This is a genomic window from Myroides sp. C4067 (assembly GCF_038039665.1).
Taxonomy (GTDB): Bacteria; Bacteroidota; Bacteroidia; order Flavobacteriales; family Flavobacteriaceae; genus Flavobacterium; species Flavobacterium odoratimimum.
The window spans coordinates 1-230,686 of sequence record NZ_JBBPHJ010000002.1; the positions used below are offsets into that span (position 1 = coordinate 1).

Genomic DNA, 230,686 nt, shown 5'->3' on the forward strand with positions numbered 1-230,686 from the left:
GGTGATGTATTGTGTGACATGAAAATACTGCATCTCTACTGATGTGTTGTATTGGAGATGTATTTATTGAAAATACAAAATATTGTGTCTCTACTGATGTGTTATATTGGTGATGTATTGTGTGACATGAAAATACTGCATCTCTACTGATGTGTTGTATTGGGTATGTATTATGTGACACGTAAGGTGCTGTGTCTCTATTGATGTGTTGTATTGGATAAGTATTGTGTGACATGCAAAATATTGCATCTCTACTGATGTGTTATATTGGAGATGTATTGTGTGACATGCAAAATATCGCATCTCTATTGATGTGTTATATTGGATATGTATTGTGTGATACGTAATGTAATGTGTTTCTATTAATAAATTATAAACAGTATTGTAACATTTGTTACAACACATACGGTAGATGGTTAATATTTTAGTATATTAACTGAAACAATATTGTAAAAAATGAAAACTCACTATCAAATCCTTATTATAGGAGCAGGAACTGCTGGTATAATGACAGCAGCTCAATTAAAGAAACGTAATCTCAATATAGATATTGGGATTATAGATGCATCAGAATTACATTACTATCAACCTGCATTTACACTAGTAGGGGCGGGAGCTTATGATAAGAAGAAAACTATAAAACCTACAAAGGATCTTATACCTAGTGGTGTAGATTGGATTCAAGATATGGTTATTTCTATGGATGTTGATAATAATCGCCTAAGTACTAAAGAAGGAATAACCTATACGTATGATTATTTAGTAGTCTGTCCTGGATTAGTGAATGACTTATCCTTGATAGAAGGACTAGCTGATGCTGTAGAGAAAGGTGTGGTGTGTAGTAATTATATAGACCCAGAATATACTTGGAAGCTATTACAAGAATTTAAAGGAGGAACTGCTATTTTTACTCAACCGAATACACCTATTAAATGTGGTGGAGCCCCTCAGAAGATCATGTATTTGGCATGTGATTATTTTCGCAAGAAAGGAATAGATAAGAATACTAAAATTCATTTCCCGATGCCTGGGAGTGTTATTTTTGGAGTTAAACCTATTGCAGAAACTTTAATGAAAGTAGTTGATAGATATGGTATCGACTTTAGACCTTTCCACAATCCGATTAAAATAGATGCTGATCATAAAAAGGTTTATTTTAAACGCACGAATATGCCTGATAATAAATGTGTGGTAATCTCTGACGGCAGTACTACTGTAGCTGATGGCAGTGTAGTAGAGATGTCTTTTGACTTCTTACATTTAGCACCGCCTCAAGTGGCACCACAGTTTGTAAGAGAATCTAATTTAGTAAATACTGCTGGTTGGTTAGATGTTGATTTAAACAGCTTACAACACAATAAGTATACTAATGTATTTGGACTCGGAGATGTGGCGGGTTTACCAACTGCTAAGACAGGTGCTGCAATACGTAAACAAGTTCCAGTAGTAGTAGATAATTTGTGTAAGTTATTAGATAATAAAGAAGTATCTAATAAAGAATATAAAGGTTATTCTTCTTGTCCATTAGTAACTGGGTATGGTAAGATGGTTTTAGCAGAGTTTAATTATAAGAATGAGTTTACACCTGATCCTAAGTTAAAACAGTTGTTGATTAATACAAGTGATCAGGAGCATTGGCGTTTATGGATGTTGAAGAAATATATGTTGCCCTATTTATATTGGAATAAAATGATGAAGGGGAAGCAAGTGTAGAATGGTTTATCTTTATCCTCTTAAAAAGAAGAATATGAAATTTCCAAAAGCAATAACAGATTTTATAGCAAAAGAGATAGAATGTACTCATTATTTTATGCCTCAGTTTTATCCTCAACAGGGCGATATTGAAGGTTTTCAAGATGGGTATAAGTATAATAGCGTTGAAGGAAAGGATATCACAGGAACTAAGGAAGGTGATTTTCATCCTAATTGGTATGTAATATGTGGAGGTTATGCACAAGATCCATATTGGATAGATATCACAGAAGAGGAGAAAGGCTTTCCTGTTTATTTTGCAGAGCATGGAGCAGGTAAATGGGAACCATTATTAGTAGCAGATTCTTTAGGTGAGTTTGAAGAGTGTGTGAAATATATGATTTATTTGACAGAATCTGAATTGTCTAAAGAAGAAATAGAGAGATTGTATAATGAGCGTTTTGATTTAGATAGTCCTTTTTGGGAATTGGTGTGGAGTGAGTTTTCTTTTGACGAAGAATAGTGAAGTTGGTTAACTATGATGTAATGAGTTATTGCCTTTTAAGTGTATTATTTTAGTATTGTTAAGAAGGTGTTTGATATGTTTAATTTTATGTTCTTAAATCATTTTATCTTTAATATATAATAATGGTTGTTTCTTTATTAGGAAACATTTAATTTTGTAATGTATTGATAATGAAAGATGGTTTAAAGTTTAATGTCATTTTTTTAGAAGAAGCTAAAGAGTTTTTAGACCATTTAGATTCTAAAGCTAGAGCAAAGATTATTTATAATATAAATAAAGCAAGCATCACTTCAGATATTGAATTATTTAAGAAGTTACAAGGTGATATTTGGGAGTTTAGAACAATGTATAGCTCTTTTTATTATAGGCTATTTGCCTTTTGGGATAAGTCAGATAATAAAAATACAATGGTGATTTCAACACATGGTATTATAAAAAAAGAGGATAAAATTTCTAAAAAAAAAATAGAAAGAGCTGAACGATTGAGAGATGTCTATTTTAATAGTAAAGAGAAGTAAAATGAAAACATATAGCTTAGAAGAAATTACTGATTTATATATTGGTGAGAGAGGAACAGAGAGTAGAGAAGAGTTTGAGAATGAATTAAGGCTTGACTTGTTAGGACAACAAATAAAACAAGCAAGACAAAAGCGTAATTTAACACAAGAGGAATTAGGTCTCTTAGTAGGAGTAAAAAAAGCTCAGATCTCAAAGATAGAGAATAGCACTACAGATGCTCGTCTGACTACTTTATTAAAAGTATTTAAGGCGTTGGGATTAAAGGTGAGTTTTAATGTTGAGTTAGATAGTCAAGCAACTATTTAAGAATTGGATAAGGTATATCGTAGGCTATCTTTTAGATAGCCTTTTTTGTATCTAATAAATAGTATTTTTACTTAAAAGAACATCATGAGAAGTGATAATATAAAGTGGGCAGCTTTAGTACCAGAGTTTGTAGTATCTGACTTAGCTATTAGTTTACAGTTTTGGTGTGATTATATAGGGTTTGAAGTAATGTATGATCGAAAGGAAGAGTACTTTGCCTATTTAGGTATGGGAGATGCACAAGTAATGCTAGAACAATATAATCCTGCTGATAGAGAATGGGAGACAGGGATATTAGAAAAGCCGTATGGTAGAGGAATAAACTTTCAGATAGAAGTAAATGCCATAATACCTATTCTAAAACGACTTCAAGAGGCTAATTATAATGTGTTTATTGATGCAGAAGAGCGTTGGTATAGAGCAGACGATGTAGAGTTCGGTCAGAAACAGTTCTTAGTACAAGATCCTGATGGGTATTTATTGAGATTAATAGAGAACTTAGGAGAGCGAAAATTAGCTGAATAAAGTGATTGCATTAGAAGACATAAGTCAATACTTTAGTGCTGTGATAAAACATAGAAGAGATGAAAACAAGAGAAGAGCTACAGGGTAAGTGGTATAAGAAAGGCGAGAAGTATGCTAAGGAGATTAATGAGATGGTCGCTTTCGGTACAGAACACGGCTGGGATAAATGGGATGGTGAAGAAGCAGAGGACACAAGAGGTAAACTTGCAGAAGCAGTTATTGAGTTATTAAGAGAAGCTAATGTTAATGGTGCAGTAGATACTTTTAGACAAGAGTTTCCTCCTGCACATGCCCCTATTATACCAATGTTAGATGACAAAGGGAGTTATATAGGAGATATTTGTTATATAGCAGAAGATAGTGTCGCTTTTATGCAAGGGACTTCTTATGAAGAGCGACAAGCATATATAGCGAAAGGAACAGAAGTAGTTGCATTAGACAAAGAGATTAAAAGCATTGGACAGTCTATGCGCAACCTTGTTTATGCGATAGCGTATGCAGATAAGATAGTGACTCGTCAAGGATGGGAAGGAGAAATTATAACAGAGTTTACATTAGATACTTTAGCGAATATAGGAATTACAAGACTTATTCCTTTTAGTGATGGGCTGAAAGTATTGTTCATCTCTTCAGAGGGAATTTATTTATTAAATACTAAAGAAGAGAAACTGTTGTTTCCAATACTAGAAGAAGGGGAAGAAAACAATGGATTATCTATGGATCATGCTACTTTATCTCACGACAATAAGTATATTGTAGTAGGAGAGCAGTGTAGCGATCACATCGTTTTGGACAGTGAAGGGAATAAAGTAGGATCAGTAGGTCCACAATCTGAGTATCCTCATTATTGTTTGTTTACTAAAGATGATAAACAACTATTGACTAACTCTTGCCATTTTTACAATGGGATATCGATAGGGGTAGATGGAGATAAGTTAGATGGAATGGATATACCAGGATGGGATGATCATGAGGATATTACGATATTAGATGAAGGAATGCGTGTGTATGCTGGTGTAGCTTTTAATGACTACTATATCTTAGGAGATGCTTATGGATATATCAGAGCAATACATAAAGACGGAAGAGAGTTGTGGCAACATTTCTTAGGTTCTACCATAAGTGGAATGGTATTATCAGAAGATGAGAAGACATTATATGTAGGTACATATGCAGGTATATTACACAAGCTGACTTTGAATAAGCCTGTAAGAGATACACATACTATTGGTACTGCTGATATTTATGAAGACTTCCGTTTGTTACTTTGGAAGAATGAGAATAACGTATTAGTTTGGTAATCAATTGATATAAAAGTGAATAAAGCTACTTTACTATATGTTAAAGTAGCTTTTTTATATACTAAAGGTTTTAGTTAAGTAGTTATCTATAGAACACTTAACTAAAACTTATAATTATGAAACACTTAATTTTATACAGCTTTCTACTGATTACTTCTATGTGTATAGGACAGAATGCTAAGACTGATTTAGAAACCTATGTTCCTAAAAAAGACAATTACTCTTTTACTACGATTAAATTTAATGTACCTGCCTTTCATTGGAAAGAAAAGATAGATAGTGTTTCTTTTGAAGGAAGTTTGATCATACCTAAGACAGGCTTCGATAAAGTAGTGATTATTAAACCAGGTACAGGATATAATACACGTAATACACATAGCTATTTAGCAGAAGCCTTATTAGGTCACAATGTAGCTGTATTTAGATATGATGAAAGAGAGATGGGAAATTCAGGAGGAACAGGAGGTGGAAATATGTCATATAGCCCTTCTATGATGGGTGCAGAATTAGCTTCGGCCTTTCAGATGTTAAAGAAGAGAGAAGAGTTAAAGGATAAAAAGATCGGTGTAATAGGACATAGCATGGGAGGGATTGCTATTATGGATGCTTATGCTCATTCTTTTGATCCTGATTTTTTAGTGATGTTATCATCACCTGTTGTGTCTGGTAAAGAGATGTTTTTATACCAACTAAAACAAGAGGAGAATGGTTTTCAAGATTATTTTGCCTATGATACTCAAGAAGAAAAAGAAAAGGTGTATAATGAACTAGCTGATTATTATATTTCAATTAAGGATGATAAGAACTATTGGAAGATGTATAAGAAAAAGATGAAGGAGATAGGATATACAGATAAGAAAACTAAAACGAGGTTTCGATTTCTAATAGGACATGCAGAAAGAGATATAGTGGCAAAAGACAATCAGGATAAGTATAGAGCGATAGCTATACCGATGTTTTATATGATAGGAGATCAAGATGTATTAGTAGATCCTATTAGCAATGTTGAATTGCTTCAGAGTTTTCATAATAAGAATATAGCAATAGAAGTATTAGAAGGGGAGAATCATTTCTTTGCTGATGGAGAAAGTTATGAAATCCATCAAGTACCTAAACAAAAAATAGTGGACTGGGTGTTAAAGCAATAGTTGAGTTAATTAGCATTTCAATACCTTATCTTTATCATTATATTAAGAATTGATAGAGTAAATTAGAGCTTTATAATTTCACTCTATACCTCATGCGACATTTAAGATATATAGTAGTGGCACTATGTGTTACTACATTCTGTATTGGACAAAATCCACAAGACAAAAACACAAGTATAAATGACAGTTTAGCTTCTTTATATCAATCTAAAGAAGAAGTAAACCCAGGTAATAAACTTACTCTACAGCAGTATGTAGAAGATCTTTATATTAATACCTGTAAGTTGTATCACAAGGGAGCTATTCCTACTATAGAACCTGGGAACTTTAGTGTGATGGTAATAGATAAAAAAGGAGATGGAAATACGATGATGAAGTCAAAAGACTTAGCCTTGTTAAAAGTAGAAGATGTAAAAGAAATACGCTTCGAAAAGTCAAAACAGACAGATGTCATGTATGGCTATAAAAAAGGTGATTTTGGGATGATTGTCATTACGAAATAGATATAAAAAGAGGCTGTAATCCCATTACAGCCTCTTTTTGATTAACTTAATTATGGTTTATACTGAGGGTTTTCTTTGTAGAAGTTGTTCCAAAAGCCATCATTGTAAGATACCCTATCTAGTAAAGTTTTGCTTTTGTTTTTAAATTCATACTCTATGAATTCGACGTCATTTGTTTTTAAATCAAATAAATGTGAGTCAGTAGAGTTGGTGAAATTATGTTTTTCTCCATTATGATAAGTTTCATCACTAAAGGATCTATAGAAGAAGTTAGTAGCATAGTATTTACCATTATTGAGGAGATCTTTGAATACGCTGATATTTTCTTCCTTAGCAGTCCTTAATGCAATACGCTCTATATTAGAATTGTGTTTATACTTACTTTTTAAATAGTCAGCATCTAATGATGATTCCCATGTTTCAACCACTTTTACTATGGCATAGTTATCTTGATTAATATAAATTCTACCTGAGTATTTAGAGGGATCAGCTTTATTAGTGTAATTCCAACCCTCTCTCTCTGTTTCGAATGCGATAACATATAAGTTACTATCATTAGGATCTTTTGATTCTATAAACGAGAGTTTAAACTTCTTGTATTTTCTTTTGTGTAATATATTAGAGTATTGAATTGGATTCTCTCTGCCTCTAAAAATATGGTCTGTATTTTTTATGTTCTTAATACCTCTATTGTTCCATTTTACTTGTTGTACCTCAAAAGTTGTTCTGTTCAAGCCTAAATAGGTTTCCTGGTAATCTTTAGTTATTATTTCAAGGTCAAATATTTTAGTATCGTTCTTATAGATTAATTCATGACTAAATCTAGTGAAGTTAAATGGTTCAGTAGGGTGGTTCTCAGCTTTCTTTTTGATAGCAAGGCGGAGTACTTCTTTTGGAGTAAGTTGTTTGGTGATAACTAATTCATCTAGTAAGTCAAAGTTGGCTTCTAATGAGATAACAGAAGCTAATTCATTTAAGGATACAGTATAGTTATCATATCCTAGAGCTTGTATCTCTAGTGTAGAGTTACCTTTTGTCTTAGGGTCAAAAGGAAGTTCATAATACCCATTGTCATCCGTTACTCTATAGATATCTTGTTCTACTAAGATAATAGTTGCAAAGGCGATAGGCTGTTGAGTATCTTTATCTAATAGTTGCCCTTTAAAAGAACCTTGTTCTTGTTTGATTTCTTTAGAAGGTACAGTTACCTTGTTTTGGGTATCTTGTTTCTTTATCTTTTTTCGTTCTGCTTGTGAAGCAGTATTTAGAAATATATAACCATCGTGAAATAAGTCTAATCTCTCCTTAGTATACTCTACGAAGTGAAGTAGCCTTGTATCCATAGGTAGATGCATTGCTTCCTGATTAGAAGAAATATACAGATAAGGAGTGTTTAACTTTTGTAACTGATCTTCAAAAGAACCTTCTTGAATAGGAGTAGCATGTAAGGTACGTGTCCCTGTATCGAACAGGGAATCATTGGCATGTAATGTACCTAGACTAAATACTTTCTCTTTATAATAATCTTTTATTTGTCGTCCCATAGAGATGAAGGCTCTTGCCTGTACATTTCCACTATTCGGGTTGCTGTACATAACATGGATATTATCAGCCCATACCATGATTTTTTCTTGAGGATGCCTTTTAATATACTGTATTAAGTTATCCGCCATCTGTTTATCGCGATAGTTGTCATCTTTAGAGGCAAGGTCACTTGTCATAATTGGTTCTTTCGTATCATTGACTGATTGTGCAGTGCTTAGAAGACCTTTAGTGATTTGTACCCAAGTAAGATTAGTGTCTGTTTGAGGTAACTTCTCTATAGCAGTAATTATTCTTTTAAGCTCTTTTTCAAAAGCAGTAAACTTGATATCTTGATTATCGTATTTATAAGTAACTAGCAATGCCTCTAATGCGATACCGAAGTCATCCGAGTCAAGCTTTAAACTTATTTTTTGTTGCTCTAGGTAAGTAAAGAAGTCTTCTATGAAGATATCCTCATTTAGGATTTGCGAGTCATATCCTATCACTTTAAGGTTGTTATCTTCTATATACTTAACTAATCTTTGAAACTCTTGACTATTACTCCATGTACTAAAAATAGCTTGATTAAACGCATCAGGATTAAACCCCTGTTGATTCATCTTCTATATATCATATACAGGAGACTCCATAGCGAAAGTAGTAAAGCCCATTTCTTGGTGTAGGTATTCAACTACTCTTGCCTTCATCTCAAAGATATTATCATACATATGTGTTTGTTCTCCTAACATGACGATTTGCTTGTCTTTGAGCTCTTCTTTAAGGAAAGACAGGTCTGTTAGTTCCTTAGTGTCTGGTGGAAGTAGTGGCTGTATTATTAACTCTTGTGCTTTAGTCATGGTGATTACTAAAGCCATTAGTAAGGTGAATAAAAATCTCATATTATAGTGATTATTTCTAGTTGGTTATAGATATAACCTTAAATATAAGGTTCATATTGTTTAATCAGAAGGTGTTATTTGATTGTTTAACATATTTGTCATAAGGTGTCATGTATTTTGAAATTAAAATAACTACAGTTAGTATATCTAAATAAAACTTTATTTTATCACCAATAAGTCTACCTATTACTTATATAATCAGAGTAATTTTTTTACTAGTTTTTGTTTAAATTTGACGCTTCAAGATAAATTGAATAATTGTGATAAAAGAGGCATTTTCTTATAAAGGGACTATCAACAGAAAGGCATATATCGTAAGTCTAGTAACTTACTTTGTGTTGTTGTTTTTAAGCTTCTCAGTATTTGCGAGATTAAGTGGCGCTTTTTTCGGAATACTATTTCTAATAGTCTTTATAGGGTTACATATCTATCTTTTTGGTAAAGGGACTAGACGCTGTCACGATTTAGGTAAGAAAGGGTGGGAACAGTTTAGTTTCAGAACTTGGTTAGGTATGTTATCTAGAGAGATAAAAGTGAGTAAACCTGTATCAGAGTCAATAGAAGGTTAAAAAGGATGTAGTGGGTATTATACCATTACATCCTTTTTAGTTCCTTCGTATAAAGGGTATACTCTTAGAACACACTGTTGTTTAGAAGAGCTAACTCTTCTTCTGTAGGTTGATTTTTAGGATCTATAAATGCATTAAAAGCAGGTGTGTCATCACAGTAGATAATGTCAAAAGAGAATCTCTCATCACCATACAGCCCTCTGTGTATACTATTCGCAGAGAAGATAAATAGATCATCTCTATTTAGATTAAACACTTGCCCTCGTTCCAGAGCATCACTTGGATGACGACCATGCTGAGATAGTCGAGTGTCTTCTTCTATAGGCATATCCCATAACCGATGAGTAGCAGGGATGATTTCTATTCCATTTTCTTTCTTCAGTGGGATTCTAAAGTGAACTACATTTTCTGTCTTAATCTTTTCTTGTTGTTCTTCTATCGAAAGCCCTGTATACTGAATATCCCTATGCCAATAGTTCTTTTGTTCCTTGTGATAAGGATCAAAGAATAATTGAGTATTTAAGAATTTAGCTTTATCAGGAAAGATAGATTCGACAATATCTATAAGTTTAGCCTGAGCAATGAATTGGAATAATGCTAGCCTTTCTTGTTTAGTAATAAAAGGACTACTCGTAAGGCTATGACTGTTGATTAAGCCGTTCTTATACTCTTGTTCATTTTCTATTAACCATTGCTTGTGAAAGTTGTTAAGTATCAATTCTATAGATGTTAATTCTTCTTCCATAAAGAAACTAGGTAGGTATAGATAACTATTTTGTTCAAAGTCTAGAGGCATAACACAGCTATTAGAGATTTTATAATACGAAGATAAACTACTGAAGTGAAATAGTGTAATGCTAATTTAAATTGTCCTATTTATTCCCCTATTTTCACAATAGATTCTCAATATTATAACTAGAATTAATGAACAAGATATTTTTATTGGTGTATATTTGTTGATGTCTCATTAGAGGCGGTATGGCAAAAAAAATAAATTATCAATGGAAATTTATAACAAAAGACAGTTATTATTTAATACTAAATACAATGCTATAAGAAGTAAATATAAAATAGTAGGAGCAATACGCTTGATCGTATTCTTCGCTATTATTTATTTCTTCTATCTAGCTTTGGCTAACGCGGATACCTTTTACTTATATTTTACAGGAGGGCTTATTGTTGCTTTCTTAGTATTGCTGCGTGTACACGTAGAGTACTCTTGGAAAATGCGCTATGTACAGGCTCTTAAAGAGATTAATACAGATGAGCTTGCCTTCTTAGAAGAGGATAAAAGACCTTTTGATGCAGGAGAAGAGTTTAAGACTACAGAACACCCTTATGCTTTTGACTTAGATATTTTTGGGCATAAATCTTTGTATCAATACCTAAATAGGACAGCAACGTTTATAGGAAAACAAAAGCTTGCAGATTTATTAAAAGGCAAATTGACATCAGAAGCTATTTTAGATAATCAAGAAGCGATTAAAGAACTTTCTCAGAAGGTAGAATGGAGACATGAGATTAATGCTTATAGCAAGCTGTCTAATCTAGATGAGAAAGCGTATACAAGATTAAAGAAATGGAGTGACACAGCCGTAGTACCTATTAGTAAACTAGGCCGTGCATTAAGTTATGTGTTACCTGTGTTATTAGGGATTTCGATTGTTTTATACTTTCTGTTAGACCTTGATTTTATGGGATATGTGATCTCTACCTTATTCTCCTTTAACTTAATACTGACTTTATCACAGATAAAGAATATTCAGGCAGAACTAGGAGGAGCAGATAAGGTACATGAGACTATAGAGAGCTGTAGTTCTATCATTAAGCGTATAGAAAGAGAGACTTTCACTACAGATAAAATGAAATCCTATATCAGTGAATTAAATAAAGATTCTTTTCAAGCGAGTAAAGAGTTAAAAGAACTATCAAAATTATTCGAACAGTTAGAGACTGTGGCTAATATCTTTGTGATGGTTGTGTTTAACGGTTTTGTGCAGTATCATGTACACGTATTACACCGCTTTTTAGATTGGAAAAAGAGTAAAGGACATCTTGTGCCTAAAGCAATAGAGATTATAGGAGAGGTAGAAGCGCTTAATTCGCTAGCGAACTTCTCTTATAACAATAGACATTATACCTTCCCTATTATCAGTGAAGAGGGAGAGATGAAGTTTAAAGATCTAGGGCATCCACTGCTAAATGAGAAGAAGAGAGTCTGTAATGATATCAACTTTAGCAACCAACGCTTTGTGATTCTGACAGGATCTAATATGTCTGGTAAGAGTACTTTCTTGCGTACCATAGGGGTTAATCTTGTACTAGCTAGTGTAGGAGCGCCTATCTGTGCTACGAAAGCTACTTTCTTCCCACTGCCGTTATTTGTATCGATGAGACTGACAGATTCATTAGAAGATAGTGAGTCTTACTTCTATGCAGAGGTGAAAAGGCTAAAGATGATTATCGAACAGGTGAGAGAAGAACCATGCTTCGTACTACTAGATGAGATACTTAGAGGAACGAACTCTGATGATAAGCAGAGCGGGACGATAGGAGTGATCCATAAGTTGATTAGGGAGAAGACCTATGGTGTGATCGCTACTCATGATTTAGAGGTATGTGAGACAACGAATAAATTCCCTGATATTCTAATCAATAAATGTTTTGAGGTGGAGATAAAAGAAGATGATTTACACTTTGACTACAAGATAAGAGATGGTGTATGTCAGAATAAGAATGCGACATTCATTATGAAAAAAATGGAAATTATAGATTAATTTATAGCAATAGAGAATTCAAAAAAGTCACTTCGGTGGCTTTTTTTTGTGCCATTTATTGGAGTGGTCGCATAGTTATCGCATAGTGGTGGCATACTGCTCGCATAGTTTTGGCTGTTTTTAATGCGATCACTATGCGATAAAACTGCCATTATGATACTAGCAGAAGACAGAAGGTGAAAAAAAGAACCTGTTTAGGTTCTCTGTAGTATTCTTAAAGAAAACCACGAAGAGAATCTAAACAGGTCTCAAAAAAAAGAGATACTTCTGCAGAAGAAGTATCTCTAAAAATTACATTATAAGAAAAACTAATTACATAGTCTTAATTAACTCATTAATAAGCTCACGAGCGATAGGCTCAGCAGCTTCTACAGCTCTAAGTACATCTTCGTGATGTGCTTCTACGATACCTTCTTCATTCCCCATATCTGAGATAACAGAGATACCGAATACTTTCATATCCATGTGACGAGCTACGATTACTTCTGGTACTGTAGACATACCTACACAGTCTGCTCCTACAACGCGTACCATTTTATACTCCGCTAATGTTTCAAAAGTTGGTCCTTGTAATCCGTAGTATACTCCTTGTTTAATATCGAAGTTTTTCGCTTTAGCTATTTCTTGTGCTTTCTTAACTAAAGTTCCTGTATACGCATCATTCATGTTTACGAAACGAGGTCCGAAGCGCTCATCATTATGTCCTCTTAGAGGATGATCAGGGAATGCATTGATATGATCTGTGATGATCATAATATCTCCTACTTTAAATGTAGGGTTAACACCTCCTGAAGCATTAGATACGATCAATGTTTCTACTCCCATATACTTCATTACTCTGATAGGGAATACTGTTTTTACCATTTCGTATCCTTCGTAGTAATGGAAACGACCTTGCATAGCCATTACTTTTTTATTACCAATCGTACCAAAGATTAAAGCACCTTTGTGTCCTTGTACAGTAGATACTGGAAAATTAGGAATTTCTGAGTAAGGAATTTCATGCTCTATTTTAATATCAGCAGTAAGGTTTCCTAATCCTGACCCCAATACAATACCTATCTCAGGTTTGAATTGTGTCTTTTCAATTAAATACTTAACCGTTTCTTGTACTTGCTCCCACATAGTTTAAAATTGTTTTATCAAACTCCTCTTGATTGTTTAAAAAGGAAGTCTGAATTGGTAAATAATATAATTTATTCGAGGGGATTAGTCCATTTAAGCGGACATAATCTTTCTCTGTTGTAATAATCTTACTCTCTTTTGCTTTGTTCAAAATTAACTCAATGTCAGTAGATGAAAAATGATGATGGTCAGGAAATGTTAAACAAATTGTTTTATCGCCCTTTAGATGGTCAAAAAAACTTTGTGGTTTAGCAATACCAGCTACCATTAAAAACTCTTCTTTTTTTAAGTCTTCTACTGAGATAGAATCAGCCTTTGAATATGCAAGTTTACTGAATTCAATATACGTAAAAAAAGACAATTGTCCCAGTTTGAGATTTAATTTTTTAACAATCGAGTTTTGTTCTGTTGAGGATAACGTAGGAGGGCATTTGGTGACGATGATGATATCTGCTCGTTTCGCTCCTCTACGACTTTCTCTAAGGTTACCTGTCGGCAACATATAATCGCTATAGTACGGTTCATCATAAGTAGTCAGTAGAATATTAAAACCACCTTTTACAGCTAGGTGCTGAAAAGCATCATCTAGAACGATGGCTTGAGTATCTGTTCTTCGTTTTAGGATATTCTCTATTCCGTTTACTCTTTTTGCATCTACTGCTACAGCGATATTGTCAAACTTGTGATGATATTGGAAAGGTTCATCACCGATTTGCTCCATAGTCGTATGTTCATCTGCGAGGAAGAAGCCCTCACTTTTGCGTTTATACCCTCTACTAAGAGTCGCTATTTTGTATTTGTCTTTTAAAAGTCGTATTATGTATTCCACCATAGGCGTTTTACCAGTACCACCTACACTTAAGTTACCTACTACTATAGTAGGTGTACTAAAAGAGGTTCTCTTCAATATATTTATTGAATAAAGGTAATTGCGCAGGGAAGTGATCCCGCCATATAAGATGGCAAAAGGGAAGAGTAATTTTCGCAGTAATTCCATAATACGAAATTACCAATTTTTTTATCTTTGAGAAAATATATAAATTACAGTTCAAAATTATTTGAGAAATGAAGTTAAGAGAAGTAATCACTGTGTTAGAAGAGATGACACCGTTATCGTATGCAGAGGGATTTGATAATGTCGGGTTATTAGTAGGGGACTATAACTTAGAAGTAAGTGGGATCCTAGTCTGTCATGACGCTTTAGAGACCGTGATAGACGAGGCGATAGAGAAGAAGTGTAATATGGTAGTATGCTTTCACCCAATCTTGTTTTCTGGATTAAAGAAGATAACAGGAAAGAGCTATGTAGAGAGAGCTGTAATTAAAGCGATCAAACACGATATCGCTATCTATGCTATACATACTGCACTAGACAATCATCAAGAAGGGGTGAATAAGATCTTCTGTGATACGCTAGGATTAAAAAACACAAGTATATTAATACCGAAAGAGAACTATATTCAAAAACTAGTGACTTATGCTCCTCGAGTGAATGCAGATGAAGTGAGACAGGCTCTGTTTAATGCAGGAGCTGGTGCTATAGGTAATTATGATTTGTGCAGTTTTACGACGGAGGGCAAGGGAAGTTTTAGAGGTAATGAGAAGAGTAGTCCTGCTATAGGAGAACCACTAAAATATGAAGAAGTAGAGGAAGTCAAAGTAGAAGTAATATTTGAAAAGCATTTACAAGGGAAGGTATTAAAAGCCTTGTTTGATTTAGACTTCTATGAGGAGAAAGCTTATGAAATATATACTCTAGAGAATAAACTACAAAATGTAGGAATGGGGATGATAGGTGAACTAGAGGAAGAGATGGACGAGGTAGCATTCTTACAGATGGTCAAAGCAAAAACAGGAACTGGAGGTATTAGACATAGTGCGCTATTAGGGAAGCCGATAAAGAGAGTAGCTGTGTTAGGAGGCTCTGGAAGTTTTGCGATAGGGGCTGCATTATCACAGAAAGTAGATGCTTATATCACCTCAGATTTGAAATATCACGATTATTACCAAGCTGAAAGTCAGTTGGTTTTAGCCGATATAGGGCATTTTGAAAGTGAAAGGTATACAAAAAATTATATAACTGACTTTCTTTCAAAAAAAATAACTACTTTTGCAGTTATTTTATCAACAGTAAATACGAATCCAGTTAACTACTTATAATGATGACAAAGAAAAAAGAATTAACCGTTGAAGAGAAGTTAAGAGCACTTTATGACTTGCAATTGATTGACTCAAGAATTGACGAAATCAGAAATATGAGAGGAGAATTGCCTCTTGAAGTTGAAGATCTACAAGATGAGGTTGCTGGACTGAACAAACGCTTAGAGAAATCAAATATAGACTTAAGTAATATCGAAGCGAGTATTAAGGATAAAAAAGCTGCTATTGAGGAATTCAAAGCTGCTATCGTAAGATATACTGAGCAACAAAATGAGGTTAAAAACAATAGAGAGTTTAACTCATTAGAAAAAGAGATTGAGTTCCAGAAGTTAGAGATTGAGCTTGCTGAAAAACACATCAAAGAGATGAAAGTTAGCATCGAGCACAAGAAAAACACAATTGCAGAGACAGAAACTAAGTTAGCTGCTAGAAAAGAGCACTTAGGACATAAAGAAGCTGAATTAAACAGCATTATGTCTGAGACTGAGCGTGAAGAGAAAATCTTATTAGAGAAATCAGAAGAGTTCAAACAAGATATCGAAGAACGTTTATTAGTAGCTTATAACAGAATCAGAAATGGTGTTCGTAACGGTTTAGCTGTTGTATCTATCGAGCGTGGTGCATCAGGAGGATCTTACTTTACTATTCCACCACAAACTCAAGTAGAGATTGCGGCACGTAAGAAGATTATTACAGATGAGCACAGTGGACGTATTTTAGTTGATAGTGCTTTAGCTGAAGAAGAAAGAGAAAAAATTGAAGCTATTATAGCTAAATTATAATATCAGAAAGCCTCTTGTGAAAGAGGCTTTTTTTATTTTCAGAAGTTATATATGGTTAAGTGTCTAGGTTTATTGATTAATTTATTGTCGTTATTTGCTCCTAAGAGAGCATGTGCTATTGCTTATAAGTTATTCTCTACACCTCGTAAAGGGCAACTTAAGCGAAGAGATATTCCAAACTTTTTAGCTCAAGCTCATCAAGATAGATTTGTCTACGATGGACTGAGTATTCAATGCTATCGCTGGAATCAAGAGCGATCAGAGTTGCCATTAGTTATGCTGTTTCACGGCTGGGAGAGTAATGCTGGTCGTTGGGAGGAACTAGTGACTTATTTAGATGATCAGTACCAGTATGTCAGTATAGATGCGATGGGACTAGGTCTTAGTGATGGAAGTAATCTGAGTGTTATCGATTATTCTCACTTGATGGATCATTGTTTACGAGTGTTTAGACCACAGTATGTTGTAGCCCATTCACTAGGAGCGTTTGCTCTATTACACCAGATGAGTGTAGTGAAATATGACTTTGTAGAGAAGGTTGTTTTAATGGCTTGTCTAGATCGTTTTCAGCATGTAATTGATAATTATATTGGCATGTTAGGATACTGGAAGAAAGTATCTAGCGATTTGTTACGATTCTTAGAAGGGTTAATCGATATGGATATGGGAGAGTATGCTAGTCGTAACTTTATAAAATCACTGTCTAATCAGACATTGATTATTCACGATAAAGAGGATGTAGTAGTAGAATTGGCTGAGTGTACAGTTTTTCATGATTTCGCCAACCAAAAGGGAATAGAGGTTTATTATACAGAAGGATTAGGACATTCTGTTCAAGATAGAATTGTCTTCGAAAAAATTAAGAATTATTTTATGAATTAGCTTCGCTATAGCATTGTTTAATAGCAAATAAAATAGCTAATTTTGTGATATGGAAAAAATGCAAACACGTTTAAATAAATATTTGTCTGAAGTAGGTTTTTGTTCTAGAAGAGAAGCAGATAGACTTATAGATGAGGGGAGAATCACTGTCAATGGTGTAGTGCCAGAGATGGGGACAAAAGTGTCTGAAGATGATGAGATACGCGTAAATGGACAATTAATCGTTAATAAAAATGAAGAGAATGTTTATTTAGCTTTTTATAAACCTATCGGTATTGAGTGTACTACTAATACGAGTGTACGCGATAATATCGTGGATTATATTAATTATCCAAAACGCATCTTTCCAGTAGGACGATTAGATAAGGACAGTGAAGGGCTTATTCTGATGACGAATGATGGAGATATCGTGAATAAGATATTGCGTCAAAAGAACGATCATGAGAAAGAGTATATTGTTACTGTAAACAAGCCTATTACAGATCGTTTTATTCAACGTATGGGAGCTGGAGTACCTATATTAGACACAGTGACTAAGAAGTGTAGAGTAGAACAGATCAGCAAGACTGTGTTTAGAATATTCCTTACTCAAGGTTTAAACAGACAGATTAGACGTATGTGTGAGTATTTTGACTATGATGTAGTAGCATTAAAAAGGATACGTATTATCAATATTTCTCTAGATGTACCTGTGGGAACTTATAGAGACTTGACAAAAGCAGAATTAGATGAGCTTAACCGCTTAATAGAGCCTTCTGTAATGACAGAGGAAGCTAGTCTAAATAAAAATCAAGAGAGTCAACAGAGTGTTCGTCGTAGAATGACTACAGGAAGAGATTCTGGAAGAGAGGGAAGAAGAGGAGACGGAAATCGTGAGGATAGAAGACCGAGAAGAAACTTCGATAGAGAACGCAATAATAGCGTGAACAAACCAAAAGAGGTGAAGAACGAAAGATTAAGAAATAGAAGAAGAGAGAACTAGTTTAGTTCTCTTTTTTTGTTTGTACTAATCTCTAAAGCTCTTTTATTTAGAATTAATAAGATTAAATAGTGCATTTTGTGCATAAAGTCAGAATTATGGGTAATTCTGACTTTTTTTATTTATAAAAGTTATTAGTTAATAATATGTAAATTTTAGTAAAATATTAAAGGTTATTATGTTTTGTTTTTAGAATATTACGATGACGATTATTGTCTCTTTTGTGTATCTATTTATATTTAGTCTAAGTTATTATGGTTGTTTAGTTATAAGTAAATATATTTGTCTTCAATTTATAATTAATCTAAATAATATAATTACTAACACAACATTAAGTTCTTAGAACAATGAAACACTATCTATTATTAATTTTTGCAATTTTTAATATAGGTCAGTTTACTTCTTTTGCACAAGAAAAGCCAGTTGTTATTTCTGGAGTTGTACAAGATGCGAATGGCGAACCTATTGATTATGCTACAGTCAGCTTATTAGATACTCATCATAGTGAGTTAACTGATAATAAAGGACGATATACTATTAAAACAAAAAGACCTGGTAAGTACAAATTAGTTGTACAACACGTCAGTTATGAGTCTAAAGAGTACTCATTTGAGGTGAAAGCAGGAGAGAGTATAACACATAACTTCAAACTTGATACGAATAACTCTTTCTTAGACAATGTAGTACTACAAGTAAAACAGCCTATCGAGAAAGTTAGAGAATCTGCTTATAACGTAGTTGCTATAGATGCAAAGCCACTTTACAATACGTCATTAGATGTAGCTGGAGCACTTGATAGAGTATCTGGTGTGAAAGTGCGTAAAGATGGTGGGGAGGGATCTGACTATAATTTCTCAATGAATGGATTTAGTGGTAAACACATTCGATTCTTTATAGATGGTGTACCTATGGAAGGATTTGGTAGTGAGTTTAAAATAAACAACTTACCGATCACAATGGTTGACAGAATCGAAGTTTATAAAGGTGTAGTGCCTGTGGAGTTCGGATCTGATGCCTTAGGAGGAGTAGTGAATATTATCACAAACAAATCTAAAGAGACTAAAATAGATGCTTCATTTACTACTGGTTCATTCCATACATACAAGAGTCATCTGAATGTGAGTAAAGCCTTTAATAATGGTATAGTAGCTCAGTTAAATGCTTTTCAGAACTACTCAGATAATGATTATAAAGTATTAGTCCCTGTGGTAGATCTACAATCTGGGGTTTATTCTAAAGAGAAACAATGGGTAAGACGCTTTAATGATCGATTCCAAACTGCTACTGTAGTAGCTAAAGTAGGGGTGGTAGATAAGTCTTATGCTGACCGACTTATGCTTGGATTTACTTATGGAGAAGGAAAACGCGGTGTGCAGACAGGTACTATTATGGAGAAAGTATTCGGAGATAAGAAACGTCGTTCTGTAACAATTATGCCTTCATTAGAATATAGCAAGAAGAACCTATTTATAGATGGATTAGATGTAAGTATTACATCTAATTATAATGGAGGGTATAATCAAAATATAGATACCTCTTCTTATAAATATAACTGGGCAGGTGAGCGTATCAAAACCTTAAAACAAGGTGAGTCTGGTGGAGGTCCTTCTATGACTAAGTTCTATGATCATAATGGTTCAACTACTTTTAATGTAAATTATAAATTAAATGACAAGCACTCATTTAGTTTTAATGATGTAATGTACTACTTCAACAGAAAGACAAAAGATCCATTAGCTGTAAAAGAAACTCAATCAGAAAAGAACAGTGAGATAAAAAGAAGTAGTTTTAAAAATATTATGGCACTGTCTTATCGCTATAATATTCTAGATAATCTGAATGTGTCTCTATTCGGTAAACACTACAGTATCAAACATACTTATCAAAGTGAAAGCACTAAAGTAGATAAAACAGGATACGGTATCGCTGCTACATACTTGTGGAAAGATCTACAGTTCAAAGCTTCTTATGAAAATACATTTAGACTACCTACTGATAGCGAGTTGTTTGGAGATGGAGACTTAGTATGGGGAAATACAGGTCTAAAACCAGAGCAAGGTAAAAACTATAACCTGAATATCAGTTACTCAGGTGTGATTAATAAAATACATGCTGTATTCGTAGATGCAGGTTTTGTATACAGAGATACTAAAGATTATATCCGCAGTAATCCTTATGGTTCAGGATCTCGTGCAACTAGTGTGAATATCGGAGGAGTAGAGAGCTATGGTATCAATGTGGAAGCTCGTTATACGTACAATGATTTTATATATGCAGGAGGTAGTTTAACTTCTCAAAATATCAGAAGTAAACAAAAATATACTATTGGAGATTATGGAGTAGAGAACCCATACTACAATGAGAGAATTCCTAATGAGCCTTATTTCTTCGGATCAGCAGATGTGGGGATTATTATTAAAGATTTAGGAAAGAAAAACAACAATTTAAATATAGGGTATAACCTTCGCTATATAGATCATTATAGCTACGATTTTAAAGGAATCGGTGAAGATCCTATATGGATTCCGTCTCAAGCTGTGCACGATCTAAGTGCTTCATACAGTTTATTTAATAATAAAATACACTTAACCGTAGAGGCTAATAACCTATTCGATAAACTAGCTTATGATAACTATAGTTTCCAAAAACCAGGAAGAAACTTCATGTTTAAAATACGCTATACATACTAAAATTACTAATCTATAATAAATACAATTAAAATGAAAAAAAGAGTTTTTTCGACATTTGCTTTTGCTATGATATTTGGGGCATTGTCGGTGACTAGTTGTTCTTCTGATGATAATAGTACTCCTACACCTGAAGAAGGTGGAACTGATGGAGGAAATAAAGTAGAGTGGAAGTACGTAATCGGGGCAAGTGCTTCTAAAACGAACTTATTACTGACTACCAATGACCTTAAATCTGGAGAAATATCTGCTAAGGGAAATGGATTAACGGCATTAGGAACTACAGTTTATACTTATGGAGGAAATAGAGCTTATGTTTTTGAATATAGAAAAGGAGATCCTTCTGGAATGCAGAGCTGGTTATTAACACCTAATGGAAAATTGAGTAAACATACTACAGTTGACCTACCTACTCGTGAGGAGTTTATTACGAATTTCGGTAAATATATGATCGCTACAACTGGTGGTTTGAAATTAACTACAGGAGAAAAGGCTCAGGCTTTTAACTTCATAGATGGTAACAGTGGAGGAATTAAGTATACATCTTATGTAAATGTAGAAAACATTGCAGAAAAAGGAGAGTATGCTAACTTCGCAGGTCTTGAGACGATTGGTAATGATCGTTTTGTTATGGCTATCGAACCATTTAAAATCACTAAAGATGATAAAGAAGATAATACTTCTGCTTATAGAGATAGAGCATGGTTAGCTGTTTTTAAATTTGATGAAAGTGCTACGGATGTTAATAAAAAAGTAGTATTAGAAAAAGTAGTGAAGAGTGATAAGATGAGTTTTGCTGTAGCGCGTTACCGTTCTAGCCGTGTATCTACTATCGGAAAAGCGGGTGATGGAAACGTTTACTTATTCTCTCCTAATGCTACTAATGGTGATGGAGTATCATTCTCAAGTAAGCCAAGTGCTGTTATTAAATTTGACTCTAAAAAAGGAGACTTCGATAATAACTATTACTTTAACTTAGAACAGATCTCAGGAACAAAAGTATATAAAGCATTCGCTATCGGTGGGGATTATTTCTTACTTAATATGTTCGTAAGTCCTAGTAAAGCAAGTAATATGGCTGCTGCTAATAAGTTGGCTGTATTTAATGTTGTGACAGGAGACTTTAAATGGATTGAAGGGTTGCCTGCTGCTAATGATATTGCTGCTGCTGGAGCACCATTCGTGGATGGGAAAGAAGTATTTTTACCAATCACTGCAGAGTCAAAATCATTTGTTTATTCTTTAGATGCTACAGCTGCTAAGGCTACTAAAGGTCTTGAAATTAAAGATCTAGCTGATGGAAGTATTGGTACAATTGGTAAAATTAATGTAGAAAAATAATAATTTAATTATATAAAGTATTCGAAATAAATTAGGGTTGTTTATTATAAGAGGTTATACAGTTTGTATAGCCTCTTTTTTTGTTGAAAAGGATAAGGATGTAGAATTAAAAAATATGCAGCTAACTATAAATAGGCATTAGAGATATAAAAAACTTTGATACTATATCTTTAAATAAGTATATGTTTATCTGAAAGTGAGTGTACTATTAATGAGATGTATTGCTTTTTAAAACACTTACATCATGTGAATTGTGTTAAGTCCACCCCTTTGTCCACCCCCTTAAAGGTGACATTCTGTTATAGAGATTATACTTTTATCAAATAAACCTAAAGTTATAGTCTGCTTCATTATAGCATGACTATAAAATACACCACCACATATTATTTGACTTGGAAGTTACTATTGTATAGGTATAGATAATAGTTGAATAATGATAAAAGTATAAATATGAAGACCTTATTATTTTTAAGTATTATCATCAATAGAACAATGGAGTATGTCTCTCTATTAAAGAAAAGTATGATATGGAGTATAAATGAGAAACTATCTAGTAGTTCAATAAAATCGAAAAGATTGCTAAGAAGAGTTAGAGGTTCTTCTTTAAAGGAAGAGGTGCTACAAATAAGTGATGATTCTAATAAACAAACTAATTATATGTCTATAGGCATGGAGTGTTATCTGTGTCAAAAAATAAAAGAGTTTGAGAAACAAAGAAAATACTTGGATAAATCAATATCACTAAGTAATCTTTCTGCAAGCTTAGGAGTTAATCATCGCTATGTGTCTTACTACATTAATATGTATAAAGAAAAAGACTTCGCTACGTATATTAATGAATTGAGGATTTCTTATATGGTAGATACTTTAATAAGTAAACCACATTATCTGACATATAAGATAAGTTATTTAGCAGATAAGAGCGGTTTTGCTTCTCATAGTCGTTTTACGATTAATTTTAAAAAATATACAGGTGTATTGCCTTCAGAGTATATTAGTGAGTTGAAACAGAAAAAGACCATGGAAGGATGTAATATCTAAAATCGTCTTTACTTTTTAAATTGATTGTAATTCACTGCTTCAAAAGAACCATCTTCCTTTTTAATAAAAGTCTCTTTACCATTCTGTACTTCGGCATTCTGAGCTGCTATACAGTACCAATTTTTTTCTATTTTCTGAGTTACGAAAATGAATAAGTTGTTTCTAAGTTGAGGAGTTTCATTTTCTTTTAATGCTGATTGATTACTTAATTGTAGTCTTGCATGTACGATAGCTATAGTGTCTGTTAAGTATCTGATCTTAGTTCTTTTGATTATTAGTTGAGATTCTTTGAAAATTACTCTTAACCCATAATCATGAGCTTTAAAAATGTCTTCTTTTTTATGCCACCATAACCCTGTGACATTGACAAAGTCTGCATCATCTACAAAAATATCAGCAAGTAAGTCAGCATCGTATTTATTCCAAGCAGTTACAAATTGTTGAACTATTTCTTCTGGATTTTGTCTAGTCATTATCATTGTTTATTATAATTACGAAGATACTCAATGATTCATGAAGAGGTGTTAATGTAGGATAAAAAAGTGAGTGTAAATAAAAAAGGAACCACTATAAAGTGATTCCTTTTTGTCGGGGTGGCAGGATTCGAACCAACCCTTGTAAGTATCTTTAAATCAACTAATTGTCTTGTTTATGAAAAACCAACTCACCTAATAGCTCACGCCTTAAAAAGTGAGTAAAGTAAAGATAGTGAAAATTATTTATTTTGAGGATCTAAAAGTCGAGTGATATTTGGAATTTCCAAAAAGTGTAGACTTCCCTAAAAATCGGACAGTAGTTAATTCGAAATTATTAACTTTAAATAAAACTGTCAAGTATAAAACAAGTAATTTTAGTGAGAGCCAAATAATTAAAGCTATCAAAGAAAATGAACAGGGAAGATCAGTAAGCGAAATCTTTTGAGAGTTAGGTATTGATAGGTGCACGTTTTTCCATTGGAGAAAGAAGTATGGTGGAGTGGAAAACAAGAGCTGAAACGTTTAAGAGAACTTGAAGAAGAAAATCGCAAGCTCAAGTAGATGTATGCTGATGTTAGTTTAGACAATAAGGTGTTTAAAGATATTCTGTCAAAAAAGTTCTAAGCTCAGCAGATAAAATAGAAAGGGCAAAGTATCTATTAGAGTAATATAGGTTATCAATAGAAACATTAAAAACAATAGGTATCGAAGTACATTAGATGCGATAACGGTCCTTAGTTTACCTCTAAAACCTTTTTAAACTGGTGTGAGAAGAATTTTATAGAAATTAAATATACCCAGCCTGGTAGACTAATGCACAATGGATATATAGAACGTTTTAACCGATTTTTTAGAGAGGATATTAATATTTTTTTATATCATTGCTAGACTTATATTTTTGTTGTTTTAATAATACTATTGATGTATGATTACTAAACTAGTTGATTCTATCCAGCTTTATATGCCGCTAACTTTGAAGGAGCAAACTTTTTTAAAAAGCGCTGTTAAACTTCGTTCTTATAATAAAAACGCTGTTATATTTCAAGAAGGAGATATCGCAGATGCTATTTATTTTGTATTAGAAGGTTGTGTTCGTTTGTTTTATAATGTTGGAGGGGTCGATAAAACTGCTTTCTTTTATACAGAAGGACAGTTTATCTGTGCGGGGGATAGTTATACGTTTAATAGACCTGCGCAAGAAAATTATGAAGCATTAGAGCCTACGATTTTAGCTATTATTTCAAAATCCTCAATTGAACAGCTTTTAAAGCAATCTATTACTTTTGAACAAATAGCTCGTATCGCAGTAGAAAATGAATTATTAACTGCTCAACGTTTGATAGCATCATTTGTTACAAAATCTGCAGAGCAAAGATATGTTGATTTGCTTGCTAATCAAGGTGATTTATTTCTTCGTGTACCTCAACACTATATTGCAACGTATTTAGGTGTTTCTCCTGAGACATTAAGTAGAATCAAACAACGTGTAGTTAAAGGGTAATTTCTTGACGATTGTCAAGGGTTTTTGTATTCTATATACTGTAGTTTTGTTATAGTAGTAATTTGTAAGTATTATGATAAATCAACAAATAAGAGTATTAGTAGCAGGAGCTACGGGATATTTAGGAGGTTATATAGTAAGAGAATTGAAACGAAATGGTTATTGGGTCCGTGTCTTAATTCGATCTGAAAATCAAAAAGAAAAGGTGCTTTTGGCAGATGAAATTTTTATAGGTGAAATAACTAGATCTGAAACAATAAAAGGGTGTACATTAACTATAGATTGGGTGTTTTCTACTGTGGGAATTACCAGGCAGAAGGAAGGGTTAACTTATATGGATGTGGATTACCAAGGGAATATGAATCTTCTTCAAGAAGCAGTAAAGACGAAAGTAAAGCGTTTTTTATATGTTTCGGCCATTCATGGAAATCAATTAAAACATTTAAAAATTTTTCAAGCAAAAGAGGGATTTGTAGATCAATTAAAGGTTTCTGGATTGGATTATCGAATTATTCGTCCTAATGGCTTCTTTTCGGATATGCTTGATTTCTTAATGATGGCTAAGTCAGGTCGAGTTTATTTATTTGGTAAAGGAGAGAAGAAACTTAATCCAATTGACGGTGAAGACTTAGCGCGGTTTTGTGTTGAACAAATGCAAGGAATCAATAAAGAATGCGCAGTAGGAGGCCCCGATGTTTTTAGTCAAAAAGAATTAGCGCAATTAGCACTAGATACTTTAGGAAAAAAAAGAAAAATTACTTGTTGTCCTGATTTTTTGCGTGTTCTTATTATAAAAGCACTTCGTTTGTTTACAACATCAAAAAGATATGGTCCTTATGAATTTTTCTTAACTGCAATGGCCATGGATAATGTAGCACCTAAATATGGACAAAAGCATTTAAAAGACTTTTTTGAAGAAAAAGCACAGAAATTAGTAGAATGATGTTTTATACTAAGATTTTCCTTAACTATATTTTATTGTAGTAAAAATCTTATAAAAGTTAAATAAGGATAAGAATTCATAGAAATAACTGTCGTATAGTAGCTAACAAAATTAATTTTCTATTTTTGAGTTTGTAAACTATGTATAACATTAAAAAAGAAGAGTTATTTTTATGAGGCAATTGGACAAAACACCTATTGAGAGGATGGTATCACCGATACAGCGATTTATGCAACAAGAAAAATCTGGAGGGATCGTTCTAGGTATAAGTGTGATTATAGCGTTAATATTAGCAAATACATCATTTAAAGAACAGTACCATCACATATTAGAGTATAAATTTGGTTTTCAATGGGCAGGCAATAGCTTCTTTGAATATAGTATTCATCACTGGATTAATGATGGGTTAATGGCTATCTTTTTCTTTGTTGTAGGGCTAGAGTTAAAAAGAGAGATTGTAGCTGGAGAATTATCAAACCCACGTAAAGCAATGCTTCCCATTGGAGCTGCATTAGGAGGAATGATTGTTCCTGCGGGTATTTATTTTTTTCTAAATCCAAGTGGAGAGATGTCTAATGGATGGGGAATTCCGATGGCAACAGATATTGCTTTTGCCTTAGGAGTCTTGTATTTATTGGGTAGTCGTATACCCTTGACATTAAAGGTTTTCTTAACTGCATTGGCAATTGTAGATGACTTAGGAGCGGTACTTGTGATTGCATTCTTTTATACTTCTGAGATTTCTATGTTACATTTAATCATTGGTGCTGCTATTTTATTAGTGATGTATTTGGGAAATAAAATGGGAGTTAGAAATATTATGTTTTATGCAATCTTGGGTATTGGTGGAGTTTGGACAGCATTTTTGCTTTCAGGAGTACATGCGACAATTGCAGCAGTATTAGCTGCTTTTACAATTCCTGCAAATGTGAGAATTAGCGAGAAAGTATATGGCGATAAGATGCAAGGTTTGTTAGATAGGTTTAGAGGCATTGATCCCAATGATAAAATTCCGACATTAACAAACGAACAATTGCATATCTTAGAAGAGATTGAGCATACAAGTAGTGCTGCTACTCCTCCATTACAACGTTTAGAACATATGATGCATCCGATGGTAACCTATCTAATTATCCCTATATTCGCTTTAGCTAATGCTGGGGTATCTTTAGATATTGATATGGATCACTTGTTTAGTACTAATGTAGCTCTTGGTGTAGCTCTTGGCTTATTAGTAGGGAAAGTAGTTGGAGTAGTTGGATTTACAGTGCTTTTAGTGAAATTAAAAGTAGCTCCTTTCCCTGAAGGAATGAATGTGAAAAATCTATTAGGATTAGGTTTGCTAGCTTCTATTGGATTCACAATGTCTTTGTTTGTAACTTCGTTAGCATTTACTAATGAGGAGTACATGACTCAAGCGAAGATAGGTATTTTTGTAGCATCCATCATTGGTGGTGTACTAGGCTATATGGTATTGAGTAAGTCAACGAAATAATGTTTTAAATGACTAGTAAGTTTTTTGATTACATCAATCTTCACAAAGGTGAGGAGAAGGGCGAAAAAGTCCTTGAAAATATAGTAGCAAATATTGCTTTTAAAGGATCAAATCTTTGGATTTTGGCATGTGCAATTATCATTGCGTCGATAGGGTTAAATGTAAATTCTACAGCGGTGGTAATTGGAGCTATGTTGATCTCACCATTGATGGGACCAATTGTAGGAGCTGGTTTTGCACTTGGTACCTATAACTTTTTATTACTGAAGATTTCTATTAAAAGCTTGGTTGTAGCTACAATTGTAAGTTTGGTTGTATCTTCAGTTTATTTTTACTTAAGCCCATTTAAAGATGTACAATCAGAATTACTTGCTCGTACTGCACCGACGATTTATGATGTGTTGATTGCTTTTTTTGGTGGATTAGTGGGAGTGATTTCAATTACTCGAGTAGAGAAAGGAAATCCTATTCCAGGAGTAGCGATTGCTACAGCCTTAATGCCTCCTTTATGTACTGCAGGATATGGTTTAGCAACTTTTAATTTTAGTTATTTTTTAGGAGCATTTTATCTGTATATGATTAACTGTTTCTTTATTTGTATAGCGACGTTCTTAGTAATTAAATACTTGAAATATCCTACAGCGACTGCACTAGATACAAAAAAGGAGAAACGTATGCGATACGGTATTAGTTTATTGATTTTAGTGTTGATTATACCAAGTTTTTACTTGGCCTATAATCTATTCAATGAGAAGAAATTTACCAAGACTGTTGAGGAGTTTATCAATACAGAGTTTACTGCTAGAGGGGTAACAGTTATCTATAAAAAAATTAATTATAATACCTCGCCACGTAAGGTAGAGTTAGCCTTTTTGGATAAGAAATTGTCTAAAGAGAATATAGAGATGTATAACCGACTTCTACAGGAAAAAGGGATAGATAATGTAGCTTTGACCTTCAAGCAAGATGAGCAAGATATCAAGTCTGAAATCATGAAGGAAATCAATAAACAAAATAGTAACCTATCCGAGAAAGACGTTATTATTAATGATTTAAAGCGCGAGTTAGCTAATTACAAAGTGAGCGAGCCTGGTCTGGTGAGAGAGATCGGAGTATTGTTCCCATCACTTGAGCAAGTATCTTTAGGTAAAGTAGAGCGAAACCTAACCGATACAACTAGTCAAGTTGATTGGGTGTTAATGTATAAAGATAGTGTTGTACCTATAAATTCGGAGAAGATACGTATCACGAATTGGTTAAAAGCTCGATTACAAGTAGATACTGTTTTAGTAGTGAATACATACCAGCCAGCTGTATATACTAAAGAGTAATTTAGTAATTATAAACATATCAAAGAGCTCCTTACTTATTTTTTGAGTAGGGGGCTTTTTTTTTTGTTACTAATGAGAAAAATATATTGTTAAAATGAAGTAAATTGTCATATGTAAAAAAGAGAAAGATGGAAACAGCAGTTTTAGTTTGCTTGAGTGTTTTATCTATATTAATAGGTATGTCAGGTGTTTATATGACAATGTTAGAGTTTGTGCCTGTTCGCTTGGTATATTATATGAATAGGGTACGTTTACCATTAGCAATAGTAGTTTTATTAGTAGTTTGGGGATTGACATTTTTTTGGTTAGACCAGTGGTCTTGGATAGGGTATTTTTCTCTTATATTGGCAATTTTAGGAGTGTTTCTGGCTTATCGATTAACGCAAGAACGCATGTTTATTGCAGTAGATTTTCCAGATATTATAGAGGTAACAACAGGTGATTTACTACCCGATGACAGTGAGTTAGCTGTGATAGAATACAATGGAGTGGTAAAGTGTTATCCTTTAGATTATGTTATTCACTACCATATTATCAATGATTGGTTTGGTTCTAAGATGGTGTCATTGACTTATTGTGCAATGTGTAGAAGTATCATTCCTTTTGATGTTACCGCTATAGGACCTTTATATGTTAGCTCGTTTAAACATGCCAATATGATTGTCTCTGATCGCAAGACAGGAACCTTTTTTCAGCAGGCTAACTTCGAATCACTTGTAGGGAAATTACACCCTAGTGAACTGATTGCTATTCCTTTTCAGATAGTGACTTGGAGGGAAGTAAAGAAAATGTTTGAAACCCCTGTTTTACCAGTATTGAAAGAAGGTGATCTAAAACCTTTTGAACTTCCAATTAAAGGATTGTGGAAACGCATTGTCGTTTCAGAATTCACACCAGGATTATCTAGTAAAAACAGGGATAAGACTTTTGCTGCTAGAACACGGGTTATAGGTATCGTAGATAAGATAAATAATGTAAACGTAGTCTATTTAAAACAAACTATATTAAATCAAGGATTAGTTGTAAATGAAACAGCTAATTTCTTTTTAGTAGCTCACCAAAACAATGTAATTGCTTTTAGATGGGATCACAAGCAGGATTTAGCGTTAGATTTATCAGCTAGATGTATTACAGCAGATAATGGTTTTCAACGTTGGGATTTGAATGGAAAGTATCTCTCGGGAGACAAAAAGCAGAATTTAGTTCTCATCCGGCTGTCTGATGAGTATTGGTTTTCTTGGAAACGCTTTCATCCAAATACTCAGTTCATTGATTTGTAATATATAAAAAGAACCATATTAACTTTAAACTAATATGGTTCTTTTTTGATACTAGAATAAGTTGACTAGTAATATATTATCTTAAACGATGATTGGAATCACTACTTATAAACATTTCATTTTTCTCTTCAGATATAATTTCAAGGAATCGTTCATAGTGTTTTAATACGTCAGAAATTAGCTCATTTTTAGTAAAGATGTGAACATCATAACCTTGTCTATAATCACCAAAATAAGCTTTTGGATAAAAGGTTTTATTATCGTTAATATCAGGTAAGTTTTCTTCTGATAATAAGTAATCAGAAACCATTTTAGACTCTGTTTTGACACCGTAAATAAAGTTATTTACCAAGTCGTGTTTAATCTCAATTTCTAGTCGATAAGGACCTTCATAAGTATTGATAACAGCATCAATATTATTTTTAGCAAATTCGGTTTCTAGCTCTTTAAAGGCTTCTTTGACTGTCGTATCAATAAATTTGTGTACAGATTCTTTATCGTCAAAGGATACAATTTGTTTTAATCGCTCTTTCCATGAATCTCCTGACCAGGTAACCGTTGTAGTAGAAAAGTCAGTTTCATAATATTTTTTATCGATAACTAGTGCTTTGATCAAGCTTACGATAAATAATAGCATTATAATAGAGAATGGAAGAGCTGTAATTAAGGTCATGCTTTGTAATGCACCTAATCCACCTGCGTTTAACAATAACAAAGCTAATACAGCTAGTAATACTCCCCATCCAATAGTTTGCCATTTAGGGGATATTCTAGCATTCTTGGTTGATATACTGTTCATTACAAACATTCCTGAGTCTGCAGAAGTAACAAAAAATATGATGATAATTGATATAGTTAAGAAGCTAGTAATTGAACTTAGAGGTAAGTACGCTAAAAACTCAAACATTAACGCATCTGGGTTGTTAGCAATAGTACTCAATGCACCATCAGCTACATTCATATCAAACCAAATGGCACTATTCCCGAATACAGACATCCAAATAAAGTTGAATAGTGTCGGTAGTAATAATACTGCAGCAATATATTCACGAATAGTACGTCCTTTAGAGATTTTAGCAATAAATAATCCAACATATGGAGACCATGAGATCCACCATGCCCAGTATAGGATAGTCCAGTCATAAAACCAGGGTTGTGTTTTATCATTAAAGGAGTGTGTACTAAAAGTCATGGTAAAGAAGTTTGATATATAATTACCAATACCTTCTGTAAAGCTTCCAATTAAATAAACGGTAGGGCCTAAAGCGAGTACGAAAACAAGCAATACGACTACAGCAATGATATTGATACTACTTAGTAGTTTTACACCTTTGTCTAATCCACTAACAGCAGAGATAATAGATAGAGATACTAATACAGCTACAATAAGTACTTGATAGATAAAGCTGTTTTCAGGTAAAATATTTAAGGTTTGAAGTCCAGAGTTAATCTGTACAACACCAAAACCTAATGTTGTTGTAATACCAAAGAAGGTACTACACAAGGCAAATACGTCAATCATATTTCCCCATTTACCTTTTATTTTATCTTTTAAAAGAGGATAAAAACAACTTCTTAGAGATAGCGGTAAACGATATCTATAAGCAAAATAAGATAGTGCTAGACCAACAATAGCATAAATAGCCCATGCGTGTATTCCCCAGTGAAAGAAGGTGTACATCTGTGCATCTTGTGCGCGTTGTAGTGCGGTATTGTTACTGAAAACTTCATTTGAATAGTGTTGGATCGGCTCAGCAACACTGAAGTACATTAGCCCAATCCCCATACCAGCAGCGAATAACATTGATATCCATGAAAAGAAGGAATAATCGGGTTTACTATTATTTCTTCCTAAGCGAATATTACCGTATTTACTGGCCATTAAATAAATCAAGAAGATAATAAATATAGTCACAGACCATACATATATCCAATTGAGGTTAACAAAGATGAATGTTTTGATTACGTTTAATAGCTCATTGGTTATCTGTGGAAAAATTGCAGCAAGTAAACTGACTCCAATAATAAAAATTAAACTTGGTAGAATAACACCTTTACTCAAGGTTGTACGTATTCTAGGAAATTTAGACATAATTTTTGTTTTTATGTATTAAAAATATAGTTTTATTGTTTTTGTTTCGAATATACATAATATTTAGTATTTTTTGTGGTTTTATTCTGTGTTTTTCGTTGTTGAGAATTAAAAAGAAGATGTTTTTGGAGTTTTTATTTCTAGTAAACTTTCATTTTTTTAAAGGTTAAAAATTGTAGTTTTGTCTTCTATAAAGCCTCAGAAGCATATGTTTTTTTGTTGCTTTATTTTGCTATTTTAGTTAAAAAGAATGCGGCAAATAATAAGAAATTAATACAAAATTGTTTTGAATTTATCTAATCGTGATAGTAGAGTAACTTTAATTTTTCAATTAGTAATCTTTTTTATTTTCACAAAGGGTATTGCACAGCAACCAGTGAGAGTTACTATTGACTCATTATCGAAAGTGTATTCCCAGAATGTATATTCCAAACCACTTGAAGCTAGAAAGGCCGCATTTGCTTGGTTAGCTTTAAGTGAAAAGCATAACTTAGAGAAGGAAAAAGCTCGTGCTTATTATTCTTTAGGAAATTTGAATTCTATTAATGGAGATTATAAGAAGTCTATAGAATATGCATTGAAGACTATTGAATCCTTAGAGAAATTAAAAATGGAGCAAGGTTTACCTGCTGCTTATAATCTATTAGCACTTAGTTATAAGAATTTATCGCTATACTCCAAGGCAATGGAGAGCTTTATGATATGTATTGAAAAAGCTAGAGCTGTAGACGATGTACTTCAAGAGGCAAATGCGTATCAGAATGTTGCTACACTATATATACAAAAGGATGAATATGATAAGGCTATAGAGAGCTTGAAAAGAGCGAATGATTTGTATAAATCTATTGAGGATACCGATGGGGTATTGACTACATTGTTTAACTACGCAAATATTTTGAAAGAGCAGCGTAAGTTTGATCAAGCTAGGGAGCATTATATGACTGTATTAAAGTTTCGTCAAGAGGAAGGAAATAAAACAGTGGAGGCCTATGTTAAAATTAACCTTGCTCAACTATTAGTAGAACAGCATAAGTTTAAAGAGGCTATACCTCACTTGGAGAATACTTATAAGCTTCTTGAAGAGTTAAATTATGTCACTGATATGGCTATCGTATTGAATGATTTAGGAGTGTGTGAGAGTAAAGTAGGGAATACAAAGAAAGCAATTAAGTATTTTGAGAGAGCATTGAGTATTACTGAAGAACGTTCTATATTAGCCTATAATACTAACTTTTTTTTGAATTTAGGTTCCTTATATGCAGATCAAAAACAATATGAAAAAGCATATAATTATTTATATCGAAGTATAATAGATAATACAAAATTTAATAGTATTGAGAAAGAGAAGCATTTAGCAGATCTGCAACAACAATATGAAACAGAATTAAAGGAAACTAAAATAGAGTTGCTGGAGAAGGAGCAAGAATTAAAAGAAGTAGAGCTTAGAGAAGTAGAGCAAGCTGTCATTCGTCAGAAACAACTTCGTAATACTTTTATCATTGGTTTTATTTTGGTGTCAATTCTCTTTATTATTGTGATGTATTTTTATCTACAACGTTTGAAAGTGCAAAGACAACTACAGGTGGAGGTTGAGAAAAATGCGAATCACAAGATTAATGAGATGGTTAAAGATCATAAAATTTCTATGATCGAGCGCTATCAGAAAGGACAAGAGGAAGAAAGAGCTCGATTAGCACGAGAATTACACGATGGAATAGGAAGTGATTTAGCAGGAATTAAGATTGCTTTTGAACATCATTTCTCTCAGCAAGATACGGGAGAACAAACTAAGCGTTTGCAAGAAGCAATTAACAATGCGTGTAAGGATCTGCGTTTGCTATCGCATCAATTGCATCCACTGGCTTTCTCTTCAATTGGATTTAGTAGTTTTTTGAAAGAATACGTCGATACTGTAAGTCAGAAAAATAATTTGACAATTAAAGCTTATTTTTTTCCAGAGACAGAAATTAATAAGTTGACAGATGATGTATTGGCTGGTGCATATCGCATCGTTCAAGAGTTGGTCAATAATATCGTTAAGCATGCTAAGGCTTCAAGTGCTGAGGTACAATTGACCAAACACGATGACCACCTCAATATTCTTATTCATGATAATGGCGTTGGGTTTGCCAATGTTAAGAAACAAGGGATAGGACTGCGCAATATAAGAGAGCGTTTAGAAAAACTCAAAGGAAGTATAGAAATAGATAGTAATGTTAAATATGGGACTTCCATAACAATTAATATACCTTTAAATAAATAAGTAGTGAGTAGAGTAAATATAATCATAGCAGATGATCATTTGATGTTCTTAGAGGGGTTAAACACTATATTACTTGATATGGAGGAAGTAAAACAAGTGCATTTAGCAACAGAAGGAACACAAGTATTACGTTTATTAGAGCAATTTGACATACAATTAGTCATTACCGATTTGAATATGCCCAAGATGGATGGAGTAGAGTTATTAACTAGGGTAAAGAGTAATCAATCAGATGTCAAGGTTCTAATTTTGAGTATGCTTGATAATCCTCGCGTTGTTCATAAGGTAATCCAAAAAGGAGCAGATGGTTTTGTACCTAAATTTACAAATAAGCAGGAGTTACAAGTTGCTGTAAGGGAATTAATCAATGACAAGCAATATTTCTCAGAAGTTATTAAACAGCGCTATATGGAAAGTGTATTTGATAAAAAGAAGTATCAAGATATTGAATTGACTCAACGGGAGAAAGAAGTTCTAGCACTTTTATCAGAAGAAATGACTTCTAAAGAAATTTCTGAGAAACTGTTTATATCAGTTAATACGGTGGAGACACATCGCAAGAATATCTTGTTGAAAACAGGATCTAAGACAACTACGGGAGCGGTAAAGTTTGCTATTGAATCAGGACTATTTGATTAGTGAATAATTAAAAGGTATACTTTATTGCTAATAGTGGTTTAATCTCTTCTACAATAGAAATAAACGAATTTGGTTCAGTAATCGGTACGATTTCTCGATGAGTGACTACTTTGTTGGTAAGATTAATCGTTTCTAATAAAGCAGCTGTTACAGGAGTCTTGTGATAGCTGTTTTTTTCTTGTTCTACTTCTTTTGTATCGATTAACAGATGTACCCACACAGCTTTAGTGAAACAAGCTGTATCTACATATAATAAAGAAAAATCATGGGAACTGTAGAGGTGGTCTAATCCCGCTAAATAATCCATACGCTTCGGCAGCAATTTTTCTTGTAAAGTTTTGAAATAATTAGTTTCTTGTTTTAGTAAGCATTCTTTGACCTGCCATGAGTCCTCTATGCTATGTATAACAATCATAAAAATATCCTCATTATAGGTTGGAAGATGGATAGTAATTGTGAAAATACTATTGATTTTTAGTGCGTCCTTTTGTTGATTTAGTAAGTATAAGAGTTTTTTAGTTTTCGTTTTCAGCTCATTGGGATTTGGGTTAAAAAGATATGTCATGGTTAATGAATCATAACTAATGTCAATACGACAATCTAAATCAATCATTTTTAGTTTTATATCTTCTTTGGTATAGTAGTCAGCTAAGGCATCTTGGTATTGTTCTTTTACTGGTTTAGCATAGGAAACACCTTGTTCAATTCTATTTTCATTTTTTAAAATCTTGGCGTCAAAGAATAAAACCCATCTTACTTGTGCTAATTGATGATCGTAGATAATAACCGAAAACATATTGGGATTCATATTAGAGGCATTAAAAAAGCGTCTAATTTCAACTGCTTTTAATTGACCCTTGAATTCATGTTCAAGATATTCTTGTATTAAACGATTTGCTTTTTTCTTTCTCATACCTCCCATAATGAGAGATAGATTATTTACAGCTAGTGTTAGTGATAGAAAACAAAACCCAATTATTAAAAGTGTTTTTAGCATTTTTTGTAAAGTTTGAATACAAGGTAAGATACTTTTGGAAATTTTCATATCACGGAATTCCGTGATAAGCGCAATTACCGAATTTAGGTCTATGAAACCAATAGCAAAGATAAGACCTTTGAAATGTTAATAATAGTAATAATATAAATCATGGGATTACAAGAAAAAAGAGCTTATACAGCAATAGAAGAGCAGTACGTAACTGAGTATCAAAAAGAATTGAATGCGATTGTAGGTAAAGAACTACCTATCCAAATCAACTGGGATACTTTCGAATTAGAGCATATTAAGTTTGTGCCAAGTGTATGTTTACAACGCTTAATGGATGCAATGAAAGAAGTGTGTAAAGATAATTTTGGGAAAGAAGCAGTACAAGAGTCAATGGATAAAATTGAAGTAAACTGTATTGTAAATGAAGGAGCTGAAGAAAATAAAAAATTAGACCTTTCTGGAAAAACTTTAACAATGACAGCTTGCTGGGGAGGACATCATAGTGGTTTCTTTACTGATTTAGTGATTAGAGAGTATTTAGAAAGCAAGTTATAAGAATATAAGGATTCTTTGTATAAAATTTTTAGTCTGACTTTTAATTTTTGATTTAGTTAATATCAACTAGATAGATAATAAAGGGGGATCATAATTAGATGAGTCTCCCTTTTTATTTTTTAATCATCGTGAACTAAGTCAGTAATAACCTAGTGACTAATTATATCTATAGAAGTATTTAATTAGTTTACAACTATAATTTAGAAGTATGAGTATAGAAAATTTTCCAAAGCTATTAGAAAGTATATTGCGTAAAAAAGGAGCGACGACAGAAGATATTGAGGCATTAGCAGATGCTGGAATTCAATCTAAAGAGGATTTCGTTATGATTGGTGATACGCGAACTTTGATAGAAGTTACAGCTATGGATATCGAAATAGCACATGTAATTATGCAGTGGGCTTTAGGTACACAAGCAGCAAGCTTGGCAGTTGCTGAAACCGTGGTAAAGCAAGAGGCAGTAATCGTAGAGAGTGCAGATGTTGTAAAATGTGCACATTGTCAAGCTAAGCAGCCGAAGGATTATAAAGTTGGTGATTTGTGTTTGTCTTGTGGACTTCAAGCAGAACCAGTTCACAATTGTTATTGGTGTTTGAGTACAGGACCAGGTCAGTTTTGCCGTTCTTGTGGAGCTGAGTTTGTCGCTTCTTCCGATTATGAGGTAGCTTTACAATTAAAGTTGGAAGGTGAATCGAAGTCAGCTATCGGTAAGTTAGTTAAAGAAATGACAGCAGTTCAAAAAGAAAATATTTGGGCAAAAATTAGAAAAGGTAGATAGAAAAATAGTTCGTATAGTATGGCAGTTATCACTTATTGTGAATCGTGCTCTACACCACAACCAGGGGATTATCAGCCAGGGGATATATGTGTGGCTTGTGCGGGTAGTGTTCGTGTAGATGTACGCTGTGGATGGTGTGCTTCTCTTACTCCTGCTCAGGGGAATTTTTGTAGAGGATGTGGAAGTAAGGTAGTAGAAGAAAAACACTTTGGAGTAGCAAGAATTTTAAAGAGTTTAGGATATAATCAGGAGCAAATACCTGAAAAAATAAAACAGCTTTCTGAGGCAGAAATTACAAAGTATAAGGATGAGTTTTATAAAAACTATCGAGTTATACAGTATGCAAAGCAACAGTTGAAGTTGTTAGAACCTTATTTGTTATTACCTATAAATGAGGCTGTAATAGCTATGGAAACGGATCTTCTAAATTTTATTCCATATTCAAAGCAGATACTAGAAGAGTATGAAGATTTGCTAGCTGAGCCAGCTTCACTGGATTCTTTGTTAAAAGAGGAAACTTACGGTATCCATCGTATTGTTAGACAGTTAGTAAATCTAGTTCAGTTAAAACAATATCCCCTCAATGAGCAGGTCAATAGAAATATTCATTTGAAATGGGCAGATTTGACTACTGTGTTTGAATATGAATTTGTTCGTATAGAAGGCTTTTTATGGTTTGCTCATCCTAATAGTTTCCTTGGAAATTTTAAAGTGGACGAAGCCTTTGAACATCTTGAGCAAAGTTCACCAGAAAAAGATTTAGTTGAAGTTTTCGATAAATTAACTGATCGTATAAAAGGTATAAATAGACTTAAGCCTTATTTAGATGTAGCTCGTCTTCATTTATATTCTTTTTTAAATCAAATAGAAGAAGAGGAGCCGACTCGTCTTTTTGATGTGATACCAGCTTATACAGCGCATACGGATTATGATCTAGCTATGAGTAGTGCACTAATCGTTGATGATCAAGATAGTTTGGCTTCATTGACAGCTAAGAATAAAGGTGCAGCAACTACAGGGTATCACTATTTGCTTTATTATGGAGAGGAGCACTTGATGCTTCAAAGCTTAAAAGAGAGTGGTTTAAATTATTATCAACTTAATGGTTTACTGCAATTTGTTGAGTATAATAAGTATTTACAAGATCAAGGAAATACAGATGTATATACGAGGCAAATAGTTGTAAATGAAGCCATCGGTTTATTGCTTCAAAAGTTTAATTCGCATTTTGTATTCGAGCGTCATACAGATACTTTTTCTGACAATGAAATACGCTTATGGGTGGATTTTATTAGTCTTTATGATCATCAGGAAGTAGAATTGGATTACTCAGGCTTTGTAAGCTTATTGATTAGCCGTAATCTTCGTCATTCTCTAATTCAATTATTAGAAGAGGGGCCAGCGCATTTAGTGTTTACAGATGAGCTTGCCAAGGAGTTATATCTTATAGGTAATGAATTTGACAATACTTTAGACGGGTTTAATCTTATTGCAGGCTGGAACAAAGTCTGTGAGTTGGAATACTTCCCTAGTGTAGATGCGGTAGATCGCATGCTTATTTTTATAGGTGATAATTATAAAAATTATACAAGTAGTGAGGAAGAGAATGGCATACGTTTAATGGTTGTTGATGTATTAAGCATATTGGTTCAAAAGAGTCCGAGACATTCTTTTAAAGTAGCTGCTAAGCTTATAGAGCTGTTGCTGATTAATGAAGACACGTCAAATACATGGTTGCCTAACGAGGAGCTTAAAAATAGTGTTTTAAATAGTCATTATTGTGTTCGTTTGGACAATGGTTCTTTTGAGAGAAGACCTTTTGCAACAACAGATGTTTTTATTAATGATTTTTTTAATGGAGAGTGGAGTGAATTTATAGCTGCGTTAAATGCTAGTTTGAGTATTGGTAACCGCTATGACTCCTCACCTTATAATATCTTCCTACTTTGGATTTGTGAATCAGGTAATCACTTCGCAGATGTGTTAAAGGCAGATATGACTTTAACAAATACTATTTCTGATGTGTTAATCGAGAGTCTTGTCGTGTTAGATCAAGGACAGGAACTGTTAGGTCTTTATGATAGTTATAAACAATACCCTTTATTGGAAGTAATTTGTGATAGTCAATGGAACTATCAACAAGCGTATTATTATAGTCGTCGCCCAGCTAATCTACCCATAGCATTGGAGTATAAAATGCATGCAGCACTTGTGTCGTGGCTATCTGTTGATATAGAGGAAAAGTTGTTGTCTGAGTTGTTTCAAAAAAATATCATTGTTCAGTTTCAACAAAAGCCAAGTGGACAATTGCCTCTATGTTTCTTGACACTATGGTTTATCTATAGCGATCGAGTAGTTTTTAAACCTTTTGTAAATCAGTTAGTTGAGTTGATTTTTAAAAATATTGAAATAGGCCCTTATGAATACAAGTTGCCTAGGTTATTAACGGCAAAAGGCGTAAATCAAGAAGTGGAAGGACGAGAAATAGTCCAAACTGTTTTTCACAATACTGATCAGTGGTTAAATTGGTTAGATAATCGCACAGCTACGGGAAGTTTAAGTGAACCTATTCATCAATTTATGTTGTTGGTGTTACTTGATTTTGGAAGTGATTTAGAGGCGTTTATTCAAGCGCCACGAATTACATTCGACGATTTAGAGATACCCACGGAAGAGCAACATAAAAGTAATAGAAGTATTCTATTTGGCTATTTAAAACAAATGGTAGCTACATTAGATACAATCGAGGAAGTTAAATTTAAGTCGTTATACGCCAAGAAGATATTAAAGATTGTAGAAGACTTCTATTATGAGGATAATTTAGAAGATTGTATTGATATCGTAACCTTAGTGAATGATAGTTGCCATGATTTAAATGATGAGTGTGATCAAGTGGAGATTACCTTACGCATTGATAAATCAACAATAAATTGGTTTACCTTACATACTGGGTATATGGCATTGGAAGATTATTTGCTAAGTGAAGGAGAGCATGAGCGTTGGGTGGGCAAACTATTAAAAGACTATAGAAAAGATGCCTTCAGGGTAATGAAAAGTGATGAGCTGACTTCAGAGCAAGTTAGTGTTTTAGCAGATTTATTACTGCGATGTCTAGGTAAGGAACATTGGATGGTTGATATAAGTTATCAAACAGAAAAGGTCTTTAGATTGGTTGTAGATAATCTTGGCGATATGCTAGAAGAACTTCCTCCTGAGAAATTTGATCCTGAATTTGTTATTTATATTGACAATTTTATTCAAAAAAACAGTTATTGGTCAAATTACTTAGATCGTTTACAGGTGGCTGTTAGAGAGTTGAAGAAGTATCATTTTGAAGAAGTAGAGAAGCAAGAAGACTCGTTTTATGGTGATCAGCAGCAAGAGCAAATAGATGAGATCGCTAATCAAGCAATAGTAGATGAAGACGAACAGTACTTTTCTGATGAGGAACAACAAGGAGTAACTACAGTGTTGTCAGATGTGGAAATAGCAGGGCTAATGATGAGTTTTTCGATTGACAAAGAAAATTTACTAATGATTAGTTATCACTTTAATGATTACACTCGTAGCGCTATTGATAATCCAATTGTCTTTTCTCCGATATTGACCAATATGGTTGGTGTGAAGGAGTTCTTGGCTGCTAATGTTGATCAAACTATAGCGTTTTATCAAAAACTATATCTAATTGTATTAGATCCACAGACAGCCCCATCAGGTACTTATCCTTCAGTAGGTGCGATGGCTCGCATGGTATTTGCTCAATTGTTACATGGTACGATGTATAGTGGAGCTTATGCTATAGGAATAGAAGCAATGGTTCAATCTGGTGTTTATACGACCGATTATTCTCAAGCATTAACTGAATTAGTAAATCAATTAAAAGTGTAATTATGAGTGAATGTATAGCATTAAGTAGTTTTCTTGATAATCCAAAATCTATTTCTAACGGTTTATTGTTGTATTATTTTCAAGATGTTTTATTAGACACGCCTTTCGGTTTAGATCCAAATAATGAAGAACATGTTTATGATATGCGAAGGTTTATGCAAATGCATCAAATCAAGAATAGTAAGTCGTTTCGTGTTTTCTTACATAATTTAAAAAAAGGTGAGTATTTTCATGCTAATGTAAAAGATATTATTGAAGAGATATATCACTTTGATGAGGTTGCTTTTGCGGAGCATCTAGAGCAACTAGAAGGCGCTTACTTGAAAAATAGGTATCGTTTATTATATCCACAACGCTATGCTATTGTAGGTTATGGTATTTTAGGATTTAATTATGCACTCTATAGTTTAGTTTGTAGAATAGGTGGGGTAGTGGGATATATAACAGAGAAGGAAGTTTATACTAGACATTGTGAGTTATCGGAATTCATTTCGCGTGTATTTGTAAATGGAAGAGAACTACAGGAAAATATCATGTTGGGAATTCAATTTTATGAAGCTTCTTTACAAGCAAACCCTACTAGCTTTTCTCGAAAAGGAAATTATTGGAATATAGTACGCGAGTTACAAAATGATCAGCTAAATAGTAATCCTAGTTAAAAGTAAAAAGAGAAATGAATTTTAAAGAGTTAGTTACTTTTATTGCTCAGAGTATTAATGAAAGAGATTATCAATCCTGTGAACAAGCGTTGATTGAAGGATATGAATATCTTCATCAAGAAGAGAAATCACCAGTAGAAAGCGTAGAGGAAGTTTCTTTTTATCGTTTTTATATTGAGTTTTTTACCCGATTTATTGGTTCGGATAATTTCGACTATGATAAAGTAATGCTGGCCCTTTCTGTTTTAGAGTATTATGGAGCAGAACAACTGAGAGAGTTTGAGCTTATTGGAGGGTTAGAGCAATATTGTGATATTGCATTTTATGAGCGAGCATTAGATTATCATCCTAATAGCTTAGCTCTGCTTTTAGGATACGCTAATAAGATGGAAGAGATACAAAAGTATGATGTAGCCATTGGGTGCTTACATCATGCTTTATCTGTTTATCCAGAAGCAAATAATCTTCGTCTTCGCTTATGGGATTTACAGGTGAATTATAGTAAACAACTATTAAGTAAAGAAATTCTTGAAGAAGGAGAAATTGATATTTTAGTAGATTATGCTGTGCAGACACAAGTACATAGCGTCATAGAAGATTTACTTAATCAAAGTCGTTTTAATTTATCTGATAAGCAAGTAAATGAATTATCAATAGCGCAGTATGTTGCTAAAGACATTTTTGATTTAGAGGAGTGTGTCACTTTATGGGAACAAAAGTGGAGTAAGACATTATTGAGTGCTCAAGCGGGAATATACCTAGTTGATTGTTTTTATAGCTGTGGTATGTTAGTACAGGTGGCGGAAGTTATGGAAGTAATAGCTTTTAAAGAAGTAATACCTGTTGATATGCGAGAGTTGACAGAACAATACGTTGAAGATTTTTTTAAATCTTATAGTTGTGAAGACAGAGAGTTAGTTGTGAATTATTATAACTATAAAGCACTTTATCACAAGCATCAATATGAATTAGATCTAGCCTTGAAATATGTCAATGTAGCTAAGGTAGTTGTAGAAAAGCACCCTAGTATCTTATTAACAGAAGGAAGTATTTTGACCATGATGCGAAATCCTGAAGATGAGACAGCATTAGGTATTTTGATAGAGGCCGCATATAAAGGAGCCAGTTTGCCTAACTATCTCTTAGAAATGGCTCACTATTATGATATGTTGGGAAGCTATCATGATGTTCTTGGTTTGGTGAATACCTATCATACTTATTCGCTCCCTACAGGGGAATCTTTATATCTTCAAGGAAAAGGAAACTTTGGTTTAGGTCAATACCGTCAAGCCTTAAAACCATTAGAAGTAGCAATGAAATTAAAAGAAGATAGCCCTTATCGATTGAGTATTAACTTTCTTATTATGACCTTGTGTAGGTACTTGAACGATACACCTAAGTTTGTAGAAGCTTTACAATATAGACTTTCTTGTTTCCATGTTTCAAGACCAGAACATTGGGAGACGCGTAATTATTATGTAGTATTCCTTTATGAAATGAAAGCATATGAGCAGTGTGCTAAATTAATTGTTCAATTGCATCAGATTAATCAATTATCTAAAAGTAATGAGGCTATCTTGTATTACTTGGTGGATGCTGAGTATTTAAGCAGTTCTGAGATGCAACTACCTAAGGTTACAGAGGCAATGATTGTTCAAGATCCACAGTATATAGAAGACTATCGTTCGAATGCACTATATTATTGGATTATGGGTAATAATTTAGAATCGGCTAAGGCTTTCGAAGCAGCAGCTGATTTTAGCTATGAAAAAGGTTTTTATCTAGTCAGAGCTTATTGGCGTACAACTTATGATGAGTCCTTATATGACTATTCATTAGCTTTAATAGAAAGGTTAAAAAAAGAAGACGTAACAAGTGTAGATTATCAAATGTTGTATTGGGAACAAAATATATACTTTAGAAATGATCTAGCCCAGCCAGCCTATGATAGCTTTAAAGAGTTAATTACCAAGTTTCCTTTAACCACAATGCGCAAAGATAGCAGCGTTAGTCATTATGCAATACGACAAAAAATAAATACAGAAAAATTGGGTAATCAGTCAGAATGTAACCGATACCTTAGTATGTATACTAGTGTATTTCGAGAGAAATAAACAATTTCACTATTGTAGAACGTCCGCTGATAAAAAATAAATTATTTTTGTTTCACTTAGTTAGTGATTAATGATGAAACACTTATATTTTGGAACTGTCTCCATTGATATTACGACAGACTTGTCTAATCTAGACCAACAGTATAGTGGCTTTTTTAAAATTTTATTCTTGAAAGCAGGGAGCCAAATACAAATTGATTTTACCAATTATACTTGTGAACAAGATGCATTCTTTTTTTTTAATGAAGAACATGCCTTTCAAATTCTAGATCAATCAAAGGGAAAATTAATCTATTTTCACGCTGATTTTTATTGTGTAGAAATTCACGATCAGGAATTAGCTTGTGACGGAATTTTGTATAGTAATGTATTAACAACTCCCTATGTCTATTTAAAACAAGAACAAAATGAGGTATTGTGCAATCATATTCTTGAAATTGAAAGAGAAAAAGATTTAGCAGATAGTTGGAGTGAAGAGAAAATTAGAATATTGATAAAATATATTATTATTGAGGCAACTAGGACTTGGGTAAAACGAGAAAATAACAATACGGGAGTATTATCTGAACACCAGGAATTTTCAAGAAAATTTAGTCAATTAGTTGATCGGAACTATATGAATTTACATAAGGTAGGTGATTATGCAGCACTTCTAAATGTGACTACTAATGTTCTAAATAAGCGGATAACTAAAGGCTGTGGTATTTCTCCAAGTTGCGTGATTGTTAATCGTCTTATACTACAGGCAAAGCGCTTGTTGGCTTATACTGATTTAAGTGTAAAAGAAATTGCCTTCTCTTTAGGATATGAAGATGTGTCTTATTTCAATAGATATTTCAAGATTCAAACTAGTTATACTCCCTTAGCTTTTAGACGTAATCAAGAACTGTCCAAGCGACCTTATTGAGCTACTATTATAGTATGGAGAGAATGTCCTATAATTGAGGCGTTTTCTCCATTGAGGAAAATGAGTATTACTTATACTTTTGTAGAATTAAAATGGCACTACTTTTTGTGTACAAGGATTTTAATTAACTAAAGTAATATTATGAAAGTATCAATTAAGGCAATCTGGCGAGATGATTTAAAACAAGGGAAAGGGAGTTATGTGTCTGATAATCAGTTGTTGAATCAGATGAATTACTCATTTTTAAAGCAAAAGGATTATGCTGTAACACTACCAGAAGAAATGATAGCAGCGGCTTATTCTGCTTGTTTCAATATGACACTTACCCTGTTATTAACTCAAGCATCGTATAAGATAGAGGAGTTAGAAACTAATTGCGAAATCACCTACAACAATGAGGTTATCGTACAAGCTGATTTGGAAATTATGGCAGTCATTTCAGGATTAGATAATACTATTTTTCAGCAAGTAGTAGCGCAAGCAAAACAAATGTGTCCAATTGGAAACAGTTTTAATTTTCCTACAATTTACAGAGCATTACTGAAATAGTCATGTTTGTTATTTTCAACACCAAAACAGATATAATAGCATGAAAGATGGACGTAATAAGCAAGTGAAGTTCGGCAATGAAATAGGAGCTGAACAAATTCAATATTATACAAGTACTATAATAGACGCTTTTTTGCAACGTAATTATTTTTCTACCCAATTAAATGAATGTCAGCTTTTTATTGAAGTTCAACCCAGCGGGATGGGGTGGGAATCTTTACTTATAACCTTTGAAACAGTAGGGATATTCTTAACTGCTGAAACAGTAGGGATAAACGGTTACTCAACTAGTAAACGAATGGGGTATAGCGTTGATATTGGGATTGTTGTAGATCAATATTGGCCAAAAACTAAGGTGCTAGAATTGGTTGAGATTATAGATTTAGGGGTGAATTATTCAGATAACCCAAAGGTGTTAACTATGATTGAGGGACTAATAAAAAAACTAAATTAATATAGCATATAGAATGAATTTATCAGAATTACTTATTAAAGATAATGAAGCACTAGCTTTTGAAGATGTATTTTTGGATGAAAAACAGCGTATAATACTCGATCAGTTGGTAAAAGAATATACCTATTTTTCGGAACTGACAGATTTAGGACTTCCTGTTAACAATAAAGTATTTTTACACGGAAGTTCAGGTTGTGGAAAGACAACTACTGCTAAAGCTCTTGCCAAGAGACTCAATAAAACAATTATTATTTTAGATTTGAGTACAATTGTTTCGGCAAAATTAGGAGAAACTTCTCAACATATTAAGCTAGTGTTTGAAAAAGCAAGTAGAGAACGTGCTGTTCTATTTCTAGATGAATTTGATCAAATAGGTAAATCTAGGGCTGTAGATGATAAAGATGTGGGCGAGATGAGAAGAATCGTCAATACCCTCATTCAATTAATCGATTACTTTTCACCTAACTCAGTTTTAATATGTGCCTCTAATCACGCTGATATCATTGATCAAGCACTAATGAGAAGGTTTCAACTACGACTAAACTATGAGCTACCTTCTCAAGAGCAATTAGATAATTATTACGATAGATTAATTTCTAATTTTCCTTTTCATTTTGCTTTATTTAAGAGAAAATATAATGTTTCTTATGCAGAGGCTAAGGATTATGCTCTTACTAGTATAAAAAAACAGGTGATTAATCAATTGGAAGCTAGAGATAAGATTTAATTATAAACAGAGAGTTTACATAGCTAAATTGTTTGTTAAGCAACAAGTTATTTGTTTTGTTGTAATTTTAACGCATAATAGATAAAAGATTGATGTTAAAACAAATTATTATATGTAGCGTTTTCTTGTTATGTACACTGGTTCATGCACAGAAAAATGATACACTTTATACTAAGCTTATTGATGATTTTCAGTTAGTCAGTCCAGAAAAGGCAAATTTTTATAAAGTAATAAGACCGATGGATAAGCAAGGGTTTAGTGCTGTTGAAGATTATACTATTGAAGGATATATTGTATCCAAAGGTTTTGCAAGGAGAGATATGCTCCGTTTTATTTATAAAGGAGAGCGTTTTTTTTATGGTCATGATGGTGAGGTTACGGGAGTATACAAATATGATGACAAAGGGAATCAATACAGTATTGAATCATTCGATTCATTGAAGAAAAAGTCTTATCGTTTAATTACTAAAGAAGGGAAGCCTTTTGCAGGAGAAATCTATGATCTAGGTGTTTTGTACACTTATGAAAAAGGTAAACAGATCAAAGTAACTTGTTATTATAATAATAGTACCCAGCCATATGCAATTAAGAAAGTAGATACCATACAGTATTTTGACATGAAAGGCGATGTAGTAGGAGAGCTAAATTATGCAACAGATAATGGTGAGTTTGTACCTCTTAACGGTGATAAATATGAGTACAAACAAGGAAGGTTTGTCAGTTATTTAAAATATCAAGATAGAGCGATTGTTTATCAAGGGAAGTTTAACTTGGAAGCTAAAGCAGTTTTTCAATTGCAGCATGAGGTGTTTTATAAAAATGAAAAGTACTATAAGGAAAATGTATATTATACTGATGGAAAGCTCAGAGTAACAAACTGGTATAGTCAAGATGATTTAAATGTTTTGATAAGTAGTGATTATTACAACCAGAATGAAGAGTATTTAGGTACATATAATGAACAAACAAAAACAGGTGTAAATGTCTATTTCTATGATGATTTTTTTATCAAACAAATAAAAACTGAGAAAGAAGGAAGGGTTTTAAAGGAAATTAATTTTTTGAAAGAGATTGAGCCCGTTGTAAAAACAAGAATATACTATAAATTAAGTGAAATTGATTATGCTCAAGGACAGGGATGGTTTTATGATCAAAAGGGTGAGTTAATTTCTAGTGTCGAGTATAAAGATGGGATTCCTTGGAATGGAACTACTTACGAATTTTCTGATGGTAATGTAGTCATTAGTCCTTATGTCAATGGATTTATAGATGGTATTCAAGAGATTTATGCAGATTATCCTAATACACCTTTGATTCTACGAAAGAATGTATATAAAGACAAAAAACTTCGTTTGGAGCAATGGTATGAACAAGGGGAGCTGTTACAGGAATTAGAATATGCTTCAGCGAATGAGGCAAATGCTATCGATGAATTGATAAGTAAAGGAAAGAAATATATTGTCTATCGCGATGGACAGCCGTATCACGGAAGTGAAACTACGGAGGAATTAAGTCATATACGCGAAGATATTTATCGCAAAGGCAAAAAGATTGAAACTACCTATACAGCGCACAATGGATTAGTGTTTGCTAAAGAGTATTTTTTTGCGGATTCAAAAATAAGACGAATCTTCTATAATGATCAAGGAAGAGAGATTATTAGTTATGAAGTTCAGTTTGAGCGATTGAATGGTGACTATAGCTATACTGATAAAAATGGGATTACCTATAAAGCAACTTTTCAGAAGGGTTACTTAATATCAGGCGAGGTATTATATAACTATATAAATGAAGATGATCAGCATAACTTGTATTATATATATGTTAAAAGACTTGGTAGTAAGGTGGATATAAAATTAAAAGATGTGAGTGAGAATAAATGGTTAAATGAGCAAACTATTAGTACAGAGGATATTGTTTACCCAAATATTTCATTATTAGCGGCTCCTATTGATGCTCAGTTCTTATACTTTGATTCAGAGTACCGTTTTTTATTTACTGATTAATTGATAATAAATAGTTTAAACTGTTTGTTTGGTTAATTGTTTTTTCAAGATTAAAAGATATGTTTTTGAATTATTTTGTGTTTTGATATTTATTTCTGATTAACGTATTTTTACCTAATAGTAAAAAGTAAGTATTATATGAAAAAAATGTTTTTAGGCCTTTTCGCCTTGTTTATTATGACTTCTTGTTCTACCGAGAGCAATGATGCTGTAAATGTTGGTAAAGAAACTCCTGAAGTACCAGGTGAAGTGGTGACTACTCCTTTTGTGGAAGGAAAGATGACTATGAGTCTTTATACTAAGGAAATAAATGTCGGTGGACTATTGGATAAAATAGATTATTCAAAAGGGGACGTATATGGACAGTTCCAAACACTAATGACAAATTTGCCAAAAGATGAAAATCCTTTTTTAGCATGGGGAGATTTATTTGATAAGAAACCTATGGCTGCTTTTGCATTAATGATGAGTATGACCAAGGCAGATTACTATGTGAAAAATAGTACAGTCTTAGCTAAAGCGAAGGGAGCAACTTGGCAGATGGATCATTTTCACAGTGAAGATCAAGATCAAGCGTCTGTTTACTTAAAAGCAATGGCTCCTGCTACTGATATGCCAGTTGAAAATCAAACAGCTTATGCTATATATACACCTTCTAAAGGAGAAACTTATACAGAAGGTAGTACTATTGACTATAAGGAGTTTAATAGAAGAAAATTAGATAAGGTAGCTTATGTAAGCAATTATGCTTGTGATGTGATTGAATATACACGAATTAAAGCGCCTTCTGATCCAAATAATGAGTTTTCATTTGGTTATAACAAGTTGTTGGTTTATATTTCTCCACTGTTTGACAAGACTATAAACTTTACTCATTCTACATATCTTCCAGAGGATGGAGGTATTTTGAAAATTGAAATGTATGTAGATGGAATAGAAGAGCCTTTTATGGTTTTTCAACCTGAAAAAGTAGAAGTCAAGACCATTGCAGATAGTGAATTAGAGACTAGAGTTTCTACACCAGTTTATGCTATTGACGATTTAGAATTTAGTGCTAAGGTACTTGGAATTATGTTTGCTCCTACAGATGAGCAAACTGAAGAACCTTTTCTTGCAAGTAAATCCTTGTAATTAGGTATTCTGCATATATTCTGTTTTCATAGGGTAAGCTAAGTAAGAAGTGAATAACTAGTTTTTTAACTTCTAGTTATCTTTTTAAATAGTTGTTAGATACTGAACTCCCGTATAACTAAGGAATTGTTATACGGGAGTAATATATAAATAGTTTTTTTTTCAGTTAGAAGTCTAATTGTTTTTTAGACTAATCTTCATTAGTGAACCACTTCACTAAATCAGTATATCCATCGGTGATGAGGTTGTTGTAATATTTAGGGTTCATATTTGCTCCACTGAATTTACTGATAGTATATTGTAATTTTTTTAATTTAAGTGATCTAAATGATGCAGGAATAGGTTCGCTGAAATTACATCCTTCAATACTAAGACGTTCAAGATTTTTAAGGTCTAATAAAGAGTTTGGTAGTCCTTCTGTATCAAAGTTGGTAAGGTGTAGTGTACGCAATTCTTTAAACTGACCGATATAGGTTGGTATCATGTCTATTTGATAGCCAGATAAGTATAGTTCTTGCAACGGTAAACATGTAAGTTCTTGAGGTACGTAGCACAAGGAGTCGTTAGTTCCTTGAAGCCTAAGTTTTTTAAGTTTAGGATATTTGACCAAAGCATTCGCACCAGCTAATCCAAATTCATAACATAAAGATAGATCAACAACCTCTAAATTTGGAGCATCTAATCCTTCTAGTGTAGGTATTTTTGAATAAGATAAATCAACTATTTTTAAATAAGGTAATTCAACAGTGGGGAAATGATCATATCCTCTTAATTTAATAGATTCTATTAAAGGACTGTTTCTTAAGAGTTGATCTAAGTTATCAAGCTCAACGTTTTCTAATTGTAAGGTGTGCAATTTGGTCTCTTGATCCACAGATAAGCAAGGACAACTATCAGGTAAGATTGCGTTACTGTTTATTTTTAAAATTTTTAGGTTTTCACAATTAACCAGCACATTAGTCAATAGACCTATTGGCAAATTGGTGTCCAAACTAATAAGCGTATAAGGCTTAACCATTAAGTTAGTGATATCATTTACTTCATAAGTATCGTTTTTTAAAGGAAAGTATGTGAAGTTTTCTACGGATAGATAGCTGAATAAATCGCTGTGCTTTTCAACTTTGCAGTTTTCAATAGAGGCTTTACCAACGCATATAATTTTGTTAGATACTTTAATTTCAGCACAGTTTATGATTTTTAGTACATCTATTACACTGGGAAGAAAACAAGTGTCTATTATTAGTTTATTAGATTGTTCTATAGTTACAGACATCAGCTTTTCAATACGTCCGATTGATTTAGGTAGTTGCACTGTTTGGTAGTTAAAAAAACTAAGGTGTTTAAGCGAGGTACATTGTTCTATATTTTGCGATAAAGAGTTATCACCAATTAAATTTTCAAATGTAACGGTCGTTAGTTTATTGAATTTAGACCATGGCACTTTTATTTCCGTTAGGTTTTCCATATTGGAAAAGCTCAATTTATCTAAGTTAGGAAAAGACTCAGGGTTTTGAGATAGATATAGTAGTATTGCCTGGTCTGAAACTACTAGGTTTGTCAGTGAATCAAAAGTATATTGTTGTTCTAAGTTGATCAATTCTCCAGAAAAACAAGTAATCTTACCATTAAAAATTACCTTAGGATGAATTAGCTGGAGTCTATCATTTTTCCAAAGGCTCAACACAGTTAGGCTAGGTACGTTTAACTTGTCACTTATCGTAGTAAGATCTGGACATTTCATGATTTTAATTTTGTTCAGCTCAGGAAGTGTATTTAGTTCTTCTCCAATGGAATTAAGAGTGCTTACTAAAGAAAACTCAATCGCTTCTATACTTCTAGGCAGGGTAGGTAGTGTTGGAGTAGGCCAATTGGTGTTCATACACTTTAAAGACCTTAGAGCAGTTAGTTTTGTAAAGTCAAATTTGATATGTGTTAATTTAGGAAGCTCCAATTCCAAAGACTGTAGTGTCGTTATGTCTTCTATTGATTTTGGAAGTTTAGTATATTCTCCTTCTATGCTTAAGTGTTCAAGTTGAGTAAATTTGTCAAAAACATCAGGTAGTCCTTGTTCAAAGTTTAAGGTTTCGATGTTGATAATTCTAACTGAGGGGAACCTCCCTAGTAGCATTGGATTTTGAATTAGAGTAGTTGGATCATGACTACCCCTAACGTCAAGTAGATCAACCCCTAGTTTACTATACATAAAATCAACATCTAAATCATCCGATATATTTGCATATTCTAATAAGGTATTAAAGACCTCGTACCATTGGGGAATACCAATTGACTTGATTAGTTTTTTTCGAATTTTGAAGGCTTTAATAACTTTCTCACTAGCATTTTGCTCTAAAGTTTGTCTGATTTCTTTAACTGTGTTTGTGTCTTTGCTACATTTTCCAATCAAAAATAAATCATTGATATAGTCTTTAGGAAAGTTAGTTTGACTTTGAATAGTAGCATAGTATTCAGGTAATGATTCAATAAACTTATACATATTATTTTTTTTTCTTTTTTTGTTTCTGATTTTAAAATTATTTTTGGATTTTGAGTAATAGTATAAATCAGTTAATGGTAAAAAATATTTATGGATCAAAGTAAATATTTTGTTTAGACATATTATTCACTGAATTAGGTGATATTAATACAGGAGTTAGAAAGAAGTAGGTCGATCTTTTTGAGTTTTTATTTAAACTATATTATTGATATATAATATATTATTTAGGGTGTGATTTTTAAATAGTGGTACATCTAGTATGGTGTATAAACAAAGAAAAATTTAATAAAAATGGGGAGTTTATTTAGAAATGTGGGTTATGTTATAGCTATTGTTTTAACAGTGCTTTGTGTCTTGGGAATGCTACTTAGTTTCTTGGACTTTAGTAGAACAAATGAACGGGCTGCAGCCAATATAATATCTTATATTGCAGCTCCTATGTTATTTTTGATAATAGTAATTATTACTTGTACTATTCTAATGATTGTTAATCTTATTGACGGACAAACTTTATTTTATGATTTTAATCGTTTTGTCAAGTTTTTTAGGTATTCAGGTTTAATCGTAGCAGTTTTATTTTTATTAAGTTTATTTAAGCTATAGTAGTAAAAAAGAGAAAGCCCAAAAGACTTTCTCCTTTTAAAGACAACTAGTAAATAAGGAGAACTAGTTTAGTGCTGTAAATCTCTAATATTGAATAAAATTATTTTTATCTAATTTAGAATTACAGTAGTAAAAATAAAGAATGAGATTTCTCACATTCAAAAATAGTAAAATTAATAGGTTAATGGTATTAATTACTGTTTTTTATTGAAATAATTTTGTGAATCAAAAAATACGCTAAAATGAAATTTAAAATTATGTTTTTGTTAAGTTTATGCTATACCATTTTATTAGCAAGTTGTGGTTATAAGAGTACAATTCAGGATGTAGTGCCTAAACATGATACTTTTAAACTAGAATCAAATCAATTAAAAGAAGAAAGAACTATTAATGTATGGACACCAAAAAATTATGAGAGTACTCAGGATTCTTTGCCCGTAATCTATATGGCTGATGGAGGAATAGGAGAGGATTTTCCTCATATCGCATCTACCATAGAAGAGCTTATAAATGAGCAAAAAATTCCTGCTGTAATCTTAGTTGGAATTGAAAATACACAAAGAAGAAGAGATTTGACAGGATTTACAACTGTTGCAAAAGATAAAGAAATTGCACCCGAGGTAGGAGGTTCTAATCAGTTTAGAGCCTTTATTAAAGAAGAGTTATTTAAGGAAATCGATAAAAGATATAGAACCAAAGAAGAAAAAACGATATTAGGGGAATCTGCTTCAGGTTTGTTTGTGATGGAAACCTTTTTTGTTGAACCCGCCATGTTTGCAAATTATATCGCCTTTGACCCTTCATTATGGTGGAATAATCATTATTTAGTTAGAACCGCAAAAGCTAGTTTAGATCAAAATAGTGCGGTAAAAAGAAAGCTTTGGTTTGCAGGATCGAATGCTGCTGATATTTCTCCCTATACAAATAAGTTAGCTACTATTTTAGCAGAAAATGAAAATAAAAATTTAGTGTGGCACTATGTAGATGAGCCAAATGAAGGACATACAACTATATTTAGAGCAACTAAAAAACAAGCCCTAATTTGGATATTAAATAATTAAAATAGCAGTAGTTTAGCATTTTATAATAAGATATGGATAGAGGTATTAAGAAAAAGACATTTTTAAATTTTGTAGGACTTTTAAGAAGTTTTTTAATCAAGTGTTTTATTGGAATCGTCTTATGTAGTAGCATAGCCTTTTTATATACTAACTTTATTTTTGAGCAAATATTATTAGCTCCTAAAAATCCTAATTTTACTATTTATATTTGGCATCGTTCTTTGATAGATTTTTTTAATTTGAGTTCATCATTGTATATGGAAGGGATTGATTTTGATATTCAAAATCGAAAAATGGATGGTCAGTTAATGGTTATGATTTGGACTAGTTTTACCTTTGGACTAATAGCTTCATTTCCTTGGATTTTGTATCAAATTTGGAAATTTGTACAACCTAAATTATATAATAGTAAGACAAGATACAGTGTTGTATTTGTAACAATCACAAGTCTTTTATTTTTTATAGGTGTCTTGTTTGGATATTTTATTATAGTTCCTTTATCTATTCATTTTTTTATGAATATAGAGATTAGTAGTATTGTTGCCAATCAAATCGATCTTACCTCATATATTTCTCTTGTTAGAACCACCATACTAGCATCAGGTATTGTGTTTGTTTTGCCAGTTATCATTCTAGTATTATACAAGATGGGAATTTTATCAACAGATACACTCAAAGGTTATCGCAGATATGCTTATGTTTTGATTTTAGTTGCATCAGCAATTATTACACCTCCAGATGTATTGAGTCAAGTTATTTTGGTTATACCATTAGTTTTATTGTATGAAGTGAGTATTTTCTTTTCAAAGTTTATGAAGTCTAATCACATTACAGAATAATTTATTATCGTATTTGCTATCAATATTAATTAAACTTGCACAGTTTAAATATACATCGTAATATTGCGATATATATTTAAGTATAAAACAATGGGAGTAACAAAATCAGAATTATTTAGTGATAAAAAGAATAGATTATCGCTTATGTTTAAGGTTTTAGGGCATCCAGCAAGACTTGCTATTCTTCAGTATATTATCAATCAAGATGCTTGTATTTGCAATGATTTGGTGGAAGAACTTGGATTGGCTCAAGCAACTATTTCACAGCACTTAAAAGAGCTTAAGAATAGTGGACTTATCAAAGGGACAATTGAGGGTAAATCCGTTTGTTATTGTATTGACGATGTAGTATGGAATGAATTTTTCAAGGAGTTTGAATTGTTCTTCGCTCAAAAAATAGCATCAAACGATTGCTGTTAATATTTTTTAATTCATATCATCGTAATATTGCGATATTGAAATAATTTAAAAACAAGTAAATATGAAATTATCAGAAGTAAAAGCCGTTTTAGGAAATTTAGATCGAGTAGATTTTCAATTTGAAGATGAAACATTTGTAGCCGAACATTTTCATGTAACAGAAGTAGGTCAAGTAACCAAAAAGTTTATTGACTGTGGGGGAACAATGAGAGAAGAGGTAAAGGTAAGCTTTCAATTGTGGAATGCAGATGATTATGAACACCGTTTAAAAGCGGGTAAATTGCTTCATATTATTCGATTGTCAGAAACAAAATTAGGTATTGTTGATGCCGAGATCGAAGTAGAAGTTCAAGGTAAAGAAACGATTGGGAAGTATTTCTTAGCATTTAATGGAACTCACTTTTTATTAAAAAACACATTGACTGCTTGTTTAGCGGAAGATGCTTGTGGAATTACACCAAGTAGTCAGGCAGCTCCAACTAGTTGTTGCGATCCTAACACTGGATGTTGCTAATCGTAAAAAAGTAAAAGATGTATAAAACAGTATTGGTTGTAATTGACACTCTTCTTGAATCACAAGAGATAAGCGCTACTAGAAAAGAAGTTTTAGCTCCTTTAGTGGCTTATATTCAAGCGAAGGTTGATTCAAAATCTCCAATTCGAATCAATTTTATCTGTACACATAATTCAAGAAGAAGTCATTTGGCTCAGATTTGGATGCAAGTAGCAGCAACTTACTATGGTATTCCAGATGTTATTTGTTATTCAGGAGGGACTGAACAAACAGCGATGTATCCCCTAGTTGTTACAGTTTTAGAAGAACAGGGATTTAACGTATTTAAAATTTCGGAAGGAGAGAATCCTATTTATGCGATAAAGTATGGTGATAATGAAATTCCTATTATTGGTTTTTCTAAGAAGTACGATGCCGTTTTTAATCCAAGTAGTGATTTTGCAGCGGTAATGACTTGTTCACAGGCGGATGAGGGCTGTCCTTTTATAGCAGGTGCTGAGCGAAGAATCCCTATTGCATTCGAGGATCCAAAAGAGTTTGATGGAACAGAGAACCAGCAAGCAGGATATTTTAATCGAAGCCTTGAAATTGCAAGTGAAATGTTTTACATCGTGTCACAAATTAAAAAATAAGTCATGCAAGTTAGAATGAAATTTTTAGATCGATACTTAACCCTTTGGATTTTCTTGGCTATGGGGATTGGTGTTCTCTTAGGAAATGTATTTCCAAGTGTTTCTAATGTGATGGATAAACTATCCATTGGAACGACCAATATTCCGTTGGCTATAGGACTAATCATCATGATGTATCCTCCACTGGCTAAGGTTGATTATAATCTATTACCACTGGCTTTTCGGGATAAAAAAGTCTTAGGCTTATCTCTTTTCTTAAACTGGATTGTAGGACCTGTTTTAATGTTTGTTCTGGCTATTATTTTTATGCGTGATGAACCTGATTATATGATAGGGTTGATACTTATTGGTTTGGCCAGATGTATTGCAATGGTGATTGTATGGAATGATTTAGCAAAAGGTAATCGAGAATATGCAGCCTTACTGATTGCATTAAATAGTGTTTTCCAAGTGCTGTTTTATAGCTTTTTTGTTTGGCTTTTTATCAATGTATTACCTTCTTATTTTGGATTTGCTGATTATGCTATTTCAATTAAGATGAGCGATGTTATACAAAGTGTGCTTATTTATTTAGGAATTCCATTTTTAGCAGGTTTTTTAAGTCATAAGTATCTCATTAGAATAAAAGGAGAAGCTTGGTTTACCCGCAAGTTTATCCCTTTTATTTCACCCTTTACTTTATATGCTTTACTGTTTACCATTGTGCTTATGTTTAGCTTAAAAGGAGAGCAGATTGTACAATTGCCAATGCAAGTTATCAAAGTTGCTATTCCACTTGTTATCTATTTTGTTTTGATGTTCTTCGTTAGTTTCTTCGTAAACAAGTCAATGCATGTGGATTATGATAAAAATGCGGCTATTTCTTTTACTGCAGCAGGCAATAATTTTGAACTGGCTATCGCTGTTGCTATTGCCGTATTCGGAATTCACTCGCCCCAAGCTTTTGTAGGAGTTATCGGACCTTTAGTTGAAGTTCCTGTACTGATTTTACTTGTACGAGTGAGTTTATGGATGAAAAAGAAATATTATACAAAGTGATAAAATATAGTTGTTTTTAAATGGTGTAAAGTCGTTTCTATTAAATTAATTATTAGAAAAAATCAATTCATTATTTATTTTTTTATTTTTGAGATAAACTAATATTTTATGAATTTACAAGTGTTTTATCGAATAAGTTTTTTTACTATTTTATCTTTTTTGTTTGTGTCATGTAATGCAAGTAGAATACCAGAAAAAGCTAAACCCGTTGAAAATTTTGATGTAAATCGTTATTTGGGAATTTGGTATGAAATTGCTCGATTTGATTTTTATTTTGAAAAAGACTTAACTAATACCACAGCTTACTATAGCTTGGACGGGAACGGAAATGTCAAGGTTTTAAATCGAGGTTTTAATGTTAAAACCAAAGAATGGAAACAAGCAGAAGGAATAGCTAAATTTAGAGCAGAGCAAAATGTAGGGGCACTTAAGGTTAGCTTTTTCGGGCCTTTTTATTCGGGTTATAATGTCATTGCATTAGATTCAGATTATAGGTATGCTCTAATAGCAGGAAAAGATCTTGATTATTTATGGATTTTATCTCGAGAAAAAAGTATCCCCGAAGCTATTAAAGAACAATACTTGACACTAGCTAATGAAATTGGTTATGATGTATCTCGTTTGATTTGGGTTGAACATGACAAGGAAGATATGTCGGTAATAAAGTCTAAATAAATACAAGAAAAGCGAACAATTAAAAGAGGATATAACCCAACAAAGCTCCTGCTAAAACAATAAAAGCACTATTTACTTTTTTAAATTTAAAAACGAGTATACCACTAAGTAGGGTAATAACAAGGGTTTGCCAGTTCAGCAACACATCTCGTGTCATCGTTATACAAACAGCGACAATCAAGGCGACAGAGGCAACATTCACCGCATCTAAAAAGACAGATAATCCTTTTGAGTTGCGAAGTTTTTTCATCAATGGATTTAGTAAGGCTACTAGAATAAAGGATGGTAAAAAAATTGCAATAGTTGAAAGAATTGCTCCGGATAAACCATTAATTTGAAAACCAATAAAAGTAACAGAAGAGAAAACAGGTCCTGGTGTGAATTGCCCTACAGCAATTGCATCCATTAGTTGTTCCCTTGTTAGTAATCCTGTTTGTACTAGTTCTGTATCTAAAAAGGCAAATAGCACATAACCACTACCATAAAGTATAGCCCCTATTTTGAGAAAAATCCAAAATAACTGTCGATTGGTTGTGCTACAAAACGGACTTTGTATGCTAAGTATGAGAGGTAATGCAATCAAGCTTTGTAAGGTATTTTGCTTTCTCGTCTTGATAAAAAACAGGGCATAGGCTAAAAATCCAGCCCCAAACAATAAAAAGATTTCACTAACCCCTAGCAAAGAAGCTACCAAGACGATTAGCCCCAAAAAGGCTAAAAAGGTGGAGTTAATAGATTTTTTAGCTAGGGGAAAAACAGCTCCAAGCATAATGGCTATAATCGCGGGTTTAATTCCGTATATAAAAGGTTGTATATGTGGCAATTGCCCATATAGTTTATAAAAGTAGGCGAGTACACCCGTTAGAAAAACAGCGGGAAGAATAAAACATAGCCCTGCAATTATAAGGCCTTTCCATCCCCCTTTGTCATAGCCAATATGAATGGCCATTTCTGTACTATTAGGACCAGGGATTAAATTGGTGGCACCTAGTAGATCTAAGAAGTGTTGTTCATCCATCCATTTTCTTTGTACAACGACTTCCTCTCTCATCATCGCAATATGCGCTGCAGGACCTCCAAAACCAATAATTCCCAGTTTTGTAAAGACTTTGGCTATTTCTTTTAGGCTTATTTTTTCTGACATATCGCTTCCTATTTTTAGTTTTTATTGCAATTGACGTGTTCAACGTTATTGTGTAATAGGAACGGGGGTAAAACTAATGATAATTCAATATTCAAAGGTTACCTAAATGTAAACAAAATGAGGCTTAAACCTTTTTTCAATAATCTTAATATTGCCTGTATATCCAACATTATCAAATAAACCTTATTTTTACACGAGAGAAAATCTCTTTTTATATCTAATTCGTTAAAAACATAATCTATTGCTTTCGGATCGCATTCTGTAATATCGACTCACCTAAATAAAAAGTAGCTCTCTAAGTTAATTTACTTTTGCTGTTTTATGTCTATTCGATTTTATTGATACTTGTATGTTTATTGAATTTAAATAAGCCAATTTTTCTTATCATCTTGATTAATCTATTGGTTTATGTGTACTAACAGCGACTCTGTTCCATGCATTAATAGTAATGATAGCCATAATAATGAACCCTATGTATTCTTCGTTGAATAACTTTGTAGCCATTTCATAAGTTTCTTCTGTTAAACCACGCTCACTAATTAGAGTAATTTCCTCTGTCATAGCTAAAATAGTACGTTCTTCTTCTGTGAATAGTTCCGTTTCTCTCCAAGCATTTAGTAAGAAAATTCGTTGAGCAGTTTCTCCTTGATTCATAGCGTCACGTGTATGTAAATTAAGGCAATACGCACAACCATTAATTTGAGAGGCTCTAATCTTTATTAATTCAAGATGAGTTTTGTTTAAATCTGAATTCTGAACAAAACTGTCAAGTGCAATAATTCTTTTATAACCACTTGATACTACATTTGATAAGTCAATACGTTTTTTCATTTGTCATTTTTTTTAATTATTATAAGTATATAAGTTACAAATAAAACTATAGAATAGATTATTTTAAATAAGTATGTAAGTGAACTGCAGATAGTTCGAAGTGATTTTTAAAGTATAATTGCTGTGCAGTGTGATTGTCAAAACCAGTATCTAATACTACAGCATCCATAGACTCGGATTCAGCTATAGATCTTATGTGGGCTAATAGTTTACCTCCAAATCCTTTTCCTCTATAGCTTTCTACAGTACATAAATCATCGATATAAATAATAGAGCCACTATGTAACGTGGTCATTTTTCTATAACCAATAAAAGCAACAATATTTTCTTTGTCGTAGATACCTTTTAATGCATATTTTTCATTTTTAAGCATTTCATTAATTGTAATAAGCCAAGTATCTTTGTTTAAATGTGGTCTTAAGATTAAAGCAACAGCTAAACATTTTTGAATCTCTGATGCTGTATCAATAGCTTTAATTTCAAATGTATTTTCCATATTTTAATATTTTTGGTAAAATTAAAACAGAGTCAAATAAGCTAAATATACCAGATTATTAATAATAGATAGCCCAGTGAATTTTAATACATTACTTTTTTTAGAATAGCGCAAGCTTCTATCATTTCTTTTTCATCTAATGAGGCAAATCCCATACGAATGCCATTAGTTGAAAATACCTCATTCTTGTAAAACAAACCATTGTCTAGATATAAACCTTGTTTTAATGCATTGTGAGATAGTTGTATTAAATCTATCTCTGGATTAAAAATAGCCCAAATAGCTAATCCACCTTCGGGAACTTTAAAGGTAATTTGATTAGAGAAATTAGTATCTAATAAACAGCAGAATGTATCGCGTCTTTCCTTATAGGTCTTAAGTGCTTTTCTGTAATATCTATTCATTTCTCCCTGATTAAAAAGCGAGGCAAATGCCTCCTCTAAGGTTGTATCGCCTTGTCTATCGATTAGTTCTCTTAAGGCGGTGGCTGCATATATAAAGTTAGCTGGGCCAGTCATAAAACCAATTCTTAGAGCAGGGGCAAAGGTCTTAGTAATTGATCCAAGATATATTACATTTTGATTGTGATCTATACTTGCTAAAGGTAAATAAGGTTTATTAGCATAGTGGAAGTCAAAGTCATAATCATCTTCTATAATTGCAAATTGATGTTCTTTGGCCAATTTTAAAAACTTTAATCTGCGTTCCATACTTAGTGTAACTGTAGTAGGGCTATGGTGATGTGGAATGATATAGACCGCTTTTATTTTTTGTTTTTTTAATTTGTTTTCCAGATAGTCTACATCCATCCCATTGTGATCTATAGGTATCCTTAAAAGGTTAGCACCTGCTTGTTTAAAAATCTGATCTGCTGTAGGATAGTTAGACATACCTACGGCAATAGTATCTCCTGGATCTAAAAGTAATTGAGCGGATAAATAGATCCCCATTTGACTACCCTTTGTGATTAGTAAATCATTGATAGAGGCATTTAAGCCTCGAGTGGTAGAGAGATAATTAGACAATGCCTCCCTTAGATTTTCTGAACCTTGAGGACTTCCATATTTTAAATAATTACGACCATAGAATTTTCTGGAAATACTTCTGTATTCACGCATTAACTCATCAATGGGGGCAAGGCGGACATCTGGAAACCCATCATCAATAGCAAGTTTAGTCTTCTGAAAGTTTTGACCTAACTTAACATCCTTAAATTTGTTTGTCCATTTAAAAGCTTCTTGATTTAAATTTTTAATCGGTTCATTACTAATACTTTTTTTAGAAATTGAAGGTAGTGTTGACAATACATATACGCCTTTTCGTTCTATTGACTCCGTCCATCCTTGGCTAATAAGCTCTTCATAGGCAAGTTTAACTGTATTTCGATTTATGCCTACTAATAAAGCTAAATTACGTGTGCTAGGTAATATATCAGATGGTTTTAATGTACCATCTGTAATTAATGATATAAAAGCATTACACACTTGGATATACAAAGGAACAATAGAATCTCTGTCCACTTTAATTAAAGTTTTATAAGGTAACATCTGGGCTGTGCGATTTGTATTAATTGGTATACAAATATAATCCAATAAGCAACTACTTTTGTCTAAAATATTAAAAGATGAATGTAAAGAAAGACATAGACAAACAGGTTTTAATTATAAATGCTAGTGCAAGAACTATACGTTCACAAAGTAGAAAATTAGCTGACACCTTTAAAGAGCTATGGCAGAGTCATACTCGTAATACTGTAATTCAATTAAGAGATCTTGGTCTTGAAAATGTACCACATATTAATGAAATATGGATTAGTGCTGCCTTTAAGCCATTAGAAGATAGAACTGATGAGGAAGTAGAAGTCTTAAAGATGAGTGATGAGTATATAGCGGAATTAAAAGAAGCAGATATTATAGTTATTGCAAGTCCTATGTATAATTGGTCTATTCCCAGTAGTTTAAAAGCGTACATTGATCAGGTAGTTCGCGTTAATCAAACCTGGAGATATAATCCAGATAATATACAAGACCCTTACATAGGATTATTAGAGAACAAAGAAGTTGTTTTATTGTTAACAAGGGGATCTCAAGGATATGAAATAGGTAACTATAATGAGCAAATAGATTTTCAAACTAACTATTTAAAGAGAGTTTGTCATGTAATGGGAATAACTAAGATTACAGTTGTTACACTTGATGGAGAAGCGAATGATAAACTAGAATATAGCGACAATATCACGGAAGCTCACAAAAAAGTAAGAACATATATAGAAACTATCTTTTCTTAACTCTTGTATTATTATAGTCTTCTTCTTCTATATTTTAAAAAGAGATCTTTTTCTCTGCTAATTAGAACTCATTTTTAAAATTAGGTTTTATATTATTAAATTTTCAGTTAACTATGTAAATTGATATAACGGATACAAGTAATCTATATGTTTTTTTATTGATATATCACACGTTAAATAGATATCTTAAATTTAACGTGTGATTTATTTTAGCTTTAGAATTATGTTTTATCCATATACGCCTCTAACACTTCTTTTAATTTATCTAAGTAGCTCGTTTTAGATTTTGCTCTTGTTTTCATTCTATGAAAGGCATGATGTATATCTAAGAGCTTTATACCAAATACCTGCTGAAACAACATCGCTACTTTGCGTATCTCTCCTTTACCATTATTAATGGATCCAGATAAATAAAGTGCATAAATAAGCTCTATAAGTGCATTTTGGGATTCTGACCACACTAAATTAGAGGATATTATCTGATTAGTACTAATATCATATTCTTGTATTTTTTCATGGAGGTAGTTTTGAAGTAGATCATGAGAGATAATACGAGCGATCTTATAGTCATAATAAGTTGAGAACTGAGCATCTATTTCAAAGATAAAGCTATTAATTCCAATGAGTAGGTCTGTTTTACCCAAAGTAAAATATTCTATGTCTTTGTCTGTTCGATTAGCATTATAATATTTATAAAAGTCATTGTAAGCAAAATACTTCTTATACTCAAGGTTTAGCTCTTCTAGATGCTTATGATAGTATTTATTTTTAACAACAATATCTATTGGGCAACTTGTTTCTATAGAATAGAGTTTGTTGTAAAAGATTAGTTTGCCTAAGACTTGAGGCTTAATTACTTTAAAAAAATCAATTTCGTCTATTTGATTTTTGAACCCCACTTGAAGTATTTCTTGTTTTAGATTTATAAGTAGTAATCTTAAAAATTGAATCATTTCATAAGCCTTTGAAATAGAAGTTGAGTCAAGTAAGTTTAGTTCAATTTCTTTTGATTCAATTGTTTTGAATACACTTGTGTAAAGAGCATTTTGTGTCATAATTATTGAGTTTTGATTGGTTAATTATTGACACGTTTAACCCTGCTTTTTTTCTGATTTTATTGCCCTATTAAAATAAAGCAATGCTACTTTTAAAATCAATACGTAAAAACACGGTAAATATGCGGAAAACACGTATTGTTTATTATTTGAAAATTATAAACATTTACATTATTAACTTTTAAATGTTTAGTTTTATGGAAATTAACAAAAAATCAGGTACAGTAATTAGCCTTGAAAAGGCAGTTAATCTGACACATTCTTATCAAGAACACAACAGTGAAAAACCTAATAGTTATTTTGTTGGACTTGATAAGTTAGATGAGTTATTAGAGCAAAAAGGATGCATAGGATTACGTGTTTATCCTGGTCTAAATGTGAAAACGAATCAAAGTAATGTTGTTTTAGTTGGAGTTGATCAAAGCGGAGAAGATTTAACTAGTGGAATCATGCTTGATGAATTAGTGACTTGTCCACATTTATGCCCAAAGAAAAGTCAATTAGTTAGAAAAATAGAGTGATATACAGCCTGATATTATATATAGCCTTAATTGCAGGAGGGATTCCAATGCTACTTTTTCTTGTTATGAGAAAGGATATTGTATGTAATAAAGCCATTATACCAATTATAACATTAATTGCATTTTCGTCTATCTATGAATATGTTGTAATTATTCAACTTCAGATGAAAGTGACGCATTGGTATCAGATACACTCCTTGTTTGAATTCCTGGCTGTATTTTATCTCTTTAAGAATTTAATTACGCAGAGACCTAGGTGGTTTTTTATAATTGGCTTAGGTCTTTTTCTAGTAGTTTACATTTTATCATTTATCTATTTAAATAATGAAATGATTCTAGTGTCGAAGAGTTTAAATAAATCCTATATGACTTTATTTGTTATTAGTTGTAGCTTTCTTTGGGTGAAGCAAGTATTTGATCAAAAGCTAATTATGCGATTATATCAAGAAAGTACTTTTTTTATTGTTATGGGACTTTTCTTCTATTATAGTACAACAATTTCTTTGTTCGTATTATCTAATTATTTGTATAAGAGTGAATTGTTTTTTTACGATTATTGGCTTGTCAATATTATTGCCAGTTTAATTTTAAGAATTTTATTATCTATAGGCGTATGGAAAATGAATTAAAAATACTTTTTTGGCTGGGAACCTTTATTATGATCTCACTTTGTATGATGGTGGTAATTTTAGTTATCATCTATCAGAAGAATTTAAATAAATACCGCAATGAACAGCTTGCCGAACAGCTCCGAACAAATTTATTAGTAGAGCATAAGGAAAGAGCTAGAATTGCTAAAGAATTACACGATGGACTTTGTGGTGATTTAGCTACTTTGAAAAACTTTGTTAGTGTTCTTAAATTAATAAAAGATAAGGATTTGGTTGCTACAACTATTATAGATATTCAAGAAAGTGTTTCTCAATGTTATGACGAGGTATTGAGAATTAGTTATAATCTATCACCACCACTTATCAAGGATAATCCAATTAACTTAATCCTAAGTAGTTATTTAGTTAGAATATCTAGAGTTACTTCTATAGATATAACTTTTACCTCGGATAATCAGACGTTTAATCTTAGTGAACTTGAGCGATTAGAGATTTATCGAATCGTGCAAGAGTTGATACAGAATATTATAAAACACAGTCAGGCTACTTATGCAGAGGTTTCTTTGAAATGGCATCCGCAGCACATGATATTATCAATCAAAGACGATGGAATAAAATATGATTTTAATGCTGATTTAAAAAGACAAGATGTAGGTTTAGGACTAAGTAATATTAAGACAAGGATACAGCAAATAAAGGCTGAGTTTATTAATCAATCTAATGATTGTAATAATAGTATTCAATTAAAAATAAAAAGGCAAGATGATAATTAAAATAGGTATAATAGACGATCATAAGCTTTTTAGAAAAAGCTTTTCTTTTCTTCTTTCTCAAGTAGAGGGCATAGAAGTAGTTTTTCAATGCGCCAATGGCATTGAATTATTTGAATCCCTGAAGTCTAAAAAGGTAGATATTTTATTTTTAGATATTCAGATGCCTGTTATGGATGGTTTCCAAATTGCGCATCGATTAAATGAAAAATATCCTGATTTAAGAGTTCTTATACTTAGTAGCTTTAATGATTCCTATAGTATTGAAAGGATGCTTAGGTATAATATATCAGGGTATTTAACTAAGAATATTGAGATTGCTCAGTTAGAAAAAGCGATACATTCTGTTTTTAACGGAGGTGTATATTATGATAAACAAATCAGAGAACTAGTAAAACATTTACAGACTCAACAGCAGACCAAAGATGTTACTATCACAGATAAAGAAGTAGAGATTATTAGACTATTTGCCAATCAATACAGTGGTAGAGAGATTGCAAAAAAGTTAAACGTTAGTATTCGTACTATCGAAAAACATAAGGAAATACTCATGCAAAAGACAGGTGCAAGTAATTTCATTGGTGTAATCATCTTTGCCATCACTAGACACTATATTACTGAGGATGATTTGTTTTAGTAGTGTATCTACTATCAATACGTAAAAACACGTATTTTTTAAGTGTTTACCATGTAGTAGTTTGGCCATGTTTAATATCATTAACCAATCAAAACTATTTTTATGAAAACACTTAAAAATGTTACAGGAGAGAATTTAGTTGTAGGTTCATTCTCAGAGGAATTAGCAAGCAACAAATTATCGTTTCAAGATTTTCAACAAAGGCTTGCGACTTTAGATTTCAATGATGCAGAAGCATTACAGAAAGAAACTGCTAGATGTAGTAATAGATGTAATGGTAATGATGTAGATGTTGAGTTAAAAACAATTCAAACATTAGAGCCCATGAATCCAAAAGTTGGAGATGTGGCACAGTCATTCAGATTGCAATTTAGAATTGAAAACTAATTGTTAATTATTCCTCCAAAGATGGTATTGTAATAATGATTCTTTGGAGGAATCTTTGTTTTTAAAGATGGTATATATAGTAGCAAAATGTGTCAGTTTTCAAGTTTTAGAGAAGGAAGTTATTGTCGAAAATAAGATAACTCTCAAAAGATGTGCTTTAAACTTTGAATCATACTCGATAATTAATGCTTTTAAAAAGGTAGATTTTACTTATGAAGAGTTTTGTAGTATCAATATCAGTACAATAGAAGAGAAGAAATCTTTTTGGAGTTTTTTACTTAACAATCAGATAATTGTTTTAAAGCACGAGTATAATGTAGGACCATTGATGCGTCTTTACAATCAAAATTATTTTGGTCTTCAAGCACAAGAATATAAAGAAGTAAGAAATAAAATATGCTTGTTAGGAATTCCCTATGCTATGGGAAACATTAATTCATTGAGTATAGAAAAAGCACCTTCTTATTTAAGAACAATTTCATCTCGATTCAATTTGGCACATTTAAATACAAATCTGTTGGGACAATTATTAGGGTTGGATAAGGAGTTATTAGAATCTAATAAAGAAGCATTGATTGATAATACAATGGATATTGGAGATTTGTTTTATTATTTGACAGAGTCACCAAGTAATTATTTTCGCAAAATAGATAAGTTGATTAGTCATTTGGTAGAGAATAAAAACACCCCTTTTTCAATAGGTGGAGATCATTCGATAAGTTATCCGATTATAAAAGCAATTAGCGATAGTAATGATATAGGAGTAATTCATTTTGATGCACATTCAGATACTTATTTTAGTGAAATTGATGAGTTCTATGGAGATATTACGGTAAATCATCATGGTAACTTTTTAACGAAGGTATTAGAACTTGACAGAGTAAAACAGGTAATTACACTTGGTCCCAGAGGTTTGAAAGGTTGTCAACTAACAGGAGAATTAAATCAGAAACACGTACTTTTTACTTCTTTTCAGATTCAACAAAATAATGATTGGCTAACTGCTATTAATCCTGATTTATCATATTATCTAACTTTTGATGTTGATGTATTTGATCCTAGTTTATTAGCAGGTGTTTCAGATCCAATTAGCAATGGCCTTTCTTTTAATAAGGTTATATCCATGATTGATATCTTATTTAAAAGATTAAATATAGTAGGTATAGATCTTGTTGAAGTTGATCCACAAAGAGACCAAACAGGTGTAACAGGAGACATAGTGTTACAACTAATAGTACACCTACTAACTAGAACAGTAAATAACAAATACAAGAATTAAGATGGACAAGAATATATCAGAATTTAAGCTGCCTTATAGTTATTACGAGTGGGTTGTAGGTGCACGTTCATACTTTATGGAAACTGATTTTAAGAGCAATCCCACATTAATGCAATATTTCTATCAGATAGATCAGAACTTAAACAAAATCTCTTTTACTGTAGAAAGTCATGAGAACTTTGCAAGAGAAGTTAAGTATTTTCAAAGTTGGGCAAGTTTTGACCAAAAATATGTAGAGCTATTAGATACAATTGATGTAGTATATGATAAAAATAGTAAAGAGTTGTTAGATAATAAACAACCAACAATTTATTGTACGTATCATGTCGGTTCATATCGAATACTTAATATGTATTTGCTTTCAAAACAAATACCATTTGTCTTAATTACAGATAAGCAATATATTGAAAAACAGGGTAATGAAACCTATCAGGATATAGAAAAACTAAATAATCAAATAAATAAAGGAGCATTTAATTTTGATTTTCAAATTATAAATGCGGAGAATAGGAATTCAATTTTGCAGATTAGAGACTATATGAAAAGAGGATATTCTTTAGTTTTTTATATCGATGGAAATTCTGGTGTACCACTTCGCGATAATAAGAATTTGGAAGAAGTTTTATTTTTAGATAGGATTATACTGGCAAGAAAAGGAATAGCCTATATTTCATCTCGTTTTGAATTGCCAATTATTCCAGTTGTTGCTCCAAGAGAGGACTGGGGAAAAATAAAGCTGATATTTAAAACTCCAATTTTACAAGTAGATCAAGATTCTACATCTTACATAAAACAGACAACTAAAAAACTGTTTTTGATCTTGGAGCATTATATCAAGAGGTCTCCTTCGCAGTGGGAAGGATGGCTATATTTAGAAAAGTTTTTACCTCAAGAAGCAATAGAAAACAAAGATTTAAAACCAAGAGAGAATTCTTTGTCATTTAATTTTCAGCGTTACCATATTTTAAAATTCAATTCGGTTAATGTACTATTTGATAAATTAACCTTAATAAGTATTGAAATGTCAAAAGAGCTCTTCACACTATTAACCTATATTCAAAACAATCAAGTGAAAATCATGGATAGCTATTGTATTGATAATATTACGTATCAACAAAAAGCAATCGATGACCTATTAGAAAACCAAATCATACTAAAGTAAACCAATTATGAAATTTAAAATCTATATGAGAAGTCTTTTTTTACTTTTTTTCTCATCAATAACAGGATGTACAAAGGCTAATGAAACACAAGAGTGGCCTACAACGCTAAAAATGAAAGATATCGGTGTTGTACAAACCCATTTCGATTTTTCATTTAATAAACAAGAGAATACTTTTTTTGCTGAGAGCCCAAAAGGAAGTGATAAACTTATTTTAGGGGGAATGAAAGCAGGTGTGGCTCGTTTGTTTAATAAAAAGTTAGAGGGAGGGAGTTTAATAAAGATTCAAAAGGGAGAGATTAAGGGTGACTCTTTAAAAGGAGTTATGACTACAATGTTTGGTAATTTCTATTTTAGAGCTGTTAAAACAAATGATAGGATAGAAGGGAAGTTACTCAATGGAAAAAAAGAAACAGTTGGTTTATTTAATTCAGATTTGAATCTAAAGATTAAAAAGAAAGATTATAAAGCAATTTGGAATGATATAGAAAAAATAACTCAAGATAAGATATATAATAGATCTGTTTTAGATTCCAAGAAATGGCAGTCCTTCAAAAAACAGATGGATAATTCTTGTAAGAAGTTCAGAGATGATTTAGAATTTTTAATGGGGTTTTATTATTTCAGTAATGATTTAGGTTTTTCGCATTACAGTGCTTTTATTGCGTGGGAAGATTGGGATAAACATATAAAATCACAAACAACGGATTTGTCACATAAGTTCTTAGATAGTGATACGTATTACCTAAAAATAAGCTCTTTTTCGGGCACTTCAGAAGATATGAATAAGGTTTTAGATCAAGTAGCTCAAAAGCAGTTTAAAAACCTTGTAATTGATTTAAGAGATAATTCCGGAGGAAGTATTGAGGCAGGAATGACTTTCGCAGAACGACTTGTGAAACAGGATATAGTAGGAGGGGTGTTTCTTACAAGAAAATACTACAATACAAAAAACAGTTTACCAACAAAGCAAGAACTGAATCAATATGATGTTTTTAGCAAAGCAAACTATGAGTTGCTCTTAAAGGGAATTTCAGAAAAAGAAGGTATTGTTTTAAAGGTTGAAGCTAAAAATACAATACCTTATCAAAAGCTTTATTTTTTGGTAAATCAAAAAACAGCAAGTACTTGTGAGCCTATTCTACAAGGCTTTAAAGAAAATAAAATGGCTATAATCATTGGCGAGAAATCAGCTGGTAAGATGCTAAACGCAGAGGAGTTTAAAATCAGAGATGGTTATACACTTTTTTTACCCACAGCAATGTATGTTACAAGTCAAGGAAAAGTACTTGATCAAATAGGTGTTGAACCTAATATTTTGGTGAAAGAAGAGCTTTCAGAAGATATCATACTAAAGTATATTAAAAATTAGGTAAAAACACGTATTGTTTTGGTATTTAGCTATTTGTAGGTTTGGATATCCCAAAATGCCAATACTATGAAAGCCAAATTCTCACTTATTGTACAATATTTCTTTGTATTACTTTTTGTTTATGCAGCTATAAGCAAACTCATCACTTTTGAAGCGTTTCAAGTTCAACTGACTCAGTCCCCACTATTAAGCGCTTACGCTACTACAATAGCTTATTTGGTTATTATTGTTGAACTTGTTATCGCTTTGTTCCTAACATTAAAACAGACTAAGACTTTAGGATTGTATCTTAGTTACGGATTAATGGTAGCTTTTACTATTTATATCTATTTGATATTAAACTACAGCGACTTTATTCCTTGCTCTTGTGGAGGCATACTTGAAAAGATGGGATGGACAGAGCATCTATGGTTTAATATCATCGTATGTATTTTGGGATTATTAGCCATCTACTTTCAAGAAAATGATAAAGAGAATAATAAAACAAACAAAAATCGTTTTATTATATCTTCTATATTACTAACTATACTAAGCATAGGTATCGTTATTCTACTGTTTCTCTCTTCAGAACACATCATAAAAAAAGAAAATCCATTTATCAGAAAATTTGCTTCCTATGCACTCAACTATGTAAATGAATACGATTTGGAATTAAATTCATATTATCTGATTGGACTACAAAATGATAGTATTTATCTTGGAAATAGTACAGCACCTCTTTTTTTAGGCAGTTTATCTACGAACTTAGATACATTAGTTTCTAGTTCACTACAATTAGAGGATAGTGAAAAAACTTATTATAAAACAAGGTTGCATATAATAGATTCTCTAGTTTACTTAACAGATGGAGTAGTTCCTTTCATTTATAAAGGTAGATTAAAATCGAAAAAACTAGAGAGACAATCTTCAAAGTATTACTTTTCTTTATCTCAGCCTATAGCCGAGAATAGCATAATTGTTAGAGCCAGAAGTAAATCAAAAGGGGCAGATGTCTTAGGGCTTATTGATCTTGAAAAATTGAGTATTGATCTAAACGATAGTTTGCTTACTAAACAAATAGATGGAGTTTTTGATACCGATGGTACTTTATTATACAATCAGGAATTGAATAGAGTTATATACACTTATTTTTATAGAAATGAATATTTGGTTATTAAGCCAACATTAACCTTAGAATATACTGGGAAAACAATAGATACCATTAGTAAAGCTCAAATAACAATTTCCTCTTTGCAACAAGAAAAACAGATGCTAACCCCTCCACTTACAACAAATATGGGAACAGCTACATTTGGTAACTATTTATTAATTAATTCAAATTTAAAAGGGAAGAATGAGGCTAAAATTAATTGGAGAAATACTTCTGTGATTGATGTTTATGATTTAAGGGACTCTAGCTATCAGTTTAGTTTTGTAATTCCAAATAGAAAAAATAACAAACTAGTTGAATTCATATTTAACGATCAGTATTTATTTGTTGTTTTTGACACCTATATTAGAAAGTATGAATTAAATCTTGATCGATTTAAATAATATTCCATGGCCAAGGACAGGGGGAAAGACTGAAAAACCTGTAAGAAGAGAGTAGGTCATTAATCAAATTTATTTATTATGAAACCAACCATTAAAAATGTAGTAATGCCAATAGCAGCATTTGCTATTGCAATTGTAGGTGCTTTTGCAAGTAATATTGATACAAAAGCTGATCCTAACGATAGAGATGGATATAGAGAAATAAATAATATTTGTACAAATACAAATATTACTTGTTCTCTAACTGAAAATGTACAAATGTGTAAGGATGGAACTCATGATCTATATTTATGGGAGTCCGATACACAATGTGTATTACCGTTATTCAAAAAAGTAGCTAATTAATAATAAAAGCGTTGGAGAAATCCAACGCTATTTTTTTAAGTTCTCATTAAAGAAAGACATGATTCTATTTGATAAGTCTTTTTGATTTTCTGGTGTAGTTAGAACATGTCCTTCATTGGGATAAATTAGTAAAGTATGTTGTTTGTCTAAATTTCTCATAGCTAGGTGAAAAGCAATGCTTTGTTGTTTATTGACTGAATAATCATTTTCTCCAGTCCAGGATAATACGTTGGAATTGATGTTGTTGACAAAGAAAATAGGAGAGTTGTTGAGATAACCTAAGTAGTTATCTTGAGCACTAGTGCCCATTCTCATTTGATAGTTTAAATACCTCCAAGTTTGATTAGTATAAGTATTGTTGTTATCTAAAGTAAGAGAAGCAAATATGATATCAAAGTTAGCTGCACCAGATACAATAGCATGGAATATATTTGTTTGTGTGGCTATAAAATTAACTTGATAGCCACCAAAGGAATGACCAATTAGACCAAGGTTATTAAAGTCAATGTAGTCATTTACTTCTAATGCTTTTATAGCTGAGATTACACAGTCAACAGCTGATTTACCAACATTACCAATTTCATAGGCTATATCAGGAAAAAAGACAAAGTATCCATTAGAAGTATAATTAATGGAGTTAAACCCACTAGGATTATACAAAGTAGGTATGTGATAAGCTTGGTATTCAAAGTTTACCTGTTTTTCATAGACATGAGTTATCATAGGATACTTTTTATCTTTATTAAAAACAGTAGGGTACAGTAAGAGTCCTTTTAGGCTATCACCTTGAGAGTTGGTATAGTAAATAATTTCTTTTTTAGGATAAGTAAAGTCTTTTTGAAAATCATTGGTTTGTAGTAATCTATTATTATGCTTTTTATTTTTAAGATAGATTTCAGGTGCAAGGTTACTGTCTTGTATCCTATAGAGTACGCTATTAGGACTAATCTTTTTAACATCAACTAGCTTATGTGGTGTTTCAAGTATTTTTGTGAGCTGATTATTTTTATAGGTAAAGAGTGAGTGGTAAAAGTCTTTATTGATACCTGTAAAATAGAATCCTTGTTTTATATCAATTGTAGGCTGATATGTCAAATAGAAGTTATTACTATATTTTAGATGATTAGTAAATTGTTTGATTGTCAAAGTATAATTTTGATGTTTTCTAGAAACAGCTTTCTGAGTTTTACTTGTTTTAGGATTATATAACCAGTAAAACTGATTTCCAGTTAACAAGAGTGTATTGTCTGTAGTCCATATAGCATAATCTAGTAATGAGCTATTATCAGGTTTGTATTGGTTTGCTGCAGTGAAGGAATCAAATTTGTTAATAGGGATTTTAGTTGTTGCTTGAGTTTCTGTATTATAGACATACCAATTGTCCTGCCAGTAATAAGACAGGTACTGATTATTTGGAGATAAATTCAGATTTTTACTTAAGTTATTTATTGGAAAACGATTGATAAGTAAGTGTTTTGTTTGATTTTCTATATCCAGTAAATATATATCACTACTCCCTAATCTATTGTATTTACTATCATATTGATTTTGATAGTACTGTAAGGCAAACTTAGAGTTATTAAGAATTATTGTTTGTATAGAATTAGGTTGATTTAGAATATTAATATGTTCTTGTTCTAAATGGTAATTTGATAGAATGGGAATTTTTTCGGGGTCCAATATCTTTTTTCTTGGGTATTCTAAGGTATCGTTAGCATGCCAGATTTGAACTTGGTTTGTTTGCACAGATTTGTTTGTTTTCTTTTGTATTGTAAATAGTAAAGAATTACTTTGTTCATTAAATTGAAGTGATTTGTAATTCAAATGGTCAACAATGAAGTATTGTTCAAATTCTTTGAAAGATTTTAAATCGATTGTACTACTAGTCAACTTTTGTAAATCTAAGATATGAATCCTATGAGACTTTAAAGTCCCATAAGATTCATTGTCTTCTTCTAAAAATGCTAGCATCGAATTTTGGCTATTCATAGTTAGCCTTTTTCGTTTTAATCCGCTTGCTTGACAGATAGTTTTGATATCTAATTTATCTTTTATCATTTGTGCTATTTGTATACTATTATCAGATGTCATCCATATTAGTATATTTTTTTGCGCACTTACAAACAACTCTTCTAAGGATACAGTTAGATTTATTTGATTACTACTTCTATTAAAAAGAGAAATTGTTTTCTTTGCTTGATTGGTAGTAACTATGAACTGGTCATCAAAAATAAATTTGGCATCTTCTCCTTGTAAAATTTGCACTTTTTGACTCTCTAGATTTGTATAATAGGTTTGAGCGTTGTCATTTTGAATTAAAGCAAATTTTTGTTGTGTATCAAACGCTATTAGTTGACTGTTTCTAAAGGCTTGGATTTTATTATCATCTGTGTTTTTAATAAAAAGGGTATCTGTTATATTAGGGTAATTGATGTTCCAATAAAACCATTTTTCATTAGAGGAGATATTATAATTTAAAAGATTGCTCCAAAGCCTATAATCAGTCATTTGAATTTGTTTAGACTCTTGTGAATAAGCAAGTATTGAAAATGTAAAAACCAGTATTAGAAGTGGATTAATAGCCTTCATTTTGAGGTAATAGATTAGGGTTAATACTTATTTCTTTTAAGGGGATAGGGAAAAGTTTATTATTAGTTTTCCAGTTTTGTTTGTTTTTACTTAATATGGCATCTACTTGATTTGTTCTTATTAGGTCAAACCATCTGTGTCCTTGTTCAGAGAAGAACTCTAGTTGCTTTTCTTTAAAGATTGCTTCTTGAATATCAGTTTGATTAGTTAAAGTGATTTTTTGTGTATCAGATTTTAAATGAATGGTGTTCAAATCTTGTAAAGCAAGATCTAGTGTTTGATTGCTTTTAGCATAAGCTTCAGCTCGAATTAAATAGAGTTCTTCAAGTCTTAAAACAATGGTATACTCTTTAGAAGTAGTAGTGTTTCCTTTAGCTCTATATTTGTAGGGGATTTTGAAATTGCTAATGTCTTTTGTCCAAAGTTTCAACCTTTGATCGCTGGAAGAAAAGCTGTTAATTAAATTTTCTGATATTAAGTAGGTTACTGGTGGTGTTTCCAAAATAAAAGACATCGCCTCTAGTGTATTATTTCCTGTATTACCTGATTGTAATTGCCAGATTGTTGAGGTACTTTCTTTTAAAAAGAGCTTATCTATTGTTTCTAGTTGATACAAGGAGTTTGCATTAATAATCTTTGTAGCCCAAGAGATAGCTTCTGTCCAATTTTGCTGAAATAAGTAAACTCTAGCCAGTAGTGCTTGAGCACTAGACTTATTGATGCGTGTTTTTAATTGGGTAGGATAGGTTTCAAAGAGCAATTGCTCAGCTTGCAATAAATCTTGAGTTAATAGTCTGTATATTTGCTCTTGGTTAGTTCGTGAAACTTTATTATTAAGGGTATAATCTGTAGTTGTTATATAGGGAATATCTCCAAAAAGATTGGTCAAATTAAAATGTAAAAATGCTCTTAGGGTTAAGGCTTCTGCATATACTTGATTTTTATAATTTTCCTCAAGTTTTGAAGACTTTTCAATTCCTTCAATAAAGGAGTTTATAGAGTAAAGTATACTATAGTTTCTAGACCAAATAGAGTAGAAAATGTTTGTATTAGCAGTTATATTGTAGTTAAATAGATTCGAGTAATCATTTACCGAACTACTGTTATAAGTTAGATCATCCGCATATATTGAACAGATTTGAGTGGCACTTAATGAATTTCCTCCCATTAAACTATATTCTCTTATTTGTGAATAAATAAAATTTAAAGCACTTGTTGCAGTTTGTTGATCTTCAAATACAACGGGTCTTGTTAATTGATTTTTAGGTAAATCAATTTCAGTATAATCTTGGCAGTTAGATAGTAATGCAAGAATAATTATACTTATAGCTATATTGATTAAATGTTTCATAATTCTTAAAAATTTAGTTCAGCTCCAATTGTGAAGGTTCTTGTTGGAGGCAAAAAATTAAAGTTGGATGTTTCAGGATCAATTCCTTTAAAAGGAGAGATAGTTAATAGATTATATCCTTGAAAGTAGATTTTCCCCTGTATGTTATTATTTATAATTTTTGGAATCATATATGAAAGTTCAAGACTCTTGAGCTTAATAAAACTTGAGTTTTGAGCTAAATAGTCACTTTCAATAAAGTAATCATAATAGGCTTCAGTAAGTTTGGAGTCTCGACCAGAGGTGTATTTTTGAAAATCATTAGAAGGGGATTGATCAAAGTTGTTTTTCACCATTTTCGGTTGATTAATCATATCCCCAGCAACACCATTTGTTAGATTATATAAGATTGAGGTTTGCTTGCTAAAGGTGAATAAGAAACTTAAAGACCAGTTTTTGTAGCTTATATTATTGGTAATTCCACCATAGTATTTAGGATTTAAATCAATAAGTGATTCTCTATCATCTGTATAGGTTAGTTTTCCATCCTCATTAAAATCTTTGAACTTATATTGACCTGTAACTGGATCAACTCCTTGATAGTGATACATTTTTTGTATTTGAGTAGATTTACCAATCACATATTGGTTTGCATAAGGAGAAGATTCTAAGTTTGGAAATTTTAAGAGTTTGTTTTGTTCAAAAGAGACATTAAAAGAACTTGACCATTTCCAATCTTTTGTATCTATAATCTTACCGATAAGGTCTATTTCGAGTCCTGTGTTTTGAACCTTTGCATCTAGATTCGCTTGAATAGAACTAAAACCAGTTGTTGCAGCCAAAGGCAAACCAACTAACTGATTTGATGAAGTGTTTTTATACCAAGCAGTGTTTAGAACTATTTTATCATTAAAAAAGTTTAGATCTAAAGCAACTTCAAACTTTCTGTTGATCTCCCAGCCAAAGTTTGGATTGTATAATCTACTGGGTTGTATGGCTACACTACCATCGTAATAGGCTAAACTATTAGAGTTTACTGAGTAGGTATCTAGATATTGATAATCTCCAATTTGATCACTACCAGTTGTTCCATAACTAGCTCTTATTTTAGCAAAGTTTATAATATCTGAAGCCTTAATATTTTGATTGTTAATCAGAATCCAAGCAGCCCCAATTGCTCCAAAATTTGCAAAACGATTATTATCTCCAAAACGACTTGAACCATCTCTTCGGGCAGTTAAGTTAATAAAACCTTGATTTTTAAATCGATAATTTATTCTTGAAAAGAATGCTTGATATTTGTATTGATTTAATAAATGAGAGTTTACTCTTATACTATTAGCTGCCCCTATACTTTCAATTAGACTATTACTAATAAAATTGCTGGCAGTTAGATTTAGTATATCTGTGTTTTGCTGTTGAAAACTACCTCCTAATAGTACCTGTATATTGTGAATACCCCAACCTTTGTTCCAAGAAATTTGCGGCTCTGTAATTAGTGTATTTGTATTACCTTGGTTTAGATATAATGAAGAATTAGTACTTGTTCTACCATATTTAGGATTGTATATGGTTGAGGGTAATGTATTGATTTCATAGTTATTGTAATTTATGTAACCAATATTAATTTTTGCAGTAATACTTGGAGATAATTGATAGCTTAGGTCACCACCAATTGTAAAGCTTTGAGTTTTATTTTTGTATATGCTATTGGTTCTTGCTAATGGATTTTCCCAAGTACCATCTTCCCAATTAAGAGTACCATCAGCATTGTATAATTTAGGAGCATTAGGACTAAGTGAATATGCTTGTTTAGTTAAATCAATAGAGGGAAGTTTATTATCATTTTTTGAATAAGAAGTTGAAAATAATAATTTAAATCGTTCATCTTTTGATGTATGATTTATAGAGGAAAAAAAGCTTAGTTGCTTATAAAGAGTATTAGCTCTAAAAACAGAAGATTCTTGTTTTGTTGTTGTACTGATTAAGAATCTGGTGTTTGCATTTCCACCAGTTACCTTTAGGTGTACCCGATTAAAATGAGCTGTTTCGCCAAGTAGCTCCTTTCTCCAATTTGTATATCTATTTTTATCCCAAACGCCATTTACATCATAAGCATCTACTGGATAGTCTAGTATATTATCATTAGTAAATGCTGTTTCTCGCATAGATAAATACTCTTGTGTATTCATCATTTTCATCCGATTAATTGTGTGTCCTACACCTGTAGAACTATTAAGTGTAAAATGTGTACCTCTTTCCTTGTTTTGTTTAGTTGTTATCAAGACTACTCCATTAGCTCCTCGAGAGCCATAAATAGAAGTAGCATCAGCATCTTTGAGTATTTCTATACTTTCAATATCTTCTAAGTTAATATTGTTTAGCGGTGAAATTCCCCCTTGAGGAATAGATCCTCCTGAGATTATTGAACTACTCATATTATCTGAGGGTATAGGTATCCCATCTATTATGTATAATGGATTATTTGCAGAAGATCTAAGACTATTATTTCCTCTTATCTTTATTGAGTAGCTACTACCAGGTACACCAGATTTTTGAGAAACTTGTACTCCTGTTACTCTACCTTGTAAAGTTCCTATAAAGTCTTTAACAGGTGTTTTCTCAATATCTGTTTGCTTAATTTTAGCAATACTACCTGTACGCTCGCGATCTTTAACGGTATAATATCCTGCATTTACCACAATTTCATCAAGTGTGTTATTATCTTCACTAAGAGTAATATTAAGTGAACTACCACCAGTGTACACAATAGACTGATCTTTATAACCCATCATTGAAAAGGTTATCTTATCACCTGAGGTAATATAGGTAGTGTATTTTCCATCTAAATCAGTTGTAACTACTGTAGTCCCAACTGTTACTATAACACCACCAAGGGCACCAAAGGAATCTTTTACCGTTCCTGAGAGTTTTATAGTTGGTTTTTGTTTTGTATCTTGTAGCAATTCAGATACACTAAAAGACAAATGTTTATCATTTGATACGGCATAAATTGGACAGCTTAACAAGCCAACTAAAAGAATCAGTAGCAGAGCCATCCTATAACCAGTTATGGTTGTAAATTGAGTTTTCATAATGTTTATAATTGAGTTTGATATAAATGCTTTTCAATCATTAAGATTCTTATTGCCGTAGTACTTATATAAGCCTATATCAAAAGGTTAGTTAATTGGTAATATTTAATTCGTACATATTTTTTAAAAACTATCTCCAAGCTCTAAAGCACGTCTCCCAAAATGCAAACTAGAGCAAGGAGATAGTCATGGACTTTTAGCACGACCTAAAATCCCTTTAAGTCATACTGTTTTTTGTTTGTTTAAATGCCTACTAAGGACTAAGCCTATAATTAACCACCTAGGCTAAAGCCCTATAGCAAGCGGTTTTTCTCCATAATTAATAGTTTTAAAGGGTGATTAATAAATAGCACAGTAGGAGAGACTTATTTCATAGCTTTTTTCCTTACTAACTAATCTTTATTGCCTTTTAGCCGAATGGATGAACGAGCTATATTTATGTATGATAAAGGCAATAGTTATCCTGTACGCATCTAAAAACTGTTTTTAGACCTAGCGTAAAATGTTTTATAACTCTAACTAAATAGGTAAAAGGGTAGCCATCTAACATTAAAGAGTTAATGTCAAATCAATCTACATTGATAAGATTTAGTTAAACTAAAGTTTAATCATAGGCTAAATGTGAGTTTAGTTACTACTTGTTTGTTGTTTAATAAAATGTAATAATTGAAAAAATCTCGAATAGAACATTCGATAAGTCCATTAAGGATAGATAAGGTATTGCGAGCATTCAAAAATGAACACTAAACAAATCCACCTTGTTTGTTTTAAAACCTCTATATACCTAATTGGGAGACGGTATGAAAAGAGGTATGTAGTATGTTTAATATAAAGCGAAACTTAAGTATTTCAATAATGTGAGAAGTAAATGACAAACTTATATAAAACAAGTTGGCATGGGTACTCACATTATCCGCATTAGAGGTACTGGCATACCAAACCACAGATAAGTGAGCCCATGCCTAGGTCATGGGCTAAGATACTTATTTTCTCGTGGTTTATTTGAAAAGTGCCAGTTTTCTAATGCGAGAAATAAATAAGCTTTAGCTTATATTATATATGTCATTAAGACGAATAATTCATAACTGAATTATATCTAATACAAATATAGTAAATAATTTTCAACAACACATATATGTGTTGTTGAAAAAGTGACTAAATGCTAATATTTACTTTATGAGTAAAGTAGATTTAAAAGTTTTAAATAAAAACGTCGGAAGAATTATACGTGTTACTAGGCTTCGTAAAGGTGAAACTCAATTAGGGTTAGGTGCTGAGGTTAATTTGTCTGGTAATCAAATAGGTAGAATAGAAAGAGGAATTGGAAATCCAACAATTAAAACTCTTTATAATATTTGTACTTATCTTTCTATAACTATAGATAAATTGTTTGTAACTCAAACTGAAGAAAAGATAGAAGAATTAGAGGTAGAGATTAAAACATTGGAAGTACTTTTGAAAAAAAAGAATAGAAAAAAATAATTAGAAAAGGACTGTTTTAAAACAGTCCTTTTCTAATTATTTTTTGTTGTAGGTCTATTACTCTTTATTTCAGTTTTATGCTCCCGTCTCTCCATTCTTTTCTTCTCACTTTTGTATAGTAAAAATAAAAGAACACTAAAAAGGATTAAGATGTAGGCTAACCATTTGCCTAAACGTTCTATAAAACGTATAAATACAGAGGTTTCAAAACTTGAAAAGCCTTCCAAACCAGCTACATTTCGACGATAGAATTTCCTTCTATTTATCCAATATATGAGTCCAAATGCAATGAGTAAGGATAAAATTGCGAGTATTAATAAAAATGTGGGCATATGAATTTAATTTATGTAAATTAATTGATAATGAGTTGATTGCTAATTTATATAAATTTAGTTAACCAATTGCCTCTTTAAATTGAAGTATATAAAATATAAGTATTACAAAAAAGCACTGCTTGATAAAACAGTGCTTTTTTCAATTGCTATTAATCACCTTTCTTATGTTTATGAGGCTTAAGTGAAGGTGTATTTCCAGGAGTATCTTTATTGTCTCTCTGACGTCTGTCAGGTTTACCTGTTGAAATAGCAATTCTTTTTGGTCCAGGTTTGATTCCCATATCCTAATAAGTTTAAAAAGAATTAATTACTGCTAATTTAGTTAAAAAATAGCTGTTTTGAAATACTGTTTTGCTAATATTTATAGCAAAATGATTTGTTCTGATTTTAAACTTAATTACTAATTAATAATACACCCATTGGCAGAGCTTGGCAGATTTATTCTGCCAAGCTTTGTTGCTTTGTAATGTTAGCTAACAAATTTAATTAATCTATTAAATTCTAACATTATGAATATAGATCGCACAGAATTCCTTTTATGGATGGAGCGTATTATGACACGCTTCGATCATTTGTCAGAACATATCAAAGACCTCCCTATAAAAACTCAAACTATAGATGGAGAAGAGCTTTTAGACAGTCAAGATGTAATGGAACTTTTTAAAATAAGTCCCCGTTCCTTACAACGTTACCGCTCAGACGGTAAACTTCCTTATTATACAATTAGTGGTAAACTCTACTACAAGCGCTCCGATGTCAATCAGTTTATCAGAGAATGTTTTAAACATCCTGTACGCAAGAAGTAAATAGCAGCTAAAGGCCAAGATTAACCTTTAAAGTTCGCTATCTACTGATCAAGGATTCTTGGCTTTAGTTTTAAGTTTTTAATCATTTAAAACTATGTATTATGAGTACAGAAAACACAGAAAGACAAGTAGAGCATGATGTGCTTCTTGTTAACGACAAAACAAAAAATAAGATTCAAGTAGTTAAGGGACTAGATAAAGATGGTAAACTTGAAACAGTTCCAGCAACTAAAAAGAATCAAAATCAATTTTTAAAGGTTGATCGACACGGGGATTTTTTTTCCAACTTCTTTTCTAATTTTTTTAATCAACTTAAAAACCCAACTCAGTTTACTTTTTTCAGAGTTCCAGAACTATTGACCATCAAAATGGCTAATCAAATGCAAAAGGAGCTTAAGCAATCAGGACCTACTCACGAGCTGTTTTTAAAACATCAAATAACAGAGATAGGAAACGCGCCAAAGAATGAGAATAAAGTTGCTGAACCAACAAAAGAAGAGGAGCAATATAGTTCTAACAAGTTTGATATTAAAGATATTGATTGGGATTCACTCTCAAGATTGGGACTTTCAAAAGAGAAGCTTCAAGAAATGGATCTTTTGGAACCACTTTTACAAGGCTATAAAACCAAGGATTTAGTCGCAGTGAATTTAGACTTAGGCTCTGCGGTGTTTTCCCTTGATGCAAGACTGTCTTTACAAAAGAACGAAGAGGGTAAGGTTGTCATGGCACTAGAAGGCGTAAAGAAATACCCTAATCTCAATGTTCCACTTTATGGACATGAGTTTTCAAAGCAGGATAAGCACAATCTTTTAAAAACTGGTAATATGGGTAGGGTAGTAGAGCTTACCCATCCAACAACAAAGGAAAAGATTCCATCGGTTGTAAGTGTGGATAGACTGACCAATAACCTTGTTGTAACAAGAGTTGAGAAAATGCAGCTGCCTAAGGAAGTAAAAGGCATTGTACTTAGTGAAGAGCAGCTTCAGACTTTAAAAGAAGGTAAACCGTTACTTGTAGAGGGTATGACCTCTGCCAAGGGAAATCTTTTTAATGCTGAGATTCAGTACAACGCAGCTAAAGGACATATTGAGTTCTTGTTTGATAACACGAACAAACAAAGTAAGAGCCAAACACAAAACCAATCCCAACTGTCAGATGATTTGAAAACCTTTAGAGGTAAAGAACTCACCGAAAAACAGCAAAGCGACTTATTGGAAGGCAAGGCTATTTACATTAAAGATTTGTTGGATAAAAGAGGTAATCCTTATCAAGGATATGTGACGTACAACAAAGAAACTAAACAAGCTGATTTTTCGTTTCAAAATCCAAATAAACAAGAACAATCAAAGGCGCAATCACAGTCAGAAAAGCAAGCAGATGAGCCTAAAAAATCAAAAGGACGTAAAATGTAAAGCTAAAGACTATGATTGTAATTCTTGCAGAAAAACCAAGTGTAGCTAGGGAGATAGCAATGCTTGTTGGAGCTAAAACAAAAAAGGATGGATATATTGAAGGAAACGGTTACTGTGTTACCTGGGCTATTGGACATTTAGTATCGCTGGCTATGCCTGAGGACTATGGTTTTCAGGGTTTTAAAAGAGAAGCTCTGCCAATCTTACCAAGGTCTTATTTGTTACTTCCAAGAAAGATTAAAAAAGGTAAAAAGTATATTTCAGATCCTGGAGCTTTAGAACAGCTTAAAGTAATTGATACACTCTTTAAAGCGTGTAAGGAGATTATCATAGCCACTGATGCAGGTAGGGAAGGAGAATTAATTGCTAGATATATTCTTCAATACCTAAGCTGTACTAAACCCTTTAAAAGGCTTTGGATAAGTTCTCTAACTGAAACAGCTATAAGAGTTGGACTTCACAATCTTAAAGAAGGAAGCACATTTGATGGACTCTTTAGAGCAGGACATAGTAGAAGTAGAGCGGATTGGCTTGTTGGTATAAACGCTTCTCAAGCACTTACTGTTTCAATGAATGATTCGGTGTATTCTCTCGGTAGAGTACAAACACCAACCCTCAGTCTTATCTGTAAACGGTATTTAGAGAATACTTCTTTTAAAAAGAAATTGTACTATCAAATAGAACTTATTCATCAAAAAGACGGTATACTATTTAAATCGCTCTCAACTGATAAATTGGAAGATAAACAAAAAGCAGAACAAGCTTTAAAACTCATTGACAAACAAAGTGAGGTTAAAATACAAAAAGTAGAAACCAAAACAATAAGAGAAGAGTCCCCATTTCTTTTTGATTTAACCTCACTTCAAAAAAGAGCCAATGAACTCTTTGGGTTCTCAGCAGATGAGACTCTCAGCATTGCTCAGAGCCTGTACGAAAAGAAGTTTATCACGTATCCAAGAACTTCGAGTAAATACATTCCAGAGGATTTATGGGCTGAGGTTCCTAACTTATTAAAGGTTCTTTCAGATGATAGTAGATATAGTAACCTGCTTCTAAAACTAAAGATGGCAAGGCTTAATAAGAAGATAGTAAATGATGTAAAGGTTACAGATCACCATGGACTATTAACCACAGATAGACTTCCTTCAGCGATTAACGCTAAAGAAGAGAGCATTTATCATTTGATTGCTCAAAGAGTATGGGAAACAGTATTTGAACCTTGTGCAAAAAAGCAAACAGAGGTAACCTTAAGTAATTTGGATTATGAGTTTAGTTTTAAGTCTTCTTCAATAATAGAACTTGGATGGAGAGAGGTAAGAAAAGAACTTTCTACTACTGATGAGGTGGTAATAGATTTACCTAATTTACAACAAGGCGAGAATCTAAAAATTAAAGAATCAATTGCTCTTGAAAAATCAACAAGACCAAAAGCTTTATATACAGAGAGTTCACTTTTATCAGCTATGGAAAATGCTTCTAAAGAGGTTGAGGATAAATCACTTCAGAGCGTTATTAAAGAAGTTGGAATCGGAACAGCTGCTACAAGAGCTTCTATTATTGAAACGCTTTTAAAAAGAGACTATATCATAAGAAAATCGAAATCCCTTGTTCCAACAGAAAAAGGACTCAAAGTGTATGAAATAGTCAAGGAAAAACTTATTTCAGATGTACTTCTAACAGCTAAATGGGAATCTGCTTTTAAAGATATTGAAGAGAATAAAACTGATATGGAAGATTTCCATAGACAGATAGAGGATTATACCACAAAGATAACAGCAGAGCTTTTAGCTATTAAACCAGTTAATGAAACAGATCATCTATCTTGTCCAAAGTGTAAACAACATACACTTCAATTAAGAGAAAAAGTAGTGAAATGTTTAGAACCTGATTGTAATTGGGTATTGTTTAAAGAGGTCTGCGGAATTAAACTTTCAATGGATGATATCACTGACCTAATACAACAAGGTAAAACCAAGCTGCTAAAAGGATTGATAAGCAAAGCAGGGAAGAAGTTCGATGCTTACCTTATTTTAAAAGAAGATTGTACCACTGGATTTGAATTTAAAAACAAGTAACTAAAATTAAATAAAGCAAAAGGAGTTATCTAAAAATCAGGTAACTCCTTTTGTTATATATCGATTAGTTTTTATGCTTTTTAGCATGTTTTTTCTGTTGCCCTGAAGCATAAGGTTTAGCTGACTTTGATCCTGTTACTTTTTTCATTTGTCCAGGAGGTATATCGTTATTTCCATGTGATTTTACATGTAAAGAACAAGAAGCTAAAAGTAAAGTCGTTAAGGCTAAGACACCTAATTGTTTAATTCTTTTCATATTTTTTGTATTACTGCTTAGTAAGATAATAAGCATAGACTTAGCTATACTTACTTTAGTTGACTAAGTAATGAAGAAACAAAAGTAAATAAATTTTAAATCCATCTGTTTAAAACTAATAAAGTAAAACAAGAAGTTATCTGATTCAGATAACTTCTTGTTTTAAAAATTAATTGAAAAACAATCAATTAGTTATTTCTAAATACATGACCATTTTCATAAGTATAATCACTCATAAAAAGATCTCTAGCAAAGCTTTCATAATCAAAGTATGATTTTACAAAATCAGATAAATCGTAACACTCATCAATGATTTGATAAGCGAAATCTTCTTCACTGTTATAATATCCTTGATAATCATCTTCAAATGATTCAAATAACAAGTCTATATCATCAGATTCAATATCTTGATTACCTATGCTTACCCAAGCTGAAAAAGCTTCTAAAGTATTATACTGCAAATCTGATACTTTTTCAATGATTAAAAAGATGTTTTCTGAAAGGTTACTTTCTGATATTAACTCAGATGGAATATTTTCCCAGTCTTGAAACATAAATTCAGGATCTGTTTCATCAGCGTGCAGCTCTGAGCAGAATTCATAAAATTCTTCTATAGAGCTAAAGTTACTTAGCTCAATCCAATCTCCTTTAATTGAACCATTGTTATACTTAGCATAAGTACCAACATAAACTTTTGAGTGCATTAAATTTTCCATGATAAATAGTATTATGACCTTAGGGTCTGATTAATTTCATGGCACTTGAGTTTTGGTTTTTAGCTAAGAGCATGTTTTACAAGATAAATACGCTCATAGAATGAGGAAGATTTATTGTGGTAATCCATAGGACTTGAACTTGCAAGAGCTAAAAAGCTAAAAAACTTTGCCTACTGAAATAACAGTGCCTAAGGAGGGTATTGACTAATCCTGTCTAAATTTTAATACTTCTTATGTTTGTAGTTAATTTTAAATTTAAAATAATGAATAAAGGATTATTGTTTCATGAGTACAAGGAGTGTTATGTTAAAGCTAGATCAAGAAACACTGTATTAACTGATTTAGAAATAAAGAATAAAACACTCTATTTTAAAGGAGGTGGAATCATAGGTGGAATTTCAGGCATTCTGATAGTAATACTTTTATTTCCAAGGGATTTATGGTCTTTTCAACTTTTAATATTTGTTATTAGTTTATTTTCTTCAGTTTATATTTCTCTCTGTATGTTTGATATACTCAAAGCAATTAAAGTATTTCGAGATAGTAAAATGGAAAATTTGAAGAATATCCTAAAAGGAGATTGGAGAACCCAAAGTATGAAGAAAGATGAACAAGTTAACTTTAAGAATAATTTAATTGCAAAAGAGATTTTACAAAAAGATAATGAACAGAAAAATGTAATTATACTTGAAGCTGATTTAAAACACCTTCTGTCTCTTGTTGATAGAAAAAAAACAAATTTTAAAGATATTATTAGCTCAAATAGTAAAATTATAGCTTTTTTTATGGGAGGTATTTGGACTTTGTACATAAAAGAGGTAAGTAGTAATACTTCGTTGTTAAACGTAGTTTTCTTAGGTCTTACTCTTTTTGTTGCAGTTTATTTTTTTAAAAGGTATATTAATAAAATAGTTTTAGATGAAGCACGCGAATGTCTAGTTATTTGCGATGAACTGACTGAAATTAAGAATGATATTATAAGAAAAGAGAACTAAATTAAAATGAGGGCGTCATAAGACGCCTTCATCTGCAAAAGAGTAATAACTCTCAGAAGTTATTATTAAATGATCTAAAAGAGCAATATCAAGTATTTGACTTGCTTGTTTAATTTTAGCAGTGATGTGCTTATCAGCATCACTTGGTTGTAATTTTCCAGAAGGATGATTATGTACTAAGATAAAAGCTGTGCTTTTAGATTTTAAAAGAGCAGCAAATATCAATCTAAGATCAACGACTGTTCCAGTTATACCACCAGATGATATCTCAAGTACACCAAGTACTCTATTATTATTTGAAAGCATAAGTACTTTAAATTGTTCTAAAAGTTCAATCTTATTTTCATCCCATGCTTTTAAAGCTACTTCAAAAGCGGAGTAAGAAGATTCAATTCTAGGTCTTTGTGATGCTTTAACTTTAGACTTGTAGATTAATTCTATCTCTGATGCCACTAACCAATTGCTGTTTAAAACTGTAGATTCCATAATATTATATTTTTAAATTAATTATGGAGCAGCTACAGGTAATGCTTAAGCAAGCTCAAAAAGCAACGCAATAAAGTGAAGACAAGGTCAAGCATTTATGGGGGAATTTTTTGAAGGCGAACCGCGGAGCATTACCTTGCTTAGTGAGAGAATTGATAAAAAATAAAACCACTATTAATCCAAAGGATCAAAAGATAGTATTACTGTTTGTTATTAATCAAATGAGCCAATTCAGGATCATTTTCAATGCGTTTTAGCTCTGATTCAATAATTGACTCAATATCAAGTTTAACCTGTCTGTAATTAGCTTGAATCGTTTCATCTAAGGTATTATTACCACGAGCATCTAAAAAAGAAGTTATTTGAGGTATCTTTTTATAAGCTTTCATTTCTTTAGAAACTTTGTCATTATCAACAACTATCTCAGAATGAAATATCTTTTGATCTATTCGCTCATCAAAGTTATCAGATACAGCTCCTACAAACATCCCTTGTGTAAGAGTTGATATTTTAGATGCAGGAATAAGCGTATCAAGTTGAGTAGAGAAGGAGGTAGAGCGGTCATTTCTATTAATGGTAATGCTTTGACGTTTTTGTAGGATTTTTCCAAAACGTTCTGATAAGGCTTTAGCTGTATCTCCAACAACTTGACCTGAGAAGATATTACCGACTGTGTTTTGAATTACCTTACTTTCTTTATCTCCGTAATCTCTGTTAAGCTGTGAGAAATCTTGAAATCCTAAACACACCGCTACTTTATTACTACGAGCTGTAGCAATAAGATTGTCAAGTCCTCTAAAATAGATTGTTGGTAGCTCGTCAATGATAACAGAACTTTTAAGTTGACCTTTTTTATTGATGAGTTTTACAATACGTGAGTTATAAAGTCCAAGAGCAGCAGAGTAAATATTTTGACGATCAGGATTGTTTCCGACACATAGTATTTTAGGCTCTTTTGGATTATTGATATCGAGCGAAAAGTCATCTCCTGTCATTACCCAATATAGTGATGGTGAAATCATACGAGATAATGGTATTTTAGCTGAAGCTATTTGCCCTTGTAATTGGTCTTGCGCTCCACCTTCCCAAGCATCCATAAAAGGAGAGAGGTAGTTCTCTAAATCAGAATAAGAGGTAAGAATAGTAAATACATCAGCATACTTCTTATTTAAAAGTTCAATAGCATGAGGGAATGTACAATACTTACCATTTTGATAAATCTTCAAAAACCATATAATAGCTGCTAAGAGTATGATTGGAGATTCTACAAAAAAGTCTCCTTGCTTTTGTATCCAAGAGCGGTTTAGGTTAAGCATAATGGTATAGGCTGATTCATAGGCATCGGATATATCTGTCATAAAAGACGGATTAATCGGATTACAACGATGACTACGACTTGGATCATCAAAATTTATCACATAGAACTTAGGTGCAATAGCGTATTTTTCTTTGTGAAGTAATAGATGATTATATGCGATGGTCGATAAATCATCAAACTTAAAATCGTAGATATACATAGAGAATCCTTTTTCAATTTGTTGTTTGATAAAGTTATTTACCACTGCATAGGATTTACCAGAACCTGGAGTACCAAGTACGATAGTTGCTCTAAAAGGATTAACGATGTTTATCCAACCACTATTCCATTTGCTTTTATAGTAGAATCTTGAAGGAAGGTTAACAGAGTATTCATTTTCAATAAGACGAGTCTCTTGCATAAAACTTTCATTCTCAAAATTAAACACGTCTTGCATTAGGTTATCATTTAAGAGCCTACTAATCCTAGCGCCAGAGACAAGAAGCAAGATATAGCCTAAGAAGGTACTTGCTATATACAGTATCGCGCTCCAAGCGTATCCAAAATCAAGTAAAAAGAAATTGAAAAAGAACAAACTAAAACCAACTACAAAAACAAGAGTAATTTTAGCGACTGTTATCTTTTCATGTTTTACGCCTTTGCCTCCCCACAGGCTTAAAGAAAGTAAAACCAAGCAAAAGAGTTTAGTATAGAGTAAATGTGAAAACAGTCCCGCTGTTTGATTAAAGTTAACTAGTATTCGATCTACGACAGTATGCGTTATTCCAAGGATTAAAAAGAATGAATAACAGTACCAGTATAAGTGCATAAGCATAATAAGAATGCTCACTGCTCGCATAAATGCTAGGATTTTTGCAAGCGCTTTTAAATCGTCTTCTGATTGCATATAAATGTAATTAAGATTAACGATTTAAAGTAGTAGTGTATTAATCTCAAAACTTGATATTGGAAGTATAGGGGATTATTTGGCTTTGCTAAATAGCAAGACAGCACTATTAAAATTTGTCAATTGTATTATAATTTCTATTTTTAAAAACCAATATTAATTATTATGAACCATTTAAAAGTGAAAGACTATCTAAAAAGCAAGGGCTTTGAAGATCGTTTTATTGAATTTAAGGAGAGTACAGCTACTGTAGGTGAAGCTGCAATTGCGATTGGTTGTGATAGTGACCAAATAGCAAAGAGTATAACGCTTTATGCCCCAGAAGAGGGAGCTGCTATTCTTGTCGTCGCATCAGGAAATAGTAAAATAGATAATAAAACTTTTAAAGACACTTTTGGTATCAAAGCCAAAATGCTTAAATATGAAGATGTAGAAGAATTAGTAGGTCATCAAGTAGGGGGAGTCTGTCCTTTTAAGGTAAAAGAATCAACCAAAGTCTACTTTGATGAATCTTTAAAAAAACATCAAGTACTCTATCCAGCAGGCGGTAGCGCTAATACTGTAGTCCAATTAAAACAAGAAGAACTACTTGGTTTGTGTGATTTTGTTGATTGGGTATCTGTGACAAAGTAGATTAATACAAAATTGTTTGCTATGTAATTCCAAATACGACCTCTAAGAGCCATTAGAAGTTTAGCGATATAAGTATTTCTTATTTTGACAAGAATCAAAGTAAGACACTATGGACACTATACAAACTACCACTAAAAACAAAGGAGGAAGAAAACTAAAATCCAATCCTAAAAAATACAGACATGTTTTCAGACTCACCGAATCTGAAAACCAGAGACTGCTTGCTTTGTTTACATCATCAGGAATGACAAACAAAGCAAGCTTTCTTGTTTCTATGCTTTTAGATAGACAAGTTAAAACAGTCAAAGTAGATGTTGCTGCTTTGCAATATCACGGATTACTAACTAAACTGTTTAATCAATTTAGAGCAGTAGGAGTAAACTATAATCAAATGGTAAAACTTTGTAACCAGTACTTCTCAGAAAATAGAGCCAAACGTTCTATTTCAAAACTTGAAGAGTATACCAAAGATTTATCAAAACTTTGCTATTACATTATTAGGCTTACCAAAGAGTTTGAAGACAAGCACTTAAATACTAATCTATAAGTTATGATAGCTAAGATTGGTAAAGGAAGTAATCTTATTGGAGCTTTGTCCTACAATCAATTAAAAGTTGATAAAGGACAAGGTTCTGTTTTGTTTACAAATAATCTACCTGAACCAAATACCACTTCAAACTACATCGCTCAACTTTATAAACACTTTGAGCCTTATCTACTTTTAAATAACAAGACAGAGAAAGTTGTAAGACATATTTCTTTGAATCCGAATCCCAATGATAATTTAACAGACGAGACCTTAAATGAAATAGCGAAGAAGTATATGAATAGTATGGGCTATGAAAATCAACCATATATTGTCTATAAGCATAGTGATATAGAAAGAGAGCATATTCACATTGTTACCGTTTGCACAGACTTAAAGGGGAAGAAAATAAATGATAAATACGATCATTTAAAATCAATGAAAACTTGCCGTGAAATTGAAAAGAAGTTTAATCTAACCTCTTCTATAAATCAAAAAAATGAGGAAACAAAACAGATTCAATTTACACCAGTAGATTACACAAAGCACAATTTAAAAGCTCAAATAGCCTCGGTTATACGCTACTTACCCAAGTACTATAACTATGATAGCTTAACAAGTTACAATGCTTTATTATCACTCTTTAATATAAGAGCAGAAAAGGTTGAAGCAACTTATAATGAACAACCAAAACAAGGTTTCGTTTATTTTGCAATAAACGAAATAGGAGAGAAGGTAAGTAATCCTTTTAAGGCTTCCCTTTTTGGAAAAAATGCAAGTTATCAAAATCTTGAAAGTCACTTTAAAACATCAAAAGAAAAACTAAAATCTTTACCTAATAAAGAGAATCTTAAACATATAATTGAGATAGCGTTAAATACAACAAATTCACAACAAGAGTTTAAAGGAGAACTTTTAAATCACGGAATAAACGTTGTTATTTTTCAAAACAAAGACAATCGTATCTATGGTGTAACTTTTATCGACCATAACTTAAAAAGTGTCTATAAAGGCTCTGATTTAAGTAAAGAGTTATCTGCTAATACACTGAATCAAAAATGGAGTAGTATAGAAGATTATCCTCGTTCAATTTTAATACCTTCTCAACAGGCTAATACTAATGAATCAGACGAGTTACATCCAATGTTTGAGCATTTATATTCTGATACTACCAATTTTAATAATGATGAGTTTTTATCATTGTTTAATCTTTTAAACAATAACCAAGAGATAGATTATGAAGAGTTGAGTTTTGAGAAAAGGATCAAAAGAAGAAAAAAAAGATCTTTCTGAGACAGCGCACCTAATTAGATATTCATATTATGAGCACTTTTAAAACAAATAACTATCTAAGTCAAATATAAAAGCCTGTAAACTCATTAAATTTACAGGCTTTTGTTTTGTTTTGAAACCTTTATAAGGTAATTATTCTAATTATGTTGTGGAGAAAGAGGGTTAGCCTCTTATCTTCCGTATGCTTTATAAATAGGGAGGTTCACTTTTTTGGATTGTTGTGAGCACCTTATTCGGAAAGTTTTGGACTATGATTGGAATTGTTTGATTCAAAATCAAATATACATTTAATAATTTATTTTGTTAATATATTTTTTTAAAGTATTTACAAACTTTCGTATGACAAAATACATGAAAAACTTAACCGACCAAGAAAAGACCTAAATAAAAACATTAATTACCATTATATATTTTTTTGTTTTTACGGATTTATTGTAAAGACAACCTTGCTTAAAAAAACTAAACAAGGTCATGAAATTTGGTTTTTATGTAAAAATTGAAGCAATACAATAGTTATTGAGGTTATGAACCGTTTGTATTTAAAGTTTAAATTTAAGGAAATTATTCTTTACAAGAAATTTATTGTAGATAGGCTCTAGCCCAATAATTTGATTTTGGGATTTTAACCAATCTAATACTTTTTCTTCTTTTCTGTACTCATTAGTTTTTTTGAAAATATCAAATAGTTTTAATGCTATTGTTCTAGGCATTCCATTTGAAATAAGTAATATAACAACAGGCTCTTGTGTTCCCAGTTCTATCTGAATTGGTAAAGCCAAAGTCAGTTTATATTGCTCTTTTTGAACATCATTAAGTTGGTATTCAAGAATGTCAACTAATAATTTCAAATACTTCAAAACCGAGAAAGTGATGACTTTTAAATTTACTTTAATAACTTCTTTTATTAGTTTATTAATATCTTCAGGATTATTTGCGTCTATTCTCTTTTCTGGTTTTACTCTTTCATCTTCTGAAAGATATTTTATTCTGTTAGCAATAAGTTCTCCGATACTTTTACCTTGTATCCAGTTAATAGCATTAATACATATACCAGAAGTAGATATTGATAAACTATCCTTTTTCCATATCTCGGTTGTAATTTCAAATATTTCGTTTAAACGTAGAATTATTGAATCGAGTTGCCAAAAGAAGCTATTAAACTTGTGTTCATTTTTTTTTGCTTCCTCTCTTTTTAAAGGAACATTAAAATTTGAATTTGTATGTATTACCCAATTTTCAATATCATTAACTACTTTCTTATATAATTGATCTTGTAATAAAGGGTCAATTGTAGGGTTTAGTTTTACAACTTCATAAGGTATAGAAACCTCATTAATTGAATTATTAATAGATCTAATTATTCTTCCTTTCATTACATCATCGATATTATGTTTCATTATGAATTTTTCAAATGAACCATCATTTCTTAATGCTTTATTTCTTAATGAACTAACTACGTTTCTAATTTTAGGAGATTCTATTTGAATACTTGGTTGCACTATGTCTTCCTCTTTTATTTGTGGTAAAGCGCGTGAACTTGAAGTTTTTACATCTTTTGTATAATTTGCTTTAAAATAGTCTTCAGCCCATTGTGTCTTATTTTGTTTACTAATACAGTAAATAGTACCAAACAGCGTATTTTTAATTCGTCCAGCTCTTCCTATTAAATTACCAAATTCAAAATCAGATAATCCTTCTTTATTTTTTTCGGGCTTAATAATGAAAAGATTATCTGCTGGTAAATTTACTCCCTCAAGTAAAGTTGAAGTACAAAATAATGTTTTGATAATTCCAAACTCAAATAAAGTTTCAATTTCCTTTCTGACAAATTCTGATAATGAGCTATGATGAAAAGCTATTCTCTTTTCGAGGCAGTATATTAGAAAATATTTAGGATGGATATCAGTTTTTAGATATTTTATTAAATCTTGTAATTCATCTTGTAATTCATCATCAATTGTAATTGTTTGAGAATATTTTAATGCCCACTTTTCAGCATAATCTCCACGAGAAGCATAAATCAAGTTACTTTCATTTCTACTACTTAAAGTTGAAATTATTTTTGAAAGTCCACTACCATAATTAGAATCGAAAATCTTTTCAATATTGTTAATTTTAATAATATTCTTTAGCTCATATTTAATGTTATTATTGATAAATAATTTTAAAGAGATAAAATCTGAATCTAGATTAATAATTGTTCTAAGTTGAAAAACTGGAGATAAATCAGTACTTATGATTTGACTCGTTTTGTTAAATAATTCTTTAAAAATTTCATCTGAGTTGGATATGAAGGGACCTGCAGTAATTATTTTAGTTTTTTCTATTTTTGAGAACTCTTCATAGACATATTCAAATAAATTACCTCTTCCATCTTCATTTTCCACATTTTGTATCTCATCTATAAAAATGAGATCAGGTAAGTTTAAACCATTTTCAGAATTAATTATTTTTATTGCTCTTTCTGGAGTAATTACATAGATTAGTTTATTATCTTCAACAACTTCATTCTCAATAAAAGCATTTTTTACTGTAATATTTGGAATATCAATTCTAAATTCTTCACTTACTTGATTTATTAATGCTCTAGAAGGTACTATATAGAAAACACAATATTTACTATTTCTTTTTAATTCTTCTTCAATATATTTTTTTATAATAAAAGATTTTCCTGATGAAGTAGGTGCAGAAATTGAAATGTATTTTTCTTCATTAATTTTTGCATAAAGAATTCTCTGAAAATCAGTGAGTAAATAAGGTTTATTATTAACTAGAATTGAGTTTTCAGCTCTTTTTTCAATCAGTTCCTGAGTTAAAATAATGTCTTCAAAAAAAGTATCTTGCTCAGTTATATTTACTAAATTTTGCAAATGATTGGTAGCTGTTAGATTTCCAATTCTAGAGAACAGTACATAAACTACTTTAAGTACTTCTAAATCATTTGGATTATTTAAAAATAAAAGTATTGCTAGATCTTGAACTTTTTTTAGATGTTTTTCACTTTCACTCTCTGCTAAAATAGAAGCCAACCAAACAGCCTTTCTAATTTCATTAAAGTCTGTTTCAATTCTTGGAACAGACTTAATCTTTTTGCTTAATAGATTGATTACTTGTTTTTCTATTACAGTATTCAAACTTTTATTAATGTATATATTATTGAATTGTTCCAATATTAATTGTAGTTATTTTGTATATGCAACCTTATGTATATTGAAATACATTCCATTTCTAAAGGTATCAATATCATTAAATGGAAAACAAAAGAAGTCAACATATACCTTTTTTATTTCAGGATATTTTTCTAGTTTTTCATTTATTAGGTTAATAATTTCGTCTTTCTTTTGAATTAAATGGGCAGAAATTAATGCTTCTAAATCATCTCTATCTATAGCTTTTGTTTCTAATTTGCTAATATTTGCAGTATTGTACATCAATAAAATTGGATGAACAGTAATCTGTTTTTTAAACATTTCAGAACCAGGAGTTAATCTCTCATACACCTCCTCGTAGTCTATATCGTTTTCATCTAATGATAGTGTTCTATTTGCAACTATAAATTCCATTTTATTAAATTCTGCTTGTGTTTTAGCATCATGAAATCTGTTTAAGGACTCTAAAGCTTCATCAATAGATTTACCACGTTCTTGCATAATCTTAGATTCCCCAATAAAAATTGCAGGAGCCATTTTACCATTGCCTAATTCATAATTCCCTAGAAATATCCCATCTCCTCCTTTCACTTGGTCTTTACCGTTAGATAAACCTTCAATTTTATGTGCTACCATCTTACTTTTTAGAACGCTCTCACATAAAGCAAATAAAAGTAATTCTCCATATTTACCATCTGTAGTGGGATCTTTTTTACCAAAAAAAGCTTGTGCTTCTTGATATAGAGCTGTTTGATACCTGTCTTTTGCTAATTCTTTTCCATATACAATCGTTAATGATTTAAGCTTATTTTTTTTCGATTTTTCTGAAAGGGCATAATCAGGTAATAAAAATCCAAGCTCTGACACTAAAGCATTACAACAGAATTTCGTACCCGTTACTTTAGGTGTATATGCTCTAACTACAATTTTTGGTGCTTTTTCAGAGAAATGGTTCACAAGTTGCCTATTCGTCCATTTTGTGTCAATCTTAATTTTTTTCTCCCAATTAATATTCATTGTAAAAAGTTGGTTTTTAAATGGCAAATAATAGCCGCCTATTGGCCGTAATTGTGGTTTAGAAAGCTTAAATTTTTGCCTTTTTACTAACTATACAGTACAGTATTGTTTTTGCTAAATTAACAAAAAAAAATATAAAAAGTATTATAGGTACAAAATAACAAGTATTCAATCTATTACTAGACCATAATTTTGTAAAACTAATATTGCTCCCTTGTCCTTTTTTGATAAATTAACCCCAAAAATTATACTTTCCGCTTTTCTTTTCCGCTAATAGTTTTTCATTTTTAAACCCCATTCCTTTCCAATATTGTTGATCGAAGATTGCTGGTAAATCTGGTGTTGTAAATATTTTATCAGCTTTGTCAATCTTTTGTTCCGTAATAGTACCAGTTAAATAACCACCACAAACTTCAAGCTCATCTGAGCAAATTAATTTGCCGTGTAATTTTTCTCTTAGTAAAAGAAAGTTTATGAAGTCTTGAGGTCTCTTTTTCTTTGCTATCATAGTGAGAATGAAAACTTCTAAATCATCAATTTTTATAACCCAAGGGTAAACATCTCCTTCTTCAACATCTAAAAGTATAGAAAGATCATTTTGTATTTGAGCGAAAGAATTGATATTGACAATAATTGAAAAATCATTTTCGTCATATTGTTTGGTGTCAATTTCTTCAATTAAATTTCCGTCTTTATCTTCAATTTTAAGTGGGATTTTATTTATGAATTTTTGTTCAACTCTTTTTGTTTGAGTATATCCATAACCGATACAACCTTTGAAATCATCTTTTACTCTAATAAACGCTCTTTCAGGATCACGTAGAGGTTCACGTAGATTATAACCTTTTGCTTCAATGATAAAAGCATGGTTTTTCCATAAAAACAGAATATCTTGTTCACAACCATCTACATAATAGCTTTCAAAATATCTGTAATCTTTTTTAAAGAATTTTTTAAAGAGATTTAAAATTCTCTTTTCAAGTAGTTTTCCTTTTTTTTCAATCAGTTTATCCTTTGATTTTAAATTTTTAGAACAAACTCTTTCAAGTAAATTATCAATAGCATGAATAACTTGTTTGACTTCAAAAACTTGAAATAAATCATTTTCAATATTTATGATGGGATATTCATAAAGAGGATTTCCTGGTCTAGTTGATGTATAGTAGAGAAAATCGCTTTGTAATCTATTACAGGATAACAATTGCAGTATAATCTCAATCTTTTCTATAGTTAAGTCTTCTGAAACTAAATCTACTGGTTTAAATCGGTTTATTATTCCATGGTCAGCTAAGAAAGTATATATAGGTCGTTTTTCTTCTCCCATTTTTTTAATAGAATCAGGAGCTTCATCAATTACACCGATTTTAAGTTTTGTATAAGCCAACCATTCCTCTTGAAAAAGGTCTTTTCCTGTTCCAAATCCTTGAAATTTTTGCTGAACAAGCTCGTCTAAACTATTGTAGAAATTTATAAAATCTATTACTTCAACTCCTGTTTCAGCTTGAACAGTTTCATCTAATTGAGTATATAAATCGTTTATCCAGTTTATAGTTTGTTCTTCATAGTTTAATGGGCCTTGATTGAAATAAGATAAGAAAGATGGCATTGCAACCTGACGGATTTTTCTCCATTCATCATTTATTTCTTCGTTTGGTTTAGCGAAAAACAATTTATCATATTCTAGTTCAATTTCATTTAAAAGTTCAACTATTTTTTCCCATTTTTCTTCAGTATATTGTATCTCAGTAGCATTTTGATCATTTGATGAAATTACTAGCCCACCTAGGAAATATAATTGTCTTAATGGAGAAGACAAGTTTCCAAGTTGATCTTGAGCCGCTCCATTAGCAATGCATTTCATTAGTCCAGATAGGTCACCTAAAAACCATTGGGTATCATAAGTTGATACTAAATTTTTTAACTCTTGTGATTTAATTTCTAAACTCATAAGTTTGTTTTATTTTAGCATGATGCACAACATTATTTTTTCACGAAACAAAACACGATGTAGTTTCATAAAATAATGCCTAGATACGTGTTTCATTAAAGTCATCATTTATATAATTAGTTTTTTAAATTAAATACAAAAGAGAAATAATTAAAAACATATTATTTTTCAAACATATTAAAACTTTCTCTAATTATATTACGGAAATCCGTAAATCCCTCAATATTTTGAGTCTATACTCTATTTCAACAAAAAACTAACGACTTCGGAGTAGTTTTCCAGCCCTCTGCAAGAGCAAGTCGTTTTGATGGTAAGAATGTCAATTTCGAGTGCCTCAAAACATAACTTGCTGTAATCTTTCGATTACTAAATACCCCCATTTTTACAACGTAAAATCTATAGTGATTTCATTTTAAGAAATCACCCACTATTTGACACTAAAATGCCAAATGTTACCACAAAATGCCATAAATCAGATTCAGCTGGTTTATGAAGTTTCTTTGTATGTATAATCATATTTGCATAGGTAGATAGATCAGTTGCTTTGTACTGATGTATCTAAAAAAGTAAGTAATGAGGTAATTACGCGCATTAGTATATAATTAGAGCAACAAATAGTTATTTAAATATCTATTATGCTAAGTGCAAGCGTAGCTATCCAACTATTTATGTAAAGTATTACATAGAAAAGTATAAAGCTAAACAGGTAATTAAATACTTAGCTAAGTATTTAATTAGGCTTATAGTTCACTACTTGACTAAGTAAAGAATTACTGACATAGATGACCACAGACTTACCAATAGACTAACGTATCTATTTATTTATGCAAATGGCTAAATACATACAATTATGAAAACAAAAAAAGAACCAATCTTTGTTGCTTTCTCCTCTCAAAAGGGAGGAGTAGGTAAAAGTACATTTACCACGTTAGTGGCAAGTATTTTACATTATCGGATGAATTACAACGTAGTTGTCTTTGATGCAGATTTTCCACAACACAGTCTTGTGAAAATGAAAGAACGAGATTTGTCTATCGTTATGGAAAATGACGTACTTAAAAAACTTGCTTATAAGCAGTTTACAACGATTAATAAAAAAGCCTACCCAATATTACAAGAGAAGGCGGATAATGTATTAAATGCAGCCAAACAGTTTATAAGTGAATCAACTATACCAGTTGATGTAGTTTTCTTTGATTTACCAGGTACGGTTAATACTGCTGGAATTCTAAACGCATTGTCGGGCATGCATTATATTTTTACGCCTATCACAGCCGATAGAGTAGTGATGGAAAGCACGCTTGTTTTTACGCAACTTTTGCGAGATGTTGTGATGAAAAAATCAGAAACAGCAATACAAAGTATTAATCTATTTTGGAACCAAGTGGATGGGCGGGAGAGTACTCCTTTGTATAACATCTATAACCAAGCCATTGAGGAATTAGATTTTAGTTTGATGCAAAGTCATATTAAAAGTAGTACGAGATTTCGAAAGGAGAGCGAAGCGACAAGCAAACTTGTTTTCCGCTCCACTTTACTACCACCAGATAAACGTCTGAGTAAAGCAAGTGGTTTAGACCTTTTTATAGAAGAATTTTTAGCAATCATCCAATTATAATACCATGAAAAAAGAAGACAAAAAACAACCGCATATCGATGAAGAACTAATGATGAGTCTAATGGTAGATGGAGTGAGAAAAGAAGGAATCAAAGAACCACTTCAGTTAGATATTGAAAAAGTAGAAGAACAGAGAAAGGCAGAAGACATTCCTTTAAAGAAGAATCCTGTTTCAAAACAAAAGAAACAAACAAAGCAATCTGTTGAAACAGATTACGAGAGTATCTTTTTTAAAAAATCTGATACCAATGCCAGAGATGGAAAAACGGTGTATATAAGACCTGAATTTCACGAAAAACTCACTCGTATCATTCACATAATAGGTGAAGACAAAATAACGATTTATGCCTATTTAGATAATTTGTTAGACAATCACTTTGATGAGTTTGCTCAGCAGATTACCAAGAGTTACAATGAAAAGTATAAACCAATTTAAAACCAAAAATCATGAAAAATCTATTTAAGAAAACAGAAGAAAAAAACGATTCTAAAAAATATGAGGATCAGTTTTTAGTTAATCGATTACCTGCAAATAGTAAAGGAAAAGTGGTGTACATCCGCCCTGAACACCATGAGGTACTCATTCGCCTTGTTCAATTATCTAAAGAAAATAAAACAACGCTCTATGCTTATATTGACAATATCTTAGAACAACATCTTAAGGATCATTCAGATGATATCAAGGCTTATTTTCAAGAACATTTTAAACCAATTCTCTAATTTATGGAAATAGTTATCATAATCAGTCTTGTACTTGTTATCACTCTTCTGTTATTAGATAAAAATAAAACCAGTAAACAAGAGAACCAATCTAAAGCAGAAGAGTCTCCTTTTAAACAAGATGTACCCGTAAGTATTATAGGAGAAAGTAAACCAGTTGTTCTAAAACAATCGCTAATGAGTCAAACAGATGGTGAACTTGATTTAGAAGAGGAAGAAAAAGAACTAAGCAAGAATTTAGAACCTTTAGATAATGAATTTACTGAGCGAGTCAGTATGGATGAGCTTAATAGTTTTGTGAACTCTATTGAACAAGAGTTAATTAATGAGACTATAGTAAAGACAGCTCAAAAAATAGAAGGCTCAGAGTTATTGGAACTACTCCAACAGGCACTACCTGATTCAGCTAAGACAATAGCGAAATTATTAGATCAATCATTAAACGAAAAATCACCAAAAAAGGAAGAAGAAGTAATAGATAGTGAAGATTTTAATATTAATGATTTTGTGTAAAGAAAAACTGTGAAGGCGTTATAGTAAAACATACTTAACGCCTTTTTTATTGCACCTTATCGCCATGAGTATCCACTAACTTCCACAATCAATCTCTCAAACCGTTTTAAAAAGACATTTACCAAAGTATCATGCAAAGGGCATGATTATAACTTAATAAATGTCATTTTTATGAAAACAAAAACAATCAAACAAAGGCTATTCTTACTACTTATTGTACTAAGTAGTTTGCCACTCTTAGCTCAAGGAAACGGAGCTGCAGGAATCACAGAAGCTACCCAAATGGTTACTTCTTATTTTGATCCAGCCACCAAGCTTATCTATGCTATTGGAGCAGTAGTTGGTTTAATAGGAGGAGTGAAGGTATACAACAAATTCTCAAGTGGTGATCCCGATACAAGTAAAACAGCTGCAAGCTGGTTTGGGGCTTGTATCTTCTTAATTGTAGCAGCTACAATCCTACGTTCATTTTTCCTTTAAAAGATACGCTTATGAAAAAGTTTAGTATCAATAAAGGTATTGGAGCGAGTGTTGAGTTTAAAGGACTCAAGGCGCAGTATCTGTTTTACTTTGCAGGAGGACTTTTAGCTGATTTAATTCTTGTTATGGTTTTGTATATGGCAGGGGTAAACAATCTTATTTGTTTAGCCCTTGGCCTTAGTACATCAGGCTATCTTGTATACAAAGTATTTTCACTGAATAAGAAATACGGTCAGTATGGTCTTATGAAACTTCAGGCTAGAAAATATTTTCCAAGGTATATCATCTCAAGAAAGGACGTCAAAGGGTATTTAAGTAGAAACTTAAAACTAAGAAGTTATGAGAAATACAGCTAAGACAAATACCCTTGAGAGGATGTTTCCGATTCTTTCGGTTGAAAATAACTGCATTGTTTCTAAACAAGGGGACATAACGGTTTGTTATAAGGTTATTTTACCTGAGATATTCACCATCTCAGACAAAGAGTATGAAATGATTCACAGTGTGTGGCTTAAGGCTATTAAAACATTACCTGAGTTTACTGTGATACACAAACAAGATTGGTTTGTAAAACAGAGTTATGAGGCGGATTTTAAAGACGCAGAGCAGAGCTATTTAAGTAGGAGTTTTGAAAGACATTTTAACGAGCGTCCCTATCTGAATCACAGTTGTTATCTCTTTATCACAAAAACTACCAAGGAACGAATTAAAAGTCAGAGTAACTTTTCATCCCTTACAAGAGGAGAACTCATCCCAAAAGAAATTAGAGATAAAGATACCGTTCAAAGCTTTTTAGAGGCTACAACCCAACTTGAAAAGATTGTCAATGATAGTGGGCTAATAAGCTTAATTAAACTATCTGAAGAAGATATCATTGGCTCAGAAAATAAAAGTGGACTATTAGAGCAGTACTTGACTCTAAATCCAACTAAAAGAGGAAGCCTTCAGGATATTGCCATAAGTAGCGATCAGGTTAGAGTAGGAGATAACCGAATTTCATTACATACTTTATCAAGTACAGATGATTTACCTACTGAGGTGTCGTATTTATCTCGCTATGAAAAACTGTCAACAGATAAAAGCAGCATGGCTTTATCGTTTGCAGCGCCTGTTGGACTACTACTTAATTGTAATCACATCTATAACCAGTATTTGTTTTTAGAAGATAGTGACTCTAATTTAAAGCAGTTTGAAAAGTCAGCTAAGAATATGCACTCGCTTGCTAGATACAGTAGAGCTAATCAAATTAATAAACAGTGGATTGAGGAATATTTAAATGAAGCTCATAGTAAAGGACTAACTTCTATTAAAGCTCATTTTAATGTAATGGCATGGTCAGACAACCCAAGTGAGCTTAAACAGCTTAAAAATGACTGTGGGAGCGCAATTGCTTCTATGGAGTGTGTGCCAAGACACAATACAGTGGATGCTGCGACACTTTACTGGGCAGGGATGCCTGGAAATAGCGGGGACTTTCCAAGTGAAGAGAGCTTTTATACTTTCATAGAACCTGCCTTATGCTTTTTCTCTGGGGAGACAAACTATCAAAACTCATTATCCCCCTTTGGAATTAAAATGGCAGACCGGCTTACTGGCAAACCAATTCATTTAGATATTTCAGACCTACCCATGAAAAAAGGAATTATTACTAATCGCAACAAGTTTATCTTGGGACCATCAGGAAGTGGTAAGAGTTTTTTTACCAATCATATGGTAAGACAATACTATGAACAAAACGCTCATGTGCTCTTAGTTGATACAGGGAATTCTTATCAAGGATTGTGTGAACTTATTAAAGGCAAAACAAAAGGAGAGGATGGAGTTTATTTTACTTATACTGAAGAAAACCCAATTGCTTTTAATCCATTTTATACCGAGGATGGCATTTTTGATATAGAAAAAAGAGAGAGTATTAAGACTCTTATCTTAACGCTTTGGAAGCGGGATGACCAGCCGCCCTCACGAGCTGAGGAAGTAGCACTTTCAAACGCAGTAAGTGGATACATTCAAAAACTTCAAAATAGCGATATAAAACCAAGCTTCAACACTTTCTATGAGTATATCAAAACTGATTACAAAGCTGAGTTAGAACAAAAGCAGGTTAGAGAAAAAGACTTTGATCTGGCTAACTTTTTAAATGTACTTGAACCTTACTATAAAGGCGGAGAATACGACTATTTATTAAACTCCGAAAGTGAGCTTGATTTACTTAATAAACGCTTTATCGTCTTTGAAATTGATAGCATAAAAGACCACAAAATCCTGTTTCCCATAGTGACTATTATCATCATGGAGGTATTTATAAATAAGATGAGACGTCTTAAAGGACAACGCAAACTCATACTGATAGAAGAGGCTTGGAAGGCTATAGCCAAAGAGGGGATGGCAGATTATCTACGCTATCTTTTTAAAACTGTTAGAAAGTTCTTTGGAGAGGCAATTGTGGTTACCCAAGAGGTAGATGATATTATTCAATCCCCGATTGTAAAGGAGAGTATTATTAATAACTCTGATTGTAAGATTCTACTTGATCAGCGCAAGTATATGAACAAGTTTGATGATATACAAGCTATGCTAGGTCTTACTGATAAAGAAAAAGCTCAGATACTATCAATTAATCTTAACAACAATCCAAACCGTCTTTACAAAGAAGTATGGATTGGTCTTGGCGGCACGCATTCAGGCGTGTACGCTACAGAGGTGAGCTATTCGGAGTATCTCGCCTATACCACTGAAGAGACTGAAAAACTACAGGTCATGAACCTAGCTAAAGAACTCGATGGTAATGTAGAGATGGCTATAAAACGTCTTGTACAAGAAAAACAAGAAGAGTATAACCAGTAACATTTGTATCCACCTTCTTTAACGATAAAAGAGGGAGGTGAATAATTAATCAATAGAATAAACAATCAATTAAAACATACAATAATGAAAAAACTATTACAGGTAGTTGTGGTAGCTATGCTACTAATTCTACCAATACAGATGAATGCCCAGTGGGTGGTTACCGATCCTACTAATTTGGCATCAGGCATATTAAACAGTGCCAATGAGATTATACAGACTTCTTCAACAGTTAGTAATGTCATTAAAAACTTTAAAGAAGTCGAGAAGGTTTATAAACAAGGCAAGGAGTACTACGATAAACTCCAAGCAGTAAACAATCTTGTTAAGGACGCTAGAAAAGTTCAACAAACGGTACTCTTAGTAGGAGAGGTTTCAGAGCTGTATGTCAAGAACTTTGGCAAGATGCTTAATGATCCAAACTTTTCTGCCCAGGAGCTTGTAGCTATTGCAAATGGGTATTCCGTATTACTCCAAGAAAGCACAGAGCTTGTCAAGGAGCTTAAACAAATTGTAAGCGCGTCGAGTCTTTCTTTAAATGATAAAGAGCGTATGGATATTATTGATAGGGTTTATAAAGAGGTTAAAGACTATCACAACCTTGTTAGTTATTACACCAGAAAAAATATAGGTATTAGCATCTTAAGGTCAAAGAAGAAAAACAATACCCAAAGGGTACTTGACCTGTATGGAACTTCTAACCAGAAATATTGGTAGTTATGGGAGATAGTAATTTACATGAGGTACTTCAGAACCTCTATTACGATATGATGCCACTATCAGCCCAGATGGCTGGGGTGGCTAAAAGCTTAGCAGGTCTTGGTGCTCTTTTTTATATTGGTATTAAAGTATGGCAAGCCTTAGCAAGAGCAGAGCCTATTGATGTGTATCCAATGCTAAGACCTTTTGCTTTGGGTATTTGTATCATGTTTTTTCCAACCCTTGTTCTTGGAACATTAAACACGGTTTTAAGCCCTGTGGTTAAAGGTACTCATCAGATTTTAGAACGTCAAGTGATTGATATGACTTCTTTACAGCAGAAAAAAGATATTTTAGAAAAAGAAGCGATGCTACGAAATCCTGAGACAGCTTATTTAGTTTCTGATGAAGAATTTGATAAAAAGCTTGATGAGCTTGGTTGGTCTCCATCTGATTTAGCTGCTATGACAGGAATGTATTTAGAGAAATGGCAATATGATTTTCAAAAGAACCTAAGAGATGGTTTTAGAGAGATATTAGAAATGCTCTTTCAAGCATCAGCTCTTGTTATTGATACCATTAGAACTTTCTTTTTGGTAGTGCTGTCCATACTTGGTCCAATAGCCTTTGCTATCTCAATATGGAGTGGTTTTGAATCTACGCTGTTGCAATGGCTTACACGGTATATCAGTGTGTACCTCTGGCTTCCAGTAGCAGATTTGTTTAGCAGTATGCTTGCTAAGATTCAATCATTAATTATCGAAAGAGATATGCAGATGCTTGCTGATCCAAGTTTTGTTCCAGATACATCTAATACTGCGTATGTCATTTTTATGATTATCGGTATTGTAGGATATTTTACGATTCCAACAGTTACGGGTTGGGTAATTCAAGCGGGTGGAGCAGGAAACTTTATGCGTAATATGAATAAGACTGTATCTACAACTGGTAATATGGCTACAGCAGGAGCAGGGGCAACAGTAGGTAATATTTCAGGACAACTAATCAAAAAATAAAAGTATTATGGAATTTAAATCACTTCGAAATATAGAAAATAGCTTTAAACAGATTCGGCTTTATGCTATTGTATTTGCATCGATTTGTCTTTTAGTAGTTGGATTTACTATCTATAAAAGTTATGATTTTGCTAAAGAGCAACGAGAGAAGATTTATTTGCTAGATAAAGGTAAGTCACTTATGCTTGCTCTTTCTCAAGATGCAAGTATAAACAGGCCAGTAGAGGCAAGGGAGCATGTAAGGCGTTTTCACGAGCTTTTCTTTACGCTTTCACCTGAGAAAGCAGCCATTGAGGGTAATATGCAAAGAGCGTTTAATCTTGCTGATAAAAGCGCTTTTGATTACTACAAAGATCTACTTGAAAAGGGATACTATAGTCGTGTTATTTCTGGGAATATTCAGCAACGAATTGAGGTAGATAGCATTAAAATAGATTTTAATAACTATCCCTATAAAAACATGACTTATGCTACCCAGTATATCATTCGTTCAAGTAATCTCACTAAAAGAAATCTTGTAACAAGTAGTCAGCTCATATCTGCTGTTCGGTCTGATAATAATCCTCAAGGATTTATTATCGAAAAGTTTACAGTTATAGAGAACAAAGACTTAGAAGTTGTTAAACGCTAAAAAACTAATCCATGAATAAGTTACAACTTTTAAGACATAGCTATTCCAGTAGGCTACAGACCTATTGGAATAGCCTCTCAATAAAAAGACAACGAGTTTTATTACTTGCTGTATTTACATTCTACAGCCTTGTTTGCTTTTTTATTGTAAAGACAAGCTTTAGTTCTAAACTAACATCAGATAGTAAAGAGAAACAAAACAATACAAGACCTGTAAAGTATTTGCTTGAAAAGCAAAAGGTAAAATCAAAATCAACTATTAAAATCAAGAGTTATGAACCACAATCAATCAAATAAAACCCATCAAATAAAGAAAGTACCCAAAGAAAATAAGGTATTTCAGGGGTTTATAGAAAAACACAAAAAGCATATTGTCTTTGCTTTAATGGGCATTGTGTTTTTAGGGGCTATGTATCTTTTGTTTAAACCAGAAGAGAAGGAGCTAATCACACACAATGATTCAGTTCCAGAGGCGATAACACAAGGGATGCCCACAGACAAGGTCAAGGCCTATGAAAAAGAGCTATGGGAGCAGAAGCAACAAGAAAACGAAAACCAAATACACTCTTTATCGGATTATTGGAATGAATCGAAAGAAGATTCTAATAGCAGTTATAATCACCAAGATTATAATGTAGAACCTTCCTACACTCCTTATGAAAGGTCTTATCAGAACTATAAACAAAGTCAAGAAGCACTGAGTAATTTTTATGAGAGTACAACAAACCCTGAAACCGAACGCCTAAAAAAGCAAATTGAAGAGTTAGAAGAACAATTACAAGAAAAAGACACTCCAACGCCTATTACGATTGATAGTCAATTAGAACTAATGGAAAAGTCGTTTCAGATGGCTGCCAAGTATTTGCCAGGAGGTCAAAACCAAACTGAATTACCACCTTTAAATGAGACTACAAATATCAAAATTATCCCTAGTAAAAAACAGGCTATAACAGTGGTTGATAAAACTAGTGATGAGATTGTCTCCTCACTTGTAAAACCGATGAGTTTACAGGATATTTTGCCTACCAATCTTCAATCTAATCAAACCTTTTATACAGCAGAAGGAGAGCGTAAAACACAGAACCATAAAAATAGTATAAGAGTAAGTATTAAAGAAGATCAGGTCATTGTAAACGAAGGTTACATTAAGCTAAAGTTATTGGAAAGTATAGTAATAAATGGAGCTCTATTATCTGAATCAAGTACGCTGATTGCTAAAGTCAAAGTAAACAGCGGACGATTAGAACTTATTGTAAACTCTATTAAGATAGACGATAGTATCATAGAAACAGAGCTTATCGGTTATGATAACTATGGACAGAAAGGACTTGAGGTATTAGATCTTCAAGAAATAAGCGCTTCAAAAGAAATCATTGCCAATATGGGACAAACAGCAGGAACGAGTATATCGATGAGTAGATCAGCTTCAGATCAAATAGCAGGGGATTTAACCAAAGGACTCATTCAAGGCGTATCAGGTTACTTTTCAAAGAAGGTAAAAGCCCAAAGAGTAACGCTAAAACAAGGGCAAGAGCTATTTCTTGTTCCAAAAGAATAAACGTTAACCAAGTAAAATAAATCATTATGAAAACAATTATTAAATATATGCTATTGTGCTTACTAGCAGTAAACACAGTAACGGCTCAACAAAACAGTCAATCTATTAATTTATCTAATGCTGAGGTAACACCATATGAGATAGAGCTTACCCAAAACAAAACAACTCACATACTTTTTCCAAGTAGTATTGAGTATGTGGACCTCGGAAGTAGTGAGATTATAGCCAATAAAGTAGAAGCTACTTCTAATGTTCTTCGATTAAAAACCGTAAAAGAGGATATTTCACCTACAAACTTTACAGTTATTACAAATGATGGTAAATACTTTAGCTTTAATGTTAGCTACAAAGGGCAACCAATACAATTGAGTTATGACTTAACCAAGTTTGAAAAACAGAAGAGTAAAAAGCAAAGCGAAGTCCTATTTAAAGATTTAGGTAGTATCAGTCCAAGTTTAGTTGATCTTTTGATGAAAGCAATTATCAAAAAGAATAAGAAAGAGCTAAACATTAAAAGCAAAACATATGGGGTAGAAGCATGGTTAAAAAGTATTTATATTCAAGATGGTAAACTTTACTTTCACATCTCAATTAGTAACAAAAGCAATTTACCATACGAGGTTGATTATATCAGTTTTAAAATTAAAGATAGAAGAACCACAAAGCGAACTACTATTCAAGAAGTCAGTTTAAAACCAATTAGAAGTTATATTACCTCTCAGAAGATCAACAGTCATAGTAAACAAGACACTGTATTTATGTTAGACCAGTTTACTTTATCAGATAAACAGGTGCTTTCAATTGAGGTTAATGAAAAGACTGGGGTGAGGAGTCAGGTTTTGAAATTAAGAAGTTCGGAAATCTTGAAATTAAGAAGAGTTGAATTATTAAAGTTATAATTAAACAAGAAAGCCCTGTAAAGGGCTTTCTTGTTTAATCTTTATATTGAGTTATAAGTATTAAAAATTACTAGATACACAATTTATAGCTTGCTATCCTAAGAAAAACACTGAGTTCAGATAATAATCATTAATAGTATCAGTATCTTTTATATATTTAAGACCAATAATTAACCTTAATTTTTACAAAATTTAGATTGTCATAAATGAAAGATAAGTCAGTCGCTGCTTTATTAGCTTTTTTCTTAGGATCTTTAGGAATTCATAAGTTTTATTTAAATCGTCCTGTCCAAGGAGTTTTTTATCTCTTGTTTTGTTGGACATACATACCTGCTATATTAGGAGTTATTGAAGCTATTAGATATATTTTAATGTCTAATGATAAATTTTTCCATAAATATAATTCAGTTTATTATAATGCTAGTTCATACATTACTATAGCAGACAATAAAGGAATGAATTTAAGTGAGTCAGTTACTGAAAAAATAAATACTATAAACACCGAAAAAAAAATAAATACATCTCAATTGCTACCACCTATTGTAAAAGAAGAAAATCAAAGAATTGATGTTCCTTATTGGGGACTTAATTATGTTTACTCATATAATGATATTAAGACAGCGAATAGTGATATTAGAAATTTTTATAATCAGTTTAAGGATAGTTTTTTAAATCATAAATATATTCCTTTAGCAGAGAATGAAATGAACTATGCTTTTGTACTTCTGTTTGATTTTGAAAGAGATTTTATAAATACCAATGATTATGAGAAGTTAAAATCTAACTATAATATCCTTGTTAAACATTACCCTAGAACTAGAGTTTATTGTGAACGAAAATTGCAACAATATAAAAACCTTAAAAGCGCTAGTACTTCAGAGGTAGTTGTGACTGAAAGCGTACCTATTCAAGAAGTAAGTAAAGAAAAAGTAGATTTGGTTCCATATTGGAATAGTGGATATATTTATTCAACAAATGCGATTGGTTTTGCTAGAAAAGAAATACAAGACTTTTATTTAAAGTTTAAGCAAGACTTTAAAAGTAAATCATATATAAAATTAGAGCAAGATAATTTAGGGTATGCTTTTACTTTGATGTTTGATTTAGAACAGGAACATCAAGAAGATAAAGATTACTTGAAATTAGAATCATATTATCGTGTACTTGATGAGTTATATCCCAAAGTACGTAGATACACTACAAGTATATTAAAGAAATATAATTCAAACACGTTATCAAATAATTATGGAGCCCTGATTCAAAACAATTCTTACGATAGTTATACCAATTATAATGAGCAGGATTATTATGTAGGGAACAGTATTAAGACAAAGTATGATTTAACACCAAAGCAGGTTAGATATTTAAATAGAATAGGTTTTTACCATGAAACGGTTTTTAATCAAGCCGAATTTTGTTTCAATCAACAAGGACTTGTATATTGTAGAGTAATAGATATTTTAGAAAAGTATTGTAAGAAGAATGATACAACATTATCTGCGAGAATTGATGAAGTAGCTGCTCTACTAAAAAAGCATGATTCAAATCCATACTATGCTCAGTATTATTCGGATGGACCAAGTTTGAAATCTTATAAACAAGAAATTTATAGATACTTTTTTAAACTTACAGAGAATAAAGTTCGTGAATTTTATAATCACAAACGCAAGTTAAATGTAGATGCTATACACACAAAATCTGAAATAGTTGAGCTATTTGAAGATTTGCAAAGAGTGTTTGAGGAAGCATTGGATAGGGAGATTTTGTTATGTGAACCTGCAAATTTAGAATCAGAACTTGTTTTAAATAAACAAAATACAACAAGATGGAAAATTGCATTTGAGCAAATTGTGAAAAACATTCAAAATGCAGTAGAGTTTAAAAAAGAGATAGATCAGTTAGCTGAGTTTAATAAGTATAATCCTTCCATAGAAAATATCTATTTTGATGCCAGTAAGCACATTGCAAAGCAGGATCAATTATTAGCTTTAGAATATTATTTAAGATATATCCAAGCAGATTTAGATTCTGTAACTATAAATAATAAACCACTGAATAAAACCACACTTAAAGTATTATTTAAAAATCAACAGCAATTAGATCAGTTCAATGTTATTTTGGATAATTTTTTAAAAACAAAGGATTTTGAGCGTGCATTAAAGGAGCTTCAAGGTATTTATGAAGTTAAGCGAAAAGAAATTAAGCTTGATTTTGAAAAGATAAGTGATGTAAAAAAGCAACTAAATGAAACTGTTGAGCTTTTAAATGAATATTTAGAAGATGAGGATGTAGAATCAGAGTTAGATACTTCGTTATTAGAACAATTGGCAACAAAACCAAAACAAGAAAATCTGTTTAATGAGGATTTAGAATATACTGTATATGAAATTGAACTTTTACAGATGATTCAGAATTTTAATAATGAAATTACACGAGAATTAGTAGAAGAGTTTGCAAGTGAGAATGGAGTGTTTGTAGATTCATTAATCAACAATATTAATGAAAAGACCTATGAACTTATTGATGACAATTTAATCGAAGAACAAGAAGATACTTATACAATTGAAGAACAATATTATCAAAATATACTAAAATAATGACAACTAAGATCAAGCCAAAAGAAGCAACAGCTATTATTAATTCTCTTATTGGAGGTGTAGTACCTAAGATAGGAGTTTCTCATATTGCAGTAGGAAGAAATGAAGAAGTAAATGCCTTTATTAGCGCTTTAGAAGATGTTAAGAATGGCCATAGTATAATGAAGTTTTGGATAGGGGATTTTGGGTCAGGAAAATCTTTTATGCTTCATTTATTAAATACAGTAGCATTAAAGCAAAAATTTGTAATTGCTAATGCAGATTTTACTCCAGAGAATCGATTATATAGCAATGATGGTAAAGCAGTACTGCTTTATTCTGCTATTATGAATAATCTAGCTATTCAAACTAAACCTGAAGGAGGAGCACTGCCTATTTTATTGCAAAAATGGATTGAGAGTGTTTTAATGAAAGTTTCTAAGGATAATCAGATTCCTCTTACTGAGATTACACAAGAGCAAAATCTGCCACTTGTTGAAACACAAATTATGACTACTATTAATGAGTTGTCTGATGTAGGAGCATTTGATTTTGGATCTGTAATTATGAAGTATTATCAAGGATATATACAGAATGATGAAAACCTAAAAAAATATGCGCTGAAATGGTTGAAAGGTGAGTATAAGACTAAAACGGAGTCAAGATCAGAATTGGGTATTAGAGAAATTATTGATGATCATAATTACTATGACATGCTTAAAAACTTCTGTAAGTTATTTACAAGTATTGGGTACAGTGGACTTATGATAAACTTAGATGAAGCAATTAATCTCTATAAAATTCAAAATTCAGGTACAAGAGAAAAGAACTATGAAAAAATACTTACAATTTATAACGATTGTTTACAAGGTAAGGTAGAGAACTTATTCTTTAATATAGCAGGAACAAAAGATTTTTTAGAAAATGAAAGAAGAGGTCTTTTTAGCTATAATGCTTTAAAGACTAGACTTCAAACCAATAGATTTGAAACTCAAGAAATTCGTGATTTTGCACAACCTGTGATTAAACTTAGACCACTTAACCACAATGAGATTTATGTACTATTGAAAAATCTTCAAACCATTTTTAATCAGAATTATCAAATTGAATCTCAAGTTGATGATCAAGATATTAAAAATTTCATGGAAGAGATTTACAATAAACCAGGGGCACAAGAATTCTTGACTCCAAGACAAGTTACACGTGATTTTTTAAACATATTGAATCTATTAAGACAGAACCCAACTTTAAACAAGGACTCTTTGTTTAAAGAAGTTAATGTTTTAGATGAACGCCAAGATATGGATTTATCGTATTTAGATACGATTGAAGAATTATAAAATATATGAGCAGTTACAATTTACTTTCAGAGCCCATTAGAAAATATATTGCAGAGCAGAATTGGTCTGAACTACGTCCTATTCAAAATGCTGCAATACAAAGGATATTGACAACAACGGATAATTATATTCTATCAGCAAAAACAGCTTCGGGTAAAACTGAAGCTGCTTTTTTGCCTATTCTAACGGATGTTGATTTTTCTGAAAGTGGAGTACAAGTCCTTTACATTTCTCCCTTAATTGCTCTTATTAATGATCAGTTTAAGCGTATTGAAGAGCTTTGTGAACATTTAGATATAGTGATTACCAAGTGGCATGGAGAAGCTAGTCAATCAGCTAAAAAGAAGCTTATTAAAAATCCAAATGGAATTGTTTTAATAACTCCGGAATCTTTAGAAGCTATGTTTTGTAATCGATCACATGAGATACCGCATCTTTTTAGCAATTTAAAATATGTTGTAATAGATGAGATACATTATTTTGATGGTACAAATAGGGGAGTCCAATTAAATTCATTGCTATATAGAATCCAGAAAAGGGCAAATTCCAATTTCAGATTAATTGGTCTTTCTGCTACAATAGGTGATTTAGAATCGATTAAAAAATTTGGTGGACGATCATTAGATACGAAGGTATTAAAAGATTCTTCAAGTAAACCAACAAGAGTTTCTTTTAAATATTTTGAAAATAAAGGGGGGAATAACTATAATCTTGATTTGATTAAAGATCTATTCAGAGAGGTTTATAATAATAAGGTTTTAATATTTCCTAATAATCGAGGTAAGGTTGAAGAAATTACGCATTATCTTTTAAAAATCAGTAAACAAGGAAATTTACATACCAATTTCTTTGCTCACCATTCATCAGTTGATAAGTCACTTCGAGAATACATTGAGAACTTTGCCAAAACAAATACCTATTCACCATTTTCAATTTGTTGTACATCTACTTTAGAATTAGGTATTGATATCGGTTCCGTAGATAAAGTTGTTCAAATTGATTCTACATTTAATATTGCTTCACTCGTTCAAAGAATAGGAAGAAGTGGTAGAAAAGATGGACAAGAAAGTAAAGTAGTATTGTATAATACAAATAGCTGGTTTTTATTACAAAGTCTTGCTATTTGGGAGTTATATCAACAAGGAGTCATAGATAGTAAAATGAATGCTATATATCCATTTGATATTTTAGTACACCAAATACTTTCTGTAATTAGAAGTAGAAATGGAATTACTCAAAGTGAGTTAATAAACTATTTTGAACAAAATTATTCTTTTGAGCATGTTACAGCTATTCAAATAGAACAGACTATACAATCACTATTGGAAAAACAAATTATTGAACAGACTAACCAAGAATTATTGATAAGCCTTGAAGGAGAGTACATCGTTAATTCCAAAGACTTTTATAGCGTTTTTGAGAGTGAACAAATGTATAAAGTAATTCATCAAAATATTGTTATTGGTGAACTTCCTTTAAATCCTATGTTAAGTGAAGAGAGTAAATTCTTACTAGCTTCAAGAGTATGGAAAGTAATACTCATTGAAAATGATAGTAAGAAGATTGTGGTTCAGCCTGCAAATTCAGGAGATAAGCCTACTTTTTATGGAGGATCTGTAGATATTAGTCATATAATAAAAGAGAAGATGCTAGAGATTCTAATTAGCAAACAAGAATTTGACTATTTAGATCAAGCATCAACAGATGTCTTAAAGATACTTAGAGATGAGTTTGCTGTCTATAAACTCGTAAACTATAAAATAGATCGACCATTAAAACACGATGTAAATAAGACGGAGCTATACACCTTTGCTTCATCAAAGATAAATAGGACAATTTGTTTATTTCTGGATTTTAACGAAATCAAAAATGACTATAACGATTTAGAAAATAGTATAATACTAAAGCTAACAACAGCTCAAGATCTATATAAGTTATTTTCTAAGTTTAATATTGACTCAAAGGAGATTAAGTCATATTTAAAGTATGTTATAGAAGAAAACCCAAATATTATAGATTTTAGTAAATGGGGGAAATACTTACCCATTAATCAGCAAGTTAGTTTGCTTGTAGATGCTTATTATTCTATAGAAGAAACATTGCAATTTCTGAATAATATAGAATTGAAGGAAAATATTTAATAGAACAAAGAGTTTTTATAATAATTAAAATAGAGTTTTTAATGTCAGCAATAGCAGCTTTACGTGGTTATCGAACCCAGTTTTTATATTCATTGTATTATATCTTAACCTCTTTATCAGAAGATCTTATATTTAGATTAGAAGGAGAAGAAGATTTAGATATATTGGATAGCAACGGTCAACTTTTATATGCAATACAATTAAAGAATTTGGGAAAACCAATTACATTATCTGATATTTTATCTGTCAAAAAAACTTCATTTATTAAGAGGTTTTTATCTAAATACTCAGACGGAATTCCAATATTAGTTTCTTATGGGGAAATAAGTCATGAATTAAAAAATTGGATAAATCATAAAGATACTATTTCTGTAAAAGAGAAGCCAACGTTAAGAAAATATAACATAACAAAAGATGAATGGATATTAGTTAAAAGTAAAACTCAATTTGTAGAGATTAATGAGGAAGAAACCGCTGGAGAAATAGAAAAACTATTAAAAAGTTATTTTCCTGAAGTTGATCCTATCCCTACTATTGGATTTCTGTTGAATTGGTTACAATTTATTGCTGAGAAACAACAACCTATTTCAACGAAAGTTTTTTATAATAAGATTCAAGATTTTGCCTTATACTTATCAGAAAGGATTGCTATTCACAATCAATATGGAGTGGTCTTGAAACCATTACATAAGGTTTCTATAGAGAATACAAATCTAACACTTTTAGAAAAGGAGTTCTACAATGCTACTTTAACAAGATACGAGCATATTTTATTGAGTTTAGATGTTAAAAGAGAAAAGTATCTTGAAAAAATACATGATGAATTAAAAGAGCATAACATTATCATAGTAAAAGGAGCGTCTGGCCAAGGAAAAACAACTTTACTCTATAGTTATATACGTAACTATGCCAATGATTGGCTTTCTTACGAACTAAATATACAGCAAGATCCTATTATAACACAACAATCAATTCAAGCTATTGATGTTATAAGTAAGAAACTAGAAATTCCAACCATATTTGTCATTAATGTAACCCCAAATTCAACAGATTGGATCCAGATCATAAAGGAATCTGCCCATTTAAATCATATTAGGTTTTTAGTAACCATAAGGAATGAAGACTGGTACAGAGCATCTGCAATCGGAGTAGAATTTAGACATAAAGAAATAGACTTATTCTTATCTAAGGAAGAAGCTGAAAGTATATACTCTAAATTAAATGAACGTAATAAAATTACAAATTTTACTGACTTTGAACAGGCTTGGATTCAAATTGGTGATGATGCTCCACTATTAGAATTTGTGTATTCTATTACTCAGGGAAGCTCGTTACAAAACAAGTTGAAACAACAAGTTCAGCAATTACGTAGCGAAAATAATCATGGTAGTAATCCTGAAATTGAGTTTTTAAGAATTGTTAGTCTTACTGACTCTTTAGGCGCTAAGATTGATGTGTCTAAATTGAGTTCAAGCATTGATTATCAATATATAATCGAAAAGTTAGAAAATGAATATTTAGTTAAGAAATCCTTGAATGGAAAATACATTCAAGGATTACATTTAATCCGTTCACAGAAATTAGTTGAAATACTTTTTGATGAATTTATAACATATAAAGAAGAATATGCCTATAAATCTATTCCGTTGATAGATGAGAAAGATTTGTATTTATTCTTATTACAAATGTTCCATCTTGAAATACTAAAACCTAATCAATTTATTACTGATTTAAATATTAAAATTAACGTAAGTAATTGGTCTGTCTATGCTTCTATTTTAAAATTATTTATTTGGCAGGGAACTAAAAATTATGTTGAGACTAATCGTGAAGTTATAGATGAATGTAGAACTATTTGTGGTAGTTCTTGGGCAATGTTTACAGATTTTATGTTTGAAAGTAATTATGATAAAGATTTAATGCTAGATGTACTTAATGTGGATGACGAAAGCAGAGAAAAAATAAATGATATCAATCATAGATTAACATCTAACCAATATATATTCAATCTAGCAACTGAAGTCATCCATAAAATTGATTTCCCAGAAGTGATACCTTCAAGTATTTTTGGATGGAAATCTTATGGAGAAACCTTATTCTGGCTTAAAAATATATCTAATCAAAAAGGTAAATTATTACTATTTGAAGAAAATGTATATGAATCTGCATTCAAAATGATGGATAGCAGAAGCTTATCTAAATTAATGTTAGGTATGTATTCTTATTCATTAGAATTGGATATTATACGAAAAAAGAATATTGGAATTTTTATTGAACAAATAAAAAAAGAATTTGATATAATACACTTATCTGTAGATGAAAACGAAGTGAATGTGCATTTCATCATTGATATTCTAAAAAATGATATAGAGAGTTCAACCAATGATTTTATTGTATCTGTCTTAGATGTTATCAGAACCGCTATTCCAGATAAAAAACAATTTAATTCTCAAGGATATGGTCATCGTTTACATACTTTAGGCATAGATTATGATGATACACGCAAAACAATATCTATCGAAAATATTCCTTTAGAAGAATGGATAAACATCAATTCTTTAATTGTTAGATTATACGAATATCAATTAAGACCAGAAGACTGGAATGAATACATGAACCAACTAAATGACTGGGAAGTAATTATCAAAGATAAAATTAGCGAGTTTAATACCTCATTTGAGAAATTGCTTAAAGGTAGTATAAATTATATGCCTGTTGTTCCTATTATGCAGAACATGGCTTTTGAAAGGTCAGAAGTGATCAAAGAGCCCAAATCAATTACAGATCCATTAGGTATTTATGGTGGTAATAAAAGAGGAAAAATTAATGAAAATGAAAGAGAACAACGCAATAAAAAGTTACAAACAAAATACGAATTATTCTTTAAAAGTGTTTCAAACTTTAGAATAGATATAGAGAGCTTTATTCAGCAGTCAGCAGGTACATTATACTCAAAGGCTAAATTAAAAACTGATGAAGGGCATATACACGATGAGAATATCGAACGTTTATCTCAAATCAACCTTTACAGTGCAATTGAAAAGCTTCAAGTTTATAATAGTCAATACAACAATGTTTTAGGAAACATTGATAATAAACACTATTCAAAAATCGATGTGAATAGCCTATTTACTACGGCTTCAATATGGAAAGACTTTTTGAATAATAATAATAAAGGAGTTCGATCAGAAAAACGAATTTTGAAGTTAAAATCTGATTTTGAAGGAAAAATAATAAACGAATTTAAACAGGTTTCAAAATTCAATTCTTTCTCAATTAAGTATATTAATAATAAGACAACAAATTATAAACCTATTGTTTTAGTTGATGGAGAAAATGTTTATTGGACATTAATAGGATATAAAGAAGCTTATCAAATTATACAACAAATAATAGACAATTCTGAATACACTAGCTTAAAATATTTAATGCTACAATTCTGGTTTACTAATTTTTATTTTATTCAGACCATTCACAAAAAGAGCTTAAACAATCAATGGAATGAAGTTAGATTATACAATATAAAAGATACGTTGTTTGAAGATCTATCTTTAACTAATTCTATACCACAACAGATTGAAGCAGAAATTATTGAAAATCTAAATATTGAGGGATGGGCGAATTTATATCCAGAATTTAATGATATAATTAGAACTACAGAAGCATATGGAAAAATACTTCTTTTAACAGATCATTTTTATGATCTAAGATTATTAGAAGAATTCCAACTGACAGGAGATGATCAAGTTAATTTAGAAAATCACTTACAAAAAGTAAGTTTAGAGATACAAATATCTTGTCATAAGATAATTAATTCTTTAACTGAATGGCTAAGTATATTTCCTTTTGATCAGGATAATTATCTTCAAAATGAAGAAGAAAGACAATATTTTGATGCATTGATGAATATTAAAGATCATATATTTCCTGAATCAGTAGAAAGTGAAGGAGATTTCCAGTTCAAAATTAACATGGAGATTATTTCCAATTGGACTAAAAGGTTAAAAATATGCACAGAAAATTGGAATGTGTTTATAATATTGCTTTATGGAAAGTATATTGATAGATATAATAAGTTTTAGTTTATTTTTTTAGATAAATCAGTTTTTTAATTCAATATAATATTGTTTATAATGAAAGAAAATATAGTTTTAGGAGTAGCATTAATACCAGACAAGTTAATATATAGACAACCAAACTTCAAAATTATGAAGGAACATTATATCTCATTTTCAGCTGAAACCATTCGTTCTTTAAGGAATAAGTTTCATAATGATAATAGAGAAAAAAATATAACTATAAATCATAATGGTCAAAATTTATCAGGAGTAGAACTGATTGATTCTTTTTTAATAAATGAGTCTAATAAAAATACTCTCCCATATGAGTTTAAAGATTTGCCTATAGGAACATGGATGATAAAATATAAAATTGTTAATGAATTAATTTGGCAAATGATCCAGGAAAAAAAATTAAATGGATTTAGTATAGAAGGTTTTTTTGATTTAGTAGAGGTAAAATAAATGGAAGAAAATATTTTTGAAATCATCTTTGATGGAGTACTTTATCAAATAAGTAAAGGAAATACATTTGAAAATATATTAGAGGGAAATATATTTGTAGAATTAGAGCAGGTTAAAGAATGGAAATCTAAATTTGGTTATACTTTTAATATTTATTCAAATGATCATTTTATAAATGGTAAACCACATTTTCATTTTGATAATAAGAGTAAAAAAATAGCATGTAAGATCAGTTTTCAAGGCGAAGTCTTTGAAAGTAACGGTATATATTCAATAGATAAAAATGTATCAAAGGCTCTTTGTAAATTCCTGGAATCTATTGAAATTCAACGTTGTTTAATTGATTTATGGAATAGAAAAAACCCAGATTTATTAGTTAAGTTATAAATATTACTTCTGTTTATATAGTATATTACTTTTTGTTGATTAATTGTATTTCTTTTGTAAAAAAGTTTTTGTATCTTTAAGATAAGATTAATATACTAAAAATCATTGATATAAAAGCTCGGCTATTTCATGGCACACAAAATATTAAAAGCCTGAAAGCCGCAATTTATAAGACATACGGAGTAGGGTGTAAATCCCTCTTTTACCAATAAAATAAAAACACCCCAACTATCTCTAAGTTGGGGTGTTTTATTTCATTCACTCTCCATCATCTTTAAAATATCCTCGTATCTATAAAACATCAATCCGCCAATCTTTTTAAATGGTATGGTACCATTTATTCTCATATTTTGTAAGGTACCAGGAGAAATACCAAGAAGCTTTCTTACCTCATAGCTTTTGATCCATTGTTTTATTTCTTGATCTTTCTTTCTATTAAAAGGACTATACCTTCTTATCTCGGTAATAATCTCTTGTTTAAAAATCTCAAGGTCATCTTTTGTAATAAATTCTACTTTCATAATAATAGTATTTAGGGTTAGTTTTGATTTGTTTTAAGCTACTACAAGCTTAGTTCTAACCCTAAATAACAATTTGTATGCACTGGTTTAGTCCTGTTGTCTTTGGCAGGTTTAATTTGACTCTTCAAAGTTGTATTTGTGATTTTCTTGAAGAAGTCTTCTTTCTCTAAGGTTATCCATATCTTCACCCAGTTTATGTTCTAATACCTTTGCATAGATTTGAGTTGTTTTAATAGCTGTATGCCCAAGCATCTTACTCACGGACTCAATTGGTACACCATTATTTAGTGTAATGGTTGTAGCAAAGGTATGTCTGGCTAAGTGAAAAGATAAGTTCTTATCTATTTCACAGATAATAGCAATCTCTTTTAAGTAACCATTCATTCGTTGGTTACTAATAACAGGAAATAGTTTGCCTTTGGCAAAAGCCACAGGATGCTCTTTGTATTTTTCAATTAGTTCTAAGGCTTCAGGTAAGAGAGGTACCCTAACTGGTATTTTAGTTTTCTCTCTACTTGATATAATCCAATCTTTTCCATCACTTCCTTTTGCTATGTTTTGTGGTGCTAAGTGAAAGATATCTATATAAGCTAAGCCAGTATAACAACTAAACAAAAACATATCAAGAACGGATTGTAATCGTTCAATAGCGAAATTCTTGTTGACAAGGATTTCAAGTTCTGATTTAGTTAGGTGTCCTCTTTCTGTCTTTTCAAATTGAAGTTTATATTTGGTAAAGGGATCTTTCTCCATCCATTCCATTGTAATAGCTAAGTTGATTAACTTTTTAAACCTTTCAATGTGTTTCATAATACCATTGTTATTTAATGGTTGATGCTTGTGAATAGGTTTGCAGTTTCTCAAGAAGTTTTCAAAGTCAAAGATAAATTTGTAGTTAATCTCGCTTAAATAGATGTCAGTTCGATTGTGTACTTTACGCAAATAGTTTTTAAGGTACTTTTCCGTAGAGAAGTAGTTTTTTAGGGTACCATAAGCTAATTTACTTGTAGCTATCTCTCTGTGATAGTCTATAAGCTTTAAAAGTGATGATTCTGTATCATCATGTCCAAGAAAGATGTTTTTAACAGCTCCAATAGAGACAACTCTTTTTTGTTGAACTAATTGATGATAGGCATCTGTAATGAGGGAACGTACTCGCTCAATATGTGCGTTGATTCGAACCGTGTCCTCACTTTTTCCTTTTGCTCTTCCTTTAATGTTATCCCAAGAAGTAGGGGATATTTTTAGTTTTAAAGAAATTTCTGTTCGTTGCCCGTTTACTGTAACCCTAGCGTATATAAGGGATGGGACTGTTTTGTTTGAATTAGAAACACGTATAATGAAGTGTATTCCAAATGTGTTTTTTGTTTTCATATCAATCTATTTTAATGTTAACCGAACTGTTTTGATATGGTTTTTAAAAACTACTCACCTGAATAGTACTCAAACAAGACCAAAAAGCACTGAATTAAACTAAAATAAATTGTATTTAATTTACTGAAATACAATTAGTTAAACTCGATTCGGTGAGCTAATTTACCTTTTAAAAATAGCTCACCTAATAGCTCACATTTAGATTGATTTACAATGGATTATTATGATATATTTAAAAATAAAAAAATCCGTAAGTAATTGATACTTACGGATTTAGGCACATTTTGATGCCGAAAAAGTCGGGGTGGCAGGATTCGAACCTGCGACCTCCTGCTCCCAAAGCAGGCGCGATGACCGGGCTACGCTACACCCCGCTAGACTTATTTTGTCATTGCGAGTGCAAATATAGAACATTATTTTGTATCTGCAAGGTTTAGGTGTGAAAAATAAATGTTTTTTTGGGTTGTTTTGTGTAAGTGGTTGTTTTAATGTGTGATAAGTATTTTTAAAATGTATTAAAATCACTATATGTTTTGTAAGATTAAGAATTATGTAATGTGTAAAGGAAGAAAAAGATACTTTAGGTGATATAATATGTTTTGATAGGTATAATATTTTGAAGAGAATAGATTATCTGTATTTAAGTATTAATATTTTAAATCATTTTTTATGTAGAGATATGGTTTAAAAAAGTATTTTTGTTTAGAAACAAATAAAAGGAAGAAATATGCCAACTATAGAAAGAGTAAAGTGCTTAATTATCGGATCAGGACCTGCTGGTTATACAGCTGCTATTTATGCTGCACGTGCGAATATGGCACCTGTGCTTTATCAAGGTCTACAACCAGGAGGACAATTAACAACAACAAATGAAGTAGAGAACTTCCCTGGATATCCAGAAGGAGTTACAGGACCTGAAATGATGATGCAATTACAGGCACAAGCACAACGCTTCGGTGCTGATATCCGTGATGGATGGGTAACGAAGGCTGAACTAAAAGGAGATGTAAAGAAAGTATGGGTAAATGAAACGACTGAGATTCATGCTGATACTGTTATTATCTCTACTGGTGCGACAGCAATGTATTTAGGATTACCATCAGAGCAACATTACTTATCATTAGGAGGAGGAGTATCTGCATGTGCAGTTTGTGATGGGTTCTTTTATAGAAATCAAGAAGTAGTAATTGTAGGAGCTGGAGATTCAGCTTGTGAGGAAGCTCATTACTTATCTAAATTATGTAAAAAAGTTACTATGCTAGTGCGTAGTGATAAGTTCCGTTCATCTCGTATTATGGAGGAACGTGTACGTAATACTGAAAACATCGAAATCCTAATGAATACGTCTACAGTAGATGTATTAGGAGATGGTAATGTAGTAACAGGTGTTCGTGTGAAAAATAATATCACTGGTGAAGAGAAAGATATTGAAGCTACAGGTTTCTTCGTGGCTATTGGTCATAAGCCTAATACAGATATCTTTAAAGAAGAACTAGAGATGGATGAGACAGGATATTTAATCACTCAAGGAAAGACTAGTAAAACGAATGTTGAAGGAGTTTTTGCTTGTGGAGATGTACAAGATAAAGATTACAGACAAGCTATTACAGCTGCAGGTTCTGGATGTATTGCAGCATTAGATGCTGAGCGTTATTTAGCTGCTAAGTAATTTGTATTGATTACAGTATATAAGGGAACCCAATAGTGGTTCCCTTTTTTATTATTAAAAGTTAATATTATATAGTGCTTAAAGGGATATTATTATATTTGTTTTTCATAAAAAATAGAAATGCTTTTACTTAAAAATATATCATTTAGTTACTTAGAAGAAAAAACAGTTATTAATAACCTTAGCTTGGTTGTCGAAAAAGGACAGCATGTTGCTCTGTTGGGAGAAAGTGGATGTGGCAAGAGTACTTTATTAAAATTGATTTATGGTTTACAAGATCTAGATCAAGGAGAGATTCACTGGAATAACAAGCAAGTTTTAGGGCCTGCATATCATTTGGTTCCTGGAATAGATGAAATGAGATACCTAGCTCAAGATTTCGATTTAATGCCTTTTACTTCTGTAAAAGAAAATATAGGGAAGTATCTTTCTAACTTTTATATGGAAGAGAAAGAGCACCGTATAAAAGAGCTTTTGACATTAGTAGATTTAGATGACTATGCAGATGTAAAAGTAAAACACTTAAGTGGTGGACAACAACAACGTGTTGCTATAGCTCGTGTACTTGCATTAGAGCCAGAGATTCTACTATTAGATGAACCATTTAGTCATATTGATTATTCGAGAAGAAGTCTGCTTAGACGTAATCTATTTGCTTATTTAAAAGAAAAAGGAATTACGTGTATAGTGGCTACTCATGATAGTATAGATGCATTGAGTTTTGCTGACGAGACTATTGTATTAAAAGATGGTGAGTTAGTGGATATGGGAGAAACGAAGGATGTATATGAGTTCCCATTGAATAAGTATGTTGCATCTTTATTCGGAGAGGTAAATGAATTGTATATCTCGGATTTTACAACTTCTTTTGAAGAGGATGAATTATTGCTAATATATCCTCACCAATTAATGCTTTCAAAACAAAAAGGACAAATAGAAGTAGAGGTACTTGATTCTTATTTTAAAGGAGACGGTTATATGATAAAAACTTTCTTTAATGAGGATAGGGTAGTATTCTTTGACCATCCTTTTGATATCGAAAAAGGAACTAAGATTAAACTAGCATTAAAGAAATTTCAATAATAAAAAAACGCCACTTTAATTAAGTGGCGTTTTTTGTAGTGGATATAAGAAAAAAGCTCAGCAATTTGCTGAGCTTTTAAATATATTATTTTTTGTTTTTTACATTTTTCTCTAAGAATTGATCTTGTTCCCATAATAGGTGGAAGATGTTTTCTTTAGCAGCATATCCATGACTTTCTTTAGGAAGGATAACCATTCTTACAGGTGCTCCTAGTCCTTTTAAAGCTTGGAAGTAACGCTCTGTTTGTAATGTAAATGTTCCAGGGTTATTATCTGCTTCACCGTGTACTAATAACATTGGAGTTTTCATTTTACTAGCATTCATGAATGGAGACATTGTATTGTATACTTCAGGAACTTCCCAATAGTTTCTTTGTTCTGTTTGGAAACCAAATGGAGTTAATGTTCTGTTGTAAGCTCCACTACGTGCAATACCAGCTGCAAATAAGTCTGAATGTGTAAGTAAGTTAGCAGTCATAAATGCTCCATAAGAGTGTCCTCCTACAGCTACTCTCTTTCTATCGATATATCCTAATGCATCTACAGCATCAATAGCTGCTTTACCATTTGCTACTAATTGTTCTACATAAGTATCATTTGGCTCTTCTTTACCTTCTCCTACGATAGGGAATGCAGCATCATCTAATACCGCGTATCCTTTCGTAACCCAGTAGATAAATGATCCATAAGAAGGGAATGTAAACTCATTAGGGTTATGTGTTACTTGTGCAGCACTATTTTTGTCTTTGTACTCAGCAGGGTAAGCCCAGATTAATAGAGGTAATTTCTCCTTCTTAGCTTTAATATCATATCCTGCAGGTAAGTATAAAGTACCAGATAATTCTAAACCATCTTCTCTCTTATATTTAATCACCTCTTTGTGTACTCCGTTTAAAGAACTAAAAGGGTTTTTAAATGAAGTGATCGCTTTTAAGTCATTCTTCTTGTTGATATTTCTGAAGTAGTAGTTAGGATATTCAGTAGCTGATTGAATAGACACTAATACTAGTCCTTTCTTTACATCTTCTATAGATTGAATAGTCTCTTTTTTATCTGTGTAATTAGACTGGTACAATCTTTTTGTTTTTAATGTTTTTAAATCGAACTCATCGATGAAAGGGAATTGTCCTTTAGCTGTATAACCTTTTCCTATTAAGAATAGCTTATTGTTTTCTTTAGCTAGTACATAACGGTCAAATTCATTTCTTTTTAACTCGAATGTACCTGGATCACTGTATACGTCTTGTGAATTTCTGTCTTCTATTTTTACAGGAGCATCATTAAATTTAGATGGATCGATAATGAACGTTCTAGTGTTTCTAGTATCATACCATTGATCACCTACTAAAGCTAAGTTGTCATCACCCCAAGTGATACCACCATAACGTTGAGATAGCTTAACAATAGATTTAGGAGCATCAGTAAATGGAGCATCCCAAGTGAATACTTCGTCTCTGAAAGGTACATCTTTAGCAGGATCACCACCATCTAGAGCTTCTACATAATAAATAGTAGCAGCTTTATCAGCTCTCCATCCCATACTTCTTTTTCCTTCACGTGTAGCCATAAAACCTTTAGGCATAATTTCATTTAAAGGAATATCATTTACTTCTTTTACTAAGTTACCCGCTTTGTCATAAACTACAGTTTTCATAGGAAAACGGTTTAGTGATACTAAGTAAGAGAATGGTTTTTGTAATGTAGTTACCATTAAATATTCTCCATCAGGAGAGAAACTAGAACCAACAAATAAATCTCCTTTTTTGAAAAGTGTTTTATTTCCTTTTAGGTCTATTTTATATAATTCAGACGTAACTAAAGTTTCGAAGTTAGCCTCGTCAGTTTTATTCTTTAATAAATCTTGGTATGTTCTGTTTTGAGAAACAACACCTTCACTTACAGATACGATAGGGCCTGTTGGTAGGTTTTTAGAAGTATCGATTAATGCAGGTCTATTAGCAGGGATTTGGTTAATCAATAAAGATTGGCTATCCTTAAACCAAGTAATAGGGTTACCGATGTTTGCATTTAAATTTGCCTCAGTAAGTTTAGTTGCTTGAGCAGTTTTTACGTCTAAGATCCAAAGTTCCACACCGTTTTCAGCAGTGTTAGTGAATGCTAATTTTGATTGATCAGGAGACCAAGTAATATTAGTAATTCTAGGATTAGCTGGTAATCCTTTTACTTGTATTTCTTGAGTATCTTTTATTTTTCTAACTTTTAGGTTAGTAATATAAGTTACTGTGCTTGAAATATTAGTGTTTACATCGATACGTAAACCAGCAAGTCTCATTTCATTTACATTCAAATCCATTAATGTTTTATATGTACTCCTATAGCTTAGAAGCATATATTCCATTTTGTTGTCCATAGATATAGCAGGTGCTCTTTCGAAGTCAGCTAATTCTAGAATTTCTTGAGATGGCTTTTGATATGTAACATTTTCTTGTGCGTACATAGAACTAATCAAAAATAGGGATAATAAGGTTGTTTTGATGATTCTCATTATGGTTAGTTTTAACGTTAGGTTGGCTAATATAAATGAAATTATTGAGTGTTCTGTTAGTGTATAGCCTTTTTGTGGCAAAAATGTTTAAGTTTTTAGTTATTAGTGTATTTTTGTAGCTCGTAAACCAATTTTTTTAAAAATGTTTAGATCAAAAATAAGCGGATTAGGATATTACGTTCCTGAGAATGTAGTGACCAATGACGACCTGGCAAAGATAATGGACACTAACCATGAATGGATTGTAGAGAGAACAGGTATACATGAAAGAAGACACAAAGCATTAGAAGAAGATACAACTTCTGGAATGGGAGTAAAGGCTGCTCGTATAGCGATGGAAAGAGCAGGAGTAGAGGCTGAGGATATTGACTTTGTCGTATTTGCTACTTTAAGCCCTGATTATTATTTCCCAGGACCAGGGGTAATGTTACAACGTGAATTAGGATTAAATACTGTTGCAGCATTAGATATTCGTGCGCAGTGTTCAGGTTTTATCTATGCTTTGTCTATAGCAGATCAGTATATTAAAACAGGGATGTATAAAAATGTACTTGTCGTAGGGTCAGAAGTACACTCTACAGGTTTAGATATGACCACTAGAGGTAGAGGTGTGTCTGTTATTTTTGGTGATGGAGCTGGAGCAGCAGTATTGACTCGCTCTGAGAATGATGAACAAGGTTTATTATCTACACATATCCACTCACAAGGAGAGCATGCAGAAGAATTAGCTTTGTTAGCACCAGGTATGGGAGGTAGATGGGTAACAGATATCTTAAAAGATAATGATCCAGACGATGTTAGTTACACTCCGCATATGAATGGACAGTTTGTGTTTAAAAATGCAGTAGTTCGTTTTAGTGAGGTGATTAATGAAGGATTAGAAGCAAATGGTCTACAAGTATCAGATATTAATATGCTAATCCCGCATCAAGCTAACTTAAGAATCTCTCAATTTATTCAACAGAAGTTTGGTTTATCAGATGACCAAGTATTTAATAATATCCAAAAATACGGAAACACAACCGCTGCTTCTGTGCCAATAGCTTTAACAGAAGCTTGGGAAGCGGGTAAGATTAAAGAAGGTGATTTAGTTGTATTAGCAGCTTTTGGAAGTGGATTTACTTGGGGAAGTGTTATTATTAAGTGGTAAAAAATAATTATATTAGCTTTAATTAAGTTAATGTAGTTATGAAATTTGATAAAATACACAATAAGGGTCAGGCTAGATTATTTAAGAATCCTTATTTAGAAATGCTTACTAAGGGGCATCCTGCAGTTATTTGGGGGATGTATATACCTGTATTATCATATATAGTATATCTAGGATATGCAGATTATAATTTATCAGTCCAGAATCTTATTCTTCTATTCTTTGGAGGAATGGTATTCTGGACTTTTTTTGAATATCTAGCACACCGCTATATTTTCCATTTAATAAGTGATAAACCGAATGCGCAAAGGTTTGCTTATATTATGCATGGCAATCATCACCATTATCCTCGAGATAGACAGCGATTATTTATGCCTCCTGTACCTAGTATTATATTAGCCTCTGTACTTTTTGGATTACATTATTTGATTATGGGTAGATATACATTTGGTTTTTATCCTGGTTTTATAATAGGGTATTTATTATATGCATCGATGCACTATGCTATTCATGCATTTGCACCACCCTTTAAGTTTATGAAGCCACTATGGCGTAACCATCATTTGCATCACTATAAAGATGAAGAAATGGGCTTCGGTGTAAGTAATACTTTTTGGGATCGAGTATTCGGAACAATGTTCGATTTAGATAAGGAGAAAGAAGATAAAGAGAAGGTAAAAGAACTTATGTTTGAAAAGAAAAATAAATAAAAAAACGACTATCAATCTGATAGTCGTTTTTTTTTGTAAAAAGTATTATTTTTTAGCCCATTTGTTTTCTGATAATTTAAGTTTACCATTATCATTTCCCCAGATTAGATTTGCTAAATAAGGGTTGTCAATAAAAGGATTTCTATTTCCTTGAGAATATTGATTATTTGGGTTACCGTGATAGTCATTACGTTTTATTTCTATTTCAGACACAGGATCTTCTTCATTCCATTTTAAGAATAAGTCAATCATGCCATCTCTTTCACCTTTATTAAAGAATAGGATAGATCCTTCTCCAATAGCTCCTGGATGACATTGCTGTTCATATCGTACGAACATATACATCATCATTCTAGCTACATCACCTTTCCACTCTTCACCAGGAAACCAGTAGTTTCCTCTTTTTCCAGAATTACCTTTACCATCTACAAATTTTAGATTACCTCTAGTATTATTCCACTCACCATTAATAGGACGAAGGTTGTGGACATCTGTTCCTGCGATTAAACCTATTTCTGTATATCCAGGATATTTATCTGTAACTAGTTTTGGATTAGCGAGTGACTTTGCATATACGTGTTCACGTTCCCATAGTTTATCTCTCAAATTAGGATTACTTGTTCCACTTGTATTTCTGCGTTCTTTATCTAAAGATCGTGAATGTACATCTTTATTACTTTCTCCATGAGGCCAACCATATATTAATAAAACATTGTTTGGGTTATCAGGATCTTCATCAGTTATTTTTGAAGCGTTCCATACATCAGGAGTGTACTTTAAGTGTCGATGAGTCTTAGTAACGAGTTTGTTTAAAGATTCTTTTAATTTTAACCCTCTTAAATTTAGATCAATATCTCTATAGTAAGCTATTTCTTCCTTTGTTACTGGAATATAGTTATTCGAATCATAGAGATTGTTGTCTGTGATAGGAGGATTTGGATCTTCAGGAATAGGTTTGTCTATTATAGCATTATCTTCTTTTGAACAAGAGAAAGATAATATGGCAAGACATAGTACTATACTAAATCTTTTAATCATTGGTAATTATGTTTTATTGTTTCTGTTAAAGCAAAATTACTTAATTAAAAAGTGATAATGACGGAAAGTGTCCAAAATAAACCAAATAAAAAAAGGACATCTTTATAAAGATGTCCTTTTACCTGTAGCGAAGACGGGAGTTGAACCCGTGACCTCAGGGTTATGAATCCTGCGCTCTAACCGACTGAGCTACCTCGCCATTTTTGGTCTGCATTACTTCCGTATTGCGAGTGCAAATATAGTAGTATTTATGGGTTCTCCAAACTGTTTTTACGAGTTATTTTTAAAATAAATGACACGATTAGTTTAACCTATTTAGAATGAAAAGTTTACTGAGTAAATATTTTTTTATTTTTTTTGAAATATTTTTATTCTAATCTGTTTTCTATTATAAAACACCTTTTTTAGACAGTAGAATAAGGATAGATGAAGTTTCTTGCACTATTTTTTGGATTTTAAATAAAGTATAGGACTATGTTTTTGTGTAGTTTCTCAAAAGGGTACACATTGTTATAATTTTGTGAAATTTCTTTTAGAAATTGTTTTGATATATATCTTTGAGGGTATGGAACTATTAGATTATCTTTTTCACATTGATAAGTATTTGCACATCTTTATAGAGCAATACGGAACGTGGTTATACGTTATTTTATTTTTAATCATTTTTGTTGAGACGGGCTTAGTGGTCATGCCGTTTTTACCAGGAGACTCACTTCTCTTTGCGACAGGAATGTTAGTGGCTCAGTCAGATGAGCTGAATATAGTATTAACCATTGCGATTCTTCTAGTAGCAGCCATTACTGGAGATTCTTTAAACTATTATCTTGGACGAAAAGTAGGAATGCGTCTAACAGAATTTAAATTGTTCGGTAAACAAGTAGTGAAACAAGAACACTTAGATAAGACACAGTCTTTTTATGAGAAGTATGGAGAGCGCACCATCGTTATTGCTCGATTTGTCCCTATAGTTCGTACGTTAGCTCCTTTCGTAGCAGGGATTGGAAAGATGAGGTATGGAATATTTATGACTTACAATGTAGTAGGAGGAATAGTATGGGTAGTAGGACTTACTCTAGCAGGGTACTTCTTGGGTAATATACCTCTTGTAAAAGATAATTTCTCTAAAATTGTACTTCTGATTATCGTAGTGTCTGTATTACCTATTGTGTATGAGTTTATAAAGGCTAAAGTACAAAGCAAAAAAGCGATTGAATAGCATATTAATTTAAATAATAAACGATAGAACCAATGTGATAAGCATTGGTTTTTTTATGTCTTTATCCAAAAAATATGTGAAGGTGATGTAAAAAAAACAATATGAGATAGTCTATATTAAGACTTAAGTATACTATAGCTTTAGAGCTAATGAAATTGAATTGCTTTATAATACTAAGTTAATGAGATAGAGTAGACGCTAGATATAATAAAAAAAGCTAGAAATCATGTACTGACTTCTAGCTTTTACTTATAATAGGTTTTTGCTATTTACTCCAATTGTTTTCTGCCTTAGGACCACCCCAGATACGAGTAGCTAATTCAGGATTGTCAATGAATGGGTTACGGTTACCTTGAGAATATTTATAGTTTGGATTATTCGGGTTACCATGGTATTCATTACGTCTTCTCTCTATTTCATCTACAGGATCTTCTGCATTCCATTTTAAGAATAAGTCAATCATTTCATCGCTTAATACACCAGCTTTAGCATCTATAGGCATTCCTACTTTAGTAGCTTTAGTATATCCTCCTCTATTTTCGTTTTCATAGCGGATATGCATATACATCATCATACGAGCTATATCACCTTTCCAGTCGTCACCAGGGAAATAGTATTCTTTACCTACTGTTTTTGAATTTCCTTTACCATCTACGAATTTTCTATTGCTTCTAGATGAGTTCGTAGATCTATTGATTGCACGTAAATGGTGTGCATCATGTCCTGCGATATCTTCTATTGCAGTTGGTTTATCATCAGAATATGTAGTTGTTAAGGCTTTTTGATTTTTAGCTTTATCTACAGCTAATGCTTTAGCGAATACGTGTTCTCTTTCCCATTTAGAAGTAACTGGCATTGAGGGATTAGTACCATTATTCTTATGTTCTTTTGGGACAGATCTCATTTTAGTGATATCACCCTTAGCATCTTTATCAGGCCAGCTATAAATCTGAAGAACATTATCCGTGTTATTAGGATCTTGATCAGTAAATTCTGTAGCTTCCCAGATACCAGGTGTATAGCTCTGTGGGATATGTGTATCTTTTACTAGTTTTGCTAACTGTTGTTTTAGTTGTGTTCCTTCTTTAGTGAAGTCTAGCTTACTGTAATACTGTTGGTATTGAGCAGGGATGATGTAATCTCCAGAATTAGGAGTGATATTTCCTCCTTCGTCAGGTTTTTCTTCTCCACCGTTACCTGGTTTTTCTGTAGACTCAGTAGGTTCGGTAATAATAGGATCTTTCGTACAAGAAGTAGCGAAGACGGCTAATCCTGCTAACACAAGTAATGTTTTTTTCATGTTTGGTAAGTGATTTATTATTCTGTTTTTTACAATAGAATGAATAATTATTGCGCTATTCTATTAGCTTGCAAGTTACTTATTCTATTCTCTAAGTTTAGTGGATATAGAGGGTTTGTGAATATTCTTGTATATACGCAAAAATAGGAGGTATGATACTGTTATTTATTGACAGAGTGAGAGAAATTTTAGTTTTTTAGGTCTTTTAGTATTAATTACTGAGGCCTTTTTAAGGGGATAAGGGAGAGATAAGACCAAAAAAAAGGACAATCCGTCAGATTGTCCTTATAGTATATCTAAAATTGTAAAGTTATTCTTTTGTCCAGTTGTTTTTTGCTTCTGGACCACCCCAGATTTGAGTAGCTAGATAAGGGTTGTCTATAAAGGGATTTCTGTTTCCCTGAGCATATTTGTTCTTTGTGTTAGCATGATACTCATTTCTGTATCTCTCGATTTCAGAAACAGGGTCTTCAGCATTCCATTCTAGTAATAGATTAATCATATTTGGATCTATCTTATTAGTAGTACCAATTACCACACCAGCATTTCTTCCATTATTTCCTTTAGGAGTATACTTAGGGATGCATCTATTCTCATAACGGATATACATATACATCATCATACGCGCCACATCTCCTTTCCACTCATCGCCAGGATACCAATAATTTCCTACTAGTTTAGAAGTACCACTACCTTGTACGAATGGTTTATTTCCTCTAATACTATTCCATTTGACATCTGCAGCTCTTAGATGATGTGCATCTGCCCCAGGACCAGCTTCATTTAGATTAGGGGTGCCTAGAGATTTAGCATAAGTGTGTTCTCTATTCCATTGTCCTTGACCACCACCATTACTCTGTTTACCTCTAGTATATGCTGTGGTACCTGTGCGTACTCCTTTATGACCATATAATAGATATACTTCATTACCTTCAGGCGTTAGGTCAGTTGCTTTGGTAGCTTCCCATATTTCTTTATAACTTAATTCCCTTACGTGTTTACGAGTACTTAGTTCTGTTAGCTCTTGTTTTAGCGTTAGACCTGTTTTAGTGAAATCTACTCCTTGGTAATAATCTTGTTCAGACGTAGGAATAGAGAAAACACCAGTGGTAGTAGCCTTACTGGTTTCAGTGGCTTTTGTATCAGAAGTAGGTGCTTCTCCCGTGGAATAAATAGGAGTAAAGTTTGTATTACTCTTTTTATCACATGCACCTAGCGTAAGTACTAAAAGAAATATTGAGGCTATAAGGAAGTTGGTTTTCATATGTCAGAAATATCAAAAGGAGTATATAAGTAAAAAGCCTGTTTTAAGGTAAAACAGGCTTTTGTTATCGGTAGGTTTATTTTTTCTCTAATAAAGCCATGTAGAATCCGTCAAAACCAGATTCACTAGATAGAATTTTATGATCTTCGATCAGTTTAAAATCTTTACCAGCATCTGATTTTAAGAACTTTTCTATCTGTAGTTCATTTTCAGAAGGAAGGATAGAGCAGGTAGCATATACCATCTTACCACCAGCTTTAAGTATTTTAGAATAATCTTGTAATACTTGCTCTTGTACTTGCTTAATTTCTTCTACGAACTCAGGTCTAAGCTTCCACTTGCTATCAGGGTTTCTTTTTAATACTCCTAATCCACTACATGGTGCATCGATTAATAGACGATCAGCCTTGTCATGTAGTTTTTTAATGGTTTTAGTACCTTCTATGATTCTGTACTCGATATTAAAAGCTCCGTTTCGTTTCGCTCTGATTTTTAATTGCTTTTGTTTGCTCTCATAGATATCCATTGCTATGATTTGCCCTTTATTCTCCATAAGAGAAGCCAAATGAAGTGTCTTACCACCCGCACCTGCGCATGTATCTACTACACGCATTCCAGGTTTTACATCTAACAATCTAGCTACTAACTGTGAAGAAGCATCTTGTACTTCGAACAATCCTTCTTTAAAAGCATCTGTCATAAATACATTCGCTCTTTCTTTAAGGATTAATGCATCAGGATATTCTTCTGGTAGGATAGTCTCTATATCTAGATCCATCAGAATACCATATAATTTTTGTCTAGTTGTTTTTAAAGTATTCACACGTAAGATCACGCTAGCCTGTTTATTCTGAGCAGCAAGTTCTTTCGTCCATTTTTCTTCACCTAATTCTTTCACACCTAATTCATCCATCCAGTCAGGAATAGATTCTCTGAATTTACGTGTTTTGTTTAATTCGTCGAATCTACCTTTAATACGTCTTGCAGGTGTGTTTTCGAAGTATTTCCAGTCCGGTAATGTATAACCTCTAAGTACAGCCCAAACAGCGAATATTCTCCAAGCGTCATCTCTGTTTATAGGGTCTTTTACTTCTGCTATTTCAGCATATAGTCTTCTCCATCTTACGATTTCATAGATAGTCTCAGCTACGAATTTTCTATCAGCGCTTCCCCAGCGTTTATCTTTTTTCAAGGCTCTAGCTACCATTTTATCTGCATACTCACCATCGTTGAATATAGCTAAAATAGAGTCTATAACTGTAAATACAAGGTTTCTGTGTAATCTCATTATTATATTATATATAAAATAGCCCACAAATATACGTTGATTTGTGGGCTTTATAGGTATGGATTAATATTATTTTAAGTTAAACCCAAATTACGCATTAGCCAAATACTACAAAGCAATTCTACTTCATAGTTCTTTCATTAGCTCTCAAACCATACTATAGTATGCTTTAATCACTAATTCAGACCTATTTTGTATAATTACTTTTCGTTTATATGTCTATTGCATAATTCGGGTTAAATAGAATTACTTCTTGTCTTTATACTTTTTGAGGAGTTGACGGTTAAAGTCGTCTTCTGCCTTTTTTAGAACAAGAATTTTCTTTTCACCTATGATCTTTTTAACATCTTCTACAAACTTGATTCGAGCAGAAGAATAAGATTCTTCGAAGTCTATTAGTTCCTGTACTTTTTTATTCGCTTCTTTATCACTTAGCTTGTTTAAGTCTTGTATATCTGCGTTTTTGATGTATTTAAATACATTAGTGTGTCGTAGTTCTGACATCTTCTTATCATAAGCGATGTAGATTGGTAAGAACTTTTCGGCTTGTTCGCTACTCAAGTTTAATTCGGCTGTAATATGAGCAACTTTTAATGATCTAATCTGATCATGTTTGTCTTGTGCATAAGTAGTTACACTAAACATAAGCACCATTAAAATACTTAATAATTGTTTCATTGTATTATTCATTTAAGTAATACTCGATATCAATATGTGATAACACATAATGATCTATTTGGGATTGTTTTATTTCTATATTGTCTTTTAGGTCGTTGAAGTCCTGTTCATCTAATGCATTGATAATGTCATTGTTTAAAGAGAAGCTTTGATTGTATTCTAAGTAACTCTCTATACTATCTTTATTTAAAGTATTAGAATCTGGAGTAAAGAAGAACGTAATACCAAACAGCAATGCAATAGCCGCTGCTGCAGTGGTCCAAATATAACGGTTTTTATACAGAGGTACTACCTTAGGAGTAGGAGTGATAGAAGAGTCAATATTAGCTAATACTCTATGCTCTAGATTAGCAAAGTAGTCTTCAGGTACTTTAAAAGTGCCTTTAGGATCTTTCGTATTTAAATATTTATTGTCCATATTCTTCTCCTTTATTAGTTAGACGATTAAAAAGTACAAAGGTTTAATTTGACTCTATAAAAAGTTCTATTTTCTTTACTGCGTGGTGATAAGAAGCTTTTAGTGCTCCTACACTAGTCTCTAAAATTTCTGATATAGTCTGGTAGTCTAGATCTTCATAGTATTTCATCTTGAAGACGAGTTGTTGTTTTTGAGGTAATGACGCTATTGCCTTTTGTAATATGAGTTCTGCTTCATCCCCATCGAATAGACTGTCTGCTTCTAGTTGATTGACTAGATACTCATTTAGCTCATCATCTTCTAGTTGCATTTTTCTACTTTTTGACTTTAGAAAATCTAGTGCTTGATTAGTCGCTATTCTATACATCCATGAGAACAATTGACTATTCCCCTTGAAGGTGTCTATGTTTTGGTAGATTTTTATAAATACTTCTTGTAGCACATCATCAGTATCATCGTGATTCAACACGATAGTACGGATATGCATATATAAGCGCTGCTGATAGAGGCTTAGTAATTCACGAAATGCTTCATGCTTTGTGTCGTTATTTTGTAATCGATGTAAGAGTGAAATTTCGTCAGACAAGAGTTTTGATATTTTATAGTTTGTTTTTGGATGAGAGAAGTAAATGTAGATAAATAAAGTCAGTATATTGATATAAAGGATTATTTTTGTCAGAAAAAAAATGATCAAGACGGTTATATTTGATATGGACGGGGTGATTGTAGATACTGAGCCGGTACACCGTTATGCATATCACAGTCACTTTAAAGAATTGGGAATAGAAGTTTCAGAGCACGTATATAATTCCTTTACAGGGCACTCTACTAAGAATACGTATGAGCGCATAAAAGAAATATATGGTGTAGAAGGTAATATTCCGGACATGGTATTGAGAAAAAGAGCGTTGTTCAACGAATCTTTTGATACCAAGCCTGATCTAGAACTAATAGATGGTGTACGAGACTTGATAGAAGGATTACATGCTAAAGGGATAGAGCTTATCGTAGGATCATCAGCATCTAAGAGTACGATAGACAGAGTGTTTACTCGTTTTGGGCTGTATCCGTTCTTTACACATATCGTAAGTGGAGAGGATCTTCCTAAGTCTAAGCCAGACCCAGCGATATTCTTAAAGGCAGCTTCACTAGCGAAGTATAGTGATAAAGAGGACTGCATCGTGATAGAAGATAGTACTAATGGTATCAAGGCAGCTAATGCAGCAGGCATTAAGGTGATAGGATATAAGAGTGCTAACTCTAAACAACAAGACTATACAGGGGCTAACTATATCGTACACGATTTTACGGCAATAGATGCAGACTATGTCATCCAGCTCTAAGGTAGAGTAGGTAAAAAGACAATAAGAGAAAATATAATGATTTAGGAATGTAAAGGCGTTTAATTTGACTTTCTTTTATTTTTATAATGGATAGAAATTATTAACTTTGCGTTCTTTATAATAAAAGCTTATTAAGTAGATGTTTCATAGATATATTAAATTAGGTATCGCTGCGGTATTATTCGCAGTATCAGTTTGGCAATTCGTAGAAGGTAATATTGGTAACGGTATTTTCTTATTGTTCCTTATTTCATTAGTAATATTACTTTACTATAAAAATGAGTTTATCTTATTAGCTTTCTTGAAATTGAGAAAACAAGATTTTGACGGTGCCCAAAAATGGTTGAATAAAATCAAAAATCCAGAGACAGCATTAGTGCGTAAGCAGAATGGATATTATAACTACTTAATGGGAATCATGACTTCTCAGACTAACTTAAATGCTTCAGAGAAGTATATGAAGAAGGCTGTAGAACTTGGATTAAACATGGATCAAGACTTAGCAATGGCTAAACTTCAGTTAGCAGGTATCGCGATGACGAAGAGACGTAAGCTAGAAGCTACTAAACTTCTAGGAGAAGCGCAGAAGCTTGATAAACAAGGGATGTTAAAAGACCAAATCAAAATGATGAAAGAACAAATGAAGAGATTCTAATCTTAGACTTTGTTAAAGATATAGAAAGCTACACTTCGGTGTAGCTTTTTTTGTATCTACTAGTTAGGTTCTTTTAGTTTTAGTTGTCTTGAGTCCGTAGTGAGTCCGTTATGAGTCCGTATTGACTCCGTTATTTTAGGTAAATAAACGGAGTGACTATAGATTTAAACTAGATTGAGTATGTATTTGTTTCGATAGAGAGTGAGATGAGTGTAATAGCAGGGTGCAGGGTAAGAGGATAGTCATGTGTATGTATATCGATCGGAAATTTTTAAAAGTTGAGGAGTTACTTGTATGAAGAATATGATGTAGTTGCCACTTGGTTGTGGTATTCTCTTACCTAAGAGAAGATTGAATCATAAAAAAATCGCTTAAGATTATCTCTTAAGCGATTTTATATTTTATAGTATATTGACTATTTAATTTCTTCTGATGTGAATGCTAGCTTCACAGTAGGGAATTTACTTTGTGTCATTTGGATAGAGAATTCACTATCCGCTAAGAATACTAGTTGCCCTGATTTATCAAAAGCTAGGAACTTCTGTTTTATACGTTTGAATTCTTTGAACTCTTCGTTTTTAGGATCTTCTGGACGTACCCAACATGCTTTATAAGCAGGGAAGTTCTCATACGTACATTTAGCTCCGTATTCGTGCTCTAAACGGTATTGGATAACCTCGTACTGAAGTGCTCCCACAGTACCGATTACTTTACGACCATTCATCTCTAGGGTGAATAACTGTGCTACCCCTTCATCCATTAACTGATCGATACCTTTCTCTAATTGTTTAGATTTAAGTGGGTCAGCGTTGTTGATATAACGGAAGTGCTCCGGTGAGAAACTAGGAATACCTGTGAACTGCATGATTTCTCCTTCAGTCAATGTGTCTCCGATCTTAAAGTTACCAGTATCGTGTAACCCTACGATATCTCCAGCATAAGATACATCTACGATTTCTTTTTTCTCAGCGAAGAAAGCATTCGGGCTAGAGAACTTAAGCTTCTTACCTTGTCTTACGTGTAAGTAAGGAGTATTTCTCTCAAATGTACCAGATACAATTTTGATGAATGCTAGACGGTCTCTGTGTTTAGGGTCCATATTAGCATGGATCTTAAATACAAATCCTGAGAATGTATTTTCTTTAGGCTCTACTACTCTTGTACTAGATTCTTTAGCACGAGGAGAAGGAGCGATTTGGATAAAACAATCTAATAGTTCACGTACCCCGAAGTTGTTTAACGCAGAACCGAAGAATACAGGTTGTAGGTTACCACTGATATACTCTTCTCTGTCAAACTCTGGGTAAATACCTTCTATGATTTCTAATTCATCACGTAGGTTATTAGCAGATTTCTCACCTACTAATTTGTCTAGTTCAGGAGATGCTAGGTCAGATACATTGATTGTTTCTTCAATGTTCTTACGGCTATCTTCACTGAATAAGTTGATATTCTTTTCCCAAATATTATAGATACCTTTAAAGTCGTACCCCATTCCGATAGGGAAACTTAAAGGAGTTACTTTTAGTTGAAGTTTTTGTTCTACTTCATCCATTAGTTCAAAAGCATCACGTCCTTCACGGTCAAGTTTGTTGATGAATACGATCATTGGTATATTACGCATTCTACATACTTCTACAAGCTTCTCAGTCTGTTCCTCAACCCCTTTCGCAACGTCAATTACTACGATAACACTGTCTACTGCAGTCAGTGTTCTGAACGTATCTTCAGCGAAATCCTTGTGACCAGGTGTATCTAGAATATTAATCTTTTTGTCTTTATAATTAAATGCAAGAACCGAAGTTGCAACAGAAATACCACGTTGGCGTTCAATCTCCATAAAATCGGAAGTAGCTCCTTTTTTAATCTTGTTGTTTTTTACTGCACCAGCTTCTTGAATAGCTCCACCAAAAAGTAGTAACTTTTCAGTTAATGTTGTCTTACCAGCATCAGGGTGAGCAATTACACCAAATGTACGTCTACGATCTATTTCCTTTAAAAAACTCATTATTAAAAATTTTAAGGTACAAAAGTACTTATATTTTGCGGAATTAAAAGTTGTTTTTTGGAGAATGATGTATACATTTAGTCGCTATTTCATACTCAGATAGATTGATGTAATGGGATAGCGATGGTTAGAGTAGATAGTAGAACTCACGTTGATAGTATAAAAAAGCAATATTTAGAAAGGAAAGGAGTTATCCTTTATGTAAAATAATTACATAATTATTATCAATACTTCGTTAACTAGTGTAGGTACTTTAGTAAAGATTTGTATTATTGTGTGTTGGAATTTAGAAGGAGTGGGGTAGAATTAGAAAGTAACTTATTTTTGGTTATAAAACTTTGTTTTAAAATAAGTATTTTTGGGAATTAGTTTCATAAATAGAAATAGTGTATGAATAAATATCGCTTAGTAGGAACCTTGTTTTTGAGTATGTTATGTGGTGCTATGGTGGTATCTTGTGATAAGCTTGGTAGCACTGGGTCTAAGGAGAATGCTGTAGCAAGGGTAAATGATACTTATCTAGACAGAGATGAGGTACATGGTATCGTTCCTTCTAGTGCTGATAAGCAGGATAGTCTAGCTATCGTGACTCGGTTTATAGATAAGTGGGCTACTAAAAAATTATTGATAGAAGCTGCGGAGTTTAATCTATCTAGTGATAAGAAAGAAGAAATAGATAAATTAGTCGATCAATTTAAAAGTGATTTGCTAATAAAGGATTATCTAGAAAAACTAGTACAGAAGAGTATAGATACAATTATTCAAGAGAAAGACTTGAGAGTGTATTATGATAAGTATAAGAGTAATTTCCTTGTAGAAGATATGCTAGTGAGAATGTCTTATGCTAATGTCTTAAAGGATAATAGTAATTATAGTACAATCAGAAAGTACTTTAGTTCGTCTCGAAAAGAAGATCATGAGAAGTTAGATGGAATGTCTCTGCACATGAAATCGTATGCTCTAAATGACTCTATATGGGTGGATGTGAAGCAGATATATGAGAAGCTTCCTTTCTTAAATAATAACAACAAAGATAATTACTTAAAAAACAATGCCTTTTTTGAGGTAGAAGAAGAAAATAGTACTTATTTTGTAAAAGTGAATACGGTATTATCTAGAGGAAGTGTAATTCCTTTTAGTTATTTAAAGAAATCACTAAAGATGATGGTCATTAATGATCGTAAAATGGAATTACTAAAACAATACGAAGAAGATATATTAAAGGATGCTAAAAAAAATAAAAGGTATGAAGTTTTTTAATAAGAAGGTAATGGTAGCTTTAGGGCTAGCTCTTTCTTTTGTAGGATTTGCGCAAGGGCAGACTAAACAGGGTAGAAAAATAGATGGAGTAGTAGGAGTAGTAGGAGATTACATTATCTTAGAATCAGAAATTGATAAAACGTTGATAGAGCTTAAAGCACAACGTATCCCTACAGGTGATTTATCAAGATGTGATTTGTTTGAAAAACTATTGGAAGACAAATTATTTGCTCACCAGGCTGTACAAGACAGTTTAGAGGTGACAGATGCTGAGGTGACTACTTTTATGAACGAACAGATCAACCGTATGGTGGAAGATGTAGGTTCTATAGATAAGATTATCCAGTTCTATAATAAAAAGAACGAAGAGGAACTACGTGAGGCATTATTCGAAATCGTAAAACAAAATAAACTGACGCAGAATATGCAACAGCATATCGTGGAGAAGGTAACTATTACTCCAGAAGAAGTGCGTCAGTTCTTTAACGAGATTCCTAAAGATCAGTTACCAACTGTAGGGGATGAGGTAGAGATAGCTGAGATTGTGATTAAACCAGAGATTTCTAAAGAGCAAAAGCAAAAAGTAATCGATCGTCTGAATGAGATGAAGAAAGACGTATTAGAGAATGGTGCTAGTTTCTTTAGTAAAGCGGTACTATTCACAGATGATAGAGGGTCTGCTAGTAATGGAGGATTCTATTCTATCACTAAAAAGTCTCCTTTCGTAAAAGAGTTTAAAGAGGTAGCATTCAACATGGCAGAGGGAGAGATCTCTGAACCATTCGAGTCAGAATACGGATATCATATCATATACTTAGAGAAGATACGTGGACAACACTTAGATCTAAGACATATCTTATTAAAACCAAAACCAACTGATGCTGCATTAGAAGAAGCTAAGAAAAGGGCAGAGAATATCCGTACGAAGATTGCTAATAAGGAGATTACATTCGCAGCTGCTGCAGCGAGTGAGTCAGATGATAAGGATACAAAACAAAATGGTGGTATTATGAAAGATCCTAGATCATTAGACCCACGTTTTGAATTGAATAATATGGAAGATAGAGAACTATATTTCTTAGTGTCTAATCTAAAAGAAGGCGAAGTATCTCAAGTGGCATTAAAGAACGATATGCAAAAACAAGAGAAATACTATCGTATAGTAACAATCAATAAGAAATATGCTGAGCATAAAATTGACTTTGCAGAGGATTATACGAAGGTTAGAAATATGGCTTTAAATAAAAAACAAGCTGAAGAAGTGAATAAATGGGTTTCTCGTAAGGTAAATGACGCTTATATTAACATTCAGGGGGAATTTCGTAATTGTACATTCCGTAATAATTGGCTTAAAAAATAAGAATATAATAATCTGAAGGAATGAAAACGACATTTTAGCAATAGGCTAGAATGTCGTTTTTTTTATGTTTAGGGGATAAATATCGTAATATGATATATTAAGCATTAAAAATTAATTAATTTCAGAAAAAGAGGTTCTGTTTATTAAAACTATTGAATTTAATTCAGTAAAGAAGAATGTTTGTAAATAATATTTTTTGTATTTGTAGGATTCATTAAAAACTTTTGAAAATAAATTAGTTTGCTTAAATTTGTGCTGACAAAAATTCAAAGTGATAAACTAAACATAATTATCTAAACTAAGAAGGATGAGTATGTGAGGATTAAGCTTAGAAAAAGAACTAATACAAAATAACATGTATAGGTTGATACAGGGTTCTATCCTCAACCTTTTATTAAATAGACATAACTATGAGTCTTTACAAGGATTACATCAACGAGATCGAAGAAAGAAAAACTCAAGGGCTTAATCCTAAGCCAATTGACGGTGCTGAACTATTAAGTGAAGTTATAGCACAAGTAAAAGATGCTGAGAACGAATACCATGAGGATTCTCTTAAGCTTTTTATTTATAATGTTTTACCTGGTACTACTAGTGCTGCAGGTGTTAAAGCAAAGTTTTTAAAAGAAATTATCTTAGGTGAGGTTGTAGTAAAAGAAATTACTCCAGCTTTTGCATTCGAATTATTATCTCACATGAAAGGGGGACCTTCTATTGAGGTTCTTTTAGACTTGGCATTAGGTAATAATGAAGCTATCGCTTTAGAAGCTGCTAAAGTACTTAAGACACAAGTGTTCTTATACGATGCAGATACATTACGTCTAAAAGAGGCTTTCTTAGCTGGTAATGCTATTGCTAAGGATATCTTAGAGAGCTATGCTAAAGCGGAGTTCTTTACAAAACTTCCTGAAGTAGCTGAGAAAATAGAGGTAGTAACTTTCATCGCTGGTGAAGGAGATATCTCTACTGACTTATTATCTCCGGGTAACCAAGCTCACTCTCGTTCTGACCGTGAGTTACACGGACAGTGTATGATCACTCCTGCTGCTCAACAAGAGATTAAAGCGCTACAAGCTGCACACCCTGGTAAGAGTGTAATGTTGATTGCTGAGAAAGGTACTATGGGAGTAGGATCTTCAAGAATGTCTGGAGTAAATAACGTGGCTTTATGGACAGGTAAACAAGCTAGTCCTTATGTACCATTCGTAAACATTGCTCCAATCGTAGGTGGTACTAACGGTATTTCACCTATTTTCTTAACTACAGTTGATGTAACTGGAGGTATCGGACTTGACCTTAAAAACTGGGTGAAGAAAACAGATGCTAATGGAGAGGTAGTTCGCAATGAAAAAGGTGAGCCTGTATTAGAACAAGTTTACTCTGTTGAGACTGGAACTGTATTGACTATTGATACAAAATCTAAAAAATTATATAACGGAGAACAAGAGCTTATCGATATCGCTAAAGCACTTACTCCACAGAAAATGGAGTTTATCAAAGCTGGTGGTTCTTATGCTATCGTATTTGGTAAAAAGATCCAAACTTTCGCTGCGAAAGTATTAGGAATAGAAGCTCCTGTGGTTTTCGCTCCTTCAAAAGAGATTTCTATAGAAGGACAAGGACTTACTGCTGTTGAGAAAATATTCAATAGAAACGCAGTAGGAGTAACTCCTGGAAAAGTGTTACACGCAGGATCAGATGTACGAGTAGAAGTTAATATCGTTGGGTCTCAAGATACAACAGGATTAATGACTGCTCAAGAGTTAGAAGCGATGGCTGCTACAGTTATTTCTCCTATCGTAGATGGTGCATACCAATCTGGATGTCACACTGCTTCTGTATGGGATAAAAAAGCACAGACTAATATCCCTAAGTTAATGAAGTTTATGAATGACTTCGGGTTAATTACAGCACGTGACCCTAAAGGGGAATACCACTCAATGACTGACGTTATTCACAAAGTATTGAATGATATTACAATTGACGATTGGGCTATCATCATCGGTGGTGACTCTCACACTAGAATGTCTAAAGGGGTTGCTTTCGGAGCGGATTCTGGAACAGTAGCTTTAGCATTAGCAACAGGAGAGGCTTCTATGCCAATTCCTGAGTCAGTGAAAGTTACTTTCAAAGGAGATATGAAGCCACATATGGACTTCCGTGATGTAGTGCATGCTACTCAATCTCAAATGTTACAACAATTCGGAGGAGAGAACGTATTCCAAGGTAGAATTATCGAGGTTCATATCGGAACTCTTCTTGCTGACCAAGCATTTACATTTACTGACTGGACTGCAGAGATGAAAGCAAAAGCTTCTATCTGTATTTCTCAGGATGATACTTTAATCGAGTCTTTAGAAATCGCTAAGAGCCGTATCCAAATCATGATAGAGAAAGGTATGGATAATAGTAATAAAGTTCTTCAAGGATTAATAGATAAAGCAAATAAGAGAATCGAAGAGATTAGATCTGGTGAAAAACCAGCATTAACTCCAGATGCTAATGCTAAATATTATGCTGAGGTTGTGATTGACTTAGACATCATTGATGAGCCTATGATCGCTGATCCAGACGTAAATAATGATGATGTATCTAAACGTTATACTCACGATACTATTAGAGAGCTTTCTTTCTACGGAAGTGATAAGAAAGTTGATTTAGGTTTCGTAGGATCATGTATGGTTCACAAAGATGACTTAAAGATTGTTTCTCAAATGCTTAAAAACCTTGAAAAACAAAATGGTGAGGTTAAGTTTAATGCTCCATTAGTAGTGGCTGCTCCGACTTATAATATCATTGATGAGTTAAAAGCTGAAGGAGATTGGGAATATTTACAAAAATACTCTGGATTTGAGTTTAGTGATTTATTGCCAAAAACAACTAACCGTACAGAATACGAAAACATTATGTACTTAGAACGTCCTGGTTGTAACTTATGTATGGGTAACCAAGAGAAAGCGGCTAAAGGTGATACAGTAATGGCTACATCTACTCGTCTATTCCAAGGACGTGTAGTAGAAGATTCTGAACGTAAAAAAGGAGAGTCTTTATTAGCTTCTACTCCAGTAGTAGTACTTTCTGCTATCTTAGGAAGAATCCCTACTATCGAAGAGTATAAATCTTCTGTAGAAGGAATTAACTTAACGAAGTTCAAACCAATTCCTACTAAATAATATACGCTAAATAGAAATATTTAAATGTAGTTAATATAGAACGAGCCTATCTAATATTAGATAGGCTCGTTTTTTTATGGGATCACGTTAATCAATGCATTGTGCATGATGTTCTATTTCAAAATTGCAAGAATTAGCAATAAAGCAAAGTTTGTTGGCTTGAACATGTAGTTGTAGCGCTAGTTCTTTTTGTGATTCATCTCTGATGCGTACTATCGGATTTAAAACCACTTTGGTTATACGTCCACTACCATCATCATTTAGTACTAACGTAGCCTCCGAATTATCTTCATAAGCAAGCACTTCTATATCGTGTTGCTGGCATACGTATAAATACGACATCATATGACATGATGTAAGAGCGCTTAGCAATAAATCTTCTGGATTTAGCAACGTAGGGTCTCCTTTAAAGGCTTTGGCTGCTGAAATAGGTAAAATATCTTTTCCTTCTATTTTGATGGTATGGCTTTTAGCATACACCTTTTTGTTCGACTCTTTTTGCTTGTCGATAGCAATCCAATTTAGCGCAGCTTTAAAAAGATGTTTGTACATGGTGTTTGTTTTAAATAAGACGATGAATTCATAAGTAGCATTTGCTTACCTATATATCATAGTTGGCGAGTTTAGGTAAGGGCAATAATTCCTCTTATTAGTTTGATTCAAATTTAAACAAAATACTCAACTAATCATTTGTTGTGATATTATACTTAGACATAGTATTATAGTCTATTTTGTAAACTTATTTCAATTAAATAGAATCATTTTAAATATATTGTTTTAACATTTATATAGAATTTATTAGAGGTAAAAAACTGTAAATTGTCTTAATAATTTAAATTGTAAAAAAAGAACTTTATTATGGCTTTTGATATTGAAATGATTAAAAAAGTGTATGATAAGATGCCTGACCGCGTAGCGAAAGCTCGTGAACTAGTAGGTCGTCCATTAACACTTTCAGAAAAGATTTTATATACTCACTTATGGGATGGAACACCATCACAATCATTTGAGAGAGGTAAAGACTATGTAGACTTTGCACCAGACCGTGTAGCGTGTCAAGATGCAACAGCTCAGATGGCTTTATTACAATTTATGCACGCTGGAAAAGAAAAGGTAGCCGTGCCAACTACAGTACACTGTGACCACTTAATCCAAGCAAAAGTAGGTGCTGCTACAGATCTTCAAACAGCACAAAACCAATCATCAGAGGTGTTTAACTTTTTATCTTCTGTATCTAATAAATATGGTATTGGTTTCTGGAAACCAGGAGCAGGTATTATTCATCAAATTGTACTAGAGAACTATGCTTTCCCAGGAGGATTAATGATTGGTACAGATTCACATACAGTTAATGCTGGTGGTCTAGGTATGTTAGCTATAGGTGTAGGTGGAGCTGATGCAGTAGATGTAATGTCTGGCATGGCTTGGGAATTAAAGTTTCCTAAATTAATAGGTGTGAAGTTAACTGGTAAGTTAAACGGTTGGACTGCCCCTAAAGACGTTATTCTTAAAGTAGCAGATATTCTTACTGTAAAAGGAGGAACTGGAGCTATCGTAGAGTATTTCGGTGAAGGAGCTACTTCTATGTCATGTACAGGTAAAGGTACTATTTGTAATATGGGAGCAGAGATAGGTGCGACTACTTCTACATTTGGATACGATGATTCAATGAGAAGATATTTAGCAGCTACAGGTCGTCAAGATGTAGTGGATGCTGCTGATAAGGTAGCTGAACACTTAACAGCAGATGCTGAAGTGTACGCTAACCCAGAAAAATACTTTGACGAGTTAATAGAAATAAACTTATCAGAATTAGAACCACATATTAATGGACCTTTTACACCAGATAGAGGAACTCCTGTGTCAAAAATGAGAGCAGAAGCAGAAGCTAACGGATGGCCATTAAAAGTAGAATGGGGATTAATAGGTTCTTGTACGAACTCTTCTTATGAAGATATGTCTAGAGCGGCTTCTATTGTAGAACAAGCAGTAGCTCAAGGAATCACTCCTAAGGCAGAATTTGGTATTAACCCAGGTTCTGAACAAATTCGTTATACAATTGAAAGAGATGGTATCATTGAGACTTTTGAGAAGATGGGAACAAAAGTATTTACCAATGCTTGTGGGCCATGTATCGGTCAATGGGATCGTGAAGGAGCTGATAAACAAGAGAAAAACACTATTGTTCATTCGTTTAACCGTAACTTCTCTAAGCGTGCGGATGGTAACCCAAATACCCATGCTTTTGTAACATCTCCTGAAATGGTAGCTGCTTTAGCTATTGCTGGTGACTTAGGTTTTAACCCTATCACAGATACACTAATTAACGATAATGGAGAAGAAGTAAAATTAGTACCTCCTACAGGTGATGAATTGCCGACTAAAGGTTTTGCAGTAGAGGATCCTGGATATCAAGCACCAGCTGCTGATGGTTCAAATGTAGTAGTAGATGTAAACCCTACTTCTAGTCGTTTACAATTGTTAGAGCCATTTACTCCATGGGATGGAAAGAACATTACTGGAGCTAAATTGTTGATTAAAGCTTTTGGTAAATGTACTACAGACCATATTTCTATGGCTGGTCCTTGGTTGCGTTTCCGTGGACATTTAGATAATATTTCTGACAATATGTTGATAGGAGCAGAGAATGCTTTTAATCATGAGACAAATAAAGTGAAGAACCAACTGACAGGTGCTTACGGAGCAGTACCTGCAGTACAAAGAGAGTATAAAGCAGCTAATGTTCCTACTATCGTAGTAGGAGATCAGAACTATGGTGAAGGATCATCACGTGAGCACGCAGCTATGGAGCCTCGTCACTTAGGGGTAAAAGCTGTATTAGTGAAGTCTTTTGCACGTATTCATGAAACAAACCTAAAGAAACAAGGAATGTTAGCTTTAACGTTTGCTAATGAAGCTGATTATGATAAGATAAAAGAAGATGATACAATCAACTTCTTAGATTTAACTGAGTTTGCACCAGGTAAACAGTTATCATTAGAGTTCGTACATGCTGATGGATCTAAGGACATCATCATGGCTAACCATACGTATAACGCTAGTCAAATAGAATGGTTTAAAGCAGGTTCTGCATTAAACTTAATTGCAGCAGGTAAGTAATTAACTCTACAATTCTATATTATAAAGGGTATCTCAATTGAGGTACCCTTTTTTTATCTGTTTGAATAGAGGTGTTATTAACTTTGAATTAACTAATTTTGCACTCTAGTTATAACTAGTAAACAAGACAACAAATGAGTGATATAGAGGATAAGAAAATAGTATTAGCAGTAGATGAGAAGCCTAAATTAGGGCAGTGGATTCTATTGAGTGTCCAACATTTATTTGCGATGTTTGGAGCGACAGTCTTAGTTCCTACCTTGACAGGAATGAATCCTGCTATAGCTTTAATATCGAGTGGTATTGGTACATTGGTCTTTATCTTTATAACTAGAGGGAAAGTTCCTTCATACTTAGGCTCTTCTTTTGCTTTTATAAACCCTATTATAGCAATGAAAGCTTTAGAAGCAGACCCTTCTTCAGGTATGCCTGTAGGCAGTTTTTTAGTAGGTAGTTTTCTTGTAGGAGTTGTTTATTCTTTAGTAGCATTACTAATTGCTAAGGCAGGTACTAATTGGTTAATGAGATTATTACCACCTATCGTAGTTGGGCCTGTTATTATGGTTATAGGATTAGGACTAGCGAGTACAGCCATCGGTATGGTGACTAATAATCCTCAAGGAGAATATGACTTAACTTATGTTATGATTGGCCTAGTTACATTAGCCATAACGATTATTACAGCAATATTTACCCGAGGTTTCCTTAGTGTTATCCCTGTGCTAGTAGGTATTGTAGGAGGTTATTGTTTTTCTGCAATCATGGGAGTAGTTCACTTCGAAAAAGTGATTGAAGCTAATTGGTTTGAAGTACCGAATTTTATGGTTCCTTTTGTACATTACGAGCCTACTGTGTCATGGTATGTTATTTTATTGATGTTACCTGTAGCTATTGTACCTATTGCAGAACATATAGGCCATCAGTTGGTGTTGAGTAAAGTCATTGATAAAGATTTAATAAAAGATCCTGGATTGCATAAGAGTATGTTAGGAGATGGAGTAGCTACTATGTTAGCCTCATTGATAGGAGGACCACCTAATACTACTTATGGTGAGAATATTGGAGTATTAGCTATTACAAGAGCCTTTAGTATATATATATTTATGGGAGCAGCATGTTTTGCTATTCTGTTTGGTTTTTGTGGTAAGATATCAGCTTTGTTAAGTACGATACCTGCACCTGTAATGGGAGGTGTTTCTATTCTCTTATTTGGTATTATTGCTTCGAGTGGATTGAGAATGTTAGTTGAGAATGATGTAGACTTTAAGGTAAAGAGAAACCTGATTATTTCATCAGTTATATTGATTATCGGTATCGGAGGAGCAGCTATTCATATAGGAGAATTATTCTCATTAGAAGGAATGGCATTGGCATCTATTATAGGGATAGTATTAAATATCGTATTACCAGGAAGAGTAGATGTGGACTTTGACGATATGTTTAGAAAATCTTAGTGCAGTTTTAGATAAGTACATTTTTTGTTGTGGCGACTTCTTTATATATTTAACTCAGAATACATTATAAAAAGATAAACGAAAAGTGATTGTACAATAATTATAACGTAGAATAGGTTTGTAGTATTTGTATAATGAGTATTCTAGATTTAAATATTGAATAAAGTAAGAGTATGAGTGAGAAGAATACCAAGAAGAAAGGATGGATATCTAATGCTATATTTATTATTGTATTAGGAGTTTTTTTATTTACTCCTTTAGGGGATAGTGTGAAGGTGTGGCTGAATAGGCTTGTGGCTATGAGTCCTAGCTTAGAGAAAGTCGAAAATCAACAAACAGTGAATTACGAGTCATGGCATTTAATAGATGAGCATGGACAAACTTTTGATTTAGATAAGACTAGGGGAAAAGTGGTTATCATTAACTTTTGGGCTACGTGGTGCCCTCCATGTTTAGCTGAGAAACCTAGCTTTCAAGAGCTTTATAACGATTATAAAGATAAAGCAGTATTTCTTTTCGTTACCTCAGAGTCTCCTGATAAGGTAAAGGCTTTTAAAGAGAAGCATCAGTATACTTTACCTATTTATTTTGAACAGAATGCAGCTCCTGCTGTCTTGTTTTCAGAATCTATACCAGCATCTTATGTAATAGATAAAAAAGGGAATATAGTAGTGCGTAAGTTTAGGGCAGCTGACTGGAATAGCTCTAAGTTTAGAGTAACACTAGACGAATTATTGAAATAAAAATGTAATACATAGAAGTATAAAAAAAGTCCAGCATTAGCTGGACTTTTTTATATATTAAGCTTACTATCTACTAATAGTAAGTATAACGTCTAACTTGAGCGATGTACTTAGCTAAGCGGATAACTTGGTGGCTATAACCATACTCGTTATCATACCATACGTACATAACTACGTTTTTACCATCTGCAGAAACGATAGTAGCTTTACTGTCAAAAATAGATGGAGCAGATGTTCCTACGATATCAGATGATACTAATTCGTTATTGATAGAATATTTAATTTGCTCTACTAAGTCTCCGTTAAGAGCAGCTTTTCGCATTACTTCATTTAAATCTTCTACAGAAGTTTCTTTACCAACCTCTAAGTTTAATACTACAAGTGATCCATTAGGTACTGGTACACGGATAGCGTTAGAAGTAAGTTTACCAGCTAATGATGGTAACGCTTTAGCTACAGCACTTCCTGCACCTGTCTCAGTGATAACCATGTTTAATGCAGCAGCTCTACCACGACGGTATTTCTTGTGCATATTATCTACTAAGTTTTGGTCATTTGTATATGCGTGGATAGTCTCTAAGTGTCCTTTTACTACACCGAAGTTATCTTCCATTACTTTTAAGATAGGAGTAATAGCATTCGTAGTACAAGAAGCAGCAGACCAGATATCTACTTGGTTTGGATCATACTCAGTGTGATTAACACCGTGAACGATGTTTGGTACACCTTTTCCAGGAGCTGTCAATAATACTTTAGAAGCACCTTTCGAAGTTAAGTGACGTTTTAAATCTTCATCAGTTTTAAAAGCACCTGTATTATCGATGATTAAAGCATTCTCAATGTCGTATTGAGTATAGTCGATTTCTTCTGGAGCATTAGCAGAAATCATGTGTACTGTAGTACCGTTAATGATTAAAGCATTGTTTTCAGGATCAGCGATTACTGAACCTTCGAAGTCTCCGTGTACTGAGTCATATTTAAGTAAAGAAGCACGTTTTTCTAAAAGAACTGCATCGTTTTTATCACGAGTTACAATTGCTCTTAAACGCATTTGTTGTCCTTTACCGATTTTATTCATTAACTCTCTAGCTAATAAACGTCCGATACGTCCGAATCCGTAAAGTACTACGTCTTTAGGTACTAATTCTTCTGTTTCTTTAGCGTCTTTTAATTTAGAAATAACAAAGTCTAAAGCATTGCTGTGCTTGTTGTCTTCTAAGTGATATTCATAAGTTAAACGACCGATATCGATTCTAGAAGGTGGTAAGTCAGCTCGTTGAATCGCTTCAGCTATTTCTACAGAATCAAAAATATTGATTGGTTTCCCAACAAATTTTGCAGCATACTCATGTAAGTTAATGATATCGCTAACGCTACGGTCAATAAGTTGGTTACGGAACATCAATAGTTCAATAGACTTGTCATACCATAGGTCACTAATAATCTTAATAAACTCTACGCATGCTTTTCTACGATCTGCTTGAAAAGCTAATTCTTTCTCGTAAAGACTAGTATTTTTCATATATTAAATTGTGTTGTGATAAATTACTGCAAAAGTCTGTTTTTTTAATGAATTAATCAAGTTGGAAAGTTTAAAATACTCTTTTTAGTGTATTTATTGGGTGAACCTTACGATTATATTAGTAAACGAAGGTATTCTCCGTTTTTATTCATTAAAGTGAGCTTTATTTTTTGATTTTGATTAACCTGAGAGTCGATATTTTTAATTTGATTGATGTTAGAAACTTTAATATCATTGATAGAAAGGAGAATACTGCCGATCAAATCGTCTTCATATTTCGCAAAATCCTTGTCTAATATCTTCGTTATTTTAAATCCGTAGTTGATGTTTAGTTCTTCTTTTTCGACTGCATCTAATTCTTGTAATTCTAATCCTCTAAACTCTATTTTGCGAGGTTCATTCTTGCCTAGTGTTATAGAAGTACTATGCGTATCGTTACCCCTTAGATATTCTATTGTTACTATATCTTTAGGGCGTTTAGTATTAATGATTGAGCGGAGGTCTACAAAGGTCTTAATCTCTTTATTGTTAATCTTAGTGATAATATCTCCATTTTTCAATCCAGCCTGAGCCGCACCTGAGTTCGATATGATATCTTGAATATAAAAACCAAAAGAAGTATTGCTAATGTTGAGCTCTTTGACAATTTGAGGAGTTAATTCATATCCAGATACCCCTAGAGTAGCATTCTGTACATTTCCATATTCTAATAAATCCTCAACTATCTTACGCGTTACATTAGAAGGGACAGCGAAGGCGTACCCTACATAAGCACCTGTGTTAGACGAGATCATGGTGTTAATACCGATTAATTCTCCTTTAGTATTGACTAAGGCACCACCACTATTACCAGGGTTGATAGCGGCATCTGTTTGTATAAAAGACTGAATACTTGTCTTAGATAGATTACGAGCTTTAGCAGATACGATACCTGCTGTAACTGTAGAGGTTAAGTTATAAGGATTACCTACAGCGATAACCCATTCTCCTAGTTGAATGTCGTCAGAATCTCCAAATACGATATAAGATAATTTCTCTTTTGGTTCTATTTTTAATAGTGCGATATCCATTTCTTTATCCGTACCGATTAGTCTCGCTTTATACGTTTCATTATTCGAGAGTGTCACTTCTAGTTCAGAAGCATTAGCGATCACGTGGTTATTCGTGACGATATAACCATCTTCAGTAATGATAACACCTGACCCTGTTCCTATCTGAGGTTTTGGCGAAGGCTTATACCCATAGAATAGTTCCATAATAGGGTTAGAACGAGAAGATACGTAACTTAGATTTTTGACGTGAACTACTGTATTTACAGTATTTTCAGCAGCTTCAACGAAATCAATAGACGAATTTGGGATAATAGAAGATTTAGTAGTAGAAAGTGCAGAGGGTAGATCCTCTACTTTACTTAGTTCAGTATTGTTTTGATTTTCAAAAAAATACTTATAACCAGCCAGTGTCATACTACCACTTAATAAACAAATTAAAAAAACACCTAAGATCTTTTTCATATATAAATCTATTAATTAAATAAGACTAAAATTAATAAATAAAAATTTGAACAAAATGATGTTTAACCATCACTTAACACCGTGTTTTAACATACATTATTTGTATTTTTACCACTTTAAGTAAGATTAGCTATATGTTGAGATTTTATAAATATCAGGGAACTGGTAACGATTTCGTAATGATAGATAACCGCACTAGTTTTTTTCCTAAAGAAGACAAGGAATTAGTAGCACATTTATGTCATAGACGCTTTGGAATAGGTGGAGACGGTTTGATTTTGTTAGAAGAAGCAGAAGGATATGATTTTAGAATGGTCTATTATAATGCAGATGGAAGTGAGAGTACTATGTGTGGTAATGGAGGTAGATGTCTAGTAGCCTTTGCGAAACAATTAAAAATAATTAATGACAATTGCCGTTTTATAGCTATAGATGGAGAACATACCGCTACCATTAGTAGCGAGGGAATAGTATCACTACAGATGATCAATGTGTCTGGGATAGAGATAGAGAAGTCATACAGCTTTTTAAATACGGGATCACCTCATCATGTACAGGTAGTGAGAGATTTAGGAAGTTATGATGTATTCGGTATAGGACAAGAGATAAGAGAGAGCGAATTATATGCACCAGGAGGTACTAATGTAAACTTCGTAGAGCAGGAAGGACCTAATCATTTCAGAATACGCACATTCGAGAGAGGGGTAGAAGACGAGACGTTATCTTGTGGTACAGGAGCTACTGCAGTAGCTATCTCGATGTATGCTCAGGGGAAGTGTGATCACAATGAAGTGAAGATAGATGTAGAGGGAGGAAGTCTGACGATTAGTTTTGAGACAGAGGATCGTATTAGTTATAGAAATGTAGTATTAAGCGGACCAGCCAAACTAGCGTTTGAAGGGACAATACAAATATAAAAAAGATGTTACATATTCGTGGGAATGCTATATTTTTACGTGCTTTAGAGCCAGAAGATTTAGAATTTATCTATCAGATAGAGAATGATGTTGATCTATGGGAAGTTAGTAATACGGTGACACCTTATAGTCGCTTCTTGATTCGACAGTATTTAGAGAATGCTCATCTCGATATCTATGAAGTAAAGCAGTTGCGATTAGTAATCTGTGATATAGATACAGAACAGGCATTAGGGTTAATCGATCTATTTGAGTTTGACCCTAAGAACAATAGAGCAGGTGTAGGTATTGTAATCCAACACCCAGAGGATAGAGGGAAAGGAGCAGGAGCAGAAGCATTAGAATTAGTTATTAATTATGGCAAAGAAGTATTAGGTTTGCACCAGCTGTATGCTAATATTTCGGTAGATAATTATCCTAGTCAACAACTGTTTTTAAAATACGGTTTTAAACTAGTAGGTATAAAGAAAGATTGGGAAAGAGTTGGCGGAGTTTATAAAGACGAAGCGTTGTATCAATTATTATTTTAAATAAAATTATGAAGTTAAAAAACATCTTAGTTATTCTAGTTGTTCTAGGGGGATTTGGACTATTAGGATACTTGTATATATGGTATGGTAAGGCGTTTTCGCCTAATTTAAAAGGTTGGGATGAAGAACAGTTTATCTACATTAAGCAAGAAGATAACTTTCATTCTGTATTAAAGGTATTAGAACCTTATCTAAATGATAAAGAAGGTTTCGTAGAAATAGCAGAACAACGCAGTTATCCGTCTAATGTATTCAGTGGTCGTTTTAAACTTAGAAACGGAATGAATACCTATGACATCATCGAGGCACTTAGAAAGAATGTACCTGTGCGTCTAACGTATAATAACCTTGAGCGAATAGAAGATTTCGCAGGGAGATTAGGTTCTATGTTTGAGACGGATAGTATAGGTTTCTTAGAGACGTTCTATGAACCTAGTTTCTTAGAAGAAAACGGATTTACTAAAGAAAGTGTATTAGTCTCTTTCTTACCTGAGACATATGAATTCTATTGGAATGTAAGCCCTTTGAAAATCCGTAATAAGATGCATAAGGAGTACATCCGATTCTGGAACGCTGAGCGTCAAGAGAAAGCAAAAGCTCTAGGGCTAACACCTGTAGAGGTATCTATCTTAGCTTCTATTGTTCAGAAAGAAACGAGTAAAGCAGACGAGAAAGAAAAAGTAGCAGGAGTGTACCTAAATAGAATTAAGTTAGGAATGCCGTTACAAGCAGACCCTACTGTAGTATATGCTAAGAAACTACATACTAATGATTTTAAACAAGTGATCAAAAGAGTGTATCTAAAGGATACTCAGATACCATCACCTTATAATACGTATCAGAATACAGGACTACCTCCAGGACCTATCTTTATGTCAGATCAGTCTAGTATAGATGCAGTGTTGAATGCAGAGAAACACGATTATGTGTACTTCTGTGCAAGTGTAGATAGATTAGGATATCACGAGTTTGCGGTAACACTAGCTCAGCATAATGCTAACAGTAGAAAGTATAGCGCATGGCTAAATCAAGCAGGTATCAATTAAAAAAATAATAGAAGTAAGCTGTCTAATTTTGGACAGCTTTTTTTATATTTATACTTCTGAAGTAGAATATAAATATAGTTTATAGGGATTTAATGTTGTATGACTTTACTATAAATACTCATGCTGTTTTGTTTCGAATGAGTCCGTTATGAGTCCGTTATGAGTCCGTAGTGAGTCCGTTAATTTGTATAAAATAACGGAGTGAGTATGGATATACGATATAGGTACTAATGAGGAACCTGCAATCAGATTAGATGCTAGCTAAAATAAGAGTAATAAAAAAGGCTGTCCATGGACAGCCTTTTCTGGTATAGATTATAAGAGTATAAATGTGGAGTACTATTTCCATCCACCACCAAGAGCTTGGTATAGTTTTACTCTTGAAATTAGTTTGTTCTGTTTTAATTTGTTTAGGTTCAGCTCACTATCTAGCATATTCTTTTGTGCATTGATAATCTCTATATAGTTGGCATATCCACTGTTAAACAGTAAGTTAGATTGCTTTACCCCTAATCTAGAAGTCGCTACTTGCTCTTCAGCGATCTCTATCTGCTCTTTCACTGTCTCTAATGTGATTAAGGCATCAGATACTTCTGTGATAGCTGTATAGACGGACTTCTGAAGGTCTATTTCTGCTTTTTCTCTTTCTATTTTAGCTACTTCATAATCTGTTTTTAGTTTTCGCTTATTAAATAGAGGAGCGGCTACATCACCTATTAATCCACCGAATAAAGAACCAGGTATATTAAACCAATTCTTACCTAACATACTATTTAATCCTCCCGTTACATCTATTGTAAGAGAAGGGTATCTGCTAGTCTGTGCTACACCTACTCTTGCATTACTCGCTTTTAGGGCTAGTTCTGCTTGTTGTACATCAGGACGCTGGCTCACTAAGTATAGTGGTACTCCTGTTGTCAGTGTTTCTTGGTAGTTGACCTCTGCTAACTTAGCATCTCGCTCGATAGCATCTGGTAGCTGTCCTGTAAGCAGGGATAACGCATTCTCCTGAACTGCTATTTGCTGTTTTAGAGAAGGGATTAACGCCTTTGCTACTAGCATTTGGTTACGCGTCTGTTGAATAGCAAGAGAGGTGGTCTGACCTGCATCTCGTTGTAGTTCAACTATCTTTAGGGTATTCTTCGTCAATTCATAGTTAGACTGAGCTACTTCCATCTGAGCATCTAGCAGTAGTAAGTTATAATATCCTTCTGCTATATTAGCGATTAGAGTAGTCTGTACCGCTTTGCGAGCTTCGTGAGTCTGTAGATAGTTCGCTAGAGCTTCAGCACTCATGCTCTTCATCTTTCCCCAGACGTCTAATTCCCAGCTTACACTTAGAGAAGAGACGTATTGAGCAGAGTTGACATACATATTCTCAGGAGCGTCTTTCCCTTTGTTTTCGTAGTATTTACTTGCTGCTGATCCATAGTAATTAGAAGAGCGATACTGATAAGCTACATTGCCAAGTGTCATATCTACTGATGGCAGCCATTCTAGTTTAGCTTGTCTAGCCTTTTGGTCAGCTATTTCGATATTCTTTATAGCATTAGCCATATCGAAGTTGTGTTCTAATCCACTGTTGATTAATTCAATCAACTTCTCATCTTCAAAGAACGTCTTCCAATCAATATCAGCTATTCCTACCGAATCCCTAGTATTGTTGATAGAGTCTAGTTGACCTCTATACTGTTCTGGCAATTCGAATTCAGGTGCTTTATAGTTAGACTGTGGAGCACAAGAATGTAAGGCTAAAGCTGCGGAAACCACCGATACATATAAAGTGCTTGTTATAATTCTTTTTGTGTTCATGGTTTCTATCTTTTATTCATTAGTAAGTTTAGATTTAAGTTTTTCGTCCCAAGTCTGGAAGATATAGAATAATACTGGGATAATAAATATACCTGCAATTACTCCAAATATCATACCACCAGCAGCACTGAAGCTGATCGAGTGGTTTCCTTGAGCTGATGGTCCTACTGTAAACATCAACGGTATTAAACCTGCTACGAAAGCAAATGATGTCATTAGGATAGGTCTTAGACGCATTTTAGCTCCTTCTACGGCAGCATCGAATATCGACAATCCGTTTTTGCGCTGTTGTAGAGCGAACTCTACGATAAGGATGGCATTCTTCGCTAATAACCCGATCAACATAATCAATCCTACTTGTACATAGATATTGTTTTGTAATCCAGCGAGGTTAACGAATAGGGCTACCCCTAATAATCCTGTCGGTACTGTCAATAGAATCGCTACTGGTAATAAGTAACTCTCATACTGAGCACATAATAAGAAGTATACAAAGATGATACTTAGCCCAAAGATGATAATCGCTTGGTTACCCGAATCTTTTTCTTCTAATGACATACCTGTGTACTCATAAGAGTAGTTACCAGGTAGTTGTTCTGTTACTTCTTCTATCGCTTTCATCGCATCTCCTGTACTATATCCTGGTGCAGGATTAGCTTTGATAGAGATAGAGTTATATAAGTTATATCTAGTCACAGTTTCCGGACCTAATACTTTCTTCAGTTTAATCAAGGTATTAGCAGGTAGCATTTCTCCATCTTTGTTCTTTACATAGATAGAAGAGAAGGACTGTGGACTCTCTCTAAATGGGATGTCTGCCTGCATATATACACGGTACGTTCTACCGAATCTATTAAAGTCCCCTGCTTTTACACGACCATAGTAGTTCTTGATAGTAGTCATTAGGTCTTTTACACTTACACCTAACGATTTTGCTTTTACATAGTCAATTTCAAGTAAATACTGAGGGTAGTTTGCTTTAAATGAAGTAAAGGCATTCGATATTTCTTCTCTGTCATTTAATTGTTTAATTACCTCATCACTCACTTGGTTGAACTCTGTAAATCCACCTCCCATACGGTCTTGTAACACGAACTCAATTCCTCCAAAATCACCAAAACCAGAAATAGTAGGTCTAGGGAATACGTTAAAAGAAGCCTCGTGTATCTGTGATAAATCGCCTTGTATCTCTGCAATAATCTTGTCTATATTCTTTACTTTACCTCTTTCTTTATACGGTTTAAGGTTAATATACCCTACCGCAAATGATGGGCTGGCATTACCATCTATCGTATTATATCCTGAGATAGCTGTCATCCCTTCGATATCCGTACGCTGTTTTAAGATACTATCTGCTTTTGCTAATACTACCTTAGTACGTGCTAATGAAGCCCCAGGAGGCATGGCTAGAGAGTAAGTGATATAACTATCATCTTCTCTAGGGATAAATGAAGAAGGGGTCTTGTATAGATAAAGAACTCCAACTCCTATGATTAGAGCTAATCCTGCGATAGCTACCTTCTTGTTCGTAATTAACTTTTTGATCGTTACGACATACTTCTCTGTAAAACTGTCAAATGCAGTATTAAATGCAAAGAAGAACTTATTGCGTATTCTCTTAAAGCCTGCTTGAGGTTTCTGAGCAGCGTACTCTTCTCCTGATGGTTGCTTTAAGAATAATGCACATAGTGCAGGACTCAGCGTCAAGGCATTCACAGCAGAAATCAAAATAGCGAAGGCTAGGGTATAAGCGAACTGCTTATAGAATATCCCTGCAGGCCCTTGCATAAATCCTACTGGTAAGAATACTGCTGACATGACTAACGTAATAGAGATAATAGCTCTCGTAATTTCGTTCATCGTCGTGATTGTCGCTTCTTTTGCCTTCATTCCTGTATGATGCATCTTCTCGTGGATGGCTTCCACTACTACGATGGCATCATCCACCACAATACCAATGGCTAGTACTAAGGCAAACATGGTCAATATATTAATAGAGAATCCCATTAAATAAATAAAGAACAAAGTACCTACTAGCGAGATAGGAATAGCAATAACTGGAATAATCGTAGAACGGAAATCCTGTAAGAACAAGTAAACAATAATAAACACTAAGAAGAATGCCTCGAATAGTGTACTTCTTACTTGACTAATAGATTCGTCTATCTGCGCTTTTACAGAGTAGCTAATTTCATAATGCACTCCTTGTGGGAATGATTTAGACAGTCTTTCTAATGTTTTGCGCACTGCGATATCGATATCACGTGCGTTAGAACCGTTGGTCTGTGTAATATTCATCGTTAGACCAGGGTACCCGTTCACACTGTTATCACTACCTACGTTAGAGGCTCCGAACTCTACTCTAGCTACATCTTTTAGCAGTAGAACAGAACCGTCTTTATTCGTTTTAATAACGATGTTCTCGTATTGTTCAGGTAAGTTAAATCTCCCTTTGTGCTTTAAAGCAGTCTCAAAGGCTTCATCAGATGTCTCCCCAAAGCTACCTGGTGCAATCTCAAAGTTTTGATCTTTGATCGCACTGATGACATCTTGTGGAGTTAAACTATATAAGGCAAGCTTATCAGGGTTTAACCATGTTCTCATAGAGTAGTCACGAGCACCAATACGGCTCACAGAAGCTACTCCTGGTACACGAAGTAATTCACGGTTAATATTAATCTGTGTATAAGCTTGTAAGAAAGTTTCGTCATATACTTCTTCTGGGTGATCACTGTAGAAGTTGATCGTCATAATGTTACCACTAAGACGAGGAGTCACAGATATACCGTTCTCATTCACTTCTGATGGTAGATCACCAGCAGCTTTACTTACTCTGTTCTGTACGTTTACCGCAGCTTGATCAGGGTCAGTACCTGCTTTAAAGAATACGTTGATTGTTCCTGATCCACTGTTACTCGCTTTAGAGCTAATGTAGGTCATATTGTCTACCCCGTTAATAGATTCTTCTATCGGAAGTAAAACACTCTGAGCAACAGTCTCTGCATTGGCACCAGGGTAAGAAGTTGATACACTTACACTAGGAGGTGCAATCTCTGGGAACCTTGTAATTGGCAGTAAGGTAAGCCCTACTAGTCCTAGTAACACAAACATAATTGAGATTACAGTGGCTAATATGGGGCGTTCTATAATGGCTTTTAACATATTAAATTGTTTTGTAAGGCGAGTACAAATACTCTAAATTCTGTTTTTGTCTTTTGAATAGTACTTTGTCTAGTTTAAAGGTTTTACATACATCCCTTCAGTAAGTTTATCAAAACCTGTTTTGATAATTCTATCTCCGATTTGTAATCCTTCAGATACGATAAAGTTATTTCCTGACACTCCATTTAATTCGATAGACTGTAATTTTACTTTGTCTTCTTTATCTAAGATATAAACAAAAGTCTTGTCTTGTATAGAAGTAGTTACTTCTTGTGGAATAAGAATAACACGAGGATTTGTTTCTTTTAGTTTGATCGTTCCTGTATTACCTGATCTCATCACGTCTTTAGAGTTTGGGAATGATGCTCTTAAAGAAATAGAACCTGTTGTTCTGTTTACTTGTCCATTGATCATATCTACTTTACCTTTCTCAGGGTATTCGTGTCCATCTGCTAAGATTAGAGAAACGTCTGGTAAGTAGTGCCCATTGCTGATACTAGCTGTATCTGTTTTCTTATTGTCTTTGCTGAAGTATAAGAAGTCAGACTCACTCATCCCGAAGTACACATATACCTCACTCACGTCTGATAGTACAGTTAGAGGTTCTTTATCTCCTTTAGATACTAAGTTACCAATACGCTTAGGCATACGTCCGATGTATCCACTTACAGGTGCTTTTATAATAGTGTAGTCAAGACTAATCTTAGCACTATTAACAGCAGCAGTAGCTTTAGCCAAAGAAGCTTTCGCGATATCGTAGTTAGACTTTGCTGTTTCTAATTGTACCTGAGCGATAACCTCATTATCGATAAGAGGCTTTAGGCGGTCTATTTCTAGTTTTGCGTTTTTAAGTTTTGCTTTCTCTACATTTTCAGTAGCGATCATATTGTTTAAAACTTCTTGGTAAGGTAGTGGGTCTATTTGGAATAAAGGTTGCCCTTCTTTTACGAAAGCACCTTCATCTACGAAAATCTTTTCAAGTATACCTTCTACTTGAGGTCTGATTTCTACGTTTACTTTTCCCTCTATATTTCCTATATAATCTTTGATTGTAATTGCAGTTGTTGTATCTACTTTTATGATAGGTAAGGCTAAAGCATTTTCTTTAGGATCTAGTGTTTTAGATGAACCTATATTGCAGCTGTTAATTCCTATCAATGTACCAAACATAATCAACGCTGAAAATGCTACTAAAACTGTTTTTCTACTTGTAATCATAATTCTTTAAATACTATTTGTTGTTGTAGGTGAGAGTCTATCTCCACAGTAACCTTACTCAATACTAATGCCAAAACGACTTTATTTGTAATCAAAAACTAATTTAATAAATATAAATGTTTGATTTGTAGGTTTTTGTATTTGTTTTGTGTTATTGAGTAATAGTCATTATTGTTTAAATTTAACTAATCTTATTTATAAAAGTTGTTGCTTTTTGTGGTATCGCTCCACATATTGGCAAAGATAATGTTTTTAGAATAGTAAGAAATGATTGAATTTATTAGGTAAATATTAATTAATACTCATAAATTATGTTAACAAAGGTGTTTGGGAGCGCTGTATTTGGGATTGAAGCTACAACTATCACAGTAGAGGTACACATAGATGGAGGAGTAGGATATCACTTAGTAGGGCTACCTGATAATGCGATAAAAGAGAGCAGCTATAGGATAGCCGCAGCATTGAAGAATAACAGTTATAAGTTTCCAGGGAGGAAGATAACAATCAACTTAGCACCTGCTAATTTGCGTAAGGAAGGTTCTGCTTATGACCTAGTGATTGCTATTGGTATTTTGGCAGCTTCTAACCAGATGTCATTACAAGAAGAGTTGTCGGATTATATTATTATGGGAGAGCTATCCTTAGATGGTACTGTACAGTGTATTAATGGAGCACTCCCTATCGCTATAAAGGCAAAAGAAGAAGGGTATAAAGGAATTATAATTCCAAAAGAGAATGAGAAGGAAGCCGCTATAGTAGAAGGATTAGAGGTATATGGTGTCAGTAATATAAAAGAAGTGATAGACTTCTTAGAGGGAAAGGGGGAGTTAGTACCAGTGGAGTTAGACTTCACTAAGATGTTTAGTGAAGAGTCTGAGCATCACCTAGAGATAGACTTTAAGGATGTGAAGGGACAAGAGAGTATCAAGAGAGCGATGGAGATAGCTGCAGCTGGTGGGCATAATATCATCTTAATAGGTCCTCCAGGTTCTGGAAAGACAATGCTCGCCAAAAGACTACCAAGTATACTGCCTCCGATGACACTAGAAGAAGCATTAGAGACAACTAAAATTCACAGTGTAGTAGGAAAGGCAAAAGACTGTGGGCTGATGAGGTCTAGGCCCTTTAGAAGTCCTCACCACACTGCGTCATCTGTTTCTCTAGTAGGAGGGGGAAGTTATCCACAACCTGGTGAGATATCTCTGGCGCATAATGGGGTACTGTTTTTAGATGAGTTGCCTGAGTTTAAAAGAGAGGTATTAGAAGTGATGAGACAACCACTAGAAGATAGGGAGGTGACTATCTCACGGGCAAAGTTTACAATAACGTATCCTTCCTCATTTATGCTAGTGGCAAGTATGAATCCGAGTCCGAGTGGCTATTTTAATGATCCTAGTGCACCTGTCAAGTCTACACCACTAGAGATGCAACGGTACTTAAGCAAGGTGTCTGGTCCTCTGCTAGACCGAATAGATATACATATAGAAGTAAATCCTGTACCTTTTGAAAAATTGTCAGATAAACAATTGTCAGAACCAAGCCAAGATATCAGAGAGCGAGTAGTAGTGGCAAGAGAAGTACAATCAGATAGATTTAAATCTCATAAAGGAGTTCATTATAATGCGCAGATGTCTACTGCTCTGCTAAGGAAGTACTGTGCCCTACAAGAAGATTCGCTAAACTTATTAAAAACCGCTATGGATAAGCTAAACTTATCAGCCAGAGCCTATGATAGGATATTAAAAGTATCTCGCACAATAGCTGATTTAGATGGTTCAGAAAATATAAAGCCCCAGCACATAGCTGAGGCAATACAATATCGTAGTCTAGATAGAGAGGGATGGCTAGGTTAGCGCTGTTTATTCTCTTCTAGATTATATCCTATGACTTGTTTATACAACACAAAGTATACTGCGAATAAATAAGGTAAGACAAATAAAATACCAATAACAAAGAATAGTAAACCACTAATCAAAAAGAAGTAGTTCAGTATTATCGTTAGGATGATAGGGATAGGTTGTTTATTCACAACCATGATACTATTCTTTATTGCTGCAATAGGCTTTAGGTGCCCAAATATAATTAAGGGAATAGTGAATATGGTCAAAGTACTAATGATCCAGTTAATAGCCATAGAAACCATTTCAAGGTTTTGTAACTTTAAAGGAATAGTAATCGCCATAAAGACAAGTGATATCAATAAATGAGATATAAAGATATAAAGCCCTTTTATATTAAAGAAGTACTTAAATGCATTAAAGAAAGAAGGAACTTCATTTAAGTGTACTTGTGCATTTAATTTATAAAAACCACCTATAAGTATGCTTCCTAGAGCGCTAAATATAGCAAATGATACAAGATAATAATAGAAAAAAGGAGGTTCTGTTAGCTGTCTAGTCATTTCCTGAATTTGTTCTTGTAGAACATCTTGATTAGGATCTAAGGTGACGAATTGACTTAATATCAGAGAACCTAGTAGTGTCGCAGCAAAAAAGGTAAGTAATAAAGTTGTAATTACTAGTAAGAAGGTCTTTCTGTAGTAATTAAACGCTTCACTCATTACCTGAAATGGAGCTAGTGCAAAACTATTCTGTTTAATATTGTCTAGTATATCTTTTAAGTTTGTCATAAGGTTAGGCTCTTAAGAAGAGTCTTTTTAATTGTCTATAAATATTAGTTTGTTTGTGGTAGGAAGATGTGAATCTATCGGATAAAGTCAAAAGTATTTCCTTGCTTGATATCCGCAGTCTCGAATCCTTTCATAAACCACTCTTTTCTTTGTTTCGAACTTCCATGCGTGAACGAGTCAGGATTTACTTGACCTGTTACTCTTTTTTGTATTGCGTCATCTCCTACAGCTTGTGCAGCACTTAAGGCAATATCAATATCTTTAGCGTCTAAGTACTTTTGATTATACTTAGCCCACACACCAGCATAGAAGTCTGCTTGAAGTTCTAAACCTACGGATAGTTTATTCGCTTCTTTCTTACTCATACTTTGTTGAGCTTGGTGTACTTTACTATTAGTACCTAATAGAGTCTGTACGTGGTGACCTACTTCATGGGCGATAACATAAGCGATAGCAAAGTTACCTCTCTCTGCTCCAAAACGAGTGTGTAGTTCTTCAAAGAATCTTAAGTCCATATACACTGTTTCGTCAGCAGGACAATAAAAAGGACCTACCTCAGCAGTAGCATTACCACATTGTGTATTCACTTTATCATCGAATAGCTCCATTTTAGGCTCGCGGTATTGCATTCCGTTTTCTTTGAATATCTTGTGCCATACATCTTCAGTGTCAGCAAACATCACAGCTACCATCTTACCCATTTCTACTTCTTCTTGAGAAAGGTTTCTAGTTTCTACTTGTTCTGTTTGTTGACCTTCACCCATTTGTTCTAATACAGGAGCTATTTGTTTACCTGTTTCTCCTCCAAATAGGTATAGCAACATCGCTATAATACCAATTAAACCACCTCCTATAGCTGTTTTCCCAGCTGAAGATTTACCTCTATTGTCAGTAACGTTTTTACTTTCTCGTCTACCTTCCCATTTCATAATGAAAAATTTTTATTGCAAAAATAGGAAAAATAGAGGAGTATAGGTCAATATGTGAGAATATTGCTAGTAGAACGAATGTTTTAAAATAAAACATCCCTTTCTAAAATAACTAGAAAGGGATGATCTTTATGAAGTATTCTTTACTTTTGTAAAATAAAGGTTATAGAAATTTGCGTCACTAAACAAAATTTATAATCTCACGTACCTAGTACTTTACAAAGTTAGAATAGAGTGAGACATAGGGTCATATTTATCATGGAACATAAAGCGGAGATTTTGTGAATGATGCTGTTTATCTATTCATTAAAAGTCACTCTTTGAATATCTGATGAAATACTTCTTTTTACATAGAAATATAATGTGCCTATACCTCCTTTTATCAAGTAAGTCAAAAGTAATAAAGTTAGATTTACACTTTACCAAGTTTAAAAAGAAACTTTAAACTAGTTAATAGGCATAGCAAATATAAAATTTTCTCCATTATTACCAACATCCGCAGGTATAGACTCACTTGTTTCATCAACTCCTGCAAACCATGTCCATAACGTAACCTCATCGGCAGTAACCTCTACTGGTATTACACCTGTTAACATAGAAAAACCTCCGTATGTAGCTATAGAAGGAGATAACCATCCCGAAATATAAATACTAGTACTTATAAATTTAAACCCTGTTTTCGTATTAGAAGTATTACTACTACTTAGAGTTATTCTCACCCATTTATTTTTAGTAGTTGATGCAGAAGTATTACTTCTTAACAGTTGCCCGATATTAATAATCCATTTTCCTCGTGTTAAATTAATAGAAGCACCTAATAACACATGTGAAGCAACTGATTTTGTTGTAGTATTAGGTTCTCCTAATATTGTAGGTCTTATAGATGCAGGAGATTGCCACGTTCCTACACCATTTTCATTACTCATTAAAACCTTTGATTCACCTTGTGTACCATCAGCTATTCTAATAGCACCTCTTGTGTCACTCAAAATATCCAATTTAAAATTTGGATTAATAGTTCCTACCCCTATTTTTCCTTCTTCATCTAAAACTACATCATTTTTTATTTGTTCAGCATTCGGTTTTTCAAATAAAGGGTTGTCTTTTTTTCCATCAATGTGTAATGGTTGTAATGGTAATGAAGTATTTACTCCTAGTTGGGAATAAGCGACTTTAAATACAAACATACATAGGATAAAACATATTTTCTTCATGATTTTTTTTAAAAATAAATATATAGCTAAAGATGTTAATTTTTATATATTTTGTATAAAAATTAACAAAAAACAATTACTGCTGAATATTTTTTTCTTTATTAGCTACTTTAACTATACTAAATTGTTTTTAGTGAGTAGATTTAGTTTTAATCATCTTTAAAAAGGTGTTATGGAAAATAGTTTATTTAAATAATAGCGAATACCTGCCCTAATAAACGAAATGGGCAAGATAATGAAGATGATTATTTTGATGAAAAATCATAAAAAAAAGATATGTTATTGAAAGAACCAAGGCTTGGTTAGATAGCTTTCGCTCTTTACTAAATAGATTTGATACCACACTTTCTAGCTGGATGGCATGGAACTTTATAACTTTTATTGTTATAGAACTAAAAATACTTCAGCAAAATAAAAAGTTGAGATGACTTCTAATTATCTTTTATCTTATTAGAATGTATAAGCTAAACTAAGTTTGAATGACAGTGGTGTAGTAGCTCTCCATCCATAGTGTGTGTATCCCCACGCACCAGGGAAGTGACCTACATAATTATATCTATCTGTGATATTATTAACAATTACGTTGAATGCATAGTTGTTCTTTTTATACGATACTCCTCCATCAAGGGTGAAGTAGTCGTCTGGTAAGAACTTTTTAGCTTGTACAGGAGCTTGTGAGCGATCTTTTTGGTATTGGTATCCAAGAGAAAACCCTAAACCTTCGAATGTACCTGATTGAACTCTATAAGTAAGCCATGCATTAGTACTGTGCTTAGCAGTTCCTGGTAATAGTTGTCCTTTCTTAGCTGGATTATTATCTTCAGTTATCTTAGCATCAGTATACGCATAGTTCATTGTCAAGGTCAAACCATCTGTAATTTGTCCATTTAAGTCAAATTCTACTCCTTTAGACGTAGCCTTCCCACTCTGTACCATAATTTGGTTATTAGCAGAGGCATCACGTGGGGTAAGGATATTTGTTTTATCTACTTGGTAGAAAGCTAATGAAGTGAATAGTTTTTTCTCAAACCATGTCTTCTTTAATCCAAATTCTTTATTGGTTCCTTTAGAAGGATCAGCTGTTTTGTTGTTTTCTAATTGACCAACTTGTTCTTGGAAGCTCTGATCATATAAGGCATAAGCTGAGAATGATGGAGAGATATTATACGTGATACTAAAACGAGGAGTATACGCTTGATTCTTTACAACATCTCCTTTAGAAGCACTCGTTGTTTTCTCTGTTGAGGTGTAGCGTACCCCAAGCCCTAATCTAAGTTTCTCATCTAATAGAAGAAATTCGTCTTGTACATATAGAGAGATATAGCTATATTCTTGAATATTACCTGCTGCTCGTTCTCTTAGTGAACGTGAACGGTCATAAGTAGGGATATCTTTTTTAGTAAGCTTACCATACACAGGGTTATATATATTAAACGATGGACCTACTGGAATAGCATTTCCTTTAGTATCAGAAATAACAGACCAATCAGCCATGTGTTCTTTTTGCCCCATATCTAGCCCAAATAACACATTGTTTTTAATCTGATCTGTGATCTTAAATTTGCCATTCATATAGACTTGCCCAACTTTAGCTGAGTTATACGCATCATTTACAGAAAGTGCTCTTTGTACATTGCCTTTATCGTCTATAGAGTTATAGATAGAGTACAGACTTTCTCCTTCCATAGTAGCTTCTACATAACCCAGTTTAGCAGTAAGATTCCAATCAGCACTTAATCTGTGATTAAGGTTAATAAACACATTGTGTTCTTTAATCATGGTAGGATCTATGATAGGGTCAGTGAATGTAAATTTACGAGGTAGTTCTTTAAACTCCTTTTTAGAATAGGCATATTTAGAGAACCCACCTTCGAACTCATTAGAGTTGAATATATACTCAAAGGTAATATTCGTATCATCACTAATATTGTACTTTAAAGAAGGTGCTAATGATAAGTAATTGTTTTTGTTGTACAATTGGAAAGAACTAGCTTTTGTAGCCATCCCATTGATACGGAATAACAGTCTCTCATCCTTTGTTAGCTTAGTATCTACATCTACCTCTGCACGATATAGATTATAGCTACCTAGTATAGTCTTAACCGTAGTTTTGTTACTACCTGTTGGTTTTTTGGTTACGATATTATAGAAACCACCTGGTTGTGTGTTTCCCATCATAAAACCTGCTGGTCCTTTTACAAACTCTACACGTTCTATAAAGGTATTGTCTTCTCTGATAGGGCCAAAGCTTCCTGAGATATCCATACCATTTCTTAGATTACTAGCGCCATAACCACGTACATATATACCTGCACTAGCTTGCTCTTGATGTAATACAGATCTTACACCGCTCACATTCTGAGCAATAGCATCACTCATCGTCATACTAATCTGATCATCCATTAACCCTTTATCTATCACTTGGATGTTTTGTGGTACATCTAATAGGTTAGCTGCTGTTCGCAAAGAAGAAGAAGAACGAATGTTTTTATTTGTATTAATGACTACTGCATCTAAGGTTTCATTGTTGTCATCAAATAGCATGAAATCTTTTATGACAGTTTGATTTGCAGGTATAACGATACTGTCTTTTGTAATGCTATTTTTATACTGAAGAGTAATAAGGTATTTACCTGATTCGATATTTTCTAGTAAGTAGTATCCGTTATTATCTGAAACAGTTTTAAATAAGTTGTTATTTAAAGTAATTGTAGTTCCTACCAATTTTTCTTGAGTATGGCTCACAACAGTTCCTTTGATATTCCCCTTTTCTTGGGCATAGGTACTTATATTGATCAAAAGTAGACCAGTAAGTATGAATTTATGACTTGTGTTGATTAAAAAGAATCTTTTCATCTGATACTTAATTTAGATTGAATAAATTTGAATGCGGAAACAAAAGTATATTCTATATCATGGAATGACTTAGCCAAAAGGGAATAAAAATTAGCAGTTTAGTAATCAATAGGTGGTTTTATGAGTAAAGGTGATCAAATCGTTGAGTTTTTTGAGTTAGAGAATATGGTAACTAATGAGATGTATCAGAGTAAAAAGGAATTAGTAAATGATTCTGGGAGTTTCGTGACTTATCATATCTTTGATTCTGCTGATATTATTATTAGACAGTATTATCTGAAGTATACACAAGATTATGCCCTGCACTATGTTTTTGAAGAAATAGAATACGTAGAGTTAAGCTTCTTTTTTGGGAAGCATATCGTCAGAGATGTCATTAATGGAACGCCTAATAAGTACTTGCCTTTTCACTGTTATTTGACTTATCTAAGTACAGGATCTGTAGCAGATGTCATATTCGAAAAAGATGCCGTATATGAGCATTTAGATATCTACTTACCTTTAGAGTTCTTTAATGAATGGGGGCAACAAGATGAGGCTATAGCGAAGTTTACTACTGCGATAAAGAATGACCAGACCTCAAGGTTAATTAAGGATATAAAACTGACGCAAGAGCTTTTAGTACTGTTAAATGAAATTAAAACATGTAGTTATAAAGGAATAGCTAAAGATATGTATGTCAAAGGGAAGGTACTAGAGGTAATATCTGTATTGTTACATGAGAAAGAGGTTGGGGTAGAGGAGTGCTCTAAGTTACAGCTTGGGGTAAAGCTGACACCAGAAGATGAACTAATACTATCTAATATAAAAGAATTTATAGACCTTAATTACCGAGAGTTTTATACTACAGAAGAACTGTCTAAACTGTTTTTTATCAATGAGTATAAACTAAAGAGAGGCTTTAAGCATCTGTATAATCTAGGACTATTCGAATATGCTCAACATAGACGTATGAATATCGCTATACAGAAGTTAGAAGAAGCTCATCATACCATTGCAGAGATAGCTTTTGACTTAGGATATTCTTCTTCTGTTGCCTTTTCTAAAGCGTTTAAGAAACACTTCGGATACCCTCCTAAACGATTTCACCTGACTTAGTAAGATTTAAATAAAAAAGACGGAATACTTTATCTAAAGTATTCCGTCTTTTTATATTATAAACGAAACTGTGGATTATGCCATAGTAGTGAAAACGTTTTGTACGTCGTCATCTTCTTCGATTTTTTCTAATAATTTTTCTACGTCAGCTATTTCTTCTTCAGAAAGCTCTTTCGTTACTTGTGGTATTCTATCGAATCCAGAAGACAAGATCTCAATTCCTCTACCTTCTAATTCTTTTTGGATAGATCCGAAGCTTTCAAAAGGAGCATAAATCATTACGCCATCTTCATCTTCAAAGATTTCATCAATACCAAAATCAATTAATTCTAATTCGAACTCTTCTAGATCTCTACCTTCTTCAGCAGGGATTCTGAAGTTACATGTATGGTCGAACATAAACTCAACAGACCCTTGTGTACCTAAAGTACCGTTGCATTTATTGAAGTAACTTCTAATGTTGGCAACAGTTCTATTGTTATTATCTGTAGCACATTCGATTAAGAAAGCGATACCATGAGGTCCGTATCCTTCGAATATTACTTCTTTATAGTTTTCAGTATCTTTATCAGTAGCACGTTTAATGGCACGTTCTACGTTATCTTTAGGCATATTAGCTGCCTTAGCATTTTGTATTACGGCACGAAGGCGAGCATTAGCCTCGGGATTAGGTCCACCTTCTTTTACAGCCATTACGATATCCTTACCAATTCTTGTAAACGTTTTTGCCATAGCAGACCAACGTTTTAGCTTACGTCCTTTTCTAAATTCAAACGCTCTTCCCATAATAATTTGTTACTTAATTTTATAATCGCAAAAATAACTCATTATTCAAATATATCATAAAAAAAAAGGAAGCTTATTTTTAAGCTTCCTATTCTTTTGCCTTATTTTTTATAAAAAGGTGTTTTTACCACTTTTGCTTCAACATCATTCTTACGAATACGGATGAATATTTGGCTTCCTTCAGCAGCTAGTGCTACAGGTACATATCCCATACCGATTCCTTTACCTAATGAAGGAGATTGAGTACCAGAAGTCACTTTTCCGATTACGTTACCTTCAGCATCTACGATTTCGTAGTCATGTCTAGGAATACCTTTACCTACTAGTTCGAAACCAATCAATCTATTTTTGATACCTGCTTCTTTTTCAGCTTTTAAATTATCAGAGTTGATGAAGTCTTTTGTGAACTTCGTTACCCATCCTAATCCTGCTTCTAATGGAGAGATCTCATCGTTTAGTTCATTACCGTATAAGCAGTATCCCATCTCTAGGCGTAATGTATCACGCGCAGCTAATCCGATAGGTTTGATCCCCCAGTTAGCACCAGCTTCAAATACTTTATTCCAAAGAGCTTCTACATCTTCATTTTTCACATATACTTCAAAACCACCTGAACCTGTGTATCCAGTAGCAGAGATTACAACGTCTTTTACTCCAGCGAAAGTATCAATCACAAAGTTGTAGAATTTGATATCCGCTAAGTTAACGTCAGTTAAGCTTTGCATAGACTCAATAGCCTTAGGGCCTTGTATCGCTAAGATAGAGTATCCATCAGATAGATTCTCTAAGGTAGCGTTCATATCATTATGAGAACTTACCCAGTTCCAATCTTTTTCAATATTTGACGCATTTACTACCATCAAATATTCATTTTCATTCACTCTATAAGTAATAATATCGTCTATAACTCCTCCAGTAGTATTAGGGAAGTAGCAGTACTGAGCTTTACCATCTACTAATACAGAAGCATCATTAGAAGTAACTTTTTGGATTAATGCCAAAGCATTTGGTCCAGAAATTTTGAAGATTCCCATATGAGATACGTCAAAAACACCAACACCGTTTCTAACTGTTTCGTGTTCAATGTTTACTCCTTCATATTGTACAGGCATATTAAATCCTGCAAATGGAACCATCTTCGCTCCTAAAGCTTCATGGATATGGTTTAAAGTTACTTGTTTCATTGTGTTGTTAATGATTTAATTATAATTAGGTGCTAAAGTAAGTTTTTTTTACCTCAAATAAAAGTGCTTTTGTGTGGAGATTGTTGTGTTAGTATGAATTAATTATATTATTGATATTAACTACTTTGTTTTATTATAGATAATTCTTTGTTATTGATTTTTAAATGATTATAGTTTTTATTATCTTAGAGTAATCTAATTTATAAAGAATTAAAGTATGGAAAGGGCAATTAAAATATTAATAGCACTTTTATTGATCTTAAGTGCATTTACTTCTTCATCAGATTTTGATCTTTTAGTGGGATTTATCGTTATGGTTGGTTTAGGAATATTAGCCTATAACTCTCATATCAATAAGAAAGTTATCGAAATGGCAATGTATATTCTTATTATTGGAATATTCCAGCCCTTTTATGCTATCCCTATAGAGCATACATGGTGGGTTATAATAGAATTAGTAGTAGCAGCATATTTAGTTCTATCTGCTATATTTGTTAAGTCTAAAGCAGTAGCGCAAGATTAGTCTTATCCCTTTTTTGAAGATGAGCTAAAACAAAAAGCTTATCACAACACCAGTTGTGATAAGCTTTTTGTTTTTAAGAGCCCTGTTTTGGCTGTAGAAATGAACGGCATGTACTAAAAGTAATGTCAATTTAAATTTTAATGAATAAAATTATGTTTTATTGAAAAAGATATATGTAGTTGATTATAAGAGTTTTTAAATGTTATTTTATTGATTGATTTTCTGTTTTTATATTAATTTATTACGTCTAGTTCTTTTAAATGTTAATATTTGCTTTTTTTTTGTATATTAGCACTGTTAAACTTTGAAGATATTTAAGAACATCTAATTACTTTAATAAAAAACAGAGTGGGGACTTGTTTTTTTTTATATAGATGATTCTGATTAGGCCATTCTTTGGGATGGCCTTTTTTTTAGGTTTAATAAGCTAAAAATTGGTATTTGTGTTTGCAATTTTAGTTTTTAAGGTGAGTAAAAAGCCTGGGTAGATCACCCTGGCTTTTTTGTTTCTATACCTGTTGTCTTAAATTAAAAACATAAAAAAAAACCAGAGCTATGGTGATCGCTCTGGTTAAAAAAATGAAAGGTATTATAAAAAAAATGATGATTAAAGTTTAAGATTCTTTAGTCGTAACGAGTTTGTAATAACTGATACAGAACTAAAGCTCATCGCTACAGCTGCAATCATAGGTGATAATACTATTCCGAAGATCGGATATAGCACACCTGCAGCGATAGGAATACCTACACTATTATAAACGAAGGCAAAGAATAGGTTCTGTTTAATATTCTTCATTACTCCATGACTTAGGCTAATAGCCTTCGGTATACCTGCCAAATCTCCTTGTAGTAAGGTTACTTCTGCACTTTCGATAGCGACATCAGTTCCAGTACCCATAGAGATACCTACATTAGCTTGGGCTAGAGCAGGAGCATCATTAATACCATCACCTGCCATGGCTACTATCTTTCCTTGTTCTTGTAGTTTCTTTATTTCGTTTAACTTATCTTCTGGCATAGCCTCAGCTAAGAAGTGTTTAATATTTAATTCTGTAGCCACAGCCTGTGCTGTCTTAGGGTTATCACCAGTGATCATAATCACTTCGATTCCTTTATTTTGAAGATCTTTTACAGCTTGTTTACTCGATTCTTTTATTTTATCGAATAATACAGCATATCCTATGACTGTATTGTTATCAGCTATATAAGATACAGTTTTTCCTTGGCTTTGTTCTTTTTCTACTTGTTGTAGTAAGCTATCAGTTAGTGATGCTTGTACTACATCCATAAGTGCTTTATTCCCTAGAGAAATACGTTTTTTATCTACTAGACCTTGTATTCCTTTTCCTGTGATATTGTTAAACATCTTTACAGGGGTTAGGCTTAGACCGTCTTCTTTCGCTTTTTTAGTAAAAGAAGTCGCTAATGCGTGCTCACTATTTTGGTTAAGCGAGGCAGTTAGCACTAGTAAATCTTCTGCTGTGTAGTCTGGAGATATACTCACGATTTTCTCTACAGATGGCTTACCTTCTGTCAGTGTACCCGTCTTATCTGTGATTAATACATTTACTTTATTGGCTGTTTCTAGTGCTTCAGCATTTTTAATCAAGATACCATTCTGTGCCCCTTTACCTATTCCTACCATGATAGACATCGGAGTCGCTAGTCCTAAGGCACAAGGACACGCAATGATTAATACTGCTAATGCATTAACGAATGCATAAGCTAATCTTGGTTCAGGCCCTAATGTCTTCCATAGAATAAAAGTAGCTATGGCGATAATCACTACGATAGGTACGAAGTACTTCGCTACTTGATCTGCTAGTTTTTGGATAGGCGCTCTAGATCTACTGGCATTATTCACCATCTCAATGATTTGAGAAAGTAATGTTTCGTCACCTACCTTCTCAGCCATCATGATGAACGAACTATTACCATTAATGGTACCTGATACTACTTTATCACCTTTTACTTTGTGTATTGGGATAGGTTCTCCAGTGATCATAGATTCATCTATACTAGATTCTCCTTCTATGATTTCGCCATCTACAGGTATCTTCTCTCCTGGTTTTACACGCAGGTGATTTCCTTTGACAATTTTGTCTATTTGTATTATTTCTTCTCCATTTTCAGTAACCAAAGTTGCTTCTGTAGGAGATAGTTTTAGTAATTCTTTTATAGCGGTATTGGTACGACTATGCGCTTTTGCTTCCATTACTTGTCCTACTAATACCAGTGTAAGAATCACGGCTACAGATTCAAAGTAAAGGTGAATACCATGCTCTCCTTTAAAATCATCAGGGAAAAGATCAGGGAAAAATAAGGCTACAACACTAAAGATTAACCCAGCAGCAGATCCTAAACCGATTAAACTAAACATATTCAGATTCCATGTCTTAAATGAAGTCCATGCTCTACTAAAGAACATCCAACATACATAGACTACAGGAATAGTGAATAATAACTGTATATAGTTATTCCACTCATGAGGTACGACTTTTCCGATAGGATCACCTGGTATCATAGACCCCATGGCTAGTATAAATACTGGAATAGTGAAGGCTACTGAGATACGCAGTTTCTTCAGCATATCTGTATATGTAGTATCTTCTTGTTCTACTAGTATGGTCTTAGGCACTAAGTTCATCCCACACTTCGGACAATTCCCCGGTTTGTCATAGGTCTTATCTCCCTCACATAGCATCGGACAGTAGTAGACTGTCTTCTCTACTTTAGGTGCAGGGATTTGCTCTAAGTTCATCCCACATACAGGACATCCTACATTGGTATCATACACTTTATCCCCCTCACATAGCATCGGACAGAAGTATTTACCCGCTTTATCTTCCATTCCCTTAGGAAGTTCTTGTTGGTACATATCTTCTTCTGATACTTCTACAGCTGGTAGAATCTCTTGCGTACCATCTTCATGAGTTACTATTTCTTGTAGTATATAGTTTCCTTTTTTTAGTAATTCTTTCTGAAGTGTTAAGGTATCTATATCATGATGAGACTCTATATTGGCTTGCTCTTGTTCTAATGAAACTTCGGCAGTTACACCGTGTATTTCATTTAGGGTATCTTCTATCTTGGTTCTACAGCCATTACAGCTCATACCACTTACTTTATATTCTTTTTTCATTTGTACAATAATTCTTTTTGTGCAGATACAAAGTACGAATAAAAAGACAGATATAGTGTTATACAATTTTGAAGAAGGGTTATACAGTTTTGTATTAATGTAGAGTGAATTTGTTTTTATTGATTAGTTTATGTGGGTTGGTTATCATTTTTTTAGAGTAATTTCTGCTATATGTTGCAATGACCGAATCTTTATGGGGTTATGATAGCATAGTGGTCGCATAGTTTTAGCCCTTTTTTATGCGACCATTATGCCATCACTATGCGATCACTATGCGACCACTGCTGAAAAAACGGTTTCGTCCTAATATAGCTGTACAGTTATTGTTTATAATCCTGCTTTTAACTGTACACTTGTTTTTAGTGATTTTCAGATTGTTTTGCGGGTTTAGTATTTATTATAACAAGAAGAAATAAGAGAACGTGGTTATTTTTTGTACTTTAGATTTTCAATATAAGATAGAATGATAAGACTTAGTTTAGGATTGTTTATAGTAGGGATAACCCTGATGGGATGTAAGGAGAATAGACAACAAGAAGTCAGTAATACAACTGCAGATCCTCAAGAGAAAGTGGTTGTAAATAAGAAGAAGTTTATAGAAGGGGCTCTAGTGTATAAGATGTCATTAAGTGATTCTCTTCTCAATCAGTTTATCGTACACATTAGTCATGATCCATTGTACAGTAAAGAATTAGCTAATAAGTACCTAGCTGAGCTATCTGTAGAAGATAGAGATAGCGTGAAGCAGTTTCTGACAGAGAATCCTCAGATATTAAAAGAATACGGTAGATTGCCTTTTATAAAGAATAATGTATATGTAGCAGGGTATGAAGTCGTGTATAAGGCAGAAGGAGCTACTTATCTTCTAGAGAATAAGTGGAATGATATACTAGATGAAGGATTTGTATATGCGACCTCGACGATAGTTCCTAATACAGCATTAAACTTCTCTTACCAAAAAGACTTTTTAGAAAAAGAACACTGGCATACTCATATTACCTTAGATGATTATACTCGTGTGACGTCTGATGAGGTAAGTATGGTAGCAGGGTATGAAGTAGAGAAAATAATCTATACTCTAAAGAAAAATAGCAAAAAGAACAATTTGCCTAAATCTCTAATAGTTTATACCAGTACACTCTTTAATCCTGTTATTAATAAAGTACAGCCTTATTATCTAAATGAAGAAGGAGGAATCCTAAAATTAGAAGTAGAGATGCCTAGTGTACCTCAAAGTATGAATATGGTGTATGAAGCTGAAATGATCGTAGGGCGAAAGCTGTTAGAACAAGAGACGGCTATAGTAGCTACTAAAGCATTCTATGGGACTAAATCAAATGATGACTTAGCTAAGTTAAAAGAAAGATTATCTAATATTTTTGTGGTACCGAGTATATAGAATAAGAGATGAAACAAACAATAAGTATATATGAAACCAATTATCCAACCAGGTGAACTATTGTCTTTAAGAGAACAAGGAAGTAGTTATATATTAATAGATGCTACGAATAGTAAGGTGGCTAGAGCTGAGTATGAGAAAGAACACTTAGACGGAGCTTTATTTGTAGATGGAAATACACAGCTAGCCCATATAGGAGAAGATGCGTCAAAAGGAGGGAGACATCCATTGCCTTCTGTAGCACAATTTGCTCACAGCTTGAAGTCTTTAGGTATTACTCCAGATAGTCATGTGATTATTTATGACACAGTATTCGGAGGTAATTCTGCTGCTCGATTTTGGTGGATGCTGACAGCTGTAGGTCATCAGAAAGTACAAGTGCTAAGTGGTGGAATGAGTGCTGCGCAGCAGGTAGGTTTTCCAAGCAATAATAATGTGGTCAAAGCAAGTGAAGTAGGAGTGTACCCTGTAACGGAGTGGCAACTACCACTAGCTGATATTCATGAAATAGAGACGAATGTAGGGCGAGAGGATTATGTAGTGATCGATGTACGTGAGGCAAATCGATACAAAGGGATAACAGAACCTATTGACACAGTGGCAGGGCATATACCAGGAGCTATCAATGTTCCGTTTATGTCTAATCTAGATGAGAAGGGGATGTTCTTGACAGAAGAACAGTTAAGAGAGAAGTACACTGCTATTCTACAAGATTATCCGTTAGAGAATAGAGCAGTACACTGTGGCTCTGGTATTACAGCATGTCACACTCTATTAGCCATCACAGCAGCTGGTATCCCGACGCCTAAGCTATATGTGGGCTCGTGGAGTGAATGGTCTAGAAGTAATAAACCTATTGCAACAGAAGCGTAAATAGTATAAACACTAAGAGCTAACTTTATAAAGTTAGCTCTTAGTGTTTTATTGTGCAGTATAGAATAGTTGTGCTCCTGGCCCTAGAGGTAATTCTAGAAGTAACCAAATCACAAATATAATAGACCAACCGATAAAGAATACAATAGTATAAGGAAGCATCGTAGAGACGATAGTTCCTATACCTGCTTTTTTGTCATAACGCTGCATAAAGGCAACAATTAAGGCAAAATAACTCATCATCGGAGAGATAATATTAGTAACGCTATCTCCTATACGGTAAGCCACTTGGACTAGTTCTGGAGAATACCCTAATAACATGAACATAGGGATAAATACAGGTGCCATAATAGCCCATTTAGCAGAGGCACTTCCCATAATTAGGTTAATTAAGGCCGAGACTACAATAAACATCAGCATCAGTGGAATAGCTCCTAAACCTGATTTCTGTAGTGTTTCTGCACCTTCTATTGCGAAGATTAACCCTAGATTAGTCCAATTAAAATAAGCAACGAACTGAGCTGCAAAGAACACTAAAACAATGTAAGACCCCAAAGTTTCCATCGCTTTTGACATTCCTTTCATTACATCTGTATCGTTTTTGATAGTTTTAGCTCCGATACCATAAGCGATACCTGCTAGGGCAGCTCCAATAAATAATAAAGCAACAATACCTGACATAAAAGGAGACTTCAAAATCCCACCATCAGTACCTCTTAAATAACCGCTCTCTGGGATCAGACCTCCTAGTATAAATACAGTGAATAAAAAACCTGCTATAGAGGCATAGATTAGGCCTTTCTTTTCTTCTTTTGTTAAAGGATCTATAGAAATTGCTTTTTCATCTCCTGTGTATTCTCCTAATCTAGGTACGACTATGCGCTCTGTAACCCATGTACCAAGAATAGCAATAATGAAGGTAGATACAAATAAAAAGTAATAGTTCGCAGCGGGGTTAACTACATAAGCAGGGTCTATAATTCTAGCTGCTTCTTCTGATAATCCTGCTAATAGCGGATCTATAGTTCCCAATAATAAGTTAGCACTATATCCTCCTGATACTCCTGCGAAGGCAGCTGCTAGTCCTGCTATAGGATGTCTACCTGCTGCTAAGAATATGATAGCAGCTAAGGGTACTAATAAAACATAACCTACTTCACTAGCCGTATTAGAAAGTATGCCTGCAAATACGATAACGAATGTCAGTAGCTTCTTAGGAGAGGATAGTACAATCTTTTTTAAGATAGTTCCTATTAATCCAGAACCTTCTGCAATACCAATACCTAGTAAAGAGACTAGTACCGTACCTAAAGGAGCAAAGTTAGTAAAGTTAGTAACCATTTTAGAAAGAATCATGTGTAATCCTTCTGCACTTACTAGGTTGAATGATTTTATCTCTTCTTTAGTACCTGGATGGAGTACGGAGAGATCGAAAAAACTGGCTATCCATGAGGCTATAATAACTAATACAGCAAAACTAGCAAACAGAGTTGCTGGATGAGGTAACATATTACCAATCTTTTCAACACTAGATAAAAACTTATCTACTAAACTTTTTTTAGGCTTATCATTCATTTATCAAAAAATTATGTAAAAAGTGAAGATAATATTTTTTACTTATCTATGAAATGGGATTCGTTTTTTTATAATAATTTATATTGATGTAGTATGCTTAGTGTTATTATAACTTTAGGTCATAGATGGATACGCCTTTTTCATTACATGATAAGAACTGTTGAGCGGTAGTGTTATATGTATAAGTACGAATAGTATCATCTTGATAAAGTACTTCTCCTATCTTAGATACGATATATACCCCTTCATCTAAGTTAACTAATACGAAAGCATCGAGTATAGCGTCAAAGTACATAGCGTTGTATTGGATACCTTTATGTTGTAGTTGTATTTTATCTAATAAGGTAGCTTTGTTTTTTTCCAATAGGTAAAGGTGTATTTCATCTAAGGTATCCTCTGTTGCTTCTTCCTCTTCTTCTGTATAAGGGCTGTGTTCTACGGCAAGAATATTATTGCTTACCCAGCATATTTGTCTTGATTCATGTTCTCCTCCATGAACGATGATATCTTGTATTCTAGGGTTGGTGATAAAATTACAGACATCATAAGCATTGATACAATCAAAAGAACCCCATACCCATCCTACACTTGCGAAGTATTGATGATTAGGAGATAATAGTAACTTACCATAGAAATAATCATAGGTGCTCGGCCAAGCTAGTTTATTGTGTTCTTTATGAGTTTTATAAAACTCGATATGCTTCTCTTCTGCAGCGTCTTCTATTAAAGATTTAGCAGCAGTTAGTACTTGACGAGTATCTAAATTCATGATTTGTACATGGTTCCAATCATCCGCATAGATGATATGAGGTATTTCATTAGCATCTTTATACAGTGCGATAGGGTACTTCGTAATATTAGCGTAATAATCCCCTCTCCATAGATGTAGTCGGTATTCTTGTTTAGGATTAATGATATAACCATGACGTTTAAAGTCGTTTACGATAACGATAATATCATCTAAAGTATAGATAGAAATAGGAGCAGTGAGGTCAAATCCGTCATCTGTATACCCCATACTATCTTGTAAAGTAGATACTAGGGTAGTTTTGTCTGTCTGAAAGTTATGTCTTGTTACATCTCCATTGCTCAGTACCATCACTATTTCGTCAGTATTAGATAGTGTAGAAGCGAGTATGGTGTCATCAGTCAGCTGTGTATAGCTATATTTCTTTTCTATTTGCATACTTTATAATTTATAGCGAAGATACGAAGTTGACCAATAGGAGATTATAGAAATACAAAAAGCTATTCAGAAATGAATAGCTTTTTGTATTATTTTGGTTCTATATTATTCCATATTACTTCATCAGGAGTAGGAGCTACTATAGTAAGTGTTTCTTTTGTCACTGGATGGATAAAGGTAAGCTTACGAGCATGTAAGTGAATACCTCCATCAGGATTACTTCTGTCTGCTCCATATTTTAGATCTCCTTTAATAGGGCAACCTATAGCTGATAGCTGGCATCTTATCTGATGGTGACGTCCTGTGTATAGATCTATCTCTAGAGTAGAATAGGTCTTTAGTTGGTGAAACATTCTATAGGTTAGCTTTGCCTTTTTACTATTAGGGACTTCTTTATTATGTGCTTTAGAAGTATTGTTCTTAGGGTTTCTAACTAGGAAGTGCTCTAATGTGTCCTCTACTTTAGGGGGAGCATCTTTTACTACTGCCCAATACGTTTTTTGTGTTTCTCTGTTCTTGAATGATTCGTTTAAGCGACTCAGTGCTTTAGATGTTTTTGCAAATACTACTAATCCAGAAGTAGGACGGTCTAAGCGATGTACTACGCCTAGATAAACTTCTCCAGGTTTATTGTACTTCTTTTTTAAGTATAATTTTACTATTTCGCTTAGTGGCATATCACCTGTTTGGTCACCTTGTACGATATCGCCTACGCGTTTATTAATGACGATGATATGATTATCTTCATGTAATACTTGTAGGTTTTCGGGTGTAGAAACAATCTTCATTTGTAATAATTTGAAACAAAAATATCCTTTTTATATGTAAAAAGGATATTCTTTGTATTTTAAATAAGTAAGCTTTCTTAATACTGTTCGTTTTCATTCGGAAAATCAACAGACTTAACATCTTCAACATATTGAGATACTGCATTTTTCATATCTTCAAAAATGTTCATATAACGACGTAAGAATTTAGGGCTAAATTCGTGAGTAAGTCCTATCATATCATGTACTACTAATACTTGCCCATCTACACCATTACCAGCACCGATACCGATAACAGGGATAGAAATACTCTCAGCAACTTTCTTTGCTAAAGCAGCAGGAATCTTTTCTAGTACAAGAGCAAAACACCCTATCTCTTCTAACATTTTAGCGTCTTTGATCAGCTGATTAGCTTCTTCTTCTTCTTTAGCTCTTACGGTATAAGTACCAAATTTATAGATAGACTGAGGAGTAAGTCCTAAGTGGCCCATCACAGGGATACCTGCATCTAAGATACGTTTAATACCGTCCTTAATCTCTTCTCCACCTTCCATCTTTACTGCATGAGCGCCACTTTCTTTCATGATACGAATAGCTGAACGCAATGCTTCTTTAGGATCAGATTGGTAAGAACCAAAAGGTAAGTCCACAACAATTAGCGCTCTGTCAGCTCCACGTACTACAGACTGTGCGTGATAGATCATCTGATCTAATGTAATCGGTAGAGTAGTCTCATGACCAGCCATTACATTACTAGCAGAATCTCCTACAAGCATTACGTCAACTCCACCTGCTTCTAATACTTTAGCCATAGAGTAGTCATAACATGTTAACATTGATATTTTCTCTCCGTTGGCTTTCATATCTATTAGCGACTTAGTTGTCACTTTTTTATAGTCTTTTTTTGCTACAGACATTTTTCTTGTTTTTTTGGGTTATTGTAAAATTGTTATTTCAGAATAAAAAGAAGAGAATTAGCAGAAGTAAATCAATTCTACTTTACTCAGCTTACCTTCTGCAAATGAAAATTGGTATACCATATCTCCAGCTGCTATCTGATACGCTTTTTCTAAAGGAAGAATTGTATTAATAAGGCCTTTTCCTATTTCTAAAAATTCTTTTTCTGTTGTATTTTCATTCACGATGCTGTTGTTGATCTTGAATCCAGCATCATTTTTTATTTCTATTATTCTTAACTTATATGTTTTATTGACATCATGTCCAATACATTCAGCTGTATGGAATATTATATTGCTCTCATAGTCTCCTAGAGCACAATCATCTAAGTTAGAATAACTCTCTTTTATCTTCCCTAGACTTTTCTCTAATGTGGCTAAGCTAAAACCTTTTCTTGGTTCTAACACATTATTTAACGTAAAACCGAATAGTTGTTGGTTTAGCATATTTTCTATTTTGTCAGCTATTTCTTCATTATTAGGAGACACTTTTAGAACTTCTGCTTGTAGTCTAGCGATGGTTGCTTTTTCTGGACGGTTATTTTTGTCCGCATATTCAGCAAAAACTCCTAGTGCTAGTGCTGTTTCATCTTGGCTACTATTCCAACCAAGCTCTACGATACGTTGGATAAATCTCTTTTGATCTTTTGGATCAGTAGCTTTTTTATAATTTGTTATTAGATTGTTTAGGTTAGGTCTTTTACCTAAATATTTCACTGGTACATAGCCTGTATTTCCTAAGTGAGATACTTTTACCCAAGCTTCTTTATCATAAGGGTAGTAATCTATGGCTAATGGTGTACCTGTGTACAGTGTCTCTAATACTTCTGCTTGATGATTAGGAGCTTTTCTTACCTTCAGTCCACCTACTGTTGTGAATAAGTGAGGACTTCCATAATAATCATCAAAGTCTATAATCGGATTAGGAGAGGCTTCTGATGTATCTTCTGCTGAGAGCGTTTTTTTTAGATTATTAATATCTAAAATATAAGTCTCTTCTGCATAAGCATTAGTTACCTTGAATACATCTTTGTTTATTTTTTCTATATTTTCTAAATAAGCACCACGTGTATAGACTCCTATCTGAGTAGTACCATTAGCATCGTTGTAAGCTACAGTGGGTGTAGATACATAGAGTTGACTCTGTCCTAAAGCATAGGCCGAGACTAGGAAACACAATATTCCAATCGTTTGTTTCATCTGTTTAACAGTCTGATAAGTTTACAGCTACAGCAAGACCACCTTCTGAAGTCTCTTTGTATTTATTATTCATGTCTTTTGCAGTTTCCCACATTGTATTGACTACTTTGTCTAAAGGAACTTTTGCATTCTTAGGGTCAGTATCTAAAGCAAGCTCTGCTGCATTAATAGCTTTAATAGCGCCCATCGTGTTTCTTTCTATGCAAGGTACTTGAACTAGACCTCCGATAGGGTCACATGTCAGTCCTAAGTGATGTTCCATAGCTATCTCAGCTGCTACAGTTACTTGTTCTGGAGTACCTCCCATTAGCTCACATAAGGCACCAGCAGCCATTGCACTAGAAACCCCAATCTCTGCTTGGCATCCTCCCATAGCAGCAGATATCGTAGCTCCCTTTTTAAAGATACTACCTATTTCGCCAGCTACCATTAAGAACTGTTTGATTTCTTTATCGCCTGCTTTATGGTTCTCTATAACTAGATAATACATTAATACCGCTGGTATAACTCCTGCACTACCATTAGTAGGGGCAGTCACTACACGCCCAAGAGAAGCATTCACTTCATTAACAGCTAAGGCAAAACAACTTACCCATTTCAATATCTGTCTAAAGTAAACCTTTGTCTTACGAATAGTCTGTAACCATTCTTGAGGTGTGTTATAAGGGAGGTCTCCTTTCAGTTTAGAATGAGTGTCATAAGCACGTCTACGTACGTTAAGGCCTCCTGGTAATATACCTTCTGTATGACATCCGATATACATACACTCTAGCATGGTATTCCACACGCGTAATAACTCATTATGTATCTCTTCTTCTGAACGTATAGACTTTTCATTTTCATATACTAATTCAGAGATAGACATATTCTGCTCTTTACAGTAGGCTAATAATTCCGTAGCTTTTTCTATAGGGAAAGGGAAAGTAGCTTTGATCTCTTCTTTCTCTTGATTATCAGGGTTTTCTTCTTTTACTACAAATCCTCCACCGATAGAATAAAAGGTAGATTCATATAGTTCATGTTCACCATATTGTACAGTAAATGTCATTCCATTAGCATGGAAAGGGAGGAAGTTTCTATTAAATACAATGTTTTCCTTAGGGTTAAACACTACAGGCATTGTTCCTCCTAATAATAAAGACTGTGAAGCATTAATATGATCAATAATACCACTAATGTCTTCGACAGGGACATATTCTGGATCAGCTCCACTTAGTCCTAACATGACAGCTAAGTCAGTAGCGTGCCCTACTCCCGTAAGAGAAAGTGAACCAAATAAATCTATTTTCAGAGAAGAAACTTGGTCAAAGATATTGCGATCACGCAATTCTTTTAAAAAAAGCTCAGCGGCTCTCCAAGGACCTAAAGTATGCGAACTAGATGGTCCTACACCGATTTTGAGCATATCAAATACAGAAATACATTCCATAAAATAGTAGTGATTTAATAATACGAAGATAGCTAAATTCTAATCAGAGACAACTTTTAGAGATTTATTTAACGCAAGATGGGAAGGGAATTATGTGGATAGATAATTATATAGTTGTTTTATGTTTCTTGTATTGATTACTAAGTAGGAGTAGTAAGTGATGTGTTTTTTAAGGAGAGGGCTTTTTAAGGAGAGGTATCATTGTCAGTATATACTGACGTTATGTATGCTTATTTCTTATTTAAAAGAGGTGTAAATGACAATATGACATTGTTTAAAAGATAAAATGACGTAAAAACAGACAAAGTATTCAATTTTTTCTGTTGGCATAAAGATTGTTTAAGAGTAACCGAGCATGAAGCTCACGACAAAGAATTAAGTATAAAAATAAACTATAGAAAATATTATGAGTAAAATAATTGGTATTGACTTAGGAACTACGAACTCTTGTGTATCTGTAATGGAAGGTAATGAGCCAGTAGTAATCTCAAACGCTGAAGGAAAAAGAACTACACCATCTATCGTAGCATTCGTAGAAGGTGGAGAGATTAAAGTAGGTGATCCTGCAAAACGTCAGGCTGTAACTAATCCAACAAAAACAGTTGCGTCTATCAAACGTTTTATGGGAGAGAAATATAGTGAGGCTGCAAAAGAAGCAACAGCAGTACCTTACCAAGTAGTAAAAGGAGATAATGATACTCCACGTGTAGATATCGATGGACGTTTATATACGCCACAAGAAATCTCTGCGATGACACTACAAAAAATGAAAAAGACAGCTGAAGATTTCTTAGGACAAGAAGTATCGGAAGCAGTTATTACTGTACCAGCTTACTTTAATGACGCACAACGTCAAGCGACAAAAGAGGCAGGAGAGATTGCAGGATTAAAAGTAAGACGTATTATTAACGAGCCTACAGCAGCTGCGTTAGCATACGGATTAGACAAAACAGGAAAAGATCAAAAAGTAGTAGTATATGACTTAGGTGGTGGTACATTCGATATCTCTATCCTTGAGTTAGGAGACGGTGTATTCGAAGTATTATCTACTAATGGAGATACTCACTTAGGAGGTGATGACTTCGATAACGTAATCATCAACTGGTTAGCAGATGAGTTTAATTCTGCTGAAGGAGTAGATTTACGTAAAGATGCTATGGCATTACAACGTTTAAAAGAAGCTGCTGAGAAAGCTAAAGTTGAGTTATCTTCTGCTACACAAACAGAGATTAACTTACCTTATGTAACAGCTACTGCTTCAGGACCAAAACACTTGGTACAAACATTGACAAGAGCTAAATTTGAGCAATTATCAGATGATTTAGTACGTCGTTCTATGATTCCTTGTGAGAAAGCTTTAAAAGATGCTGGTTTATCTAAATCAGATATCGATGAGGTAATCTTAGTAGGTGGATCTACACGTATCCCAAGAATCCAAGAAGAAGTAGAGAAATTCTTTGGTAAAAAACCACACAAAGGAGTTAACCCTGATGAGGTTGTAGCTATCGGTGCTGCTATCCAAGGAGGTGTATTAACTGGAGATGTAAAAGATGTATTATTATTAGATGTTACTCCACTTTCATTAGGTATTGAAACTATGGGAGGTGTATTCACTAAATTAATCGAATCTAATACAACTATTCCAACTAAGAAATCTCAAGTATTCTCTACTGCTGCAGATAACCAACCATCGGTTGAAATCCACGTATTACAAGGAGAGAGACCAATGGCTAATGATAACAAAACAATCGGTCGTTTTCACTTAGATGGTTTACCACCTGCACAAAGAGGAGTGCCTCAAATCGAAGTAACTTTCGATATCGATGCTAATGGTATTATCAAAGTATCTGCTACAGATAAAGGAACTGGTAAATCTCACGATATTCGTATCGAAGCTTCATCTGGATTAACTGAAGAAGAAATCCAAAGAATGAAAAAAGAAGCTGAAGCCAATGCTGATGCTGATAAAAAAGCAAAAGAAACTGTAGAGAAAATCAACGAAGCTGATGCTATGATTTTCCAAACAGAAAAACAATTAAAAGAGTTCGGAGATAAATTATCTGAAGGAAATAAATCTAATATCGAAGGAGCTTTAGCTGAATTAAAAACAGCTTTTGAAACTAAGAACTTAGATACTATCCAACCAGCGTTAGACAAAATTAACGAAGCTTGGAAAGCAGCATCTGAAGAAATGTACAAAGCACAAGCTGAAGGTGGTCAAGCAGGTCCTCAACAAGGACAGCCAAACCAAGGTGGTGATGCTGATGGTACACAAGATGTAGAATACGAAGAAGTGAAGTAAACCCACTTATATAGTTGTAAAGAGAGAAACCGAGTCTGTATAGGCTCGGTTTTTTTATGTGGTAAATTTATAGTTAGGGAGGAATGTGTTTATTTATTTTGTGTAACTTTGTGTTGTAAATGAATTAGTTATGAGTGTAGAGGTAAAGAGACAGCAGATAGTTAAATCCCTTATGGATATTCACGATGAGGCATTGATCGACCAGATAAATGAATATGTCAATGCTCTGAAACGAGTGGAAGAGGAGATGTTTTTACCTATGACAGAAGAGGAATTAGAGAGCAGATTAGCTATATCTCGTAAAGACTATGAGGAGGGAAGGTATTATACCTTAGAGGAAGTAGAAGAGATGAGTACTAAATGGTAGTAGTATGAAAATAATATTATCTGATTTTGCAGCCAGTCAATTAAGGGATATATACTTCTATTATGTTAATCATGTCAGTGTAAGCAAGGCTAAAGAGGTAAAGGATAATATTATTAAAGCAATCAAGCAGTTAATTGATTTTCCCTATTTAGGACAGAAAGAAGGTATGATGTATAGTCGATTCGAGAGAAGGTATCTCTTAGTTTATGAGTATAAAATTCTATATGAGGTAACTGAAGAGAATATTGTTATTCTGGATATCTTTCATACTAAGCAATCTCCTCATAAGATGTATGTCAATGAAGATAGAGAAGAATATCAGAGAAATAATAGTAAACCGAGTCTGTAAAGGCTCGGTTTTTTTTGATTTATTTGTTTTTTAATGAGTATTTATTATTATATTGATTATCTGTAATTTAATAAAATATCCTTATGAAAATTAAAAGTATTTATCTGCTGTTATTCTTGATGTATGGTTTTTTTGTTTCTTATGCTCAAGTATTGACTATTCCTTATGAGGAAAAGAATGGTTGGCCTATTATTAAAGTAGAGGTAGAGGGGAAGGAATACGATTTTTTATTTGATACAGGAGCTGCTGTTGCTCTATTTGATAAAAAATATTTTGATGTAAAAAATGTTATTAGAGAAATAACACTAAGTGATATTTCTAATAAAGAAGCTCAAGAATCGTTAGTTAGTTTGGATAGATTAACTATCTCTGGCAAAGTATTTAATAATGTAATAGGGATAAATAATGATAATATGAGTCAACAACATCATTTTATGTGTGATGTGAAATTACATGGAATAATAGGAATACATATGTTGAAAAATTATATAATTGAAATAGATCCTATTGGACAGCATATTAAATTGTATAATCATAAGATGTTAGACAAAAAAGTATTTGATACACATACAAAGCATAAATATAAATCAAAAGATAATAATGGACGACCTAGTATAACTGCAATAGTTAATGGGATTAAGACACAACTCTTATTTGATACAGGAAGTACAGGATATTTAGCTATTCCTAATATTAAGATGGAGAAATTTGTTAGTAATTATAAAAATAAAGTTGTCTATAGCGAAGGAAGAAGAGGGGTATATGGACTTGAAAAAACAATTAATAAAAAAATATATTTGGCTAATGCACCTATAAAGCTTGGTAATCTTGAAATTAAAGAACAGTCTTTTATACTTGAAGATAATTTGCTTAATAATATTGGCTTTCAGTTTATAAAAGAATACCATACTTACATTGATTTTTATAATAAAATAATTTACCTAAAAAAAATAGATAATAAGTTTTATTGCGCGGAAGAGGAAATATTTAAAGGCTTTACATTAGGTTTAAATGACAATGGATGTTTTTATGTTAACTCAATTAATTCTGATAATGATTTACTCCAAATAGAGGATGTGGTATTGAAAATAAATGATCTAGAACTTCCTTTGTCACACTGTGATATAAAAGAATTTTTTAAACAGATTGAAAGAAATAAAGGAGTAAATAAAATTAGAATATTACGTGCTAATCAAGAAATGGATATTGATTATACTTATAAATTTAAGTGGAATGAATAGTAAGAGAAATGCCTTGAACAATCTGTTCAGGACTTTTATATATCACACCTCTTTCTCATAACAATTAAACACCCCTTTTCTAAACTGAACTGTACCTACTAATTGATAACCTTTTTTAGTGTAAACCGCATTAGCAGTAGTATTTAGTGTATATGCATCAAAGTGAATAGATGCATAGTTATTGTCTTTGGCGTATTGTTCTGCGAATAGAATCATCTTACTAGATATCCCTTTACCTTGTGCTTTAGGACTGACAAATAATCTATGGATAACAATAAATGGAGTAGGACTAGTCCAACGAAGATCATTATACTCTACATCATATTCTTCGTTTAAGACCATATAGGCTAAGATCTGTTCGTTTTCTGTATAGATATAAGCTTGCTTCTTTTGAATGTCATTAGAGATAATATCTTTATTAGGATAAGATTCATCCCATTGATCAATACCTTGGCTGAGCATATGTTGTTTTACTTCTTCTAATACATGTAAAGTCTGGGGTAAGTCGGTAATATCAATTGGTTTTATCATCGTTATTTTGTTTGTAGTAAAATGTCTTTTATCTCCTTGTTGTAATAATTAGGAGTACTTATTAGAAATGAACTAGGTAAGTCGACATCATACAAATCGTTATAAATAAAGGTAAAGTCTATATAGGGAGGAACAGCCAATATTACTAAATTATAGGCAATAATCGTATAGTTATCATTAATATCGGTAGTGCCTTCTAATATAGTAATTCCACTGTCTGTAATAGCATTAGATATAGTAGTCACAATGTCTTCCCATAATTCCTCTAAGTAATCAAAACTGTTATGTATATCCACGATAGCATAGTCAAACTGTATAGAGAGTGCTACTTTTTGTGGATAAGGAATAAGTAAATTTTGTTGAGATACAATCGGCATAATGTTATAATGAATAGCTAAAGGTAATCAAAAGCAGTTTTAAAAAACTTAATTTTGTTGATATGATGTTATATGACTTATTATGTTTGACCTATTAATTCAACACATTCAAGAAAAAGTACACTTGACCACAGAAGAAACGGTTCGTTTAGAAGATTATTTTACAGTTAAAAAACTAAGGAGAAAGCAATACTTATTGCAAGAAGGAGACGTGTGTAAGCACATGGCTTTTGTTGCGAAAGGAGTACTGAAGTCTTATGTGATAGACGAAAAAGGAGTAGAGAATATTAACTTCATTGGTTGGGAAGGCTGGTGGATGGCAGATTCTTATAGTTTCTTTACTGGTTAAAAAGGAGTATTGAACATTGATGCTTTAGAAGAAGTAGAATTACTGCTTATAAGTAAGGAAGACTATGATAGAATAGTGATAGATATGCCTGTGATGAGTAACTACTTTAGAATACTTTATGAACGTAGCTTAGCGAATAAAGATAGACGTATATTGAGTAATATAGCCTATAATGCAGAGGAGAAATATGCGCAAATCATTACTTGTTATCCAGACTTAGTCAACCGTATTCCACAGCATCTTTTGGCTTCTTATTTAGGTCTAACTCCAGAAACAGTTAGCCGTATTAAGAAAAAAATGAAGTAATCTACTTGATCTAGATCAAGGGATTGACTTATCTTAGGTCAATGCACAGCTATTTTACTTGCTTTAGCTTTGTCTTCAAAGAAATGAATCATGAAGAATAAAGCATTAGTAGTAGGCGTTAGTGGTATTGCTGGTAGTAATCTAGCAAAAGAACTTATCGCTCAAGATTGGACAGTATATGGATTAGCAAGAAATCCAAAAGGAATTGTAGACGGAGTCATTCCCATTGCTGCAGACTTATTAGATAGAGAAGGTTTAGCTATAGCCTTACAAGATATAGCTCCTACCCATGTTTACTTTACCACCTGGATGCGTAAGGATACAGAGGCAGAGAATATTATTATCAATGCTACTTTAGTTAGGAATTTACTAGATGTATTATCTTCTAAACAGAGCGTAAAGCATGTAGCCTTAGTAACTGGATTAAAACATTATTTAGGCCCCTTTGAATCTTATGTGAAGTCAGGTATCTTACCTATTACCCCTGTTAGAGAAGAACACCCTCGATTAGAATTAGAGAATTTCTATTATGCTCAAGAAGATGAAGTGTATAAAGCATCTGAGCGAGACGGTTTTACTTGGAGTATACATAGACCTCATACTTTGATAGGGCATGCAGTAGGTAATCTGATGAATATGGGAATTACACTTGCTGTGTATGCGAGTATATGTAAGGAAGAAGGACTTCCTATGGTTTGGCCAGGATCAGAAGCACAGTGGAATGGGGTATCAGATGTAACAGATGTAAGCGTATTAGCAAAACAGTTAGTATGGGCATCCACTACTGCTACAGCTAAGAATCAAGCCTTCAATGTTACCAATGGAGATGTGTTTAGATGGAAGTGGCTATGGGAAGAAATAGCTAATTATTTTGACATACCTTTTGAAGGGTATAAGGATACTATCAGACCATTAGAAGCAACCTTGTTACAGAAGAGTGAGGTATGGCAGACTATTATAGCGAAGCATAAACTACAAGCAATGGATCTTGATACATTAGTCTCTCCATGGCATACAGACGCAGATTTAGGTCGTCCTATAGAAGTCATTACTGATATGTCTAAGAGTAGGAAGTTAGGCTTTACAACTTTTAAACCAACAAAAGACTCTTTCACTGAACTATTCGAACAATTAAAAGTAGAACGTCTTATACCATAGGATAGAATTAAGCAGATTTCAGTCTGCTTTTTTATTGGTGTTATTTTAATCAATTTTCTTTAAACTGGACTATCTCGCTTGCTGATTATAGTTGTATTTTTGTCAAAAATAATTTAAGAAGCACAGATGTATATTTTCCTTGTCTTATGGAAGTAAATAGACAAGAGTATAGAAGTGTTTTCTCATTTCATTATCATGACAAATAACACAATAGAACCTCATATTATATCCATACAGAGTACTGTCTCTACTGGGTATGTGGGGAATAACTCAGCTAGTTTTGCTATACAGCTTCACGGAATTAATTGTGTAGCGATGCCTACCATTCTTTTATCAAGTCACACAGATAAGCCTGTTTATTATGGAGAGGCTGTACCTAAAGAATTATTCGAAAAGCTGGCTCGTGGAGTATTAGAAATTAACACAGCACAACTTACGCAGTATGTAGTAAGTGGATACTTAAAGAGCAAAGAGATAATAGATGCAACAGCGCAGTTCATTAAGCAATTAAAAGCACAGCATACCATCACCTATATCTATGATCCAGTGTTTGGAGATACGCGTACAGATGGGTTGTATATACCTAAAGAGCAGGCAGATTATTCTAAAGAACGATTATTAGCGCTAAGTGATATCTTGACTCCTAATCACTTCGAATTAGAATACCTTTTAGGCAAACGTATAACGAATGAGCAAGAACTACTAGAAGCAGTACAGACAGATGAGGTATTGTCTTCTAAAACCATTGTTTTGACTACAGCCGAAATGAAAGAGAATATTAATCATCAAGTAGAAGTCATCTTGATTAATGAAGGTAAGTTGACTCATTTTTATGCTGATAATATACCTGTAGAAGTAGTAGGAACGGGAGATTTATTCACAGGTACACTTGCTGCACAGCTGACGAAGGGGCGTACCATAGAAGTAGCTATACAGACTAGTATGAACTTCTTGTCTGAAGTATTGAGATATGTTCATGAGCATGGATTGAAAGAGATGAATGCTATGGCTATCCTACAAGCACAAGATGTACTGGCAGTAAAGTATAAATAAAACAAAAAGGCAATACGAAATACAATCGTACTGCCTTTCTTATTTATCCCTAACTATTTAGTATTTATGTATGTGATAGCGAAGCTACCATAGTCTTCTGGTCAGAGAATAAGTCTATTAGCTCTTTTGTCACCATCAGTGTGATATCGTCATCTTCTTTATATAGGCTATAAGTAGCATGTGCTATCTCAGGGCTAAACGCAAAATAGACAGTCTGTGTCTCTTCTGTACAGCATGCATCTATTATCGCATCGAGTTGTTTGGCATCGTGATCTCTTTGATAAATAGAATAGATTGTCAGTTCACTTTCTTCTTGTTCATAGATGATAATGGTATCCAAGGCTCTGCTGTAATATATAGAGTTTTTAAAACCAAAATCTAAATTAGCATAACAATAAAAGAAAGCCAACCCTACATTTTTAGTATTTAGCCTATTATAGGTATATCCATTTTTGACATATTCCTCAAATAGAGCAAGCGATGTAGGGTTATCTAAATCTAATTTCTCTAAACTCGATAGACTAGAAGGTTTTGCTTTCACCTTTAGTGTTGCTTGATACTCTTCTACAGGCACATATCCAAATTTTGGGTAGAAGTCCAATACTGTATCATTTGCAAACAAAAAGTAACCTGTTACGATGTCTTTATATTCTGCTTCTATATATTCTAATAAGAACCTTGATAAACCTTTGTTTTGATAGGCAGAGTCTGTCATCACGGTACCTAATTGTCCTGCTCTATACGTTTTATTATCCTTCGTTATTTCGAATAGGCTTAAAGTCGTATGTGCGACTATTTTATCTTCTTGGAATAAAGAATACACGATACAATCCTCTCCCCAATACCCCGATTGGTAATATCCTTCGAAGTCGAACTCCCATACCTCCTGACACATTCTATTGAACTCTTTTCGTTTTTGTTCATCATCTTGATAGTTGATATATAAGGTATAAGATGTATCTTTTATAATTACTGATTTACTGATCATATTTCTTTTTTATTTGCTGCAAAGTTCTGAATAAGACCTCGTTTATCTATTGACAGTATTGTTTTATAAATGTGCAATAAGTTGTTTTTATTGTTAACTTTGACTTATTAACTACTGTGTGATGAGTCAGCATTTCCCTATTCAGATTATAACATCGGATCGTATTATTCCTTCTTTATTCTCTACTACCGCATATAGAGAGAAAGGAATATTGTTGTCTTATTGTATGGAGGGAAGTAATGAGCTCAAAGTTGACAACCAAACAGAGATGTTCTCTGTAGGTTCTCTATTGACGGTATTTCCACAGCGTTTGTTCTCTATTCCTACTACAGAAAACAAGGGGAAGTATCTATGTGTGCTGTTTGATCTGGATAGTATTAAGGATCTTATTCTACCTACTAACTATCAGTTTTTAAACGAGTTGGTGAGACACCCTATTATTCATCTGAATGAGGGAGATCAAAAAGTGTTTATAGATTACTATCAGTTGTTGTTGGCCAATCGCAGTACAGATGCATCTGTGTTTTATCCTGATGCGATGAAGTATTTACTGTATTCTTTAATCGCTCATATTAACCGATTTTATGAACAAGATGAGGTAAAGTTGAAGCCAAGTTCGAAGAAAGAAACAACTGTTTTTAGACTGTATAATTTGGTTCATCAGCATTATTTAACTGAGCGCACAATACAGTTCTACGCTGATCAACTAAAGCTCACTCCTAAGTATCTAACGACTTTGGTACGCAGGCAGACGGGCAAGACAGTGTCTGCGATTATTAATGAGCTAGTACTCACTCAAGCGCAGTCTTACCTTATCGCAACGGATAAACCTATCTACACAATAGCTGATGAGCTTCACTTCTTAGATGCGACAAGTTTCTGTCGTTATTTTAAAAAATCTACAGGTCTATCTCCTTTGGCGTATAGACAAGCACATCTATAAGCACTCAGTTTAGAGGGAAGTATATTCATTCTTTTAGGAGTGAATTTAGAAATGCTCTTGAGACAATTTACTTTTTATATGGGGTTAATTCAATTTTATTTGAAGTAGAATCTTTAGTGAATTTTTGCAGCAGATCAGAGGAGAATAGGAGGAGAGTAAAAGAATATTTCTTGGACAAATAACCTTTCTAGTCCACCATTCTCGGGTTATTGTCCTTGTATTGTCGAAGGAAATCAAATGAAGGTCTGTATTCACTAGGGTTAAGAGCTGTTTTATGTTTTCATAGATTTGATGTTGTTTTGGTTTAATGTGTTGATATATAGTGTTTTAATTATTTTTATATGCAAAAAAAATATACCTCTTTTTTAAAATATTGATGTGATAGAAGCTGTTTTTAGGGTGTTTTTGAAAAAAAGTGAGTATATAAAATATTTTAAAGCCGTTTTTAGAACGCTTTTTTAGTGAAAAATAAAAAAAATGAAATGCTTTTTTTAATGTTTTGTTGTAGAAGGAATACTGGGCTTATCAAAAATAGGGAGTGAGCTCTAAAACAATTTTTAAATAAAATGAAGTTTAGGAAGTTGTTCTAAATTATAGCAAAATAGGCAGTAAAGAATTGATAGTTATTTCGTTGAGATAAAAATTAATATCTTTGGGATATGAGTGAAGTGAGTAGAATACATTCTTTTAAACCTGTGGTGTTTGATGAGGCTAAAGTGTTGATATTGGGTACGATGCCGAGTATTAAATCGTTAGACTTTCAGGAGTATTACGGCAATAAGCAGAATGTGTTTTGGAAGATATTATTTAGTGTTTTTCGAGAAGAGTATAGTGATGTGTATAAGGATAAGCTCGATTTGCTTCAGCGAAAGGGGATAGCCTTATGGGATGTCTTGCAGTCTTGTGAACGCAAGAGTAGCTTAGACAGTGATATCACAGCAGAAGAAGCTAACGATATCAAGGGATTACTGATAGAATATCCCAATATCCGTACAATCGTCTTCTCTAGTCAAAAGGCAAGACAATATTTCGATAAATACATAGGGCAGATAGAGGGAGTATCTTTACTAACTTTACCTTCGCCGAGTGGAGCAAATGCAAGAATGAGTTTTCAAGAGAAAGCGGCTCATTGGCAAGAATTAAAAAATAAAGTATGAAACAGTTAAAAAAAGAACATATAGATTTCTTAGTGACGTTAAGTCAGAATAATAATAAACCTTGGTTTGCAGATCATAAGCCAGAGTTCGATAAATTATTCGCTGAGGTGAAGGCTTTCTTTAAAGTAGTACACGATGAGATGTTACAGCATGATAGTATAGACCTATTACACGTACATCGCATCTATAGAGATGTACGCTTCTCGAAGGACAAGACACCTTATAAAACTTATTTTGGACTGCATTTAGGACGTACTAAACCGATGCTTAGAGGAGGATACTATGTGAATATAGAGCCAGGTAGAAGTTTTGTAGGAGGTGGCTTTTGGGAGCCTAATAAGGAAGATTTATTGCGTATCCGCAAGGAGATCGCTATGGACGATAGTGAACTTCGTGAGATTATAGCAGAGGAGCAATTCCAACAGTATTTTGGAGAATTACAAGGGGAGGAACTAAAGACAGCTCCTAAGGGATTTGACAAGGAGCATCCCGCTATTGACTTATTGCGCAAGAAACAGTATCTCGTGATGCGTTCGTTCACCGATAAAGAGGTATTAGCACCTAATTTTAAAGAGGAAGTAATCAAGACATTTATAGCGATGAGATCATTGTTTGACTATATGTCAGATGTACTGACTACTGATGTGAATGGGGTGAGTCTGTATGAGTAGAGGATTTTTGTTAAGGTGTTTTTTTGTGAAACCGTTTAGTCTATCATATTAATCAATAGTATATGACGTATTCTAAGTATTTGGGGAATTTGATTCCTATTCAGTTTGCAAGTTGGAAGTTTGAGAATAAACTACAAATAGCAGATAGCATTTTTATTGATGTTATTTTGGATAACTATTTCTTAAGTGAAAACAATCAGTTAATTAGCCAAGTAGATTTATTTGTTGAACAAGTTCTTTCTAAACAATGGAAGGTTGATTTTGAAAGGTTTACTACCTACTTATATCATCAATTAATACTAAAGAAGGGGTATGCTTTTGATAAACAAAAATATATTTACACTACACCAGTAGAGGGTATATCTCCTCAGCAACTTTGGGATTGTTTAGATGTGGAAATTATCGTTTTATTGGATGAAGATGTAGAAGAATGGTCTATTAAATTTGATGTTTCAGGCTTTGATACCCATTTATCAGTACTGTTTACTGTAGATGGAAATTGGGTTTCACGAGACTTAAATGACAGTAGAACTCCTATAAAGACGGAGTATAAGTCACTCGATTTAGATTTAGAATTTTATTTTAGTGAAGATGTTTATGAATGGGTAAGTACTCGTTTTATATCTTCATTAGTATGGGGAATTCGTCGAGGGTGTCGTATCTCCATACAAGAAGGATTATTTGCAAGAGAAGGGATGGAGGCGAGAATAATAAATTGTATAAAGAAATATGAGCAGAAGAATAAAAATGAGATTTATGTAGCTGTTATGAGCGCTTTGGAGGAATCTTTTAATGTAGCTTGGCAAGACTATAATGAGGAGTATGAAAAGGATTTTGTATTAGAAAAAGCTAATGTGAATAGAGAATTATTATGGCAATTAGTTGCGCCACCTAATAGTGTAAGAATAGTATTAAACGCCAATGAACAACTTGTTTTTATTCACTATAATGATTGTTATTGGGAGGAAGAACATGGAATTCACTTTATATATAATGAACAATTAGATTTTCTTAGGATTGGCTTTGGTAGTGATTATTGGGAAGAAGAATAAAATTCATATAATAAAAAATGCTGACCATGGTCAGCATTTTTTGTTTTCAGTTTATGGTTCCCTGTTTCCAGTTTTCTGTTTCCAGTTTTCTGTTTCCAGTTCTCTGTTTTCTGTTTTCAGTTTATGGTTCCCTGTTCCCAGTTTCCAGTTCCCAGTTTTCTGTTTCCAGTTCTCTGTTCCCTTTATTCAGTTCCCTAAATTATTTAATAATCTGTACTTCGAACATTTTGTCCCAGTTTTTACCTGTTAGGAAGAATGTCTTAGTTTGTGGGTTATAAGCGATACCGTTCATTACATCTCTGTCTTCGTGATATGTAGTTAGGTTTAGTAATTCGTTGAAGTCTATAACAGCTTCGATTGCTCCTGTTTGAGGATTGATTACTGCTACTGCATTCTGTCCATAGAAGTTAGCATATATCTTACCATCTACCCATTCTAATTCATTAGCTAGAGGTATAACATTCTTATCTGTATATACGCTTACTCTGTCTATTTCTTTAAATGTTTCTGGATCTAGTTTATAGATAAACTCAGAACCTGATGTCATATACAGGTGCTTACCATCATTCGTAAGTCCCCATCCTTCCATCTTCTGAAAATAAGGAAGTGTTTTCTCCTGTGCTAATGTTTCTGCATTGAATACATAAGCTTCATTGTTTTGATAAGTTAGTTGGTATAGTTTACCATTTAAGATAGTACACCCCTCACCGAAGATCTCCATTGGTTGTTTGTGAATCTTGATGATTTTACCCGTTTTATAATCTACTTGGCGTACACTAGAGATTCCTTTCTTACCTGTTCCTCTTCCCGTGTTCGTTGTTCCTCCACCTTCGCCATTCCCCGTACTTTCGTATAAAATACCATTGTAGAATTCTAGACCTTGTGTATAGGCTTCTTGATCATGAGGATAAGTGTTTACTAATTTATAGCTGTAAAAAGCAGGTTCTTTAGGAGCTGTTATTTCTATATTCGTAGTGAATTCTTTATTCGAATTCTCAGCATAAGCAACAGCTTTAATCGTTGTTTTACCTAACTTTTGTTCACCTAAGTTTAGATTTAACACCTCGTTTTTGATAGAAGCACCTACTTTTTTGTCGTTGAAGTAATAAATTACAGAGTCTACTTGCGCATTTTCGGTAGTTTTTAGACTCAGTTTTATGTCTTCATTTCCCTTATATAGCTGTTTTAGATGAGTAGTATCAATAGATAAAACATTTTTTTCTAAATTTTTTTTGTTTGAACAGCTTATAAAAGCTACTCCTAATGCTAACGGAACTAGAATGTTATATTTTTTCATTGTCATTTTTTAATTTGATACAATATACAAATCTAATGCGAATAGTTGAAAAAGCTTGGAAAAATAAAAAACCGTTGTATATTTGCAGTGGCAAGTCCTACACGACCAGCTCCCTCTTAATCCTCCAGGGTGGGAACGCAGCAAAGGTCCGAGGTTGTAGCGGTGCGATGTAGGTAGCTTGCCATTTTTTTCTTAATTGTAGATCTCCGTGTTGGAGATTTTTTTTGCCCTAAAGTTTTTTCCTTTTCCTTTGAATATCATTGTTGGAGAGGTACGATTTTTGTTATTTTTGTATAAAAAATTTGTTTTGAAGAAGATAACAATTAAAATAGGTAAGGTACTGGGCTGGTTCTTACTTAGTTTATTTCTAATATTACTACTTCTTATCGTTGCGATACAGATACCTGCTGTCCAGAATAAGGTGAAGGATTTTGCAATCACCTTTGTACAGGATAAGATAGGTACCCCTGTGTCCTTAGATAGGATAGAGATTGCCTTTCCTAAAAAAATAGTAGTTAAGAACCTTTATGTTGAGTCTCAACAGAAGGATACTTTGTTATATACTAATTATCTAGGTGTAGATATTAGCTTATTTGCCCTCCTGAAGAGCTCTGTCAATGTCAATAGTGTTCAGTTAGATGGACTAAAGACAGATGTTAAACGCGATAGTCTAGGACGCTTTAACTTTGATTATATCATCGAAGCCTTCGCTTCAGAGGAAGAGGAGGATAAAGAGGACAGTAGCTCTATGGCTATAGATGTAGGTGAGATAAGCCTTAGCGATATCCAGGTGAAGTATAATGATGATTATGATGGTCATCACGTCTCATTTGGGTTAAAGAGATTTATTACGCGTTTTAAACAATTTGATTTAGAGCAGATGAAATTTGCTATTCCTAAGATTGCGATCGCAGGAATAGACTTAAATTATAAAAAAGAATTGCCTTCTCAGGCTTCTATTGAGGCAGCACAGTTAGTGGTAGAGCCGATAGAGGAAGAGTCAAATACTTCTGTGATGCCTATAGTAGATTTAGGTACTATAGAGTGGACAGATAGTAATATCGTCTTTGAGGATAAGGAGAGCAAGTTATATGCTAATCTTGCATTAGGAGCTTTTAAAACTACATTTGAGCAAATTGATTTAAAGAATCAACAGATTGATTTAAAAGAGATCCGTCTAGATGATACTAAGGCTGTTGTTCATTTATTTCCTACAACGATTAAGGCAACACCACCCGTAACAGAAGAGGAGACTGCTCCTGTAGTGGATGAATCTGCTCCATGGAAGCTAGGGATAAAGGAGTTTGCCCTTAACTCTATTGATGTCAAGTTTGACAACGATAACGTTAAGGCATTGACCTTTGGGTTAGACCCTAATCATATTGCATTTACAGATATTAACTTTGATTTAAAAGATTTTCAGTTTTCGCCTAATGTGATCAGAGGAAATTTAGAAGGTTTTTCTTTTAAAGAAAAGAGTGGATTGCAATTAGATAAGTTCAAAACTTATTTTCTATACGGGGATCAAACTACTTTCATTAAAGACTTCATTTTAGAAACTCCTAATTCTAAATTCAATGCTAATGTAACATTGAATTATAAAGATGTGAATAAGCTGTCAGAGCATCTAGAGGATACTTCTGTGGATGTGTTAATAAAAGAATCTCATTTAGGATTAAGAGACGTATATCTAGCTATGCCTACTGTTTTTGAAGAGGCAGGGTTAACAAGTTTAACGAATAAAGATTTAGCGGTAGATATTAAAGCAAAAGGTATAGTAGGCGATTTGTCTATCGAACAGTTTTTACTAACTGGATTACAATCTACAACGATCAATGTGGTTGGAAATGTAAAAGGAGCAACTACTCCTGAAAAAGCGATAGTAGATTTAAAACTGAATAAATTTCAGACTTCTGCTAAGGATATCTTTAGTATCGCTCCAAAAGGCGTGTTGCCAACGAATATAGAGATTCCTTCGCACTTATCACTATCAGGTAATGTAAAGGGAGGGATGAAGGCGATACAGTCTCAATTAGCCCTTAAAACGACTTCAGGTAATGCAGATGTAAAAGCGTTCTTCGATCAACGCATAAAAGGAAAAGAGAAGTATTCTTTAATAGCCAATATCAATGAACTAAAATTAGGTCAAATCTTAAAGAATGACTCTATTGGTACACTATCGATGTCTGCTTCTGTAAGTGGGATAGGGCTAGACCCAAAGAATATAAACGCAAAAGGAAATATCAATGTTTTAAAAGCAGAGTATAGCGGGTATAGTTATAACAATATTGAAGTAGATGGAGCCATTGAGGATGGGAAATATACTGTTCATTCTATTAACAATGATCCTAATCTAAACTTTGCATTAGATGCTAGTGGGCTGTGGACAGATAAGGGAATTAGCTTAGACTTATTGGCTGATTTTAAAAATATTGATTTATATAAATTAAGTATAGAAGAAGCTCCGGCTAGTTTTAAAGGAACGATAGAAGGGAAACTAGCTAATATTATGCCTGATGATCTGGATGGTACAGTGTCTTTAAAAGGACTGTCCTATATGTCTGCTTCTAGGGCATATAATCTACAACCAATAGAGATCGTTGCGACGAGTAAGGATACTCATAGATCATTAGGACTGACTTCTGAACTAATAGACTTCAATATGCAAGGAGAGTATAAAATCACTCAACTAGCAGATGAATTAATGAAGACAATAGATGTCTATTATGCAATAGAAGAGCCTAAAAAAGAAATTGCTACAAAGACTGTAACTGAACAAAATGGAGCAGAGGAAAAGGAGCAAGATAAAAACTACTTTACGTATAAACTCTTGGTTAAGGAGAGTTCGGTTATTCACTCTGTGGTACCTGATCTAAAAGAATTAAAACCAATAGAGGTGTCAGGTAAGTATGATGCGAGTACTGATTATATCAGTTTAAAAGGCTTGATACCCTTAGTAATCTACGGAGAAAATGAGATTAATAATATTGCCTTAGAATTAAAACCTGTCAATGAAGCATTAACTTATGGGCTGTCTGTAGAAAGAGTGGCGAATGCTAGTGTGGCGCTTAGAAGAGTATCATTAGAAGGGGGAATAAAAGATAATACGATTAGTTATAATCTGAGCTTAAAGGATAAATTAGATGCTGTGTGTTATCTTATCGCTGGAGATGTTCGTGCTGAGAATGGAGATATGATAGCAAGATTATATCCAGATGGTTTTATACTAGATTATCAAAAGTGGGTAGTCAAACCAGAGAATAGATTTGTATTAAAACCGGAAGGGTTTTATGTGAAGGACTTTAAATTATCACATGAGGATAGTGCTTTAGTTATTGAGTCTAAGGACGAAGTAGCCAATAGTCCAATGAGAATATTGTTTAATGATTTTAGTATTGAGATGTTGACTAAGATGGTTAAGAAAGATGTTCTGTTGGCTAGTGGATTTATTGACGGTGAGGTGTATTTAAAAGATTTAGCTACAGACTTTAGATTTATATCAGATATTGACATTTCTAAGTTACAGGTGATGGAGATAGGGTTAGGTGACTTACACGTAGGAGTGAAGAATGAGAGTGCGAGTAAGTTTATAACTGATATTACTTTACAAGGAGGTGAGAATAAGATATCTATAGACGGATGGGCTGATGCTGATACTCAGGAGATGGATATGAATGTGAACTTGGCTAAGTTCCAAATGGCAGCGATAGAGTATTTTGCAAAAGATCAGTTGTCTAAGGCAGAAGGCTTTTTCTCAGGTAATCTAAAAATAGGCGGCAAGTTTACAGATCCTAAAATATTAGGAGCTATGAACTTTAATGATGTTGGATTCCATGTGAATGATTTAAATGCTGATTTTAGAAAGATTAACGAAAAGATTTCTTTTACAAACAGAGGGATAGAATTAGATAAGTTTAGTATCACAGATACAGATGGAAATCTATTAGTGGTAGATGGTCAGGTACTTACTAAGTCATATCAAGATTTTGCTTTTAATCTGAGTATTAAGGCAGTTGATTTTAAAGCAGTGAACTCTACATCTAAAGATAATGAGATGTATTATGGTAAATTGGTTTTTGACAGTGATATAAAGATCAAAGGAGATTTAAACAAGCCTGTTGTTACTGGAGGTATTGAGATAGGTAAGAAAACCGATTTCTCATTTGTATTACCACAAGAAGATCCTAGTATAGCAGATAGAGAAGGTATTGTGGAGTTCGTAGATCAGCACAGCTTACAATTGGCTGAAATGCAGAAGTATGAAGAGGATTTTAACAACTCAGCGTTGAAAGGACTAGATGTTTCTGTTTCGATTAAAGTAGATAAAGAGGCTAGTTTTACGATGATTATGGATAAGTCAAGTGGAGATAAAATTATCTTAAAAGGAGAAGCAGATTTAGTTGGAGGGATTGATCCGTCTGGTAAAGTAACATTGTCTGGAAGATATGAGTTCTCTCAAGGTTCTTATGATTTGTCATTTAACATGATGAAGAGAAAATTCGAAATTCAGAAAGGAAGTTATATTATCTGGGCAGGTGATCCTACAGACGCTAACCTTCACTTAACGGCAATCTATGAGACGAAGACAGCTCCAATAGATCTATTAGGAAATCAGCTAAGCAGTCTATCTCCTACACAACAAAATATGTATAAGCAGAAGATACCATTCCAAGCATTATTAAAGATGGAAGGCGAATTACTGAAGCCTGAAATATCTTTTGATGTACAGTTAAAAGAAGGAATTACAAGTGTATCTGGAGATGTGCTAAGCAATACAAAGACGAAGTTAGAACAGTTAAGACAGAATGAGTCTGAACTAAATAAGCAAGTATTTGCGTTGTTGTTATTAAAAAGGTTTATCGGTGAGAATCCATTTGAGAGTAGCGCAGGAGGAATGAGTGCAGGGTCTATGGCTAGACAGAGTGTGAGTAGATTACTATCAGATCAATTGAATAACTTAGCAGGTAACTTAATCGCAGGTGTAGAACTTAACTTTAACTTAGAATCATCAGAAGATTATTCTTCAGGAAGTAAAGAGAATAGAACAGATTTAAATGTAGCAGTGTCAAAACGCTTATTCTCTGATCGACTAAAAGTAACAGTAGGAAGTAGTTTCGAAGTAGAAGGAAATGCCCGTCAGAATGAACAGGCAGCTAACATAGCAGGAGATATTGAATTAGAATATGCCTTGTCAAAAGATGGTAGATACTTAATGAAAGTGTATAGAAAGAACCGCTATGAAGTAGCTCTTCAAGGACAAATCGTAGAGACAGGAGTCGGGTTTATAATAACGATGAGTTATGAGAGATTCCGCGAATTATTTGAACGTAGTAAAGATAAAAGACAATTAAAAAAGCAATTAAGAGATGAAGCTAAAGCAGAGTAAAATATATAATGGATTAGCGGGATGTCTTGGACTATTATTTATATTCTCATGTAACACAACTCGTCATTTGGCAGAAGATGAGTATCTGTATTCTGGAGGAAAAATAGTGATTAACAGTGATTCATTATCTAAGTCTCAAAAGTCTGAGATGAATGAAGAACTCCATGGTTTGCTACGTCCTATTCCTAATGCGACACTGTTAGGTATGCATCCTAAATTGTTTTTTTATAACCTAGCAGGGGATCCAGAAAAAAGTAATAAAGTGCGTCGATGGATGCGAAACAAGTTAGGTGAACCACCTGTATTATTCGATCAAGTAGATATGGAGAACAATAAGGCTATTCTATCTAATCGATTAGAGAATCAAGGGTACTTCAATGTAGATGTGACTTATGATACACTTCAACCAAGTGATAAGAAGAAAGGAGCAGAGTATACGGTAATCCCTGGTGAGCAATATAAAATACGTGAGTTTACCTTTGCAAAGGATTCTACAGGTATCAAACAAGAGCTGTCTAAAGCGATGCCCTATACAAGATTGAAAAAAGGAAGAGCTTATGACTTAGATGTTATTAAAGATGAACGTACTAGATTTGATAATTATTTAAAAAATAAAGGATATTATTATTTCAGTGCAGATAACTTATTAGTGCAGGTAGATAGTAGTGTAGGACATCATCAGGTCGACTTAGCTTTAAAGATTAAAGAGAATACACCTAAGTTAGCATTAGAGCCTTATACGATAGATAATATTTATATATTTTCTGATTATGTGCTGTCTGATACGAACTATATGCAGGCTCTTGACTCAGCACAAGTATATAAAGATTTTAAAATAGTAGATCCTAAAGGAAAGTTTAAATCGTCTATTTATGATAGAGCGATTCACTTAAAACATGGAGATACCTATAACAGAAATGATCATAACTTATCTTTAAATAGGTTAGTGAGTTTAGGTGTTTTTAAGTTTGTGAAGAATCAGTTCGAGATATCAGATAGTTTAAATCATAAATTAAACGCTTATTACTTCTTAACTCCTGATAATCCTAAGGCTATTAGACTTGAGTTGTTAGGGAAGATGAACTCAGCTAGTTATAATGGAGCAGAGTTAAACTTGAACTGGAGCAATAAGAACTTTATGAAAGGAGCTGAGGTGTTCTCTGTGTCTGCTTATGGTGGGGCAGATTTCCAAATGTCATCGGCTAATAATGGGTATAATGTATATAAGGTAGGTCTTGAAACTAGTCTGACTTGGCCTAAGATTATATCTCCATTTAATCTACAATCGACTAGTGCTTATATCCCTAAGACACGTGCTATTCTTGGGGGAGAATATTTGGAACGTAGCCAATTGTATTCATTGCAGTCTTTTAAAGCTTCTTGGGGATATCTCTGGAAAGAGAGTGCTTTTAGAGAGCATGATTTGAAAGTATTTGATATTAACTATGTAAAACCTGGGCATGTCACAGATTACTATAAGGAGTATGCAGCTGGTAATCCGTCGCTGGAGAGAGTATTAGATAAGCAGCTGACCTTTGGTCCTACTTATACCTATACTTATACAAATACTAGTAAGAAATTTAAAAAAGGGACAATATACTATCGTGGAGGATTAGATCTGTCTGCTAATATCACAGGATTATTAATGGGGGCTAATGTGGATAAGGATAAGGAAAAAAGTTTGATAGGTGTTCCATTTAGTCAATATATAAAAACAGAACACGACTTTAGACATTACCTAAGACTAAGTAAAACTTCACAGTTAGTGAGTAGAATACACGCAGGTATAGGGATAGCTTATGGAAATTCTAAACAAATGCCTTATACAAAGCAGTTTTATGTAGGAGGGTCAAATAGTATTAGAGCGTTTAGAGCACGTACTTTAGGACCAGGTTCATTCAATCCAGAGATTAACAATGCTAAATTTATACCAGATCAATCGGGAGATATGTTGTTAGAAATGAACTTAGAGTACCGAAAAAAACTATTTAGTATTGTACATGGTGCATTGTTTGTTGATGCTGGGAATATCTGGAATCTAAACGATGTATCAGATCGACCTGGAGGTAAGTTCAGTGGTGACTTTTTAAATGAGTTAGCAATTGGAGCAGGAGCAGGATTGCGATTTGATGTTACATTCTTAGTTCTTCGTTTTGATTTTGCATTTCCATTGCGCGTACCATATCATGCATCAGGTGAACGCTGGGTAATAGATGATATCAATTTTGGAAGTAGTAGATGGCGAAAAGATAACCTAATGTTTAACTTCGCTATTGGGTATCCTTTCTAATATGTGTGGAAACAATACACAAAAAACTCCCCATCTTTTCCTATTGTGGAAAGTTGGGGAGTTTTTTTTTAATTCGCATAATGTGTTGAATATAAAATAGATATATGAATAGGTCTTATGCCTATTAGGTTTGGCATGGTTTTGTATATATACTATTACAGTAAGGTGTTATAAAAAAAGTAAAGAAGTTGAAAAACTTCCTGCTTTTGAAAAAGAAAATTTAAGTGTTTATTTAAAAGTTATGTTATCGAGAGATAACAAGTTAGATCGTTAGTAAGGTGAAGAAGAGAAATCTTCAGGTGAACAGGGAGCTTAGGCTCCCTTTTGCTGTTTATATAGGTTAATTTTATATCGTAATTGGGAATGAATAATAAAAAGTATAAATTTGCAAGAAGCACATAAAAAATAAAAATATGAGTCACAAGATTCTGGTTATAGATGATGATGTTCCTTTCTGCGAAATGCTAAAAACTTTTTTATCTAAAAAAGGGTATATAGTTTCGAATGCATTTAGTAGTACAGAAGCAGAACAGTGTATTGATGAAGAGTGCTATGATATTGTCCTTACAGATGTTAGACTACCTGATAGTAATGGTTTAGAATTACTTAAATATATAAAATCAAAATGTAGAACTTCACAAGTTATTTTAATGACAGGATATACTGAAATTAAAACAGCTGTGAATGCAATGAAGTTAGGAGCATTCGATTATGTAGCAAAGCCAATAAACCCAGATGAGATACTGTTGACAATCAAACAAGCTCTCGAAAGAAAAGCAAGTGTGGAAAGTGGTGAGCCTTTAAAATCAAAAACTAAATCTACTGTAGTAAAAGATGTAGAGAATGCAGAAGAGCAAGTGGAAGAGGTAGAGTATGTAAGAGGCGAAAGTAATGTGTCTAAACAATTACATGAATACATTGATCTAGTAGCACCTACTAATATGTCTGTTTTGATTATAGGTGATAGTGGTACAGGTAAAGAAAATATAGCACATTCTATTCACTTAAAAAGCAAGCGTAAGGATAAACCATATATTGCAGTAGATTGTGGTGCAATCCCTAAGGATTTGGCTTCTAGTGAGTTTTTTGGACATATTAAGGGGTCTTTTACAGGAGCTGTTACCGATAAGGTAGGACACTTTGAGGCTGCTAATGGAGGAACTATATTCCTAGATGAGGTAGGTAACTTATCTTATGAGGTACAGGTACAACTATTAAGAGCGCTTCAAGAACGCAAAGTAAAACCTGTGGGAAGTAGTAATGAAATAGATGTAGATATCAGAGTTATCGCTGCAACTAATGAGGATTTGCCAAAGGCTGTAAGAGAAGGAGAATTTAGAGAGGATTTATATCATCGCTTAAATGAGTTTGGTATTGTAGCTCCTAGATTAGCGGATAGAGGTGCAGATATATTGATGTTTGCGATGCATTTCTTAAACGAGTCTAATATTGAACTTGAGAAAAAAGTAAAGAAATTCTCTTCTGAGGTAGAGTGTATCTTTTTAACTTATGATTGGCCAGGAAACTTAAGAGAGATGAAGAATATCATCAAAAGATCAGTTCTTTTAACCCGTGGAGAGATTATAGAAAAAGATGTACTACCACAAGAGATTCTCGTGCCAAAATCAGAAGTGATTAAAGCAAATACAACAAATGAGACAACAGAGGATGATCTCAAGTTGTTCTCTTCTAGAAATGAAGAACAGGCTATTCGTACTGCATTAGAAAAAGTTAAGTTTAATAAAACTAAGGCTGCACAGGTATTGGGAATCGATAGAAAAACATTGTACAATAAAATGAAATTGTATAATATTGAATTATAAAATTTAAAGGTGTTGAAGATAATTCAACACTTTTTTTATTGAATGATAGGGTTAATATAAAGTAGAGATATGCTTAAAGTTTAAGTATATCTCTACTTTTCTTTTTACCTTTGCTTAAATAAGAGAAGTATAGAATATGGATATAAAAACGCTAATACATCATAATTTAGATGAGTTATTTTATTTAGCTGATAAAAAGGAAATTCTAAATACAGACTTGGTCGTGAAGATTGGAGCTTATGTAGGAGCTGCTGTATTAAGAGGGAGATATGCAGATCAGAAAGAAGTTACTTTAGAAGAGGTAAACGGAGTGTTTGGTATTATAGGAGATTTTTGTAAAGAGAGTTTTGGAGGAAGAAGTTTCTCTAAAACACATTTTAAAAAGATGACAACCTTATCTCTTGAATTAATTCAAGAAACAACGTTTGATGCTGATGTTGAAGAATTCATTGCATCACTGAGAAGCTAAGAGAGATCTATGATATAATTTTAAAAGCCTGAGGATAGAAATGTTCACAGGCTTTTTTTATGTTTAGTTTCCAGGTTAGGATAATCTATTTTTATTATCATATAAGATTCGTAATTGATTGGTAGGGTGAGTTTTGAAACTTTTTACTATATTGTAGTAAACCAACTAAAAAACAATCAAATGAAAATAAAAACAATAGAATCAGCAAGTAATGCTCATGCCTATCAACTATTGATAAAAGACTTGCTAGAGAATTCACTTCGTGTGAATCCTAAACATGAAATCGTTTATAAGAACCAAGAGCGCTTTGATTATTATGAACTGTATAGTAGAGTGAAGCAGTTGTGTAATGTATATCGAGAATTAGGTTTAGAAGGAGGGAGTGTTGTAGGCGTTATAGATTATGATAGTCATCGCTACTTAATGAATTATTTTGCAGTTCCTATTTCAGGGAATGTATTGCATACGATTAATTGGCGTTTAGCGCCAGAACAAATGCTTTATACCATTAATCATGCAGAGGATGAGGTATTAGTTGTGCATGAGGATTTTGTACCAATAGTAGAATCGATCAAGGATAAAATGACTACTGTAAAGCAGATTATCATTATTCGCGATCATACTAATGAAGTTAAGACGGTTTTAGATATAAAAGGATACTTTGATGACTTAGTTAATTCTTCTTCGAAAGAGTATAATTTTCCTGGTTTTTCTGAGGAAGCAGTAGCTACTTTATTCTATACAACAGGTACAACAGGAGACCCTAAAGCAGTATATTTCACTCATCGTCAGTTAGTGCTACATACGATGGTAGAGATGAGTGTATTATCTCTGATGAATGAAGGGTTTAAAATTACCTCAAAAGATGTGTATTTACCTTTAACGCCAATGTTCCATGTGCATGCTTGGGGGCTTCCTTATGTAGCGACAGCATTAAGTTTAAAACAAGTGTATGTTGGTAGATTTGAACCACAGAGTTTCTTAGAAATCTTTAGAAAAGAGAAGCCTACGATATCACATTGTGTGCCTACGATATTAAATATGTTATTGACTAGTCCTGCTGCTAGTGATATTGACTTTTCAAATTGGAGTGTATTAATAGGGGGATCGGCATTGAGTAAACCACTAGCAAGAAGAGCAATTGAAAGAGGTATATCAGTAGTAACAGGGTATGGAATGTCCGAAACCTGTCCATTATTAACGACTTCTTATTTATCTTTAGAGACTATTCAAAATAATCTAGAGTCTCAATTAGAGATTAGAACAAGGACAGGTAGAGCTGCATTGTTAGTAGATTTAAAAGTAGTAGATGAGGAAGGAGTAGAAGTACCTAAAGATGGTAAAACATTAGGGGAAATCGTAGTAAGGGCTCCTTATCTTACCATGGGATATTATAAAGATAAAAAGAAGAGTGAGGAACTGTGGGACGGAGGGTATTTGCATACAGGCGATATAGCTTGGATTGATGAGAATAATGATGTGAAAATAGTGGATCGTTCTAAAGATGTGATTAAAACAGGAGGTGAATGGATGTCTTCACTTGCGTTAGAAGAGATGATAAGTAGCTATCCAGGTGTGATAGATACTGCAGTCATCGGAATTCCTGATGATAAATGGGGTGAACGTCCTTTCGCATTAGTTGTAGCAAAAGTGGGAGTTGAGATTGTGGAGAAAGACTTAGTAGAACATATGCAAAAGTATGTTGATAAGCAAGTTATCAATAAATGGGCTATTCCAGATCGCTTTGTCTTTGTAGATGATATACCTAAAACAAGTGTAGGTAAAATCAGTAAGAAACGTATAAGAGAATTACATGAGTTAAACCAATTAAGATAGTTGTTTGGTCAAGTACGAAATTTGCGGTAACTTCCAAGCCGTAAATTAACTAACGTAATATGAAATTAACACCAACAACAAAACCAACAAAAAGATCTAATCCTAGTTATTTCTGGAAACAGTTAGGGTTAGGTCTTTTTGTTTTGGGGAGTTTGACGACCCAAGCACAAAAAAAGCCTTTAGATCATACTGTTTATGATGGATGGCAATCTATTGGAACAAAAACTTTTTCTAATAATGGAGACTGGATCTTATATCAAGTGAATCCACAGGAAGGTGACAAAACTCTATATATAGAGACAACGAAAAAAACTAAAAAACTTGTAGTTCCAAGAGGGGAGAAACCTGTATTTACAGGAACATCTAACTTCTCTGTTTTTTCTATTCGACCTACTTACGCTGATTTAAAGGCAGTAAGAACGAAGAAGAAAAAAGAGGATGAGATAGCAAAAGATTCTTTAGGAATATATAATTTAAAGACAGGAGCTTTAGTAAAGAAATCGGATATTAAGTCTTTTAAAGTACCAGAAAAGAAAGGAGATTACCTAGCATATTTATTAGAGCCAGCTAAAGATACTGCAAAGTCAAAAGACAAAAAAGAGGTAAAGAAACCTGCTAAAAAAGCGGACAAAGATGCTCCTTTAGAATTGGTATTTGAGAACTTAGTAACAGGAGAAAAAATTTCTTATGAGAATGTAACAGATTATTACTTTGATGATCTAGGGCAATATTTAGTTTTTGTTACAAAGGATCCTAATGCAAAGAAAAAGGACGATAAAAAGGACGAGACTAAGACTGAAGAAACTAAGGAAGTAGCAGATACAAAAGAAAAAACTACTAAAGAAGAGAAAGCAAAAGGACCTTTCGGAGTATTTGTAGTTGATTTGAAAACAAAAACAGTCAAAACAATTTTAGAAGGGACAGGTAAGTATTCTCAGTTCTCTTTTGATGACAATGGTAAACAATTAGTATTTATTGGAACGAATGATGATGAGAAGGTATTAGTAAAGAAATATGACTTATACTATACTAATCTTGTGACAGGCGCTACTGTATTAGCATCTAATACAACAAAAGGAATGCCTAAAGATTGGGTTGTTTCAGAAAATAACAAACCTCGTTTTAGTAAGAATGGAGGAAGATTGTATTTAGGTATTGCACCACAACCTATTGCTAAAGACACTACACTTATAGCAGAAGATCATGCAGTAGTAGATATTTGGCATTATAATGAAGACTATATTCAACCTCAACAATTGGTGAATCTAGATAAGGACTTAAAGAGAAGTTTTTTAGCTACTATTAACCTTAAAGATAGGAGTAAACTTATTGCTTTAGCTGATGAAAAAATCAATGGAAGCCAATTAGTAGACGAAGGAAATGCTAATATTGTGTTTAATTCTTCAGACTTTGGACGAAGAGTAGAAAGACAGTGGAATATCTCAGGAGTTTCTTCTTACTACATTGTAGATGTAAATACAGGTAAAGAAGTAGAGGTAGTTGCTGACTTACCAGGTTCAGCTCGTATATCACCAAAAGGGACTGCTGTGGTATACTATAACAGTGAAGAAGGTAATTGGTATGCTTATGATGTGAAATCAAATATTACAAAACATTTAAATAAAGGTTTAACTGTATCTTTTGCAGATGAGACTTTTGATATGCCTGACAATGCTTCTTCTTATGGGATCCAAGCATGGACAGATAACGACGAGTCTGTTTTAATTAGAGACCGTTTTGATATTTGGGAATTTTATTTGAATAGTAATAAAGCTCCTAGAATGGTTACTAATGGATATGGACGTAAGAATAATATTGCTTTTGATGTATTAAAGTTAGATGATGAAAAGCGTTCATTCAACAGAAATGAACAAGTAATCTTAGCAGCATTCAATGAACAAACAAAAGATGCAGGATTCTTTACTACAGAAATAAAAAGTACAAAAGCACCTAAAGAAATATTAATGCAACCATATAGTGGTTATAGTTCTTTGTTTAAAGCGAAGGATGCTAATGTATATGGTTATTTAAAAGGTTCTTTTACAGAGTCAATGAATCTTTATGTTACCAATGATTTAGTATCCGTTACTCAATTAAGTGATATTAATCAACAACAAAAAGAGTACAATTGGGGTACTGCAGAGTTAGTACATTGGACTACGCCTAAAGGGTATGAGTCAACAGGAGTGTTATTCAAACCTGAAGATTTTGATGCAAATAAAAAGTATCCAATGATTGTATACTTCTATGAGAAGTTATCTGATAACTTGCATCGATATGAAGCTCCAGCACCAACACCATCTCGTTTAAATATTTCATATTTTGTAAGTAATGGTTATTTAGTGTTTACTCCAGATGTTAGTTATGTAGATGGACATCCAGGTAAGTCAGCAGAAGAATATATCAATTCAGGAGTAGAGTATTTAAAACAAAATAAATGGGTTAATGCTGATAAAATTGCTATCCAAGGACAAAGTTGGGGAGGATACCAAGTTGCTCATTTAATTACAGTAACAGATATGTACGCAGCTGCATGGTCAGGAGCTCCAGTAGCGAATATGACATCAGCTTATGGAGGGATCCGTTGGCAAAGTGGTATGAGCCGCCAATTTCAATACGAAAAAACACAAAGTAGAATAGGAAAAACACTTTGGGAAGGACATGACTTATATATTGAAAACTCACCATTATTTAGAATGCCATATGTAAAAACACCAGTGGTGATTATGCATAATGATAACGATGGGGCAGTGCCATGGTATCAAGGTATCGAAATGTTTATGGCATTAAGACGTTTAGGAAAACCAGCGTGGATGTTAAACTATAATGGAGATGAGCACAACTTGATGAAACGTCAAAATAGAAAAGATATTCAAGTACGTCAACAACAATTCTTCGATTACTACCTAAAAGATGGTAAAGCACCAGTTTGGATGGTAAAAGGAGTTCCTGCTACAATGAAAGGAAAAGATTGGGGATTTGATCTAACAGAAGATCAGGTAAAATAATCTAAATAGATAAGAACAAAAGAACGGCTATTCTGCACAGAGTAGCCGTTCTTTTGTTATAGTAATTTTCCTAAAATGAAAAGAATGAATAAAGTAAAACGAAAAAAGACAGCGAAGTGCATGCTGTCTTTTTTACTTAAATCAATATATTCAACTACTCTATTTTTGTGCAGGTAATGTTCTTGTTAACCAACCTCTTTTGTTAGCGGTAGCGATAGCGTAAGGAGTAATCCAGAATAGAGTAAACGTATAGAATATACTATATGGATACGCCCAGAAAGACTCTGCTACGCTATATCTTTTCGAGTAGAAAAATACTTGAATACTCGAGAAGATAAAAATACTTACTAAAGCAGAAGTGATAAACACTAATGGTTTAGTCGCTATGAAGAATAACATTAAGATTAATAAAGGATAAGCCATTAGTACTCTTAACCATTGGTTTAGCAATAAAATTCTTGGACCTATTGTTGATCCCTCTCTAAACTTCTTAAAAGCAAATTTACTCATAGCAATGTTTTCTCTAACATTACTTCTTTCCCAACGAATAAACATCTTGTATAATGTTCTATACTCTTCAGGAGTATTCGTTAATACATAAGCATTACGTTGGAATAGTACGTGATATCCTTGTTTTAGAATCATATTTGTCATGGCTCTATCTTCACCGATATCAGAAGGTTGCCCCATGAAGGTTTGGTTGATCCAATCTTCTAAACAGTTCATTACAGCTTCTCTTCGATATGCTGCTAATGCTCCTGGGGTACATAGTACTGATCCTAAAGCACTCTGAGCAGAACGAATGAATTCAAAACTGAATACAAAACTTACATTTAGCATTTTAGGAATAACTCCATCCTCTGTATTTAGTACTCTTACATTTCCTCCTACAGCACCACATTTCTCATTGTACACGAATGGGCTAACTAAGTTTCTAAGTGTATCTTTTTTTACAATAGAATCACTATCTACTGTGATATAAACCTCTCCTGTACCTATATTAAAACCTCTGTATAGCGCGTGTCTTTTTCCTTGGTTTTTAGGTTGTTGTAAGATAGATACTCTTTCTCCTAATTCTGCTTTAGCTTTCAACATCCAGTTCCATGTATCATCTTTACTACCATCATCTATAGAAATAATCTCTAATTTCTCTACTGGATAATCACCATTTGCTAAACTAAGTAGGGTATCATATACTAAACGTCCTTCATTATAAGCAGGAACTATAACAGTACATGTTGGTAATTCTTCATCACTTAATGAAGCAACAGGTTTATATCTAAAATAAAGATATACTATATAAAGTAAGAAGCTCATTTGTAAAACAAATAGAACAAGTCCAAAGTTAATTACAGTAGAACCCCAAAATGATTTTAATTGTTCGAAACGTATTCTCTCGAAGTATGGTTGTAATTTGTAAATTAAAAATAATCCTACCCCCATTAGTAAAAAGGTACCTCCTAAAACGATATAATCAGTTGTAGATAATGATTTTGTCTTTAAAGGTTTTCCTTCTTGTTTGTCTAAAGGAATTGATTGTGGCGTATTAATCGTTTTGTCGTTTTGCATAACCTTATCTTTTAATATTGTTATACTATTTGCGTGTTTGTTTTATAATTTATTTTTTAGTGTTTGTATTTGAGAATATATCTCATTATAAAAGTTTTATTAACCAAATAGTCACTTAAGTACCTTCAATAGTTGTGCCATCGCTGTTTTAGACAGTTTGGACCTCTTTTTAACAAAATAAATGACACATAGTGTAGATAGTTGGGGAATGAAGTGAGGTCATTATACTCTCTTTTGCTGTAGAATAGTATTTATTAGTACTCTTGTGGAATAGTACATTTACACATTTTAGTACCTATACTTAATTGATAAAGTAGATTAGAAAGAATATTTAAAACAGTATTTTTGTAAAGCTACTTGTTAGAAAAGGAGTGCAAATAGAAAAGAAAAATAGGATTATGAAAGAAATTATAGGAGATTATAAAGCAGTCTTAGACTTAGGAGAAATGAAAGTAGATCTAGTATTGCATATAGAAGATATAGATAAAGTTACTTTAGACTTACCTAGTCAAGGAGCGATGGGAATCGAAGCTACCAATATAGCTTTTAAAGAAGCCAACTTAAGTTTTTCTGTCGCAGCTATGGGAATGAGCTTTGCAGGGGCGTATATAGAAAACAAAATAGAAGGAAAGATGAGTCAAATGGAACAAGAACTACCTGTTGTTTTTGAAAAGACAGTAATTACTCTACCAGGAAATCCTTCGTTAGTATCTACAGAAGAAGAATTATTGGCCTTAGCTAATAAAGAACAAGGGGAGTATAAGTATAAGGTAGAAGATTACTTTCAACGTCCTACATCATCTGGATTTCAACTCTCACCTAATGGGAAGTATTTATCTTATAGAGAAAAAGATGAGAAGAATAAACGCCATGTGTATGTAAAAGAGATTGAGACAGGTAATATCATCCGTGTAATAGAAGAAGGAGAAGAGTTGGTAAGAGGGTATGGATGGATTAATGATGACCGACTAGCGTATGTAATGGATAATGGAGGAGATGAGAACTACCATATATATGCTGTGAATGTAGATGGTAGTAATAACATAGATCTAACCCCATTTGATAAGGTACAAGCAGGTATTCTGAATATGCTTAAAGAGCAAAAAGATTATATCATTATCACAATGAATCTTGAAAATGCTCAAATATTTGAACCTTATAAGATTAATATCAATACAGGTGAATACGTGAAGCTATTTACGAATGATGACCCATCTAATCCTGTATCTGATTATGATTTTGATAAAGATGGTAATCTTAGAGGGTATTCTAAGATGTATAATGGTATACAGACACAGTATTTTTATAAAGCAGAAGGAGAAACAACTTACCAATTATTTCATACTATAAATTGGTCTGATACCTTCTCTCTTATGGCATTTAACTATGCGTCTACAGATAAAGATGAAGCTTATGTTTTGACTAATTTAGATTCTGATAAGCAACGCATTGTACTGTATAACTTTAGAACAAAGTCTGTAGTTAAAGAAGTATATGCTAATGCAGAGTATGATGCTTCTATTATTGGACTTTCTCGTAATAGAAATTGGGAGATAGACTACTTAGGGTACGAAGGCGAAAAAGTTGTGATAGAACCAGTAAGTGAGACTTTTAAAAAGATTAGTGCTGATTTAGACAGACACTTTGGAGAATATGAGTATTCTATAGCAGCTAAGACAGAAAAAGAAGACCGTTATTTGATCATAGTACAGAGTGATAAGCTTTATGGTAAGTATTATAATTATGATAAAGATACAGGTGATGTTACTCTGCTTTACGATCTAATGCCTCAATTAAAAGAAGAGGATATGGCAGAGATGTTACCTATCTCGTTTATGAGTCGTGATGGGATTAAACTACATGGATATATTACATTACCTAAATCTGCTAAAGAAGGAAATAAAGTCCCTTTAATTGTGAATCCACATGGAGGACCACAAGGTATTAGAGATAGTTGGGGCTTTAACCCAGAAACACAGTTATTCGCAAGTAGAGGATATGCAACATTACAAGTGAACTTCCGTATATCAGGAGGTTATGGGAAAGAGTTCTTTACATCAGGTTTTAAACAAATCGGACGGAAAGTAATGGACGATGTAGAAGATGGAGTACAATACGTTATCGAACAAGGATGGGTAGATGCTTCTAAAATTGCTATTTATGGTGCTAGCCATGGAGGATATGCTACACTGATGGGATTAGTGAAGACTCCAGAGCTGTATACTTGTGGAGTAGATTATGTTGGTGTATCTAGTATATTCACATTCTTTGAATCATTCCCAGAATATTGGAAGCCTTATAAAGACATGGTTAAAGAGATATGGTATGATTTAGATAATGAAGAAGAAAGAGAGATTGCTCGTGAAGTGTCTCCTGTCTATCAATTACATAAAATCAACAAACCTCTTTTCGTTGTTCAAGGAGCGAATGACCCAAGGGTAAAAATAGCAGAGTCTGATCAAATTGTGGAAGCATTAAGAGCGCGTGGTTTTGAAGTACCTTATATGGTAAAATATGATGAAGGGCATGGCTTTGCAAAAGAGGAGAACAGTATTGCTTTTTATAAATGTATGATGGGCTTTATCTCAGAGCACTTAAAATAAAGAACAAAAAAATCCCTGTTATATATAACAGGGATTTTTTTATCTATTAATATTCACTATTAGAACCGAATACTGTCTTTCTATTCACATATTTACCTCTCGTAAAGTCAGGCATCTCTTGTACCTGACCATGTGCTGCTATAGACTTCTCACTTAGAGGAGTCACTGCATACCAAGTAGCCAAGTCATAAATGTCAAATGGAAACTCTATATTTCTTTTGATACTTTCCACAAAGGCATTGATCATAAAGTAATCCATACCACCATGACCAGCACCTACAGCTTTAGCCTCATTGTTTTTCCACAGCGGATGGTCATATTGCTCTAAGTAGTCTTTAGAGTTAGCCCATTGATGAGAATGATCCATCTCTTTTTCGAAGTAGATAAATCCTTTGTCTAATCCGCCAGAGCTAATCTCTTGCCAGATACCATCAGTACCTTGTACTTTAAAACCTAAATTATATGGGCGTTGTAGAGAAGTATCATGAGTCAATACCATTGTCTCTCCATTCTCACATTTAAGTGTTGTAGTAACGATGTCTCCTTGTTTAAAGTTTACTTTTGCATTAGGGTGATCTTGACCGCCATTCTCTACGATGTACTGATGTAATCCCCTTGCTTTAGAAGCCATAGAAGTTAGGTGAGTGATTCTATTCCCTCTATTGACATTAAACATAGCTGCTAGAGGACCTACACCATGCGTAGGGTATAGTTCCCCATTTCTAGTGACATAGTGATCTGTTCTCCATTTCGCTTCACTAAATCCTTTCTCACCAAATTCTACACCTCCACCATAAGGTTGTACCCCATCGTTAAATAAGACATTTCTAAGGTCGTGTTGATATCCACCAGTACCGTGGATTAATTCCCCAAACTTACCTTTCTTTACCATATTGAAGACAGCCATGATATCACGGCGGTAACACACATTCTCTAACATCATCAGAGGTACCTTTGTCTCTTCATACACATTTACATAATTCCAACATTCCTCTAGCGTCATGGCTCCACATACTTCCATACCCACTATCTTGCCTGCACGCATAGCTTCTGTCCCTTGTCTTTCATGCCATTCCCAAGGAGAGGAGATAATAACAGCATCTATATCATTGCGTTTTAGAAGATTTTGGTAGTCATAATCTCCTTTGTCATATACGATAGGTTGTTTTTTATTGTGTTTATCTACGATTTTTTGAGCGCGTTTGATCATTCTGTCATCAGGATCAGCCATTGCGATCACTTCTACATCGTCTCTTTTTAGTAATTCATCTAAGTGCACTTGCCCTCTTAGTCCTACAGCGATCATTCCGATACGCACTTTTTTAGTGTTGCTTGAGAAGCTAAATAAAGAAGAAGGTACGATTAATGCACCTATACCAGCCATACTGGTATTTTGAAGAAAAGCTCTTCTATTCATAATAGTTATAGTTAATAGGTTAGAACTCAAAAATAGAAGATAAGAAGGGGAATAAAAAGTAAAACAGTTAATTATTTCTCAAAATGTACTTTAGAGCTAGTTTGAGTAAGAGAACTTATGTCAACGGTGTTTGTATAAAGTAACTATGATAGTCTAAAGTAAAATGTGGTACTTTGTAAAAAAGCAAAAGATGAAAATAATCAGAGAAATGCCTATTGTGAAAAGCGATAGACTAGTTTTAAGAGAATTAAGAAGAAGTGATGCTCCACAAGTATTTGAATACTTTTCTAAAGATGAAGTAACAGAATACTATGATCTAGCAACGTTTACGACTGTAGAACAAGCAGAAGAACTGATTCAGATATGGAATGATAGAACGATAAATGGACAAGGTCTTCGATGGGCTATAACTTTAAAGGGAAATGATGAACTAATAGGAACATGCGGATTTCATAGTTTATCACTAGAGAACAGTAGAGCAGAGATAGGATATGAAGTAACTCCTGCTTATTGGGGGAAAGGAATAGCTAGTGAAGCTGTAGCCTTAATGTTAGAGTTTGGCTTCACTACATTAGATTTGCATCGTATAGAAGCTTTTATTGATCCTGCGCATGATGCTTCTCGTCGTGTATTACAGAAAAACGGAATGAAAACAGAAGGTGTTCTTAGAGATTACTTTTTTGAGAAGGGAAGATATGTAGATGCAGAGTTACTATCTATACTGACTGATAAATAGGGAGTTATATTTTTTTAGAAAATAAAAAAGCCAATTGTTCATAATTAATGACCAATTGGCTTTTTAGTATTTAAATTTTTAAAGGGATATGTGACAAATGTAGGGCATTTATAACTAGTATAAAAGCCAAAAATTGTCTTTTTTATAAGATAAAGTTCTTTTATGGATAATAGAGCTTATCTGTGTAATCAAAGGGTAAAAACAAAGCCTTTTATGTTTTTGTTCTTTTATTAGTTTAAAATTTTCACACCTTTTAAGAATATCCAACGCATACATATTTTATCTCCTTTATCAGTTTTGAATACTTTAAACTGAGGAGCTAAGATTGTAGCAGTTACAGCACTTGTCAGTGGTAACCAAAAACCACTTAATGCTGTAAAAGTAGTGAATGCTAAACGACATAAAATGAATAGTATAGCAAAACTCAGAAACTGTAAGATGATGGTTTTAGTAGATACACTCATGGTTTAATCATTTTTGTTTATATATTTTCCTTTTTTACTTCCTTCGTATAGTTCATATTTTACTAAACGAGCTTCTAGTTTTCCATTGTATAGTTTTATCTTTCTAGAAGGTCTTAATCCTACGAATTTTAAGGCTTCTACATTACCTGTGATAAACCAAGCTTCTGTGCCAGGGTATCCTTGTTTTAATGTATCACCTACTTCTCTGTAGAAGCGTTCTAGATCTATGTCTAGACGTTCTCCATAAGGAGGGTTAAACACCATGTGTAGTGGGCCTTCAGTTTCCTTTTGAGTATCGAAGAAGTTCGCAGTTTTTATCTCGATATATTCGTCTAAGTTAGCATTTCTTACGTTATCTATCGCTTTTAATACTGCAGAAGGTGCCTTATCGTATCCTTTTATTGTATAATGGAACTCGCGTATTCTTTTTAATAGCGACTCTTGTACCTTGTCAAAAAGCTCTGCATCCCAATCATTCCATCTTTCAAAAGCAAACTCTTTTCTATTGATATTTGCAGGGATATTACAAGCGATCATAGCCGCTTCTGTTAAGATTGTACCAGAACCACACATTGGATCCATAAAATCACTTCTACCATCCCATCCTGACATTAATAACATTCCTGCTGCTAACACTTCATTGATAGGAGCGATATTAGTAGCTGTTCTATATCCACGGTGGTGTAGAGAGGCTCCTGACGAATCTAGAGATATTGTACACAGGTCTTTTTGTAAGTGGACGTTAATTCTTAAGTCCGGATAATCTTTATCTATACTTGGGCGTACTCCACTTTTATTTCTAAACTGATCTACGATAGCATCCTTTGCTTTTAACGCAACGAATTGAGAGTTGTTAAAGTTATCAGAGAATACTGTAGCGTCTATTACGAAGGACTGATTAGCTGATAGATACTCACTCCAGTCAATACTTTGAACACCTTTATATAAGTTTGCTTCATTATATACTGCAAAAGTAGCAATAGGTTTTAGGATTTTTAAAGCTGTACGCAGAGATAGATTGGCTTTATACATAAAACCTTTATCTCCTTTAAAACTTACCATTCTAGTACCCTGTTGTACATTTAATGCACCTAATAATTGTAATTCTTTTGCTAGTACTTCTTCAAAACCGAAGAAGGTCTTAGCCACCATTTTAAAATTTTCCATCTTTCTTCTTATATAAGGAATAATTGACTATTCTGCTTTAAACCAATATACTACGTCTGATAAAAACAGTATAATTTACTGCGTTTTTTTCATTATTTCAAGACTATTTTAGTTAGTTATAAAATCCTGATATGTCTGTGATATATGCTAGGTTTAATCCGCAAAAATAAAGTAAATTTGCAGGCTAATTAAAAAGTTTTAAAATAAAAGTATGTCAAAAGAGAACAAAGCTTGGTATAAGTCGTGGTTTGACACCCCTTATTACCATACTTTATACAAAGATAGGGATTACGAAGAAGCACAAGTGTTAATTGATAATTTAACTCATTATTTAAATTTAGAAGAAGGGGCAAAAGTGTTAGATTTAGCTTGTGGCAAAGGAAGACATTCTATATATTTAAATTCTTTAGGTTACGATGTTACTGGGGTAGATCTGTCGCCTAATAGTATAGAAGAGGCTAGCAAGTATGCTACAGATACACTTCATTTTGAAGTACGTGATATGAGAGAGCCTTCTACAGAGAAGTATGATGCTATCTTTAATTTATTTACTAGTTTCGGATATTTTCCTGATCCAGCTGATAATATGCGTACATTAGATGCTATTCATCAGAGTGTAAATGAATACGGATTAGCAGTAATCGACTTTATGAATGTAGATAAAGTTATCGCTAATCTAGTACCTTCTGAAGTTAAAACAGTAGACGGAATTGACTTCCATATTACTAGAAAATACGAAGACGGGTTTATTATCAAAGAGATTGTCTTTGATGCAGATGGAGAACACCATGAATACGAAGAACGTGTTAAGGCGTTAAGACTAGAGGACTTTGAAGCGATGATGAATGAGAAAGAAATCTACCTTTTAGATGTTTTTGGTGATTATAAGTTGCGCAAGTTTTATAAAAAAGAATCAGAACGATTAATTATGATTTTCAAATAAGCCGATGGTTTATATTATACCTTTATTATCAGTTATTGCAGGGTATTTAATAGCAGTGCTATTACAGCCCAAAAACAAAAAGAATTTAAAATTGCTAATGGCCTTTAGTGGATCATTTCTGTTAGCATTGACAGTTACCCATTTGTTACCTGATGTGTATGCAGCTAGTGAAGCCGCGTCATTAGCAGAACATGTGGGACATAGTCATGATCACGGACACGACCACAGTTCTGGTAATATTGGTTTCTTTATTATGATCGGGATTGTCTTCCAGATTATATTAGAGTTTTTCTCTAAAGGGGCAGAGCATGGGCATGTACATACTCATGACAAATTAGACAAGGTACCTTGGCTTTTATTTATCAGTTTGTGTATCCATGCCTTATTTGAGGGAATGCCAGTGAGTCAGCATGAAGAGTTAGCATGGGGTATAGCGATACATCACTTGCCGATAGCAGTGATATTAACTGCCTTTTTTATTAATGCAAATATGAATAAGAAGGTGGTGCTTTTCTTTATGGTTGTTTTCTCTCTGATGACACCATTAGGAACATTGGTTTCTAGTAATGTAGAGTTCTTGACTCAGTATTACGCTGAGATATCTGCTATAGTAGTAGGTATTTTATTCCATATCTCATCGACTATTATCTTTGAGAGTAACGAAGGACATTCATTTAATATCAATAAGCTTATAGCTATAATATTAGGAGTAGTAGCTGCTTATTTTATATAAGTAGAATTATAATAATATGAGGAAGACGATTCGAAAGAGTCGTCTTTTTTATTATAGTTAGTTGAGCGTAAGATCTAAGATTAAATTTCTTTAAATAGAATGTCTAGGGCTTTCATGGTGGCAAACATTTTAATACAATCAAAGCCCCTTTATATTATGGTCGTTTTGTACTACTACAGTAAAAATACTACCCTTCATTTATGATAGCATTATACTCTTTAAAAGCCATTATTAATCGAATAGAAGGTTCCTGTATCGTATAGATAGCGTCAATAAAAACTTCAGCATCTCGTTCAGAAGCAATTATTACCTCATTATTCTTACTATTTTCCTCTTCTTTTTCTTTTACAACTTTGAGAATGAAATCTGTCAAACGTTGGTAGCCACCAAGTACAATATCAGTTTCCACTAAAGCTTGTTGTTCTAAAGGTGGAAGCTTATTAAGGATTATCTTGTTTTTGTGTATAATATTCATTTTTAGTGTATTATTTTTTTTACAAAGGTATCGAATCGAAATAAAATAGTATTCTTTTTTTCTTACGGAGGTATTTTATGCGTGTTATAATATAATAAGAATTGTATATATTTGTAATACAAATATATACAAAGATATACTTATGAGTACAAAGAAACCTAAAAAAGCTGGCTCTTTTCGATTAGATACAGGTCTATATAATCATATAGAAGAATTAGCAAGAAAGAATAATCGTAGTTTTAATAATCTATTAGAAACACTATTGATTAAAGCAACTAATTATCATGAGCCTAATCAGGATAGTATAAATGCTATGAATGAAACTAATTTAGAAACTATTAGCAAAGAAGAGTTTCACGATTTTATTGATAAAATGTAGTGTATGTATCAACTGCAACTTACATCTCAGTTTAAAAAAGATCTTAAGAAAATTAAGAACAATAAGAAACGCTTGAAGAAAGTACTTGATCTTATTGACTTATTGATAGAAGGAGGTGTAGGTAATGTTCCAATTGAAATGAGGCCACATAAATTAATTGGTAATTGGAATGGGCGCTTAGAGTGTCACATCGAATCAGATTATTTAATTATCTGGTTTGAAGAGAAAAATCCAAATATTATCAGATTAGAACGTGTAGGGTCACATTCAGAATTATTTGAATAGTTCTGTTAATATAGGTAGGAAAGATAAAGTATCGATATATACTGTACTAAGTCATTATTTTTCTAACTAAATGAAGTCCACCTGTGCTATACGCTATATCTATTGGTACGATAGTATTATCTAAGAAGAACTCCCCTTTATTGTATTGGACTATTCTCTCATCAAGGAGGAGTAGATGGTCATTGCCTTCAGTGAGTACATCTAAGTTATGCTCAGTAAGAGGTACACGTTCTATATAATCTATATTGCCGTATGTAGAGAGTTGAGGTATTGAGATTAGTTGTTCATTGAGATAGGTAGTATATTTCGTAGCTCCTCCAGGAAAACCAGACCAAGGAAGTGCTTTTCCGATCTCAAATTCTATATTAGTTAAGTCTCCTTTAAATAGAAAGAGTTTCTCTTCTAAATCTAAAAATGGGAGTGGTAATGATTTCTTTTCAAATACTTCTTCAGCTTCCCAAAAGTGTACTACCCTATGAGCCCAGTCTACATTATCATAGTCTTCAGCTGGTAAATCCTCTTCCCAATAGTGCATATACAGTTGTCCTGTTCTGAGTGGGAGTGTAGACTGCTTGAGTGCCTTTTTTTGTTCCTCTGATAGGTCAATATAGACAGTAGGTACTGTTGACACATTCGTAGAGGAGGGTTTGTTTTCTTTTTTTCCAAATAGCTTTGATAGAAATCCCATAGTAAGACAAGTTTATTTATTCTAAACTAAGAATTTTTATTGAGATAATGGTATTCTAACCTCTAAAATCAACAATTATAGTCTTCATAAAAATTAATCTGTAAACCTAAGAATTGCTCTAAATCCTCTAAATCATGTTTAATCGTATCGTGTGCTCCTTCAAAGACAGTGACAGTATTACCCTCTTTTAAATTTACAGATAATACGCAGAATCCACCACCTTTAGCAGGTAGGGTATTCCATAGTGTAAGAGAGTCTATTTCTTCTTTATTAAATGTAATAGCAAAGGCTTTATCCGCAAATCCAATCCTATTATTCGGTTTATCTATCCATATAACAGAATTGTTTTTACTCTGTAGCTTTACAAGATCAGGAGTACTTTTGATTCTTTCATTTCTTAGATAATTACTTGGTGCAGTAAGGGAATAGTTGAATACATAAGTAGCTGACAATACTAGTTTCGGTGTATATATGTCATCTGCTAATAGGTCGGGATAATCATACTTAGTATTGATATTCAGTGAAGTGAAGCTATAAGCTACAGTTCTAAACTCAGGATCATCTATGGTATAGTTTAGTTCGAATGTGATATGATCAGATTCTGCATAGAAGAACAAGTGGTGTTCATTATAAAACGTATAGGTAGCAGTAGAACCTAGGTCGTGCTCTAGAGTCTCTTTTAGTTGATATAAGCTAGTATCAGACCCATCTGTAGCAAAGCATTTAGTATAGTAACTCGTAGGAGCTACATCAGCACGTATATCATCTATATAGGTACCTAAATTATCTACAGTGATATTGCCAATGCGTACAGGGTAAGTTGTTTCTGCATAGAATCCATCCGAATGAATATACTCTTGTGCTAATAACTTTTCTTTAGTCGTGTTCCAAGGCACAAATATTGGCGTGGGAGCTAGAACTTCATAGCCCTTGAGATAATCATTATGAGATGTATTCGTTAGCTTATAATTCTGTTTGTAGGTAGTTCTGTATAGCTTATATATATTATTTGTTTTATTGTTGAGGTGTTGAATAACCAAGTTGATGTCGAAATGAAACTGTTTGGCTAAGTATAGCCACAGTTTTTCTGTACCTACATAATCACCAGGGATGTAGTACTGTCTATCTTGGTAGATGAACATACTTGGCTCACTATAGTCCGATGTCTCTAGATAAATGTATTCTATTTTAGGGATAAGGATTATTTCATCTTCACTCTCATACGATCTATTAGTGATAATAATTTCATTATCTGTTATTCTTATGATTCCTCTATCCTTATTTTCTTTTGGAAACTTACTTTTATGCGAAAACCACCCCATACACTTACAGTTAAAAAGATAAAGGTAGAGAATATCAGTGATTCTCTACCTTTATCCACTAGGTTTTTCATTGTGTTTTATAGGCCATTATCTAGATAGAGAATACTACTAGGATGGAATTCACGATTATTAATCATAATGTATTGACCAGTTAAGGTCTGCTTTAGATACCATAACTGTCCTATCACAAGGGTAATACTGCTCTCTAACGTATTCTGTATAACCCACTCTTTAGCAGAGAGGATTTCTCCTTTTTTGACAGTGAAGGAAATACTTTCTGTTTTGTGGATTTCTTGATAGTTAAGTTGATGATATTGTATAAATAACTCTACTTTAATCTCAGATGTATTATCTTCAAAGTTAAAATAGTCATTGATAGTAGAGGTGTCTATACTAATACGTGTTTTATGACTATCTAGTTTCTGAAAAGTAATCGGTAGGGTACAATACTCTCCAAAAGGAGTATTCGTATTAAAGTAAGTGCGTTGACCTAAAGGAAATACTTCATTATTACGCAGCTGTGCTAATGCAAGCGTGTTCATTCTAAGGTGCATTTTTTTACAATGATTGTTGTTCATTGCGAGTTGGATGAGGTATCTTAATTGCCTATTGCATTTCTGCACCGTACCAAAGTCTGTAGCTGCCTGCTTCGTTTTTTTAGTCTGTTTTTGTTTAGAGGGTTTGCCTTGCATAATGACTTTGTTATCTACTATTCTGAATACAGAGTTTAGATACTTTCCTTGAGGTCTCCCTTTTGCATCAATTTTTGCCATAATTGTTATAATTTATTGGTTATACTTTACTTGCATAGTAGTCTTCATTGACTATTGATTTGGTTCATTTATTATTATGTGAGTCCTACGTGAGATACGTCTCCGTTTTTTTGCTTGATTTAACGGAGTGAGTACGGACTCATAACGGACTCACTACGGACTCAATTCGAGTGAAACCCTACTAGAATACAACCAGACATCAAATGCGATAGCAGATTGTATTCTGTTTTTATTCTTGTTTGTTCTCTTTGCAAAGTTTTGAATTATAAATATGTTTTTTTTTGAGATGGGAAAAAATGGCCACAAATGTCCTAAAATG

193 protein-coding genes, 2 tRNA genes, 1 other RNA gene and 1 pseudogene are annotated in these 230,686 nt (G+C 33.0%); 128 read left to right on the forward strand and 69 right to left on the reverse strand.

Annotated features, from left to right (window positions below):
• Positions 1-456: 456 nt before the first annotated feature.
• The 8 genes from AABL87_RS01315 to AABL87_RS01350 all read left to right on the forward strand — a co-directional run bounded on the left by AABL87_RS01315 (position 457) and on the right by AABL87_RS01350 (position 6,520).
• The gene (locus AABL87_RS01315) at positions 457-1,713 is read left to right on the forward strand and encodes an NAD(P)/FAD-dependent oxidoreductase (RefSeq protein ID WP_006256927.1); all 1,257 of its coding nucleotides are present in this window, start codon (positions 457-459) and stop codon (positions 1,711-1,713) included.
• A 34-nt stretch (positions 1,714-1,747) separates the two neighbouring features.
• Positions 1,748-2,215, forward strand: coding sequence for an SMI1/KNR4 family protein (locus AABL87_RS01320; RefSeq protein ID WP_286420743.1), 468 nt, complete (start codon positions 1,748-1,750; stop codon positions 2,213-2,215).
• A gap of 173 nt (positions 2,216-2,388) precedes the next feature.
• Entirely contained in the window at positions 2,389-2,736 is a 348-nt protein-coding gene (locus tag AABL87_RS01325; RefSeq protein WP_006260740.1) for a type II toxin-antitoxin system RelE/ParE family toxin, read from the forward strand.
• A gap of 1 nt (position 2,737) precedes the next feature.
• Positions 2,738-3,043, forward strand: coding sequence for a helix-turn-helix domain-containing protein (locus AABL87_RS01330; protein ID WP_006260741.1), 306 nt, complete (start codon positions 2,738-2,740; stop codon positions 3,041-3,043).
• Between the two features lie 84 nt (positions 3,044-3,127).
• Entirely contained in the window at positions 3,128-3,568 is a 441-nt protein-coding gene (locus AABL87_RS01335) for a bleomycin resistance protein (RefSeq protein WP_006260742.1), read from the forward strand.
• A 59-nt stretch (positions 3,569-3,627) separates the two neighbouring features.
• A complete protein-coding gene (locus AABL87_RS01340; RefSeq protein ID WP_006260743.1) occupies positions 3,628-4,869 on the forward strand; it encodes a hypothetical protein in 1,242 nt (413 codons plus the stop codon).
• 116 nt (positions 4,870-4,985) lie between these two features.
• On the forward strand, positions 4,986-6,017 hold the full coding sequence (locus AABL87_RS01345) for an alpha/beta fold hydrolase (protein ID WP_006260744.1): 1,032 nt from the start codon (positions 4,986-4,988) through the stop codon (positions 6,015-6,017).
• A 92-nt stretch (positions 6,018-6,109) separates the two neighbouring features.
• The gene (locus AABL87_RS01350; RefSeq protein ID WP_006256919.1) at positions 6,110-6,520 is read left to right on the forward strand and encodes a hypothetical protein; all 411 of its coding nucleotides are present in this window, start codon (positions 6,110-6,112) and stop codon (positions 6,518-6,520) included.
• 50 nt (positions 6,521-6,570) lie between these two features.
• On the opposite strand, the gene AABL87_RS01355 is transcribed toward AABL87_RS01350, so the two are convergent.
• Both AABL87_RS01355 and AABL87_RS01360 read right to left on the reverse strand, forming a co-directional pair.
• The gene (locus AABL87_RS01355; RefSeq protein ID WP_225581526.1) at positions 6,571-8,664 is read right to left on the reverse strand and encodes an erythromycin esterase family protein; all 2,094 of its coding nucleotides are present in this window, start codon (positions 8,662-8,664) and stop codon (positions 6,571-6,573) included.
• A 3-nt stretch (positions 8,665-8,667) separates the two neighbouring features.
• Positions 8,668-8,943 carry a hypothetical protein gene (locus AABL87_RS01360; protein WP_225581527.1) on the reverse strand — a complete coding sequence of 92 codons (276 nt, stop codon included), beginning with the start codon at positions 8,941-8,943 and terminating at the stop codon, positions 8,668-8,670.
• Between the two features lie 260 nt (positions 8,944-9,203).
• On the opposite strand from AABL87_RS01360, the gene AABL87_RS01365 reads away from it, so the two are divergent.
• Positions 9,204-9,512 carry a DUF805 domain-containing protein gene (locus AABL87_RS01365; RefSeq protein WP_006260746.1) on the forward strand — a complete coding sequence of 103 codons (309 nt, stop codon included), beginning with the start codon at positions 9,204-9,206 and terminating at the stop codon, positions 9,510-9,512.
• A 64-nt stretch (positions 9,513-9,576) separates the two neighbouring features.
• Here the strand turns inward: AABL87_RS01365 and AABL87_RS01370 are convergent, their stop codons facing one another.
• Positions 9,577-10,308, reverse strand: coding sequence for a phytanoyl-CoA dioxygenase (locus AABL87_RS01370; protein WP_341276806.1), 732 nt, complete (start codon positions 10,306-10,308; stop codon positions 9,577-9,579).
• A gap of 205 nt (positions 10,309-10,513) precedes the next feature.
• Here AABL87_RS01370 and AABL87_RS01375 point away from each other — a divergent pair, with 205 nt between their 5' ends.
• On the forward strand, positions 10,514-12,289 hold the full coding sequence (locus AABL87_RS01375) for a MutS-related protein (protein ID WP_006260748.1): 1,776 nt from the start codon (positions 10,514-10,516) through the stop codon (positions 12,287-12,289).
• A gap of 312 nt (positions 12,290-12,601) precedes the next feature.
• Here the strand turns inward: AABL87_RS01375 and AABL87_RS01380 are convergent, their stop codons facing one another.
• Both AABL87_RS01380 and lpxK read right to left on the reverse strand, forming a co-directional pair.
• On the reverse strand, positions 12,602-13,414 hold the full coding sequence (locus tag AABL87_RS01380; protein ID WP_006260749.1) for a purine-nucleoside phosphorylase: 813 nt from the start codon (positions 13,412-13,414) through the stop codon (positions 12,602-12,604).
• The gene (gene lpxK / locus AABL87_RS01385) at positions 13,386-14,411 is read right to left on the reverse strand and encodes a tetraacyldisaccharide 4'-kinase (RefSeq protein ID WP_006260750.1); all 1,026 of its coding nucleotides are present in this window, start codon (positions 14,409-14,411) and stop codon (positions 13,386-13,388) included. The genes AABL87_RS01380 and lpxK overlap by 29 nt, the downstream gene beginning before the upstream one ends.
• A 68-nt stretch (positions 14,412-14,479) precedes the next feature.
• Here lpxK and AABL87_RS01390 point away from each other — a divergent pair, with 68 nt between their 5' ends.
• From AABL87_RS01390 to AABL87_RS01420, 7 genes are all read left to right on the forward strand, one after another.
• The gene (locus AABL87_RS01390) at positions 14,480-15,574 is read left to right on the forward strand and encodes a Nif3-like dinuclear metal center hexameric protein (protein WP_006260751.1); all 1,095 of its coding nucleotides are present in this window, start codon (positions 14,480-14,482) and stop codon (positions 15,572-15,574) included.
• Between the two features lie 2 nt (positions 15,575-15,576).
• The gene (locus AABL87_RS01395) at positions 15,577-16,356 is read left to right on the forward strand and encodes a zinc ribbon domain-containing protein (protein WP_006256911.1); all 780 of its coding nucleotides are present in this window, start codon (positions 15,577-15,579) and stop codon (positions 16,354-16,356) included.
• A gap of 51 nt (positions 16,357-16,407) precedes the next feature.
• Positions 16,408-17,238, forward strand: coding sequence for an alpha/beta hydrolase (locus AABL87_RS01400; RefSeq protein WP_006260752.1), 831 nt, complete (start codon positions 16,408-16,410; stop codon positions 17,236-17,238).
• Positions 17,239-17,287: 49 nt separating this feature from the next.
• Positions 17,288-18,220 (forward strand): 23S rRNA pseudouridine(2604) synthase RluF, encoded by a 933-nt coding sequence (gene rluF, locus AABL87_RS01405; RefSeq protein WP_006256909.1) that lies wholly within the window; start codon positions 17,288-17,290, stop codon positions 18,218-18,220.
• A gap of 344 nt (positions 18,221-18,564) precedes the next feature.
• A complete protein-coding gene (locus tag AABL87_RS01410; RefSeq protein WP_006256908.1) occupies positions 18,565-20,907 on the forward strand; it encodes a TonB-dependent receptor in 2,343 nt (780 codons plus the stop codon).
• Between the two features lie 30 nt (positions 20,908-20,937).
• Positions 20,938-22,245 (forward strand): DUF4374 domain-containing protein, encoded by a 1,308-nt coding sequence (locus AABL87_RS01415; protein ID WP_006256907.1) that lies wholly within the window; start codon positions 20,938-20,940, stop codon positions 22,243-22,245.
• Positions 22,246-22,695: 450 nt separating this feature from the next.
• On the forward strand, positions 22,696-23,286 hold the full coding sequence (locus tag AABL87_RS01420; RefSeq protein ID WP_006260753.1) for a helix-turn-helix domain-containing protein: 591 nt from the start codon (positions 22,696-22,698) through the stop codon (positions 23,284-23,286).
• An 8-nt stretch (positions 23,287-23,294) separates the two neighbouring features.
• Here the strand turns inward: AABL87_RS01420 and AABL87_RS01425 are convergent, their stop codons facing one another.
• The gene (locus AABL87_RS01425) at positions 23,295-23,759 is read right to left on the reverse strand and encodes an SgcJ/EcaC family oxidoreductase (protein ID WP_006260754.1); all 465 of its coding nucleotides are present in this window, start codon (positions 23,757-23,759) and stop codon (positions 23,295-23,297) included.
• A gap of 789 nt (positions 23,760-24,548) precedes the next feature.
• Between AABL87_RS01425 and AABL87_RS17735 the strand changes: the two genes are divergently transcribed.
• From AABL87_RS17735 to AABL87_RS01450, 6 genes are all read left to right on the forward strand, one after another.
• Entirely contained in the window at positions 24,549-24,650 is a 102-nt protein-coding gene (locus tag AABL87_RS17735) for an integrase core domain-containing protein (protein WP_413512905.1), read from the forward strand.
• A gap of 37 nt (positions 24,651-24,687) precedes the next feature.
• Positions 24,688-25,263: a Crp/Fnr family transcriptional regulator gene (locus AABL87_RS01430; RefSeq protein WP_341276807.1), complete on the forward strand. Its 576-nt coding sequence runs from the start codon at positions 24,688-24,690 to the stop codon at positions 25,261-25,263.
• A gap of 73 nt (positions 25,264-25,336) precedes the next feature.
• The gene (locus tag AABL87_RS01435) at positions 25,337-26,206 is read left to right on the forward strand and encodes an SDR family oxidoreductase (protein WP_341276808.1); all 870 of its coding nucleotides are present in this window, start codon (positions 25,337-25,339) and stop codon (positions 26,204-26,206) included.
• 172 nt (positions 26,207-26,378) lie between these two features.
• Positions 26,379-27,701: a Na+/H+ antiporter NhaA gene (nhaA, locus tag AABL87_RS01440; RefSeq protein WP_006266538.1), complete on the forward strand. Its 1,323-nt coding sequence runs from the start codon at positions 26,379-26,381 to the stop codon at positions 27,699-27,701.
• An 8-nt stretch (positions 27,702-27,709) separates the two neighbouring features.
• Positions 27,710-29,032 carry a DUF389 domain-containing protein gene (locus AABL87_RS01445; RefSeq protein WP_341276809.1) on the forward strand — a complete coding sequence of 441 codons (1,323 nt, stop codon included), beginning with the start codon at positions 27,710-27,712 and terminating at the stop codon, positions 29,030-29,032.
• Positions 29,033-29,160: 128 nt separating this feature from the next.
• Positions 29,161-30,312 carry a DUF3179 domain-containing (seleno)protein gene (locus AABL87_RS01450; RefSeq protein WP_341276810.1) on the forward strand — a complete coding sequence of 384 codons (1,152 nt, stop codon included), beginning with the start codon at positions 29,161-29,163 and terminating at the stop codon, positions 30,310-30,312.
• Between the two features lie 76 nt (positions 30,313-30,388).
• Here AABL87_RS01450 and AABL87_RS01455 read toward each other — a convergent pair whose 3' ends face one another.
• Positions 30,389-32,404 carry a BCCT family transporter gene (locus AABL87_RS01455; RefSeq protein WP_006266540.1) on the reverse strand — a complete coding sequence of 672 codons (2,016 nt, stop codon included), beginning with the start codon at positions 32,402-32,404 and terminating at the stop codon, positions 30,389-30,391.
• A 286-nt stretch (positions 32,405-32,690) separates the two neighbouring features.
• Here AABL87_RS01455 and AABL87_RS01460 point away from each other — a divergent pair, with 286 nt between their 5' ends.
• Together AABL87_RS01460 and AABL87_RS01465 are read left to right on the forward strand one after the other, a co-directional pair.
• The gene (locus AABL87_RS01460; RefSeq protein WP_006266541.1) at positions 32,691-34,667 is read left to right on the forward strand and encodes a tetratricopeptide repeat-containing sensor histidine kinase; all 1,977 of its coding nucleotides are present in this window, start codon (positions 32,691-32,693) and stop codon (positions 34,665-34,667) included.
• A gap of 3 nt (positions 34,668-34,670) precedes the next feature.
• A complete protein-coding gene (locus AABL87_RS01465; RefSeq protein ID WP_006266543.1) occupies positions 34,671-35,306 on the forward strand; it encodes a response regulator transcription factor in 636 nt (211 codons plus the stop codon).
• Between the two features lie 7 nt (positions 35,307-35,313).
• On the opposite strand, the gene AABL87_RS01470 is transcribed toward AABL87_RS01465, so the two are convergent.
• Positions 35,314-36,303: a hypothetical protein gene (locus tag AABL87_RS01470; RefSeq protein WP_259638092.1), complete on the reverse strand. Its 990-nt coding sequence runs from the start codon at positions 36,301-36,303 to the stop codon at positions 35,314-35,316.
• Between the two features lie 150 nt (positions 36,304-36,453).
• Here AABL87_RS01470 and AABL87_RS01475 point away from each other — a divergent pair, with 150 nt between their 5' ends.
• The 11 genes from AABL87_RS01475 to AABL87_RS01525 all read left to right on the forward strand — a co-directional run bounded on the left by AABL87_RS01475 (position 36,454) and on the right by AABL87_RS01525 (position 50,062).
• Positions 36,454-36,849, forward strand: a complete 396-nt coding sequence (locus AABL87_RS01475; RefSeq protein ID WP_006266545.1) for a hypothetical protein — start codon at positions 36,454-36,456, stop codon at positions 36,847-36,849.
• Between the two features lie 208 nt (positions 36,850-37,057).
• The gene (locus AABL87_RS01480) at positions 37,058-37,627 is read left to right on the forward strand and encodes a hypothetical protein (RefSeq protein WP_006266546.1); all 570 of its coding nucleotides are present in this window, start codon (positions 37,058-37,060) and stop codon (positions 37,625-37,627) included.
• Positions 37,628-37,645: 18 nt separating this feature from the next.
• Positions 37,646-41,515, forward strand: a complete 3,870-nt coding sequence (locus AABL87_RS01485) for a hypothetical protein (protein WP_341276811.1) — start codon at positions 37,646-37,648, stop codon at positions 41,513-41,515.
• A 2-nt stretch (positions 41,516-41,517) separates the two neighbouring features.
• Positions 41,518-42,174, forward strand: a complete 657-nt coding sequence (locus tag AABL87_RS01490) for a DUF1266 domain-containing protein (protein ID WP_341276812.1) — start codon at positions 41,518-41,520, stop codon at positions 42,172-42,174.
• A 14-nt stretch (positions 42,175-42,188) separates the two neighbouring features.
• Positions 42,189-44,288 (forward strand): hypothetical protein, encoded by a 2,100-nt coding sequence (locus tag AABL87_RS01495; RefSeq protein ID WP_341276813.1) that lies wholly within the window; start codon positions 42,189-42,191, stop codon positions 44,286-44,288.
• Between the two features lie 70 nt (positions 44,289-44,358).
• On the forward strand, positions 44,359-45,195 hold the full coding sequence (locus AABL87_RS01500) for a helix-turn-helix domain-containing protein (protein ID WP_006266550.1): 837 nt from the start codon (positions 44,359-44,361) through the stop codon (positions 45,193-45,195).
• A gap of 141 nt (positions 45,196-45,336) precedes the next feature.
• Complete coding sequence (locus AABL87_RS01505) at positions 45,337-45,744, forward strand: OsmC family peroxiredoxin (RefSeq protein WP_341276814.1); 408 nt, start codon at positions 45,337-45,339, stop codon at positions 45,742-45,744.
• Between the two features lie 40 nt (positions 45,745-45,784).
• A complete protein-coding gene (locus tag AABL87_RS01510) occupies positions 45,785-46,198 on the forward strand; it encodes a hypothetical protein (RefSeq protein ID WP_059051411.1) in 414 nt (137 codons plus the stop codon).
• Positions 46,199-46,211: 13 nt separating this feature from the next.
• Positions 46,212-46,925 carry an AAA family ATPase gene (locus tag AABL87_RS01515; RefSeq protein WP_341276815.1) on the forward strand — a complete coding sequence of 238 codons (714 nt, stop codon included), beginning with the start codon at positions 46,212-46,214 and terminating at the stop codon, positions 46,923-46,925.
• Between the two features lie 92 nt (positions 46,926-47,017).
• Positions 47,018-48,931 carry a hypothetical protein gene (locus AABL87_RS01520; protein ID WP_341276816.1) on the forward strand — a complete coding sequence of 638 codons (1,914 nt, stop codon included), beginning with the start codon at positions 47,018-47,020 and terminating at the stop codon, positions 48,929-48,931.
• Between the two features lie 138 nt (positions 48,932-49,069).
• Positions 49,070-50,062: a hypothetical protein gene (locus AABL87_RS01525; protein WP_341276817.1), complete on the forward strand. Its 993-nt coding sequence runs from the start codon at positions 49,070-49,072 to the stop codon at positions 50,060-50,062.
• A gap of 190 nt (positions 50,063-50,252) precedes the next feature.
• Here the strand turns inward: AABL87_RS01525 and AABL87_RS01530 are convergent, their stop codons facing one another.
• Positions 50,253-52,655, reverse strand: coding sequence for a hypothetical protein (locus AABL87_RS01530; protein ID WP_341276818.1), 2,403 nt, complete (start codon positions 52,653-52,655; stop codon positions 50,253-50,255).
• 192 nt (positions 52,656-52,847) lie between these two features.
• Between AABL87_RS01530 and AABL87_RS01535 the strand changes: the two genes are divergently transcribed.
• The 8 genes from AABL87_RS01535 (at position 52,848) to AABL87_RS01570 (ending at position 58,338) form a co-directional block, all read left to right on the forward strand.
• The gene (locus tag AABL87_RS01535) at positions 52,848-53,159 is read left to right on the forward strand and encodes a hypothetical protein (protein ID WP_039328977.1); all 312 of its coding nucleotides are present in this window, start codon (positions 52,848-52,850) and stop codon (positions 53,157-53,159) included.
• A gap of 242 nt (positions 53,160-53,401) precedes the next feature.
• On the forward strand, positions 53,402-54,220 hold the full coding sequence (locus AABL87_RS01540; protein ID WP_006266560.1) for an alpha/beta hydrolase: 819 nt from the start codon (positions 53,402-53,404) through the stop codon (positions 54,218-54,220).
• A 32-nt stretch (positions 54,221-54,252) separates the two neighbouring features.
• Entirely contained in the window at positions 54,253-55,059 is an 807-nt protein-coding gene (tatC, locus tag AABL87_RS01545) for a twin-arginine translocase subunit TatC (protein WP_341276819.1), read from the forward strand.
• Between the two features lie 90 nt (positions 55,060-55,149).
• Positions 55,150-55,479: an ArsR/SmtB family transcription factor gene (locus AABL87_RS01550; RefSeq protein WP_160339459.1), complete on the forward strand. Its 330-nt coding sequence runs from the start codon at positions 55,150-55,152 to the stop codon at positions 55,477-55,479.
• Positions 55,480-55,540: 61 nt separating this feature from the next.
• Positions 55,541-55,993 carry a DUF6428 family protein gene (locus AABL87_RS01555; protein WP_341276820.1) on the forward strand — a complete coding sequence of 151 codons (453 nt, stop codon included), beginning with the start codon at positions 55,541-55,543 and terminating at the stop codon, positions 55,991-55,993.
• A 17-nt stretch (positions 55,994-56,010) separates the two neighbouring features.
• Positions 56,011-56,625, forward strand: coding sequence for a protein-tyrosine-phosphatase (locus AABL87_RS01560; protein ID WP_341276821.1), 615 nt, complete (start codon positions 56,011-56,013; stop codon positions 56,623-56,625).
• A 3-nt stretch (positions 56,626-56,628) separates the two neighbouring features.
• Positions 56,629-57,663: an ACR3 family arsenite efflux transporter gene (arsB, locus tag AABL87_RS01565; protein WP_341276822.1), complete on the forward strand. Its 1,035-nt coding sequence runs from the start codon at positions 56,629-56,631 to the stop codon at positions 57,661-57,663.
• A gap of 108 nt (positions 57,664-57,771) precedes the next feature.
• On the forward strand, positions 57,772-58,338 hold the full coding sequence (locus tag AABL87_RS01570) for a lipocalin family protein (protein ID WP_341276823.1): 567 nt from the start codon (positions 57,772-57,774) through the stop codon (positions 58,336-58,338).
• 19 nt (positions 58,339-58,357) lie between these two features.
• Here AABL87_RS01570 and chrA read toward each other — a convergent pair whose 3' ends face one another.
• The 4 genes from chrA to pdxR form a co-directional block, all read right to left on the reverse strand.
• Positions 58,358-59,482: a chromate efflux transporter gene (gene chrA, locus AABL87_RS01575; RefSeq protein ID WP_341276824.1), complete on the reverse strand. Its 1,125-nt coding sequence runs from the start codon at positions 59,480-59,482 to the stop codon at positions 58,358-58,360.
• 393 nt (positions 59,483-59,875) lie between these two features.
• Positions 59,876-60,313, reverse strand: a complete 438-nt coding sequence (locus tag AABL87_RS01580) for a carboxymuconolactone decarboxylase family protein (RefSeq protein ID WP_341276825.1) — start codon at positions 60,311-60,313, stop codon at positions 59,876-59,878.
• Between the two features lie 58 nt (positions 60,314-60,371).
• Positions 60,372-60,809 (reverse strand): GNAT family N-acetyltransferase, encoded by a 438-nt coding sequence (locus AABL87_RS01585; protein ID WP_341276826.1) that lies wholly within the window; start codon positions 60,807-60,809, stop codon positions 60,372-60,374.
• Between the two features lie 83 nt (positions 60,810-60,892).
• Positions 60,893-62,329: a MocR-like pyridoxine biosynthesis transcription factor PdxR gene (gene pdxR, locus AABL87_RS01590; RefSeq protein ID WP_341276827.1), complete on the reverse strand. Its 1,437-nt coding sequence runs from the start codon at positions 62,327-62,329 to the stop codon at positions 60,893-60,895.
• A 104-nt stretch (positions 62,330-62,433) separates the two neighbouring features.
• Here pdxR and AABL87_RS01595 point away from each other — a divergent pair, with 104 nt between their 5' ends.
• Entirely contained in the window at positions 62,434-63,096 is a 663-nt protein-coding gene (locus AABL87_RS01595) for an FMN-dependent NADH-azoreductase (protein WP_341276828.1), read from the forward strand.
• A 221-nt stretch (positions 63,097-63,317) separates the two neighbouring features.
• Here AABL87_RS01595 and AABL87_RS01600 read toward each other — a convergent pair whose 3' ends face one another.
• On the reverse strand, positions 63,318-64,151 hold the full coding sequence (locus AABL87_RS01600; protein ID WP_341276829.1) for an RteC domain-containing protein: 834 nt from the start codon (positions 64,149-64,151) through the stop codon (positions 63,318-63,320).
• 197 nt (positions 64,152-64,348) lie between these two features.
• Here AABL87_RS01600 and AABL87_RS01605 point away from each other — a divergent pair, with 197 nt between their 5' ends.
• The 9 genes from AABL87_RS01605 (at position 64,349) to AABL87_RS01645 (ending at position 72,768) form a co-directional block, all read left to right on the forward strand.
• Positions 64,349-64,672: a hypothetical protein gene (locus AABL87_RS01605; RefSeq protein WP_341276830.1), complete on the forward strand. Its 324-nt coding sequence runs from the start codon at positions 64,349-64,351 to the stop codon at positions 64,670-64,672.
• A gap of 658 nt (positions 64,673-65,330) precedes the next feature.
• Positions 65,331-66,056 (forward strand): sensor histidine kinase, encoded by a 726-nt coding sequence (locus AABL87_RS01610; protein ID WP_341276831.1) that lies wholly within the window; start codon positions 65,331-65,333, stop codon positions 66,054-66,056.
• Entirely contained in the window at positions 66,046-66,690 is a 645-nt protein-coding gene (locus AABL87_RS01615; RefSeq protein ID WP_341276832.1) for a response regulator transcription factor, read from the forward strand. Before AABL87_RS01610 ends, AABL87_RS01615 begins: the two co-directional genes overlap by 11 nt.
• A gap of 102 nt (positions 66,691-66,792) precedes the next feature.
• Positions 66,793-67,077, forward strand: coding sequence for a hypothetical protein (locus AABL87_RS01620; RefSeq protein WP_258204525.1), 285 nt, complete (start codon positions 66,793-66,795; stop codon positions 67,075-67,077).
• A 67-nt stretch (positions 67,078-67,144) separates the two neighbouring features.
• Entirely contained in the window at positions 67,145-68,356 is a 1,212-nt protein-coding gene (locus AABL87_RS01625) for an arginase family protein (RefSeq protein WP_341276833.1), read from the forward strand.
• Between the two features lies 1 nt (position 68,357).
• A complete protein-coding gene (locus AABL87_RS01630; RefSeq protein WP_341276834.1) occupies positions 68,358-69,518 on the forward strand; it encodes an LpxL/LpxP family acyltransferase in 1,161 nt (386 codons plus the stop codon).
• 7 nt (positions 69,519-69,525) lie between these two features.
• Positions 69,526-70,890: a S41 family peptidase gene (locus AABL87_RS01635; RefSeq protein WP_341276835.1), complete on the forward strand. Its 1,365-nt coding sequence runs from the start codon at positions 69,526-69,528 to the stop codon at positions 70,888-70,890.
• A 66-nt stretch (positions 70,891-70,956) separates the two neighbouring features.
• Positions 70,957-72,423, forward strand: a complete 1,467-nt coding sequence (locus AABL87_RS01640; RefSeq protein ID WP_341276836.1) for a DoxX family protein — start codon at positions 70,957-70,959, stop codon at positions 72,421-72,423.
• A gap of 78 nt (positions 72,424-72,501) precedes the next feature.
• Complete coding sequence (locus AABL87_RS01645) at positions 72,502-72,768, forward strand: DUF6520 family protein (protein WP_341276837.1); 267 nt, start codon at positions 72,502-72,504, stop codon at positions 72,766-72,768.
• A gap of 27 nt (positions 72,769-72,795) precedes the next feature.
• Here the strand turns inward: AABL87_RS01645 and AABL87_RS01650 are convergent, their stop codons facing one another.
• Genes AABL87_RS01650 through AABL87_RS01660 form a run of 3 tightly spaced genes read right to left on the reverse strand, consistent with a single transcriptional unit; the run spans position 72,796 to position 79,782 of the window.
• Positions 72,796-75,357 carry an alpha/beta hydrolase family protein gene (locus AABL87_RS01650; protein WP_341276838.1) on the reverse strand — a complete coding sequence of 854 codons (2,562 nt, stop codon included), beginning with the start codon at positions 75,355-75,357 and terminating at the stop codon, positions 72,796-72,798.
• Positions 75,344-76,708 (reverse strand): RagB/SusD family nutrient uptake outer membrane protein, encoded by a 1,365-nt coding sequence (locus AABL87_RS01655; RefSeq protein WP_341276839.1) that lies wholly within the window; start codon positions 76,706-76,708, stop codon positions 75,344-75,346. The genes AABL87_RS01650 and AABL87_RS01655 overlap by 14 nt, the downstream gene beginning before the upstream one ends.
• 5 nt (positions 76,709-76,713) lie before the next feature.
• Positions 76,714-79,782, reverse strand: coding sequence for a SusC/RagA family TonB-linked outer membrane protein (locus tag AABL87_RS01660; RefSeq protein WP_341276840.1), 3,069 nt, complete (start codon positions 79,780-79,782; stop codon positions 76,714-76,716).
• A gap of 1,176 nt (positions 79,783-80,958) precedes the next feature.
• Between AABL87_RS01660 and AABL87_RS01665 the strand changes: the two genes are divergently transcribed.
• Positions 80,959-81,264: a helix-turn-helix domain-containing protein gene (locus AABL87_RS01665; RefSeq protein WP_286401878.1), complete on the forward strand. Its 306-nt coding sequence runs from the start codon at positions 80,959-80,961 to the stop codon at positions 81,262-81,264.
• A gap of 484 nt (positions 81,265-81,748) precedes the next feature.
• Here AABL87_RS01665 and AABL87_RS01670 read toward each other — a convergent pair whose 3' ends face one another.
• Positions 81,749-81,880, reverse strand: a complete 132-nt coding sequence (locus tag AABL87_RS01670) for a hypothetical protein (RefSeq protein ID WP_010249841.1) — start codon at positions 81,878-81,880, stop codon at positions 81,749-81,751.
• 228 nt (positions 81,881-82,108) lie between these two features.
• Between AABL87_RS01670 and AABL87_RS01675 the strand changes: the two genes are divergently transcribed.
• The 3 genes from AABL87_RS01675 (at position 82,109) to AABL87_RS01685 (ending at position 85,895) form a co-directional block, all read left to right on the forward strand.
• A complete protein-coding gene (locus AABL87_RS01675) occupies positions 82,109-82,405 on the forward strand; it encodes a helix-turn-helix domain-containing protein (RefSeq protein ID WP_341276841.1) in 297 nt (98 codons plus the stop codon).
• A gap of 101 nt (positions 82,406-82,506) precedes the next feature.
• The gene (locus tag AABL87_RS01680; protein WP_341276842.1) at positions 82,507-83,820 is read left to right on the forward strand and encodes a DUF3945 domain-containing protein; all 1,314 of its coding nucleotides are present in this window, start codon (positions 82,507-82,509) and stop codon (positions 83,818-83,820) included.
• An 11-nt stretch (positions 83,821-83,831) separates the two neighbouring features.
• On the forward strand, positions 83,832-85,895 hold the full coding sequence (locus tag AABL87_RS01685) for a type IA DNA topoisomerase (protein ID WP_341276843.1): 2,064 nt from the start codon (positions 83,832-83,834) through the stop codon (positions 85,893-85,895).
• Positions 85,896-85,959: 64 nt separating this feature from the next.
• On the opposite strand, the gene AABL87_RS01690 is transcribed toward AABL87_RS01685, so the two are convergent.
• Complete coding sequence (locus AABL87_RS01690) at positions 85,960-86,151, reverse strand: hypothetical protein (protein ID WP_341276844.1); 192 nt, start codon at positions 86,149-86,151, stop codon at positions 85,960-85,962.
• A 188-nt stretch (positions 86,152-86,339) separates the two neighbouring features.
• Positions 86,340-86,855 (reverse strand): antirestriction protein ArdA, encoded by a 516-nt coding sequence (locus AABL87_RS01695; RefSeq protein WP_341276845.1) that lies wholly within the window; start codon positions 86,853-86,855, stop codon positions 86,340-86,342.
• A gap of 275 nt (positions 86,856-87,130) precedes the next feature.
• On the opposite strand from AABL87_RS01695, the gene AABL87_RS01700 reads away from it, so the two are divergent.
• Complete coding sequence (locus AABL87_RS01700; RefSeq protein ID WP_341276846.1) at positions 87,131-87,862, forward strand: hypothetical protein; 732 nt, start codon at positions 87,131-87,133, stop codon at positions 87,860-87,862.
• A gap of 15 nt (positions 87,863-87,877) precedes the next feature.
• On the opposite strand, the gene AABL87_RS01705 is transcribed toward AABL87_RS01700, so the two are convergent.
• Together AABL87_RS01705 and mobC are read right to left on the reverse strand one after the other, a co-directional pair.
• Positions 87,878-88,348 carry a JAB domain-containing protein gene (locus tag AABL87_RS01705; RefSeq protein ID WP_341276847.1) on the reverse strand — a complete coding sequence of 157 codons (471 nt, stop codon included), beginning with the start codon at positions 88,346-88,348 and terminating at the stop codon, positions 87,878-87,880.
• 200 nt (positions 88,349-88,548) lie between these two features.
• Complete coding sequence (gene mobC / locus AABL87_RS01710) at positions 88,549-90,552, reverse strand: conjugal transfer protein MobC (protein ID WP_341276848.1); 2,004 nt, start codon at positions 90,550-90,552, stop codon at positions 88,549-88,551.
• 165 nt (positions 90,553-90,717) lie between these two features.
• On the opposite strand from mobC, the gene AABL87_RS01715 reads away from it, so the two are divergent.
• The 3 genes from AABL87_RS01715 (at position 90,718) to mobB (ending at position 93,004) form a co-directional block, all read left to right on the forward strand.
• Positions 90,718-91,185, forward strand: a complete 468-nt coding sequence (locus tag AABL87_RS01715; RefSeq protein WP_341276849.1) for a YbaK/EbsC family protein — start codon at positions 90,718-90,720, stop codon at positions 91,183-91,185.
• Positions 91,186-91,294: 109 nt separating this feature from the next.
• Positions 91,295-91,732 carry a plasmid mobilization protein gene (locus tag AABL87_RS01720; RefSeq protein ID WP_059051508.1) on the forward strand — a complete coding sequence of 146 codons (438 nt, stop codon included), beginning with the start codon at positions 91,295-91,297 and terminating at the stop codon, positions 91,730-91,732.
• A gap of 3 nt (positions 91,733-91,735) precedes the next feature.
• The gene (mobB, locus tag AABL87_RS01725; protein ID WP_341276850.1) at positions 91,736-93,004 is read left to right on the forward strand and encodes a conjugal transfer protein MobB; all 1,269 of its coding nucleotides are present in this window, start codon (positions 91,736-91,738) and stop codon (positions 93,002-93,004) included.
• 539 nt (positions 93,005-93,543) lie between these two features.
• On the opposite strand, the gene AABL87_RS01730 is transcribed toward mobB, so the two are convergent.
• The 3 genes from AABL87_RS01730 to AABL87_RS01740 form a co-directional block, all read right to left on the reverse strand.
• Entirely contained in the window at positions 93,544-96,138 is a 2,595-nt protein-coding gene (locus AABL87_RS01730; RefSeq protein ID WP_341276851.1) for a DEAD/DEAH box helicase, read from the reverse strand.
• 48 nt (positions 96,139-96,186) lie between these two features.
• Positions 96,187-97,170, reverse strand: a complete 984-nt coding sequence (locus AABL87_RS01735) for a HamA C-terminal domain-containing protein (protein WP_341276852.1) — start codon at positions 97,168-97,170, stop codon at positions 96,187-96,189.
• A gap of 232 nt (positions 97,171-97,402) precedes the next feature.
• Complete coding sequence (locus AABL87_RS01740) at positions 97,403-99,118, reverse strand: hypothetical protein (protein ID WP_341276853.1); 1,716 nt, start codon at positions 99,116-99,118, stop codon at positions 97,403-97,405.
• 850 nt (positions 99,119-99,968) lie between these two features.
• Here AABL87_RS01740 and AABL87_RS01745 point away from each other — a divergent pair.
• From AABL87_RS01745 to AABL87_RS01835, 19 genes are all read left to right on the forward strand, one after another.
• Positions 99,969-100,736, forward strand: a complete 768-nt coding sequence (locus AABL87_RS01745) for a ParA family protein (protein WP_341276854.1) — start codon at positions 99,969-99,971, stop codon at positions 100,734-100,736.
• A gap of 4 nt (positions 100,737-100,740) precedes the next feature.
• Entirely contained in the window at positions 100,741-101,172 is a 432-nt protein-coding gene (locus AABL87_RS01750; RefSeq protein ID WP_341276855.1) for a DUF3408 domain-containing protein, read from the forward strand.
• A gap of 11 nt (positions 101,173-101,183) precedes the next feature.
• Positions 101,184-101,456 (forward strand): DUF3408 domain-containing protein, encoded by a 273-nt coding sequence (locus AABL87_RS01755; RefSeq protein ID WP_286409250.1) that lies wholly within the window; start codon positions 101,184-101,186, stop codon positions 101,454-101,456.
• Between the two features lie 3 nt (positions 101,457-101,459).
• Positions 101,460-101,969: a hypothetical protein gene (locus AABL87_RS01760; protein ID WP_341276856.1), complete on the forward strand. Its 510-nt coding sequence runs from the start codon at positions 101,460-101,462 to the stop codon at positions 101,967-101,969.
• Between the two features lie 171 nt (positions 101,970-102,140).
• Complete coding sequence (locus AABL87_RS01765; protein WP_058699398.1) at positions 102,141-102,449, forward strand: DUF4134 domain-containing protein; 309 nt, start codon at positions 102,141-102,143, stop codon at positions 102,447-102,449.
• 11 nt (positions 102,450-102,460) lie between these two features.
• Positions 102,461-102,805, forward strand: coding sequence for a DUF4133 domain-containing protein (locus AABL87_RS01770; RefSeq protein WP_341276857.1), 345 nt, complete (start codon positions 102,461-102,463; stop codon positions 102,803-102,805).
• Positions 102,789-105,293 carry a TraG family conjugative transposon ATPase gene (locus tag AABL87_RS01775; RefSeq protein WP_341276858.1) on the forward strand — a complete coding sequence of 835 codons (2,505 nt, stop codon included), beginning with the start codon at positions 102,789-102,791 and terminating at the stop codon, positions 105,291-105,293. The genes AABL87_RS01770 and AABL87_RS01775 overlap by 17 nt, the downstream gene beginning before the upstream one ends.
• 84 nt (positions 105,294-105,377) lie before the next feature.
• Positions 105,378-106,010 carry a DUF4141 domain-containing protein gene (locus tag AABL87_RS01780; RefSeq protein ID WP_341276859.1) on the forward strand — a complete coding sequence of 211 codons (633 nt, stop codon included), beginning with the start codon at positions 105,378-105,380 and terminating at the stop codon, positions 106,008-106,010.
• A gap of 2 nt (positions 106,011-106,012) precedes the next feature.
• Positions 106,013-107,008 (forward strand): conjugative transposon protein TraJ, encoded by a 996-nt coding sequence (gene traJ / locus AABL87_RS01785; protein WP_341276860.1) that lies wholly within the window; start codon positions 106,013-106,015, stop codon positions 107,006-107,008.
• A gap of 7 nt (positions 107,009-107,015) precedes the next feature.
• Positions 107,016-107,639: a conjugative transposon protein TraK gene (gene traK / locus AABL87_RS01790; RefSeq protein WP_341276861.1), complete on the forward strand. Its 624-nt coding sequence runs from the start codon at positions 107,016-107,018 to the stop codon at positions 107,637-107,639.
• 11 nt (positions 107,640-107,650) lie between these two features.
• The gene (locus tag AABL87_RS01795) at positions 107,651-107,935 is read left to right on the forward strand and encodes a hypothetical protein (protein ID WP_341276862.1); all 285 of its coding nucleotides are present in this window, start codon (positions 107,651-107,653) and stop codon (positions 107,933-107,935) included.
• The gene (gene traM / locus AABL87_RS01800) at positions 107,913-109,196 is read left to right on the forward strand and encodes a conjugative transposon protein TraM (protein WP_341276863.1); all 1,284 of its coding nucleotides are present in this window, start codon (positions 107,913-107,915) and stop codon (positions 109,194-109,196) included. The genes AABL87_RS01795 and traM overlap by 23 nt, the downstream gene beginning before the upstream one ends.
• A 26-nt stretch (positions 109,197-109,222) precedes the next feature.
• Positions 109,223-110,095, forward strand: coding sequence for a conjugative transposon protein TraN (gene traN, locus AABL87_RS01805; protein ID WP_341276864.1), 873 nt, complete (start codon positions 109,223-109,225; stop codon positions 110,093-110,095).
• 206 nt (positions 110,096-110,301) lie between these two features.
• Positions 110,302-112,692 carry a tellurite resistance TerB C-terminal domain-containing protein gene (locus AABL87_RS01810; RefSeq protein WP_341276865.1) on the forward strand — a complete coding sequence of 797 codons (2,391 nt, stop codon included), beginning with the start codon at positions 110,302-110,304 and terminating at the stop codon, positions 112,690-112,692.
• On the forward strand, positions 112,692-114,011 hold the full coding sequence (locus tag AABL87_RS01815) for an ATP-binding protein (protein ID WP_341276866.1): 1,320 nt from the start codon (positions 112,692-112,694) through the stop codon (positions 114,009-114,011). Before AABL87_RS01810 ends, AABL87_RS01815 begins: the two co-directional genes overlap by 1 nt.
• 5 nt (positions 114,012-114,016) lie before the next feature.
• Complete coding sequence (locus tag AABL87_RS01820) at positions 114,017-116,152, forward strand: DEAD/DEAH box helicase (RefSeq protein WP_341276867.1); 2,136 nt, start codon at positions 114,017-114,019, stop codon at positions 116,150-116,152.
• Between the two features lie 41 nt (positions 116,153-116,193).
• A complete protein-coding gene (locus AABL87_RS01825; RefSeq protein WP_341276868.1) occupies positions 116,194-120,234 on the forward strand; it encodes a hypothetical protein in 4,041 nt (1,346 codons plus the stop codon).
• A 51-nt stretch (positions 120,235-120,285) separates the two neighbouring features.
• Positions 120,286-120,675 carry an XkdF-like putative serine protease domain-containing protein gene (locus AABL87_RS01830; protein WP_341276869.1) on the forward strand — a complete coding sequence of 130 codons (390 nt, stop codon included), beginning with the start codon at positions 120,286-120,288 and terminating at the stop codon, positions 120,673-120,675.
• On the forward strand, positions 120,676-121,062 hold the full coding sequence (locus tag AABL87_RS01835) for a hypothetical protein (protein ID WP_341276870.1): 387 nt from the start codon (positions 120,676-120,678) through the stop codon (positions 121,060-121,062).
• A gap of 254 nt (positions 121,063-121,316) precedes the next feature.
• On the opposite strand, the gene AABL87_RS01840 is transcribed toward AABL87_RS01835, so the two are convergent.
• From AABL87_RS01840 to AABL87_RS01850, 3 genes are all read right to left on the reverse strand, one after another.
• Positions 121,317-121,583: a helix-turn-helix domain-containing protein gene (locus AABL87_RS01840; RefSeq protein ID WP_006266631.1), complete on the reverse strand. Its 267-nt coding sequence runs from the start codon at positions 121,581-121,583 to the stop codon at positions 121,317-121,319.
• Positions 121,584-121,694: 111 nt separating this feature from the next.
• Positions 121,695-122,957, reverse strand: a complete 1,263-nt coding sequence (locus AABL87_RS01845; RefSeq protein WP_341276871.1) for a site-specific integrase — start codon at positions 122,955-122,957, stop codon at positions 121,695-121,697.
• A 299-nt stretch (positions 122,958-123,256) separates the two neighbouring features.
• A tRNA-Pro gene (locus AABL87_RS01850) sits at positions 123,257-123,331 on the reverse strand.
• 353 nt (positions 123,332-123,684) lie between these two features.
• Between AABL87_RS01850 and trxB the strand changes: the two genes are divergently transcribed.
• Entirely contained in the window at positions 123,685-124,626 is a 942-nt protein-coding gene (trxB, locus tag AABL87_RS01855) for a thioredoxin-disulfide reductase (protein WP_006260773.1), read from the forward strand.
• Positions 124,627-124,746: 120 nt separating this feature from the next.
• A complete protein-coding gene (locus AABL87_RS01860; RefSeq protein ID WP_025124638.1) occupies positions 124,747-125,709 on the forward strand; it encodes an ABC transporter ATP-binding protein in 963 nt (320 codons plus the stop codon).
• 85 nt (positions 125,710-125,794) lie between these two features.
• Here AABL87_RS01860 and AABL87_RS01865 read toward each other — a convergent pair whose 3' ends face one another.
• Positions 125,795-128,296: an alpha/beta hydrolase family protein gene (locus AABL87_RS01865; protein WP_081048725.1), complete on the reverse strand. Its 2,502-nt coding sequence runs from the start codon at positions 128,294-128,296 to the stop codon at positions 125,795-125,797.
• A 61-nt stretch (positions 128,297-128,357) separates the two neighbouring features.
• Between AABL87_RS01865 and AABL87_RS01870 the strand changes: the two genes are divergently transcribed.
• Complete coding sequence (locus AABL87_RS01870) at positions 128,358-129,365, forward strand: 3-oxoacyl-ACP synthase III family protein (protein WP_058699422.1); 1,008 nt, start codon at positions 128,358-128,360, stop codon at positions 129,363-129,365.
• A 38-nt stretch (positions 129,366-129,403) separates the two neighbouring features.
• A complete protein-coding gene (locus AABL87_RS01875) occupies positions 129,404-130,075 on the forward strand; it encodes a sterol desaturase family protein (RefSeq protein ID WP_006260777.1) in 672 nt (223 codons plus the stop codon).
• A gap of 45 nt (positions 130,076-130,120) precedes the next feature.
• On the opposite strand, the gene AABL87_RS01880 is transcribed toward AABL87_RS01875, so the two are convergent.
• Positions 130,121-131,113 (reverse strand): endonuclease I family protein, encoded by a 993-nt coding sequence (locus AABL87_RS01880; RefSeq protein ID WP_006260778.1) that lies wholly within the window; start codon positions 131,111-131,113, stop codon positions 130,121-130,123.
• 125 nt (positions 131,114-131,238) lie between these two features.
• A tRNA-Met gene (locus tag AABL87_RS01885) sits at positions 131,239-131,312 on the reverse strand.
• A gap of 366 nt (positions 131,313-131,678) precedes the next feature.
• On the opposite strand from AABL87_RS01885, the gene AABL87_RS01890 reads away from it, so the two are divergent.
• Positions 131,679-132,329: a DedA family protein gene (locus tag AABL87_RS01890; protein WP_029988604.1), complete on the forward strand. Its 651-nt coding sequence runs from the start codon at positions 131,679-131,681 to the stop codon at positions 132,327-132,329.
• 265 nt (positions 132,330-132,594) lie between these two features.
• Here AABL87_RS01890 and AABL87_RS01895 read toward each other — a convergent pair whose 3' ends face one another.
• The 6 genes from AABL87_RS01895 to AABL87_RS01920 form a co-directional block, all read right to left on the reverse strand.
• Positions 132,595-133,629 (reverse strand): endonuclease I family protein, encoded by a 1,035-nt coding sequence (locus tag AABL87_RS01895; protein WP_058699423.1) that lies wholly within the window; start codon positions 133,627-133,629, stop codon positions 132,595-132,597.
• A gap of 310 nt (positions 133,630-133,939) precedes the next feature.
• Complete coding sequence (locus tag AABL87_RS01900; RefSeq protein WP_326367965.1) at positions 133,940-134,893, reverse strand: endonuclease I family protein; 954 nt, start codon at positions 134,891-134,893, stop codon at positions 133,940-133,942.
• Positions 134,894-134,969: 76 nt separating this feature from the next.
• Positions 134,970-136,181, reverse strand: coding sequence for an RsmB/NOP family class I SAM-dependent RNA methyltransferase (locus AABL87_RS01905; protein ID WP_006263112.1), 1,212 nt, complete (start codon positions 136,179-136,181; stop codon positions 134,970-134,972).
• 246 nt (positions 136,182-136,427) lie between these two features.
• The gene (locus AABL87_RS01910) at positions 136,428-136,859 is read right to left on the reverse strand and encodes a hypothetical protein (protein ID WP_006263113.1); all 432 of its coding nucleotides are present in this window, start codon (positions 136,857-136,859) and stop codon (positions 136,428-136,430) included.
• 4 nt (positions 136,860-136,863) lie between these two features.
• Complete coding sequence (locus AABL87_RS01915; protein WP_025124625.1) at positions 136,864-137,277, reverse strand: hypothetical protein; 414 nt, start codon at positions 137,275-137,277, stop codon at positions 136,864-136,866.
• A 43-nt stretch (positions 137,278-137,320) separates the two neighbouring features.
• Positions 137,321-137,863, reverse strand: a complete 543-nt coding sequence (locus AABL87_RS01920) for an RNA polymerase sigma factor (RefSeq protein WP_006256801.1) — start codon at positions 137,861-137,863, stop codon at positions 137,321-137,323.
• Between the two features lie 100 nt (positions 137,864-137,963).
• Between AABL87_RS01920 and AABL87_RS01925 the strand changes: the two genes are divergently transcribed.
• Positions 137,964-138,620 carry an HAD family hydrolase gene (locus AABL87_RS01925; RefSeq protein ID WP_071307253.1) on the forward strand — a complete coding sequence of 219 codons (657 nt, stop codon included), beginning with the start codon at positions 137,964-137,966 and terminating at the stop codon, positions 138,618-138,620.
• Between the two features lie 139 nt (positions 138,621-138,759).
• Positions 138,760-139,275 (forward strand): hypothetical protein, encoded by a 516-nt coding sequence (locus AABL87_RS01930; protein WP_006256799.1) that lies wholly within the window; start codon positions 138,760-138,762, stop codon positions 139,273-139,275.
• A 415-nt stretch (positions 139,276-139,690) separates the two neighbouring features.
• Here the strand turns inward: AABL87_RS01930 and AABL87_RS01935 are convergent, their stop codons facing one another.
• The gene (locus AABL87_RS01935; protein WP_006256798.1) at positions 139,691-141,283 is read right to left on the reverse strand and encodes a peptide chain release factor 3; all 1,593 of its coding nucleotides are present in this window, start codon (positions 141,281-141,283) and stop codon (positions 139,691-139,693) included.
• Positions 141,284-141,673: 390 nt separating this feature from the next.
• On the opposite strand from AABL87_RS01935, the gene AABL87_RS01940 reads away from it, so the two are divergent.
• From AABL87_RS01940 to AABL87_RS01950, 3 genes are all read left to right on the forward strand, one after another.
• Complete coding sequence (locus tag AABL87_RS01940; RefSeq protein WP_006263114.1) at positions 141,674-142,543, forward strand: hypothetical protein; 870 nt, start codon at positions 141,674-141,676, stop codon at positions 142,541-142,543.
• Positions 142,530-143,903, forward strand: a complete 1,374-nt coding sequence (locus AABL87_RS01945; protein ID WP_006263115.1) for a peptidylprolyl isomerase — start codon at positions 142,530-142,532, stop codon at positions 143,901-143,903. The genes AABL87_RS01940 and AABL87_RS01945 overlap by 14 nt, the downstream gene beginning before the upstream one ends.
• 410 nt (positions 143,904-144,313) lie before the next feature.
• Entirely contained in the window at positions 144,314-147,076 is a 2,763-nt protein-coding gene (locus AABL87_RS01950; protein WP_058699427.1) for a bifunctional aconitate hydratase 2/2-methylisocitrate dehydratase, read from the forward strand.
• An 87-nt stretch (positions 147,077-147,163) separates the two neighbouring features.
• Here the strand turns inward: AABL87_RS01950 and AABL87_RS01955 are convergent, their stop codons facing one another.
• Complete coding sequence (locus AABL87_RS01955; protein WP_006256794.1) at positions 147,164-147,628, reverse strand: OsmC family protein; 465 nt, start codon at positions 147,626-147,628, stop codon at positions 147,164-147,166.
• A gap of 306 nt (positions 147,629-147,934) precedes the next feature.
• On the opposite strand from AABL87_RS01955, the gene AABL87_RS01960 reads away from it, so the two are divergent.
• From AABL87_RS01960 to AABL87_RS01970, 3 genes are all read left to right on the forward strand, one after another.
• Positions 147,935-150,196: an aconitate hydratase gene (locus AABL87_RS01960; protein WP_006263118.1), complete on the forward strand. Its 2,262-nt coding sequence runs from the start codon at positions 147,935-147,937 to the stop codon at positions 150,194-150,196.
• Positions 150,197-150,330: 134 nt separating this feature from the next.
• Positions 150,331-151,650, forward strand: coding sequence for a solute carrier family 23 protein (locus tag AABL87_RS01965; protein WP_058699428.1), 1,320 nt, complete (start codon positions 150,331-150,333; stop codon positions 151,648-151,650).
• A 173-nt stretch (positions 151,651-151,823) separates the two neighbouring features.
• Positions 151,824-152,393, forward strand: a complete 570-nt coding sequence (locus AABL87_RS01970) for a TlpA family protein disulfide reductase (protein WP_058699429.1) — start codon at positions 151,824-151,826, stop codon at positions 152,391-152,393.
• Between the two features lie 73 nt (positions 152,394-152,466).
• On the opposite strand, the gene AABL87_RS01975 is transcribed toward AABL87_RS01970, so the two are convergent.
• Together AABL87_RS01975 and AABL87_RS01980 are read right to left on the reverse strand one after the other, a co-directional pair.
• Positions 152,467-153,915 (reverse strand): glyceraldehyde-3-phosphate dehydrogenase, encoded by a 1,449-nt coding sequence (locus tag AABL87_RS01975; RefSeq protein ID WP_006256790.1) that lies wholly within the window; start codon positions 153,913-153,915, stop codon positions 152,467-152,469.
• Between the two features lie 113 nt (positions 153,916-154,028).
• Positions 154,029-155,429, reverse strand: coding sequence for a S1C family serine protease (locus AABL87_RS01980; RefSeq protein WP_341276872.1), 1,401 nt, complete (start codon positions 155,427-155,429; stop codon positions 154,029-154,031).
• A 134-nt stretch (positions 155,430-155,563) separates the two neighbouring features.
• On the opposite strand from AABL87_RS01980, the gene dapF reads away from it, so the two are divergent.
• From dapF to mltG, 3 genes are read left to right on the forward strand one after another with little or no spacing between them, the layout of a single operon-like run.
• The gene (gene dapF / locus AABL87_RS01985) at positions 155,564-156,346 is read left to right on the forward strand and encodes a diaminopimelate epimerase (protein ID WP_341276873.1); all 783 of its coding nucleotides are present in this window, start codon (positions 155,564-155,566) and stop codon (positions 156,344-156,346) included.
• Positions 156,347-156,351: 5 nt separating this feature from the next.
• Complete coding sequence (locus AABL87_RS01990; protein WP_025125167.1) at positions 156,352-156,876, forward strand: GNAT family N-acetyltransferase; 525 nt, start codon at positions 156,352-156,354, stop codon at positions 156,874-156,876.
• 8 nt (positions 156,877-156,884) lie between these two features.
• Positions 156,885-157,922, forward strand: coding sequence for an endolytic transglycosylase MltG (gene mltG / locus AABL87_RS01995; RefSeq protein ID WP_006256786.1), 1,038 nt, complete (start codon positions 156,885-156,887; stop codon positions 157,920-157,922).
• A 339-nt stretch (positions 157,923-158,261) separates the two neighbouring features.
• On the opposite strand, the gene AABL87_RS02000 is transcribed toward mltG, so the two are convergent.
• The 3 genes from AABL87_RS02000 to AABL87_RS02010 form a co-directional block, all read right to left on the reverse strand.
• Positions 158,262-159,734, reverse strand: a complete 1,473-nt coding sequence (locus AABL87_RS02000; protein ID WP_326367973.1) for an efflux transporter outer membrane subunit — start codon at positions 159,732-159,734, stop codon at positions 158,262-158,264.
• A gap of 12 nt (positions 159,735-159,746) precedes the next feature.
• Complete coding sequence (locus tag AABL87_RS02005; protein ID WP_225581668.1) at positions 159,747-162,896, reverse strand: efflux RND transporter permease subunit; 3,150 nt, start codon at positions 162,894-162,896, stop codon at positions 159,747-159,749.
• A 69-nt stretch (positions 162,897-162,965) separates the two neighbouring features.
• Positions 162,966-164,114 (reverse strand): efflux RND transporter periplasmic adaptor subunit, encoded by a 1,149-nt coding sequence (locus AABL87_RS02010; protein ID WP_006256783.1) that lies wholly within the window; start codon positions 164,112-164,114, stop codon positions 162,966-162,968.
• 311 nt (positions 164,115-164,425) lie between these two features.
• Here AABL87_RS02010 and AABL87_RS02015 point away from each other — a divergent pair, with 311 nt between their 5' ends.
• Positions 164,426-165,967, forward strand: a complete 1,542-nt coding sequence (locus AABL87_RS02015; RefSeq protein ID WP_006260801.1) for a YifB family Mg chelatase-like AAA ATPase — start codon at positions 164,426-164,428, stop codon at positions 165,965-165,967.
• On the opposite strand, the gene AABL87_RS02020 is transcribed toward AABL87_RS02015, so the two are convergent.
• The 3 genes from AABL87_RS02020 to AABL87_RS02030 all read right to left on the reverse strand — a co-directional run bounded on the left by AABL87_RS02020 (position 165,964) and on the right by AABL87_RS02030 (position 168,886).
• Positions 165,964-166,743: a hypothetical protein gene (locus AABL87_RS02020; protein WP_006256780.1), complete on the reverse strand. Its 780-nt coding sequence runs from the start codon at positions 166,741-166,743 to the stop codon at positions 165,964-165,966. The two genes, AABL87_RS02015 and AABL87_RS02020, sit on opposite strands and share 4 nt — an antisense overlap.
• Before the next feature lie 74 nt (positions 166,744-166,817).
• A complete protein-coding gene (ypfJ, locus tag AABL87_RS02025; RefSeq protein ID WP_006256779.1) occupies positions 166,818-167,672 on the reverse strand; it encodes a KPN_02809 family neutral zinc metallopeptidase in 855 nt (284 codons plus the stop codon).
• 446 nt (positions 167,673-168,118) lie between these two features.
• A complete protein-coding gene (locus AABL87_RS02030; protein ID WP_006256778.1) occupies positions 168,119-168,886 on the reverse strand; it encodes a hypothetical protein in 768 nt (255 codons plus the stop codon).
• 192 nt (positions 168,887-169,078) lie between these two features.
• Between AABL87_RS02030 and AABL87_RS02035 the strand changes: the two are divergent.
• Positions 169,079-169,314, forward strand: a pseudogene (locus tag AABL87_RS02035) (IS5/IS1182 family transposase); the annotation flags it as partial.
• A gap of 22 nt (positions 169,315-169,336) precedes the next feature.
• On the opposite strand, the gene AABL87_RS02040 reads toward AABL87_RS02035, so the two are convergent.
• Positions 169,337-171,742 carry a TonB-dependent receptor gene (locus tag AABL87_RS02040; protein ID WP_058699436.1) on the reverse strand — a complete coding sequence of 802 codons (2,406 nt, stop codon included), beginning with the start codon at positions 171,740-171,742 and terminating at the stop codon, positions 169,337-169,339.
• 120 nt (positions 171,743-171,862) lie between these two features.
• On the opposite strand from AABL87_RS02040, the gene AABL87_RS02045 reads away from it, so the two are divergent.
• Positions 171,863-172,840 (forward strand): helix-turn-helix domain-containing protein, encoded by a 978-nt coding sequence (locus AABL87_RS02045; protein ID WP_006260803.1) that lies wholly within the window; start codon positions 171,863-171,865, stop codon positions 172,838-172,840.
• A gap of 75 nt (positions 172,841-172,915) precedes the next feature.
• On the opposite strand, the gene AABL87_RS02050 is transcribed toward AABL87_RS02045, so the two are convergent.
• Together AABL87_RS02050 and gcvT are read right to left on the reverse strand one after the other, a co-directional pair.
• Complete coding sequence (locus AABL87_RS02050; protein WP_006256775.1) at positions 172,916-173,626, reverse strand: YebC/PmpR family DNA-binding transcriptional regulator; 711 nt, start codon at positions 173,624-173,626, stop codon at positions 172,916-172,918.
• A gap of 101 nt (positions 173,627-173,727) precedes the next feature.
• On the reverse strand, positions 173,728-174,810 hold the full coding sequence (gcvT, locus tag AABL87_RS02055; RefSeq protein ID WP_006260805.1) for a glycine cleavage system aminomethyltransferase GcvT: 1,083 nt from the start codon (positions 174,808-174,810) through the stop codon (positions 173,728-173,730).
• A 217-nt stretch (positions 174,811-175,027) separates the two neighbouring features.
• On the opposite strand from gcvT, the gene AABL87_RS02060 reads away from it, so the two are divergent.
• Positions 175,028-175,333: a DUF6804 family protein gene (locus tag AABL87_RS02060; protein ID WP_341276874.1), complete on the forward strand. Its 306-nt coding sequence runs from the start codon at positions 175,028-175,030 to the stop codon at positions 175,331-175,333.
• A gap of 607 nt (positions 175,334-175,940) precedes the next feature.
• Here the strand turns inward: AABL87_RS02060 and AABL87_RS02065 are convergent.
• Positions 175,941-178,475 (reverse strand): heavy metal translocating P-type ATPase, encoded by a 2,535-nt coding sequence (locus tag AABL87_RS02065; RefSeq protein WP_341276875.1) that lies wholly within the window; start codon positions 178,473-178,475, stop codon positions 175,941-175,943.
• Positions 178,476-178,938: 463 nt separating this feature from the next.
• Between AABL87_RS02065 and AABL87_RS02070 the strand changes: the two genes are divergently transcribed.
• Together AABL87_RS02070 and AABL87_RS02075 are read left to right on the forward strand one after the other, a co-directional pair.
• Entirely contained in the window at positions 178,939-179,874 is a 936-nt protein-coding gene (locus tag AABL87_RS02070) for a hypothetical protein (RefSeq protein WP_341276876.1), read from the forward strand.
• 30 nt (positions 179,875-179,904) lie between these two features.
• The gene (locus AABL87_RS02075; protein ID WP_341276877.1) at positions 179,905-180,747 is read left to right on the forward strand and encodes a sulfurtransferase; all 843 of its coding nucleotides are present in this window, start codon (positions 179,905-179,907) and stop codon (positions 180,745-180,747) included.
• Positions 180,748-180,795: 48 nt separating this feature from the next.
• On the opposite strand, the gene AABL87_RS02080 is transcribed toward AABL87_RS02075, so the two are convergent.
• The 6 genes from AABL87_RS02080 to AABL87_RS02105 all read right to left on the reverse strand — a co-directional run bounded on the left by AABL87_RS02080 (position 180,796) and on the right by AABL87_RS02105 (position 187,860).
• The gene (locus AABL87_RS02080; RefSeq protein ID WP_006256769.1) at positions 180,796-182,322 is read right to left on the reverse strand and encodes an AbgT family transporter; all 1,527 of its coding nucleotides are present in this window, start codon (positions 182,320-182,322) and stop codon (positions 180,796-180,798) included.
• 106 nt (positions 182,323-182,428) lie between these two features.
• Positions 182,429-183,508 (reverse strand): hypothetical protein, encoded by a 1,080-nt coding sequence (locus tag AABL87_RS02085; RefSeq protein WP_341276878.1) that lies wholly within the window; start codon positions 183,506-183,508, stop codon positions 182,429-182,431.
• A gap of 89 nt (positions 183,509-183,597) precedes the next feature.
• On the reverse strand, positions 183,598-184,296 hold the full coding sequence (locus tag AABL87_RS02090; protein WP_006256767.1) for an RluA family pseudouridine synthase: 699 nt from the start codon (positions 184,294-184,296) through the stop codon (positions 183,598-183,600).
• A 77-nt stretch (positions 184,297-184,373) separates the two neighbouring features.
• On the reverse strand, positions 184,374-185,192 hold the full coding sequence (panB, locus tag AABL87_RS02095; RefSeq protein ID WP_006256766.1) for a 3-methyl-2-oxobutanoate hydroxymethyltransferase: 819 nt from the start codon (positions 185,190-185,192) through the stop codon (positions 184,374-184,376).
• Positions 185,193-185,249: 57 nt separating this feature from the next.
• Positions 185,250-186,431, reverse strand: coding sequence for an SH3 domain-containing protein (locus tag AABL87_RS02100; RefSeq protein ID WP_006260812.1), 1,182 nt, complete (start codon positions 186,429-186,431; stop codon positions 185,250-185,252).
• A 4-nt stretch (positions 186,432-186,435) separates the two neighbouring features.
• Positions 186,436-187,860 carry an L-serine ammonia-lyase gene (locus tag AABL87_RS02105; protein WP_006256764.1) on the reverse strand — a complete coding sequence of 475 codons (1,425 nt, stop codon included), beginning with the start codon at positions 187,858-187,860 and terminating at the stop codon, positions 186,436-186,438.
• A 406-nt stretch (positions 187,861-188,266) separates the two neighbouring features.
• Here AABL87_RS02105 and dnaK point away from each other — a divergent pair, with 406 nt between their 5' ends.
• From dnaK to AABL87_RS02125, 4 genes are all read left to right on the forward strand, one after another.
• Complete coding sequence (dnaK, locus tag AABL87_RS02110; protein ID WP_006256763.1) at positions 188,267-190,162, forward strand: molecular chaperone DnaK; 1,896 nt, start codon at positions 188,267-188,269, stop codon at positions 190,160-190,162.
• A gap of 130 nt (positions 190,163-190,292) precedes the next feature.
• Positions 190,293-190,529 carry a hypothetical protein gene (locus AABL87_RS02115; protein ID WP_006256762.1) on the forward strand — a complete coding sequence of 79 codons (237 nt, stop codon included), beginning with the start codon at positions 190,293-190,295 and terminating at the stop codon, positions 190,527-190,529.
• 4 nt (positions 190,530-190,533) lie between these two features.
• Positions 190,534-190,878: a type II toxin-antitoxin system RelE/ParE family toxin gene (locus tag AABL87_RS02120; protein ID WP_006256761.1), complete on the forward strand. Its 345-nt coding sequence runs from the start codon at positions 190,534-190,536 to the stop codon at positions 190,876-190,878.
• A gap of 83 nt (positions 190,879-190,961) precedes the next feature.
• Positions 190,962-192,119 carry a hypothetical protein gene (locus AABL87_RS02125; RefSeq protein ID WP_016649688.1) on the forward strand — a complete coding sequence of 386 codons (1,158 nt, stop codon included), beginning with the start codon at positions 190,962-190,964 and terminating at the stop codon, positions 192,117-192,119.
• A 42-nt stretch (positions 192,120-192,161) separates the two neighbouring features.
• Here AABL87_RS02125 and AABL87_RS02130 read toward each other — a convergent pair whose 3' ends face one another.
• Positions 192,162-192,650 carry a GNAT family N-acetyltransferase gene (locus AABL87_RS02130; RefSeq protein WP_341276879.1) on the reverse strand — a complete coding sequence of 163 codons (489 nt, stop codon included), beginning with the start codon at positions 192,648-192,650 and terminating at the stop codon, positions 192,162-192,164.
• Between the two features lie 2 nt (positions 192,651-192,652).
• The gene (locus tag AABL87_RS02135; protein WP_131541090.1) at positions 192,653-193,027 is read right to left on the reverse strand and encodes a hypothetical protein; all 375 of its coding nucleotides are present in this window, start codon (positions 193,025-193,027) and stop codon (positions 192,653-192,655) included.
• A gap of 82 nt (positions 193,028-193,109) precedes the next feature.
• Between AABL87_RS02135 and AABL87_RS02140 the strand changes: the two genes are divergently transcribed.
• From AABL87_RS02140 to pdxY, 4 genes are all read left to right on the forward strand, one after another.
• Positions 193,110-193,376, forward strand: coding sequence for a Crp/Fnr family transcriptional regulator (locus tag AABL87_RS02140; RefSeq protein WP_341276880.1), 267 nt, complete (start codon positions 193,110-193,112; stop codon positions 193,374-193,376).
• 9 nt (positions 193,377-193,385) lie between these two features.
• Entirely contained in the window at positions 193,386-193,682 is a 297-nt protein-coding gene (locus tag AABL87_RS02145; protein WP_341276881.1) for a Crp/Fnr family transcriptional regulator, read from the forward strand.
• 90 nt (positions 193,683-193,772) lie between these two features.
• Positions 193,773-194,840 carry an SDR family oxidoreductase gene (locus AABL87_RS02150; RefSeq protein WP_341276882.1) on the forward strand — a complete coding sequence of 356 codons (1,068 nt, stop codon included), beginning with the start codon at positions 193,773-193,775 and terminating at the stop codon, positions 194,838-194,840.
• 195 nt (positions 194,841-195,035) lie between these two features.
• Positions 195,036-195,893: a pyridoxal kinase gene (gene pdxY / locus AABL87_RS02155; RefSeq protein WP_341276883.1), complete on the forward strand. Its 858-nt coding sequence runs from the start codon at positions 195,036-195,038 to the stop codon at positions 195,891-195,893.
• 64 nt (positions 195,894-195,957) lie between these two features.
• On the opposite strand, the gene AABL87_RS02160 is transcribed toward pdxY, so the two are convergent.
• On the reverse strand, positions 195,958-196,881 hold the full coding sequence (locus tag AABL87_RS02160) for a GNAT family N-acetyltransferase (protein WP_341276884.1): 924 nt from the start codon (positions 196,879-196,881) through the stop codon (positions 195,958-195,960).
• Positions 196,882-197,002: 121 nt separating this feature from the next.
• Here AABL87_RS02160 and AABL87_RS02165 point away from each other — a divergent pair, with 121 nt between their 5' ends.
• From AABL87_RS02165 to AABL87_RS02180, 4 genes are all read left to right on the forward strand, one after another.
• On the forward strand, positions 197,003-197,824 hold the full coding sequence (locus AABL87_RS02165) for a helix-turn-helix domain-containing protein (RefSeq protein ID WP_341276885.1): 822 nt from the start codon (positions 197,003-197,005) through the stop codon (positions 197,822-197,824).
• Positions 197,825-198,483: 659 nt separating this feature from the next.
• The gene (locus AABL87_RS02170) at positions 198,484-198,981 is read left to right on the forward strand and encodes a DNA-deoxyinosine glycosylase (protein ID WP_341276886.1); all 498 of its coding nucleotides are present in this window, start codon (positions 198,484-198,486) and stop codon (positions 198,979-198,981) included.
• Entirely contained in the window at positions 198,978-199,652 is a 675-nt protein-coding gene (locus tag AABL87_RS02175; protein WP_006256751.1) for a DUF2461 domain-containing protein, read from the forward strand. The genes AABL87_RS02170 and AABL87_RS02175 overlap by 4 nt, the downstream gene beginning before the upstream one ends.
• 62 nt (positions 199,653-199,714) lie before the next feature.
• Entirely contained in the window at positions 199,715-200,704 is a 990-nt protein-coding gene (locus AABL87_RS02180; protein ID WP_006256749.1) for a DUF6985 domain-containing protein, read from the forward strand.
• A gap of 199 nt (positions 200,705-200,903) precedes the next feature.
• Here the strand turns inward: AABL87_RS02180 and AABL87_RS02185 are convergent, their stop codons facing one another.
• Positions 200,904-202,001, reverse strand: coding sequence for a glutaminyl-peptide cyclotransferase (locus AABL87_RS02185; RefSeq protein ID WP_341276887.1), 1,098 nt, complete (start codon positions 201,999-202,001; stop codon positions 200,904-200,906).
• 88 nt (positions 202,002-202,089) lie between these two features.
• Between AABL87_RS02185 and ffs the strand changes: the two genes are divergently transcribed.
• From ffs to AABL87_RS02220, 7 genes are all read left to right on the forward strand, one after another.
• Positions 202,090-202,188: signal recognition particle sRNA small type (gene ffs, locus AABL87_RS02190), an RNA gene on the forward strand.
• 120 nt (positions 202,189-202,308) lie between these two features.
• A complete protein-coding gene (locus tag AABL87_RS02195) occupies positions 202,309-207,387 on the forward strand; it encodes a translocation/assembly module TamB domain-containing protein (RefSeq protein ID WP_341276888.1) in 5,079 nt (1,692 codons plus the stop codon).
• Positions 207,368-209,677 carry a translocation and assembly module lipoprotein TamL gene (gene tamL, locus AABL87_RS02200; RefSeq protein ID WP_341276889.1) on the forward strand — a complete coding sequence of 770 codons (2,310 nt, stop codon included), beginning with the start codon at positions 207,368-207,370 and terminating at the stop codon, positions 209,675-209,677. Before AABL87_RS02195 ends, tamL begins: the two co-directional genes overlap by 20 nt.
• A gap of 413 nt (positions 209,678-210,090) precedes the next feature.
• Positions 210,091-211,500 (forward strand): sigma-54-dependent transcriptional regulator, encoded by a 1,410-nt coding sequence (locus AABL87_RS02205; RefSeq protein ID WP_006260828.1) that lies wholly within the window; start codon positions 210,091-210,093, stop codon positions 211,498-211,500.
• Between the two features lie 136 nt (positions 211,501-211,636).
• Positions 211,637-211,969: a hypothetical protein gene (locus AABL87_RS02210; protein ID WP_006256743.1), complete on the forward strand. Its 333-nt coding sequence runs from the start codon at positions 211,637-211,639 to the stop codon at positions 211,967-211,969.
• 180 nt (positions 211,970-212,149) lie between these two features.
• Positions 212,150-213,805: a fatty acid--CoA ligase gene (locus AABL87_RS02215; RefSeq protein WP_341276890.1), complete on the forward strand. Its 1,656-nt coding sequence runs from the start codon at positions 212,150-212,152 to the stop codon at positions 213,803-213,805.
• Positions 213,806-213,864: 59 nt separating this feature from the next.
• Complete coding sequence (locus AABL87_RS02220; RefSeq protein WP_341276891.1) at positions 213,865-216,813, forward strand: S9 family peptidase; 2,949 nt, start codon at positions 213,865-213,867, stop codon at positions 216,811-216,813.
• 159 nt (positions 216,814-216,972) lie between these two features.
• On the opposite strand, the gene AABL87_RS02225 is transcribed toward AABL87_RS02220, so the two are convergent.
• Complete coding sequence (locus tag AABL87_RS02225) at positions 216,973-218,382, reverse strand: glycosyltransferase (RefSeq protein WP_006256740.1); 1,410 nt, start codon at positions 218,380-218,382, stop codon at positions 216,973-216,975.
• 398 nt (positions 218,383-218,780) lie between these two features.
• On the opposite strand from AABL87_RS02225, the gene AABL87_RS02230 reads away from it, so the two are divergent.
• Positions 218,781-220,985 carry a S9 family peptidase gene (locus AABL87_RS02230; protein WP_341276892.1) on the forward strand — a complete coding sequence of 735 codons (2,205 nt, stop codon included), beginning with the start codon at positions 218,781-218,783 and terminating at the stop codon, positions 220,983-220,985.
• Positions 220,986-221,031: 46 nt separating this feature from the next.
• Here AABL87_RS02230 and AABL87_RS02235 read toward each other — a convergent pair whose 3' ends face one another.
• Entirely contained in the window at positions 221,032-222,402 is a 1,371-nt protein-coding gene (locus AABL87_RS02235) for a Gfo/Idh/MocA family protein (protein WP_006260833.1), read from the reverse strand.
• 190 nt (positions 222,403-222,592) lie between these two features.
• Between AABL87_RS02235 and AABL87_RS02240 the strand changes: the two genes are divergently transcribed.
• Positions 222,593-223,138: a GNAT family N-acetyltransferase gene (locus tag AABL87_RS02240; protein ID WP_006260834.1), complete on the forward strand. Its 546-nt coding sequence runs from the start codon at positions 222,593-222,595 to the stop codon at positions 223,136-223,138.
• Positions 223,139-223,368: 230 nt separating this feature from the next.
• On the opposite strand, the gene AABL87_RS02245 is transcribed toward AABL87_RS02240, so the two are convergent.
• Both AABL87_RS02245 and AABL87_RS02250 read right to left on the reverse strand, forming a co-directional pair.
• Positions 223,369-223,602 (reverse strand): hypothetical protein, encoded by a 234-nt coding sequence (locus AABL87_RS02245; RefSeq protein ID WP_006263153.1) that lies wholly within the window; start codon positions 223,600-223,602, stop codon positions 223,369-223,371.
• A gap of 3 nt (positions 223,603-223,605) precedes the next feature.
• Complete coding sequence (locus AABL87_RS02250) at positions 223,606-224,754, reverse strand: THUMP domain-containing class I SAM-dependent RNA methyltransferase (RefSeq protein WP_006260835.1); 1,149 nt, start codon at positions 224,752-224,754, stop codon at positions 223,606-223,608.
• 226 nt (positions 224,755-224,980) lie between these two features.
• Here AABL87_RS02250 and AABL87_RS02255 point away from each other — a divergent pair, with 226 nt between their 5' ends.
• Positions 224,981-225,712 (forward strand): class I SAM-dependent methyltransferase, encoded by a 732-nt coding sequence (locus AABL87_RS02255; RefSeq protein WP_341276893.1) that lies wholly within the window; start codon positions 224,981-224,983, stop codon positions 225,710-225,712.
• A 4-nt stretch (positions 225,713-225,716) separates the two neighbouring features.
• A complete protein-coding gene (locus AABL87_RS02260; RefSeq protein WP_319030620.1) occupies positions 225,717-226,445 on the forward strand; it encodes a ZIP family metal transporter in 729 nt (242 codons plus the stop codon).
• Positions 226,446-226,632: 187 nt separating this feature from the next.
• Here AABL87_RS02260 and AABL87_RS02265 read toward each other — a convergent pair whose 3' ends face one another.
• A complete protein-coding gene (locus AABL87_RS02265) occupies positions 226,633-226,920 on the reverse strand; it encodes a type II toxin -antitoxin system TacA 1-like antitoxin (RefSeq protein WP_341276894.1) in 288 nt (95 codons plus the stop codon).
• A gap of 142 nt (positions 226,921-227,062) precedes the next feature.
• On the opposite strand from AABL87_RS02265, the gene AABL87_RS02270 reads away from it, so the two are divergent.
• Together AABL87_RS02270 and AABL87_RS02275 are read left to right on the forward strand one after the other, a co-directional pair.
• Entirely contained in the window at positions 227,063-227,299 is a 237-nt protein-coding gene (locus AABL87_RS02270) for a hypothetical protein (protein WP_006256730.1), read from the forward strand.
• A gap of 3 nt (positions 227,300-227,302) precedes the next feature.
• Positions 227,303-227,584: a type II toxin-antitoxin system RelE/ParE family toxin gene (locus AABL87_RS02275; RefSeq protein ID WP_006260838.1), complete on the forward strand. Its 282-nt coding sequence runs from the start codon at positions 227,303-227,305 to the stop codon at positions 227,582-227,584.
• Positions 227,585-227,630: 46 nt separating this feature from the next.
• On the opposite strand, the gene AABL87_RS02280 is transcribed toward AABL87_RS02275, so the two are convergent.
• From AABL87_RS02280 to AABL87_RS02290, 3 genes are all read right to left on the reverse strand, one after another.
• Positions 227,631-228,272, reverse strand: a complete 642-nt coding sequence (locus AABL87_RS02280; RefSeq protein WP_341276895.1) for a hypothetical protein — start codon at positions 228,270-228,272, stop codon at positions 227,631-227,633.
• 68 nt (positions 228,273-228,340) lie between these two features.
• Positions 228,341-229,594, reverse strand: coding sequence for a hypothetical protein (locus AABL87_RS02285; protein ID WP_341276896.1), 1,254 nt, complete (start codon positions 229,592-229,594; stop codon positions 228,341-228,343).
• Between the two features lie 77 nt (positions 229,595-229,671).
• Positions 229,672-230,367, reverse strand: a complete 696-nt coding sequence (locus AABL87_RS02290; protein WP_341276897.1) for a hypothetical protein — start codon at positions 230,365-230,367, stop codon at positions 229,672-229,674.
• Positions 230,368-230,686 lie beyond the last annotated feature (319 nt).

Coding starts and splice junctions, on each gene's coding strand:
- rluF (WP_006256909.1), top strand. CDS start 17,288: ATGGAAAAAATGCAAACACGTTTAAATAAATATTTGTCTGAAGTAGGT.
- AABL87_RS02220 (WP_341276891.1), top strand. CDS start 213,865: ATGAAATTAACACCAACAACAAAACCAACAAAAAGATCTAATCCTAGT.
- AABL87_RS01745 (WP_341276854.1), top strand. CDS start 99,969: ATGAAAACAAAAAAAGAACCAATCTTTGTTGCTTTCTCCTCTCAAAAG.
- tamL (WP_341276889.1), top strand. CDS start 207,368: ATGAAGCTAAAGCAGAGTAAAATATATAATGGATTAGCGGGATGTCTT.
- nhaA (WP_006266538.1), top strand. CDS start 26,379: ATGAGGCAATTGGACAAAACACCTATTGAGAGGATGGTATCACCGATA.
- AABL87_RS02020 (WP_006256780.1), bottom strand. CDS start 166,743: ATGACAAACTTAAAAGATATACTAGACAATATTAAACAGAATAGTTTT.
- AABL87_RS01580 (WP_341276825.1), bottom strand. CDS start 60,313: ATGAAAAAACGTATTGACTTATCAAATGTAGTATCAAGTGGTTATAAA.
- AABL87_RS01450 (WP_341276810.1), top strand. CDS start 29,161: ATGGAAACAGCAGTTTTAGTTTGCTTGAGTGTTTTATCTATATTAATA.
- AABL87_RS01930 (WP_006256799.1), top strand. CDS start 138,760: ATGTTTCATAGATATATTAAATTAGGTATCGCTGCGGTATTATTCGCA.
- AABL87_RS01635 (WP_341276835.1), top strand. CDS start 69,526: ATGAAATTTAAAATCTATATGAGAAGTCTTTTTTTACTTTTTTTCTCA.
- AABL87_RS02060 (WP_341276874.1), top strand. CDS start 175,028: ATGGAAAGGGCAATTAAAATATTAATAGCACTTTTATTGATCTTAAGT.
- AABL87_RS01380 (WP_006260749.1), bottom strand. CDS start 13,414: ATGTGGGAGCAAGTACAAGAAACGGTTAAGTATTTAATTGAAAAGACA.
- AABL87_RS01955 (WP_006256794.1), bottom strand. CDS start 147,628: ATGTACAAACATCTTTTTAAAGCTGCGCTAAATTGGATTGCTATCGAC.
- AABL87_RS01960 (WP_006263118.1), top strand. CDS start 147,935: ATGGCTTTTGATATTGAAATGATTAAAAAAGTGTATGATAAGATGCCT.
- AABL87_RS02125 (WP_016649688.1), top strand. CDS start 190,962: ATGAAAATTAAAAGTATTTATCTGCTGTTATTCTTGATGTATGGTTTT.
- AABL87_RS01540 (WP_006266560.1), top strand. CDS start 53,402: ATGAAATTTAAAATTATGTTTTTGTTAAGTTTATGCTATACCATTTTA.
- chrA (WP_341276824.1), bottom strand. CDS start 59,482: ATGTCAGAAAAAATAAGCCTAAAAGAAATAGCCAAAGTCTTTACAAAA.
- AABL87_RS01650 (WP_341276838.1), bottom strand. CDS start 75,357: ATGAAGGCTATTAATCCACTTCTAATACTGGTTTTTACATTTTCAATA.
- AABL87_RS02010 (WP_006256783.1), bottom strand. CDS start 164,114: ATGATTACAAGTAGAAAAACAGTTTTAGTAGCATTTTCAGCGTTGATT.
- AABL87_RS01395 (WP_006256911.1), top strand. CDS start 15,577: ATGACAAAGAAAAAAGAATTAACCGTTGAAGAGAAGTTAAGAGCACTT.
- traN (WP_341276864.1), top strand. CDS start 109,223: ATGAAAACAATTATTAAATATATGCTATTGTGCTTACTAGCAGTAAAC.
- AABL87_RS01720 (WP_059051508.1), top strand. CDS start 91,295: ATGGACACTATACAAACTACCACTAAAAACAAAGGAGGAAGAAAACTA.
- AABL87_RS02005 (WP_225581668.1), bottom strand. CDS start 162,896: ATGTTAAAAGCCATTATAGAACGCCCCATATTAGCCACTGTAATCTCA.
- AABL87_RS02050 (WP_006256775.1), bottom strand. CDS start 173,626: ATGGGAAGAGCGTTTGAATTTAGAAAAGGACGTAAGCTAAAACGTTGG.
- AABL87_RS01915 (WP_025124625.1), bottom strand. CDS start 137,277: ATGGACAATAAATATTTAAATACGAAAGATCCTAAAGGCACTTTTAAA.
- AABL87_RS01950 (WP_058699427.1), top strand. CDS start 144,314: ATGAGTCTTTACAAGGATTACATCAACGAGATCGAAGAAAGAAAAACT.
- AABL87_RS01585 (WP_341276826.1), bottom strand. CDS start 60,809: ATGGAAAATACATTTGAAATTAAAGCTATTGATACAGCATCAGAGATT.
- AABL87_RS02205 (WP_006260828.1), top strand. CDS start 210,091: ATGAGTCACAAGATTCTGGTTATAGATGATGATGTTCCTTTCTGCGAA.
- AABL87_RS01705 (WP_341276847.1), bottom strand. CDS start 88,348: ATGGAATCTACAGTTTTAAACAGCAATTGGTTAGTGGCATCAGAGATA.
- AABL87_RS01935 (WP_006256798.1), bottom strand. CDS start 141,283: ATGAGTTTTTTAAAGGAAATAGATCGTAGACGTACATTTGGTGTAATT.
- AABL87_RS01555 (WP_341276820.1), top strand. CDS start 55,541: ATGAAATTATCAGAAGTAAAAGCCGTTTTAGGAAATTTAGATCGAGTA.
- AABL87_RS01485 (WP_341276811.1), top strand. CDS start 37,646: ATGGCAGTTATCACTTATTGTGAATCGTGCTCTACACCACAACCAGGG.
- AABL87_RS01350 (WP_006256919.1), top strand. CDS start 6,110: ATGCGACATTTAAGATATATAGTAGTGGCACTATGTGTTACTACATTC.
- lpxK (WP_006260750.1), bottom strand. CDS start 14,411: ATGGAATTACTGCGAAAATTACTCTTCCCTTTTGCCATCTTATATGGC.
- AABL87_RS02105 (WP_006256764.1), bottom strand. CDS start 187,860: ATGGAATGTATTTCTGTATTTGATATGCTCAAAATCGGTGTAGGACCA.
- AABL87_RS01510 (WP_059051411.1), top strand. CDS start 45,785: ATGAAAGATGGACGTAATAAGCAAGTGAAGTTCGGCAATGAAATAGGA.
- AABL87_RS02240 (WP_006260834.1), top strand. CDS start 222,593: ATGAAAATAATCAGAGAAATGCCTATTGTGAAAAGCGATAGACTAGTT.
- tatC (WP_341276819.1), top strand. CDS start 54,253: ATGGATAGAGGTATTAAGAAAAAGACATTTTTAAATTTTGTAGGACTT.
- AABL87_RS01375 (WP_006260748.1), top strand. CDS start 10,514: ATGGAAATTTATAACAAAAGACAGTTATTATTTAATACTAAATACAAT.
- mobC (WP_341276848.1), bottom strand. CDS start 90,552: ATGCAATCAGAAGACGATTTAAAAGCGCTTGCAAAAATCCTAGCATTT.
- AABL87_RS02015 (WP_006260801.1), top strand. CDS start 164,426: ATGTTAACAAAGGTGTTTGGGAGCGCTGTATTTGGGATTGAAGCTACA.
- AABL87_RS02065 (WP_341276875.1), bottom strand. CDS start 178,475: ATGAAAAAAGAATATAAAGTAAGTGGTATGAGCTGTAATGGCTGTAGA.
- AABL87_RS01875 (WP_006260777.1), top strand. CDS start 129,404: ATGAAATTTGATAAAATACACAATAAGGGTCAGGCTAGATTATTTAAG.
- ypfJ (WP_006256779.1), bottom strand. CDS start 167,672: ATGAAATGGGAAGGTAGACGAGAAAGTAAAAACGTTACTGACAATAGA.
- traK (WP_341276861.1), top strand. CDS start 107,016: ATGGAATTTAAATCACTTCGAAATATAGAAAATAGCTTTAAACAGATT.
- AABL87_RS01430 (WP_341276807.1), top strand. CDS start 24,688: ATGATTACTAAACTAGTTGATTCTATCCAGCTTTATATGCCGCTAACT.
- AABL87_RS02275 (WP_006260838.1), top strand. CDS start 227,303: ATGTATCAACTGCAACTTACATCTCAGTTTAAAAAAGATCTTAAGAAA.
- AABL87_RS01680 (WP_341276842.1), top strand. CDS start 82,507: ATGAGTACAGAAAACACAGAAAGACAAGTAGAGCATGATGTGCTTCTT.
- trxB (WP_006260773.1), top strand. CDS start 123,685: ATGCCAACTATAGAAAGAGTAAAGTGCTTAATTATCGGATCAGGACCT.
- AABL87_RS01625 (WP_341276833.1), top strand. CDS start 67,145: ATGGTATATATAGTAGCAAAATGTGTCAGTTTTCAAGTTTTAGAGAAG.
- AABL87_RS01470 (WP_259638092.1), bottom strand. CDS start 36,303: ATGCTAAAAACACTTTTAATAATTGGGTTTTGTTTTCTATCACTAACA.
- AABL87_RS01690 (WP_341276844.1), bottom strand. CDS start 86,151: ATGAAAAGAATTAAACAATTAGGTGTCTTAGCCTTAACGACTTTACTT.
- AABL87_RS01340 (WP_006260743.1), top strand. CDS start 3,628: ATGAAAACAAGAGAAGAGCTACAGGGTAAGTGGTATAAGAAAGGCGAG.
- AABL87_RS01820 (WP_341276867.1), top strand. CDS start 114,017: ATGAGCAGTTACAATTTACTTTCAGAGCCCATTAGAAAATATATTGCA.
- AABL87_RS02120 (WP_006256761.1), top strand. CDS start 190,534: ATGAAAATAATATTATCTGATTTTGCAGCCAGTCAATTAAGGGATATA.
- AABL87_RS01500 (WP_006266550.1), top strand. CDS start 44,359: ATGATGAAACACTTATATTTTGGAACTGTCTCCATTGATATTACGACA.
- AABL87_RS01550 (WP_160339459.1), top strand. CDS start 55,150: ATGGGAGTAACAAAATCAGAATTATTTAGTGATAAAAAGAATAGATTA.
- AABL87_RS01835 (WP_341276870.1), top strand. CDS start 120,676: ATGGAAGAAAATATTTTTGAAATCATCTTTGATGGAGTACTTTATCAA.
- AABL87_RS01840 (WP_006266631.1), bottom strand. CDS start 121,583: ATGAAAGTAGAATTTATTACAAAAGATGACCTTGAGATTTTTAAACAA.
- AABL87_RS01795 (WP_341276862.1), top strand. CDS start 107,651: ATGAATAAGTTACAACTTTTAAGACATAGCTATTCCAGTAGGCTACAG.
- AABL87_RS01645 (WP_341276837.1), top strand. CDS start 72,502: ATGAAACCAACCATTAAAAATGTAGTAATGCCAATAGCAGCATTTGCT.
- AABL87_RS01400 (WP_006260752.1), top strand. CDS start 16,408: ATGGTTAAGTGTCTAGGTTTATTGATTAATTTATTGTCGTTATTTGCT.
- AABL87_RS01965 (WP_058699428.1), top strand. CDS start 150,331: ATGAGTGATATAGAGGATAAGAAAATAGTATTAGCAGTAGATGAGAAG.
- AABL87_RS01715 (WP_341276849.1), top strand. CDS start 90,718: ATGAACCATTTAAAAGTGAAAGACTATCTAAAAAGCAAGGGCTTTGAA.
- AABL87_RS01825 (WP_341276868.1), top strand. CDS start 116,194: ATGTCAGCAATAGCAGCTTTACGTGGTTATCGAACCCAGTTTTTATAT.
- AABL87_RS01940 (WP_006263114.1), top strand. CDS start 141,674: ATGAATAAATATCGCTTAGTAGGAACCTTGTTTTTGAGTATGTTATGT.
- AABL87_RS01750 (WP_341276855.1), top strand. CDS start 100,741: ATGAAAAAAGAAGACAAAAAACAACCGCATATCGATGAAGAACTAATG.
- AABL87_RS01595 (WP_341276828.1), top strand. CDS start 62,434: ATGAATGTAAAGAAAGACATAGACAAACAGGTTTTAATTATAAATGCT.
- AABL87_RS01775 (WP_341276858.1), top strand. CDS start 102,789: ATGAGAAATACAGCTAAGACAAATACCCTTGAGAGGATGTTTCCGATT.
- pdxY (WP_341276883.1), top strand. CDS start 195,036: ATGACAAATAACACAATAGAACCTCATATTATATCCATACAGAGTACT.
- AABL87_RS01765 (WP_058699398.1), top strand. CDS start 102,141: ATGAAAACAAAAACAATCAAACAAAGGCTATTCTTACTACTTATTGTA.
- AABL87_RS01900 (WP_326367965.1), bottom strand. CDS start 134,893: ATGAAAACCAACTTCCTTATAGCCTCAATATTTCTTTTAGTACTTACG.
- AABL87_RS01670 (WP_010249841.1), bottom strand. CDS start 81,880: ATGGGAATCAAACCTGGACCAAAAAGAATTGCTATTTCAACAGGTAAA.
- AABL87_RS01425 (WP_006260754.1), bottom strand. CDS start 23,759: ATGACTAGACAAAATCCAGAAGAAATAGTTCAACAATTTGTAACTGCT.
- AABL87_RS01830 (WP_341276869.1), top strand. CDS start 120,286: ATGAAAGAAAATATAGTTTTAGGAGTAGCATTAATACCAGACAAGTTA.
- AABL87_RS01905 (WP_006263112.1), bottom strand. CDS start 136,181: ATGAGATTACACAGAAACCTTGTATTTACAGTTATAGACTCTATTTTA.
- AABL87_RS01570 (WP_341276823.1), top strand. CDS start 57,772: ATGAATTTACAAGTGTTTTATCGAATAAGTTTTTTTACTATTTTATCT.
- AABL87_RS01615 (WP_341276832.1), top strand. CDS start 66,046: ATGATAATTAAAATAGGTATAATAGACGATCATAAGCTTTTTAGAAAA.
- AABL87_RS01760 (WP_341276856.1), top strand. CDS start 101,460: ATGGAAATAGTTATCATAATCAGTCTTGTACTTGTTATCACTCTTCTG.
- AABL87_RS01480 (WP_006266546.1), top strand. CDS start 37,058: ATGAGTATAGAAAATTTTCCAAAGCTATTAGAAAGTATATTGCGTAAA.
- AABL87_RS02185 (WP_341276887.1), bottom strand. CDS start 202,001: ATGAAAAAATATAACATTCTAGTTCCGTTAGCATTAGGAGTAGCTTTT.
- AABL87_RS01360 (WP_225581527.1), bottom strand. CDS start 8,943: ATGAGATTTTTATTCACCTTACTAATGGCTTTAGTAATCACCATGACT.
- AABL87_RS01975 (WP_006256790.1), bottom strand. CDS start 153,915: ATGAAAAATACTAGTCTTTACGAGAAAGAATTAGCTTTTCAAGCAGAT.
- AABL87_RS02140 (WP_341276880.1), top strand. CDS start 193,110: ATGTTTGACCTATTAATTCAACACATTCAAGAAAAAGTACACTTGACC.
- AABL87_RS02250 (WP_006260835.1), bottom strand. CDS start 224,754: ATGGTGGCTAAGACCTTCTTCGGTTTTGAAGAAGTACTAGCAAAAGAA.
- AABL87_RS01695 (WP_341276845.1), bottom strand. CDS start 86,855: ATGCACTCAAAAGTTTATGTTGGTACTTATGCTAAGTATAACAATGGT.
- AABL87_RS02210 (WP_006256743.1), top strand. CDS start 211,637: ATGGATATAAAAACGCTAATACATCATAATTTAGATGAGTTATTTTAT.
- AABL87_RS02235 (WP_006260833.1), bottom strand. CDS start 222,402: ATGAATAGAAGAGCTTTTCTTCAAAATACCAGTATGGCTGGTATAGGT.
- AABL87_RS01620 (WP_258204525.1), top strand. CDS start 66,793: ATGAAAACACTTAAAAATGTTACAGGAGAGAATTTAGTTGTAGGTTCA.
- AABL87_RS01330 (WP_006260741.1), top strand. CDS start 2,738: ATGAAAACATATAGCTTAGAAGAAATTACTGATTTATATATTGGTGAG.
- AABL87_RS02175 (WP_006256751.1), top strand. CDS start 198,978: ATGAAACAGTTAAAAAAAGAACATATAGATTTCTTAGTGACGTTAAGT.
- AABL87_RS01475 (WP_006266545.1), top strand. CDS start 36,454: ATGGGATTACAAGAAAAAAGAGCTTATACAGCAATAGAAGAGCAGTAC.
- AABL87_RS01640 (WP_341276836.1), top strand. CDS start 70,957: ATGAAAGCCAAATTCTCACTTATTGTACAATATTTCTTTGTATTACTT.
- AABL87_RS02245 (WP_006263153.1), bottom strand. CDS start 223,602: ATGAGTGTATCTACTAAAACCATCATCTTACAGTTTCTGAGTTTTGCT.
- AABL87_RS02165 (WP_341276885.1), top strand. CDS start 197,003: ATGAGTCAGCATTTCCCTATTCAGATTATAACATCGGATCGTATTATT.
- AABL87_RS01980 (WP_341276872.1), bottom strand. CDS start 155,429: ATGAAAAAGATCTTAGGTGTTTTTTTAATTTGTTTATTAAGTGGTAGT.
- AABL87_RS01970 (WP_058699429.1), top strand. CDS start 151,824: ATGAGTGAGAAGAATACCAAGAAGAAAGGATGGATATCTAATGCTATA.
- AABL87_RS01630 (WP_341276834.1), top strand. CDS start 68,358: ATGGACAAGAATATATCAGAATTTAAGCTGCCTTATAGTTATTACGAG.
- AABL87_RS02170 (WP_341276886.1), top strand. CDS start 198,484: ATGAGTGAAGTGAGTAGAATACATTCTTTTAAACCTGTGGTGTTTGAT.
- AABL87_RS02085 (WP_341276878.1), bottom strand. CDS start 183,508: ATGCAAATAGAAAAGAAATATAGCTATACACAGCTGACTGATGACACC.
- AABL87_RS01945 (WP_006263115.1), top strand. CDS start 142,530: ATGAAGTTTTTTAATAAGAAGGTAATGGTAGCTTTAGGGCTAGCTCTT.
- AABL87_RS01845 (WP_341276871.1), bottom strand. CDS start 122,957: ATGAAAACAAAAAACACATTTGGAATACACTTCATTATACGTGTTTCT.
- AABL87_RS02070 (WP_341276876.1), top strand. CDS start 178,939: ATGATAAGACTTAGTTTAGGATTGTTTATAGTAGGGATAACCCTGATG.
- AABL87_RS02265 (WP_341276894.1), bottom strand. CDS start 226,920: ATGAATATTATACACAAAAACAAGATAATCCTTAATAAGCTTCCACCT.
- AABL87_RS01815 (WP_341276866.1), top strand. CDS start 112,692: ATGACAACTAAGATCAAGCCAAAAGAAGCAACAGCTATTATTAATTCT.
- AABL87_RS01445 (WP_341276809.1), top strand. CDS start 27,710: ATGACTAGTAAGTTTTTTGATTACATCAATCTTCACAAAGGTGAGGAG.
- AABL87_RS01925 (WP_071307253.1), top strand. CDS start 137,964: ATGATCAAGACGGTTATATTTGATATGGACGGGGTGATTGTAGATACT.
- AABL87_RS01870 (WP_058699422.1), top strand. CDS start 128,358: ATGTTTAGATCAAAAATAAGCGGATTAGGATATTACGTTCCTGAGAAT.
- AABL87_RS01535 (WP_039328977.1), top strand. CDS start 52,848: ATGGGGAGTTTATTTAGAAATGTGGGTTATGTTATAGCTATTGTTTTA.
- AABL87_RS02045 (WP_006260803.1), top strand. CDS start 171,863: ATGAGTAAAGGTGATCAAATCGTTGAGTTTTTTGAGTTAGAGAATATG.
- AABL87_RS01990 (WP_025125167.1), top strand. CDS start 156,352: ATGTTACATATTCGTGGGAATGCTATATTTTTACGTGCTTTAGAGCCA.
- AABL87_RS01770 (WP_341276857.1), top strand. CDS start 102,461: ATGAAAAAGTTTAGTATCAATAAAGGTATTGGAGCGAGTGTTGAGTTT.
- AABL87_RS01780 (WP_341276859.1), top strand. CDS start 105,378: ATGAAAAAACTATTACAGGTAGTTGTGGTAGCTATGCTACTAATTCTA.
- AABL87_RS01505 (WP_341276814.1), top strand. CDS start 45,337: ATGAAAGTATCAATTAAGGCAATCTGGCGAGATGATTTAAAACAAGGG.
- AABL87_RS01390 (WP_006260751.1), top strand. CDS start 14,480: ATGAAGTTAAGAGAAGTAATCACTGTGTTAGAAGAGATGACACCGTTA.
- AABL87_RS02160 (WP_341276884.1), bottom strand. CDS start 196,881: ATGATCAGTAAATCAGTAATTATAAAAGATACATCTTATACCTTATAT.
- AABL87_RS01455 (WP_006266540.1), bottom strand. CDS start 32,404: ATGTCTAAATTTCCTAGAATACGTACAACCTTGAGTAAAGGTGTTATT.
- AABL87_RS01345 (WP_006260744.1), top strand. CDS start 4,986: ATGAAACACTTAATTTTATACAGCTTTCTACTGATTACTTCTATGTGT.
- AABL87_RS01605 (WP_341276830.1), top strand. CDS start 64,349: ATGGAAATTAACAAAAAATCAGGTACAGTAATTAGCCTTGAAAAGGCA.
- AABL87_RS01315 (WP_006256927.1), top strand. CDS start 457: ATGAAAACTCACTATCAAATCCTTATTATAGGAGCAGGAACTGCTGGT.
- AABL87_RS01910 (WP_006263113.1), bottom strand. CDS start 136,859: ATGAAACAATTATTAAGTATTTTAATGGTGCTTATGTTTAGTGTAACT.
- AABL87_RS02000 (WP_326367973.1), bottom strand. CDS start 159,734: ATGAACACAAAAAGAATTATAACAAGCACTTTATATGTATCGGTGGTT.
- AABL87_RS02230 (WP_341276892.1), top strand. CDS start 218,781: ATGAAAGAAATTATAGGAGATTATAAAGCAGTCTTAGACTTAGGAGAA.
- mobB (WP_341276850.1), top strand. CDS start 91,736: ATGATAGCTAAGATTGGTAAAGGAAGTAATCTTATTGGAGCTTTGTCC.
- AABL87_RS01880 (WP_006260778.1), bottom strand. CDS start 131,113: ATGATTAAAAGATTTAGTATAGTACTATGTCTTGCCATATTATCTTTC.
- AABL87_RS01700 (WP_341276846.1), top strand. CDS start 87,131: ATGAATAAAGGATTATTGTTTCATGAGTACAAGGAGTGTTATGTTAAA.
- AABL87_RS02075 (WP_341276877.1), top strand. CDS start 179,905: ATGAAACCAATTATCCAACCAGGTGAACTATTGTCTTTAAGAGAACAA.
- dapF (WP_341276873.1), top strand. CDS start 155,564: ATGTTGAGATTTTATAAATATCAGGGAACTGGTAACGATTTCGTAATG.
- AABL87_RS01665 (WP_286401878.1), top strand. CDS start 80,959: ATGAGTAAAGTAGATTTAAAAGTTTTAAATAAAAACGTCGGAAGAATT.
- AABL87_RS02225 (WP_006256740.1), bottom strand. CDS start 218,382: ATGCAAAACGACAAAACGATTAATACGCCACAATCAATTCCTTTAGAC.
- dnaK (WP_006256763.1), top strand. CDS start 188,267: ATGAGTAAAATAATTGGTATTGACTTAGGAACTACGAACTCTTGTGTA.
- AABL87_RS01895 (WP_058699423.1), bottom strand. CDS start 133,629: ATGAAAAAAACATTACTTGTGTTAGCAGGATTAGCCGTCTTCGCTACT.
- AABL87_RS01860 (WP_025124638.1), top strand. CDS start 124,747: ATGCTTTTACTTAAAAATATATCATTTAGTTACTTAGAAGAAAAAACA.
- AABL87_RS02290 (WP_341276897.1), bottom strand. CDS start 230,367: ATGGCAAAAATTGATGCAAAAGGGAGACCTCAAGGAAAGTATCTAAAC.
- AABL87_RS01655 (WP_341276839.1), bottom strand. CDS start 76,708: ATGAAACATTTAATCAATATAGCTATAAGTATAATTATTCTTGCATTA.
- AABL87_RS01325 (WP_006260740.1), top strand. CDS start 2,389: ATGAAAGATGGTTTAAAGTTTAATGTCATTTTTTTAGAAGAAGCTAAA.
- AABL87_RS01370 (WP_341276806.1), bottom strand. CDS start 10,308: ATGCCTCTAGACTTTGAACAAAATAGTTATCTATACCTACCTAGTTTC.
- traM (WP_341276863.1), top strand. CDS start 107,913: ATGAACCACAATCAATCAAATAAAACCCATCAAATAAAGAAAGTACCC.
- panB (WP_006256766.1), bottom strand. CDS start 185,192: ATGTCTGTAGCAAAAAAAGACTATAAAAAAGTGACAACTAAGTCGCTA.
- AABL87_RS01740 (WP_341276853.1), bottom strand. CDS start 99,118: ATGAGTTTAGAAATTAAATCACAAGAGTTAAAAAATTTAGTATCAACT.
- AABL87_RS02255 (WP_341276893.1), top strand. CDS start 224,981: ATGTCAAAAGAGAACAAAGCTTGGTATAAGTCGTGGTTTGACACCCCT.
- AABL87_RS02270 (WP_006256730.1), top strand. CDS start 227,063: ATGAGTACAAAGAAACCTAAAAAAGCTGGCTCTTTTCGATTAGATACA.
- AABL87_RS02285 (WP_341276896.1), bottom strand. CDS start 229,594: ATGGGGTGGTTTTCGCATAAAAGTAAGTTTCCAAAAGAAAATAAGGAT.
- AABL87_RS02100 (WP_006260812.1), bottom strand. CDS start 186,431: ATGAAACAAACGATTGGAATATTGTGTTTCCTAGTCTCGGCCTATGCT.
- AABL87_RS02090 (WP_006256767.1), bottom strand. CDS start 184,296: ATGAAGATTGTTTCTACACCCGAAAACCTACAAGTATTACATGAAGAT.
- traJ (WP_341276860.1), top strand. CDS start 106,013: ATGGGAGATAGTAATTTACATGAGGTACTTCAGAACCTCTATTACGAT.
- AABL87_RS01675 (WP_341276841.1), top strand. CDS start 82,109: ATGAATATAGATCGCACAGAATTCCTTTTATGGATGGAGCGTATTATG.
- AABL87_RS01560 (WP_341276821.1), top strand. CDS start 56,011: ATGTATAAAACAGTATTGGTTGTAATTGACACTCTTCTTGAATCACAA.
- AABL87_RS02040 (WP_058699436.1), bottom strand. CDS start 171,742: ATGAAAAGATTCTTTTTAATCAACACAAGTCATAAATTCATACTTACT.
- AABL87_RS01735 (WP_341276852.1), bottom strand. CDS start 97,170: ATGAATATTAATTGGGAGAAAAAAATTAAGATTGACACAAAATGGACG.
- AABL87_RS01335 (WP_006260742.1), top strand. CDS start 3,128: ATGAGAAGTGATAATATAAAGTGGGCAGCTTTAGTACCAGAGTTTGTA.
- AABL87_RS01515 (WP_341276815.1), top strand. CDS start 46,212: ATGAATTTATCAGAATTACTTATTAAAGATAATGAAGCACTAGCTTTT.
- AABL87_RS01495 (WP_341276813.1), top strand. CDS start 42,189: ATGAATTTTAAAGAGTTAGTTACTTTTATTGCTCAGAGTATTAATGAA.
- AABL87_RS02080 (WP_006256769.1), bottom strand. CDS start 182,322: ATGAATGATAAGCCTAAAAAAAGTTTAGTAGATAAGTTTTTATCTAGT.
- AABL87_RS01890 (WP_029988604.1), top strand. CDS start 131,679: ATGGAACTATTAGATTATCTTTTTCACATTGATAAGTATTTGCACATC.
- AABL87_RS01755 (WP_286409250.1), top strand. CDS start 101,184: ATGAAAAATCTATTTAAGAAAACAGAAGAAAAAAACGATTCTAAAAAA.
- AABL87_RS02130 (WP_341276879.1), bottom strand. CDS start 192,650: ATGATAAAACCAATTGATATTACCGACTTACCCCAGACTTTACATGTA.
- AABL87_RS01490 (WP_341276812.1), top strand. CDS start 41,518: ATGAGTGAATGTATAGCATTAAGTAGTTTTCTTGATAATCCAAAATCT.
- AABL87_RS02180 (WP_006256749.1), top strand. CDS start 199,715: ATGACGTATTCTAAGTATTTGGGGAATTTGATTCCTATTCAGTTTGCA.
- AABL87_RS01525 (WP_341276817.1), top strand. CDS start 49,070: ATGAAAAAAATGTTTTTAGGCCTTTTCGCCTTGTTTATTATGACTTCT.
- mltG (WP_006256786.1), top strand. CDS start 156,885: ATGAAGTTAAAAAACATCTTAGTTATTCTAGTTGTTCTAGGGGGATTT.
- AABL87_RS01320 (WP_286420743.1), top strand. CDS start 1,748: ATGAAATTTCCAAAAGCAATAACAGATTTTATAGCAAAAGAGATAGAA.
- AABL87_RS01420 (WP_006260753.1), top strand. CDS start 22,696: ATGAAGACCTTATTATTTTTAAGTATTATCATCAATAGAACAATGGAG.
- AABL87_RS01600 (WP_341276829.1), bottom strand. CDS start 64,151: ATGACACAAAATGCTCTTTACACAAGTGTATTCAAAACAATTGAATCA.
- AABL87_RS01415 (WP_006256907.1), top strand. CDS start 20,938: ATGAAAAAAAGAGTTTTTTCGACATTTGCTTTTGCTATGATATTTGGG.
- AABL87_RS01610 (WP_341276831.1), top strand. CDS start 65,331: ATGATCTCACTTTGTATGATGGTGGTAATTTTAGTTATCATCTATCAG.
- AABL87_RS02135 (WP_131541090.1), bottom strand. CDS start 193,027: ATGCCGATTGTATCTCAACAAAATTTACTTATTCCTTATCCACAAAAA.
- arsB (WP_341276822.1), top strand. CDS start 56,629: ATGCAAGTTAGAATGAAATTTTTAGATCGATACTTAACCCTTTGGATT.
- AABL87_RS01660 (WP_341276840.1), bottom strand. CDS start 79,782: ATGAAAACTCAATTTACAACCATAACTGGTTATAGGATGGCTCTGCTA.
- AABL87_RS01355 (WP_225581526.1), bottom strand. CDS start 8,664: ATGAATCAACAGGGGTTTAATCCTGATGCGTTTAATCAAGCTATTTTT.
- AABL87_RS01410 (WP_006256908.1), top strand. CDS start 18,565: ATGAAACACTATCTATTATTAATTTTTGCAATTTTTAATATAGGTCAG.
- gcvT (WP_006260805.1), bottom strand. CDS start 174,810: ATGAAACAAGTAACTTTAAACCATATCCATGAAGCTTTAGGAGCGAAG.
- AABL87_RS01435 (WP_341276808.1), top strand. CDS start 25,337: ATGATAAATCAACAAATAAGAGTATTAGTAGCAGGAGCTACGGGATAT.
- AABL87_RS01685 (WP_341276843.1), top strand. CDS start 83,832: ATGATTGTAATTCTTGCAGAAAAACCAAGTGTAGCTAGGGAGATAGCA.
- AABL87_RS01520 (WP_341276816.1), top strand. CDS start 47,018: ATGTTAAAACAAATTATTATATGTAGCGTTTTCTTGTTATGTACACTG.
- AABL87_RS02115 (WP_006256762.1), top strand. CDS start 190,293: ATGAGTGTAGAGGTAAAGAGACAGCAGATAGTTAAATCCCTTATGGAT.
- AABL87_RS02030 (WP_006256778.1), bottom strand. CDS start 168,886: ATGAAGAAAATATGTTTTATCCTATGTATGTTTGTATTTAAAGTCGCT.
- AABL87_RS02280 (WP_341276895.1), bottom strand. CDS start 228,272: ATGGGATTTCTATCAAAGCTATTTGGAAAAAAAGAAAACAAACCCTCC.
- AABL87_RS02150 (WP_341276882.1), top strand. CDS start 193,773: ATGAAGAATAAAGCATTAGTAGTAGGCGTTAGTGGTATTGCTGGTAGT.
- AABL87_RS02260 (WP_319030620.1), top strand. CDS start 225,717: ATGGTTTATATTATACCTTTATTATCAGTTATTGCAGGGTATTTAATA.
- AABL87_RS01810 (WP_341276865.1), top strand. CDS start 110,302: ATGAAAGATAAGTCAGTCGCTGCTTTATTAGCTTTTTTCTTAGGATCT.
- AABL87_RS02215 (WP_341276890.1), top strand. CDS start 212,150: ATGAAAATAAAAACAATAGAATCAGCAAGTAATGCTCATGCCTATCAA.